This is a genomic window from Fibrisoma montanum (genome assembly GCF_003583365.1).
GTDB lineage: Bacteria > Bacteroidota > Bacteroidia > Cytophagales > Spirosomataceae > Fibrisoma > Fibrisoma montanum.
This window is the reverse complement of the sequence record NZ_QXED01000008.1, coordinates 1-230,686: the sequence shown is the minus strand read 5'-3', so window position 1 is coordinate 230,686 and position 230,686 is coordinate 1. Positions and strand designations below refer to the sequence as shown.

Annotated in this window: 193 protein-coding genes, 2 tRNA genes, 1 rRNA gene, 1 pseudogene and 1 riboswitch (1 of these 198 cut by a window edge); of the genes and pseudogenes, 106 read left to right on the top strand and 91 right to left on the bottom strand. The window is 53.5% G+C overall.

Going from position 1 to position 230,686, the window contains the following annotated elements; translation table 11 throughout:
* The 14 genes from DYU11_RS25385 to DYU11_RS25320 all read right to left on the bottom strand — a co-directional run.
* Positions 1 to 395 carry the 5' portion of a glycoside hydrolase family 43 protein gene (locus DYU11_RS25385; RefSeq protein ID WP_119670536.1) on the bottom strand. Its footprint begins 1,282 nt before the window's first position, so the window shows 395 of its 1,677 coding nt (coding positions 1-395); its start codon is at positions 393 to 395; its stop codon lies beyond the left edge, outside the window.
* A gap of 36 nt (positions 396 to 431) precedes the next feature.
* The gene (locus DYU11_RS25380) at positions 432 to 2,915 is read right to left on the bottom strand and encodes a glycoside hydrolase family 95 protein (RefSeq protein ID WP_119670535.1); all 2,484 of its coding nucleotides are present in this window, start codon (positions 2,913 to 2,915) and stop codon (positions 432 to 434) included.
* A gap of 38 nt (positions 2,916 to 2,953) precedes the next feature.
* Positions 2,954 to 3,970: a zinc-binding alcohol dehydrogenase family protein gene (locus tag DYU11_RS25375; protein ID WP_119670534.1), complete on the bottom strand. Its 1,017-nt coding sequence runs from the start codon at positions 3,968 to 3,970 to the stop codon at positions 2,954 to 2,956.
* Between the two features lie 115 nt (positions 3,971 to 4,085).
* Positions 4,086 to 5,900: a RagB/SusD family nutrient uptake outer membrane protein gene (locus tag DYU11_RS25370; RefSeq protein WP_119670533.1), complete on the bottom strand. Its 1,815-nt coding sequence runs from the start codon at positions 5,898 to 5,900 to the stop codon at positions 4,086 to 4,088.
* A gap of 14 nt (positions 5,901 to 5,914) precedes the next feature.
* Complete coding sequence (locus tag DYU11_RS25365) at positions 5,915 to 9,415, bottom strand: TonB-dependent receptor (RefSeq protein WP_119670532.1); 3,501 nt, start codon at positions 9,413 to 9,415, stop codon at positions 5,915 to 5,917.
* A 153-nt stretch (positions 9,416 to 9,568) separates the two neighbouring features.
* Positions 9,569 to 10,633: a FecR family protein gene (locus tag DYU11_RS25360; RefSeq protein ID WP_119670531.1), complete on the bottom strand. Its 1,065-nt coding sequence runs from the start codon at positions 10,631 to 10,633 to the stop codon at positions 9,569 to 9,571.
* Positions 10,634 to 10,705: 72 nt separating this feature from the next.
* Complete coding sequence (locus DYU11_RS25355) at positions 10,706 to 11,287, bottom strand: RNA polymerase sigma factor (RefSeq protein ID WP_119670530.1); 582 nt, start codon at positions 11,285 to 11,287, stop codon at positions 10,706 to 10,708.
* Between the two features lie 174 nt (positions 11,288 to 11,461).
* Positions 11,462 to 12,595 (bottom strand): aldose epimerase family protein, encoded by a 1,134-nt coding sequence (locus DYU11_RS25350; protein ID WP_119670529.1) that lies wholly within the window; start codon positions 12,593 to 12,595, stop codon positions 11,462 to 11,464.
* A 59-nt stretch (positions 12,596 to 12,654) separates the two neighbouring features.
* Positions 12,655 to 14,310, bottom strand: coding sequence for a sodium/sugar symporter (locus DYU11_RS25345; RefSeq protein WP_119670528.1), 1,656 nt, complete (start codon positions 14,308 to 14,310; stop codon positions 12,655 to 12,657).
* 30 nt (positions 14,311 to 14,340) lie between these two features.
* Entirely contained in the window at positions 14,341 to 15,039 is a 699-nt protein-coding gene (locus DYU11_RS25340; protein WP_119670527.1) for an L-ribulose-5-phosphate 4-epimerase, read from the bottom strand.
* A 78-nt stretch (positions 15,040 to 15,117) separates the two neighbouring features.
* Positions 15,118 to 16,659 (bottom strand): alpha-N-arabinofuranosidase, encoded by a 1,542-nt coding sequence (locus tag DYU11_RS25335; protein WP_119670613.1) that lies wholly within the window; start codon positions 16,657 to 16,659, stop codon positions 15,118 to 15,120.
* Positions 16,660 to 16,770: 111 nt separating this feature from the next.
* Positions 16,771 to 18,261: an L-arabinose isomerase gene (gene araA, locus DYU11_RS25330; protein WP_119670526.1), complete on the bottom strand. Its 1,491-nt coding sequence runs from the start codon at positions 18,259 to 18,261 to the stop codon at positions 16,771 to 16,773.
* A gap of 52 nt (positions 18,262 to 18,313) precedes the next feature.
* Positions 18,314 to 19,981, bottom strand: coding sequence for a ribulokinase (locus tag DYU11_RS25325; RefSeq protein WP_119670525.1), 1,668 nt, complete (start codon positions 19,979 to 19,981; stop codon positions 18,314 to 18,316).
* A gap of 56 nt (positions 19,982 to 20,037) precedes the next feature.
* Entirely contained in the window at positions 20,038 to 20,748 is a 711-nt protein-coding gene (locus DYU11_RS25320) for an NUDIX hydrolase (RefSeq protein ID WP_119670524.1), read from the bottom strand.
* A 182-nt stretch (positions 20,749 to 20,930) separates the two neighbouring features.
* On the opposite strand from DYU11_RS25320, the pseudogene DYU11_RS25315 reads away from it, so the two are divergent.
* The 9 genes and pseudogenes from DYU11_RS25315 to DYU11_RS25275 all read left to right on the top strand — a co-directional run.
* A pseudogene (locus tag DYU11_RS25315) lies at positions 20,931 to 21,212 on the top strand (tRNA-guanine transglycosylase); the annotation flags it as partial.
* A 261-nt stretch (positions 21,213 to 21,473) separates the two neighbouring features.
* Positions 21,474 to 22,883, top strand: coding sequence for a tyrosine-type recombinase/integrase (locus DYU11_RS25305; protein ID WP_119670523.1), 1,410 nt, complete (start codon positions 21,474 to 21,476; stop codon positions 22,881 to 22,883).
* A gap of 36 nt (positions 22,884 to 22,919) precedes the next feature.
* A complete protein-coding gene (locus DYU11_RS25300) occupies positions 22,920 to 23,840 on the top strand; it encodes a hypothetical protein (protein WP_147368033.1) in 921 nt (306 codons plus the stop codon).
* 114 nt (positions 23,841 to 23,954) lie between these two features.
* A complete protein-coding gene (locus DYU11_RS25295) occupies positions 23,955 to 24,230 on the top strand; it encodes a helix-turn-helix domain-containing protein (protein WP_119670521.1) in 276 nt (91 codons plus the stop codon).
* A gap of 277 nt (positions 24,231 to 24,507) precedes the next feature.
* Positions 24,508 to 24,822 carry a hypothetical protein gene (locus DYU11_RS33365; RefSeq protein WP_158600357.1) on the top strand — a complete coding sequence of 105 codons (315 nt, stop codon included), beginning with the start codon at positions 24,508 to 24,510 and terminating at the stop codon, positions 24,820 to 24,822.
* Entirely contained in the window at positions 24,755 to 27,355 is a 2,601-nt protein-coding gene (locus DYU11_RS25290) for a DUF3987 domain-containing protein (protein WP_119670520.1), read from the top strand. Before DYU11_RS33365 ends, DYU11_RS25290 begins: the two co-directional genes overlap by 68 nt.
* 97 nt (positions 27,356 to 27,452) lie before the next feature.
* Positions 27,453 to 27,707, top strand: a complete 255-nt coding sequence (locus tag DYU11_RS25285; RefSeq protein ID WP_119670519.1) for a hypothetical protein — start codon at positions 27,453 to 27,455, stop codon at positions 27,705 to 27,707.
* Between the two features lie 2 nt (positions 27,708 to 27,709).
* Entirely contained in the window at positions 27,710 to 28,192 is a 483-nt protein-coding gene (locus DYU11_RS25280) for a hypothetical protein (RefSeq protein WP_147368032.1), read from the top strand.
* 13 nt (positions 28,193 to 28,205) lie between these two features.
* Positions 28,206 to 29,915 carry a hypothetical protein gene (locus tag DYU11_RS25275; RefSeq protein ID WP_119670517.1) on the top strand — a complete coding sequence of 570 codons (1,710 nt, stop codon included), beginning with the start codon at positions 28,206 to 28,208 and terminating at the stop codon, positions 29,913 to 29,915.
* Between the two features lie 50 nt (positions 29,916 to 29,965).
* Here DYU11_RS25275 and DYU11_RS25270 read toward each other — a convergent pair whose 3' ends face one another.
* On the bottom strand, positions 29,966 to 30,223 hold the full coding sequence (locus DYU11_RS25270; protein WP_119670516.1) for a hypothetical protein: 258 nt from the start codon (positions 30,221 to 30,223) through the stop codon (positions 29,966 to 29,968).
* A 1,028-nt stretch (positions 30,224 to 31,251) separates the two neighbouring features.
* Between DYU11_RS25270 and DYU11_RS25265 the strand changes: the two genes are divergently transcribed.
* The 4 genes from DYU11_RS25265 to DYU11_RS25250 all read left to right on the top strand — a co-directional run bounded on the left by DYU11_RS25265 (position 31,252) and on the right by DYU11_RS25250 (position 33,058).
* Entirely contained in the window at positions 31,252 to 31,608 is a 357-nt protein-coding gene (locus tag DYU11_RS25265; protein ID WP_119670515.1) for a hypothetical protein, read from the top strand.
* Positions 31,609 to 31,703: 95 nt separating this feature from the next.
* Entirely contained in the window at positions 31,704 to 31,964 is a 261-nt protein-coding gene (locus tag DYU11_RS25260) for a hypothetical protein (RefSeq protein WP_119670514.1), read from the top strand.
* 237 nt (positions 31,965 to 32,201) lie between these two features.
* Entirely contained in the window at positions 32,202 to 32,636 is a 435-nt protein-coding gene (locus DYU11_RS25255) for an ADP-ribosyltransferase domain-containing protein (RefSeq protein ID WP_119670513.1), read from the top strand.
* 32 nt (positions 32,637 to 32,668) lie between these two features.
* Positions 32,669 to 33,058, top strand: a complete 390-nt coding sequence (locus DYU11_RS25250) for a helix-turn-helix domain-containing protein (protein WP_119670512.1) — start codon at positions 32,669 to 32,671, stop codon at positions 33,056 to 33,058.
* A 7-nt stretch (positions 33,059 to 33,065) separates the two neighbouring features.
* On the opposite strand, the gene DYU11_RS33360 is transcribed toward DYU11_RS25250, so the two are convergent.
* Both DYU11_RS33360 and DYU11_RS25240 read right to left on the bottom strand, forming a co-directional pair.
* Positions 33,066 to 33,212, bottom strand: a complete 147-nt coding sequence (locus DYU11_RS33360) for a hypothetical protein (RefSeq protein ID WP_158600356.1) — start codon at positions 33,210 to 33,212, stop codon at positions 33,066 to 33,068.
* 202 nt (positions 33,213 to 33,414) lie between these two features.
* Complete coding sequence (locus tag DYU11_RS25240) at positions 33,415 to 34,461, bottom strand: restriction endonuclease (protein ID WP_119670510.1); 1,047 nt, start codon at positions 34,459 to 34,461, stop codon at positions 33,415 to 33,417.
* Between the two features lie 101 nt (positions 34,462 to 34,562).
* Between DYU11_RS25240 and DYU11_RS25235 the strand changes: the two genes are divergently transcribed.
* The 5 genes from DYU11_RS25235 to DYU11_RS25215 all read left to right on the top strand — a co-directional run bounded on the left by DYU11_RS25235 (position 34,563) and on the right by DYU11_RS25215 (position 38,566).
* Complete coding sequence (locus DYU11_RS25235; RefSeq protein ID WP_119670509.1) at positions 34,563 to 34,805, top strand: hypothetical protein; 243 nt, start codon at positions 34,563 to 34,565, stop codon at positions 34,803 to 34,805.
* 258 nt (positions 34,806 to 35,063) lie between these two features.
* Positions 35,064 to 35,510, top strand: a complete 447-nt coding sequence (locus tag DYU11_RS25230; RefSeq protein WP_119670508.1) for a response regulator — start codon at positions 35,064 to 35,066, stop codon at positions 35,508 to 35,510.
* Positions 35,511 to 35,576: 66 nt separating this feature from the next.
* Positions 35,577 to 35,963, top strand: coding sequence for a response regulator (locus DYU11_RS25225; protein ID WP_119670507.1), 387 nt, complete (start codon positions 35,577 to 35,579; stop codon positions 35,961 to 35,963).
* Positions 35,964 to 36,695: 732 nt separating this feature from the next.
* Complete coding sequence (locus DYU11_RS25220) at positions 36,696 to 37,904, top strand: ImmA/IrrE family metallo-endopeptidase (RefSeq protein ID WP_119670506.1); 1,209 nt, start codon at positions 36,696 to 36,698, stop codon at positions 37,902 to 37,904.
* Positions 37,905 to 37,909: 5 nt separating this feature from the next.
* Positions 37,910 to 38,566, top strand: coding sequence for a P63C domain-containing protein (locus DYU11_RS25215; RefSeq protein WP_119670505.1), 657 nt, complete (start codon positions 37,910 to 37,912; stop codon positions 38,564 to 38,566).
* 74 nt (positions 38,567 to 38,640) lie between these two features.
* Here DYU11_RS25215 and DYU11_RS25210 read toward each other — a convergent pair whose 3' ends face one another.
* A complete protein-coding gene (locus DYU11_RS25210) occupies positions 38,641 to 39,033 on the bottom strand; it encodes a hypothetical protein (RefSeq protein ID WP_119670504.1) in 393 nt (130 codons plus the stop codon).
* Positions 39,034 to 39,349: 316 nt separating this feature from the next.
* Here DYU11_RS25210 and DYU11_RS25205 point away from each other — a divergent pair, with 316 nt between their 5' ends.
* Positions 39,350 to 39,781: a hypothetical protein gene (locus DYU11_RS25205; RefSeq protein WP_119670503.1), complete on the top strand. Its 432-nt coding sequence runs from the start codon at positions 39,350 to 39,352 to the stop codon at positions 39,779 to 39,781.
* Between the two features lie 243 nt (positions 39,782 to 40,024).
* On the opposite strand, the gene DYU11_RS25200 is transcribed toward DYU11_RS25205, so the two are convergent.
* The 6 genes from DYU11_RS25200 to DYU11_RS25175 all read right to left on the bottom strand — a co-directional run bounded on the left by DYU11_RS25200 (position 40,025) and on the right by DYU11_RS25175 (position 48,273).
* The gene (locus DYU11_RS25200; protein ID WP_119670502.1) at positions 40,025 to 40,525 is read right to left on the bottom strand and encodes a hypothetical protein; all 501 of its coding nucleotides are present in this window, start codon (positions 40,523 to 40,525) and stop codon (positions 40,025 to 40,027) included.
* A 61-nt stretch (positions 40,526 to 40,586) separates the two neighbouring features.
* Positions 40,587 to 45,671 (bottom strand): NACHT domain-containing protein, encoded by a 5,085-nt coding sequence (locus DYU11_RS25195; RefSeq protein WP_119670501.1) that lies wholly within the window; start codon positions 45,669 to 45,671, stop codon positions 40,587 to 40,589.
* A 151-nt stretch (positions 45,672 to 45,822) separates the two neighbouring features.
* Positions 45,823 to 45,896 (bottom strand) — tRNA-Asn (locus DYU11_RS25190).
* A gap of 94 nt (positions 45,897 to 45,990) precedes the next feature.
* Positions 45,991 to 46,323, bottom strand: a complete 333-nt coding sequence (locus tag DYU11_RS25185) for a hypothetical protein (RefSeq protein WP_119670500.1) — start codon at positions 46,321 to 46,323, stop codon at positions 45,991 to 45,993.
* Positions 46,324 to 46,432: 109 nt separating this feature from the next.
* Positions 46,433 to 47,062, bottom strand: a complete 630-nt coding sequence (rsmG, locus tag DYU11_RS25180) for a 16S rRNA (guanine(527)-N(7))-methyltransferase RsmG (protein WP_119670499.1) — start codon at positions 47,060 to 47,062, stop codon at positions 46,433 to 46,435.
* 47 nt (positions 47,063 to 47,109) lie between these two features.
* On the bottom strand, positions 47,110 to 48,273 hold the full coding sequence (locus tag DYU11_RS25175) for a glycosyltransferase (protein WP_199736790.1): 1,164 nt from the start codon (positions 48,271 to 48,273) through the stop codon (positions 47,110 to 47,112).
* A gap of 184 nt (positions 48,274 to 48,457) precedes the next feature.
* On the opposite strand from DYU11_RS25175, the gene tgt reads away from it, so the two are divergent.
* From tgt to DYU11_RS25090, 17 genes are all read left to right on the top strand, one after another.
* The gene (tgt, locus tag DYU11_RS25170) at positions 48,458 to 49,588 is read left to right on the top strand and encodes a tRNA guanosine(34) transglycosylase Tgt (protein WP_119670498.1); all 1,131 of its coding nucleotides are present in this window, start codon (positions 48,458 to 48,460) and stop codon (positions 49,586 to 49,588) included.
* Positions 49,589 to 49,804: 216 nt separating this feature from the next.
* Positions 49,805 to 51,229 (top strand): OmpA family protein, encoded by a 1,425-nt coding sequence (locus DYU11_RS25165; RefSeq protein ID WP_119670611.1) that lies wholly within the window; start codon positions 49,805 to 49,807, stop codon positions 51,227 to 51,229.
* Positions 51,230 to 51,433: 204 nt separating this feature from the next.
* The gene (locus DYU11_RS25160) at positions 51,434 to 53,713 is read left to right on the top strand and encodes an SLBB domain-containing protein (protein WP_229366028.1); all 2,280 of its coding nucleotides are present in this window, start codon (positions 51,434 to 51,436) and stop codon (positions 53,711 to 53,713) included.
* Entirely contained in the window at positions 53,713 to 54,792 is a 1,080-nt protein-coding gene (locus DYU11_RS25155; RefSeq protein WP_119670497.1) for a Wzz/FepE/Etk N-terminal domain-containing protein, read from the top strand. The genes DYU11_RS25160 and DYU11_RS25155 overlap by 1 nt, the downstream gene beginning before the upstream one ends.
* A 69-nt stretch (positions 54,793 to 54,861) precedes the next feature.
* Positions 54,862 to 56,154, top strand: a complete 1,293-nt coding sequence (locus DYU11_RS25150; RefSeq protein ID WP_119670496.1) for a nucleotide sugar dehydrogenase — start codon at positions 54,862 to 54,864, stop codon at positions 56,152 to 56,154.
* A gap of 19 nt (positions 56,155 to 56,173) precedes the next feature.
* Positions 56,174 to 57,562, top strand: coding sequence for a lipopolysaccharide biosynthesis protein (locus DYU11_RS25145; RefSeq protein WP_147368029.1), 1,389 nt, complete (start codon positions 56,174 to 56,176; stop codon positions 57,560 to 57,562).
* On the top strand, positions 57,559 to 58,800 hold the full coding sequence (locus tag DYU11_RS25140; RefSeq protein WP_119670494.1) for a glycosyltransferase family 4 protein: 1,242 nt from the start codon (positions 57,559 to 57,561) through the stop codon (positions 58,798 to 58,800). Before DYU11_RS25145 ends, DYU11_RS25140 begins: the two co-directional genes overlap by 4 nt.
* A complete protein-coding gene (locus DYU11_RS25135; protein ID WP_119670493.1) occupies positions 58,797 to 59,915 on the top strand; it encodes a glycosyltransferase family 4 protein in 1,119 nt (372 codons plus the stop codon). Before DYU11_RS25140 ends, DYU11_RS25135 begins: the two co-directional genes overlap by 4 nt.
* On the top strand, positions 59,912 to 61,261 hold the full coding sequence (locus tag DYU11_RS25130) for a hypothetical protein (protein WP_119670492.1): 1,350 nt from the start codon (positions 59,912 to 59,914) through the stop codon (positions 61,259 to 61,261). The genes DYU11_RS25135 and DYU11_RS25130 overlap by 4 nt, the downstream gene beginning before the upstream one ends.
* The gene (locus DYU11_RS25125) at positions 61,245 to 62,402 is read left to right on the top strand and encodes a glycosyltransferase (protein WP_119670491.1); all 1,158 of its coding nucleotides are present in this window, start codon (positions 61,245 to 61,247) and stop codon (positions 62,400 to 62,402) included. Before DYU11_RS25130 ends, DYU11_RS25125 begins: the two co-directional genes overlap by 17 nt.
* Positions 62,399 to 63,076, top strand: coding sequence for a class I SAM-dependent methyltransferase (locus DYU11_RS25120; protein ID WP_119670490.1), 678 nt, complete (start codon positions 62,399 to 62,401; stop codon positions 63,074 to 63,076). The genes DYU11_RS25125 and DYU11_RS25120 overlap by 4 nt, the downstream gene beginning before the upstream one ends.
* A gap of 21 nt (positions 63,077 to 63,097) precedes the next feature.
* A complete protein-coding gene (gene wecB / locus DYU11_RS25115; RefSeq protein WP_119670489.1) occupies positions 63,098 to 64,231 on the top strand; it encodes a non-hydrolyzing UDP-N-acetylglucosamine 2-epimerase in 1,134 nt (377 codons plus the stop codon).
* The gene (locus tag DYU11_RS25110) at positions 64,228 to 66,411 is read left to right on the top strand and encodes a bi-domain-containing oxidoreductase (RefSeq protein WP_119670488.1); all 2,184 of its coding nucleotides are present in this window, start codon (positions 64,228 to 64,230) and stop codon (positions 66,409 to 66,411) included. Before wecB ends, DYU11_RS25110 begins: the two co-directional genes overlap by 4 nt.
* Positions 66,408 to 68,003 (top strand): alginate lyase family protein, encoded by a 1,596-nt coding sequence (locus DYU11_RS25105; RefSeq protein WP_119670487.1) that lies wholly within the window; start codon positions 66,408 to 66,410, stop codon positions 68,001 to 68,003. Before DYU11_RS25110 ends, DYU11_RS25105 begins: the two co-directional genes overlap by 4 nt.
* Complete coding sequence (locus tag DYU11_RS25100; protein WP_119670486.1) at positions 68,000 to 69,193, top strand: glycosyltransferase family 4 protein; 1,194 nt, start codon at positions 68,000 to 68,002, stop codon at positions 69,191 to 69,193. The genes DYU11_RS25105 and DYU11_RS25100 overlap by 4 nt, the downstream gene beginning before the upstream one ends.
* Complete coding sequence (locus tag DYU11_RS25095; RefSeq protein ID WP_119670485.1) at positions 69,190 to 70,104, top strand: NAD-dependent epimerase/dehydratase family protein; 915 nt, start codon at positions 69,190 to 69,192, stop codon at positions 70,102 to 70,104. Before DYU11_RS25100 ends, DYU11_RS25095 begins: the two co-directional genes overlap by 4 nt.
* Positions 70,101 to 71,096 carry an MraY family glycosyltransferase gene (locus DYU11_RS25090; protein ID WP_119670484.1) on the top strand — a complete coding sequence of 332 codons (996 nt, stop codon included), beginning with the start codon at positions 70,101 to 70,103 and terminating at the stop codon, positions 71,094 to 71,096. The genes DYU11_RS25095 and DYU11_RS25090 overlap by 4 nt, the downstream gene beginning before the upstream one ends.
* Here the strand turns inward: DYU11_RS25090 and DYU11_RS25085 are convergent.
* Both DYU11_RS25085 and DYU11_RS25080 read right to left on the bottom strand, forming a co-directional pair.
* The gene (locus tag DYU11_RS25085) at positions 71,004 to 71,441 is read right to left on the bottom strand and encodes a DUF4267 domain-containing protein (RefSeq protein ID WP_119670483.1); all 438 of its coding nucleotides are present in this window, start codon (positions 71,439 to 71,441) and stop codon (positions 71,004 to 71,006) included. The two genes, DYU11_RS25090 and DYU11_RS25085, sit on opposite strands and share 93 nt — an antisense overlap.
* Positions 71,442 to 71,518: 77 nt before the next feature.
* Positions 71,519 to 72,109 (bottom strand): Crp/Fnr family transcriptional regulator, encoded by a 591-nt coding sequence (locus DYU11_RS25080; protein WP_119670482.1) that lies wholly within the window; start codon positions 72,107 to 72,109, stop codon positions 71,519 to 71,521.
* Between the two features lie 10 nt (positions 72,110 to 72,119).
* Between DYU11_RS25080 and DYU11_RS25075 the strand changes: the two genes are divergently transcribed.
* The 5 genes from DYU11_RS25075 (at position 72,120) to DYU11_RS25055 (ending at position 76,215) form a co-directional block, all read left to right on the top strand.
* Positions 72,120 to 72,989: a helix-turn-helix domain-containing protein gene (locus tag DYU11_RS25075; protein WP_119670481.1), complete on the top strand. Its 870-nt coding sequence runs from the start codon at positions 72,120 to 72,122 to the stop codon at positions 72,987 to 72,989.
* An 87-nt stretch (positions 72,990 to 73,076) separates the two neighbouring features.
* A complete protein-coding gene (locus tag DYU11_RS25070) occupies positions 73,077 to 73,628 on the top strand; it encodes a carboxymuconolactone decarboxylase family protein (protein WP_119670480.1) in 552 nt (183 codons plus the stop codon).
* A gap of 86 nt (positions 73,629 to 73,714) precedes the next feature.
* The gene (locus DYU11_RS25065) at positions 73,715 to 74,530 is read left to right on the top strand and encodes an enoyl-CoA hydratase/isomerase family protein (protein ID WP_119670479.1); all 816 of its coding nucleotides are present in this window, start codon (positions 73,715 to 73,717) and stop codon (positions 74,528 to 74,530) included.
* Between the two features lie 102 nt (positions 74,531 to 74,632).
* The gene (locus DYU11_RS25060) at positions 74,633 to 75,403 is read left to right on the top strand and encodes a cytochrome b/b6 domain-containing protein (protein ID WP_119670478.1); all 771 of its coding nucleotides are present in this window, start codon (positions 74,633 to 74,635) and stop codon (positions 75,401 to 75,403) included.
* Positions 75,400 to 76,215, top strand: a complete 816-nt coding sequence (locus DYU11_RS25055; protein WP_119670477.1) for a molybdopterin-dependent oxidoreductase — start codon at positions 75,400 to 75,402, stop codon at positions 76,213 to 76,215. The genes DYU11_RS25060 and DYU11_RS25055 overlap by 4 nt, the downstream gene beginning before the upstream one ends.
* 29 nt (positions 76,216 to 76,244) lie before the next feature.
* On the opposite strand, the gene DYU11_RS25050 is transcribed toward DYU11_RS25055, so the two are convergent.
* Positions 76,245 to 77,099, bottom strand: a complete 855-nt coding sequence (locus DYU11_RS25050) for an SDR family oxidoreductase (protein ID WP_119670476.1) — start codon at positions 77,097 to 77,099, stop codon at positions 76,245 to 76,247.
* Positions 77,096 to 77,704 carry a TetR/AcrR family transcriptional regulator gene (locus DYU11_RS25045; protein ID WP_119670475.1) on the bottom strand — a complete coding sequence of 203 codons (609 nt, stop codon included), beginning with the start codon at positions 77,702 to 77,704 and terminating at the stop codon, positions 77,096 to 77,098. Before DYU11_RS25045 ends, DYU11_RS25050 begins: the two co-directional genes overlap by 4 nt.
* 187 nt (positions 77,705 to 77,891) lie before the next feature.
* On the opposite strand from DYU11_RS25045, the gene DYU11_RS25040 reads away from it, so the two are divergent.
* Positions 77,892 to 78,629, top strand: coding sequence for a DUF1223 domain-containing protein (locus DYU11_RS25040; RefSeq protein WP_229366024.1), 738 nt, complete (start codon positions 77,892 to 77,894; stop codon positions 78,627 to 78,629).
* A 167-nt stretch (positions 78,630 to 78,796) separates the two neighbouring features.
* Here DYU11_RS25040 and DYU11_RS25035 read toward each other — a convergent pair whose 3' ends face one another.
* Together DYU11_RS25035 and DYU11_RS25030 are read right to left on the bottom strand one after the other, a co-directional pair.
* Positions 78,797 to 81,211 carry a family 78 glycoside hydrolase catalytic domain gene (locus DYU11_RS25035; RefSeq protein WP_119670473.1) on the bottom strand — a complete coding sequence of 805 codons (2,415 nt, stop codon included), beginning with the start codon at positions 81,209 to 81,211 and terminating at the stop codon, positions 78,797 to 78,799.
* A 93-nt stretch (positions 81,212 to 81,304) separates the two neighbouring features.
* Positions 81,305 to 81,892 carry a dioxygenase family protein gene (locus tag DYU11_RS25030; RefSeq protein ID WP_119670472.1) on the bottom strand — a complete coding sequence of 196 codons (588 nt, stop codon included), beginning with the start codon at positions 81,890 to 81,892 and terminating at the stop codon, positions 81,305 to 81,307.
* Positions 81,893 to 82,125: 233 nt separating this feature from the next.
* On the opposite strand from DYU11_RS25030, the gene DYU11_RS25025 reads away from it, so the two are divergent.
* Both DYU11_RS25025 and DYU11_RS25020 read left to right on the top strand, forming a co-directional pair.
* Positions 82,126 to 83,247 (top strand): hypothetical protein, encoded by a 1,122-nt coding sequence (locus tag DYU11_RS25025; RefSeq protein ID WP_147368028.1) that lies wholly within the window; start codon positions 82,126 to 82,128, stop codon positions 83,245 to 83,247.
* Between the two features lie 71 nt (positions 83,248 to 83,318).
* Entirely contained in the window at positions 83,319 to 83,621 is a 303-nt protein-coding gene (locus DYU11_RS25020) for an antibiotic biosynthesis monooxygenase family protein (RefSeq protein WP_119670470.1), read from the top strand.
* Between the two features lie 176 nt (positions 83,622 to 83,797).
* Here DYU11_RS25020 and DYU11_RS25015 read toward each other — a convergent pair whose 3' ends face one another.
* The 4 genes from DYU11_RS25015 to DYU11_RS33865 all read right to left on the bottom strand — a co-directional run bounded on the left by DYU11_RS25015 (position 83,798) and on the right by DYU11_RS33865 (position 87,872).
* Entirely contained in the window at positions 83,798 to 84,190 is a 393-nt protein-coding gene (locus DYU11_RS25015; RefSeq protein WP_147368027.1) for a hypothetical protein, read from the bottom strand.
* Positions 84,191 to 84,332: 142 nt separating this feature from the next.
* Complete coding sequence (locus DYU11_RS25010; protein WP_119670468.1) at positions 84,333 to 84,530, bottom strand: hypothetical protein; 198 nt, start codon at positions 84,528 to 84,530, stop codon at positions 84,333 to 84,335.
* Positions 84,531 to 84,910: 380 nt separating this feature from the next.
* Entirely contained in the window at positions 84,911 to 87,553 is a 2,643-nt protein-coding gene (locus tag DYU11_RS25005) for a TonB-dependent receptor (RefSeq protein WP_199736788.1), read from the bottom strand.
* Between the two features lie 184 nt (positions 87,554 to 87,737).
* Positions 87,738 to 87,872: a hypothetical protein gene (locus DYU11_RS33865; RefSeq protein ID WP_262697163.1), complete on the bottom strand. Its 135-nt coding sequence runs from the start codon at positions 87,870 to 87,872 to the stop codon at positions 87,738 to 87,740.
* Positions 87,873 to 88,049: 177 nt separating this feature from the next.
* On the opposite strand from DYU11_RS33865, the gene DYU11_RS25000 reads away from it, so the two are divergent.
* The 3 genes from DYU11_RS25000 to DYU11_RS24990 are packed head-to-tail and all read left to right on the top strand — an operon-like array spanning position 88,050 to position 90,535.
* A complete protein-coding gene (locus tag DYU11_RS25000; RefSeq protein WP_119670466.1) occupies positions 88,050 to 89,171 on the top strand; it encodes a sensor histidine kinase in 1,122 nt (373 codons plus the stop codon).
* 53 nt (positions 89,172 to 89,224) lie between these two features.
* A complete protein-coding gene (locus DYU11_RS24995) occupies positions 89,225 to 90,076 on the top strand; it encodes a LytR/AlgR family response regulator transcription factor (RefSeq protein ID WP_119670465.1) in 852 nt (283 codons plus the stop codon).
* A 6-nt stretch (positions 90,077 to 90,082) separates the two neighbouring features.
* Positions 90,083 to 90,535, top strand: coding sequence for a DUF4174 domain-containing protein (locus DYU11_RS24990; RefSeq protein ID WP_119670464.1), 453 nt, complete (start codon positions 90,083 to 90,085; stop codon positions 90,533 to 90,535).
* Between the two features lie 35 nt (positions 90,536 to 90,570).
* On the opposite strand, the gene DYU11_RS24985 is transcribed toward DYU11_RS24990, so the two are convergent.
* A complete protein-coding gene (locus DYU11_RS24985) occupies positions 90,571 to 91,590 on the bottom strand; it encodes a YpdA family putative bacillithiol disulfide reductase (protein WP_119670609.1) in 1,020 nt (339 codons plus the stop codon).
* A gap of 199 nt (positions 91,591 to 91,789) precedes the next feature.
* On the opposite strand from DYU11_RS24985, the gene priA reads away from it, so the two are divergent.
* Together priA and pyk are read left to right on the top strand one after the other, a co-directional pair.
* Positions 91,790 to 94,315 carry a replication restart helicase PriA gene (priA, locus tag DYU11_RS24980; protein ID WP_119670463.1) on the top strand — a complete coding sequence of 842 codons (2,526 nt, stop codon included), beginning with the start codon at positions 91,790 to 91,792 and terminating at the stop codon, positions 94,313 to 94,315.
* Between the two features lie 127 nt (positions 94,316 to 94,442).
* Positions 94,443 to 95,879: a pyruvate kinase gene (gene pyk / locus DYU11_RS24975; protein WP_119670462.1), complete on the top strand. Its 1,437-nt coding sequence runs from the start codon at positions 94,443 to 94,445 to the stop codon at positions 95,877 to 95,879.
* Between the two features lie 235 nt (positions 95,880 to 96,114).
* Here the strand turns inward: pyk and DYU11_RS24970 are convergent, their stop codons facing one another.
* Positions 96,115 to 96,597 (bottom strand): DUF5606 family protein, encoded by a 483-nt coding sequence (locus DYU11_RS24970; RefSeq protein ID WP_119670461.1) that lies wholly within the window; start codon positions 96,595 to 96,597, stop codon positions 96,115 to 96,117.
* 84 nt (positions 96,598 to 96,681) lie between these two features.
* Positions 96,682 to 97,287, bottom strand: coding sequence for a ribosome biogenesis GTP-binding protein YihA/YsxC (gene yihA, locus DYU11_RS24965; RefSeq protein ID WP_119670460.1), 606 nt, complete (start codon positions 97,285 to 97,287; stop codon positions 96,682 to 96,684).
* Positions 97,288 to 97,531: 244 nt separating this feature from the next.
* Here yihA and DYU11_RS24960 point away from each other — a divergent pair, with 244 nt between their 5' ends.
* The 9 genes from DYU11_RS24960 (at position 97,532) to DYU11_RS24920 (ending at position 112,837) form a co-directional block, all read left to right on the top strand.
* Positions 97,532 to 97,975 (top strand): thioredoxin family protein, encoded by a 444-nt coding sequence (locus DYU11_RS24960; RefSeq protein ID WP_119670459.1) that lies wholly within the window; start codon positions 97,532 to 97,534, stop codon positions 97,973 to 97,975.
* 175 nt (positions 97,976 to 98,150) lie between these two features.
* Positions 98,151 to 99,002, top strand: a complete 852-nt coding sequence (locus tag DYU11_RS24955) for an MBL fold metallo-hydrolase (protein ID WP_119670458.1) — start codon at positions 98,151 to 98,153, stop codon at positions 99,000 to 99,002.
* A gap of 111 nt (positions 99,003 to 99,113) precedes the next feature.
* Positions 99,114 to 99,893: a patatin-like phospholipase family protein gene (locus tag DYU11_RS24950; protein ID WP_119670457.1), complete on the top strand. Its 780-nt coding sequence runs from the start codon at positions 99,114 to 99,116 to the stop codon at positions 99,891 to 99,893.
* 357 nt (positions 99,894 to 100,250) lie between these two features.
* Positions 100,251 to 103,547 carry a SusC/RagA family TonB-linked outer membrane protein gene (locus DYU11_RS24945; protein WP_119670456.1) on the top strand — a complete coding sequence of 1,099 codons (3,297 nt, stop codon included), beginning with the start codon at positions 100,251 to 100,253 and terminating at the stop codon, positions 103,545 to 103,547.
* Positions 103,548 to 103,603: 56 nt separating this feature from the next.
* Positions 103,604 to 105,250, top strand: coding sequence for a RagB/SusD family nutrient uptake outer membrane protein (locus tag DYU11_RS24940; RefSeq protein ID WP_119670455.1), 1,647 nt, complete (start codon positions 103,604 to 103,606; stop codon positions 105,248 to 105,250).
* A gap of 349 nt (positions 105,251 to 105,599) precedes the next feature.
* On the top strand, positions 105,600 to 108,893 hold the full coding sequence (locus DYU11_RS24935; RefSeq protein WP_119670454.1) for a SusC/RagA family TonB-linked outer membrane protein: 3,294 nt from the start codon (positions 105,600 to 105,602) through the stop codon (positions 108,891 to 108,893).
* Between the two features lie 68 nt (positions 108,894 to 108,961).
* Complete coding sequence (locus tag DYU11_RS24930) at positions 108,962 to 110,686, top strand: SusD/RagB family nutrient-binding outer membrane lipoprotein (RefSeq protein ID WP_119670453.1); 1,725 nt, start codon at positions 108,962 to 108,964, stop codon at positions 110,684 to 110,686.
* A gap of 70 nt (positions 110,687 to 110,756) precedes the next feature.
* Positions 110,757 to 111,464 carry a hypothetical protein gene (locus DYU11_RS24925; protein ID WP_119670452.1) on the top strand — a complete coding sequence of 236 codons (708 nt, stop codon included), beginning with the start codon at positions 110,757 to 110,759 and terminating at the stop codon, positions 111,462 to 111,464.
* Positions 111,465 to 111,532: 68 nt separating this feature from the next.
* Positions 111,533 to 112,837: a monooxygenase gene (locus DYU11_RS24920; RefSeq protein WP_119670451.1), complete on the top strand. Its 1,305-nt coding sequence runs from the start codon at positions 111,533 to 111,535 to the stop codon at positions 112,835 to 112,837.
* A 68-nt stretch (positions 112,838 to 112,905) separates the two neighbouring features.
* Here DYU11_RS24920 and DYU11_RS24915 read toward each other — a convergent pair whose 3' ends face one another.
* Positions 112,906 to 113,424 carry a redoxin domain-containing protein gene (locus tag DYU11_RS24915; protein ID WP_119670450.1) on the bottom strand — a complete coding sequence of 173 codons (519 nt, stop codon included), beginning with the start codon at positions 113,422 to 113,424 and terminating at the stop codon, positions 112,906 to 112,908.
* A 234-nt stretch (positions 113,425 to 113,658) separates the two neighbouring features.
* On the opposite strand from DYU11_RS24915, the gene DYU11_RS24910 reads away from it, so the two are divergent.
* The 4 genes from DYU11_RS24910 (at position 113,659) to DYU11_RS24895 (ending at position 122,976) form a co-directional block, all read left to right on the top strand.
* Positions 113,659 to 116,664 carry a SusC/RagA family TonB-linked outer membrane protein gene (locus DYU11_RS24910; protein ID WP_119670449.1) on the top strand — a complete coding sequence of 1,002 codons (3,006 nt, stop codon included), beginning with the start codon at positions 113,659 to 113,661 and terminating at the stop codon, positions 116,662 to 116,664.
* A gap of 63 nt (positions 116,665 to 116,727) precedes the next feature.
* Positions 116,728 to 118,122 carry a RagB/SusD family nutrient uptake outer membrane protein gene (locus tag DYU11_RS24905; RefSeq protein WP_119670448.1) on the top strand — a complete coding sequence of 465 codons (1,395 nt, stop codon included), beginning with the start codon at positions 116,728 to 116,730 and terminating at the stop codon, positions 118,120 to 118,122.
* 412 nt (positions 118,123 to 118,534) lie between these two features.
* Positions 118,535 to 121,576, top strand: a complete 3,042-nt coding sequence (locus tag DYU11_RS24900) for a SusC/RagA family TonB-linked outer membrane protein (protein ID WP_119670447.1) — start codon at positions 118,535 to 118,537, stop codon at positions 121,574 to 121,576.
* Between the two features lie 35 nt (positions 121,577 to 121,611).
* Entirely contained in the window at positions 121,612 to 122,976 is a 1,365-nt protein-coding gene (locus DYU11_RS24895) for a RagB/SusD family nutrient uptake outer membrane protein (protein ID WP_119670446.1), read from the top strand.
* Positions 122,977 to 123,037: 61 nt separating this feature from the next.
* On the opposite strand, the gene DYU11_RS24890 is transcribed toward DYU11_RS24895, so the two are convergent.
* Positions 123,038 to 123,367, bottom strand: coding sequence for a DMT family protein (locus DYU11_RS24890; protein ID WP_119670608.1), 330 nt, complete (start codon positions 123,365 to 123,367; stop codon positions 123,038 to 123,040).
* 88 nt (positions 123,368 to 123,455) lie between these two features.
* On the opposite strand from DYU11_RS24890, the gene DYU11_RS24885 reads away from it, so the two are divergent.
* Both DYU11_RS24885 and DYU11_RS24880 read left to right on the top strand, forming a co-directional pair.
* Positions 123,456 to 124,709: an OmpA family protein gene (locus DYU11_RS24885; RefSeq protein WP_119670445.1), complete on the top strand. Its 1,254-nt coding sequence runs from the start codon at positions 123,456 to 123,458 to the stop codon at positions 124,707 to 124,709.
* 104 nt (positions 124,710 to 124,813) lie between these two features.
* Positions 124,814 to 125,476, top strand: coding sequence for an endonuclease III domain-containing protein (locus DYU11_RS24880; protein ID WP_119670444.1), 663 nt, complete (start codon positions 124,814 to 124,816; stop codon positions 125,474 to 125,476).
* 15 nt (positions 125,477 to 125,491) lie between these two features.
* Here DYU11_RS24880 and DYU11_RS24875 read toward each other — a convergent pair whose 3' ends face one another.
* From DYU11_RS24875 to DYU11_RS24860, 4 genes are all read right to left on the bottom strand, one after another.
* The gene (locus tag DYU11_RS24875) at positions 125,492 to 125,752 is read right to left on the bottom strand and encodes a hypothetical protein (protein WP_119670443.1); all 261 of its coding nucleotides are present in this window, start codon (positions 125,750 to 125,752) and stop codon (positions 125,492 to 125,494) included.
* Positions 125,753 to 125,928: 176 nt separating this feature from the next.
* A tRNA-Arg gene (locus tag DYU11_RS24870) sits at positions 125,929 to 126,000 on the bottom strand.
* 55 nt (positions 126,001 to 126,055) lie between these two features.
* Positions 126,056 to 127,306 (bottom strand): GTPase HflX, encoded by a 1,251-nt coding sequence (gene hflX, locus DYU11_RS24865; protein ID WP_119670442.1) that lies wholly within the window; start codon positions 127,304 to 127,306, stop codon positions 126,056 to 126,058.
* A 141-nt stretch (positions 127,307 to 127,447) separates the two neighbouring features.
* Positions 127,448 to 128,833, bottom strand: coding sequence for an MATE family efflux transporter (locus tag DYU11_RS24860; RefSeq protein ID WP_119670441.1), 1,386 nt, complete (start codon positions 128,831 to 128,833; stop codon positions 127,448 to 127,450).
* 291 nt (positions 128,834 to 129,124) lie between these two features.
* On the opposite strand from DYU11_RS24860, the gene DYU11_RS24855 reads away from it, so the two are divergent.
* From DYU11_RS24855 to DYU11_RS24845, 3 genes are all read left to right on the top strand, one after another.
* Positions 129,125 to 129,850, top strand: coding sequence for a Nif3-like dinuclear metal center hexameric protein (locus DYU11_RS24855; RefSeq protein ID WP_119670440.1), 726 nt, complete (start codon positions 129,125 to 129,127; stop codon positions 129,848 to 129,850).
* 291 nt (positions 129,851 to 130,141) lie between these two features.
* Positions 130,142 to 133,594, top strand: a complete 3,453-nt coding sequence (locus tag DYU11_RS24850) for a pyruvate carboxylase (RefSeq protein ID WP_119670439.1) — start codon at positions 130,142 to 130,144, stop codon at positions 133,592 to 133,594.
* 88 nt (positions 133,595 to 133,682) lie between these two features.
* Positions 133,683 to 134,084 carry a DUF4870 domain-containing protein gene (locus tag DYU11_RS24845; protein WP_119670438.1) on the top strand — a complete coding sequence of 134 codons (402 nt, stop codon included), beginning with the start codon at positions 133,683 to 133,685 and terminating at the stop codon, positions 134,082 to 134,084.
* A 63-nt stretch (positions 134,085 to 134,147) separates the two neighbouring features.
* On the opposite strand, the gene DYU11_RS24840 is transcribed toward DYU11_RS24845, so the two are convergent.
* The 3 genes from DYU11_RS24840 to DYU11_RS24830 form a co-directional block, all read right to left on the bottom strand.
* Positions 134,148 to 135,029 (bottom strand): cation diffusion facilitator family transporter, encoded by an 882-nt coding sequence (locus DYU11_RS24840; protein ID WP_119670437.1) that lies wholly within the window; start codon positions 135,027 to 135,029, stop codon positions 134,148 to 134,150.
* Between the two features lie 119 nt (positions 135,030 to 135,148).
* Positions 135,149 to 135,949, bottom strand: a complete 801-nt coding sequence (locus tag DYU11_RS24835) for a hypothetical protein (protein WP_119670436.1) — start codon at positions 135,947 to 135,949, stop codon at positions 135,149 to 135,151.
* Positions 135,950 to 136,046: 97 nt separating this feature from the next.
* Positions 136,047 to 136,631 (bottom strand): hypothetical protein, encoded by a 585-nt coding sequence (locus DYU11_RS24830; protein WP_119670435.1) that lies wholly within the window; start codon positions 136,629 to 136,631, stop codon positions 136,047 to 136,049.
* 190 nt (positions 136,632 to 136,821) lie between these two features.
* Here DYU11_RS24830 and DYU11_RS24825 point away from each other — a divergent pair, with 190 nt between their 5' ends.
* The 4 genes from DYU11_RS24825 (at position 136,822) to DYU11_RS24810 (ending at position 141,022) form a co-directional block, all read left to right on the top strand.
* Positions 136,822 to 138,093, top strand: a complete 1,272-nt coding sequence (locus tag DYU11_RS24825; protein WP_119670434.1) for a glucuronyl esterase domain-containing protein — start codon at positions 136,822 to 136,824, stop codon at positions 138,091 to 138,093.
* Between the two features lie 145 nt (positions 138,094 to 138,238).
* Positions 138,239 to 138,814, top strand: coding sequence for an NUDIX hydrolase (locus DYU11_RS24820; protein WP_119670433.1), 576 nt, complete (start codon positions 138,239 to 138,241; stop codon positions 138,812 to 138,814).
* Positions 138,815 to 138,921: 107 nt separating this feature from the next.
* Positions 138,922 to 140,112 carry a pyridoxal phosphate-dependent aminotransferase gene (locus DYU11_RS24815; protein WP_119670432.1) on the top strand — a complete coding sequence of 397 codons (1,191 nt, stop codon included), beginning with the start codon at positions 138,922 to 138,924 and terminating at the stop codon, positions 140,110 to 140,112.
* Positions 140,113 to 140,164: 52 nt separating this feature from the next.
* A complete protein-coding gene (locus DYU11_RS24810) occupies positions 140,165 to 141,022 on the top strand; it encodes a prephenate dehydrogenase (RefSeq protein WP_119670431.1) in 858 nt (285 codons plus the stop codon).
* Here the strand turns inward: DYU11_RS24810 and DYU11_RS24805 are convergent.
* Entirely contained in the window at positions 140,967 to 142,178 is a 1,212-nt protein-coding gene (locus DYU11_RS24805; protein WP_119670430.1) for an FAD-dependent monooxygenase, read from the bottom strand. The two genes, DYU11_RS24810 and DYU11_RS24805, sit on opposite strands and share 56 nt — an antisense overlap.
* Before the next feature lie 78 nt (positions 142,179 to 142,256).
* Here DYU11_RS24805 and DYU11_RS24800 point away from each other — a divergent pair, with 78 nt between their 5' ends.
* Complete coding sequence (locus tag DYU11_RS24800; protein WP_119670429.1) at positions 142,257 to 142,868, top strand: TetR/AcrR family transcriptional regulator; 612 nt, start codon at positions 142,257 to 142,259, stop codon at positions 142,866 to 142,868.
* Positions 142,869 to 142,872: 4 nt separating this feature from the next.
* Here DYU11_RS24800 and DYU11_RS24795 read toward each other — a convergent pair whose 3' ends face one another.
* The gene (locus DYU11_RS24795) at positions 142,873 to 143,445 is read right to left on the bottom strand and encodes an outer membrane beta-barrel protein (protein WP_147368026.1); all 573 of its coding nucleotides are present in this window, start codon (positions 143,443 to 143,445) and stop codon (positions 142,873 to 142,875) included.
* A gap of 89 nt (positions 143,446 to 143,534) precedes the next feature.
* Here DYU11_RS24795 and DYU11_RS24790 point away from each other — a divergent pair, with 89 nt between their 5' ends.
* Genes DYU11_RS24790 through DYU11_RS24780 form a run of 3 tightly spaced genes read left to right on the top strand, consistent with a single transcriptional unit; the run spans position 143,535 to position 145,949 of the window.
* The gene (locus tag DYU11_RS24790; protein ID WP_119670427.1) at positions 143,535 to 144,401 is read left to right on the top strand and encodes an aldo/keto reductase; all 867 of its coding nucleotides are present in this window, start codon (positions 143,535 to 143,537) and stop codon (positions 144,399 to 144,401) included.
* A gap of 59 nt (positions 144,402 to 144,460) precedes the next feature.
* Positions 144,461 to 145,546, top strand: coding sequence for an alpha/beta fold hydrolase (locus tag DYU11_RS24785; protein ID WP_119670426.1), 1,086 nt, complete (start codon positions 144,461 to 144,463; stop codon positions 145,544 to 145,546).
* A gap of 58 nt (positions 145,547 to 145,604) precedes the next feature.
* Entirely contained in the window at positions 145,605 to 145,949 is a 345-nt protein-coding gene (locus DYU11_RS24780; protein ID WP_119670425.1) for a hypothetical protein, read from the top strand.
* Between the two features lie 88 nt (positions 145,950 to 146,037).
* On the opposite strand, the gene DYU11_RS24775 is transcribed toward DYU11_RS24780, so the two are convergent.
* From DYU11_RS24775 to DYU11_RS24760, 4 genes are all read right to left on the bottom strand, one after another.
* On the bottom strand, positions 146,038 to 146,490 hold the full coding sequence (locus DYU11_RS24775; protein ID WP_119670424.1) for a ferritin-like domain-containing protein: 453 nt from the start codon (positions 146,488 to 146,490) through the stop codon (positions 146,038 to 146,040).
* A gap of 214 nt (positions 146,491 to 146,704) precedes the next feature.
* Entirely contained in the window at positions 146,705 to 147,367 is a 663-nt protein-coding gene (locus DYU11_RS24770; RefSeq protein ID WP_119670423.1) for a DUF305 domain-containing protein, read from the bottom strand.
* Positions 147,368 to 147,812: 445 nt separating this feature from the next.
* Entirely contained in the window at positions 147,813 to 149,111 is a 1,299-nt protein-coding gene (gene murA / locus DYU11_RS24765) for a UDP-N-acetylglucosamine 1-carboxyvinyltransferase (protein ID WP_119670422.1), read from the bottom strand.
* A gap of 123 nt (positions 149,112 to 149,234) precedes the next feature.
* Entirely contained in the window at positions 149,235 to 150,014 is a 780-nt protein-coding gene (locus tag DYU11_RS24760; protein ID WP_119670607.1) for a DUF4290 domain-containing protein, read from the bottom strand.
* Between the two features lie 119 nt (positions 150,015 to 150,133).
* Here DYU11_RS24760 and DYU11_RS24755 point away from each other — a divergent pair, with 119 nt between their 5' ends.
* Positions 150,134 to 151,525 carry an MATE family efflux transporter gene (locus DYU11_RS24755; RefSeq protein WP_119670421.1) on the top strand — a complete coding sequence of 464 codons (1,392 nt, stop codon included), beginning with the start codon at positions 150,134 to 150,136 and terminating at the stop codon, positions 151,523 to 151,525.
* A gap of 32 nt (positions 151,526 to 151,557) precedes the next feature.
* On the opposite strand, the gene DYU11_RS24750 is transcribed toward DYU11_RS24755, so the two are convergent.
* The 3 genes from DYU11_RS24750 to bamJ form a co-directional block, all read right to left on the bottom strand.
* A complete protein-coding gene (locus tag DYU11_RS24750; RefSeq protein WP_119670420.1) occupies positions 151,558 to 151,797 on the bottom strand; it encodes a hypothetical protein in 240 nt (79 codons plus the stop codon).
* 89 nt (positions 151,798 to 151,886) lie between these two features.
* The gene (locus DYU11_RS24745; RefSeq protein WP_119670419.1) at positions 151,887 to 153,971 is read right to left on the bottom strand and encodes a carboxy terminal-processing peptidase; all 2,085 of its coding nucleotides are present in this window, start codon (positions 153,969 to 153,971) and stop codon (positions 151,887 to 151,889) included.
* Positions 153,972 to 154,080: 109 nt separating this feature from the next.
* Positions 154,081 to 154,866, bottom strand: coding sequence for a BamJ family beta-barrel-assembly machinery protein (bamJ, locus tag DYU11_RS24740; protein ID WP_262697161.1), 786 nt, complete (start codon positions 154,864 to 154,866; stop codon positions 154,081 to 154,083).
* Between the two features lie 391 nt (positions 154,867 to 155,257).
* On the opposite strand from bamJ, the gene atpA reads away from it, so the two are divergent.
* The 4 genes from atpA (at position 155,258) to DYU11_RS24720 (ending at position 159,009) form a co-directional block, all read left to right on the top strand.
* Positions 155,258 to 156,835: a F0F1 ATP synthase subunit alpha gene (atpA, locus tag DYU11_RS24735; RefSeq protein WP_119670418.1), complete on the top strand. Its 1,578-nt coding sequence runs from the start codon at positions 155,258 to 155,260 to the stop codon at positions 156,833 to 156,835.
* Between the two features lie 89 nt (positions 156,836 to 156,924).
* Positions 156,925 to 157,809: an ATP synthase F1 subunit gamma gene (atpG, locus tag DYU11_RS24730; RefSeq protein ID WP_119670417.1), complete on the top strand. Its 885-nt coding sequence runs from the start codon at positions 156,925 to 156,927 to the stop codon at positions 157,807 to 157,809.
* 251 nt (positions 157,810 to 158,060) lie between these two features.
* On the top strand, positions 158,061 to 158,633 hold the full coding sequence (locus tag DYU11_RS24725; protein ID WP_119670416.1) for a DUF4136 domain-containing protein: 573 nt from the start codon (positions 158,061 to 158,063) through the stop codon (positions 158,631 to 158,633).
* Between the two features lie 100 nt (positions 158,634 to 158,733).
* Positions 158,734 to 159,009 carry a hypothetical protein gene (locus DYU11_RS24720; protein WP_119670415.1) on the top strand — a complete coding sequence of 92 codons (276 nt, stop codon included), beginning with the start codon at positions 158,734 to 158,736 and terminating at the stop codon, positions 159,007 to 159,009.
* A gap of 10 nt (positions 159,010 to 159,019) precedes the next feature.
* Here DYU11_RS24720 and DYU11_RS24715 read toward each other — a convergent pair whose 3' ends face one another.
* Positions 159,020 to 160,363, bottom strand: a complete 1,344-nt coding sequence (locus tag DYU11_RS24715; RefSeq protein WP_119670414.1) for a M23 family metallopeptidase — start codon at positions 160,361 to 160,363, stop codon at positions 159,020 to 159,022.
* Positions 160,364 to 160,540: 177 nt separating this feature from the next.
* Between DYU11_RS24715 and DYU11_RS24710 the strand changes: the two genes are divergently transcribed.
* Positions 160,541 to 161,299, top strand: a complete 759-nt coding sequence (locus tag DYU11_RS24710; RefSeq protein WP_119670413.1) for a ZIP family metal transporter — start codon at positions 160,541 to 160,543, stop codon at positions 161,297 to 161,299.
* Between the two features lie 60 nt (positions 161,300 to 161,359).
* The gene (locus DYU11_RS24705; protein WP_119670412.1) at positions 161,360 to 161,908 is read left to right on the top strand and encodes a DUF2231 domain-containing protein; all 549 of its coding nucleotides are present in this window, start codon (positions 161,360 to 161,362) and stop codon (positions 161,906 to 161,908) included.
* Positions 161,909 to 162,113: 205 nt separating this feature from the next.
* Here the strand turns inward: DYU11_RS24705 and DYU11_RS24700 are convergent, their stop codons facing one another.
* Positions 162,114 to 163,589, bottom strand: a complete 1,476-nt coding sequence (locus tag DYU11_RS24700; protein ID WP_119670411.1) for an APC family permease — start codon at positions 163,587 to 163,589, stop codon at positions 162,114 to 162,116.
* 76 nt (positions 163,590 to 163,665) lie between these two features.
* Here DYU11_RS24700 and ubiG point away from each other — a divergent pair, with 76 nt between their 5' ends.
* A complete protein-coding gene (gene ubiG, locus DYU11_RS24695) occupies positions 163,666 to 164,508 on the top strand; it encodes a bifunctional 2-polyprenyl-6-hydroxyphenol methylase/3-demethylubiquinol 3-O-methyltransferase UbiG (RefSeq protein WP_119670410.1) in 843 nt (280 codons plus the stop codon).
* Positions 164,509 to 164,590: 82 nt separating this feature from the next.
* On the opposite strand, the gene DYU11_RS24690 is transcribed toward ubiG, so the two are convergent.
* Both DYU11_RS24690 and DYU11_RS24685 read right to left on the bottom strand, forming a co-directional pair.
* Positions 164,591 to 166,981, bottom strand: coding sequence for a beta-N-acetylhexosaminidase (locus DYU11_RS24690; protein WP_119670409.1), 2,391 nt, complete (start codon positions 166,979 to 166,981; stop codon positions 164,591 to 164,593).
* Positions 166,982 to 167,187: 206 nt separating this feature from the next.
* Positions 167,188 to 168,051: a sugar phosphate isomerase/epimerase family protein gene (locus DYU11_RS24685; protein WP_119670408.1), complete on the bottom strand. Its 864-nt coding sequence runs from the start codon at positions 168,049 to 168,051 to the stop codon at positions 167,188 to 167,190.
* 185 nt (positions 168,052 to 168,236) lie between these two features.
* On the opposite strand from DYU11_RS24685, the gene DYU11_RS24680 reads away from it, so the two are divergent.
* Together DYU11_RS24680 and DYU11_RS24675 are read left to right on the top strand one after the other, a co-directional pair.
* Complete coding sequence (locus DYU11_RS24680; RefSeq protein ID WP_119670407.1) at positions 168,237 to 168,851, top strand: DUF6134 family protein; 615 nt, start codon at positions 168,237 to 168,239, stop codon at positions 168,849 to 168,851.
* Between the two features lie 92 nt (positions 168,852 to 168,943).
* On the top strand, positions 168,944 to 170,251 hold the full coding sequence (locus DYU11_RS24675) for a lytic transglycosylase domain-containing protein (RefSeq protein WP_119670406.1): 1,308 nt from the start codon (positions 168,944 to 168,946) through the stop codon (positions 170,249 to 170,251).
* Positions 170,252 to 170,266: 15 nt separating this feature from the next.
* Here the strand turns inward: DYU11_RS24675 and DYU11_RS24670 are convergent, their stop codons facing one another.
* The 4 genes from DYU11_RS24670 to DYU11_RS24655 all read right to left on the bottom strand — a co-directional run bounded on the left by DYU11_RS24670 (position 170,267) and on the right by DYU11_RS24655 (position 174,310).
* Positions 170,267 to 170,653, bottom strand: a complete 387-nt coding sequence (locus tag DYU11_RS24670) for a type II toxin-antitoxin system VapC family toxin (RefSeq protein ID WP_119670405.1) — start codon at positions 170,651 to 170,653, stop codon at positions 170,267 to 170,269.
* A complete protein-coding gene (locus DYU11_RS24665) occupies positions 170,638 to 170,865 on the bottom strand; it encodes a hypothetical protein (RefSeq protein WP_119670404.1) in 228 nt (75 codons plus the stop codon). Before DYU11_RS24665 ends, DYU11_RS24670 begins: the two co-directional genes overlap by 16 nt.
* A 457-nt stretch (positions 170,866 to 171,322) precedes the next feature.
* Positions 171,323 to 172,255, bottom strand: coding sequence for a homoserine kinase (locus DYU11_RS24660; RefSeq protein WP_119670403.1), 933 nt, complete (start codon positions 172,253 to 172,255; stop codon positions 171,323 to 171,325).
* A gap of 102 nt (positions 172,256 to 172,357) precedes the next feature.
* Positions 172,358 to 174,310, bottom strand: a complete 1,953-nt coding sequence (locus DYU11_RS24655; protein WP_119670402.1) for a S8 family peptidase — start codon at positions 174,308 to 174,310, stop codon at positions 172,358 to 172,360.
* Between the two features lie 106 nt (positions 174,311 to 174,416).
* Between DYU11_RS24655 and DYU11_RS24650 the strand changes: the two genes are divergently transcribed.
* Positions 174,417 to 175,145 (top strand): sulfite exporter TauE/SafE family protein, encoded by a 729-nt coding sequence (locus DYU11_RS24650; RefSeq protein WP_119670401.1) that lies wholly within the window; start codon positions 174,417 to 174,419, stop codon positions 175,143 to 175,145.
* A 14-nt stretch (positions 175,146 to 175,159) separates the two neighbouring features.
* Here DYU11_RS24650 and DYU11_RS24645 read toward each other — a convergent pair whose 3' ends face one another.
* From DYU11_RS24645 to DYU11_RS24605, 9 genes are all read right to left on the bottom strand, one after another.
* Positions 175,160 to 175,597, bottom strand: a complete 438-nt coding sequence (locus tag DYU11_RS24645; RefSeq protein ID WP_119670400.1) for a MaoC family dehydratase — start codon at positions 175,595 to 175,597, stop codon at positions 175,160 to 175,162.
* Positions 175,598 to 175,618: 21 nt separating this feature from the next.
* The gene (locus DYU11_RS24640; protein ID WP_199736795.1) at positions 175,619 to 176,677 is read right to left on the bottom strand and encodes a 3-oxoacyl-ACP synthase III family protein; all 1,059 of its coding nucleotides are present in this window, start codon (positions 176,675 to 176,677) and stop codon (positions 175,619 to 175,621) included.
* Positions 176,678 to 176,975: 298 nt separating this feature from the next.
* Positions 176,976 to 177,485 carry a hypothetical protein gene (locus tag DYU11_RS24635; protein WP_119670398.1) on the bottom strand — a complete coding sequence of 170 codons (510 nt, stop codon included), beginning with the start codon at positions 177,483 to 177,485 and terminating at the stop codon, positions 176,976 to 176,978.
* Between the two features lie 28 nt (positions 177,486 to 177,513).
* A complete protein-coding gene (locus DYU11_RS24630; RefSeq protein ID WP_119670605.1) occupies positions 177,514 to 178,983 on the bottom strand; it encodes a SusD/RagB family nutrient-binding outer membrane lipoprotein in 1,470 nt (489 codons plus the stop codon).
* Positions 178,984 to 179,008: 25 nt separating this feature from the next.
* A complete protein-coding gene (locus DYU11_RS24625; protein ID WP_119670397.1) occupies positions 179,009 to 182,173 on the bottom strand; it encodes a SusC/RagA family TonB-linked outer membrane protein in 3,165 nt (1,054 codons plus the stop codon).
* A gap of 172 nt (positions 182,174 to 182,345) precedes the next feature.
* Positions 182,346 to 183,872: a RagB/SusD family nutrient uptake outer membrane protein gene (locus tag DYU11_RS24620; RefSeq protein ID WP_119670396.1), complete on the bottom strand. Its 1,527-nt coding sequence runs from the start codon at positions 183,870 to 183,872 to the stop codon at positions 182,346 to 182,348.
* Positions 183,873 to 183,896: 24 nt separating this feature from the next.
* Complete coding sequence (locus DYU11_RS24615) at positions 183,897 to 187,022, bottom strand: SusC/RagA family TonB-linked outer membrane protein (RefSeq protein ID WP_119670395.1); 3,126 nt, start codon at positions 187,020 to 187,022, stop codon at positions 183,897 to 183,899.
* Between the two features lie 338 nt (positions 187,023 to 187,360).
* A complete protein-coding gene (locus tag DYU11_RS24610) occupies positions 187,361 to 188,782 on the bottom strand; it encodes a RagB/SusD family nutrient uptake outer membrane protein (protein WP_119670394.1) in 1,422 nt (473 codons plus the stop codon).
* Positions 188,783 to 188,810: 28 nt separating this feature from the next.
* Entirely contained in the window at positions 188,811 to 191,852 is a 3,042-nt protein-coding gene (locus DYU11_RS24605; protein WP_119670393.1) for a SusC/RagA family TonB-linked outer membrane protein, read from the bottom strand.
* Positions 191,853 to 192,047: 195 nt separating this feature from the next.
* Here DYU11_RS24605 and DYU11_RS24600 point away from each other — a divergent pair, with 195 nt between their 5' ends.
* Complete coding sequence (locus DYU11_RS24600) at positions 192,048 to 193,331, top strand: amidohydrolase (protein ID WP_229366040.1); 1,284 nt, start codon at positions 192,048 to 192,050, stop codon at positions 193,329 to 193,331.
* A 50-nt stretch (positions 193,332 to 193,381) separates the two neighbouring features.
* On the opposite strand, the gene DYU11_RS24595 is transcribed toward DYU11_RS24600, so the two are convergent.
* Genes DYU11_RS24595 through DYU11_RS24585 form a run of 3 tightly spaced genes read right to left on the bottom strand, consistent with a single transcriptional unit; the run spans position 193,382 to position 196,175 of the window.
* The gene (locus tag DYU11_RS24595) at positions 193,382 to 194,179 is read right to left on the bottom strand and encodes an SDR family oxidoreductase (protein ID WP_119670391.1); all 798 of its coding nucleotides are present in this window, start codon (positions 194,177 to 194,179) and stop codon (positions 193,382 to 193,384) included.
* A gap of 47 nt (positions 194,180 to 194,226) precedes the next feature.
* Positions 194,227 to 195,135 (bottom strand): S66 peptidase family protein, encoded by a 909-nt coding sequence (locus tag DYU11_RS24590; protein ID WP_119670390.1) that lies wholly within the window; start codon positions 195,133 to 195,135, stop codon positions 194,227 to 194,229.
* 38 nt (positions 195,136 to 195,173) lie between these two features.
* Positions 195,174 to 196,175, bottom strand: coding sequence for an ion channel (locus DYU11_RS24585; protein ID WP_119670389.1), 1,002 nt, complete (start codon positions 196,173 to 196,175; stop codon positions 195,174 to 195,176).
* A 166-nt stretch (positions 196,176 to 196,341) separates the two neighbouring features.
* On the opposite strand from DYU11_RS24585, the gene DYU11_RS24580 reads away from it, so the two are divergent.
* From DYU11_RS24580 to DYU11_RS24565, 4 genes are all read left to right on the top strand, one after another.
* Complete coding sequence (locus DYU11_RS24580) at positions 196,342 to 197,334, top strand: glycosyltransferase family 2 protein (RefSeq protein ID WP_199736787.1); 993 nt, start codon at positions 196,342 to 196,344, stop codon at positions 197,332 to 197,334.
* Positions 197,292 to 198,080: a polysaccharide deacetylase family protein gene (locus DYU11_RS24575; RefSeq protein ID WP_119670387.1), complete on the top strand. Its 789-nt coding sequence runs from the start codon at positions 197,292 to 197,294 to the stop codon at positions 198,078 to 198,080. Before DYU11_RS24580 ends, DYU11_RS24575 begins: the two co-directional genes overlap by 43 nt.
* Positions 198,081 to 198,121: 41 nt before the next feature.
* Entirely contained in the window at positions 198,122 to 199,291 is a 1,170-nt protein-coding gene (locus DYU11_RS24570) for a glycosyltransferase family 87 protein (RefSeq protein ID WP_199736786.1), read from the top strand.
* Positions 199,292 to 199,392: 101 nt separating this feature from the next.
* Positions 199,393 to 200,115, top strand: a complete 723-nt coding sequence (locus tag DYU11_RS24565; RefSeq protein ID WP_119670385.1) for a class I SAM-dependent methyltransferase — start codon at positions 199,393 to 199,395, stop codon at positions 200,113 to 200,115.
* A gap of 22 nt (positions 200,116 to 200,137) precedes the next feature.
* On the opposite strand, the gene DYU11_RS24560 is transcribed toward DYU11_RS24565, so the two are convergent.
* The gene (locus DYU11_RS24560) at positions 200,138 to 200,464 is read right to left on the bottom strand and encodes a DciA family protein (protein ID WP_119670384.1); all 327 of its coding nucleotides are present in this window, start codon (positions 200,462 to 200,464) and stop codon (positions 200,138 to 200,140) included.
* Between the two features lie 187 nt (positions 200,465 to 200,651).
* Positions 200,652 to 200,770, top strand: a riboswitch (SAM riboswitch).
* A 172-nt stretch (positions 200,771 to 200,942) separates the two neighbouring features.
* Here DYU11_RS24560 and DYU11_RS24555 point away from each other — a divergent pair.
* From DYU11_RS24555 to DYU11_RS24540, 4 genes are all read left to right on the top strand, one after another.
* Entirely contained in the window at positions 200,943 to 202,259 is a 1,317-nt protein-coding gene (locus DYU11_RS24555) for an O-acetylhomoserine aminocarboxypropyltransferase/cysteine synthase family protein (RefSeq protein WP_119670383.1), read from the top strand.
* A 75-nt stretch (positions 202,260 to 202,334) separates the two neighbouring features.
* Positions 202,335 to 203,378 (top strand): homoserine O-acetyltransferase family protein, encoded by a 1,044-nt coding sequence (locus tag DYU11_RS24550; RefSeq protein WP_119670382.1) that lies wholly within the window; start codon positions 202,335 to 202,337, stop codon positions 203,376 to 203,378.
* 40 nt (positions 203,379 to 203,418) lie between these two features.
* Positions 203,419 to 204,012, top strand: coding sequence for an SGNH/GDSL hydrolase family protein (locus DYU11_RS24545; protein WP_119670381.1), 594 nt, complete (start codon positions 203,419 to 203,421; stop codon positions 204,010 to 204,012).
* Between the two features lie 121 nt (positions 204,013 to 204,133).
* Entirely contained in the window at positions 204,134 to 204,814 is a 681-nt protein-coding gene (locus tag DYU11_RS24540) for an esterase family protein (RefSeq protein WP_310589501.1), read from the top strand.
* 12 nt (positions 204,815 to 204,826) lie between these two features.
* Here DYU11_RS24540 and DYU11_RS24535 read toward each other — a convergent pair whose 3' ends face one another.
* From DYU11_RS24535 to DYU11_RS24525, 3 genes are all read right to left on the bottom strand, one after another.
* Positions 204,827 to 206,026, bottom strand: coding sequence for an amine oxidase (locus tag DYU11_RS24535; RefSeq protein WP_119670379.1), 1,200 nt, complete (start codon positions 206,024 to 206,026; stop codon positions 204,827 to 204,829).
* 117 nt (positions 206,027 to 206,143) lie between these two features.
* Positions 206,144 to 206,794, bottom strand: a complete 651-nt coding sequence (locus DYU11_RS24530) for an NAD(P)-dependent oxidoreductase (RefSeq protein WP_119670378.1) — start codon at positions 206,792 to 206,794, stop codon at positions 206,144 to 206,146.
* A gap of 141 nt (positions 206,795 to 206,935) precedes the next feature.
* Complete coding sequence (locus tag DYU11_RS24525; RefSeq protein WP_119670377.1) at positions 206,936 to 207,730, bottom strand: 5'-methylthioadenosine/adenosylhomocysteine nucleosidase; 795 nt, start codon at positions 207,728 to 207,730, stop codon at positions 206,936 to 206,938.
* Between the two features lie 90 nt (positions 207,731 to 207,820).
* On the opposite strand from DYU11_RS24525, the gene DYU11_RS24520 reads away from it, so the two are divergent.
* Positions 207,821 to 208,261, top strand: a complete 441-nt coding sequence (locus DYU11_RS24520) for a RidA family protein (protein ID WP_119670604.1) — start codon at positions 207,821 to 207,823, stop codon at positions 208,259 to 208,261.
* Positions 208,262 to 208,271: 10 nt separating this feature from the next.
* Here DYU11_RS24520 and DYU11_RS24515 read toward each other — a convergent pair whose 3' ends face one another.
* The 3 genes from DYU11_RS24515 to DYU11_RS24510 are packed head-to-tail and all read right to left on the bottom strand — an operon-like array spanning position 208,272 to position 210,503.
* Positions 208,272 to 209,603 (bottom strand): NCS2 family permease, encoded by a 1,332-nt coding sequence (locus DYU11_RS24515; RefSeq protein ID WP_119670376.1) that lies wholly within the window; start codon positions 209,601 to 209,603, stop codon positions 208,272 to 208,274.
* Positions 209,604 to 209,612: 9 nt separating this feature from the next.
* On the bottom strand, positions 209,613 to 209,747 hold the full coding sequence (locus DYU11_RS33860) for a hypothetical protein (RefSeq protein ID WP_262697159.1): 135 nt from the start codon (positions 209,745 to 209,747) through the stop codon (positions 209,613 to 209,615).
* A gap of 36 nt (positions 209,748 to 209,783) precedes the next feature.
* Positions 209,784 to 210,503: an SDR family oxidoreductase gene (locus DYU11_RS24510; protein WP_229366021.1), complete on the bottom strand. Its 720-nt coding sequence runs from the start codon at positions 210,501 to 210,503 to the stop codon at positions 209,784 to 209,786.
* Positions 210,504 to 210,575: 72 nt separating this feature from the next.
* Here DYU11_RS24510 and DYU11_RS24505 point away from each other — a divergent pair, with 72 nt between their 5' ends.
* Positions 210,576 to 212,534, top strand: a complete 1,959-nt coding sequence (locus DYU11_RS24505) for a sialate O-acetylesterase (RefSeq protein ID WP_119670375.1) — start codon at positions 210,576 to 210,578, stop codon at positions 212,532 to 212,534.
* A gap of 71 nt (positions 212,535 to 212,605) precedes the next feature.
* Here DYU11_RS24505 and DYU11_RS24500 read toward each other — a convergent pair whose 3' ends face one another.
* The 3 genes from DYU11_RS24500 to yidD form a co-directional block, all read right to left on the bottom strand.
* The gene (locus DYU11_RS24500; RefSeq protein WP_119670374.1) at positions 212,606 to 212,983 is read right to left on the bottom strand and encodes a DUF4174 domain-containing protein; all 378 of its coding nucleotides are present in this window, start codon (positions 212,981 to 212,983) and stop codon (positions 212,606 to 212,608) included.
* Positions 212,984 to 213,047: 64 nt separating this feature from the next.
* The gene (locus tag DYU11_RS24495) at positions 213,048 to 213,425 is read right to left on the bottom strand and encodes a co-chaperone GroES (protein ID WP_119670373.1); all 378 of its coding nucleotides are present in this window, start codon (positions 213,423 to 213,425) and stop codon (positions 213,048 to 213,050) included.
* 97 nt (positions 213,426 to 213,522) lie between these two features.
* Positions 213,523 to 213,732 carry a membrane protein insertion efficiency factor YidD gene (yidD, locus tag DYU11_RS24490; protein ID WP_119670372.1) on the bottom strand — a complete coding sequence of 70 codons (210 nt, stop codon included), beginning with the start codon at positions 213,730 to 213,732 and terminating at the stop codon, positions 213,523 to 213,525.
* Positions 213,733 to 213,831: 99 nt separating this feature from the next.
* On the opposite strand from yidD, the gene lgt reads away from it, so the two are divergent.
* Entirely contained in the window at positions 213,832 to 214,668 is an 837-nt protein-coding gene (gene lgt, locus DYU11_RS24485) for a prolipoprotein diacylglyceryl transferase (protein WP_119670371.1), read from the top strand.
* A gap of 46 nt (positions 214,669 to 214,714) precedes the next feature.
* Here the strand turns inward: lgt and DYU11_RS24480 are convergent, their stop codons facing one another.
* Positions 214,715 to 216,070, bottom strand: coding sequence for a S8 family peptidase (locus DYU11_RS24480; RefSeq protein ID WP_229366019.1), 1,356 nt, complete (start codon positions 216,068 to 216,070; stop codon positions 214,715 to 214,717).
* A gap of 349 nt (positions 216,071 to 216,419) precedes the next feature.
* On the opposite strand from DYU11_RS24480, the gene DYU11_RS24475 reads away from it, so the two are divergent.
* A complete protein-coding gene (locus DYU11_RS24475) occupies positions 216,420 to 217,040 on the top strand; it encodes a transposase (protein WP_119670369.1) in 621 nt (206 codons plus the stop codon).
* A gap of 352 nt (positions 217,041 to 217,392) precedes the next feature.
* Here the strand turns inward: DYU11_RS24475 and DYU11_RS24470 are convergent, their stop codons facing one another.
* The 3 genes from DYU11_RS24470 to DYU11_RS24460 form a co-directional block, all read right to left on the bottom strand.
* Positions 217,393 to 219,165, bottom strand: a complete 1,773-nt coding sequence (locus DYU11_RS24470; protein WP_119670368.1) for a tetratricopeptide repeat-containing sensor histidine kinase — start codon at positions 219,163 to 219,165, stop codon at positions 217,393 to 217,395.
* A gap of 382 nt (positions 219,166 to 219,547) precedes the next feature.
* Positions 219,548 to 220,483: a carbohydrate kinase family protein gene (locus DYU11_RS24465; RefSeq protein WP_119670603.1), complete on the bottom strand. Its 936-nt coding sequence runs from the start codon at positions 220,481 to 220,483 to the stop codon at positions 219,548 to 219,550.
* A 79-nt stretch (positions 220,484 to 220,562) separates the two neighbouring features.
* Positions 220,563 to 221,939 (bottom strand): MFS transporter, encoded by a 1,377-nt coding sequence (locus tag DYU11_RS24460; protein ID WP_119670367.1) that lies wholly within the window; start codon positions 221,937 to 221,939, stop codon positions 220,563 to 220,565.
* A gap of 120 nt (positions 221,940 to 222,059) precedes the next feature.
* Between DYU11_RS24460 and DYU11_RS24455 the strand changes: the two genes are divergently transcribed.
* The 3 genes from DYU11_RS24455 to DYU11_RS24445 all read left to right on the top strand — a co-directional run bounded on the left by DYU11_RS24455 (position 222,060) and on the right by DYU11_RS24445 (position 225,030).
* A complete protein-coding gene (locus DYU11_RS24455) occupies positions 222,060 to 223,550 on the top strand; it encodes a BamA/TamA family outer membrane protein (protein ID WP_119670366.1) in 1,491 nt (496 codons plus the stop codon).
* Between the two features lie 207 nt (positions 223,551 to 223,757).
* On the top strand, positions 223,758 to 224,423 hold the full coding sequence (locus DYU11_RS24450) for an OmpH/Skp family outer membrane protein (protein ID WP_199736784.1): 666 nt from the start codon (positions 223,758 to 223,760) through the stop codon (positions 224,421 to 224,423).
* A gap of 25 nt (positions 224,424 to 224,448) precedes the next feature.
* Positions 224,449 to 225,030 carry a hypothetical protein gene (locus tag DYU11_RS24445; protein ID WP_119670365.1) on the top strand — a complete coding sequence of 194 codons (582 nt, stop codon included), beginning with the start codon at positions 224,449 to 224,451 and terminating at the stop codon, positions 225,028 to 225,030.
* A gap of 98 nt (positions 225,031 to 225,128) precedes the next feature.
* Here the strand turns inward: DYU11_RS24445 and DYU11_RS24440 are convergent, their stop codons facing one another.
* Both DYU11_RS24440 and DYU11_RS24435 read right to left on the bottom strand, forming a co-directional pair.
* On the bottom strand, positions 225,129 to 226,199 hold the full coding sequence (locus DYU11_RS24440; protein ID WP_119670364.1) for a branched-chain amino acid aminotransferase: 1,071 nt from the start codon (positions 226,197 to 226,199) through the stop codon (positions 225,129 to 225,131).
* Positions 226,200 to 226,304: 105 nt separating this feature from the next.
* Positions 226,305 to 226,856, bottom strand: coding sequence for a cob(I)yrinic acid a,c-diamide adenosyltransferase (locus DYU11_RS24435; RefSeq protein WP_119670363.1), 552 nt, complete (start codon positions 226,854 to 226,856; stop codon positions 226,305 to 226,307).
* A gap of 309 nt (positions 226,857 to 227,165) precedes the next feature.
* Here DYU11_RS24435 and DYU11_RS24430 point away from each other — a divergent pair, with 309 nt between their 5' ends.
* From DYU11_RS24430 to DYU11_RS24415, 4 genes are all read left to right on the top strand, one after another.
* Positions 227,166 to 227,540, top strand: a complete 375-nt coding sequence (locus DYU11_RS24430) for a hypothetical protein (protein ID WP_229366018.1) — start codon at positions 227,166 to 227,168, stop codon at positions 227,538 to 227,540.
* Positions 227,527 to 228,747 carry an S-adenosylmethionine:tRNA ribosyltransferase-isomerase gene (locus DYU11_RS24425; RefSeq protein WP_119670361.1) on the top strand — a complete coding sequence of 407 codons (1,221 nt, stop codon included), beginning with the start codon at positions 227,527 to 227,529 and terminating at the stop codon, positions 228,745 to 228,747. The genes DYU11_RS24430 and DYU11_RS24425 overlap by 14 nt, the downstream gene beginning before the upstream one ends.
* 90 nt (positions 228,748 to 228,837) lie before the next feature.
* A complete protein-coding gene (gene tyrS, locus DYU11_RS24420) occupies positions 228,838 to 230,124 on the top strand; it encodes a tyrosine--tRNA ligase (RefSeq protein WP_119670360.1) in 1,287 nt (428 codons plus the stop codon).
* 439 nt (positions 230,125 to 230,563) lie between these two features.
* Positions 230,564 to 230,686 (top strand): 16S ribosomal RNA (locus DYU11_RS24415); the annotation flags it as partial.

The window sequence follows — 230,686 nt, the reverse complement described above, 5'->3', positions numbered from 1 at the left end:
TAGGGTCCCGCCGGATTTTTGGACGTTACAACAAAATTTCCATCATGGTCAATATCTGTACACGTTACGTAGTAAGTCCCTTTGTAATAACTGATGGCCGGGGCAAATAGCCCGCGCGTCATGCGCTCGCCCATGAAATCCATCTGCGAGGGCCGGTTGATTACATTGCCGATTTGCTTCCAGTTTTTCAGGTCACGGCTGTGCATGATCGGCAAACCCGGGAAATAGGAGAAAGTAGAATGTACTGAATAATAATCAGCCCCCACCCGCACAATGCTCGGGTCTGGATAAAAGCCAGTCAGGATGGGATTGACCAGCGTCGTCTGGGCTAAACTGACCCAGCTTAACACGCAGGATAATGTCGTAAACGCAATAAGAAATAAGCACTTTTTCATGGAAAACAATTTCAGGTTATTAAGTCAGTAGTTTGGTCATCGGGCTACCAGTGTGTAGACCTTCCCGGCCTGCGTAGGCATATCGTAGAGAACGGTTTCTTTTAGAGTCAACGCTGGCTTACCGGCTTGGGCAGACACAACGGGAGCCGGTGTATCGTCCGTATAATAAAACGTGTTCGGGTTCTGCCCCGAGGACGCGTTCGCCAATGCCTTTCCGTCACTTCCTTTCAGGGCATTCGGCACCCGCAGACGCAGGTTACCACCCAGGTTGGACCTGACCGTTAGCTTTGTCAGTTTGCCACCTTTCCACTGCATGTCAACTACCTCAAAACCGCCCCGCGCCCGAAGGCCGGTCACGCTGCCGGTTGGCCAGACGTCGGGCAGAGCGGGCAACAGATGGATAGCACCGTCGGCACTTTGCATGAGCATTTCGGTGATGCCCGACGTACAGCCGAAGTTACCGTCGATCTGGAACGGCGGATGGGCATCAAACAGGTTATTGTACGTCCCACCGCCTTCTTTGTTGACGCCCAGGGGCGTAAGCTGGTTTTGAATTAAGGTGTAGGCGTGGTTGCCGTCCTGCAAACGCGCCCACCAGTTCACTTTCCAGCCCATACTCCAGCCGGTCGACACATCGCCCCGGTGAACGAGGGAGGTTTTAGCCGCACTGTACAGGTCGGGGGTCCGATACGGTGAAATCTGGCTGGCCGGAAACAGACCGTACAGGTGCGAAATGTGCCGGTGTTTGTCGTTCGGGTCATCGATGTCTTCCAGCCATTCCTGCAACTGACCGTGCTGCCCGATGTGCATGGGCGGGAGCTTGCTGCGCATCTGCTTCAGCGTGTCCACAAAGGCGGCATCTTTTTTCAAGATGTCGGCCGCCCGGATGGCCGTACTGAACACGTCGAATGCAATCTGATTATCCATCGTCGTGCCCGCGTCCAGCGACGAGCCACCGTGCGCTGCGGGCGCATTTTCGGGCGAGGTGCCCGGATTGACAACCAGCCAGCGGTACTTCGGATGTTCAACCAGATAATCCACGTAGAACAGGGCGGCTCCCTTCAGAACGGGGTACACCGACGCCAGATACGCCTTATCGCCATTGTAGAGGTAATGCTCCCAGAGGTGCTGGGCCGTCCAGCCGCCCCCGGCCACCCACATACCCCACGTCGCTCCGTCAATTGCGCCGGTCGTCCGCCAGATGTCGGTATTGTGGTGGGCCATCCAGCCACGAGCCCCGTACATGACCCGCGCCGTTTCCTGCCCCGTTTCCGCCATTTCCCTGACCATTCGCAAAAAGGGTTCGTGCAACTCCGCCAGATTCGTTTTTTCGGCGGGCCAGTAGTTCATCTGGGCGTTGATGTTGATGGTGTATTTGCTATCCCAGGGCGGGCGCATTCTATGGTTCCAGATTCCCTGCAGGTTAGCGGGCTGACCCGGTTCTGCACCGGCGCGGCCGGGCTGCGAGGACGAAATCAGCAGGTATCGTCCATATTGGTAATAAAGGGCAGCGAACTGCGGGTCGTTGACCGTCCGGAAAGATGCAAGCCGCTCGTCGGTGGGGAGGTTAGCCGCTTCGGCGGGGCTTGTGCCGAGGTCTAATCGAACCCGGTTGAAATAACGCTGGTAAGCAGCCACGTGCTCTTTCAGCATCGCGGCATACGATTTTGGGTACGCTTTGTTGAGGTACGCAGCCGCCCGGGCGTTTTCATCGCCACTGATGTCGTTGTAATTATTGAAGTTGGTGGCGATGGACAGGTAAATCGTTGCGGCATTAGCCCCCTGTACGGTGAGCGTGGTGTCATTCGCCGACAGACTACCGCCCTCCATCCTGATGCGGGCAATGCCTTTGAACCGAACCATGCCTTTTACTCCTTCGTGGTCCGACGTAGTGCCGGTAATGGTCAGGTCTTTGGCTGGGGTCGTTTTGCGGTCGGCTTTCTGTTGCGTCGTGTACGAAGCGGTGAAGGCAAGGCGCCCCGGCTGGCTGGCCGTAAGATGCATGACAATCACCCGGTCAGGAAACGACGCGAACACTTCGCGGGTGTAGGTCACGCCATCGACCGTATACGACGTTCTGGCGACGGCCCGTTCGATGTCCAGTTCGCGGTAGTAATTGGCGTACTGGTCATGCCCGGTAAACGTCAGGTGTAAATTCCCAACAGGCTGAAACATTTGCCCGTGTGCCTTTTTGGTGATAATCGCCTTGTTAGCAAGTTTCTCGGCCTCCTTCTGTTTCCCGTCGAAGATGAGTTTCCGGATTTCGGGCAGGGCGGCTAACGCGTCGGGGTTATCATTCCGGTTCGGACTGCCGCTCCAGACGGTGTGTTCGTTCAACTGGATCGTTTCCCGCGCTACGTTACCGTAGACCATGGCCCCCTGCCGGCCGTTACCAATCGGCAAGGCACTTTCCCAGACTTGTCCGGCGGGTTTGTTGTACCAGAGTTTGAGCGCTGGCTTGTTTTGCGAAAAGCCAACGGTTGTTGTCAGTAATAAAAACAGGCAGGAGAAGTAATTCATGAATCGTAAACGTTTCAGCCAGAAGCCGCAAGAGTATTTTAGGGTATCTCCACCAGGGCTTTAATGACGCCAGTAGCGGGATTCAGCCAAGATTCAAATTCGTGAGCTACGTTGTCGAACGGTACCCGGTGGGTAATGTACGTCTTCGGGTCAACCTCACCCGCCCGCATGGCGGTCAGTACATGCTCAAAATCCTGCCGGGTCGCGTTGCGGCTGCTCATCAGGGTGCCTTCCCGTTTGTGAAACTCCGGATGATTAAAGGAAATATCCCCTTTCTGCAAGCCAATCAGCACGTAGCGGGCTCCGTGAGCCATGTACCTGAACGAGTTGTTAATCGCCTTCAGGTTTCCGGTCGCATCAATGACCACCGTGGGCATGTCGCCACTGGTTATGCCCTGAATCTGTTCAAAAGCATCCGCATCCAGTGCATTGACGGTATGCGCAACCCGTAGCTTGTCCTTGCAGAACTGAAGCCGCCGGTCGTTCACATCCAGCGCAATGACCTGGCCACCCGCTATCCTGGCAAACTCCATCGTACCCAGGCCAATCGGGCCTGCCCCCACCACCAGCACAAACTCACCCGCTTCCACACCGGCCCGCCGAACCCCGTGGGCGCCAATGGCCAGCGGCTCTACCAGGGCCAGCTCGTCGAAACTCAACCCATCGCCATGCAATAAAGCGGTTGAGGGAACCGACAGGTATTCCACCATACCCCCGTTCACATGGACTCCGCAAACCTGCATGTGGGTGCAGCAATTTGGTTTACCCATACGGCAGGCGATACAGGTCCCGCAGTTGAAATAGGGAATGAATGATACGGCTTCGCCGATCTGAAAACCGGGTGCTCCATCCGCTTCGATCAGTTCACCCGAAAGCTCGTGACCCAGAATACGCGGATAGCTGAAAAAAGGCTGCGTTCCCTCGTAGGCGTGTAAGTCCGTTCCGCAGATACCAATGCGTTTAATTTTAATGATCGCCTGTCCCTCACTTAACGTCGGTTTTTCGTCGGAGGAATAAGCAAGCGTTCCCGGTTCGGTACACACCAATGTTCTCATAATCTTCTGTATTGCCGGCTATTTTCAGACTGGCTGGTTCAATTCTTATTTTGCATTAATAGGATGTGAGCGGATTATTATCCACCCACATCCTATCAGTCAACAATATAGAGAATTAATAGCCCGGATTCTGCGGAAACTTGGGCCCTTCCACCGTTCGGTCAATCTGGTTCTGTGGAATCGGTCTCAGCATATGAAAATCCTGTATATAATTCGCGGCCTCCGGGTTCCAGGCTTTCACGCGACGAACGAGCGAACGCGTACGAACCAGATCATGCCACCGCTGCCATTCGCCAAAGAACTCGCGACTCCGTTCATCGAGGATAAAATCCACCGTTACGTCAGCCGGGGTAATGGTCATGGCTGTCACTGCTGCTGCATTCTGGGCAGCTGTATTGGTTTTTCTGAAGGCCGCCCGTTGCCGTACTACGTTGATTAATTCGGCAGCCCGCTGGTTGTTACCCGCTTTGTGATACGCTTCTGCACCCGTCAGGTAAACGTCTGAGAAGCGGTACAATACCACAGGACGGGTCGACGGGTCGTTGAAGTTAGCCCCCCGGCTGGGGTCCATGAACTTCTTCAGCGCCGGGAAAATCCCGTTGTTCCAGAGGCTGGGGGGCACCACGATACCTTTGAAGGGTCTGGTGCCTACAAACTGCGGAGCCCCGGTCACTTCATAATCGGGCAGCCAGACAGCCGTGTCGGCACCAACTACCGTAGTGTAGCTGATACCCCGGCGGTTGTTGGCAGCATTAGCCTGGTTGGTAATCGACGTGTTGGAGATGTATACTGTAGTAAACGAGCTGGCAAATCGTGAGTCGACGTCCCGCTTAACAAACGCCTGATCCAGAAAATAACTCTTACCCGCATTAGGTCCCGTCTTCAACTTGTCCGTGTTAGGCCGCATCCGAACGTAGGGACGTCCGTACTGAGAGTCCCGAATCATACCGGACGTACCACTGTTTACGAGCGTTCCAGCCGCATTGACAAACGAGTTGACACCGCTGTTGTTGGGGTAGTTCCAGGTAGTGAACCAGGGGGTCAGGTTTTGTGCCGCTCCACCGCTGGCGCCGGCCCCTACCTGATAGTAGCCAAATTTCGGGTCATTGACGTGGTCGCTGACAAACATAGTCTCTTTACCGTAGTCGTTGGCAGGCACGAATGCATCGCCATAATCCTGCCACAGGTCAAGGCCATACGCAGCTTTGTTGGCAATGATGTCAGCGCAGATGGTAGCTGCCTGCGTAAAGTCAGCTGTCGTGTTATTCAGCCAGCCACGGGTCAGGTACGCCTTCGCCAATAGCAGTTGCGCGACGGGCTTTGTTGCGGCTTTGCCCAGGAATGGGGCGGTTGGCTGGTTGGGTAAATCAGCTGCCGCTTCGGTCAGGTCTTTGATAATCTGTTCGTACACCTGGGCCGCTGGCTGGCGGGCAGCCGCCTGCGACGGCACCGTAATAAAGGTGGTACTCAGCGGCACATCGCCCCAGGTCTGTACCAGATAAAAATACCAGAAGCCACGCAGGAACTTGGCCTGTGCCAGATACTGCTTTCGGGTAGCTTCGGGCAAATCAATAGTCTGACCGTACTGGAGTACGCCATTCAGGGTGTTGATATCCTGAAAGGCCACACCCCATGCCGAACCAAAGTTGCTGCCATTGAGGCCGTTGTAGGTATAAGCGGGTCCACCGCCTGAGCTGGCACCCTGGATAAAATCATCGGTGCCGGCCTGCATCTCCACGGTAAACCCTTCGGTGCCCCACTGGCCCCGAATGTCGTTATAGACACCGGCAATGCCGCCCAATACACCAGCCGGACTATTGAAGTAAGAAGGGACAATTTGCGATTGTGGATTCTCTTCCAGTATTTTTTCGCACCCTGTGTTCAGTAAAGCCGTAAGACCAATCAGGGCCCAAACGTTTATAGCTTTCATAGAAGTGTCAAAGATTAGAATTTAAGATTAACGCCTAAGGTGAATTGCCGAACCGGCGGGTTGTTCAGGTTTACCGCGATCTGACGCTCCGGAGTTCCGCGTTCGCTGGCGTTCGACGGATTCAACGTTGACGAACCAGACGCATAGCTGTTTCCTTCAGGATCAACAACCAGGTTATCACGTACCAAAGGCGAATACAGGATAAGCGGGTTAGTCGCGTTGAAGTAAAGCCGGGCCGAGCTCATACCAATCTTTTTAATCAGCTGATTGCTGAAGGTATAACCCAAGTTAATACTTCTTATTTTCACGAACGACCCGTCATAATAGCCCAACGTTGATCCGAACCATTGAACAGCACCACCCGCATCAGGTGCCGGGAACGCATTGGTTGGGTTGGTTTCGGTCCAATAGTCAGTTTTTACCTGATTTACCCGGCCCTGGTTGAAGAATGCAAATCCACCTGAACCAGTAGAGTTACCTGTCAGGTAAGGCACAACTACTTTCATTCCCATTCGGGCGAAGGTCACGATAGACAAGTCAAAGTCTTTGAACGTAAAGCGGTTGGTCAGGCCTCCTTCCCACTTGGGCTGGAAATTACCCAGTATCTGCCGATCGGCCGGATCGATTTTGTTGTCGCCGTTTACGTCCTCAACTCTGATTTGTCCGGGAAACTGCACGGGCGCGGTTTGCCTTTGCAACGTACCATTCTCCTGGTCAGCGGTTTGCCAGATACCAATCTTCTTGTAGTCGTATATGACAGAAAGAGGTTGGCCAACAAACCAGCCGGCTCCTACGTTCGAGAGTTCAGTCGGTGTAGTGAGCTGAGTGATCTTTTCCCGGTTGAAGAAATAAATCAAGTCGGCACTCCAGTTGAAACCGCCTGGCTTCCTGAAGATATCAAACGTCAGCGACGTTTCCAGCCCCCGGCCTTCAGTTCTTCCCAGGTTCCGCAGCGTTGAGCCAGCGCCATTGCTGGGAGGCAGCGGCACAGACAGCAGAATGTCCTTAGTTTTCTGAAGATACCAGTCCACTGTACCCGTAATTCGATTGTTCAGGAAACCGAAGTCAACGCCAATATCAACCTGCGAGGTTGACTGCCAGCCCAGATTCGTTGCTGGCAGGCTGGTCACCGTGTAGGCCAGTTGCTGACCGGCCGTGCCCAGACCGAAGTTATAGTAACCGGCCGACAGTGCGCCCAGTGTGGCATAGGCCCCTACGTTCCGGTTGCCCGATATACCCCAGCCTCCGCGTAGTTTCAGGTTTGAAATAACCGGTATACCCTTCATGAAACCTTCCTCAATGATGTTCCACCCTGCGCCAATGGCCGGATAATTGAAGTACTGGTTGCCGGGCGACAGGGTCGAAGAACCATCCCGACGCAGGGTCAGGGTTAACAGGTAGCGATCATTGTAGCTGTAATTGACGCGGCCCATGTACGACAGCAGTCCCGTTTCGACAAAGGAGTTACCAAAGTCCGAGCTAGCGACCGGTGTTCCGGAAGCCAGTGAGAAGTTAGACGTTTTGATGTAATCGGCCGGAACCCCAGTTATCGTGAATCGGCTGCCCAGCGAATGGTTTTGCGTGACTTCATACAGTCCCGTAAAGCCCAATTTATGCTTCCCAAAGGTTTTGTCATAATACAACAGGTGCTGGAGGTTAATGTCCCAAAACTCGGTATTGCTGATCTCGGCGTTTGACGACGACTGAACCGTGGCGTTGTTGAAGTAGGTCAGCGGACCATTGTAGCCGTTGTAGTTCGACTGGCTGAAGTTCAGACCGGCATTGAACCGATAGCGCAGACCTGGTAAAATGTTCACCTCAGCATATAAGCTATTGAATGTTCTTAACGACCGGGTACGTCCCAGATATGAATCTCTCTTTGTGATGATGGTGAGCGGGCTTACACTAGCGGCATCGATTGAGCCTTCCAAAGGGAACAAGTTCACACTACCTTCTGCATTATAGGGAGCCGCCAGCGGAGTTAACCGAACCAAACCACCTGGTATACCACCACCACCGGGCGTGTTTGTGTAGGTAAGCGTATTCAGCGTATTCAGCCCAATCTTGATGTTCTTTCCGAGCCGCTGATCGATGGTAGCGCGTATCGTGTACCGCTCGAACTTCTGGCTGGGGATAATACCGGTTTCGTTGAAATAGCCCAGCCCTAATGAATACTGCGTGTTTTCAGTACCCCCTTGCAGGCCTAACTGATGGTTCGTGTTGAAACCCTGTCTGTAAATCAGGTCCTGCCAGTTGGTAGAAATGCCAGCGGCCAGCGCTTCCTGTTCCTTGATTGTGAGCGGATAAGCCGTGGTGCCGGGTGCCGTGCGGTTGTATTTGGCAGCTTCCTGTTTAAACTGGGCATACTCAGCGCCATTCATGACGTTGTATTTGCCCATGATGTTAGTGAGCCCGTGGTAGCCATCGTAGGTGAATACTGGTTTGCCAACTTTACCCCGTTTAGTAGTGATTAGAATAACCCCGCCAGCACCCCGCGACCCATAGATAGCCGTAGCGGACGCATCTTTCAGGATTTCAAGGTTGGCAATATCATCTGGGTTAATGTCGTTTAGGCCTCCGTACGGAATACCATCCACAACGACCAGCGGACCATCAAGTCCATCGCCGTTACCGGTTGTTAGGGTGCGGTTTCCCCGAATCCGGATCTGCCCCTGCGACCCCGGGGTTGATCCGTTACTGACAATCGTAACCCCGGCTGCCCGGCCTTTCAACTGATTCACCAGGTTGGGAGCCGGTACTTCTTTCAGTGTGGCTTCGTTGACCGACACTACCGAGCCTGTCACGTCCCGTTTGCGTTGAACACCGTAGCCCACCACCACGACTTCATCCAGCGTTTTATTATCGGGTACCAGGTTGATGTTGATCACCTGCTGCGTGCTAACCGTCGCTTCCTGGGCTACGTAGCCCACCAGTGAGAATACGAGCACAGCGCCGGCATTGGGTACCGAAAGGCGGTAATTACCATCGGCATCCGTAATGGTTCCGCGCGTTGTTGCCTTGATCTGGATGTTTACGCCGGGTAAACCTTCGCCTTTTTCGTCCGTAACCCGTCCGGAAATTTGAACATCCTGTTTGGCGTCCGCTGAACTTGCCTCTGAAGAGCTTCCACTGGGCAGATTAGCCGACTGGGCTGCGTTTCGTTTGATGACAATCTGCTGGCCGACTACCTCATAGCTTAAATTGAGCGGAGTCAGAATGTGATCCAGTACCTGGTGAAGCTGCTCGTTCTTAGCCTGATAGCTAATTTTTCGTTTAGACTGAATGACTTCTCTACTGAACAGGAACTGTACTCTGGACAGTTCTTCGAGTCGTTTGATGACCAGTTCTACATCCTGGTTCTGCGCGTTGAGCGTAACCCGGCGGTTCAGGAGCTCCTGTGAATTGCCGTCGAAGGCAAGGCTGATGTTAACAAGGGTAAGCGCAAACAAAAGTTGCAGGCCTGAGCGTTTCATAATCCTGATCCAGATGTTGCGGTTTAGTAACCGGTTCTGCATGGTTTGGGGGGTTATACATTATGGAACATGATGAAATGTGTCATTTTTACACATTTACGAAAGGATTAGCGGTAGTACTAGAATACTATCGCGTCACCTGAGCAGGAGATAGATTCTACAGCATTAGTAGTGGAACAATTACATGGTTAATAGTCAATTACATCCGGGTCCGAGTATGGTAATCTGGTTATCCACAAATTCATAATCAGAGTCGATGGCTATACAGATAAGTCGGATTTTCTCCAGAAACGGGATGTCGTTGAGTTGACCGGTGAAGGTGCAGTTGCTGAGCCTGTTTCGGTCAAAGTGAATGGATACGTGGTAATTTTTTTCAAGTCGGGCTAATACCTCGGGCACAGGCGTGTAGTCAAATGTAAATTGTTGCGTCAGGATCGCGGAGGTGGTGTTTGCTGTCAGACGTTCGTGCTTTTCAAACTGCTTGTTAGTCGTCTTTAAGCTAACCTCTTCGTTGGCACTCAAGGAGACCGGTTTGGTGGACGCGGCCGTCGACGTAACGGCCACCTGACCGGTTTTCACTTTCACGTACGCAACTGCTTCTTTCTCATAAGACCGAATCTGAAAGCTGGTGCCAAGAACCTTCGTGGTTAACGTAGGTGCATATACCAGAAATGGTTTGGCCGGATTTTTTGTCACTTCAAAAAAACCTTCGCCTTCCAGAAAAACTTCCCGTACTGCCTGCTGCATCTGTTTGCGAAAACGTAATTGACTACCTGACGACAACAATACCGATGAGTTATCGGGCAGCAGAACTATCAAGGCCTGCCCCGTTGTGTTTTTGACTACCTTCCAGCCCTCATCCGGCCGTTCGTCGGTCGTACGAGTACCAGCTACCGGGTTGGAAAGAGGTTCGTTTACCTGCCACCAGATCACCAGACCGGCCACCGCTGCTGCGGCTGCCCATCCCGCCCATCGCCAGTTGATCAATGGCTTAACAACGGGAGAGTTATCTGGCAGCTGACTCAGAATGTTCTCCGCCCGACGGGTAAGTTCCCGATCCGAAAGCTCTACCTTTCTGCCTTCGAAGACCAGAAAGGTAGCAACGGCCTGTTCGTAAAGCTCCTGTTTCTCCGGATGTTGAGCGAGCCACTGCTGCCACGACAACTGATCTTCCGGACGCCGTTCGAGCATCCAGGTTCGAAACGCATCATTTGCTAAGAAATCTTCAACGCTCGAAAGGGTGTCAAGAGGAAGGCCCATTGAACTATTTGGCTATTTTCATTGATAGTATGAAGATTATGGCTCCTCATACCCTTCTTAAAGCGAATTTTTTTATAAAAAAATACAAAATGTCACCAGAACGGGCGAAAGCCACTGATTACGGAGTTTGGTTAAGGCTTTTTGTAAAAAGTTGGAGACAGATTGCCGGTTTACATTCATAACCTCGGCAATCTCGGGGATCGATAAATTTTCGTAGAACCGCAGGTATAAGGCTTCCCGCTCCCGGTTTGGTAAACTGGCTAATTGATCCCGGATTGTTTTGACCAGCCTTTCCAGTGATTCCTGCTGTATGAGCAGCGTTTCCGAATCAGGTTCTTCCGGCAAGGCACTATCCCAGTCCAGTTCTTCATAGTTCAGCCGTTTTTGCAGCCGTATGTATTGTAGTACGTGGTGTCGCAGCGCTTTCAGTAGATAATGCTTGACCGACTCGGTATCGTTAATCTGTTCGCGGTTCTGCCATAATTGTAAAAAAAGCTCCTGAATGCAATCCTCCACCACGGTTTCCTCCACCATAAACTTCAACCCATAGTGCTTCAATACGCGATAATAGCGTTCAAGCAACTGCCCTAATGCCTGCTTTTCCCCCTCACGAAATGATTGCCATAACGTTTGGTCCGGATTTCGGGATTCCATGCGGTTTTGTTGATGGATTTTAAAAATTATACAAAATAATTATATTGTACAATTTAAAAATTAGCCAAACGCCCGTACGTTTAACAAGCTGTCTTAGCTTCGTGGGCGTCTGGCGATAGTAAACCGGGTACGTCTCGGACTGGTCCTGTCAGTTCAGGTCTTTAAATAGACTGATTATTTACGGGTCGAGAACTTGTAAATGGTCGATGTCTGATACGTCTCCCCGGGCCGTAGCGTGCTTGTCGGGAAGTTGGGCTGGTTTGGCGAATCGGGATAATGTTCCGTTTCCAGACACAGACCAGTACGTTTCTGGTACACGACGCCCCCCTTACCCGTGAGCGTGCCGTCCAGGAAGTTGCCCGTATAGAATTGAATCGCCGGTTCGGTCGTGAACACCTCCATAACGCGGCCGGTCGTGGGTTCGTAAACCGTAGCGGCCAGTTTGCTGGTTTTTGAGCTGTCCGTAAGCACCCAGGCGTGGTCGTATCCTAATCCGTATTTGATCTGTACGTCCGACGAATCGTTGATCCGTTTACCAACCACCGTCGACGTTGTAAAGTCAAATGGGGTACCGGCAACCGGCTTCAACTCACCCGTTGGAATCAGCGTTTCATTTACCGGCAGGAATCGGTCGGCGTTCAGGGTTACTTCGTGACTGAGGATGTCGCCCTGACCAGCCAGGTTGAAATAGGCGTGGTTGGTCAGGTTCACCACTGTTGGCTTGTCGGTCGTGGCTTTGTAGTCAATCCGTAGCGCATTGTCTTTTTGCAGGGTGTAGGTCACCTCGACATTCAGGTTACCGGGATAGCCTTCTTCGCCATCCTTTGCGGTATACGCCAGCTTCAACGCCGGTTCTTCGCCCTCTACGGGTGTTGCCGTCCACAGCACTTTGTCGAAGCCCTTCAGTCCACCGTGCAGATGGTTGCCCATGTTGTTGGTGGCCAGCGTATACGCCTTGCCATCCAGCGTGAATTTGCCTTTGGCAATCCGGTTGCCGTAGCGACCAATCAGCGCCCCGAAGTACGGTACGCCTTTTTCGTAGCCCGAAAGTGAGTCCATGCCCAGAGTGATGTCGCTGAACGTACCATTTTTATCCGGGGCTGTCAGCGACACGATGATGCCGCCATAGTTGGTGATTTTTGCTTCCATACCCGTTTCATTGCGCAGGGTATACAGGTCAGCCTCCCGGCCGTCGGTTAATTTTCCGAAGGAAGTTTTTTCAATGCCAGCTTGTTGCTCGTTCATTTTAGTTGAATTACAGCCTGATACCACTAGTAGAGTGGCTAAAAGAAAGGGCAGGGTTTTCATTAATACGATTGCTAAATCAGATTAAACGTTTAAAAAATCACACCAGCACTCTGGTTTTCTTACCAGAAAATGACGTAGACAAGGGCCAGCAGTGCACATACGGCCGCAGCACCCACCCGGAACGAGGAATTGGTCTGGAACCAGTGCCGATCGACTGCAAACGCTTTGGGGTTACGCTGCCCTCGCGATTCAATCAGGCTGATGGTTACGTGTACGACGACGCAAATCCAGAAAACAGTACCCATGCGGTTCAAAAACGGCATGTCCGGAACCTGATACTTCAGCAGGGTCGATAACGGAATGCTCAGCACCGCAGCCGCCAGTGCGCCATTGGCCGAAGCGCGTTTCCAGAACATACCCAGCAGGAAAATGCACAGAATACCCGGCGAAATGAAGCCGGTGTACTCCTGAATGTATTCGAAACCCTGTCCGAAATTCTGCAGGAATGGACTGATCGCCAGCGCAATGATGAATGAAACGATAATCGCTACGCGACCCAGCCAGACGGTCTGTTTTTCGCTGATGTTGGGGTTGACAAATTTCTTGTGGATGTCCAGCATGTAGATCGTCGAGATGCTGTTTGCCTTTCCGGCCAGCGAGGCTACAATGGCCGCCGTGAGGGCCGCGAACGATAGCCCTTTCAAGCCCGTCGGCAGAATGTTAAGCAGGACCGGGTACGCATTGTCAGGCTTCACCACATTGTTGTCGGTAATTCCCTGTACAATGGCAGCATCGGCGTTTTCCTGGAACAGGACGTAAGCTGCCAGGCCGGGCAATACCACAATAAACGGCATCATCAGCTTCAGGAAAGCCGCGAACAGGACGCCGTTACGGGCCGTCGGCAGATCAGCACCGAGCGCCCGCTGGATCATGTACTGATTGCAGCCGAAATAATTGAAATTCACGATCCACTGCCCGCCGATGATGAACATCATCAGCCCCGGTAGCTGGTTGTAAGCGTCAATTTTTCCGCCCCGGCCGTCGTGTACAAAGTACTCACCCCGTTCAAAAATCATGTGCATGTGATGGTCGGCTTTCTGCTTGATCAGGCTTAGCCCTTCAAACACACCGGCCCCCGTACCGACTTTATCCGACAGCAGGCTTAAGGCCAGATACGTCGTTGCGAGTCCCCCCACAACCAGACAAACGACCTGGATAACGTCCGTGTAGCCAATGACCTTCATACCACCGAGCGTGATAAACACGGCGAATACTGTCAGGAAGATAGCGCAGGACATAAAGCCGAAGCCGGTCATTTTTTCAATGCTCAAAGCACCGAGGTAGATGATGGACGTGAGGTTGACAAGGATGTACAGAAACAGCCAGAATACGGCCATGATCGTTGCCAGTCGCTTGTCGTAACGCATTTCCAGAAACTGCGGCATGGTGTAGATCTTGTTACGGATGTACATCGGCAGAAAATAAATGGCAATGACTACCAGCGACAGCCCTCCAACCAGCTCGTAAACCGATATGGCCAAACCCAGTTGAAACGCCTGCCCCGACATGCCGATAAACTGCTCGGCCGAGATATTGGATGCAATGATGGACGCACCAATGGCCCACCAGGTCAGCGAACCCTCAGCAAGGAAAAAATCTTTACTGTCGGCGTTCTGCCGGCCTTTATGATGGTAGACCCAGTAGCCGTAGGAGGCTACAATGACGAAATAGATGAAGAAAATTACGTAATCGACGGTTTCAAGTCCAAGCGTCATGAGGGTTAAGGGTTTAGATAAGCGAGTGGTTTAGCAACCTTGTCCGTAATACGCGTTTTTGCCGTGCTTGCGCTCATAGTGTTTCATCCGGAGCGTGTCTTTGATGCGGGGCGTTTCGGGGTTGATTTGCAGGGTCAGATACGCCATGCGGGCTACTTCTTCGAGCACAGCCGCGTTATACACCGACTTTTCGGCGGTTTTGCCCCACGTAAACGGCCCGTGGTTCTGAAGCAGGACCATCTCCATTTCATGGTGCGACAACCCTTTCTGCTCGAAAATTCCGAAGATCTGATTGCCGGTTTCGTATTCATAATCGCCCTGAATCATCGCGTCGGTAAGCACCGGCGCACACGGAATATCCTGGTGGGTATGATCGGCATGGGTCGTTCCGAAGATTGGAATATCCATACCTGCCTGTGCCCAGGCTACGGCGTAGGTGCTGTGCGTATGCGTGATCCCACCGATGTCGTCCCAGGTCTTATACAGCAACGCGTGCGTTTTCGTATCCGACGAAGGGCGCATGGTACCCGCAACGACCCGCGCATCATAATCACAGATCACAATATCCTCGGGCCGCAAAGCCTCGTACGGTACACCGCTGGGCTTGATGGCAAACACAGCCCGGTCGCGGTCAACGGCGCTGACGTTGCCAAACGTAAACAGGACCAATCCCAGCTTAGGCAGCTGCATATTGGCTTCGTAACATTCTTCTTGAAGTGTCTTGTACATGGTTTAAAGAGCAAATGAGTGAAAGAGCGAAAGAGTGATCCAGCCATTCGCTCTTTCACTCATTCGCTCTTTCGCTCTTTATAATTCTAGTACCACCACCGATACGGGCGGCAGCGTAACGGTTAGGTTGTCGCCGTTGAGCCGGGCACCGGTAAAGGCGACGGGCTTCACTTTGGTTGGGTTTTCGAACGTATTGTGGTCCTGCACTTTGGCGGAGGTAAGGATGCGCCCCGTCACGCCGGATGCCTTGAGTCCTTTCAGATTGACCGTAATCTCCTGCGGTTTACCAGCGTCGATGTTCACCAGCGAGATGTGGGTTTTGCCCGCCTTATCGCGTGAGGCAGATACCGATACGGCCGGAAGCTTATAGTTTCCTACTTTGTAGTCGTCCGACTTTACGTCGACGGGCAGCATCGTCGCGTCCTGGTGCACATTGTACATTTCCAGCACGTGGTACGTGGGGGTCAGCAGCATCTTATCACCCTTCGTCAGAATCACCGCCTGAAGTACGTTAACGGCCTGGGCCAGATTCGCCATACGGACCCGTTCGGCGTGTTTGTGGAAGATATTGAGCGTAGCTCCGGCCAGAATCGCGTCGCGCATGGTGTTCTGCTGATACAAAAAACCAGGGTTCGTTTTTGGCTCGACTTCGTACCACGCCCCCCATTCGTCGACCACCAGGGCGATCTTCTTCTGCGGGTCGTATTTATCCATAATTTCCGAATGCTTCTGCACGAACGTATCCATTTTCAGGGCTTCGTTCATGGTGTGGGCATAGTCGGTTTCGGTAAATTCGGTGGCTGAGCCTTTCTCGTTTGGCCCCCAGCCGAATACCGAATAATGGTGCAGAGCCACCCCTTCGACCATCTTGCCAGGGATGTTTTTCATGAGGGTTTCGGTCCAGTTGAAATCATCCGAGCTGGCCCCCGACGCAATTCGGAAGATGTTTTCTTTACCAACCTTTTGATCCATGAACGTAGCGTACTGCCGGTAAATGTTGGCGTAGTAATCGGCCGTCATGTTACCGCCACAACCCCAGGCTTCGTTCCCAACGCCCCAGTAACGCACGTTCCAGGGATTCTGGCGTCCGTTCTGCTGCCGAAGGGTCGACATAGGGCTATTGCTGGGGAAATTGACGTATTGCACCCAATCGCTCAGGTCCTGTACCGTGCCGCTGCCGACGTTCCCGGCCAGATACGGCTCGGTTCCGAGCAGTTCGCACATGTTCAGGAAGTCATGGGTACCAAAGCTGTTGTCTTCCGTAACGCCCCCCCACCAGGTGTTGACGATCTTCGGCCGTTTGGCTTTCGGACCAATGCCGTCTTTCCAGTGGTACGTATCGGCGAAGCACCCGCCCGGCCAGCGCAGGTTCGGGATCTTCATTTTTTTCAGAGCCTCCACGACGTCCAGCCGAACGCCGTTTTTGTTCGGAATTTTGGTGTTGCCTTCGCCGACGTAAAAACCATCGTAAATACACCGGCCCAGGTGTTCGGCAAAGTGCCCGTAAATGTGGCGGCTGATGACGGTTTTCCCCTGATCGGCATTGACCGTTACCCGGTTTTGCGCCAGCGCGCTCAGGCTGAGCGTAGCGAGGAGAAGTGAGGTGAGTTGTTTTTTCATGTGGGTAATGAGTGAAAGAGCGAATGAGTGAAAGAGTGATTTAGCATTTCGCTCCGCTTCGGCGACCGTCCGCGGCTGCGGTCCGATTTCGCTCATTCACTCTTTCGCTCTTTATTTAAAGGCTGTTTCGCTCCAGCGTAGTTCGTTTTTCAGTTGACGTAGATTGGTATTGCGGTCAATGACAACGAGTTCGACTCCGAAAATATCGGCGAAGTCCTCGATGTGCTCGGTCGTCAGGTTTTGGCTGTATACCGTGTGGTGAGCCCCACCCGCCAGTATCCAGGCTGCACAGCCGGTGGCCATGTCGGGCATGGGTTTCCAGAGCGCCCGGGCAACGGGTAACTTCGGCAGGGCTTCGGTAACGTCAACGGCTTCAACCTCATTGACCAGCAACCGAAAGCGATTGCCCATATCAATCAGCGACACGTTAATGGCCGGGCCGGCCGACGCGTTGAACACCAGCCGAACGGGGTCTTCCTTACCACCGATGCCTAATGGATGAATCTCACACGAGGGCTTACCAGCCGCGATACTGGGGCAGATTTCCAGCATGTGCGAGCCTAATACCAATGGATTAGCCGGATCGAAGTGGTACGTGTAATCTTCCATGAACGAGTTACCACCTGGCAAGCCAGCGGCCATAACTTTCAGGATACGCACCATAGCGGCCGTTTTCCAGTCGCCCTCACCCGCAAAACCATAGCCATCAGCCATCAGGCGCTGAGAAGCAATACCGGGCAACTGCTTCATGCCATGCAGGTCCTCGAACGTATCGCTGAAGGCCCCAAAACCACCGTCCTGCAAGAATGCCCGCATGCCGAGTTCAATCCGGGCCGCGTCGCGGAGGGAACTGTGCTGCGCTCCGTTTTTTTGCAGCGAGTCCATGAGGGTATACGTATCGGCATATTCCTCAACCAGCTGGTTTACGTCCGCATCGGTAATCTGATTAATGACGGACACAAGGTCGCCAATCCCGTGCGTATTGACCGACATGCCAAAGGTCATTTCGGCGGCTACTTTATCACCTTCCGTTACGGCTACCTGCCGCATGTTGTCGCCGAAGCGAACCACTTTCAGCGTTTTGAGTTCGTAAGCGCCCACGGCCACCCGTGCCCAGGCCGCAATTTTCTGCACCACAGCGTCTTCCTGCCAGAAGCCAACCACAATTTTGCGATTCAGTCGCATGCGGGACACCATAAACCCGAACTCCCGGTCGCCATGCGCCGATTGGTTCAGGTTCATGAAATCCATGTCGATGTCGCCCCACGGAATGTCGCGGTTAAACTGGGTGTGCAGGTGCAGCAGCGGCTTTTTCAGGATGGTCAATCCGCGAATCCACATCTTGGCGGGCGAGAACGTATGCATCCATGTGACAATACCGACGCAGTTGGGCGCTACGTTGGCCTCCTGACAAATGGCATAAATCTCGTCTGGTGTTTTTACGACCGGCTTGAACACCACCCGAACCGGCATGGGAGCCGCATTGTCTAAAAACTCCGCGATAATCTTTGAATGAGCGTCGACCTGCCGAAGGGTTTCTTCCCCGTACAGATGCTGACTACCCGTAATAAACCAGATTTCAAATTGCTTCAGGTTGAGCATTCGGTTATATATGAATGATGAAAAGGTTAATCGATACAAGCAGGCGATTTTCTCAGACAGTTGCCGTTACGGCCTGAGCACGGGCGGGTTGGCTTTCCACAAAGCTGCCCAGCCTGAGGTATTTTTGATACAGCGCATTGTACACCGCTACCTGATCCGGACGGGGTGTGTACTCCGCATCGAAGCCGGAACCCATCGCTTGCTGAGCTGCCTCCAGCGACGGATGCACCCCGGCCGCTACGGCTGCACACATGGCGGCCCCCAACGCGCACGCCTGATCCGCCTGCGCCACCTGAATGGGTTTGTTCAGGACGTCGGCAAGGGTTTGCATCACAAACGGCGATTTTTTAGCTACCCCACCAATCGCTATGACTTTCTTGATGGGTACTCCTTCCTCAATGAACCGCTCCACAATACTCCGCGACCCGAAGGCCGTAGCTTCAACCAACGCCTTGAATACCTTAGCCGCATCCGTACCGAGATTCAGACCTGCGATAGCCGCCTTGAGGGTATGATTGGCATCGGGTGTCCGGCGGCCGTTGATCCAGTCGAGCGCAATGGGATCGTTTTCCGTAACGGGCAGTTGAGCCGCCTGCTCAGACAAATGCGGAATCAGCTGACGCGACAGTTTATCAGCCGCATCATCACCCAGCAGGGCGCGAACAGGTTCGGTAATGAGCCGGGCGAACCAGGCGTAGACATCCCCAAAAGCGGATTGCCCCGCTTCCAGTCCCAGCATACCGGGCGCAACGGAACCATCGACCTGCCCGCAGATACCCCGGATGAGCCGATGCCCAATCTCTTCATTTGGGGCCATCAGGATATCACAGGTGGACGTACCGATGATTCGTACGAATGCATACGGCTCAATCTCCGCTCCAATAGCACCCATGTGAGCATCAAAGGCTCCAATGCCAATCACCACGTTGGTCGAAAGCCCGAGTTTCTCCGCCCATTCGGCCGAGAGGGTGCCCATTGCCTGATCAGACGTATAAGAATCCGTGAAAAGCCGGTCGCGTACACCACTCAGCAACGGATCGAGTTTGGTTAGAAACTCGTCGGAGGGTAGGCCGTCAAATTCGCTATGCCAAAGCGCCTTGTGCCCAGCCGCGCAGCGCGACCGCCGGAGCGTCAGGGGATTCGTGTTGCCGGTCAGTACCGCCGACATCCAGTCGCAGTGTTCAATCCACGAAAACGCGTGCTGACGAACGGCTTCATCGACCCGTATCGTCCGCAGCATCTTGGCCCAGAACCACTCCGACGAGTAGATGCCGCCCACGTATTTGGTATAATCGGTATCCCAGTGATGGGCTAAGTGATTAATCTCTTCCGCTTCCGCATTGGCCGTGTGGTCTTTCCAGAGAATGAACATGCCGTTCGGGTTTTCGGCAAAGTCAGGACGTAACGCGAGGGGCAAGCCCGTTTCGTCTACCGGGCCGGGTGTTGAGCCGGTCGTATCGATAGAGATACCCACTACCTGCTGACGCACGTCGGTCGGTGCATTCGCCAGCGCTCCTTTGATGCTGGCTTCGAGGCCTTCCAGATAATCGAGTGGATGCTGCCGGAACTGCGAGGTAGCTGGGTTGCAGTACAGTCCCTGTTTCCAGCGGGTGTACTCGTGCACGTGCGTGCCGGCCACCTGGCCCGTCTGGGTATCCACCAGCAGGGCCCGCACGGAATCAGTGCCAAAGTCAACCCCGATGACGTATTGATTATGCATGACTGAGTAAGTTTTTGACTTTATGAAACAAGCAGGTGATTGAAAGACAGCCCGTTTTATGTTAAAGACAACTCCGTAAACTCGGGTAAGAAAGATTGGTACCCATTCAGGTAATCATGGTATTTTTCTTTATTAAGCTTGAACAGTTGCCCTTTCTTGGTCACTGAGGTGGCATCTTTTTCGCCGGTCCCCAGTAACAGTTCGGTAGCCATGATCTTGCGGCTGAAATTCCGGCGGTCGAGCTTTACGTTATAGATAGCTTCGTACAGTTTCTGCAACTGAGGGACCGTAAACTTCTCGGGCAGTAACTCAAAGCCGATTGGGTACAGGGCGGCTTTGTACCGCAACTGCCGGAGGGCTGCCTCCACCATCTGATCATGATCAAAAATGAGCTGGGGCTTACTGTCCAGATCAATCCAGGAAGCGTTATGTGCCTTAAGAGCCAGCGGGTCCTGGTCATTAATATTTACCAGCGAATAGTATACGACGGAAATGGTCCGTTCGACCGGATCGCGATTGACCGCACCAAACGTCTGTAGTTGTTCCAGGTAGTTGTTTTGAAGGCCCGTTAACGTAAAAAGGATACGGGTAGCAGCATCGTGCAGGTCTTCGTCGGCGTTGAGAAAACCACCCATCAGCGACCAATTGCCAAATTCCGGCTCAAAATTCCGCTTGATCAGGAGTAGCTTGAGTGCTTCGCCATCAAAGCCAAAGATGATACAATCCAGCGCTACTAAAATCCGACTGCTGTGCAGATACCCCGTCATAAACCCTTCTAAAATGGAATTGTGTGAATAACACACTATTTATGTGTCAAACATACACAATTTTACAAAATATGGCAAAACCAACAAATATTTTGTCAATTTGGGTTTTTTAATATTGCCTAATACAGAGAGATTCGCTTTCGGTTGGATCCGATTGTTTAGTGTAATCTTATTAATTCTAGCTCGATGTACTAAGCCATGCTGGTGGTCTGCACCGGTTCAATGGCTGGAGCCACCCAATCCTGACCGATAGTGGTGGCTATCAGGTCTACTCTCTGTCGAATACCCGCAAGATCAAGGAAGAGGGCGTTACGTTTAAGTCGCATATCGACGGGTCGACGCACCGGTTCAGCCCCGAGGGGGTGATGGACATCCAGCGGACGATCGGGGCCGACATCATCATGGCCTTTGATGAGTGCACGCCTTATCCCAGCGACTATGGCTATGCCGGCAGTACCCCTGAATAAAAAAAGCACTTAACATTTCTGCTAAGTGCTTGATCTTGAAGCTCCCGAAGCTGGGCTCGAACCAGCGACCCTCTGATTAACAGTCATAGCCAATACCTATTTAGGTATTATTCGATTCTTTATTTAGATAGTTCAAATTCTCTGTAAATCAGATTGTTATCTATAATATACTTATTGCTCTTTATTGCTCTTATGCGTTGATTATGTATTTTTGTATTGCAAGTTGTATTGCAACCAACAGCCAACTTGCAATACAGTATGAGCAGAGCAACCGTAAACCTTTTCTTTGACAAGCGAGCCAGTAAAGACGGACAAGGCGTAGTAAAATGGCTTGTCTGCCTTGATCGCAAACAACGACTGTTTAGTACCGGCCGTAAGGTTTTACTGTCTGAGTGGGAATTTTTACAGGCTAGTAAAACTAAGCTGGATAACCGGGTCAAGGATGAAGGTAAGATACGGCTCTGGCATGAGTTCTACGGTGATACGTTTCCGGATGAGTTTTCAGGTAAAGTACAAACCAGCTACCTGAAACGAGCGCAAACCGTCATTGGTCAGTTAGCTGACCGCTTCACGTTTGAGGCTTTTGCTGAGGCCATTGCCAATTTTGGTAAAGACGTTGAAAAGCCAATTGAGCAAACCGATCTGATAGCCGCCCTACTGAATAAGGCCAACAGCATGAGCAGTGCCGGACGAATTGGCAATGCTATCAATTATGAGTTGGCCGCTAAGTCATTGCGTCGGTTTGTGAATTCGTTCACTGATGAAGAGCGGAAAGAGTTTCTGAGTATTCCCATTCCCCGCAAGTCAAACCAACCCCGCCAGGTTGCCATTTTGCAGTTTGATCACCTTACGGCCGACTTCCTAACCACTTACGAACAATGGATGCAGTACCATGGCAAAGCTCCACAGAGCAAGCTAAAGGCCGCTACGGGTGCCAGCCTGACTACCGTAGGCATTTACTTACGGCATGTGCGGGCCGTTGTAAATGATGCCATAGAAGCCGGATTAATGAGCCGGGATACTTACCCGTTCGGGCGTAACCGTTACGTCATACCAGCCGGAGCCAACGTAAAGAAAGCCCTGCCTAAAGCTGACATTGAGAAGCTGAAAGCCTATCAGCCCGTACCCGGTACAACTGAGCAACGGAGCCATGATCTATGGCTGTTCTCGTACTTCTGCAACGGAGCCAACCTCACCGATATTTGCCGGTTGACATGGGCGAATGTAGATACAAAGGGAGGTAAGCTAACTTTTATTCGGCAAAAGACGGCCCGAAGCAAAAGACAGAGTCAAACTCCCATAGTGGCTTACTTACGGCCCGAAACACTTGCGATTATTGAACGTTGGGGGACCACTGAAAAGCGGCCAAACGCTTATGTCTTTCCGTTTCTCAATGCCAGTATGACCGAACGCCAAAAGAAACAGGCGGTTCATCAGACGGTGAAAATGACGAATAAATGGATGGGTAAGATTGCCGAGCAGTTGGGTATCGAGGGAGACGTTGGAACCTATTCCGCGCGCCATAGCTATGCGACCAGTCTTTTGAAAAGCAAAGCCCCCCTTGCCTTTATCAGTAAGTCACTGGGTCATACCAACCTCAAAACTACTGAGAGCTATCTAGGCTCCTTTGACGACGAGGAAGCCAAAGCCTTCCTAAACGCCCTATAAATACAACTGCTTATGATGCCTTTCAGATTTACGTTCATGATTTTAGACGCTCTCAAGCCCGATCTTGATTTTTTTGTCTTCGGAAGTGAACCAAAAGCAGAAGAAATAAGTCCGCTTTTTCATTCAGTGAGGCTTAATCCGTTTGTGACAGTAGAAGAAGATCCGGATGGCAAAATAAGTGTACAAAAAGGGGTCAAAGTTCCGGACTATAATAAAGCACTGTTTTATTATGAACAGGATAATCCTTATGAAAAATCTAATCCGGATTACCGCGCCGGATGGGCGTCCGAGAAGATAAAAAAAGCGTACGGTTATTTATGGGACGGATTTAAACCAGAGATTATTGCAATCAGAGATGTAGAATTTTTAAGAGACACATATGCGTTGCTTGAACTATATGAGCATGATATTCCACGTTATGAAGGTATAAAACGGTGGATATACGAAGAAAGAGAGGACATTCTTAAACGCCCAGAAAATGTTGATGACTCTTTAGCCTTCCTTAAATTCATGGATAGTGCTGATCATATATTAGCACTTTTAGCTTGCCTGGAAGAGGTTTGCCAAATTATTGAAAATAGTTTAGACCTTATTTCGAATCAAATAAGAGTGTTGGAAATAGCCAAAACGGCGAAGGCTAGTAATTGCGTAGGATTTGAAAGCTATCTAGTCGAGAAGCATCGTGCTAAACTAATGCCGTTTCTCGAGCAGCATTACAAAGACAAGAAAACGAAGGCTTATGTCCCTATGCTGTTTGCCCTAGAAGAATATATGGAAACTCGCATCGATCGATGCGTACAAAAAGAATTGCATACCGCCTGGGCCACTACTTTTGGTAAAGTTGGTGGTTACAGAGCTTTTAACACCGCTATGCAACTATACTCCAATACCAATGATTCGGCGAAACAGCAGAAAATAAAGAACTGCAAAAAGTTAATAGCAACTACTCTGCGCTAATTATAAGTAAATCAGTAAGGCTTACTTTTGGATTTGTTTTGGATTACTTTTTCAATCCAAAAACTTAAGTCATACATCCTTCAATTTTGGCCTGTCATCAAACGACAGGCTTTTATGTTTACAGAAAACCCCTTTGCCGCAATTTGGCAACGATTAGATCAAATCGAAGCCAGGCAAAACGAAACGCTGCAACTGCTACGCAGTAATTCTACCAATTCGGCTACGACCGACGAAACGCCCGTTACGACCGACGAAGCGGCCAGACAGTTTGGCATCGCTAAACAGACGCTCTACCAAAATGCAAAAAAAATTAAGCATATAAAGCGATTCGGCCGTCTGTATTTCTATCCGTCCGATCTGAGAGATTATTTAGACGCAGGAGCCAGATGAAACATCAGACTACTCCTGTACTGCTCTATACGATAGCATCACTCATAAGAGCCGCTGAAGGCGAGATTTGGGATATTAGATATGATGCGTTTGGAGTAACGTTTCGTGCGGATATGCCAGATAGACGAAAAATCCGCGTAGTAAGCCCTTGCCCTATAATAAACGCTCCAGCTGTCCCCGACGAGCGGGGAAGTCATTCGTTCATCGTAAGAGACATACCGAGTCTTAAGGATTGGCTCACCTCGCTCGAAAAACACAATCCGCCCCCATCCTGCAAATGACTGATTCGGTAACATCTTTCGTCGGCAAGACTGGGCAATTTTATGTTCGACAGCGTCGCGCCGATGGTACTGGATTCCACGACCGCTGGACTGTATGGCCGTCGGTCGATGCCTATAATCAGCGGACGCCCGTACAGCTTGCGTTCTGCGACACTGCTGATGCAGTGCCCGACTTCAGCTATGAAGTCCGAATTTATCAAGAAAACCTAAAAACCATTCCACCCGACTACAAACCGGACCGCGATGAGACCGACTTTGGGCTATCTCGGCGCGATTGGTGGCACCAACGCTTTAAGGAAACTGAGCTTTGATACTATGATCTCTGTATTTGCAACCGTCTCGCCAGCCTCCAAGAAACCCGATTGTCCTGTGGCCGCTGTTGTGGAAATGATCCGCTCGACAAAGTTCAAAGAGCAAACTGATTATCTACGGTCGTTGACTAACCCTGATGCGGCCAAAATATACAAAGCGGGAGCTAGGGACGAACAGGGGCGGCTGACGGGGCCGGGGCACTTCTGGGGGGTAACCTGGGCAGGTATATTTGAAGGTGGAAAGAAAGCGGAAAACCTGGTACAACACTCCGGGCTGCTGTGCATGGATGTTGACAATTTAGCTCATGAAGAGGTAAGCAAACTCATTGGCTTACTACGCGCCGATCCATACACCCACGTTCTGTTTGTTAGTCCGTCAGGTAACGGGTTGAAATGGGTGGTGAAAATTGGGTTGAAGCATCCCGACGAACACAAACTGTTCTTTCAGCAGCTAGCCAACTACCTGCACGATGCCTACAGACTGACCCGCCGAGAAGATGTACCCAATGGAACAAAGCCCCAGATTGACGCCAGCGGCTGCAACGTCGACCGGTTGTGCTTTCTTCCCTATGATCCCGAGGCCTATTATAATCTGGATAGTAAAACAATGCCACTGCTGGCCGAGTACAGGTTGGACGCCCAGTCGGTTGGTGAGCGCTCCCAGCGTCAATCACAAACCCAAAACGTGCCCGATGATGACACGCATCGCAGAATTGACGATTACTTACAGCGGCTACATCAGTTTGGGGTCGATCTCACGGCGAATTACGAAGACTGGGTAAAAATAGGATTAGCATTCGCCAGTTTGGGGGAGGAAGGCCGCTCTGCTTTTCACGAAGCCAGCCGACTGCACCCCAAATACACCTACCAGGAAACAGAAACAAAATTTAGTGAACTTCTGCGCAACCGTAACGGCCAAGTCAACATCGGTACCTTTTTCCACCTGGTTGACGAAGTTTTGGGCAAACCGCAGTCACGGCAAGCGAAGGACGGATCTTTAGGTAATGAACAGGCTGAGAACGCCAAGCAATATGAGGAATGGCCAGAGCCCGAACCCCTAACAACACCCCTTTTGTCGGTTTTGTCGGTAAGTCCCCCTAGCATTCCTGAAAAATTAAGGCCGTGGGTACTCGACATTGCAACCCGCATGAAATGCCCGCTGGACTATGTAGCCTCAGCCGCCATTGTTATGCTATCCTCCTTAATCGGTACCCGGCTAACCATCAAACCCAAGCAAAAAGATAACTGGACGGTAGTACCTAATCTGTGGGGGGCCGTTATCGGAGACCCCTCTACTATGAAAACACCGTCGGTTAGTGAGGTCTTCAAACCCCTTAAGCTGCTGGCCCGGCAAGCCGCCGAAGACCATAAGCAACGATTGCTGGAATACGAGGCTCAACACCTTCAATACGAAACGCAGCGAAAACTTTACCAGAAGCAGGAACAAGACCGGCTACTTGGTAAGTCAGTCAAAACCTTCATTTCTTATCCCACAGAACCCCAAAAGCCAACCGAAAAACGGTACTGGACGAACGATGTCACCGTTGAGAAGCTGGCTGAATTACTCAATGACAATCCAACCGGGTTGCTCATCGAGCGCGACGAGTTGACGGGGCTACTCGCTGGATGGGACCGATCAGGCCGGGAGCAAGATCGGGCGTTTTATCTGGAAGCCTGGAATGGTAATGGAACTCAAACGGTAGATCGGATCGGCCGGGGCACTATCCACGTTCCAAATTTATGTGTGTCCCTGTTTGGAGGCATACAACCGGCGAAGCTCTTAGGCTACCTACAGGCTGCCACCGGCTTCGACAACGATGGCTTCGTCCAGCGTCTGCAGCTAGCGGTTTACCCAGACAAACCCCAGTGGCAATACACGGACGAATATCCCGATAAACACGCGCGTGATACGGCCTACGAGGTCATTCAATCTCTAGCGACCACTGATCTAACCAAGTACGGATATGAGGCTGACGAATACAATCGGTATCCATACACGCATTTCGACAACGAAGCTCAGGAGATATTCAAAAGCTGGCTTATCGACTGGGAAATCAACGTACTTTCTCACGAAACAGGGCTTTTGCTTGAACACTTCACCAAGTACCGCTCACTAGTTCCCAGTTTGGCCCTTATCTTTCATCTGATTTCCTGTGTGGAGGGAGAATCGTCGACGGCATCGTCTAGGCTCGTTTCGGCGCAGGCCGTTCGGATGGCGCTTGATTGGTGTACTTATCTGCAAAGCCACGCCCGGCGCATCTATGGGCTGCTGGACACGGCTAGCACTGAATCGGCCAAAGAACTGCTCAAACACCTGAAAGCAGGTGATCTAAGCGACAAGTTTAAAGCCCGTGATGTACAGCGAAAAGGATGGAAACAGCTAATTAATGAATCGGACGTAGATGCCGCTTTATACGAATTAACCCTGCGACACTGGCTAAAAGAGGTACCTGCGCTGCCTACTGGAAAGGGTAGACCAGAAGGGCCCTGCTATCTAATTCACCCCAGTATTTTATTGAAAACGTATAGGTGACGTACCGACAAAACTGACGAAAATAGCTTTGTCGGTTTTGTCGGTACGCATTGCACGTTGAGTCCGTTTTGTCAACATTAAAGACCCCCATAACGTAATGACCATCACCTTCGAAGACGAACACTACCTGCACTACCGAGATTTCCTCGGTACAACCGTCATCGTCGATTTTAAACTTGATAAACGAACCGGCGCCCGAACGTTTAGCCTCGTCTCGCTCGCTTCGGCCCTGGGGTTTGCTTCCGTCTGGGACATGCTGGGATCCGACGTTTTTCAACAGGCCATGATCGACGGCTGGGGCAGTCTGGCCCAAAGCCCCGTTGCCCGCTTTTACACCAACAATCCCAACTAGCCATGCCTAAGCCATCAGCGCTGCACGCAGAGTACCAGTGGAGCCCCGTACTGGATCTGCACTTTGTAGTGAATCGTCGAGGAAAGCACTTGTCAATGCCCCCTTACCTGGAGATCGTTCGACGGGTTGGCCAGGGCTATCACAAACACAAACTGTGGGGTATTCGGGGCCGCTCGGAAAAAGGCAAGATTGTGTTTTATGCGAACCTGGTCCGAACCCCCGGCCTACGCAACACCCATCATCATTTTGACACCCTCAATGGTCAGCCCTACCTGATCGTGGTTCGGCAGAACTGCCAGGATATAACCCCCCACCAACCGCTCCGGCTGCTGCTGATACCGGCCCCCGATCAAACCCTGGCCTATCTGGAAGCTCGCCAGCTACTAGCCCGCTTACCTCGCCTGCGGCTGCCCCAATGTCCACCGTGGGCGATTGCCCTGCGGCAGGCCAAAGTCATTCGCAATAAAACCAGCATCTTTCTCTAACTCCCCCTATGCCATGGAAAATCCCTTGAACCAGTACAACCCGATGCAGACGGCCGTAGCGCTGCTGCAACCTACCGTTAGCTACGCCCAGAAACGGGCCGACGCCGACCGGCGGCTGGCCCTTCAGGCGATGATTACCCAGCAGCAGCAGCAGGAAGCCGAACTCGCCCAGCAGCGGGGATTGTACGCCCAGCAGACGATGGCCGCGCTGCTCGACCAGCCGTTCCTGGAGGCCGACCAGAACCGGTTCCGTGATTACCTCGACTCGATGCGCGAGACGATGAACAAACGCGTGCAGGAGGATTACGACGGGGACTACGATCGCTACGAGAAGTATGGCCTGCAAACCGATATGCAGCAGATGGCCCTGTCGGCCGTGCGCTCTCCGCTGTACAAAGCCGCCCAGAAACGGCGCACCGACTGGCTGCTGTTCCAGAAAGATCAGCAGGACGGTAAGATCGATCGCTACGTGAGCTGGCGGCTAAAGGACGGCACGACCAAAACCGGTACCGTCGCCCAGAATTACGCCGACTTCGACAACGGGCTGACCGAAGATTTTTCCTATAACGGCGGCTACAAAGTCTCGGGCAAGTGGAAAGATTATTTCTCGAAGACCTACTCGCCCCGCGCCGGCGTGCTGGGCCGCTTTGCCGTCGATCAGGCGCGTCCGGAAGAAATCGCCCAGGCGATCGCTACCGAGGAAGGGCTGACGGGTACCGATGCCTCGCAGTACATCATGCGGACGGCGAATCTGCTGACGCCGACGTATTACAAGTACGACCCGCGCGATCCGTATAAAGAAGAAGATCTGGCCCTGGATAAATTGCAGTTTCAGGAAACGGTTCGTTCGAACCGGGCCGACGAAGCCAACGCCCGCGAAGCCAACCGGATTCGGGCCATGAATGCCAAAACCGCCAAGCAGGCGCTGGGTGGTGCTATCTCCTCGTACGGGGTGCTGGAGTCGGCTAACAACATCATCACCCGGGCTCCGGGAACGGATTTGCCGGGGGCTATTCCGGCCAGCTTCTTCGACGCCAACCTGACCCCCGAAACGAAAACTACCGCGGATGGCAAGAAAGCCGTCAAGACCGGCTCGCTCGTCGGCTTCGATGGCCAGCAGGTATGGACCTCGTTCGTACCCGGCCTGCAGGCTCGCAAACTGCGTGATGGTACCTACGCTTACAAGACCAATCAACTGGGTAAAGCGTACGTAGCCGTGCCCAACGGCCAGGGAGGGCTCGATTTTCGGGCCACCGACCTGACGGGGCTGGACTACGAGATTGTGGGCGGAGGCCCCATCTACGCGGACTTCAACAATGCAACCCTCTCCGATGCCCGGGCCCTGCAGGATCAGGTAAGCAAGACCAAAACGTTTCTGCCTGCGGTCCGTGTCCGCATCAGTTCCGAACAGGCCAAGCGTGCCCGATCCGGCAAGCTCTTCGACAGCCCCCTGAACCTGGGTGGAGACAGCACGGGCGGGTATGCCGCTTTCGGCAACGTGGACACGCCCACCGGCAAGGGCGCCTACACCTACGTCGACAAAGACGAACAGACGGGCCGGCAGTACTACGAGTTCGATATCGTCTTTCCCAGCCAGCCGACGGCGGCCGCCAAGAACGCCCTGCTGCAACGGGAACGCAGCCAGTTCACCGAGCCCGGCCAGACAGCGGCTCAACAATCGATCGGTATGATGATCATGGAATTAAACGCACTAGACAACTAATTGTATTCGCTTCTATCCCCAGGCCCCTTCACACGGAGGGGCTTTTTCGTTTAGTAGCCGTCACCCCAATGGACGGTGATCAGCCCCAGGTCTTCAAGGATGCGCAGGTTTTCTTCAGTGAAGTCTAACGCCAAGGTGTTCATCGTGCCCCCATCCTCCAGTTCGATTGACTCTAATGGATCGGCTAAATGCAAGCTGACCATATGAGCTACCTCCTGAACGGGTTTTCCATACGTCTTGGCTACCTCATCCAGAGAGGTGCTAAAGCGAACGTGGTCAACAGGTAACGGCTGCTCTTCTTCGTTCATGGCGCGGTGGTTGACAGTTCCACCCTTGAAAACTACGCCTTATTCCCGTGTTTACCAACCCATCCAGCTCTCTCACTGTTAACACGCTTCTAAACAAATGTATCTAACAGCAAACAGCAACATGGCGCATACTATTTGTAGACATTTATCCAACATTGAACGGAATTTTGTCTAATGCTTTTTTAGCTATCTAACTGATTAATACGCCTGTATAACTAAATTGGATTGGCATGAATTATGATATTACATAATCGGCCCTTTCTAAAATACAGGTATGTAGCTAGCTATAGCAGCCATGAAAGAGGCTTTTTTTTACCATCCCCCGGTAGCAGGCCAGTTTACCAGCGTTGGAACTCCCGAAGCTTTTCTTTGGGGGTAATCCATGTTACCAGCCGGTTACGTTAGGGTTGCTTTAAAATACTCCCTACCCGCTACGAGCCGAGGCCGGGCGGTTTTTAGCGCTCCCCCGCCACTCTCGCCGGGTGATGGCATAGGGTACCCATCAAACCGTTTGTGGTTTGTCCTGGTAGACGGTATGTGTTTTCGAGACGGGTATTGCTACCGGCCTGCACCATAGCAAAGCACTGGCTACCGAGCCGAGGTGCGAGACGAGCCGAGACGATCTTATTTGTCTTACCGCACGGATAGTTTAAGACTCGGCGATATGCAGAAGACAGATTAGAATGTAGTTGCCAAATAGCAATCTGCCTCCAAAATTTATCATACGTCGTAACGACTTGATATGCAGTCTATATACAAATATATGCTGATGCTATAGTGCAATTCGGATTTAATGAACTAGAAAAGTTTTCAACTGTATCAGGCTGATTCTCATTAAACGAGTTGCCATTTAGCAATTATAACTAACTGATTGATAGATACTTACTAGAAAATTTCTCTTGCTTAAGACCGGTAGGCGCTGTAATATTGTATCAACAAAAAGCCCCGTACTGCTGCTGCCAGGCGATGCAGTAGGGGCAGATTGTAAAACCAAAATCCAGTTGTTTCACCTTAAACAAATCTGTCTCATGGTTACCGATCAAAAGTACGCATCTACCAACTCCGGCGCAACCGCCGTTGAGCAAGAAGACAATGCGGCTCAGGAAACGAGCCAGCAAGCTCCCATTGTAAGTCCGAAGTTATCCCCTCAGCAGGAAGTGACAAAAATCGTGTACGAGTACTTTAGCGCCCATGACGGGGCGGCTAAAGGCGTTGAAGTCTTAAACGACCTATTCCATGATTGGTTGATGTATCAGCCTACCTATGGTGAAATCTCCCATGATTACTTACGCGATATGCACTGGCGGACGACACGATTAGTAAACATGCTGGTCCAACTGGGGCAGGTATGGGAACGGGACGACCAAAAGTATTTACATGATTAAGAGTAGGTAACAATCCTGGCAATGGCCCCTACCTGACGCATGAGGTAGGGGCCATGTAAAACATAACTTACACACCGATTTTACCTACTACGTACATGATGACCGATCTTAAATTGCCGATAACTGTTACCCTGGAAGTCTGCACTGTTCCGCAAACGGGTAAGCTCTCCGAGTATGAAACACTGATCTATGCCCTGTCTGACTACCAGAAGACGGAGCTGCAACTGATGGACAAGAATCGGACCGAGCAGGAGGCCTACCAGGACTGTCAGGATGAGGCCAGACAAGCCGGTGAGCTACTGACCCGGCTGGCCAATCAGCTTTGTGTATCGGTGGCTACATCGGTACCCCGGTAGTACGACCATTACCGGAAAATGACCCTGCGAACTGCCAAAGGCCCTATATAGGGTTTGGCAGCTAGCAGGGTTTTTCACATCCTGCCAAGCACAGTTTAGCACCTTCGTTGGCAGTATCTACTTACCATCTGCCGATTGTCGATAAGAATAGTATAAATGAGTATGTAATACAGAAATATATTACTATCTTTGGGTAGTTGAAAGCCCGCTCCCGAGGTGAACCATCGGAGACCGATCATGCAAGTAATAACCGAGTACACCCGGCATAGCTACCGGGCCATTAACCGGGCTTTGTCAGCCGGGGACGTTACCGAGCAGGCTGCTGCCCTCATCGAAGCCGTCAGCGCTCTGCCAGCCCTGCCGGGGACGAGTTACCGAACGTTCTGGGTGGATGACCTGGAGGGGATGGTAACGACGCTCAAAAGCGGGAAAGTGCTGTACAGCGCCTTTACCAGTACCAGCCGGTTACGGAGTGTAGCCGAGCGGGTTAACGGGAACGTCAAGTTGACGATTGAAGGGTATAGCGGCTGGGACATTGCGCCCTATAGCGATGCCCCATTGGAGATGGAAACGCTGTTTCTGCCGGGCCGGACCTTTCGGGTGAAGCGGGTACGGGTGAAGACGATTGCGGGTAGGTTGGGTAGTGTCGAAGCGGATTTAGTGGAACTGTAGACGGAGCCGGGGCCGAAACGCCGGTCAACAACATGCTAACAGAACAGAATAAGAAGCTGCAAGCGGCTGATCCTGCCGAGGGTACACTAGGCGAACGTATGCAATCGGGTGGCACTGGGGAAGCGGTAGACAACGAGTTGGAGCCGCCGGTCGTTGAGGAGGAAGAAGTTAGCGTACCGGGTGTTGTCCTGCCCGGTGAAGGGTTACGACTGTCGAATACGCCCGATGCGATGCCAGCACTGATTGCAGCTCTTCGTAAGTGGCGGGGTATGACCCAGGCGGAGCTAGGCCAGGCTATTGGCTACCCGGCACCTGTCATTGGTAACATTGAGCAGGGGAGCCGTAAACTAGGGTTGAAAACGCTGGGGGACTTATTTGCCGCGCTAGGTGGTGAACTCTACATTGAATATCGCCAGAAATAAACGGTCCTTATTTGAGGAGCTTGTCGACTGAACCGGCATTCTCGAGGGCATTCTGGAACTCGCGGCCGCCAATGAAAAATTTGGCAACGAGGCCGTAGCCATCAACAGAAACGAAGGTAGTCAACAGAGACAGCGGCTCGGGGCAAAGCAACATCGATAACGGGGAATTCTTCGGGACCGGTAACGACAGTCCCTCCCGGTAGATCCCGGCAGCCTTCAACTGAAGACCACGACGTGATTGAAACGCTGTCACCCGGCATTCGCACCATATTGGGCAGCAGAATTTTATCAAGACCCGAATTGGTCAAACCGATATCGATCGCCGGCGGCTGGAAGGCATACAAAACCCCCTATTGCTAAGGAAGCTTTGTTTGCTTTTTCTCGTCAAATTCGTGAGGGAATCTCTTCTCTTTTGCTATGCCTAAATGCCTGAAGTAAATTTTTTCGTAGGGTGAACCATTAAATGCATATCGACAAAAGAGATGAGGATATGGGTTATGTTCGTCTCCGTCCACTTTGTAGTCTATAATATTATAATAGGGTATACGGCCAATTCGCATCGCTTGGAAAACTTTATATTTTCCGCTGTCTTTGCGGCTGTCGCGGTAATTTTGTAAAACCTCCCAGTTACCCTCATCGTCCATTAGTATAGTGGTACCTATTCCTCCGTCGATCCAAAATTCAACACCATTGTGGTATGTGTTGAATAAAAAGGTCATAAACCAAGCCGAGTTTTCTTTATCAATCTCTGGGTAAGTTGTATCATCAACGGAGCGGACAAAAACTTTGGAAAACATAAACTTACGAAAGGGTTCATAAGCCCAGATAGTATAGTACTTAGGGTTTGCAGCTCCCTCTTGATTGATAAAATCCTTCAAAAATCTCCTCTCCATCGCAAGACCGGCTCTTATTTTCGCTGCATTATCTCTTGTCGATTGCTCTAGTTTCATGCCAAAATAGACGAAAAGTAAATCTTTATGGTCTTTATACAATCTTGCTTCTAGTGTGCTTCTAGTCCAAATCTCTACTTCCTTTACTCCTTTTTGGGAATCGTACTTCTGGCAATGGTCATAATGAGCCCTGGTTGACTCGCAGGCAATAATGATTAGCAGCTTGTGAGGAAGGGGAGAATTCTTTGCCACCTCGTCAATGATTGCCGTAAAGTCAGCTTTCGAAATGCTGCTGTATCGCTTACACTGAATAAACCAAATTACCTCTTCTTTATCCAGCTGCTGAACGGCGTGAATATCAACGCCACCATCCGCTCCTTTTCGGCCAAAATGATTGAGCTGCTTCCAGTCTTGAATACGAACGACGAGATTTAAACACAAGTCATCGAAACGAGCTGGGTCTAAATCAGAAAACGGTAATGGGTTATACGTTCTTGTAAGCTTTGCGGCCATAGCAAGCTGTTAATGTTTGTTGTTGCGCTACAATTTGTACATATTATTTACCATACTATTTATTTGTTTATTTTCCGGACGGCAATGCTTATCTTAGGCGTATGGACTATGTGGTTCGTTTCCTGCTACACCAGCACCCTCCCGGTGCCGACGACACCTCGGCGGTCGCGGCTGACGCGCTGGTGGCCGACCTGCCCGTCTACCAGCCCGGCGATGCACTCACGCTGGCCGGGGCTGATTACCACGTCGTCAGCCTGCCCCGGCTTAAACTAGTGGCTCATCCCGTCGAGCCGGGCCGCCAGGCTATGCTCTGCCAGGTGTACGTGCGGAAGGGGCTTTTTTAATATCCTGTAAAAATTGTGAACTTGCCGTGTCGCTAATGCGCTGCTATCAGCCTGTTAGTGTGGATGAAGTTTTAAAAGCCCCGCCCGGTTGAGGTCAGGGCTTTTTTTATGCAAGGTAGTTTACTAGCTAATTGTCAGCTATATACGTCAAGTGTGACTGAAAGTATTTTATTTCTTTGCAATCAATAAGTAGCGTAAAAAAAGTACAAACGCTAATTAAGACGTTTACTGTTAACCAGTATATAAGCTAATCTCGCCATGGCTCAATCCTCGTCAAGTTCAGAACATGTTTTACTTATCGATGCATCCGAATCCAGAGAAATACTTGCAAATCTCTTTGAAAGCGGTTTTAGCCACACGACAGTAGTCGTATGTGACTCAGTAGAACAAGCTTACGTTTATATAGCAAAGCGACTGGAATCATTCCGTAGCTTACCGAAACTTGTTTTCCTAGTTTGGGATAGCGCTACTCCGGAAGAAAACCAAGAAGCTTTGACAAAGTTAAAATCCACGCCTGATGTTCAGTGGGTGCCGATTATCGTTTTGAGTAATTCTTCCCAACTCTCAATGGTTCAAAAAGCTTACCAGTTGGGTGCTAATTCATATCTGATTAAGCCGCTAGGGTATGATCATTGGCTTCAATTGCTGGAGGCCTTGCGGTACTATTGGTGGGAAATAGTATCGTTTCCTAACGTTACCTATTGAAAGACATAAAATAGTTTTATTAAACAACATAGTACAGGAGCAACTGTACGATAAACATACTTTCTTATGAGTAAGAAATGGATTGCTCTTCTTGATGGCGATGAAGAAGATCTTTTTATTTGGAACACTGGGATAAACTGGTTTGCTAACGAGTTGGAATTGAAAAGTTTTATTGATCCCAACGAATTTTTGGTTTTCGCCAGGCAACTAGCGAACGGACCCTCGTTGATCATTATAGATGGAATCATTCCAAGGGGCGATGAACTGTACTGGTTATCTAAAATCAAAACAACTCCCTTTCAAACTGTACCCATCATTATGTTGGGAGGTGATGAAATAATGCTGAATAAGGAGCAGTTCACACGCGCCGGTGCCACGGACTGTGTTTATAAGCCTTCCTCGTTTAAGGAGCTTCAGAACTTAATTATGTATATTAAACAGTATGTGGTTTGACAAGTAATAGGTCATAACTGAGCGGGCGGCTTTGACCTGAATACAGCCTTGATGCCCCGCCCGGCGATAAACTGTTCTGATACGGCCTGTATAAGTGGCACCCCCATTTGTGGAGCCAAATCTTAAGTGTGGCCGGAAGATTGCCGAACTGGCTAGCAACCACCTTGGCCTATCTACGCTACGAGTACTACTCAATTAACCTACCTCATCGCTTTCTATATTTTCCTTTCGTAATTTCCCCCTGACACCCCTCTGCCTGGCCTCTGCGTTCACCTCCTCCGGACGCAGCCAAAATGCCGCCCAACGTTGATCCCTTCTTGTTTCTCCTCTGATAGTAGGGCGGCTACTCTTTTTGTGTCCTGTAAAAAGCGTAAACTTGCCGTGTCGCTAATGCGCTGCTATCAGCCTGTTAGTGTGGATGAAGTTTTAAAAGCCCAGGCCCGGTTGAGGTCAGGGCTTTTTTGTTGAATACACTGCTTATAGAGTCAAACTTGGGTGAGTGTAGACCATGCAGGAGCGGCTGGAAAAGAGACAAGCGGCCCACAAATTCATTTAAGCTTGCCGCTGCCGCCTTCTAAATACCTCAAAACTATTCTGTTATTAAACGGCCAAGCAAAAATTAATTTTAATTTACAGTCATAATTCTGATTTTTTTTGTACAAAGATTTGCAACTTCACCATAAACCCGTACATTTGACAATGTAGAAAGTTGATTTTTTTTGTACAAGACTGATGAATTTCACTAACCAAGATGATATAGATGCTTATCTGGACAGGATTTTACAGGCGAACACCCCTTCGCTACAAGAGCTATTCAATCAGAAGCTGAAGGAACTAAAGATAGCTAAAACGACCGCTTATAATTTGATGGGGGTACACACAACAACCATGAAGGGGGTATTAACCGGCTCTCAAAAGCAAGTTGACGTAAGGAACTTGGTTAAATTGGCTAACTTTTTACAATTGCCACTAGAACAAGTTGCGGGCTTATATATAAAATCCATTGAGAAGAATTTTCCAGTTAACACCATAACGGCTAAAGAAGTCAATTTTATTAAGCAGAACTTTGATTTAGCCGTTTTAAAGAAGGCGGGTCTAATTGAGACTATCTCAGATTTTGACCATATTAAAAATCGTATCTTAGCACGTTTAGGATTAAGGTCAATTTTTGAATACAAACGCCCTTCCATTGATGTAGCTTTCTCCTCAGGCGCCTACAAAGCCGAGAGTAACCTTACACGCGCTTTTTGGATTAGCTCAGCTTTGGCTACTCTGAGTGAGATAAACAACCCTAACGCCTATGATAGGGAAGCTTTGGTAAAATTATTCCCACGTATAAGTTGGTATAGTACTAATATTCAAAATGGGTTATTAGAAGTCTCAAAACTGCTTTTCAAGCTTGGCGTTACTGTTATTTATCAACCGCCTTTACAAGCGTTACGAATAAACGGGGCAACGTTTAATCATAATAGCAAACCTGCTATTGTATTAAGTAATCATAGGGGATTTTACGCTACCCTTTGGATTGCCTTCATTCACGAACTGTATCATGTTCTTTTTGATTGGTCAGAAATAAAAGAAAATAAATATCATCTTACTGACGACGATAACGAACAGTTGTCAGTCCAAGAGAGGGAGCAGGAAGCTGATGCCTTTGCCCGTGAGTATTTATTGCCAAATAAGAAGTATGAGCTTATACGACGTTATTTGAATGACTACGAATACATAAAGGAGTTTGGGCTCGCTAACCATGTTGAACCGAGCATTATCTATGTATTTAGTGCTCTTGATAATCAGTCTACTAACCGTAATGCCTGGGCAAGAGTAAACAAGTTTTCGCCTAAACTTGACCAATGTAAAAAGCCGATTAATTGGCATTGGGATGATGCACGGACTGTTGAAGAAGCAATACCGCAATATATAAATGAATATAGTTCTTGATTAGCATGGCAGACAACGAAAATGATCCTAACGAGGATGAGGATATTAACTCCTCTAGTGACAACAATAATCAAGTCAACGAACAGAAAAACGTTGAGTTGACTGAAGAGCAACGGCGACAAAGAGCAATTGAAGTCGGAAAGCTTTTTGAAGATAAGGAGGACTTAATTAAGGCTCGTGCGGAACGTGAAAAGAAGAAACGAGAAGATATTATTGAACTACAAAGTGGTGTCAAGTTTACAATCGCCGAAGTAGAACGCATAGTTACCGTTGAACCACAACCATACTGTCCCTTATTCCCCTACGACGAGCCTTTTTACAAGGAGCTGTATCGCCTATATTATCCTGATAGAGATTATAAAGAATACCCTAAACCCCATTACGTTGGTAAATTGACTAAAGAATTAATTTACAACCGCTTTGAAAAGTCTGTTTTTATTGCCTTAGATCATCTAAACCCCTTAATCAAAGGCAGATGTCGGGCACGCAGGCTATTTCAGCATTTGAACGGTGATGGACAAGCTGATGTAGTGCGATTTAGAGATAACACTATCGAAGTAGCCCAACCTATTCCTGACGGAGAATCGTATGCCTTCAGAAAAAAAATGTGGGAAATCCACAAAGTCCCTTATCAGCTCAAAATTTTTGAGAACAATGATTAGTCTTTTCTTATAACTTTTTAGCTACCTCCTTTGGTTGTTTCGGCCGTAAAGTAGCTGCCTTCACTTACCACTGATTAATGGCTGGCAAGCCACTCTGTAGCCTTCGCGTCAAAATCTCGGAGTGCGTGCCTGATTAGTTCTGACTGGCGGTCCGTCTCGTCGCTGATTACTTCAAAGCCTTTGGCGTTGGGCTTTAGGTTGGCATACTCCTGCTGAATGACCACAGTTGCAGGTAGGATTATATCCATTGCTTTTGTCCGAGCTTCATCAAGTTCGCCAGGCAGCTCCAGGGCTTTAAAATAGGCTAGAGTTTGCGCTATTTTTTGGGTCAGGTTATTCATGGCCCACTTCGCTTTACTAGCCTCACCGTGCGTTAGTCTGCCGATTCCTACTTTGAGGTTATGGAGTTGGTCCAGTTGCGCTTTAAGGCTCTGCTTGTCCATGATTTTTACTTTACTTGCTTCCAACGCGGGGCCAGTGCATTGAAGCAGGGGTTGATTACACGCAAATCTACAAACTGGCTAGTATTTTAGCACGGTCTTTTTTCGAGGTAGGCAAACAAAAGCGATCGATATCAACAGGTCAATACGCGCCGTACTTGACGTCGGCATAAACTCTCCTCACCGTAGCTTACTTTTCGCTGCTGGCGCCTTCGAAATAACCATAAAAACCGTGTCTTGTCTCAAAATTGAAAGTTGTTGCCCCAAAATTGAAAGTCAATCTTTGGCAAATGTGATTACTTACGACCGAAACTTTAATCTTTTAACTCTTACTTATTCAATCATGGCCGATCTGCATCAAGAGCTTAAAAAATTCTTAGACAAGGACTATGTTGAGTCTTCAGAAAACACACCCCAATCCTTTTATAACTCAGTTTTACTCAAGGCTGAGGCAGAAAAATTAATTGGTGAAATCTATGTTTTCTTAGAAGAACACGACATAGAGTTTAGAAAAGACTGGGCTAACCCTCGTTTTACACCACGAGCAGCAATGGAAAAACCCTATGCTAACACAATGGCAGAGATATATAAGGAGAGCTATTCTATGCGGGTCCAGACGCTTGCCAGAATGATCAGCACTGAACTTAATATTCCCTTTAAAACAGAGGATTATTATCACGTTATTCCAACATCAGAAAGTGCTGGCGTAATTGATGAAAGTATCAAAAAAGTAGCTACTAGGTTAGCTCGGCTAGCGGCTCAACTCTTGTACTAAGGGTTTCGTTTTGACCATCGTTATAAATCACAAAATCAAACTGAATTTGCGATTTATAACGCTTACAATATATTAACCGGCAGGAACTAGAAAGTATATATATTCGTGCATCTACGGGTCCAGTGAAGGCAATCGCACCGTAGTGTAAGTACAAGTTACGCAACTAATTACCCTGACGCTGATGGTATCAGGGTTTTTTGTTGTATTCGTCCCACCATTTGCCATTAATTTCGTTAGTCGGCTTTATTGCCTTAGATAATGCTCAAAGTAACGACTTGGAATCTTGGTGTATTTGTAATCAATAGTAAATAACATATCCCCAGAGCCGATAACGGGTTTGCCATCATAATAGGCACCGAAACTAAATCGTGTAAAATAAAAAGTGTTGTACGAATTCTGATGCAGTTTATACTTTTTCTGGGCAACTGATTCCTCAGCCTGGAGTCGATTAAGTTCTCTACGGTGATAGGCTGACAGGTGGCCGTTTTTGTAGAGTTGGTTTTGATGAAATTCGAGATCATCAATGATTGTTTCTATACGTAAGCTATCTATTTGCCCGAGCGTCAACACAACATAGCGCACAGACAGTACTCGAATATCTGACGTTTTTTCTTGTTTGTTAGGCGGCAGTTTCTGAGGAATGTTTAACGCAATTACTTGTTTAAGTGTGTTCATCGTCTCAATTTCTTGCGGCTCTGATCCGCAAGACGATAGCAGTAGCATCCATAGAACTAGCTTTTTCATAGAATAATATAATGAGGATAAAATTTTGCGTTCTTAGCTTTAAGGCAAGCAAAAGCCGAGCTTAGCTAGTTTGGCTTTTATATGTTATTAAGTTTTCGCGCGTGATATATGCTTGTGAAGATCCTAAGTCAGTCATTTGATCCAACAGCCAGACAAAATCGTTAAGCAACGACACCTCGTTTCTCAAAACGTTGATGTATCGTTGATACAAGCGGTTAATTAACTTCTCGGCAGAGCTGTGCGATAGAGCTGAAAGATTAGTAGGGTATTTTTTTACAATATTAACTACCCAGCGTAGCCCATCAGGTAACAGTGTTTGGTCGCCAACTGTAGACAATAATTTTACCAACGGGCGAACATCATGTTGTCCAAAGTCATCAGTAATGCGCTTAAAAAATGCTCTCTTTCCTTCCAAAGGAATCCAATGTGTCCAAGCCTCTTCCCAGATGATATCTAAGAACAATAAATCACTAAATAAGCGCTTCCCGGCTCGCTTATTTATTATATAAAAGCGCTCCCATATTCGCCAAAAATTAGCAGTAACCTGTTTGGCAAGTGGTTCAGGATTATTATAAACGATTTGTCCCAGCTCAGATATCATCATTCTCAGCGTCAATTGAACAAATTCGTAGCTATTACTTCCGTGGAACTTAGTTGAGAGAAGTTGCTGAAACAACCGTTCAAGTACATCCGCTCCTCCTTCGTGATTACAATGGAGCAAGTAATCACGAAACCATTGCTGTAAGCTGATTCGATCACCATCGTAAATTAATGGTCGCCTGTTTAGCCACTCATCCTGGTTGTCTTCTTTGTCTAAACCTTTAAGAAACAATAATATAAAGAGTTTTTTATAACTTAAGTGCCGTTCCTCTTGAGTATTGAAGGGTAGCATCATCACCGCCCGAGTTAGCAGATGGCTATCCCAGGTAGTTAGGCTAATCTGCTCATAGTTAATGTCGCTGCTGGCTTGCCCTAACGCCACTTCAATGATAAATTCTTCTTCGGCTTTGGCTACCTGCCTTTGTAATTCCTCGTCATGATAGAGACGCAACTCATCTTTTTCGTGGAACTTTCGAAGCTGGGCAAATCCAATCAAGCTCTGCCAGACATGGTTAGCTACAGATGTATCAATTTCCCACAATTGTTCACGCAATGAGGCTAAAATAGGCTCCATCTTATGGTTTGGGAAATAAGTGATTAATACCTGAAATAGGAGCCTGATTACCATCTGTTGCACTTCATGTTCGTCTGCAACTTTTAACAGGATTGGTAGAGAAGTTAAAGCCGGCTCATACTCAAACGGTGAAACACTCAATTCATAATCTATATGATAACGTTGTCCTTCAACGACCTGAATTAATGATTCAACTACCACAAAAACCACCTCAAAGCACCATTTTCGTTGCTCTTCGGTTAATTTAGAATTTAAGTCTCGTAAGCCAATGATCGCCAGCATAACCGGGCGGTCGTACATTTTGTCGAAGCTGTCGGTGGAATAGTATCGATCAAAGATAGTCTTCCATAACTCATAATCAGCGACAACACCATTCTTCTTTCCATGTACGTTCCCAATCCAAGTGGTATCTTTCCAAGCTTGATCCACCCATTCTTGCCGTGGCTTATACTCATCTACGATTACCTGTACGTCCGGCTCGTAATTAGGTTCAACGATAAAGCCACCCAAAGCTTCATCATAGTCACGAAGTTCCCATTGGCGGCTGTCTATTTCGTTTAGTAATTTACGCCAATGGACATCCTCCCCTTGAGCCTCTTGTTTCAGACGGTCAAATTGTTCATGGATTGCCTTGTTAAGCGTACGGACATTAAACTGCATGTGACGTACAAACTCCGATAACCCACCCGCGTAATGCTTACGATGGGGTAGCTGGTTTGAGTTAATGCGCTCTTGCTGGGCAAATTCTATCTCAAAATCTACTACAGCCAAAGCACCAGCACGATCATCTAAAGAACGTCTCACATCCCATTGATAAAATTCTCGTGTACCTAATAAAGGAAGCATTGCCTCGCCAACCTCTTCGGGATAAGCCATCGCGATACTCACCAACACGCTACTGATCGCGACTGAGTTGGAACGGCGGAGTAGATACGCGAACATCTGTCGCAAACTGTTTCGGCTGACGTCCGTTTTAAGGGCAGCTGTATCAAATAGATACTTTTCTAAGCTCATCAAGATTGATTCCAGTAGATCAGAGGAGACGACTGTAGCTCGGTATGCTTGCCATAAGACCTGATTACCCCATTGTTGAGTCACGGAACCATCTGGAAGAACTACATCAACTTGGATTGGCACATCGTCTTTTGCACGGGCTGATCGCACATACTGTCCAGTGCAGTAATTGACCATCTCCAGCACGAAATCTAATCCATGTTGTCGACTAAATAGAAGCAGATCAAGAATAGGCGTTTTGTAAATACCAGGCGGATTAGCGTGCAAATGTGATTCTAAACCATATAGCTTACCTTGGTCAAACCAATCATGATCTGCTTCATAATCTTCTCCTAACAATGAGTGATTAACTTTTGGCCGCTCCTTGCGCACCCAAACAGCACGGGCCATGGCAATCACTTGATCAGGTAAAAACCGGGTAAGCGGCCGACTGTATATCCCGGAGAGAGCCATCTTGCGGATGTGACCGTAAAACGAACGTGGATGATGCTCATACCGATCATTCGGACCAGGCATTGCCCGTTGAAGCAACGTATGAACTTCTTCCTGAGCGTATTGAGTTAGCTCAAAGGCTACGTCGATCAATGCGTTAACTTTACCCTTAAGTGGCTCTTTACGCCAGTTTTCAGCATTATTCTCGATCCTAGCTAAATATGTGAATAGAATATTCTTTACAGTCCGGATTTCATTTGTAGAAAGATCCTTACTAGAACTCAGTTGTAAATTATAACTCCAATCAATTAGTAGACCAATGACTAATGTTTGTAATGAATCCAGTTGAGCTAAATGCTGTTGTACAAAAGACAAAGCAGCTTCCCAGCCAGAGCCAACGGGATACAAGAAGGTGCTGTTGTTACCGGGCCGACGTTCCTTACAGGCTGTGCGAAGCAGGTGTAATGCCCTTTGCAAAAACTGCGCTTGGTCTTGCAACAACTCTGATTCAAACTCGGTGAAGAAGGCAGCGCTATCGTCAGATCGGAAAATTGCAATTAGCACTTCATCCGCCCAATATGGTTCGATGGTGGCTTGCTGGCGCGTATCCCGTACTAATTGAAAAATGATTCCGGGCTGCTGACGCAACATATCCTCGGTCCACAACCGAAAGGCCCGACGCAAGGCCGGCTTATTGCCAATGTGTTGATAGAATGCCTCGGGTTCAACGTGATTTTCCCATAATTGCCGGATGTGTTTAGCAAGTGCCCAGTCTTCGAGTATATCGTGCGAGGGCGTGTATTTGTGTTCATTCGCCTGTTTGGTCAGTACATTGTCGTTCACCAATTCATCAATAGCCGCAGCGTCCGCCTGGTCAGGTTCGGCATAAAGTACCATGCGTTGCGCCCGGCGCAGGGCGATCTCGATGAAAGCCTTGCTTCGTTTGGCAGGCATTCCGTTCCGAATGACTACGTGATTTTCAACAATGTGCTGCCAAAGCCGGTTCTTAAAGTCAGTCAGTGTTAATTCGTTGACATTATCGGTTGTCTTACTCACCCACTGCACTGTATAATCTAAATACTTCGGGCTACGCAGTACCTGCCGGATCTTGGGGTTAGCGGCCAATGGATGAAGCTGTGGAAAGGCGACCAGCACTTGTTCAAATTCGCCGTCCTCACCTTCTGTTAAAAGGGGGACCTCCAGTACAGACACATTAGTCAAGGCGTATTTCTGAATCAGAAGATCAACTGCGTAGATGCGCGATGTAGCCACAACACGTACATCTTTCACTCCCTCCAATATGTGCATGAATTGGCGAAACGCATTGTCAGAGTCGCCCTCCAGTAACTTCTCGAAGCTGTCAATCGCAACTATTTTCTTGGGAATCGCTGACAGGCAGGCAGAAAGCTGGACTAACCCATCCGACACGCCTAATCCGGAAAACACCTGACTCAAATGGGATTGGTTAAACTGATCCGCTTTGAACGTTAGGGCGACTGTATCAGGTGTAGAATCCAAAAGAACTTCTTTAACCAACGCTGACTTCCCCGCGCCTGGCTCGCCAATAATTATGGTGAATTTGTGGTCGTTTATATGTTCGGTTAGCTTGTCGCGTAATAACGACCTATCGAGATGAAGATTCGCAATGGTGTTTTTGAGCGGACCTATGATTGCCTGACTATCCTCCTGGAGTTTTTTGATGGCGGCATAGCTGTCATGTAATCGAACGGGATCGAAATAAGTAGCAAATAACTCCGTCTGTAGGCTGTTGAGTGTGACACTACCACCATCTTTATTCAGTCGAGCGACGAATGCATAGACAGCAGTCCAAATTTCTTTTTCGGATACTGTAACCGTCTGGTTCTTAGCCAGCCTGATTAAATTCAAGAAGTTTGTTTCGCTGTTACTGCTTTCCTGCCCAAAATCATACTCCAAGATAACTAAACAGCGCAGGAACTGCCATACGCGTTCCTGATCCACTACCTGGCCATTGTTTGCTTTTTGAAGCACATCGGACAATACCTTTAATACTTGTACTTTGCTGTCGATACGCTTAACCTCCTGGTAAAAATCATCCGCCGAAGCTTTCGATTTGGCCCAGTTTAATAGTACAACCGTGTCTCGCTTGTCAACCTGCGTCATTTCGCTTTTAATAACAAGCAGTCGGTCGAACACTGGATTGAATACGCTGGCATTGGTGAAGTCCTGCCAAAAAGCGGTCATCACCTCCTCAAATGTTTTGTTCTTTACCGAAATCGTTAGGTTGTGTTTAACCTGGGCCAGTAGTTGATGTTCCCCTTGGTGGGAGCGTACTTTAACCAGCAGATCGTCGGTGCAGAAGCCCAAGCGGGTCGTCTGGAAAGCTACTTCGGTAATCTCGCCGGTGGGCAAACCGGGTACTTTGCCCCGCACCAATAGAGTCGTTACAAAGGCGGTCTGAACACTTTGCTCAAAAACGGTACCTCCTCCCCCTTTTGAAAAAACGCTACTGTGATCGTTAGTATCTGTTGATGTATCTGAAATCATATCGGAATCTCTTTACGTATAACATATTGATGGTAGGTCGTAAATTTTGAAAACTATATGGTCTGGAAGTTATTTATAAATGTATTGCAAGTTGTATTGCAACCAAAAGAGAAAAGCACTTAACATTTCTGCTAAGTGCTTGATTTTCAGGCTCCCGAAGCTGGGCTCGAACCAGCGACCCTCTGATTAACAGTCAGATGCTCTAACCGACTGAGCTATTCGGGATCGTTATTGAAAACGTGGTGCAAAAGTAGTGCAGATACTGATAGGACGCAAGCGCTGATCGTAAAAAATCTGCAAAATTTGCACGCTGGGGGCCTTAGCGTCCCGGATCCCCCCCCCGTGGCGTATCAAACGCGTCGGGTCGGTTGTTCGGTACGTTCTGAAGAATCAGCTCTTTAACCCGCCGGGCATCGCCCCGCGTGAAGTTTTTGATCACGATCTCGGGCCGGGCGCGGGGAATGACCCGGATCGTTGAGAAAAATATTCCATTCTCGATCTCAACGCCCGAAATGTCCGAATAGAATACGAAATTATCCGTGCCGCCAATCAGCTTGCGAACGCGGAACGTGACGCCCTTGTCATTGAACTCTACTATGTCGCGGTTAATCGGGTCTTTGAAACTGCTGGATGCGAATCGTTCGTTTGCCATGGTTTGCGGTAGTTCGGAGTTTGTGGTTGGTAGTTTGTAGTTGATTAACGCCCGTGTGTGGTTCCTCTCGCGTCAATTAGCGATCAACTACGAACCTTAAACTACAAACCTATTTCTTAGGAATGTAAATCACTTTCTTGGTCTCAAAAAACGGCTCCTCGAAGTAATCCGACAGGTCGTAGATACGATACTTATCAGGTACTTCGCTTAACTCCTCTGCCAGATCACCACCTTTGAGGTACAAAACACCATTGGGCAATTCATTGTTGCCCTGCTTGTGAATTTTGTACCGTACCCAGCCTAAAAAGGGTTTCAGCCGCGTTACGGCCCGGCTCACCACAAAATCGTAGGTACTGTTCAGGTGTTCCACACGAGCCTGTTCGGCTTTTATATTCTGCAAACCTAATGCACTGGCTACTTCCGATACAACCTTTATTTTTTTTCCGATGCTGTCTACCAGGTGAAAATCGACCATCGGGAACAGAATGGCCAGCGGAATTCCGGGAAAACCACCTCCCGTTCCGACATCCAGTACCTCCGTGCCGGGTGTAAATTGAACCACCTTCGCGACCCCGAGCGAGTGCAGGATGTGCTTTTCGTACAACTGATCGATGTCCTGCCGCGAGATGACATTGATCTGGGCGTTCCAGTGATGATACAGGTCATTCAAAGCCGCAAAGCGTTCCTGTTGCCCGGCGGTTAGTTTGGGGAAGTACTTATAAATCAATTCGACGTTCATGCTGTCGCGTTATGGTTTGTGGTTTTACCCTTGCCGATCGGCGGCTTTTAGCGCCAGTATAGTTTGCGACGGCGGTTAATATACGTATTCAGCCCCATCACTACGTAATATACCGCCAGCGTTACGTCCATCAATGGTATAATGGCCCAGTGGACTGTGTGCGCCAGCCGGTAGCTGATCCGCCCGACAATACCCCAGAAGGTCAGGAGCCGCAGGGCAAACAAGCCGCCAACTGTTTCGAGCAGGAGCTGATCAGAGTCTGTGAACGGGTAGCCGACTTGCCAGCTTACCAGCACGGTCAGCCCTACGATCAAACCCAGCCACCACGTCAGGACATGCGAGCCGGTTAATAGCCCTAACCGAACCTTGTGTCCCGTCTTATAATGCTTTCCTACGTTCAAATGCCGGCGTTTCTGCATCCGCCAGTCAGCCCAGGTTTCCTTGGGCTGCGACCAGGTGAACGTAGCCGGATCGAGACTGACGGCCGTGTTGCGGCCAGTCGCCACTTCGTTGATGAAGAGGTCGTCGTCGCCCCCCAGCACATTCATGTGTGAGTAGAAACCGCGGTTGTCGAAAAAGAGTTGCCGCCGGTACATCAGGTTGCGACCCACGCCCATGTAGGGCCGCCCGGCCAGTGCCAGTGATACGTATTGCACGGCCGTGAACAGCGTTTCGATCCGGATCAGCAGATTCAGCAGACCCGGTCGGTGCTCATAGGGCGAAAAGCCAAGTACAATGTCGGCGCCGGGCTTGTTCAACTGACCGACCATACCCGCCAGCCAGTCGGAACCAGCCGGACGGCAATCGGCATCCGTGAGCAGGACGATGGGGTGAAGCGCCTTCTTCAACGCAATCGTAACGGCGTACTTTTTGGGCGTAACGTGGTCGTAGTCCTTGTCGATCCGGATAAACCGCACCCGCGACAGGTGGCTGATCTCGTTTTCAAGGAAGTGCTGAGTCCCGTCGGTGGAGCGGTCGTCCATGACCAGTACCTCAAACGTAGGATAGGTCTGACTATCCAGCAGCGGCAGCAAGTCGGTCAGGTTACGCAGTTCATTACGGGCGCATACCACCAGCGTAACCCCCGGGCTGGAGTTGCTGACGGGGTGATCAGCCTGTCGGAAAAAAGCCGTTCGAACAAAAACAAAAAGAACAAAAATGAGCTGAATACTGATGGCTAACCCCCACAGTATCAGAAGAACAGTAAGCACAAGGTAAACGTGGTTCGCTAATTGTTTCAATTTAAGGCTGTAAAGATAGGAGGAAGGGAGGAAAGGAAGAAGGGAAGGAAGGGAAAGGGAGGAGGGGAGGAAAGGGGGGAGTGATTTGAACGTATTTCCCTTCCTCCTTTTCTCCTTTCCTCCTCTCCTCCCTTTTTTCCCCTAATTTTGTAAAATGACATTCGAAATCTTAGCCCGGGATCCGCAGTCGAAGGCCCGCACGGGTACGTTAACGACTGATCACGGGCTTATTCAAACACCTATTTTTATGCCCGTTGGAACGGCCGGTACGGTCAAGGCGGTCCACCAGCGGGAACTTGAAACTGACGTTCAGGCCGAAATCATTCTTGGCAATACCTATCACCTTTACCTTCGGCCAGGGCTTGAGGTGCTGAGCCAGGCTGGTGGTCTGCACCGGTTCAATGGCTGGAGTCACCCGATCCTGACCGACAGTGGCGGCTATCAGGTCTATTCGCTGTCGAATACCCGCAAGATCAAGGAGGAAGGCGTTACGTTTAAGTCGCATATCGACGGGTCGACGCACCGGTTCAGCCCCGAGGGGGTGATGGACATCCAGCGGACGATCGGGGCCGACATCATCATGGCCTTTGATGAGTGCACGCCTTATCCCTGCGACTATGGCTATGCCCGGCAGTCGATGGAGATGACCCACCGCTGGCTTGATCGCTGCATCGGTCGGTTCGACGCAACCGAGGGGCATTACGGCTACCAGCAGACCCTGTTCCCCATTGTTCAGGGCAGTACGTATCCTGACCTGCGCCGGCAGTCGGCGGAGTTCATTGCATCGAAGGGGCGCGAAGGTAACGCCATCGGTGGACTGGCTGTGGGCGAACCGGCGGAGGAGATGTATAAAAGCATCGAACTGGTTAACGAAATCCTGCCCATCAATAAGCCCCGTTACCTGATGGGCGTCGGTACGCCGGCCAATATTCTGGAAGCTATTGCCCTGGGCGTGGATATGTTCGACTGTGTAATGCCGACCCGTAATGCACGGCACGGGATTCTGTTCACGACCGAAGGCATCATGAACCTGAAAAACGAAAAATGGAGCCGCGACTTCAGCCCGATCGATGCCAACCTGGGCGGTTACGCCAGTACGTTCTACTCCAAAGCCTACCTGCGTCACCTCTTCAAGGCGGAAGAAATTCTGGCGGCTCAGATCGCCAGTCTGCATAACCTGACCTTTTATCTGTGGCTGGTTCGGCAGGCGCGGGCGCACATTGAGGCCGGTGACTACGTGACGTGGAAGAACCAAATGGTTGAGCGATTGATGCGCCGGTTATAATATTTTCAAGTTGATCGGATCGTCTCGTTCAGGAGGATTCGGGTCATGTTGCCAAACAATGGCCGGACGAGTTGGTTTGTAAACTTGATCGAGACCCCTTATTTGCCCCGGAATAAAGTTCAGAAAGGCAAATTACGGTCCCGTTCAGACGGTACGAGCCGGTCAGGTCGCTTTATCCATCCGTTGTATTTAGTCTATAACAAAACCCTGAACGTGATGAGGAAACTGCTTCTACTACTGACGTTTTGTTGCCTGCTGGCACTGTTGCCCAGACCCAGTCAGGCTCAGTATAATCCCAACGCTTCCTACGACGGTCCCGCCAGGCTGAACACCTGGTCGGTGTCGGCGCACGGTGGCTGGTCGCAGTTCTACGGCGATCTGCGGGAGTACGATTTCTTCCCCGTTGGCGCAGATAACTTCGATAGTGTCAATGAACGAAACTCATTTTTTGGGGGCCTGACCGTAGGTAAGCAATTGTCGCACCTGTTTGGCCTGCAACTCGGCGTAAACGCGGGAAACCTGCGGGGCATGAAGCGTCGGCTGTACTACTCGTACTTCCGGTCCAGTTTTGTCCAGACCGATCTGACGGGTAGCGTTAACCTCAAAAGTCTGCTGTTTGGGGTCAACAAAATGAAGCACTGGAAAGTGGATGCTTACACGGGAGTGGGTGTCATGTTCTACAATGCCAAAGCGTTTGAGCTGACCACCGGGCGGCTGCGCCGGCAAACCGGCGACGTTAGCGATCTGGTGGTACCGATGGGGCTGGCGGTACATTATGAACTTGGCCCGCGCTTCGACATAGGGATTGACATCCGGGTAAATCACGTTAACTCCGAGCGGCTGGACGCGACCATCGGGGGCGATGCTTCCAGTTTGTTCGACCTGGTCGGTAACCGCGGCAGCCTGAGCGAAACGTTTGTGCGCCAGGGGAATTCGGCTAAAGACAAATGGGGTTATGGCGGTATTATGCTAACGTATAAGCTGGGCCGGCGGGCCATTCGGGTGCAGAAGGTCAATGATAAATTTGATTACGACACTACGGCCGGAACGTATCACCTGCGCTGGACCGATCCAAAATCGCTCATCAAGCCGCCGGTTATCCTGACGTTGGCTCAGATCGACTCGGTAGCAAAAGCCAACCGCCCGCCCGATATCGATCCTAAGCTACTGACCGACACCGACAACGATGGCGTATCAGACTATTTCGACAAGGAACCCAATTCGCCGACCGGCAGTGTCGTGTCCGGCTCCGGCGAAGTCATTGACTTTGATAAATACGTCAGTGCGGCCCTGCCCGGTATCGCCTGCGCGGAGATATTCGCCAACATTGAGTTCGACACCGACAAAAGTGCCCTGAAACCGCAGTTTAAAGAGGTGCTTAACAAAGTCGTTGAACTCATGAACAAGAGCCAATGCCGACTGCAACTGGCCGGCCATGCCGATCGGCGCGCGTCGGATAAATACAACCTGGCTCTGTCACGTCGGCGGGTTGAGGCCGTTCGGACGTATCTGATCGAAGCCGGATTAAATGATCCGAGCCGCATTCTGGTCGATTATTTCGGGGCGTATAAACCCATTGCCGATCCGAGCAAAACAGGTATGCAGAAAAATCGCCGGGTTGAAATGAAACTGATTCCGTAAGCTTCCAACCTGATCAATTCGAACACATTGACAAAACCCTCAAAGTATATAGCTTATGAGGGTTTTGTCATTTTTAATTCAATCTTAAGTAGTCGTTTTGTGTGGACTTGTACATTTGTGGCCAATCCTGGTTCAAGATTTACACCGTAACACGCTTACCACCACTTGTTTGATCTATCGATTACCACACCACGGCTTGTCTTATTGTCTTTATGCTACTTAAGTATTTTTCTAAATCGGCCGGTCTGGTCGCAAAAAGCAGACAACTTAACCGACGAACAGGTTCAGCAATTTGTGCAGCAGGCTCAGGCCAGCGGCCTCTCGGAAGCGCAGATTGAGCAGTTGGCGCAATCGCGCGGATTTACCACGGCCGATATCAGCAAGATGCGGCAGCGCATCGGGCAGGTCAAAGCGGGGCCGGCTAAATCCGCCGAAACCAGTGTGGTTCGGGAGCAGCCGGCAACCCCTACACCGCCCCCCGCGCCAGCGGCCTCGTCGGTGTTTGGCGCTTCGCTTTTTGCCAATGCTAATCTTTCATTCGAGCCCAATCTGCGGATTCCAACGCCACGCAACTACCAGGTAGGGCCGGAGGATGAACTCATCGTTGACGTGTACGGCAATGCGCAGCAGACGTACCGCCCGAAAGTCAGCCCTGAAGGCAGCATCCGGCTTGAAAACCTCAGCCCGATTTACGTGAACGGCCTGACCATCGAACAGGCCGAACAACGTATCGTCAGTCGACTTCGGACGTTGTACGCCGGACTGAATACGGCAACCAGCGGCATCTTCGCGCAGGTCACGCTGGGGAGTGTCCGAAGCATAAAAGTGACCTTACTGGGGCAAGTGGTTCGGCCGGGAACGTACACGCTGTCGTCGCTGGCTACGGTGTTCAATGCTCTTTACGCAGCCGGTGGACCAGCGCCGGATCGTGGCTCCTTTCGAAACATCCGGGTGTATCGCAACAACCGGCTCGTCCGCACGCTCGATGTCTACGATTTTCTGCTGCATGCTGACCAGAAGGATAACATCCGGCTGCTCGATCAGGACATCATTTTTGTCGACCACTACGGTACCCGCGTTGAGTTGACGGGCGAAGTAAAGCAAACGGGTCTTTACGAAGTTCGACCCGGCGAAACGCTGCGGCACGTATTGGCCTTTGCCGGAAATTTCACTGACAAAGCCTACACGGCGTCGATTGCGTTGCGACGGAACACGCCCACCGAACAGCAATTAATTACTATTCAACCCGCTGAATTCGGTCAGTTTTTACCAATCGCAGGTGATCGATACGCCGTTGGGGCCGTGCTGGAGCGGGTGGCGAATAAAGTGTCTATTACGGGCGCCGTTTTTCGGCCCGGCGATTATGCCCTGGAAAAAAACACGACTCTTCAGCAGTTGATCAAAACCGCCGAGGGTTTGCGGGAAGATGCGTTTCTGAACCGGGCCACCATTCGTCGGCTTCGTGAGAACCTGGACCCTGAAGTTATTTCTGTCGATCTGGGACGGTTGCTGCGGAACGAAACAGCCGACGTACCGTTGCAGCGTGACGATGTGGTGCAGATTACGGCCGTGGGCGACCTGCGTACGAAACGTACCGTCAGCATTCAGGGGGCTATCAACCGGAGCGGCTCGTTCGATTACGTCGACAGCATGACGGTGGCGAATCTGGTGGTGCTGGCTGGTGGCTTCTCCGATGGGGCGATTGCGTCGCGCATGGAAATTGCCCGGCGGATCAACGGCGATACTACGGGCATTCCTGATGGTCAGAACGTACAGCTTATTGCGTTTGCGATTGACCAGCACCTGCGGCTGGATCCTAAAGATGCTCAATTGATTTTGCAGCCCTTCGATCAGGTGTTTGTCCGCCTGTCGCCCCGCTACGAAGCGCAGAAAGGAGCCAGCATTGCCGGCGAAGTCGTATATCCGGGTACGTACGCCATCCGCGACCGGAACGAACGTATTTCGGATCTCATTACGCGGTCGGGCGGGCTCAAAGCGGGGGCGTATTTGCCGGCTACGCGCTTCTCACGCAAAGGGGAGCTGGTTTCGCTCGATCTGAAACGCATTCTGAGTAATCCCGACGACGTGAGCAACCTGCTGCTGGAAGACGGCGACCTGCTGACGGTGCCGCGACAGACCGAACTCGTTCGCATTCGGGGGGAGGTGGTGAACCCGGCTACCGTGGAATACGACCCGGCCAAGTCGTTTCGGGCGTACGTAGGTGAAGCCGGTGGTTTCACGGCAAAAGCCTCGAAGCGAAAAGTGTATGTAGTTGGGGCTAACGGTAAAATCAGGCCAACCCGATCGTGGCTCGGTATCCGGAAATACCCGTCGCCGGAAGCCGGTATGGAACTGGTGGTGCCCGCCCGGCCACCCAAAGATCAGACCAGGTTATCGGCCAGCGAACGACTGGCTGTTCTGACGGTCATCGCCACCGCATCAACGGTGATACTAACCGCTATCCGCGTTATTACGAACCGATAATGGAGCAAACTACGAACGTATCGACGGCCAGCCGAACAGCCAGCCTTTCCGGGTCGGCCGGTCAATTGATCAGAATATTGGTGCAGAACCGGGTATGGGTTTTGCTCGTTGCTCTGCTGTTTGGCTTGGCGGGAATTGGGCTGGCCCTGATGGCCACACCGGAGTTTGTATCGGAAGCCAGGATCATGCCGGAAATGAACAGCGGTTCCAACGACGTATTCAAGCGACTGGCATCGGTGGCGGGGTTTGCCGGCATCGATTTGGCTGAAACCGAAGGCGTTGACGCGGTTCGTCCGGACCTGTACCCGAACGTACTGCAGAGTACCCCTTTCATTTTGTACCTGCTCGATCGACCCGTACGTACCCGATCGGGTACAGACCAAACCGTAACCAGCTTTTTAGAAACGCACAAAAGCTGGTCCGTTGCGAAGTTTCTGGCCCGAAACGAAGAACCGCAGCGTTTAATTAAAAATGCCCCCGGCCAGCCGATGGAACTGACCCGGCAGCAGCAGGATCTGGTCGAGGAGGTGCAGAAGCGGGTGTCGGCCAGGCTGGATACGCGCTCGGGGATTATTACCATCACGGCAAAAATGCCCGATGCAAACGTAGCGGCCGGGGTGGCGCAACTGGCGATGGATTACCTGACGCAGTACGTGACGAGCTACCGGACCGAAAAAGCCCGGCAGGATCTGCAATTCTATGCCGATCGGCTGAGCGAGGCCCGGCGACGGTACCAGAACGCGCAGAAGGGCGTTTTTGAATACAACGATCAGCACCGGTACATGGTCGTGCAGGCCGCGACGATGGATAAACAGCGTCGGGAAGCTGAACTGTCCATTGCGCAGACGGTTTATACCGAACTGGCCCGGCAGTATGAACAGGCTAGGCTTAAAGTACAGGAACGTACGCCGGTATTCAAGGTGCTCGAACCTGCCAATGTGCCGCTGATTCGCGTGTCGCCAAAACGAACGGTGATGGTGCTGTTTTATACGCTGGCTGGCTTTGTTGTCGGTAGTTTGACCGTGCTGGCAATCAGGCTGAACCTGGCGGAACGCTTAAAAACACTGATGGCTCGCTGAGTCGGCCTGACTGGATTCATTACCCTTTATATCAACCTATTGCTACGTAATATTCACTTGACTCCCACCATGTACGAAGAATTGCTTCAGAAACAGAAACAGATTGCCGTTGTTGGACTTGGCTACGTCGGGTTACCGATTGCGCTGGAATTTGCCCGGCATTTCCGCGTCATCGGCTTCGATATTAACGCCGACCGGATCGCTATGATGCAACAGGGCGAAGACCCGTCGCGCGAACTGGAACCAGCCATGTTCTGCGATAAAGACATTTTGTTTACGGCCAATCCGGACGACCTGAAGCAGGCTAATTTCTTCGTTGTGGCCGTGCCAACGCCGGTGGATGACTATAAGGTGCCCAACCTGAAACCGTTGCAGCGAGCCTCGGAAATGATCGGAAAAGCCCTCAAACCCGGCGATTATGTTATCTATGAATCGACGGTGTATCCCGGCTGCACGGAAGACGACTGCCTGCCGTTTCTGGAAGAGCATTCTGGGTTGGCGCTTGGGCGTGATTTCAAGATCGGGTACTCACCTGAGCGAATTAGCCCGGGGGATAAGAAGCGGACGCTGACCACCATTAAAAAGGTGGTGTCCGGGAGCGACGCCGAGGCTCTGGAACAGATAGCGGCCGTGTACGGCAGCATCATCAAAGCCGGTATCTACAAAGCGCCGAGCATCAAGGTAGCCGAAGCCGCCAAAGTCATTGAGAATACCCAGCGCGACCTGAATATCTCGCTGATGAACGAGCTGGCCATCATCTTCGACAAGATGGGAATTGACACGCAGGAGGTGATCAAGGCCGCCGGTACGAAATGGAATTTTCTCAAGTTTACGCCGGGGCTGGTCGGCGGGCACTGCATCGGAATTGACCCGTATTACCTGCTTTATAAAGCCCGCCAACTGGGTTATGATCCGCAGGTGATTAACAGTGGTCGGCGTATCAACGACGGCATGCCGGCCTACATCGCCACGAAGCTGTTGCAGATGCTATTAAAAAAGGACAAGAACCCCCGGCAGACTAAAGTGCTGGTTATGGGGCTGACCTTCAAGGAGAACATTGCCGACATTCGCAATTCCAAGGTGGCCGAACTGGTGCGCGAACTCATGAAATATTCCATCAATGTGCACCTGGTTGATCCACACGCGTCGCCCAACGAAGTGGCGCGTGAATACAACCTGACCTTGATGGACGGCCCGTCGAACAAGTACGATGCGGTGATTGTGGCGGTTTGTCATGACGAGTACAAAGCGTTGGACATCAGTCATTTCAAGGAGCTGATGAACGGACAGCCCATTTTGCTGGACTTGAAAGGAATGTATGCGGTACGTGAGGAGGATGGGGTAGAATACTGGCGTCTGTAACCCTTAACCGAATCGCTTCTTGTTACACCGTATACTTCGTGCAATGGCGGCCAACGCGGTTGGTCAGGCCACTACATTGCTTATCCAGCTGATCAGCGTCCCCCTGTTACTTTACTACTGGGGAACTGCGTACTATGGCGAATGGCTGTTGCTGTTCACCGTGCCTTCGTACCTGAGTCTGAGCGATGTGGGGTTAGTATCCGCAGTGGCCAATGAATTGGCCGTCAGTTCTGCTCAGCAAGCGTATCGGCGCTCGGTTGTGCTGCTGAGCAGCGGTCTGATGGCAATCGGCTACCTGAGTTTACTGACCACAACCGGCTGCTACACCGTTCTGTCGACAGTGCCGTACCAGCACTGGCTGGGTATCCAGCGCATTACGGAGGAGGAAAGCGCGCGGACGTTGATTGCCCTGATGGCATACGTCGTTTTGTGTCTGCAGCAGGAACTCCTGAGCGGTGTGTACCGGGCCGAAGAGCAATATGCCACCGGACGGCTGTGGATTACTGCCACCCGGCTGGCAGAATTTTTCGCGCTGGTGCTGCTTGTTGTTTCCGGAGGAGAAGCGCATCAGGTAGCCCTGGCTTTTGCTCTGGTGCGCGGGGCCGGGCTGCTGAGCATGTGGGTCGATTGCCGCCGGCGCTTTACGTGGGTCAGGCAGCTTCACCCGCGGTATGTGGAGTGGCCGGTTATCCGGAATCTGCTGTCGCCCGCCATGTCATTTCTGGTGTTTGCACTGGCAAATGCTGCGGTACTCCAAGGCAGCATCCTGCTGATCGGCGCCCTCCTGACGCCGGTTCATGTTGTCACCTATACCGCCCTCCGAACGCTGAATAACGCCATCCGGCAACTCGTTGGCGTCGTTACGTTCTCCATCTGGCCCGAGTTTACGCTGGCTATTGCGCAGGGATTTACCCATACAGCCATAAAGCTGCACCGGCGGGCCTGTCAGCTTACGGTCTGGTTCACAGCCGGCGCCATCGCCGGACTGGAACTGCTGGGTGGCTCCATCCTGCATTACTGGACGAACGGTGCGGTCGAGCCGGAGCAACCTCTTTTTACACTGATGCTGCTGGCTACGTTGCTGTACACCTTCTGGAACACCAGCGCCACAACGCTCATCGCCGTCAACCGGCATCAATCCGTCGCGCTCTGGTTCCTGATGGGGAGTCTCGGGGCCCTGGGCTTGGGCGCTTTACTACTGCCGCAGTGGGGATTAGCCGGACTGGCTACAGGCTTTGTCGTAGTTGATGCACTACTGGTTTGGGTAGTACTCCGCCAAAGCCTGCGGTTGCTGGAAGAGGAGCGTATGCGGGGACTACTCCAAAGCATGGTGACCGATTTTGGCTGGATAAGGCAATTAAAACGAACAGGCCGGGCAACCAGCGCAACGAAAGAAATTGAATCATGACAACGAAGCAGGCGTATGCCACCCGATGCGTAACGGCTCATGCCGGTGCCCGCGATTTCTATCAGCTCAGTCTGGCCCTGCACGAAGCGGGCATGCTGGAGCGGTTGGTCACCGAAGCGTACGCGCCGGACTGGCTGTATGCGGTGGCGCCGGAGCAGGCCCGAAAACGATATTGTCCGGGTTTGCCGAAATCGACGGTGACGCTTTCCAGAGGAGCTTTGTACCGTACGATACGTTCCCGGCTAGTCAATACGTCCGATACCTTCGCCATCGATCATTGCCTGAGCCGAACCGCTTACGAGGTGGCCAGGCGAACGAATAGCAATCTGTTTCTCTACAGTTACTACGGCCACGAAGCTTTCTGGCGGGCGATTGCGGACCGTAGTGAGCGTCAACGCATTCTGTTTCAGTTGCATCCGCATCCGACGGCTATCCGGCACCTGCTGGCCGGTGAAATGGAGCGGCTGCCGTTCGCAGCTCAGTCCATTCGGGATGAGGAGGAGTTTCAACTGCTACCTGATCAACTGCACGCCCTGGCCGAAGAACCGCTGCTGGCTACATTGTGCGTAACGGCCAGTCAGTTTACGCGGGCTACACTGATTGAGCACGGGGTCCCGGCCGACCGAATCCGGGTGGTACCCTATGGGGTAGACACCACGGCATTTCCTGCCCGGACCAGTGCACCAGCATCCCGGCCGTTTCGCGTGGTTTTCGTTGGGCGAATGAACCAGCGGAAAGGGCTGGCCGATCTGTTGCAGGCAGTCAGGCTGCTGAACAGCCGACACGTGGAGGTGGTTATCTGCGGCCGGGGTTATGTGGACTATAGTATGCTGGCGGAGTATCGTGACCTGACTATCAACATTCAGTATGCGCTGCCAACCCCCCGGCTGATCCGGGAGCTTCATCAAAGTCACGTATTTGTATTACCATCGCTGGCCGAGGGATTTGGCCATGTTATTCTGGAAGCCATGGCCACCGGTTTGCCGGTAATTACAACGGCCAATACCTGCGGCCCCGACGTACTGACTGAAGGCGAGCATGGGTATCTGGTGCCCATTCGTACGCCCGAAGCCATTGCCGCCCAACTGGAAAACGCTATTCGCAACCCCACCGACTGGTTTGCTATGGGCCAGCTGGCGGCTCGACAGGCGCGGCTGTTTACGTGGGCGCGATTTCGGCGAGGAGTTACAGACGTATATCTACAGGCTACGGCTTCGCAACTAAACCCCACCCTATGAAGCCGAAACTCAGTTTCTATACCAACATTCCGACGCCGTACCAGGACGATTTTTTTACGGCCTTAACCGCCCATGTCGATCTGACGGTGGTGTTCTACGCCACTACGGAGCACGGTCGGCAGTGGTTTGTTGATCAGCGGCCCCGGCCCTACGCCGTTCACTGGCTGCGCGATAGCCGCGTGGCTTGTTTTGTGCAACGTTGGCTGAAAGATTATCATTTCAGTTGGGGCATCTTCCGGACTGTTCTGCATGACCAGGCCGACTACGTCATTGTAGGGGGTGGCTACTGGGTTCCAAATGCCGTTGTAGCGATGGTCCTGACCTACTGGCGCGGCAAGACCGTCACGTTTTTCGGCGAACGCCTGACCGGGCATCCGTCAGGTTGGTGGGCGGCTGTTAAGCGGCTTCTGCTTTGGCCGCTGCGGTACGCCTGTACCCGGGTGTTTGCCATCGGGCAGGAAGCGGCCGATACCTACACCGCTTTCGGCGTGAGGCTTCCCAAAACAATCGTGCCTTACTCCGTTGCCATTGAGCCATTTGTGCAGGAACACCAGCCGTTGGCTGCGGGCAACCGGCCGGTCAGGCTGCTGTCGTCGGGGGCGTTGATCCCGCGGAAGGGTATGGATACGTTAATCCGGGCGGTTCGGTCGCTGAACGAGCCCCGGTACGCTGACCTTCGGCTACAGATCGTAGGGGAGGGGCCTGAACGACCGGCGCTGGAGCGGCTTATCGGCGACGATACCCGAATCGAACTGCTGGGGTTTGCAAACGTCGATACGCTGCCGTCGCTCTTTCGGGAGGCAGATGCGTTCGTGTTTGCGTCGCGCTACGACGGCTGGGGCGTGGTGATCAACGAGGCTATTGCTGCGGGACTGCCCATCATCAGCAGCGATGCGGTAGGGGCTACCCGCGAATGGGTTCGGCCGGGCCTGAATGGCTTCGTCTGTCCCGCCGACGACGTAGGCGCTTTTCGGGGTGCCATACGCCGGCTTGTCGACGACCCGGCACTTCGCCATAAGCAGGGACGCTACAACCGGGCCTTTCGGGAGCAGACCAGTTCGGCACATTACGCCCGGCTTATGTTTCAGGTCATTCAACAGGATTTGGGCTTATGATCTGGATATATACCTTACTCAATGCGCTGATTCTGGTCGTCGGCATCCGATACGTGCGGCATACCGGAGCGCAGTACGTGATTCCATTCGCTGTCTGTCTGGGGTTGCTGGTCGTCTACTGCTTACTGACACCCTTTTATTACTACCTCACCGGTCGCGAAACCGTAACGGGTGACCTGGGCATGTTCCGGTTTGTGGGGAAAAACATCCGGGCTTACTTTGAGCCGGGAATGCTGGCCTACATGATTGCAAACGGGTGTTTTGTACTGGGGTTTATCAGCCGGCAGCTACCCGAATTAAACCGTACGTCATCGCTGCCTGCCGATACGCTGGCTTCCCTGCGCCGGTACGTTGTTGGTTTATATGGCTTGTTCATGGGTATTGTCCTGGCCGACGTCATCATCAGCGGTGTCAATCCACTGGCAGTGTTGCTCGGTAGCTCCGACCAAAGCCTGTTTGCCTCGCAGAGTGCCAGTAACACATACTATTTCCGGGCGTTCGCCGATTCCATCATCACGACCATTGTTCTGTACGCTTACCTGCGGGGTAATTTTTCAAAGCTGGTCATGCTGCTCGTTCCGGCGTTTGTGCTGTTTGCCCTGCTGGGATTCCGGTACCGCCTGATCCTGACCATTCTGGGGCTGGTGCTGGTATACCTGCTACAAGGCGGGCTAACCATTCACCTGAAGCGCTGGACGGTAGCTGGTCTGCTGATTTTTTACTTCGTTTCGACCATCACGCACAACCGGTGGTACTTCATCAGCGGGCAGTACGACGACATGACACTCGACCCAACCCGATACGATTACGCGATGTTCTTCGAGCAAACCCGGGGTTCGCTGGCCGACTTTAACCTGCTTCGGTATTACGACGAAAATCCGGAAACATCCCACGATTATGGTGCATCGATGTTCGGGTACGTACTGGTTCGCGTGGTGCCCAGGCAATTGTTTCCGGGCGGTGAAAAGCCGTATCCGTCGCCCTACCTCGACGTACTGGACCGGTCGCTGGAACTGCCCCGCGACTGGCTGCGTATTGGCGAGGCAACCCTGCATTACGGCGCTTTTTACGCCGGTTTCGGCTGGCTGGGTTTCTGGTTGCTGCCGTTTGGGATGGGCCTTTGGCTGAATGCGTTTGTCCGACGGAATCCGGCCGCCAATCCCCTCGGATTTTGTAAACAGATTGTGTTTTCGCTGGCCTTGTTCCAGCTCATTACCCGCGGCTATTTTCCGCAGTTTGTCGACCATTACGTGTACCTGTTCATACCGCTGTGGCTGATTGGCCGCCGGATGCGGCAGGTTACCGTTCCCACCGTACTCCCCGTTCATCATGAAGCTGTTTGTTAACGCCGTCAATTTATCGTCGGCAGGCGGGCTAAACGTGGCCCTGAACTTTCTGAAGGGTGTGGCCACGCTGAAGCCGGACGACCTCCACGTATACGTAGCGGCTCCTCGTCACTGCGGCTACGAAGCCCTGGCGACCGAGGCCATACACCTGTATTTTCTGCCCAGGGGTTCGGGCTACTGGGTGTCTCGTCTGTACATCGACTACCGTTGGGTACCGTCGCTGATCGACCGTATCAAGCCCGACATCATTTTCACGATGGGTAATTTTGCTACGCCCGTACCGGGTCGGCAGGCCGTTCTGCTGCATTATCCGCATCCGGCCTATCCCGATGAGGTCGATATCTGGAATCGCCTGGATTTGTTTGGAAAGCTGAACGTCTGGATGCGCAACCAGGTGTTCAGTCGCCGGATTCACTACACGGATGTGCTGCTGGTACAAACCGAGACCATCCGGCAGCGTATCCGTCAGGTCTATCCGGATCTGCCTGCAATCGCCCTGTTACCGAATGCGTACACTACGCTGCGCAGCCAGACCACCTATGCTCTTCCGTTTGTGAAGCAACTGGGTTTTCGGTATCTGATGTGTTTGTCGCGGTATTACCCACACAAGAATCTGGAAGTGCTGCTGGACGTAGCCCGGCTGATCCGGGATCGGAACATGCCGTACCGACTCCTGCTAACCATCGAACCAACTCAGCACCGTAAGGCTCGTCGGCTACTGGACCAGATTGAACGACTAGGTCTGACTACTACATTGATTAACATTGGGCATGTGCCTGCTACGGGCATTTACTCCCTGCATCAGCAGGTGGATGGGCTGGTGCTGCCGACCCTGCTCGAATCATTTACGGCTACGTACGTCGATGCTCTGCACTTTGGTCTCCCCATCTTTACCTCCCGCCGGGATTTTTCGGAGGAAGTATGCGGAGACTGTGCCTACTATTTTGATCCACTGTCGGCTGAAGACATTCTGGACACCATTCATGCCGGGTTCAGCAATCCGTTTCGGATGCAGCGCAACATCGACCGGGGTCGACAACGATCAGCGCAACTGCCCGACTGGCCGGCGGTGGTGCAGATGGGCTTAGAATCACTTTATGCACTCGGTCCTGAATCGCAATCTACCCTGAGCCGCCTATGAACGCCGTCGATTTTCATTCCGACATTGCCGAGGCTTTTGACGAGCGCTACCGGCAGTCGCCGGGGTTTCGGGAGCGGTTTCGGGTCTGGACGAAGCTGTTTGGCCGCTACGTCAAACCGACCGACAGCGTGCTGGATTTAGGTTGTGGGTCGGGGATCTTCAGCAGTTACCTGGCCGGTTGGGGCTGCACGGTTACGGGCATCGACGGATCGGCGGAAATGATCAGCCTGTGCCGACAGAAGACGGTGGCCGCCAACGTACGCTACGTAGTAGAACCGTTGCCGCTGGCGTCGCCGGGCGATTACCCCGTGCAGGACGTAATCATCGCGTCCAGCCTGCTGGAATACATCGACGACATGACGGCTATGCTTTCGCAGGCTAACCAACTGCTTCGACCAACGGGTTTGCTGATTGTTTCCATGCCCAATGAACGGAGTATGTACCGGCGGCTGGAACGGTTGCTGTTCGCCCTGACGGGGCGGCCGCGCTATTTTGCCCACATCCGGAACCTGTCGAGCGAGGCTAAGTTCGATCAGTTGCTGCGAAAAATGGGCTTCGACGTAATCGAAACGGCTTATTTCTCCAGTTATGACCCGGTATCCCGTTTTGTAAAATTTGTTCTGCCGCGCCCCTACGCCAATACCCTGTTTGTGGGCGTGTATCAGAAGCGATAAGTTCTGTTACCCACCGTATCTATGAAAATTATGAACATTGTAGGGGCCCGGCCTAACTTCATGAAGGTGGCACCCCTGCACCGGGCATTCCGCCAGCAACCGGGCTTTCAGTCCCTGATCGTACACACCGGGCAGCACTACGACGCCCGCATGGGCGACGTGTTTTTTGGGCAGCTTGGGTTGCCTGCACCAGACTATTACCTTGGCATTGGGGGCGGTACGCAAACCCGGCAGACCGCCGACATCATGCTCCGGTTCGACGAGGTCATGGCTGCTGAACAGCCGGACCTGGTGCTGGTCGTCGGCGACGTCACCTCGACCGTTGCCTGTGCGCTGGTGGCGGTGCGGCTCGGGGTTCCGGTTGCCCATGTTGAGGCCGGTCTGCGCTCCGGCGACCGCCGGATGCCGGAGGAGATCAACCGCATACTGACCGATCACCTCGCTGATCTGCTGTTTGTGACGGAGCAGGCCGGCCTTGATAACCTTCGGCGCGAAGGCATTGCTGACGACCGGGTTCATTTTGTCGGAAACGTCATGATCGATTCCCTGCTTCAGTACCGGACAAAATCCAATGCACTGAATACCGTTGGTGCACTGGGCCTGACGCCGGGGCAGTACGTCCTGATGACCATGCACCGACCGGCTAACGTGGACCACGAAGCAGGGTTGCGAAACCTTGTCCGGATTGCTGAAGATACGGCTCGCTATAGGCCGGTCGTGTTCCCGGTTCATCCCCGTACCCGGGCAAATCTGGTACGTTATGGGTTGATGGATCGGCTGGCCAACCTGCCCAATAGCCAGCTTCTGGAACCCCAGGGGTATCTGGAGTTTCTGAATCTGATGGAGCACGCTGCCATCGTGATCACGGACTCGGGCGGTATCCAGGAGGAAACAACGTTCCTGCAAGTGCCTTGCCTGACCTTCCGCGACAGTACCGAGCGCCCCGTGACGGTCGAGCTGGGCACAAATCAGCTACTGGCCGATCTGAATCCCGACACGGTTCAGCAACACGTAGCCGCTATTCTGGCGGGGCGCTCGAAACCCGGTGTCATCCCGCCGTTGTGGGACGGACAGGCGGCCGAAAGAATTGCTGACATCCTCAGCCAACGTACGATCAGGGCCACGTCTGAAACCGTTCTCGCCGGGGCTTTATGAAACAGCTTGTACAGAATCTTAAAACCGGCGAAACAATTCTCGAAGACGTGCCCATTCCGCAGGTTCGGCGGGGGCAGGTGCTGATCCGGACGCGCCGGAGCCTGGTTTCTCTGGGTACCGAACGCATGCTCGTTGAGTTTGGAAAAGCCAGCTTACTGGCCAAAGCCCGGCAGCAGCCCGACAAGGTAAAGCAGGTGTTCGACAAGATCAGCACGGATGGACTCGTACCGACGCTGGAAGCCGTGTTCCGAAAGCTCGATCAGCCGCTGCCCCTTGGTTACTGCAACGCCGGGGAGGTGATTGCGGTCGGGGAGGGCGTACTGGACATCCGGCCGGGCGATCGGGTGGCGTCCAATGGGCCGCATGCGGAGGTCGTTTGTGTACCCCGCCATCTGGTCGCCCCGATTCCCGACACAGTCAGCGATGAGGAAGCCGCCTTTACAGTCATTGGAGCCGTTGGCCTGCAGGGCATCCGGCTGCTGAATCCTACGCTGGGCGAAACGGTAGTCGTGATCGGCCTGGGCCTGATCGGGCTGTTAGCCGCCGATCTGCTCCGGCTCAACGGCTGCCGCGTAATCGGTGTCGACCCTGACGAAACGAAACGGCAACTGGCCCGCGAAAAAGGCATTCAGACCGTACCGCCGGCCGACGACACGGATGTGGTTAGTTACGTAATGGCTCAGACAAACGGAGCGGGAGCCGACGCCGTGCTGCTGACGGCGTCGACCAGGGGCGATGAACTCATCTCGCAGGCGGCCCGGATGAGCCGGAAGCGGGGCCGAATCGTGCTGGTGGGCGTCGTGGACCTGAGTCTGAACCGCGCTGAATTCTACGAAAAAGAACTGACCTTCCAGGTGTCGTGTTCGTACGGGCCCGGTCGCTACGATGAAGCCTACGAACAGCAGGGCCACGACTATCCGCTGCCGTTTGTTCGCTGGACCGAAAACCGAAATTTTCAGACCATCCTGCATCTGCTGTCGACGGGGCAACTGGATGTAAAGCCGCTGATCACGGACGTTGTGCCGTTGACCGACTACCAGCAGATTTACGCCCGGATCGGTCAGTCGCGTTCCATTGCGTCGCTGCTTCAGTATGCCGAAACAGTGGAGCAACGTACCACGATTTTCCTGCCTGACCATCACTACGGCGGGATGGGTGACACAAAGAACCGCCCGATCGTAGGTATCATTGGGGCGGGTAATTTCACGGGGGCGACCTTGCTTCCTGCGCTACAGCCAACGGGGGCCGCCCTTCGTATTATTGCCAGTGCCGGTGGCCTCAACGGGACGCTGCTCGCCAAAAAGTTTTCGATCGCCGAAAGTACCACCGATTATCAGCAGGTTATCCAGCATCCCGAGGTCGATCTTGTCATCATCACAACCCGGCACAACAGCCACGCCCGCATGACGAGCGAAGCCCTCCGGGCCGGTAAGCATGTGTTCGTCGAAAAGCCGCTGGTCATTTTTGAAGAGGAATTGCCCGGAGTCGTGGCGGCTCAGCAGGAAAGCGGCCGGACGGTGCTGGTCGGGTTCAATCGTCGGTTTGCCCCGCATGTGCAGCGCATGAAAACCGTGCTCGGCGCAGAGCGGTCGGGCGATGTGCCGATGAACGTAATCGCGACTATGAATGCGGGCTTCATGCCGACCAGTGCCTGGGTACATGACCGGACTGTGGGCGGAGGGCGGCTGCTGGGAGAAGCCTGCCATTTTGTTGATCTCATTACGTTCCTGACCGGGAGCCGCGTCGCGGCCGTTTGCATGAACGCGATGGGCAGCCGACCGTCGGAAACGGCCGATTCGGCCTCACTGCTGCTGCGGTATGAGAACGGGTCAACGGGTGTGGTTAACTACTTCGCCAATGGCAGTAAAGCCTACGCCAAAGAGCGGATCGAGGTGTATTCGCAGCAACGAACGCTGGTACTCGACAACTTTCGGAGCCTTAAAGGATTTGGATTCGGGCGCTTTTCCGGACTGAAAACCCGTCAGGATAAAGGGCATGCCGAACAATTCAGCCGGTTGGTGCATCAGTTGCGGACGGGTGGCGAACCGTTGATCCCATTTGCCGAGATCGTGAACACGACGCAGACGACCCTGGCTGCCTTGCGGAGTCTGCGCGAGGGTCGCTGGGTAGCCGTCGAAGAAATCAGCATGGACCAGCCCGAAACCATAATGGCCGTATGATGCGCCGATGTGGACTACTCTGGCGAACAGTCCAGCATCTGCGTGCCCGGCAGGTTGTGTATCAGGTCTGGAACCGATTGAGACCAGCGACTGCATTGCGGGTGCCGGCAACAGCTCCGGCTGCTCACTGGCTTCGTGTATCAATTGCCGATAAGCCAGTTTCCCGCAAAGGTCAGGCGTTTTCGTTTCTCAATCAGAGTGTTGTCTGGGGAGATCCCGGCCTGATTGACTGGAACTATGCGGCCAATGGCAAGCTCTGGACGTACAATCTGACGTATTTCGATTACCTGAACCAGCCAGACGGACGGACGGGTATCGGACTGGCACTGATCCGCAGTTTTATCCGCCAGACTAGTCGAATCAGCGATGGGCTGGAGCCGTATCCTACGTCCCTGCGCATCATGAACTGGGTCCAGTTTCTGTCGCGGCACCAAATCAGGGACGAACCTGTTCAGGCCCATCTGTTCGCGCAGGTATCGTTGCTGCGGGGGCGGCTGGAGTATCATCTGGCCGGAAATCATCTGCTCGAAAATGGTTTTGCGCTGCTGATAGGTGCCTTGTTTTTCCGGCAGCGACACTGGTTTCGTGCCGCAGCGGCACTCGTGCGCCGGGAGCTGACAACGCAAGTGCTATCCGATGGTGGACACGACGAACGAAGTCCGATGTACCACCAGATCCTGCTCGACCGGCTGCTGGACGTAGCCCTGGCCGTTGGGCAGGATTCCTGGCATGGCGATCCGGCGCTGCTTGCCTTCCTGAATCAGAAAGCCGCGTTGATGCTGGGCTGGCTGGGGGCCGTTACCGTTTCAAACGGTACTGTGCCGATGGTGAATGATGCCGCCGAAGGAATCGCCCCTACCACGGCGCAACTCCGCCGAAAAGCGCTGGAGGCCGGTATCGTACCAACGTTCGTACATCTGGGCGAAAGTGGATACCGGCTGTACCGCCACGGTCGATACGAGCTTTTCGTAGACGTTGGCGCTGTTGGCCCTGATCACCAGCCGGGTCATGCCCATGCCGATACGTTCTCATTCCTGTTGTATGTCGATGGACAGCCGGTCCTGGTTGATCCTGGTACTTCAACGTATCAGATAGGCGACCGGCGGCAATGGGAGCGTAGTACGGTGGCACACAATACCGCTACTCCTCAACTGGCTTCCGGAGAGTCGCCCGATTCGTCTGAAATGTGGAGCGGGTTTCGGGTTGGCCGGCGGGCGCGGGTAACCCTGCTCGACGATACCGGCACCCGTCTATCGGCCCGGCACAACGGCTACCGGCGACTCGGGCTGACCCATCAGCGAAGCTGGCAGATGACAGCCCCCGGCCGGATTTGTGTTTTTGATCGGTTAACGGGGAGCGGAGCAAAAACTGGCGTGGCCCGCTTCTACATTCATCCGCGCTGGTTGCCGGAGAGTCAATCCGGCCTCGTTACCATTGGGTCCGTGCAGATCAGGTTTCAGGGCGAGGCCGTTGGCGAACCAACAATCCAGGTTTATGCCATGGCTGCGGGGTTCAATTGCTGGCAACCCGCTCACTGTCTGCTTGTTCCGTTTGCTGGCTCCTTACAAACCACCGTAACCATTCCGTCATGACGATTCTGTACCTGACCTTTTATTTTGAGCCCGACCTGTGTGCCGGGTCGTTTCGCAACACGGCCCTGATTAACGAACTGGCCGGTCAGCTTGGGCCCGACGATGCCGTGCATATCGTTACGACGCAGCCCAATCGGTATCAGTCATTCAGCGCTGAGGCCCCGGCGCATGAGCAGCGCGGAAACGTAACGATTGATCGAATACCCGTACCGGTTCATGCGAGCGGCCTTGCCGATCAGATTCGGTCCTTTCTTGCGTACTATCGGCAAACCCGCCGACTGACCCGTGGCCGGTCGTACGATCTGGTGTTTGCTTCCTCGTCGCGGTTGTTTACCGCCTTTCTGGGCGCTGGCCTGGCCCGGCAACGGCGCGCTCCGCTGTATCTGGATATTCGCGATCTGTTCCGGGAAACGATTCTCGACGTATTCAGGAATTCGCTGATCCGGATACCGCTAAACCCGGTCTTACGGGCCGTTGAACAGTATACGTTTGGCTACGCCACCCACATTAATCTGGTGTCCGAAGGATTCCGTTCGTATTTCGAGGGTTTCAGGCAGGCGACGTACAGTGTGTATACCAATGGCATTGATGACGAATTTGTTGACTGGCCTCCCATCGGCAAAACCCATTCCAAGGTTCGGACGCTGCTGTATGCTGGTAACATTGGCGAAGGGCAGGGGTTGCACAAAATCATTCCGCAGGCGGCCCGACAACTCGGCGATGGATACCGGTTTGTGGTTATTGGCGATGGCGGAGCAAAACATAAACTGGAAGCCGCCATTCAACGTGAAGGTGTAACCAACGTAGAGGTTCGTCGGCCGGTTGGCCGGGATGCCCTGGTTGCCGAGTATCAGACTGCCGATTATCTGTTCGTGCATTTAAATGACCTGGCTGCGTTTGAGCGCGTACTGCCGTCGAAGCTGTTCGAATACGGTGCCACGAATAAACCCATTGTTGCCGGGGTAGCCGGCTACGCAGCCCGGTTTGTGCAGGAACACCTGCCCAACAGCCTGCTGTTTGCTCCCGGTGATGTTACGACACTGGTGCGATTATTGCGCGAAAATTCGTATAAATTACAGGTGAGAACAGCCTTTACGGCGCAGTTTGGCCGCAAAATTATTATGCAGCAAATGGCGCGGCAGATACTGACGACACGACCGACTGAAACGCTCATTCCAGCTACTATATGAACGTCTTATTGACCGGAGCATCAGGTTATGTGGGAAGTCATATTCACCGCGGTCTGGCGCCCGACCACGTAGTGACCACCGTGGGCCGGCAACCACTTGGACATCGGCACATTTCTTGCAACCTGGCGGCAGAGGTACCTGACCTATCGGGACAGTATATTGATTACGTCGTTCATGCGGCCGGGAAAGCCCACTCGGTGCCCCGCAGGCGTCGGGAACTGGCCGAGTACGAACAGGTGAACGTACAGGGCACGGCCCGGTTGCTGGCGTCTCTCGACCGATTGCCGACCTTGCCCCAGGCTATTGTGCATATCAGTACGGTGCTGGTCTACGGCCGCGATGAAGGCTACTGGCTTACCGAAGATACGGCTTTGCAGGACAACGGGGTGTATGGACTGAGTAAGATTAAAGCCGAAACTCTCGTCCGGGAGTGGGCGCAACGTACCGGCGTTCGCGCTGCCATCCTGCGCCTGCCGCTGGTCGTAGCTGAAGAACCTACCGGCAACATGGCCGCACTGATGACCGCCATCCGGCGCGGCTACTACGTCCGGCTGGGCGACGGCGCAGCCCGGCGGAGTATGGTCCGGGCCGACGACCTTGCGACGATCATACCCCGGGCGGCTGCAATCGGAGGGGTTTTTAACCTGACGGACGGGCACCATCCCAGCCTTCGGGAGCTTGATGAGATGATTACTCAATACGTTGGCCGAACAAGAGTCAAGGCCGTTCCGACCGGACTGGCCAAAGCGGTAGCCCGTGCGGGCGACGGTGTTAATGCTCTGATTGGACGGAAGTTTCCGCTCGATTCGGTTGCTTTGCGTAAATTGACGAGTTCGCTGACCTTTTCGGATCAGGCGGCCCGCCAACGGCTGAACTGGAACCCCCGACCTGTACTTGACCTGTTTGTATGACATTTACCTTCTACCTGGTTATCACCACGGCGCTGTTTGGTACCGAACTGCTCTACCTCCAGGTAGCCGAGCGGTTCCGAATCGTCGATAAACCCAATGAGCGCAGTTCACATACCGCCCAGACGATACGGGGTGGGGGTGTTTTGTTCTGGATTGCTGCGCTGGGTGCTTTCATATACACTCAGTTTGCGTTCCCGTATTTTTTCCTGGGTCTTACACTGGCAGCCGCCATCAGCTTTCTGGATGATCTGTACACCCTGCCCAATCGTTACCGCATTGGCGTACAGTTTGTGGCAGTAGCGCTCCTGCTGCGCGAAACGGGCGTATGGCCGACCGAACCGTGGGTCTGGCTGATTGTGCTGGTTGTGGGCGTGGGTACGCTGAACGCCTACAATTTCATGGATGGCATTAATGGCATCACGGCGTTTTATAGCCTTGTTACGGTCGGGACGCTCTGGTACTGGCAGGTTCGGCAGCCTGTTCTGGCGGCTGATTCGCTTTTTGCGTTCGTGCTGGCATCCGTGCTGGTATTCACGTATTTCAACGCCCGGCGAAAGGCCGTTTGCTTCGCAGGCGATGTCGGTAGTGTCTCTATCGCGGTCATTATCCTGTACATGCTGTACCAATTTATTATCGTCCACCAGACGTACCTGCCCATTTTGCTGCTGGCGGTATACGGGGTCGACAGCGTTCTGACCATCCTCCACCGGTTGTATCTGGGGCAGAACATCTTCCAGGCCCATCGGCTGCACCTGTTCCAACTGCTGGTTCACCGGCTGCAATGGCCGCATCTGCGGGTATCCGCCTTGTATGCCCTGCTGCAACTCGGAATCAACGCCATGGTGCTGGCCGCCGTCAACTGGTCAACGGCGGCTCAGTTGGGATTGGCAGGGTTGATTCTACTGACCCTGTCGGTGAGTTATTGTGTGCTCAAATTGAGGCTGATGAGTGCTGCGCTCGTTGCGAAACAGAACGTAGCCGTACACCCATAAGGCTATTGCGGTACCCCCGTGAATCCACTCGGAACCCGCTACAGCATGTGGGTCGCTGAGAACAATCAGCATATCAACAACCGGTATCAGTGAGCCGGCCAGGGTTACGCCCCCGAGCGGTTTAAACCACCTGGCCGCTGTGAAACCAATAAACAGTAGTCCTGAGAAGACATCCCGAATGCCTTTGATGTAATGAAACGCATTGGTCGGCTGGTCGAAAACCAGACCGTAGCCGCGTTCGGCAACTTCGGGAGCGAGCAGAAAGCGGCCTCCAATGAACACCAGTCCGGCACCGAACAGATAACCTACGGCCGTGATCCAGCCAGAAAATTGCTTTGTTTGCATCGTCGTTCGTGATTTAGTTTGACGAAGCAAAGGTCTTCGCCAGCCGTAAGCGATGCATTCACCTGGGTGAAGAACAGTCAGTACAGTTTGCCGGCCCGGGCCGCCCGGATTCGGCTAAGTGACTGCGGTTTGATGCCCACGTAGGAGGCTACTACGTACTGCGGGATGCGCTCCTGCAGCGTTGGAAAGGAGCGGAGAAACGTTTCGTAGCGCTCTTCAGCCGTTTCCTGGTAAAACGACGTCAATTTCTGAAGCATCCCGACAAACAGATGCTCGGCGATTAACCGGCCAAATTTCTGACCTTCGCCAATGGAATCATACAGTCGTTGCAGGTTGTTGAAGTTGATAACCAGCAGCGTGGTTGGTTCGATAGCCTGAATAAAACGGGAAGAGGGCGTCTGCGTCAGGAAACTTTCGTAATTGCTCGCGAACGTTTGTTCGGGTGAAAAGTCGTAGGTGTGTTCGGCACCATCGTCGAGGACGTAGTACCGGAGCAGACCCTGCGTAACGAAGCCGGCGTATCGGCATACGTCACCAGCCTGGAGGAAATAGCCATCGGTCGGCAAAACCATCGGTTTAAACAACGACGTAACAACCGCTTCTTCCTTGTTCGTGAGTGCAATGAACTGGCGGATCGTCTGGAGCAGTGCTGAATAATCAGTTGTCATAGGTTTACGTATGCGTTACGAATTCCACGATGTACATACGGGCGGTACCCTTCGGCTGCATCGCTATGAGTCTTCCATTGACCGGTTTTTCTTCCGGGATCGGACCGCCCGGCAGGAGCGGTTGCTGACCATCGCCTGGAACGTCGGACCGGCGGAACGTATCGTTATTGATAGCGTCGAGTACCTGTTTCCGGCGCAGTCCATCGTGCCGCTGATGGTTAATCAGTCGTACCGGATCGATCAGTCATCTAACATCATCGCGTGGCAGTTTGATCGGGAGTTTTACTGCATTGTCGACCACGACAAGGAAGTTTCGTGCGTTGGTTTTTTGTTTTACGGTGTCAAGGACGTGATGTTTCTACAGCTGGATGCGGTCGAAGAACGAAAGTTTGAGGCACTCCTGGCCGTATTTGAAGACGAATTTACGACGAAGGATACGATTCAGGGCGAGATGCTGCGAATGCTCACCAAGCGCCTGATCATTAAACTGACCCGGTTGGCTAGGGAGCAGTATCTGGAGCCGGATGTCAACGAGAAAGATTTTGATATTGTCCGGCGATTTAACCTGCTGGTTGAGAACAACTACCGGAATCTGCACGCCGTGAGCGACTACGCCGATCTGCTGAATAAGTCGCCCAAAACCTTGTCGAACCTGTTTGCCCTGTATCGCTTCCCGAATCCCTTGCAGATTATTCATAGCCGCATTGCCCTCGAAGCCAAGCGGCTGCTGATGTACACGGATAAATCGACGAAGGAAGTCGCCTACGAACTGGGCTTTGAGGAGGTGGCGCATTTCAGCCGATTTTTCAAGAAACAGACGGGCGCGGCTCCCACGGAATTCAAAGAACAGCTCAAAGCGACGCTGATCGGGAAGAATTGATAACAAGCCGGGAACTGCCGCCATTCTTTGCGGGCCGGAGCGGCTGCAACTTTGCCATGTCAATCAACCAATCAAATAACCACGACAATGGCACAGTACACGATCCCCACAAAAGAAACCGCAAAGCCGGACAGCGCAGCTATGTTCGCCGGCCTGGAGAAGGCGCTCGGGTTTACCCCCAATCTCTATGCGTACATCGGGCATTCGCCCGCTACGCTGGCCAATTACCTGAGTTTTCAGCAAGGACAGGCCAAAGGGGCGTTCCGGGCCAAAGAACGCGAAGCGATCTTCCTGGCCGTCAGTGAGGTGAACGGCTGCCGGTACTGCCAGTCGGCGCATACGGCCCTGGGCAAGATGAACGGTTTCTCCGACGATGAAATTCTGCAGCTCCGCGCCGGAACTCACCCCGACGAAAAACTGAACGTACTGACGAACCTGGCCGCTGAGATTCAACGGACACATGGCCACCCGTCGCCGTTGCTGCTCGACCGCTTCTTCGCGCTGGGCTACGATCAGGCTGCCCTGATCGACCTGATTTCGCTGGTGGCCGACAAAGTGCTGTCGAACTACCTGCACAACATCACCCAGATCGCCATTGACTTCCCCGTAGCGCCGGAATTAGAAGCCGTTGAGGCTTAACGTATCAAACGCTCACCATCTGACGACGTAATGTCATTCGATGGCAGGAGTAAACAAGCTCATAACAAAACAAACTTAGTACAGCCATGAATTCCTCCGCCACAACCCCCGCTCCGCAAACGAGTGTACCGGATTACTTCACCAAATACGAACATCTGCACCTGAGCCGCACTACCGACGGCATTCTGGAAGTCCGGTTTACAACCAACGGCGGCCCTATTGTCTTCACGGGTAAAGATCATACGGAATTTGTCGACGCGTTCTTTCAGATCAGCCGCGATCGGGCCAATAAAGTGGTCATTCTGACCGGCACCGGCGATGAGTGGTTTGCGCAGATCGACGGTCCCAGCCTTGGCGATATCACTAACCCGCGCGAATGGTATAACACCTGGTGGGAAGGGCAGAAAGTGTTGCAGAACCTGCTGGACATCAACGTTCCCGTTGTTGCTGCTATCAATGGCCCTGCCACGGTTCACTCCGAATACGCACTGACAGCCGACGTACTGCTCGCTTCCGAACACGCCTATTTTCAGGACTTTCCGCATTTGGCGTTTGGTATCGTTCCCGGCGACGGCGTGCAGACCGTCTGGGCAAAAGCCTTAGGGGAGTACCGCGCTAAGTATTTTCTATACACCCAGCAAAAACTGTCGGCTCAGGAAGCCAGGCAGCTTGGATTGGTGGCCGAGGTACTGCCCGACAACACGGCGCTGATGAATCGGGCGTATGAAACTGCCCGCCAGTTGCTGACCATCCCGGACCTGACCCGGCGCTTCATGCGGTCGATGTTTACGCAGAGCCTGAAACGTGATTTTCTGGAGCAGGTTGGCTATGGCATGGCTCTCGAAGGAATTTCTGCCACCGACCTGAAGATTGCCGCTGAAGAAGCAAGCCGGACCAACTAACGCTAAACGTTGCCGGCTGGATGGGGATTCTAACCAGCCTGGGGCCGACGTAGTTACTAAATCAGTATATTGGTTCGTCAGACATCCCAGCCGGTCAATACCATGAAACGACGCATCCTTCATAAGCATCCATTAGCCATCCGCTGGTTTCACTGGGTCAACTTTCCCGTGCTGGGCATCATGATCTGGAGCGGCCTGCTGATTTACTGGGCCTACGATCCGTACAAGATTCAGCTCGGCGACTGGACGCTCGTATCGTTCTTTCCCGATGGGTTTTATAAGGCCCTGAAGCTGTCGCGTCGATTGGCCGAAGGCATGGCCTGGCACTTCGTATTCATGTGGATCTTCCTGCTGAATGGTCTGCTCTACGTTGGTTACACCTTTATTTCCGGCGAGTGGCGGCACCTGGTTCCTGGTCGGAATTCGTTTCGGGAGGCTATTCACGTAACGCTGTACGACCTGGGCCTGCGGAAAGATCAACCGCCGTTCATCAAGTACAACGGAGCGCAGAAAATCGCGTATTTTTCCATCATGCTGATGGGCGTCGGTTCGGTACTGACTGGCTACGCGATTTATAAACCCACGCAGTTTTACTGGCTGACAGCCCTCATGGGCGGCTACAAAACTGCTCGGCTGATTCATTTTGCGCTTACGATCGGCTACGTACTGTTTTTCGTTATTCATATCGGGCAGGTGATCCGGGCGGGCTGGCAAAACTTTCAGTCGATGGTTACGGGTTTTGAAGTGGTGAAATCGAACGATCCTGAACGACCGGTCATGACCGACGTTACGCCCGAACCCGGTCCAACGGACGACCCTGCGCCCACCGAACCCCGTCCCGACAGTACTCCTCTTCAACCCGCCCTGTCATGAAAGCAACAAATGAGCCTGATTTGCCCGAAAGCGATCTGCCGGAGTCAGTGATCCGTCGCCGTACACTGAAAGCGTTTGGCTGGTTTGCCCTGGCCTCGGTAGTACCAGTAGGCGTGTACACCTGGATTCAGAACAGCCCGAACCTGGCCGGAATCCGCAAGCCGCTTCGGAAAGTGCTCGATGTAAACGAGGACATTGCCAGTACGTATTTCAGCAGTAACCACCTGGTCAGGACCTATCCGGTCGAAGCCGCGGCCCGTGTTCCCCGCGTAAACGGTTTCGACGGGCTACGGACGCCTTTGCCGGATGACTGGAAACTCCAGATTGATCGACAAGGCAGTAACGGAGAACCACAGGAACCACTGCTGCTAACAATGGACGACGTAAAGGCGCTGCCCCGGCAGGAACTGGTTTATGATTTTAAATGCGTGGAAGGCTGGAGCCAGATTCAGCACTGGAGTGGGGTCAGGTTCTCGGATTTTATGGAACGCTACCAACTCGGTACCCGAAGCGGCAAAGCGCCCAGCCCGGACACTACCGACGATCTGTACAAATTCGTTGGTATGGAAACGCCCGATAAAGGCTACTACGTCGGTATCGACATGGAGAGCGCCATGCATCCGCAAACCCTGCTGGCCTACGAATTGAACGGCGAGCCGATTAACAACCAGCATGGTGCACCCGTCCGGTTGCTGATTCCGCATAAATACGGCGTAAAGAACCTGAAACGCATCGGCCGAATTTTTTTCAGCGATACGCGTCCCCGCGATTTCTGGGCCGAGCGCGGCTATGATTATTATCTGGGGTTGTAGTGCGCCTGGGGCAAAGGTGAGGCTGTTTCCTATGCCCCTTGCCCCACGTTCATCGCCGGGGCTTTGTAGCCTTTCTCGACAACGTTGCGAACAAGAGTATGGAACCACGATAGGGGAATCAGACGGCGCATCGTGAGCAGGGCGCTGGTCTGGCTGCTGCCCGTTACGTAACGGAGCCGGAAGCTGCGATCGTTGGCGGCCTGGAAAATCGTTTTGGCGACTACCTCCGGACCCGGCGCGTTTTCGCCTTCTTTCTGGGTGTTGGCCAGCGTTACCCGAACGTACTCGTCGTAGGCAGTCAACCCGTCTTTTTTCAGAATGTCCTGCGAGCGATCATAAAAATCAGTTTTGATAGCCCCCGGCTCTACGTTTTTGACCCGGATGTTGAATGGGCGCAGCTCAAACGACAGCGCTTCGGCAAAGCCCTCCACTGCCCATTTGGTACCGTGGTAGATGCTGTAGATCGGGAAGGTAATCAGGCCGCCCATCGACGTTACGTTGATGATAGTGCCACTGCGCTTCTCCCGGAAATAAGGCAGAATTTCCCGGATGACGTTCATGACCCCAAAAACGTTCGTGTCGAACTGGCGCTGAATCTGCTCCGGCGTGGCGGCTTCAAATACCCCGATGGCACCGTAGCCGGCATTGTTGACGATGACGTCGATGCCTCCGAAAGCCGCCCGTGCATCGGCAATGGCCTGACGAATACTGTCGGCATCCATTACGTCCAGGCGAAACAGCTTTACGTTCGGCAGTTTTGCCAACTCAGTCTCTTTGCCCGGTGTCCGCATCGTAGCGGCTACGTTCCAGCCGTTTTCCGCGAAATAGCGGGCGGTGGCTTTACCAATGCCCGACGAAGTTCCGGTAATCAATACTGTTTTCATGCGTTTATTCCGTTTATGATAAGTTTGGTTAATAGGCCTGTTTCGTGTTCAACCTGGGAGTAATCAATCGCCTGCGTAGAGCCGAATCCGGCGTCACGAACGGCTTTATACTTCAGCGCATCGGCAACGGTCAAGAGCAGGCTGGCCAGTTGGCGGGCGTCTTCGGTGGGCGGAATGGCCTTGCGCATCAGCGTTTCGAGGAAGTCCAGTTCCTGCTGGAGCACACCGGCGTAGAGCTGTTCAAATTGAGGTTCCAGCGTCTGGAGGTTCTCAATGGACAGGCTATGCAGATTAAGCACCTGCTTGTAGTAGCGAAGCCGTTCGGTCAGGTACGTACTGATCTGTTCGGTGGGCTCATCGATCGTAGCGACCTTGGCCATCAGATCACTCATGAAAGCCGCGCTTTCCTGCAGCACGACGTCGATGAACAGCTCCTCCTTGTTCTTGTAGTAATAGTAGAGCGACGCCTTGTTGAGCCGGATCGCTTTACCAATGTCGTCGAGCGTTGTTTTATCGTAGCCGTAGCGGGCAAAGCACTCGGCGGCTGCCTGCCGGATGGCCCGGCGTTTCTGATCAGTTTTTGAACCCTCTGTTTTCGTCTCCATCGTTTCAACTGCACATTGACGAAACAAAGGTATTTTATTTTTCAAACAATTTAACAAAAAGTTTGAAAATATTATTTTTATACATTTTTGCTCGCTTTTTAATCAGAAACAAATTGACTGGCAACTGCTTAGCCAATTTGCTTGTTACGGATAGAACCGTCCTAAAAATAAACGGAGTATGAAATACATGGTCATTGCTGGCATGCTTCTGGCTGGAGCTGCCTCCTGGACGCTGGTACGTCATCCTGAAAAAAACGCAAAGGTGGTCGTCCAGCCGGTTGTCGTGCTGGAGTTGTTTACGTCGCAGGGCTGTTCGAGTTGTCCGCCTGCCGACCGGGCGTTGCAGGAGATTACACAGCGAGCCGCCGGTGCCGGGCAGGCGGTGTATGGGCTGTCGTTTCATGTCGACTACTGGAACCGGCTGGGGTGGCAGGACCCCTTCAGCACCAAACAATATACCGACCGGCAGCGGCAGTATGACCGATTGCTGAAAACGCAGACGTATACGCCCCAACTGGTTATCAATGGCCGGCACGATGTGGTTGGTGGGCATCGCGGCCGTATCGACCAGCTCATCCGGTCGGTGCAGGAACAACCGGCGTCCCAGTTCATTCCGGTTGACGGAAGCCTGACGCGGCAGGCCAACCAGGTTACTGTTCGGTATCAGCTACCGGCTGGTCCGTATCGCCTGAACGCTGCGCTGGTGCAGAAGGAAGCCCGAACGAACGTGCAGCGGGGCGAAAACGGCGGCCGAACGCTGGTCAATTCCAACGTTGTGCGGCAGTTCCGCACCCTCGACCAGCCCGGCCAGTCGGGTAGTGTAACCCTGCCAATCCCGGATGGCCTGAAACCGGACGACGTAACGGTGCTGCTGTACGCCCAGCGAACCGACAACAGCCAGGTCGTAGGCGCGAAGCGGTTGTAGTTGTTTGATGGTACGTATATTGGTAACTAACGTGAATTATGAATAAGTATCAGATTACTCGCTGATAGATTAGTTAGTCTGTTTTGTCATCCCGACGCCGGGATGACAAAAGCTGGCTTTTGTAGCTAAAATGTTATCCTTGATTCACAGGAATTTATAAACACAAATCACAAACTCACTTCCTGCCGTCCGCCCTTCAACGCCAGTGATTTGCCATTCCAGCGCAACGTACCGGTTAGGGTGGCGGGTAACGTAACGCTGCCGGTCAGGCCACCCGTGGGTGTTTTGGTAAACTGTACTGCAATATCCCCGGCCGGGTGCGGTACTTTCCCTTCCACGCTGGGCAGATCGCCGAGGTAGGGCGTGATGCGGACCGACCGGAAACCGGGCTCGGCCGGATTAATGCCGCATACCGTCGAGAGAAATTCGTACAGGGGCGAGGCACTCCAGGCGTGGCAGTCCGACCGCGTGGGCTCCGGGTTTTCGGCGAAGGTCGTCAGGCCGATCGCCAGCATATCACGCCAGGGTTTCAACTGAGCCAGATACTGATCGCCCAGCCCCGTTTTCTTCAGCGCCTGGAACAGGTAGTATTTGAAATAAAAGGTCGCCTGCGTTAAAGTCGTATCCGTCATCACTTTCTGCAAAACGGCCTTTTGCTGGGCCACCGGAACGGCGTCGGTCAATACGGCCCAGATGCTGCCGTGCTGACTGAAACTGTTCTTAGCAGGGGTGTCGGCCATCAGGCCTCGCGTCGCATCCCAGCAGGTGGCCATAGCCGCTTTGTTGATACGTCGGGCTAGTTCGCGGTAGTGCTCGGCGCGTTCGTTCTGCCCGTAGTGGGCCAGGAGATCGGCTGCCCGGAAATACGTGTAAGCCTGCTGCAGCGACAGGATGCTGGAACCACCCTGACGGGCTCCGGCCGGAACTCCTCCCGCGGCTTCGTCCTTCGCGTTCTGCCACTTTGCCCAGTCCACAAAATTCCACCATTCGAGCGGGCCGTTCAAGCCACCTTTGTCCAGTCGCTGTTCGTGCCAGTTCAACACCTGCGTAATCCCCGGCAGGAACGATTTGACAAACGCGTCGTCCTGCCGATGCAGCCAGTAGTCGTGGATCATGCAGACCCAATAGAGCGAGAACGGCGGAATCACCTGGAAGTCGGCGCTGGGGTAGCGGCTCTGGGTCAGCCCGTCGTTGAACCGACTGTGGTCATAGTCCATGATGGCCTTGCGCATCAGCCGGTCGTCGCCCGTTACATACAGCGAGATCATGGCCTGAATCCGGGTGTCGCCGGTATATTGCAGTTGCTCGTAGTAAGGGCAGTCGTAATACGTTTCGCCCGCGCAGAGCTGGGCCGTGCGCCAGCCAACGTTCCAGATTTGCCGCAGAGACGAGTCGGCGGGTGCGCCCGAACGCGGACCGACCGTGAACGTCGCTTTTTGCTGGAACGGATAGCCGGTAAACTGCCCAACCAGATCGTTCAGCACCAATGGATCCTGGGCGGTCTGCACCGTCAGTTGCAGGTACCGATACGTCCGGAACCAGAGCGGCCGGAAAGTCCGTTTGGCATTTCCATCGGCTACAAACTGATCTTCGAAGCCGATCAGCTTCCGGCCGTCGATGTCGTTTCGATTGCCTTTCTGCCCTTTGTCATTGACCAGCGCTTCGGCGTAGGCCAGCGTAATCACGGCGCTTTTGCCCCCGCTGACGGTCAGTTCCGGATACGCGTTCGTGAGATGACCCTGATCGAGCAGGAACGTAGCTTTTGTGTTTGCCGGTACGGTTACGGGGTCTTTTCCGGTCAAGAAATTAGCGTTCATCCGGGCGTTGTCTGTTCGTCGTACAGCCGCTAACCGTTGCATACGTTCTTCCATCATCGGAATGGTACGCGCCACCAGGTTCCAGTTGCCATCCGTGCCGAGGCCACGGGGTTTGGCGGGGTACCCAACGGGTCGGGCGTTGGGCCAGTTCTTGTCGTCGAACCCGGGCTGTTCCCAACCCCACGGATACTGAACCCCGTCGACGCGGTCGCCGGCTCCAACCACGATGTAGGTCCGCAGCCTGGCGTTGTCGTTGACAACCGGCGAGTAGGCCGGATTCTGGTAAATCTTCCATGTAGCGTCGGTGTTGGCCACTTTTTCGGTTTCGCCGTCGCCCTGAAGCACAAAACCCAGTTGGTAGCTCATCTGCGCAAACGGAGCCGATTCGCCCAGGTACCAGACCTGCGCGGCCAGTACGTTACGACCGGCCTGTAGATAGGGCGCCAGATCGAGGGTTTCGTAGTTCCAGTTTTGGGTATCGCTGCGGGCGGGTCCGAGGGCCACCGAGCGCCCGTTGACAAACAGCCGGTAGCGGTTGTCGGCCGATACGTGAACGACGAAGCGGGCCGGTTTCTGGTTCAGGTCGATCGCTTTGCGGAAGTGATACACCCCATACTGCCGGGCGGGTGATGTGGGATGCATCAGCCACCGGGCCGTCCAGTAGTCGTTCTGCCAGCGCGACGTAGCCGAAACACGGGCTGGCGTCGTTTGCGAAAAGGCGTTCAGGGTAAGGAAACAGGCAAGAATAAAGAGCCGAATAGTCATCAAAAGCAGAGCATTAACGTAATGCCGCGAATATAGCGACAATCCGGCGCTGATGTAGGGGGTGGTGTCCTGCCCAGGTGTTTTTAGATCAACTTAGGCCTTCACCACAAACGTATAACCGGCCGCTACGTTACCGCCCTTGTTCGTTACGTTCATCAGCAGGTTAGAGTTGAATAGCCCATCCCGGCGGTTGCCCGGCTCATCCGGAAAATAAAGCTGGGTGGTCAGGACCGGTTTGTTGGGAGCCTGTACTTTAACGTGGACGTGGCGCGTTCGGCCCGGATACAATCCTGGTACGATGGTCTCTAATCGAAAAATGCCGTTTTTGTCCGTGTATTGGTGACCCCGTAGCCGGAAGCCGCTGTTGTCGTACTCGCCCTCATTGTCGGCATGCCACCAGTCCAGCAGCGCGTGGGCAACGGGTTTACAATCGGTCGTCAGCACCCGGCCGGTCAGCACAAGTTTACTACCACCCATACCTTGTTCGAGCAGACTGCTACGTTCCGGCGAGTTGGGTTTGAAATAAGGCCCTTCGGTTTCCGATGGCGTCGGTTCGTCGTGGTCGTCGCAGGGCGGTGTGACGGGCAGCGTCAGGAACTTCCCGCGGAAGCTGGCCGACAGCAGGCCCGTAAGCGGAAGAGTGGCCAGCAGGGAGACAAACCGGCGCCGTGACGTTTCCATGTCAGAAGGAAAGGGTTGGTTATTAGTTAAAATTAACAATTTTTTCACTCGTAACGGACGAGCAGGGAAAAAATGCCGGTGGTACGTCAGGCAGGGACATTGCACGGACATCTGCTTGCCGCGACAAGGAGTGCTGTCTAGTTAAATTGGTCATAGGATAAGTGGTTAGTCAAAACAACGTATTGACAATCAAAAGTTTTTGTATCTTTTGCCTCCTGTCTACCTCAACCTAAATGAAAACTGATCAATCCGCAACGGCAAGTGAGTCCGCTACGTCTGCCCAATTGCCCCGACGCTCTGCTTTGTTAGTGGGCAGTATGCCTTTTGCCGACGAAGAAACCTGCATGCGTCGGGCGCTCGATGTGCTTGGTCCGGCCCTGTTCTGTTTGCCCGACGGCGAGATTGGCGAAAAGACCCCGGCTTTCCCGAAGGGTAATCGCATTGCCTGGGTGGTGTACGCCATCGAAAAGCTGACCGAGGATAAAGCCAGCTGGCAGGTCATCAAACAGCCGGTGCGTAGCCCCGAGGACGGTATGGCTATCAACTACGATGGTTTCCAGAAATTGAAGCCGCTGCATTCGCCTGCCGACATGCCACAGCACGTGCAACTGGGATACGATGCGTTTTTTGCGAAAAGTTATCCTGTTTTCAGGCAGTTGCGCGAGGAACACGGTTTCCCGCATTTGAAATTTCAACTGGGCGTACCGACGGGTTTCGCCATGGGGTTTGCGTTTGCCAGCCCGATTACCTGGCTACGCTATACATACGCATTCAACACCGTAATTGCCCGGGAGGTCAATGCTGCTCTGGCCACGGCTGGCAACGACGTTATTGTGCAGCTGGAAGTGCCGCCCGAACTTTATGCCGCGTATAAACTGCCGGCGCCCCTGATCGGGCTGGCGCTTCGACCCATCAGGGATTTGCTGAACAAGATCACCCCCGGTGCCCGCATCGGTATTCACCTCTGTCTGGGCGACTTTCACAATGAGGCACTAGTGCATCCCAAAACGCTTGGGAAAATGGTGGCTTTCTCGAATCGGCTGGTGGAGGAATGGCCAACGCAGCACCAGCTGGACTACGTGCATTACCCATTTGCGGAGGGAATAGTACCACCGCCCACCGAAGCCAGCCACTACGCTCCGCTCAGGGATATTACGTTGCCGCCTTCAGCCCGGTTCATTGCCGGCTTTGTCCACGAAAAGCGCAGCCTGGCCGAAAATAAACACATCCTGGAGAGCATCGAATCGGCATATGGCCAAACCGTGGATGTAGCCTGCTCCTGTGGGCTGGGTCGCCGTACGCCCGAAGCCGCCGAGCAGCTGATGGAACTGACGGCACAACTGACCCGGGCCTGATCCGCCGTATCCCCACTATTTGAGTACTACACCTTGTCTGTCAATCTCGTATCAACCAAAACTCAACTGTCATGTTTGCACGCGTCGTCCAAGTGCCCTTACAGCCCGGAACATCCGCCGAGGCCGCTAATTATTTCAAAGAATCGGTGGGCCCAGCCCTGAAGCAGCAGGATGGGTTTAAAAACAGTCGGTTCCTGACAAATGCGGAAACCAACCGATGCCTGATGGTGACGCTTTGGGAATCTGCCGAACATCGACAGGGGGCGGAGTCGAATGGGTTTCTGCAGGGTGTTTTGCAGGATATGAAACAATATTTTGCCGGTGCCCCGACGATCGACTATTACGAAGTCGACGTTCAGGTTGTTAATAACTAATCCCCACCCCCGGTACAGGACCATCAGCCCTGTACCGGGGGTGTGAGACGTAACGTAACTAATCAGGGAGACGGGCAACCGGCGGAACCGCTGGCCTGTCCGCTTCGAACCGGAAAACTTTTCTGGTGATTGCCAGTGAAAATATATCTGCTCTGAAATGGGCTCACTTCGATCGGCTACCGATCGGTTATTTTCAATACTTCGATTTCCGGAATCACTTTCTTACTACCCCAGCCGCAGGTCAGTTCCACCTGTTTGCCTGTTTCGCGAAACGTTATCGTTACGGCTTTCTGGCCCCAGAACGGTTCGTTTGAATTGCTGGACTGCAACGCTTTTTCCAACACAGACAATGACTCAGCCGTGGGTTTGTACAGAACCAGCCCAGTAGCTCCTGGTTTATCCAGTTGTACGTGTGCCTCGCAGCCGTCGGCGGGCAACTGATTGTTGCTGATCAGGGCTGGTTCTACCCGCTCAGCCGCTGCCTTGGCTGAGTCAAAAGAAGCGAGTTGACTGACTTCCTGCCGACAGGAAGCCAATCCGATGGCGATGAAAAAAAGATACGCTTTCATACGATATTCTGTTTTCATCATAGACCCAGGTTCAATCAGTCCGGTTGTAACGAGCCTGCAAGACTGATCGTTAATTCGGTATCAACTGGTAGAGAAAGAGAAAAGCAACGCCCTGCATCAACTCTCGGCAAGCTAAAGAAGCTTATGCACAGATGCGGACCCGGTTCAAACGGACATCCGACCGTTTAAACTGACGCTGCATCTCGTTAAATACCCATTCGATGGCTTCGTCGGGGTCAGGAGCAGTAACCAGGCGCTGTTCATCCTGCAGCAGGTTGTTTTTTGCTTCGTCCATCAGATCAAAGACGACCCGAATCAGCTGTTTTCTGTTAGTAGCCATAATAAAGAAGTAGAAACCAGAGGACTCATGCCCCGGCAAGTGGTTAATGATAGAATTGATGAGTAAATCGTTAGCCTGATGGCACTACTACATCAGAACCTCGACGAATACGCTTCTGCCTGTTGGTGATGCGGTATAACACAAAGATAGGAGCTGTATGATTTATTTGTATTATATGGCATAAATAAATAGTATAAATAGTGAACAGGGTACCGTATCAGTAAAATAGCATATCGGCTACACCAAGTAAAATCCAGAGTCGGAAACGTAGCAACGGATCGTAGTCATGGATACCTCATCACGATTCGGGTAAGTACCTTTACAACGCAAATGCCCCGACCAGTACTGGTCGGGGCATTTGCGTTCGATAATGCTTGAACTTACTGCCGTCCGCGGCCACCGCCACCCGCCGGTGCGCTTTGCTGAGCGGCCCCGTTGTCGCTACCCCCGTCGCCACCTTTCACGTCGTCGTTGTTAACTGAACGGTTCCGGCGCTTGGGCGAATCGAAGCTCATCTTGCCGAACCGGTAGCTGATGTTCAGCCGAACCCCGGCGTTGTAGAAGCTCGTTACGCTGCTCTGCGACAGGATCGGCGACGATACCTCCGAGCGCACCATGAACGGATGGTTCAGGAAGTTCTCAGCGGCCAGACCGATGCTCCCCCGCTTTTCGGCAAAGTCTTTCTTGACCCCGAAATTGTAGAAGGCGAACGTACCCTGATAGCCCTGCAGCTGGATTTGCCGACCGCGCATGCCACCCCCGGCCTGAATGGCCCAGCCGTTGGGCAAAGTAACCGTCGAGAACAACCGGCCGGCCAGTACCCAGCCCGAGTTGCGGGCGTTGTAGATCGGATTCGGGTTGTTGTTGGTCAGCGTTACGTGGTAGGCGTCTACACTGCCGTTAAGCTGCAGCCGGGAGAACAGGTTGATGTTGGCAAAGAGGTTAACACCGTACGTGTTCTGCAACCCTACGTTCTGGTACGACGTCCGGATGACGCGCTGCAGCACCGGATTGGTGGGGTCGCCGAAGCCCTGCGTTACCGTGTCGCGAATGCTGGTGATTTCGTTGTTGGTCCGGCGGGCAAACACCGATGCATTGAGGTAAACGCTTTTTACGTTGCCGCTGGCGCTAAACTCAAGGTTGTCGGTCAGTTCGGGCGACAGATACGGGTTACCAACCGAGATGTTTGTCGGGTTGGCTGCATTCACGTTCGGGTTCAGGAACTGAATACCCGGCCGCTGTAACCGGCGGTTGTAGGCCAATTTGATGGTTTTGCCGCCTTTCAGCGATTTCGAAATGTTCAGGCTGGGCACCAGGTTGCCGTAGTTCGGCAGCGTTGGGCTCTGGCCGGATTCATTGCTGAATCGTGCGTCGAGGAATGTGTATTCGTACCGGGCACCGGCTTTGATCGTATACCGATTTTTTGTCGTAAGCGTGTAGGACAGGTACGTAGCTGCGATGTTCTGATTGTAGTTCAGCGTATTGGCGGGGCGGGTAACGTCCAGCACGAACGGGGCGCTGGGGCCGTCGGCGTAGTAATACTGGTAGTCACTGTTCACCTCGCGCAGAATGCCCTTACCCCCGAATTCTAGCAGCTGATTCTTGCCCATCGGTGTCTGGTAATCGATCTGCAACGTTGACTCCTGGTTGTAGCTGACGTTGTCGTTGCGCTGGCGTGCCATGATCGTTTCGAAGTCGACGTTGCTCAGCAGATCGGCCGTGAAATTGTTGGTGCGGTTATTACGGCTGAACAGCCCCAATACGCTCAGTTCCTGCTGCGGCTGATACGTGCGGACGTACGCAACGTTGGCATCGATTGTTCCCGAGAGGTCTTTGGAATCGACGTTCCGGCCGTTCAGGCGCGGGAAAAAATCGGTGGGGCCGAGTGTCTGCGTTATAAGATTATTTTGTGAACTTATGCCGTTGCGGGCACCGTAGCGGAGGCTGGCCGTCAGTGATGTGTTTTTGTCGATGTCGTAGTCCCAGCCAAGCTGATAATTACCAAACATCCGCTGGTTGAGCGTACTGGCGCTTTGCGTTACGGTGGTGTTGCCGGTTGCGCCAATGGTGGTCTGTACGTTGTTGAACGAGCCCCGTACGTTGTATTCGGCCCGGCCGAACCCGCTGAGGCTGAAACCCATCTTGCCGGTCCGGTAGTTGCCGTTCAGGCCCAGGTTACTGCCCCGGTTGCCACCGCCCGCGTCGACGTTGAGGGTTGCGCCCTGGAGTGTATTCTTTTTCGTTACGATGTTGATGATCCCCGCTGAACCTTCGGCATCGTAGCGGGCCGAGGGCGATGTAATCACTTCTACGGTCTTGATCTGATCCGCCGGAATCTGCTTCAGGGCGTCGGCTACGCTGCTGGCTACCACCGTCGATGGTTTGCCGTTGATCAGTACCCGGACGTTGCTGCTGCCCCGGAGCGACAGGTTGCCGTCCAGATCGACTGACAGCAGCGGCACCTTCCGCATGATGTCGGTGGCGTCGCCCCCGCGGGCGGTGATGTCTTTGTCGGCGTTGAACACCAGCCGGTCTACTTTCTCTTCGACCAGGGCGGCCTGACCTACCACGTTTACTTCGGTCAGGGTCCGGACATCGGGTGACAGTCGTACTGTACCGACGTTCAGATCGTCGCCCCGCTGGATGGTGATCGTCTTGCCGGTCAGGGCCTTATACCCAATAAACGAGTATTGTAATTTGTACTGACCCGGAGCGACTTTGGCCATCGTGAACCGGCCTTTGTCGTCGGCTGTCGTGCCATCGACGGGTTTGCCGGTCTGCGGATTGAGCAGGGCAACGGTCGCGTACTGAACGGGTTGGTTAGTTGTCGAGTCGATCAGGAGACCCGTTATTTTGCTGTTGCCGCGGGGTTCGTCGGTCGACAGCGCCGGTCCGGGTGTGCCGATTGTGCTGCGGTTTGGGCGGGGGCTTCCCGTGCTATCGGGGCGGCCTGCCGGCAGCTGCTGAGCGAGGGTGGGAACGGCCAGGCTGAACAGGAGGAGTGGAATGAACAGTTTATGCATGGTGTATCGATGTATCAATGAGTTGGGAACCGCCCGGGCTGATTGCCATACGGTTGACGAATCAAAACAACTACTCGTCAGCCAGTCCAAAAAATGCAATAGACAGGGCCTGCCCAAATACCGACAGATGGATGCGTAGAACCGATTAGTCGTTTTTTGGGCTAAATGGAGCGGATAAACCCCGTTAATCGGCGTAAACCGGCAAACAGTCGGGAGAATTGGGTAACTGGTCGGTTTGGCCGGTTTGTTTGTACGGCAGGTAGTAGGTTTGTATCATCAATACGTTTACGTTTGCTCCAAACAGGTAGGCGTGTTTCATATTTAGGTATAGCATACAGACAGCCTGGCTCACTTGAAGTCAGGCTGTTTCGTTCACAAGGTCTATTCTATCGGCTGAAATCCGTGAACGGTCGGGAGGGCTGGGCCATCGGTCGATTGGCCGCGGTAACTTTATCGATTTTATGTAAACTTGTGTAAATCATTCTTGACCGAACTAATGCCAGGCTTTTCAGTGCGTCGCAATGTCACCGTTCTAATGCACCTGCTGATGTGGGGCGTGTTCGGCTTTGCGCTGTTTGTTTTTCAGCCATTAAGCTCCAGCGTTACGCTACCCACTGAGTTCTGGATTAAGCAGGGTATCTTTTTTGCGCTGCTGGTTGGGGCGTTTTATATCAATGCTCAGATTCTGGTGCCGCGCCTGTTGTTCCGCGACCGGATTAACGCCTATCTGGCGTCTGTAATTGGTGTGATGGCGGTCGTACTCCTGATTCACTGGGGTATCGAGGTGTACTTCAATCTGGCCGAACTAGTGTATAAAGCCTACCATCCCGACAAGCCGGTTCGTCGGCCATTGGCGCAATTTCGTTGGTTTCAGCCCGCCCTGATGACGACCTTGCTGGTTATGGGGGTCAGTACCAGCATCGCCACCGTGTTGAAGTGGCAAGCCGACGCTCAGCTTCGACAGGCGCTCGAACAGGCCAAAACGGCTTCCGAACTGTCGTTCCTGAAAGCGCAGATCAATCCGCACTTCTTTTTCAATACGCTCAACAACATCTACGCCCTGACGCTGGTCGATGTGGAAGCCGCCCGCGATGCCCTGCACCGGCTCTCGCGCATGATGCGCTACGTACTCTACGAAACGCAGGCCGGCACGACTATGCTTAGCAAAGAGATTGCCTTTGTGCAGGACTATATGCAGTTGATGCAGCTGCGGCTGACCGACAAGGTTGCCGTAACGTTTGAGCAGCCCAGACCCCTTCACGACGTACCCATTGCGCCGATGTTGCTGCTGCCGTTTGTCGAAAATGCGTTCAAGCATGGAGTCAGTTCGGTGTACGACAGCCGGATTCATATCGGTATTCATCAGCACGGAAGCGAGTTGAGCATGGAAGTCCGCAATACGATATTCCCCGAAAAAACGCCGTCTCTCGAAGTGGGCAGCGGAATCGGGCTCACCAACACCCGGCGCCGTCTGGATCTTCTTTACCCGGACAAGTACGTACTGGCGGTGGAAGAAAAGACGCCCGAGAACGAATACGCCGTTCACCTGAAGCTGTATCTGGACGGGCAGGCAGCCCCCGTTGAACCAATGCTGACGGCGTCGAGCGTACCGGTATAAGCCCCCGTTTTCGCTATCTTTACGGTTGGTGGCCTTAGCTGCTGACACTTTCTATGATGGTATCCTGCATTGCTGTTGACGACGAGCCGCTGGCCCTGGGGCTGGTGAGCGCATTCATTGAAAAAACGCCGTTCCTGAATCTGGTAGGGCGATATTCAAGCGCCGTGGAGGCCCTGCGCGGACTGCACGAACTGTCCGTAGACCTTATATTTCTGGATATTCAGATGCCGGATCTCACCGGTATCGAGCTGGCCCGGGTGCTGGAACCTGGCCCCAATGGTCGGGCTCCCCGGGTGATTTTTACCACGGCCTATAATCAGTTCGCCCTGGACGGCTACAAGGTTGATGCGCTGGATTACCTGCTCAAGCCCTTTAACTATGAAGAGTTTTTGCGGGCGGCCAATAAAGCCAAAGCGTACATAGACCTGATCCAGCGGGCGGGGTCATCGCGGTTTGAAGGACCACTCGACCGCCCGGCGTCGGACCTGAGCCCGATGCGGCTGGATGGAGCCCCCGAACTCGCCGAACCGGCCGCGAGCCCGGTCGCGACGGTTCCGCATCAGCAGGAAGACTATCTGTTTCTGAAAGTAGAATACCAGCTGGTTCGGGTAGCCTTTGATGACATTCTGTACATTGAAGGGTTGAAAGATTACGTGAAGGTTCACCTGCGTTTCGATCCGCACCAGAACAAAACCCCCAAGCCGCTGCTGTCGCTGACGAGCCTGAAAGCGCTGGAAGAGAAGCTGCCCTCCCGGCGGTTTATGCGGGTTCACCGGTCGTTCATTGTCTCGCTGGATAAAATCGAAGCCGTTACGCGCAACACCATCCAGATTGGGGCCGTAACAATTCCGGTCAGCGATCAATACAAAGACGCCTTTGCGCAGTTCTTAAGTAAATGGACCTGATGCATCATGCGCAACACACGACGGATAGTGGCACATGGCTGGCTCTGGATGGCCGGCCTTTTTCTACTGGCGACGAATGCCCTGGCACAAAGCCGGATTGAAAAAACCGTTAAAGCCGGTAAATGGCAGCAGCGGATTCTGATTGTATACGCTCCTTCGGATCAGTCGGCCGACTACAGGCAGCAGAAAGAGCTTCTGGCCGACGAAACGGCCGGACTGGATGATCGCGATATGCTCGTCATCGACGCGCTGGAAAACCGATTGGCCACCGCCGACAAAACGTACCTGCGCGACAATCTGAACGTAACCCCCGGCAATTTTGCGGTGCTGTTGATCGGCAAAGATGGGGGTGTCAAGATTCGGCAGACGAAGCCTTTGGCCACCAAAGCGCTGTTCGCTACGATCGACGGTATGTCGATGCGGCAGCAGGAAATGCGGGCGAAAAAGCGAAATCAATGACCCGGGCCGGTCTGCGTTGCCGACCAACCCGGATGTTAAATTCGCTGGATTAGTTCGTTGACCTTGTGAACCTCCCGACCCATAATGTGGTCGATAATCGCCTGCGCGTGTTCGCGGCCGTTTTCAATGAACACTTTTTCCGTGTAAATGCCGGCCATCACCGTACCGCAGACGTAGAGGCCCGGTACGTTGGTTTCGAAGGTCGTTTTGTCGTAAACCGGTACGTGCGTTTCGGGGTTGAGGTCAACGCCACAGCGCCGGAGTAAGTCAGAATCAGGAACGTAGCCGGTCAGGATAAAGACAAAATCAGCGGGTAATACGTCTTCCTCACCGGTCTGCACGTTGGTAATTCGAACGCTGGTCGGGGTGATTTCGGTTACGCGGGAGTCGAAGCGGGTTTTGATCTTTCCTTCCTTCACCCGGTTCTTTACGTCCGGAATCAGCCAGTATTTTACCGTTTGCCGAAAGTCTTCGCGCCGGTGAACAACCGTTACGTCCACGTCGTGGCGATACAGTTCCAGGGCCGCTTCAACGGCTGAGTTCGACGCCCCGATGATAACCACCCTGGTAAACGAGTACTTAAATGGTTCGTCGTAGTAGTGCGATACGTTCGGCAGGTCCTCGCCCGGAATGCCAAGCCAGCGCGGCCGGTCAAAATAGCCCGTCGCCACAATCACCTTACGCCCCTGGTATTCATCGCCGGACGTTGTGCTTACGGTGAAAAGGTTGCCATGTTCATGGTGGCTATGCTGCTGCACCCGCTCCACTTCCTGAAATACTCTGGTGTTGAGCTTGTAGTAAGCGGCCACCTTGCGGTAGTATTGCAGGGCTTCGTTCCGGTTGGCTTTCACGCCCGACACTGGAAACGGAATGCCGCCGATCTCGATGTTTTCGGCCGTAGAAAAGAAACGCATCATTCGGGGGTAGCGCCGGATCGACTCCGTAATGCTGCCCTTTTCCAGAATGACGTGACTCAGCCCTGATTTGGTCGCTTCAATACCCGCGGCCAGTCCGCAGGGACCACCGCCTACAATAATGACGTCGTATGGTTGTATTCCGTTGTGCATAACATCAGGCGGATGGAAACCCGCTCAGGAATAGCTTTTATGGGGGGAAACACCGCCTTAATTCAGTAACATACAAATCGAGCGGAAAGGTTTACGGGCCTGAGCCTTTTTGCCGACTCCTTGAAATCCTTTTCGGCAGCCGGGCGTTTATCCCTATATTTACTTAAACGACCGCTCAGCACCGTCTGTGGATACCTCACTACGCACTTTATTTTCCCATCTGGAAGACGAAGAAGTTACCTTCTTTGCCGATCTGATCTTACCCATTCCGGTGCCGCGGCTCTTTACGTACCGGGTGCCACGCGGTATGGCCGAGCTCCTCAAGATTGGCGCCCGGGTGATCGTGCCGTTTGGAAAAAATAATGGCCGCGTGCTGACGGCCGTAGTGGCCCGGCTGCACAACTCCCCACCAACCGGCTATCAGGCCCGCTACATCAGTGAAGTCCTCGACGAATACCCGCTCGTGACGGGCTACCAGCTTGAATTGTTCCGGTGGATGTCTGAGTACTATATGTGCTGCATCGGCGACGTAATGAACGTAGCCCTGCCGTCGGGCCTGAAAATTTCCAGCCAGTCGAAGGTGCAGTTCAATCCGGATTTCGATTATCCCGAACTCCTTACACCGGTCGAGGAGATCCTGCTGACGGAGTTGAAGAAACACCCGGCGCTGTCGTACGACGAACTGGGGCGGTTGGTAGGAGAGGGGGGGAATGTACCGGCCGTTATTAAATCGCTGGTCGGCAAAAAAGCGGTGATCGTCTTCGAGGAGGTGAAGGAGAAGTACGTGCCGAAGATGATCCGTAAAATTCGGCTGCACCGTACCTACGAAGAAAAAGAGCAGCTATTGGTGCTTCTGCAACGGCTGGAAAAATTGCCGAAGCAGCAGGAGGTGGTGATGCGCTACCTCCGGCACGTACCCGTTCAGATAACGCCCTCGCTGAACCAGAAAGGCCTGGACAAAAGCATTCTCAACCAGGATGATGAACTGTCGCAGTCGTCGCTGACGACGCTCATCAAGAATCAGGTCTTCGAAACCTTTGAGGTGATTCAACCGCGTTTTGCCGACAACCTCGCTCCCCAGACCGAGATCCGGCTGACGGAGGCCCAGCGGCAGGCGTCGCAGGACATCATGGCGCAGTTTGAGCGGCAGAATATCGTGCTGTTTCACGGCATAACCGGCAGTGGTAAAACGGAGGTCTATATCGACCTCATTCAGCAGGCGCTGGCCGGAGGAACGCAGGTGCTGTACCTCTTGCCGGAGATTGCCCTGACCACCCAGATTGTGGTGCGGCTGCAGCGGGTATTCGGCGATAAGATGGGTATCTACCACTCCAAGTTCTCCGACAACGAACGCGTTGAAGTCTGGAAAGGCGTCGTATCCGGGCAATACCAGTTTGTGGTGGGCGTTCGGTCGGCCGTGTTTTTGCCGTTCGACAACCTGGGGCTGATTATCGTGGACGAAGAGCATGAAACCTCGTACAAGCAGCACGACCCGGCCCCGCGCTACCACGCCCGCGACGTAGCGATGATGCTGGCCCACTGGCAGCAGGCCAAAGTACTGCTTGGCTCCGCTACGCCCTCGCTGGAATCGTACTACCAGGCGCAGCAGGGGCGCTACGGACTGGTCGAGCTGTTTCAGCGGTTCGGCGATGCCACCCTGCCCGACATTCTGCTGGTGGATACGCGGCAGGAAAAAAAGCAGAAGACGATGAAAAATGAGTTTTCGTCGGCCCTGCTGAACGAACTGGAGATGAATCTGGAGCGGAAAGAGCAAAGTATTCTTTTCCAGAATCGGCGGGGGTATTCACCTTACATGCAGTGCGAAGACTGCGACTGGACGGCTGAGTGCCCCAACTGCGCCGTAAGCCTGACGTACCACCAGCGCGACGCCGAACTCCGCTGCCATTACTGTGGGCATAAAGAGGCCGTGCCGCGTGTTTGCCCGGTTTGTGGGTCAACCAAAGTGCGGACCATCGGCTTTGGTACCGAAAAGCTGGAAGACCAGTTGCAGATTATTTTCCCGCAGTCCCGAATTCTGCGGATGGACCTGGACACAACCCGGGCCAAGAACGCGTACCAACAGATCATTCAGGAGTTTGAGGGGGGGCAGGTTGATATGCTCGTCGGGACGCAGATGATCACCAAAGGGCTGGATTTCGACAACGTCAGCCTGGTGGGAATTTTCGACGCCGATCGGCTGATTCACTTTCCTGATTTCCGGGCCACGGAGCGGGCCTTTCAGATGCTCACCCAGGTCAGCGGCCGGGCCGGTCGGCGAGCGGGCCGGAAAGGAAAGGTGTTGATCCAGACCACCAATCCGCAGCAGACCATCCTGCAGAAAATCATTGAAAACGATTACAGGGGGCTCTACGAGGAGGAAATTCAGGAACGGCAGAACTTCAATTACCCGCCTTTCTCGCGGCTTATCAAACTGACCATTCGCCATGCCGACAAGGCCATCAGTTTGCAGGCGGCTGAGCGGCTGGCGGCCGAACTGACCGACGCCCTCGGCGAGAGTCGGGTGCTGGGACCGGAAGAACCGCTGGTGGAACGCATCCGGAACCAGTTTCTGTTCGATATTCTGATCAAGATTGAGCGCGAGAAAATGAACGTGAAGGCCGTAAAGGCATACATCCAGGACCGTATCAACGACATCCTGACCGACAAAGGCCTTCGGCAGGTTACGATCGTAGCCGATGTTGATTGTTTATAAAATGACTTGATAGGTAAGCTTACAACCTGTCTAAAACGTCTTCGCAAAAATTTTACGTACATTTTTCCGGTAGGCGGTTATTTTTGCACCGGCTTCTGGCCGCTTTTGCCTCATTTGTTCCTTACTCATGTCCAAAAAAACCAAGATTGTGGCCACCGTTGGCCCGGCTTCCGAATCCAAAGAACAACTACTGGCACTGGCCAAAGCGGGAGTGAATGTTTTTCGGCTCAATTTCTCCCACGGCACGCACGAAGATCACCTTGCCCGCTTGCAGCGCATTCGCGAACTGAACGAAGAATATGGCCTTAACCTCTGCATACTTCAGGATCTGCAGGGACCCAAAATCCGGATCGGAAACGTCGAGAATAAGGACGGCGTACTGATTCTGCCGGGTAATAAACTCATCTTCACCAACGACGAAGTGATTGGTACGGCCGATCGCGTCAGTACACCCTATAAGGATATGTACCGCGATGTGCAGCCCGGCGAACGGGTGCTGATGGACGACGGTAAACTGGAGGTGAAAGTACTGAGCGTCGACGGTACCGATGTGGTCACGGAGGTCGTCTACGGCGGACCGCTCAAATCGAAAAAAGGGGTGAACCTGCCTAATACGAAGGTATCGATGCCGTCGGTTACGGATAAGGACTGGGCCGATCTGAATTTCGGACTGGAAAACGATGCTGAATGGATCGCCTTGTCGTTTGTACGGCAGGCATCCGAGATTCTGGAAATCAAAGAATACATCCGGTCGAAAGGTAAAACCAGCCGCGTCATTGCCAAAATTGAAAAGCCGGAAGCCATCGACAATATTGACGAGATCATCGAAGCTACCGACGGATTGATGGTAGCCCGGGGCGACCTGGGGGTTGAACTGCCCGCCGAAGAAGTACCGATGATTCAGAAGATGCTGGTTGAGAAATGTAACAAGGCGGCCAAGCCGGTCATCGTGGCGACGCAGATGCTCGAAAGCATGATCGACAACCCGCGCCCAACCCGCGCCGAAATCAACGATATTGCCAATTCAGTGCTCGACGGCGCCGATGCGGTCATGCTGAGCGCCGAAACCGCATCCGGAAAGTACCCGATTCTGGCCGTAGAAAGCATGGCCAACACCATCCGGCAGGTCGAAAAAAGCAGCGAAAAAATTTATTTCCGCTACCACGCGCACGTTAACGAGGAGCCGACCGAGAACGTCATCAACGATAACGTAGTGATGAGTGCCTGCCGGCTGGCCCGCGACACAAAAGCGAAGGCTATTATCGGCATCACCAACTCCGGCTACACAGCCGTTCGGTTGTCGCACCACCGTCCCAAAGCCGACCTGTTCGTGTTTTCCAACGATCCGCAGCTTCGCAATACCCTTGGCCTGTACTGGGGTGTTCAGGTAATTGCGCACGAACCAAGCGCCGACATGACCATTGACCAGACCGTGGATGATATTAAGAAAACGCTGGTTGAGAAAGGAAAGCTGGAATCGGGCGACATATTTATCAACACCCTCAGCATGCCGCTGACGCAGTCGCGCCGGACCAATACGGTGAAACTGAGCGTAGTAGAATAAAAACAGGTCTGACGCGGCACGTCTGACCGGATAGCGGGTGTGTTCAGGTTTCTGTACGCCCTTGTTGATCCGGTCAGACGTGCCGTCAGACCTCTGGTTTGAATCCTGCTGAAAAGTCAAAAAAGCCGCGAAGCCAATGGCCAATCGCGGCTTTTCTACTATTCACTGAAAATGGAGATCAGTACGTTTTATTGTATTGGTGATTGACCGCAGCCCGGGCCAATGCAATAAAACGTTATGCGTTAGATTCCTCCTGCGTTTCGGCCGAATCGGTGGATTCCGGCGTTGTTTCAGCCGCAGAAGCTGGCTCGGTGGCCGGCGTTTCGAACACCTCGGGGGCGTACTGACGCAGAATACCGTACCAGGTAATCAGTTTACGAATGTCGCTGGTGCGAACCCGCTCGCGGTCATACTCCGGAACCACCGACTCCATGAAATCGGTCAGTTCGTCGTTGGAGCCCTTGGCATTGACCGTCAGGTTCTCACCGTATTTGTCGTTGATCGCCGTCAGTACGTTGGCCAGGGGAATGGACTGGTCGGGCGTATCGACGTAGATCGAAATATCATTCAGGACCGAAACGCGGGCAGTTGGGCCCATCATGGTCTTGGCTTTCTTGTCGTCCAGCGACTCAACAATCACACCGGTGCGGCTGGGTTTCAGGATCCGAAACAGGCCGCTCTGGCCGGCGATGTTGGCGATTTGTTTTAATGCTTCCATGCTTACTCGATAAAATGGTAACGCCCGCTTAAGCTGACGTATTGCCTTTGCTTTTAATTAAACCGCGAATTTAGCGGGTGTTATCTAAATTGACTTGAACTCTTTGTTCAGTGAATGGATGAGGGCCAGCACATCTTCGCGCCCCGCAGCAGTTACGGCCGACGTAACGAAGATCTGGGGGGCTTCCTCCCAGGTTTCGAGCAGCGTAGCCCGGTATTGTTCAAGGGTAGCCTGAAGTTTGGTGGCGCTCAGTTTCTCTGACTTGGTCATAACAATCACAAACGGGATGCCCTGTTCGCCCAGGCTAGCCATGAAATCAAGGTCGATTTTCTGCGGGGGAATGCGCGAATCGACCAGTACGAACGTACAGAGCAGATTGGGGCGGGTGGTGAGGTAACCATTGATCAGGGCCGCAAACTTATCACGGTCGGTCTTGCTGACCTGCGCGTAACCGTAGCCGGGCAAATCAACCAGATACCACTCGTTATCGATCAGAAAATGATTGATCAACTGCGTCTTGCCGGGTTTGCCCGAGATTTTGGCCAGCGACGTCCGGCTGGTCAGCATGTTGATCAATGACGACTTCCCTACGTTCGAGCGCCCGATGAAGGCATATTCCGGGCGGTCGGGAGCGGGGCATTTGGCCGGATCGGAATTGCTGATAACAAACTGAGCTTGCTTAACAGGCATACGGTTCAATAGTAAATGTGCGCAAAGTTCGGAAAGATTGACAACATAGGCACACCAACCGGCGTTTAAACGCTAACAAACCCGGCCAGCGCCCTTCGTGGATTGGAGGCACTGTGCGGTGTGGGGCGGGTCGGCTGGGTTTGGGATTATCAATCTTGTACTGTAATTTGGTGCACAACAACGCAGGCAGGAAACGAAAGCGACCCGGCCTTGCGTTATAGGAAACGAAACTAATTAGTTGCGTATGAAAAAAGTGTTTGGGATACTGATGGTGCTGACCGTAACGCTGGGTGCGGCAGTGGCTGGTGATGATAAAAAGCCCAATAGCAGCGAACCCGGTATTCAGTTTACGGAAGCATCGTGGAAGGAAGTACTTAAGCGTGCCAAAGCCGAGAAGAAGGTTATCTTCCTGGATGCATACGCCAGCTGGTGCGGTCCCTGCAAACTGTTGCAGAAAAAGGTATTTACTCAGAAGGACGTAGGCGATTATTTCAATGGTAAGTTCATCAACGTAAAGATGGACATGGAAAAAGGCGAGGGCCCGGCGCTGTCGCAGGTGTACCCGCTGGAAGCGTATCCTACCCTGCTGTTCATCGACGGTAACGGACGCGTACTCAAGAAAGTTATTGGTTATCAGTCACCGGAGAATCTGCTTTCCATCGGAAAAAGTGTGAAAACATCCATCTGATCAACCCCGTATAGATTCTAATCAGGCCCCGGCTCAATTGAGCCGGGGCTTTTTTGTATCAGTCAGCAGGCTTTTTTCGGCAAAGTAGAAAAAGCGGTCGGCGAATAAGCGACTGATCGGCACCGGCTGACTGTGGTTTACGGCTAAAGACGTAATTTGCCGAAAAACCATCCGTATGCACTTTCAAACTCTCGATACAGGCCTGTTCAAACTCGACGGGGGCGCTATGTTCGGCGTCGTGCCCAAACCCCTCTGGAGCAAACTGAATTCGGCCGATGAGCAGAACCGCTGCACCTGGGCCATGCGGTGTCTGCTTTACGAGCCCGACAACAGCACCGCCAACCGACGCTTGCTGGTGGTCGATACCGGAATCGGGGATAAGCAGGATGCCAAATTTTTTGGACATTACGCCCCCGACCGTTCGCACTCTCTGTTGGGGTCTATTCAGGCCGCCGGCTATGCCGAAACCGACGTAACCGACGTATTACTAACCCATCTGCACTTTGATCACGTGGGAGGGGCTGTTAAGCGCGTCGGCGACCGGCTGGTGCCCGTCTTCCCAAACGCTACGTACTGGACTCATTCGGCGCACTGGAACTGGGCTACGCAGCCAAATCCGCGCGAAAAGGCGTCTTTTTTGTCAGAGAACATAAAGCCGTTGCAGGAAAGCGGCCAGCTGCAGTTTTTGAATCAACAGCCGTTCCCCTACGACAAGGTGGCGCTGGTGTACGTCGATGGGCACACCGAAAAAATGACCCTCCCGATCATCCACGTGAAGGGGCGTCTCGTAGCCTACGTCGCTGATCTGATCCCGTCGTCGGCACATGTACCGCTGCCTTACGTCATGAGTTACGATGTTCGACCGCTGCTGACCATGGACGAAAAAGCGCAGTTGCTGAAACGCGCGGCCGATGAGGACTGGATTCTGGTGTTCGAACATGATCCGGTAATAGAAGCGGCTACGGTCGAGCATACTGATAAGGGCGTTCGCATCCGGGAAAAGGGCCGACTGGTCGACTTTCTGTAAGTTCCCAAACTGAACCCTGCCCGTCAGCGTTGTAGTGATGAGCACATACCTGGCCATGTTACGTATGGTCAGCCTGTTAAACTTCGTATACGAACACGTACTTGACTTGTCATGAAAATAGGTTTGGTTTTATCCGGGGGCGGAGCGCGGGGATTTGCACACCTCGGCGTCATGAAGGCGCTGCTGGAAATGGGCATCACCTTCGACCGGATTGCGGGAACCAGCGCCGGTGCCATTACCGGTGCGCTGATTGCTCAGGGATATACCCCCGACGAAGCCCTGAAATTAATCGAATCGTCGTCGTTTATGAAGCATCTTCGGCCGGCCTGGAGCCGGATGGGACTACTGCGCATCGACGGCGTAGCCGAGTTATACCGAAAATACATTCCCCACGATTCGTTTGAGGGGTTGAGTATTCCGCTGCATGTGCTGGCCGTCGATATCAACGATGGCGAAGCCGTGGTGTTTGAACAGGGCGAGCTGATTCGGCCGGTGCTGGCTTCGTGCTGCCTGCCGGGCATATTTGAGCCGCTTTACATCAACAAGCATCAGTACGTCGATGGCGGGGTGCTGAATAACCTACCCGTCGAGATTATACAGCATAAGGTTGATTTTGTGATTGGTTCGCATTGCAACGTGCTGGGGCCGCGAAAACCCCTGACGTCCATGCGTGGGGTTATCGAGCGAAGCCTGGTGCTGGCTGTGCAGAACAAAACAAAAGAGCGTTTTTCGAAATGCAATGTGTTGATCGAACCCGCCGAAATGTCCCAGTACAGCGTAACCGACGTTAAAAAAGCCCGGGATATGTTCCGGCTCGGTTATCAGCACACGCGTTCAATGACCAGGGAACTGGAGAAAGCGCTGGAGAATCCTTCGGTACCGACCACGTAATCCATACACAGACGTATATAAAAAGGCCAGGTGTGTTAGCCTGGCCTTTTTGCGTTATCCGGAATCGCAGGGTAAGGCCACTTGCTTCATCTTCCGCAAAGTTGACTTATCCCAGATGATGATAGATCAGTCTACTAAACGAAAAGACAAAAGATTATTCTGGTGGAATAGCGATATAAGCTATTCGGTATTTATGACTAAGTAAGCTATTTTTATTAATCCGAATTTAATTCTAATTATTGAGTCGTTTGTAAGACAATATTTTGCCTAAAAATTATTGAACAGAAATTTGTATTGTTTTATGTCACTGTTACATTTGTGATAGTACCACTCTATACAACTTAAAATTCACTTTCTATGAGGAAAATTTTACTGGTGAGCTTACTGTTGGTATGCTCACTCTGGGCCACTGCCTGGGCTCAGGAGCGTAAGGTGTCGGGCAAGGTCACATCCGCCGATGATGGAAAACCAATGCCCGGCGTATCGGTCGTTTTAAAAGGAACGACAAAGGGCGCAAACACGGATGCGGATGGCAGCTACTCCATTGCTGTGCCGGAACAGGGCGGAAAGCTGGTGGTCAGTTTCGTAGGTACCACAACGCAGGAAGTCGAAATCGGTAATCAGTCGGTAATTGACATAAAACTTGCTACCGACACACGTCAGCTGAACGAGATTGTCGTAACCGGGGTTGGGGTCGCGACTGATAAACGAAAACTCGGTATTGCCGTCGAATCCGTATCCGCCAAGAATCTACCACAAACACCATCGGCCTCCATCGATCAGGCGCTGGTGGGTAAAATTGCCGGCGCGCAGATTTCCAGTGGGAACGGCACCCCCGGGGCACCCGTCAATATCGTTTTGCGCGGTATTAATACGATCAACCGCGGCACGGCCCCGATCCTGCTCATCGATGGTGTGCAGGTCGACGCAACCAACTACGATTCAAACGGGAACCTGAATAATAACCCAACCAGCTTGCTGAGTTCCATTGATCCCAACACGATTGAGCGGGTCGAGGTGGTACAGGGGGCTGCGGCCGCTACGCTGTATGGTGCCCAGGGCGCCAATGGGGTTATTCAGGTCTTTACGAAGAAAGGGAAGTCGGGTAAACTGAACATCGACTTTTCGTCGAGCATCACCCGGAACGAATACCTGAACGTTGGCGGGGTGTCAAAATCCCAGTTCAATGGATTTCAGACCGATGCGCAAAATAACGTTGTGTATCAGTCGGGGCGGGATGCTAACAATAATCCGGTGTATGCGCCCCTTCAGTTCAATCCAAATACGCTGACGTACAACGGCAACGTGTTGTATAACCCGCTCGATGTAAATAACAAAGCGGATAAACCATACACCGCCAACCTCAAGTATTACGATCACTACGCGTTCTTTTTCCGCCCGTCAAACACGTACAATAACAGCATTGCACTAACAGGCGGGAGCGACAAAGTCGACTTCGCGCTATCGGCGTCGAACAACCAGCAGGAGAGTAACGTCATCAACAACGGCGCTTACCAGCGCAGCAACCTGACGTCCAATATCGGGATTCAACTGGCGAAAGGGCTGACGTTCCGGACCACGACCCAGCTCGTATACACGAAAAGCACGATCAAAACGAACGACCGGCTCATTCTGTACGCCATTAACAACGCCCGTCCATTCGCCGATTTCTCGGCACTGGATCCGGATGGAAACCCAGGCGTATACTACGGGGATGCCGTCGGCGTAAACCACGGAAATCCGAGCTTCTGGCAACGCTACACCAATAACAAAGACAATAAAGTTGACGTCATTCAGAGCTTCAACCTGAATTACAAAATCAACAAATTCCTTGATCTGGACGCGAAGTACGGCATTAACTACTCGAAGCAGGAGATTGTAACGACCTACGGGAATCAGTCGAGAAACCGCAACGTCATTGCCAACAACAACAACCAGTACCGTAGCTATTTTGGTACGGATCCTACGGGCGAGATTGATAACAACAGCATGACCACGACGTACCAGAACTTTTTGGCCAGTGCGTTCATCAATACTGATTTCCAGGAAGATTTCAAGCTGAACATACCGATCCGTACGACGACCCAGCTTGCATTCGACTACCGTAACCGGAACTTCCGGCAATTTTATACCTACACCCTGGGGCTGCCGACGTATGAGCCGTTCACAGCCGCGCAGTCGTCGACGTTCCGGGTGCCGGGCGTAGTGGCTCCATCGACGGGACGACCGGGCCTGCCGGGGGGCGGTGATTACACCGAGCCGTTCATTACGTATGGGTACGTGGTGAACCAGCGAATCGACTACGGCGATCTGGCCGGCGTTTCGGGTGGTTTCCGTACCGATTACTCATCGGCTTTCGGCCGGGCTTCCAAACCCTTCACGTTCCCGCGCGGAGATGCGTACTTCCGGGTGTCGGCCCTGAAGTTCTGGGAAAACAGCACCATCGGTACGTTCTTCCCCGAGTTTAAGCTGCGGGCGGCTTATGGGCAGGCCGGTATTCAGCCGCGGCCTTTCGACCGCTATCAGGTGCTGAACACGCGCACACTCGGTACGTCAAACTCGTTCTACATCCCGGCCAGCCAGCCGAACCCTGACCTGAGCGTAGAGGTGTCGTCGGAGCTTGAAGTTGGGACCGACCTGGCCCTGACGCCGTTCAAGAATTCAATCTGGCTGAGCAGCGTTCGCCTGTCGGGTACGTACTGGAAGCGTTCGACCGACAACGCTATTTTCGACGTAAGCGCGGCTCCATCGTCGGGGATCAACTCGATCAAGGATAACGCTTTCTCGCTGAGTTCAAACGGCCTGCAGTTTTCGTTAAACGCTACGGTATTACGTACCAGTACGCTATCGTGGAATCTGACCACCAACTTCGGAAACCAGACGTCCAAGATCACGGCCGTGAAGGGTAATCAGGAAGTGGTGGTGCTGTCGAGCGCAGGTAGCTCAAACTACGTACTGAAAGCAGGCGAAAAGATCGGGCAGTTGTACGGCCACGTCGCTATCCACCAGGTCGACGCCAAAGATCCCAACGGCAATTTCTACATTCCCGCCGACCAACAGGCGAACTACACGGTAGCCAGCAACGGCTGGGTTGTGAACAAAGCGACGAAGCAGCCGTTCTTCTCGGCAGACAAATACAGCTTTGGTGATCCGAACCCGAAGTTCAACATGTCGTTTATCAACGACTTCACCTTCAAAAACTTCCTGACGTTCGGCTTCCAGTTCGACTGGGTGTATCGCAGCCACATCTACAACCAGACGAAGGAATGGATGTACCGGGACGGAATCCATGCCGACTACAGCATCCCGCTGACGATTGAAGGCCAGACGGGCGCCTGGACGGCGTTCTACCGGGGTGTGTATGCACAACGCGCGGCTAATGGCACCAAGAACTACTTCTACGAAGATGCCTCGTTTGTGCGGCTGCGGAACGTAGCGATAGGGGTAGATTTCAGTAAGCTCGTGAACCTGCCCGTTCTGCGTCGGGCTCAGTTGGTCCTGTCGGGTCGTAACCTGCTGACGTTTACGAAGTACACGGGCTTTGATCCTGAGGTTAGCTCGGGTACGGGAAGCTCTGCCTGGGATCGTGGCACTGACCACAACACCATGCCAAACCTACGTTCGTATCAGGCAACGCTGAACATCGGCTTATAATCATCATGGCCGGTTTCGGAGTGCGCGTCGCCGGCCGTTAAACCAAGATCTTACCAATGAAAACGATACAGATTGCAGTAGCCGTTCTGCTGCTTGGCTTTGCAACCTCCTGCAAAGAGCAACTGGACGTCAAAAACCCCAACCAACCCGTTGTTGAAAGTGCAAACACGGAGTCGGGCATTGTGAACCTGGCCCAGGGAGGGGCGTATATCAATGGCTCCCGCGAGATCAAGACCGATCTGTACGACGGTGTTCCCGGGTATTTTTGGTCGGGGGCCGTTGGGGTGCATGAACTGATGGGCGACATTATCGGTGAGGAAGCCGCCAACCAGTTTGGCAATCAGATCGGTTGCCCCGACTACATCATACTGGACGACGGCTCGAAGGTTCTCAATCCGAACGCGCCTAATACGCAGATTGCGTTGATCCGTCAGGTAAACGTGAACGCTAACCAGGGCGCTAATCCGCTGTTCCACGAGTGGTGGTACATGTATTCCCTGAACAGCCAGATGAACAAGGTACTTGATCTGTCGGAGCAGGTCGCGTTTACGGGCGATGCCAAAGCGAAGAAATCGACCATTCAGGCGTGGGCGTACTGGTGGAAAGGATTCGCTTATTCACGGTTGGGGTCGTTGTATTACGCCGGAATCATTAATAGTACGGCCAATGGGACCAATGCTAACTACGTATCGAAGGAGAAGCTGATCGAAGAAGCAAACGCTAACCTGGACAAGGCAGCCGCACTGCTGACCAGCATCGGCACTTCGGCCGATTACACGACGCTGATGACTCAGTTGATTCCAAGCTTTAATCAGGTGGGTAAAGGCTTAGTACCGACCACCGATATGTGGAAGCGGAACATCAATACGTTGAAAGCCCGTAATCTGCTGGTAAACACCACTGTCAAGGCCATGACCGCTGCCCAGTGGAATCAGGTTCTGACACTGGTCAACGATGGTATAAAATCCACGGACAATGTCTTTACGGGGCGTTCAAACCAGAACGGGGATTTCCTGGCACCAACAACGGGTACCGTGGCGGCCAAAGCGACCGGCGACCCGTCGGGTGGGGCTACGTATAAGGTGAGTGAGCGACTGATTCAGGATTATAAAGCAGGCGACAAGCGGCTGGAAAACAACTTCTCGCAGAAAGCCACTCCGTGGATTGGTGAGAGCAGCCGTGGAAACGCCTTCAATACGCGCTGGCAGTTGCTGGATGGCGGCAAAAAACTTCCCGGCGTGATCACGTTGAGTGATCGTACACCAGGTGCTACGGAGCTGTATCTGGCCGGCAGTTACGAAGAAAATGAACTGATGAAAGCCGAAGCCCTGATCAATACCGGTAAGATTGAGGACGGGGTAAAAGTCGTCGATGATGTCCGGAAGTTTCAGGGTGCCGGATTGGCAGCGGTAGCCGGGACTAACCTGACGCTCGATCAGGCTAAGGAGGAGTTACGTCGTGAGCGCCGGGTGGCGATGGCTTTCCGTGGCCTTTCGTTCTACGATGCTCGCCGGTGGGGCGTGATTGAGGATGTATCAAAGGGGGGAGGTCGTACAAATGCAGTTGTTATCGACAAATCCGGTAAGGTCAGCACGAAAGCAACCGTTAATTACAACTTCCTTGATTACTGGGATGTGCCCGATAACGAATTAAAATACAACCCGCCTGCGGCCAATAGTGCGCCGGTGAAGAACCCCAAATAGGGTGGAGGTTTAGTAATGGTCAAAAAGGTCAGCTTGTCGTTAGCTGACCTTTTTGTTTGATCCCTGCGTCAGGCCTTCCCTCACTTAATCAATAAGGGTGTGCATGACATCAATTCTTATCAAAGCTGATATAATAAATTCTTCAATTATTTTCAATTTATATAGATTTTATATAAGTAATTACAACTAAAAACTGTTTGAAGTCATTATTTAATAATATTTTGTATAGTAATACTGAAGTAAAATTATATGCTGAAAAATGACGTATCTGCAAATTATTTGTATTGTATAATTCGATTATTAGATTTGTAATAGTAACGCGTTTTTCTTGACCTAACTAAAATCGTACATGAGTAGATTTCTACTGATGAGCTTACTGTTTGTATGCTCATCCTGGGCCACGGCATGGGCTCAGGAACGGAAGATCACGGGCAAAATCGTGTCCGCTGATGATGGTGCACCGATACCGGGCGTATCGGTCGTTCTGAAAGGAACAACGAAGGGGACAAACAGCGACGCTGAAGGAATGTATTCCATCGTCGTGCCTGATAAAGGCGGTAAGCTGGTGTTTAGCTTCGTGGGGTCTGCTACGCAGGAAGTCGAGGTCGGCAACCGCTCCTCCATCGACGTTCGTCTCGAAAATGATTCCAAGCAATTAACGGAGGTGGTTGTGACGGCTGTTGGTATTCAGCGGGATAAAAAAGCCCTTGCCTATGCCGTATCGAACGTCAAAGGCGACCTCCTGCAGCAGCGCTCAGAGCCGGATCCACTGCGGGCGCTGGCCGGGAAGGTGCCCGGGGTAAACATCACGGCCGGAAACGGAGCGCCGGGCGCCGGTACGCGGATTACCATCCGGGGCAACAACTCGTTTACGGGCAACAACCAGCCCCTGTTCGTTGTTGATGGCATTCCGTTCGACAACTCGGTGAACTCTACGCAGGGATACAACCAGAACACCGTAACGACAAACCGGGCCTACGATATCGACCCTAACAACATCGAAAATATGACCGTGCTGAAGGGCGCGGCTGCTTCGGCGCTCTACGGGTCACGCGCTGCCAATGGCGTAATTGTCATTACGACCAAATCGGGCAGCAAGTCGGCCCGTAAAGGACTGGAGGTTAATTTCAATTCATCGTATTCGGTTGAAAACGTATCATCGATTCCTGACTATCAGAATACGTATACACAAGGGTCTAACCAGACCTACAACGGGGGCTTTATCGGCAACTGGGGAACGGTCTTTCCCGCCGAAGTAGATCGGGTCAATGCGGCTCTGGGCTTCGATCGGTACTCGAAAATCATCGATCCGGACTTTCCAGCCGGTACAATTCCGCACCCACTGGTCGATGCGACCGTTCCGTACGGGGCGGCACGTTACCAGACGGCTTTTCCGGAGCTACTACAGCCAAATGGCCGGGGAATTGCCGTACCTCTGGTGCCGCACGACATCATAGGGGGCTTCTTCCGGACGGGCAAAGTGCTGGAAAATGGTATTCAGATCAATTCGACCGGTGATAAAACGTCGCTGAATGCGTCGGTCTCCCGGACAAGAAACGACGGAATCATCCCCAACTCATTTACCGAACGTACCACCCTGAGCTTTGGTGGGAACGCCACCCTGACGAACAAGCTTAACGTAGCCGGTAGCGTAGCCTATACGAACACCAACCAGCAGAGTCCACAGTCGGGGGCGGGGTACTACGCTGATTACGGTGGTTTAGCTTCGGCCGGTTCCATTTACGGGCGCTTGTTCTACCTGCCCCGTAACTATGACCTCAATAATTACCCGTTCGAGAACCCTGTCGACGGGTCGAACGTCTTCTACCGCGCCCTGGACAACCCGCTCTGGACGGCCAAGTATAACCTGTACAACTCCGCCGTCAACCGGATTTACGGGAATATGACCCTAAGCTATGACGTCACGCCCTGGTTGAATCTGACCGCTCGCGGGGGCCTCAACACGTACTCGGAAACGCGCAAAAACGTTGTTCGCCCCGGTGGTACGTTTGTCCCGTTAGGGTCGGTATCCCGGCAGGATCTGACCAAAACGGAGGTTGATTTCACGTTTCTGGCGACGGCACAGCACGACTTTTCGGAGAAGTTCAACGCCAAACTATTGCTTGGCTTTAACCCCAACGAACGTACCTACACCGAGTCGTCCGTGGCCGGATCGCCGGTTATTGATCCAAACGTGTTGACCATCGGCGGGACGCTGAACCAGAACGCAGCCGATTACAGGTACACGCGCCGGTTGTACGGTGTCTTCGGCGAATTAACGTTGGGTTATAACAACTTCGCGTTCCTGACGGCTTCGGTCCGGAATGACCACTCCTCTACCTTGCCGGCCGGTAACAACAGCTATTACTACCCGGCAGTTGCTGGTTCGTTTGTGTTCACGGAAGTGCTGAACCTGCCCAAAAACATCCTGAACTTCGGGAAGCTGCGGGCCAACTACGCCATGGTTGGTAAGGATGCCGACCCGTATCAGGTGTTTACGGCCTACAACCTCGGGCGTACGTTTTATAACGGAACGGCCATTTCGACGGCCAGTCTGCCCAGCCAGCTGAACAACGTCAACCTGAAGCCTGAGTTTACATCGGAGGTTGAACTGGGTGCCGAACTGCAATTTTTCAATAACCGGATCGGGGTAGACGTCGCGCACTTCGACCGCATTTCGACTGACCTGATCGTTACGCGTGAATTACCCCGAACGTCCGGCTTTGCCACTGAAATCACGAACGCCGGTAAAATATCGAACAAAGGTTGGGAGGTCGGCCTGACGCTCGTGCCGATTCGGGCGGCCAATGGCCTGACCTGGAGTTCATTCGTTGCGTATACGCGCATCCGCTCACGGGTAGAAGATGCCGGTCCGGGTGGCGAAATCTTCATCGGCGGCACCGGGCTTTCGTCGCTGGGAACCATCTTCCGGAATGGCCTGCCCTACGGCCAGATCATCGGGTCGCGGAATGCCCGCGACGAGAATGGTAATCTGCTGATCAATCCCAGCACAGGCCTGCCGATCCGTGCGGCCAGTTCGGGCGTGATCGGTGATCCCAACACGAAATACACGGTAGGCTGGACCAACACCGTATCGTTTAAAAACTTTACGCTGACGGTGCTGACGGATTATAAAGCCGGAGGGAGCCTGTTTTCGAGTACGGCCGCTTCGCTGCTGCTGCGCGGTCAGTTGAAAAACTCGGAAGACCGCGAGGGAATGCGGGTGATTCCGGGCGTACTGGGTGATCCGGCTACGTATAAACCGCTGGTGGGTGAAGATGGGAAGCCAATCAAAAACACCATCGCGATGACCGCCTTCCAGTATCACTTTACGGATGGCTACGGGGCTTACGGCGCTGATGAGGTGAACATTTACGACGCCACTGTAGTGCGGCTGCGCGAGGTATCGCTGGGTTACAGCGTACCGAAGGCCTTTCTGCAACGATACGCAAAAGTGTTTGGGAGTCTGCGCCTGTCGGTGTCGGGTCGGAACCTGTGGTTCTACGCCCCCAACATGCTGGAAGGTTTGAATTTCGACCCTGAAGTCTTGTCAAACTTCGCCGATTCGAACATTCAGGGCTTTGATCTGGGAGCCGCACCGTCTACACGTCGTTTCGGGGTCAACCTCAATGCTTCCTTCTAATCACGATCGGGAACAACTGCCTATGGGTCGTTCCCGCTTCTTATCAAACTGCTAACAAACGAATTAAGATGGTTAATCTGAATATATTCAGGACACTGGTACTGGCGGCCCTCATCGGCGTAGTCAGTTCGTGTAACCTGACCGAACTAGATATCAACACCGATCCGAACAAACCGGCCGCCGGGTCGCTGGGGCTGCTGTTGCCGGTGGCAGAGAATGCAGCAGTCGACGCGTTTGGGGCTGTGAATAGCAATGCAATGGGATTTGCCGGTCTGTGGAGTTCTTCCGACGCCTACAACCTGAGCAATACCAGCTACCAGGGAACCTGGAATAGTGCTTTCCGGAGTATGCAGAGCATTGAAGAGTTGCTACGGGCCACCGAGGATGGTAAAAACCCCCGCTACCGGGGTATTGCCCTGGTGCTCAAAGCCTATTCGATGGGTAACTACGTGGATATGTTCGGGGATATGCCGTATTCGGAAGCCTGGAAAGGCAACGCAGCCGAGCCCAACAAATCTCCTAAATTTGATAAAGATTCGGAGATCTACGAGGACCTGCTCAAACTGTGCGATCAGGCGGTTACTGAACTGGCCAAAGCCCAGCCCGTAGCCGTGATCAATGACTACATGGGTGCCGGCAACGCAACAACCTGGACGCGCATTGCCAAAACCGTTAAGCTGCGTCTGCTGCTGAATTCGCGCAAAGGCCGTACGAACGGCAATGCTGACCTAAAGGCGGCTTTCGATGCGGGTGGGTTTATCACGACCCCGGCGCAAAACTGGACGTATCTGTTTTCGACGCAGGTATCCCCCGCCGACAACCGGCATCCCTGGTACTTTACCTATGCCGGGCAGGGCGACCCTACGTACATCAATCACCAGTTGATGGGCGAAATGATCCTGAACAAGGACCCGCGTCTGCCTTTCTATTTTTACCGGCAGACGGCCCGGGTGCTGGACCAGAACAACCCGACCGATCGGGGCACCACGCCGTTTGGCGGGTCGTATCTGCCGCTGCGGGCTTCCTTCCTGGACGAATACAAGCGGGCATTTTCTATCACGGGCAATGTACCGGCCGCTGATCTGGCCTACATCGCCGGGTATTTCGGTCGCGACCGGGCCGACGTATCGGGTGCGGCTGCTGATGGTCCGTTGCGGACAACTCCGGGTACGTATCCGGCTGGTGGGGTTTATTCAGACCGGAGTATCCCGGCCGTAGCGCTGACCGGACAGGCTTCACTGAACTACGGCGGCAATGGGCAATGGCCGCTGATCAATAGCTGGAACACAAAGTATTACCAGATTGAAGCGATCCTGGATGGAACCGGTGTGACCGGCGATGCGAAAGCTTTGTTTGAAACCGCCATGCGCGAACAGATTGCGGTGGTGGTTGCGCAGGGACTCAAATCAGATCCCAGCAAAGCAAAAGCCCCGGCTGCGGCCGACATTGATGCGTACGTAAAAGCGTGGATGGGCCTGTACGATGCGGCAACGACCAATCAGGCTAAACTAAACGTAGTGGCCAAGCAAATCTGGTTCTGCTCCTGGGGACAGGGAATGGAAATCTGGAACCTCCAACGGCGCACGGGTTATCCGATCCAGAGCCAGTTCAAGCAGTTTTCCATTGGTGTTCAGGCGCCTATTTCAAAACCACCCCGTCAGTACGCGCTGCGGTTGCCGTATCCTCAACAGGAGGGTGCGCTGAACCCGAATGCCGCCAAATACATTACCGACGTCATTTTCGACCGGGATCCGATCTTCTGGGACAAAGTAAAAGTGAAGTGGGAGTTTTAACTGAATTACAGGTCGCTTAGCCACAACTGACCGTAGGTGTGGCTGGGCAATCTGAAAACTGACAAGAACAATGAAAAAGCTTTTAATATATTCATTATCAGTCGTAATTACGGTTTTGGTGGGTTGCCGGGATGAGTCGCTCAACCCCAATAAACCCTGGGAGCCGGGAGTGCATGCCCTGGCTGTTTTTGCAGATATACCCGAGGGAAAATTAGGGACAAGTGATAAGGCCAACTTTGCGGCCAATGGCCGCAACTTTCCATTAACCGGCCAGGATAATGCGAAGATGGATATGAAAATCCGTTGGGTATCGCTCGATAATAAACTGACGGTTACCAAGATAGTTGTCAAGGTAGACATGATCGAGTCGTACACGGATCCGGATGGCAACCCTAAAACGGTGTCGCTCGGTAGCGGGGGAAAAGTTGTAAAAACGATTGATTCGCCCGCCCCTAACCGCCAATGGAACACGTTCAGCATCACGCCGAATGAAATTTATACCCTGTATAAAGATGCGACCGTGAAATACGACAAGGTAAATGCCGTGAAAGTTTTCGAAAACCCCGCTCGTCCGCGTCCGGCCGGTGCCCGGTTGCAGGGGGCTCAGGTCGTTGGCGGCAGGACCGTTGCCAGTGCCGATGCCTTTGTTGTGACCTGGGAGCTAACCACCTCCGATGGACTGGTATTCAAAGTGTGGAATGAAGAAAGCATCTGCCTTGATCCTACGCCGGTGTCTCAGGCCAATTCGAATTGCCGCCTGAATTTTACAGTCAGATAACCGTACCTGTAATTTGTACTGGAGCAGCAACGGGTGCACCCGTTGCTGCTTTTTCATCACTGGCGGATATGAACTTTAGGCAAACTGGTAACTGGCTGATACTTTGGCTGCTTACAGGCCATGCGCTTGTGGCTCAGTCGCCTACTTACGTCCAGCACGTTAAGTCAATCATCACACAACACTGTGCTACGCCCTGTCACCATCCCGCAGGGGTCGGACCGTTCAGTTTGCTGACGTATGAGGACGTGGCCAAGCGGGGCAGGTTCATCGCAAAAGTGACACAGGCCCGGTACATGCCGCCGTTTCCGGCCGATCGGCAGTTCCAGCATTATGCCAACGAACGCGGTTTGTCGAACGTAGAGATTGACCTGATTCAGCAGTGGGTAAAAGCCGGAATGCCCGTTGGGCACCAGCGGTCGGCTGGTCTGCACCGAAGGTCTGACCAGCCAGCCGCTGGTGAGCTGCCCCTACAATCTGACCAGGCTTACGCGGCCGGTCAGACCTTCGGTACAGACCAGCCGCGTAAGCCCGATCTCGTGCTGCGCATGAAGCCCTACGCCATCAAAGGCGACGGCCGAGAAGATTTTCGGTATTTTCACGTACGGATGGGCCTGCAGCAGGACGTTTGGGTAGAAGCCATCGAGTTTGTGCCGCAGAACCGTAAACGGCTGCATCACAGCCGCCTGATGATCGATTCGACGGGGACTATGGCCGGTATTGACGGGCTGGCGGAAGACGATCCCCGGCTGCGTGACTTTCAACGGACGCCCCTGGCCGATGCTTTTCTGTACGGATGGGTACCCGGCAACGACCGCGTTACATTCCCGGCTGGGGCCGCCAAGCGCATCCGGGCGGGTAGCGACCTGATCCTGAACCTCCACTATGCGCCCGCCCCCAAACCCGAAGCCGACCAATCGGAAGTTCGGCTCTATTTTGCCCGGAAGCCGGTAGAACGGGAAGTCCGTACGCTGACCCTGACGGAAAACAACATTACTAATCAGCCGTTTGTGCTGCCCGCCAACACCCGCCCGACGTTTTACATGAATTACGGCCCGATCAGCGACACGATCCGGTTGCTTTCGGTGATGCCTCACATGCACTGGCTGGGCCGGAAGGTGAAGGCGTTTGCCGTTACGCCCGCCGGTGATGCCGTTCAGCTCGTTAAAATCGACGAGTGGGATTTTAACTGGCAGTTATCCTACTTCTTCCGTGAACCGCTCGTCCTGCCGAAGGGCTCGACCATTATTGCCGAGGCTTCGTACGATAATACCGATCAGAATCCGCTTAACCCCAACCGCCCGGTCCGGCCGGTACGCTACGGCTGGAACTCCACCGACGAGATGATGAATCTGGTCTTCTATTACGTTAAATAATTGAGTGATTGAGTTGTGGAATGATTGAATTAAGGGGTTGTCTTCAATTCAATCATTCCACAACTCAATCATTCGATCAGACACCCCACCGCATCCGTTCGGGGAACAGCAACGGGCTGCCCGGCCAGTAAAGCCGTCAGGGCATCGCGGAGGTAGTGCTGGGTAGGAGAGGGCCGATGCTTACCGAGCGATACGTACCAGTCGTCAACAGCACCCTGGTAGCTTACAGTGCCATCGGTGGCCATCAGCACAACCTCGGGTGTAACGTGGGTCCGAAAATAGCGCGCGAGCTTTGCGCCTGGATCTGCCTGTCCCTCAAACGGAAGTTGATACAGCTTATGGAATTGCCGGATGGTCTGGGGAGAGTCGGTACTGAGCGGATAAACGCCGACAAATCGAACCCCTGCTTTCCTGAAGGACCGGTGCAGTTCGGCAAGGCGTGGGGCGTACTGCTGACAAACCGGACATTCGGTATTCAGAAAGAGGTAAACGGTGGGATGCGGTTTTGGTGCTGCGCCGGCGGTCTCGTATAGAGGGCTACGAACGAACAGGGCAAGCAGTATATGACCAAGTAGAAATGCATTCATGGCACAGAAAAAAACAGCCGTGTACAGCGTCGAAAGGTATCAACTTAACCCGAGTTCTTGTCGTTCTCGTTCAACACGGTATAAAATAATACTATCAAATATTGACAGGCTGCAACGTTAGGCTTTTTCCTGCGTCTTTAGCTGTATTGTTAAAAAATATTGTTCTGCGAATTTGTTGTATTAACAGAAAAGTAATATTTAATTTTGCGGTTTACTTGTTTAAAATACCACAATATGAGGAAAATTATATTGCTTCTGCTTTTATTCGTGGGAGCACTGCACCTACCAGCAGTCGCACAAGATCGCCGGGTGACGGGAAAAGTCACATCCGCGGAAGATGGCAACGTATTGCCTGGTGTTTCGGTGCAGATCAAAGGTACGTCGCGCGGCACACAGACCGATGCCGAGGGAAACTACTCAATCTCTGTACCTGCCACCGCAACAACCCTGGTGTTTAGTTTTGTGGGGACAACGGCCCAGGAGGTTGTTATCGGCAACCGCAACCAGATTAACGTTGCCCTTACCAACGATTCGCGGGCACTGAGCGAAGTGGTCGTGGTGGGTTACGGTACGCAGCAGCGTCGCGACCTGACCGGTTCACAAGCCAGTATCAGCGGCAAAGACATTGCCAACCTGCCCGTTCAGACGTTCGAAACGGCACTGCAGGGCCGGACGCCGGGGGTGCAGATTACCCAGGGTAGCGGTAAGCTTGGAACGGCGCTTCAGATTCGGGTTCGCGGGGCCGCGTCGATTTCGGCCGGTAACGAGCCGCTGTACGTTCTGGATGGTATTCCCATTACGTCGCAGGACCTGAACACAACGGACAATGAGCAGTTCAGTCCGCTGGCCGACATTGACCCGAATGATATTGAATCCATCGAAATCCTGAAAGATGCATCGGCATCGGCTATCTACGGATCGCGGGCGAGCAACGGTGTGGTACTGATCACGACCAAACGTGGTAAAGCCGGTCGGACCAACGTGCAGGTGGGCTACTACACCGGTATCACTAACCCGACCCGGGTGCGTAAGTTCCTGAATGGTCCGCAGTATCTGGAATTGTTCACGGAATCACTGACCAACGCCGGTATCGATCCGAACGATCCGAGCGACGGTTTCCCCGGCTACGGTCTGGACCCGAATTCTACCGTCAACAGCGACTGGGCCAGTGCGGCCTTCCGGCAGGGAACGATCAATCAGGCGAACTTCGCCATCAACGGTGGTAGCGAGAAAACCCGTTTTAATCTGTCGGGCGCGACCAACAAGCAGATTGGCTTCATCATTGGCAACAATTTTCAGCGGAACAACGTCCGCCTGAATCTTGATCATACGGTGAGTGATAAGTTCAGCCTGGGGGCCAGTATTGCGTTTGCCCGTACTAACAACAAGAAGGTTCCGGGAGACAATGCGTTCTCGAACCCGATCCAGTTGAACGCCCTGCCGCCGATCCAGCCGATCTACGATCCGAACGATCCGACGGGCTACAACCGGCAGACGCTCTATTACAATAACCTGGTTGAACTCAACAACGCGTCAAACTACGCTCGTACGTTCCGCACGTTCGGGAACATCTTCGGTCAGTATCAATTGCTGCCGGGCCTGACGTTCCGGAGCGAATACGGCTTCGACGTACTGAATCTGCAGGAAGAAATTTTCCAGGGCCGCGTAACGGAAGATGGTGCCCCCACCGGCTACGGCTATCAGGCGCAGACCCGCTCGAACAACTGGACCGCCAACAATACGTTCAGCTACCTGCGGACATTCGGCGGGACGCACAGCATCGACGTTCTGGCTGGTCTTACGTACCAGGAGCAGAACGTACAGACCGTATCGGGAACGGCCCGTAACTTCCCGAACGACAAGTTTCAGGAGTTGGCCAGTGCCAGCCAGAAAACCGATGCCAGTTCAACCGAAACCGGCTATAGTCTGGTGTCGTATCTGGCGCGGGTAAACTATAAGTTCCGCGATCGGTACCTGCTTGGTTTGTCGGGCCGTATCGATGGTTCGTCACGCTTTGGTCTGAACAACCGCTACGGTTTCTTCCCGGCTATTTCGGCGGGCTGGATTCTGAGCGACGAGTCGTTTGTCAAAAACACGGTTCCATCGCTAAGTCTCCTGAAACTGCGGGCCAGCTACGGGGTAACGGGTAACTCCGAAATCGCAAACTTCGCATCTCGTGGTCTGTACGGCACCATCAACTACGCCGATCAGGTAGGGATTCGTCCGTCGCAGGTAGCCAATGCTGATCTGCGCTGGGAGCAGTCGACGCAGCTGGACATTGGTCTGGAGTTTGGGTTCCTCAACAACCGCATCAACGGTCAGATTGATTTCTACAACAAGGTAACGAACGACCTGTTGCTGAACCAGCCGCAGCCGGCCATCAACGGGTTCACCACTATTGCCCGGAATATCGGTAGCCTGCGCAACCGCGGGGTTGAATTCAGCGTTACGTCGCAGAACCTGACGAAAGCGCTGCGGTGGTCGACCAACTTCAACATCTCGTTCAACCGGAACCGGGTGACGAAATTGAACGTATCGCCGATCCGGGCCAACTCGCGGTTCCTGAGCTACGTAGTCGAAGGCCAGCCGCTGGGTATCTTCTACGGCAAGAAATACGTAGGCGTTGACCCGCAGACGGGTGATGCGCTGTATCAGGGAGCCGACGGCAATCCGACCGCCGATTATGCGGCTGCCCCCGAACTGTTCGTTGGTGATCCAAACCCTGATTTCACGGGAGGTCTGACCAACAATTTCTCGTTCAAAGGCTTCGACCTGAGCTTCCTGCTCCAGGGCGTTTACGGGAACGATATCTACAACACGGCGGCCATCTACCAGTCGGTGAACGGTGACTATTTCGACAACCAGACCATCGATCAGCTGGATCGCTGGCAGAAGCCCGGCGACATCACCGACGTACCGAGAGCCGTTTTCGGTGGCGGTAACGGCACGGGCGTATCGTCGCGCTGGGTGCAGGATGGTTCGTTCCTGCGCGTGAAAACCGTATCGTTTGGCTATAACCTGCCGAGTGCTCTGCTGCGGAAAATCTCCGTACAATCGGCGCGGGTGTATGTATCGGGCCTGAACCTGTTCACGTTCACCAAGTACACCGGCTACGATCCGGAGGTGAACACGCAGTATGCGAACGCCAGCAACCAGACGGCCAACATCGCCCTGGGACACGATTTCTACACGCCACCCCAGGCCCGTACGTTCACGGTAGGTATTAATTTAGGTTTCTAAGCAAAACAGTCATGGCACTGGGCAGCTAACCCGCTGACCGGTACCTATACGGATACACAGAGTATGAAAAAAATAATTGTATCGCTGGGTTTGGCGCTGGCTTTGGTTGCCTGCAACGACCGGCTGAATATAGAACCCCGGCAGTCGGTTGATGCCGCTACGGCGCTTTCGTCGGCGCAGGACATTGAGAGTGCCATTATTGGTGCGTATGGTGTGCTGCCCGGCGTTCAGGGTGGTGGCCTAGCCGATGCCGAATTGTACGGAACTAACCTGAATCTGTTAGCCGAACTGCTGGCATCCGACGACTACGTAGCGTGGCGCGGTACGTTCCAGGGGTATCGGGAGGTGACAAACCGGCAGATGCTGGCGACCAATTCCGAAGCGCAGCGGACGTGGGTAACAGCCTATCAGGTTATCAACGTAGCAAACAACATCCTCGGGGCGCTCGACAAAATTCAGGATGCCGGAAGCCGGGCCGAATTTGAAGGAGAAGCGCGTTTCCTGCGGGGTATTATGTATTTTGAACTGGTACGTTTCTATGGTCTGCCATGGGGTACGCGGGCCGACAACAGCCAGCCGGGCGTTCCGCTGGTGCTGCGTCCTACGCTGTCGCAGGAGCAGGCGGCTGAAACCAGAGCCCGCAATACGGTCGCTGAAGTATACACCCAGGTGCTGGACGATCTGACCAAAGCTTCGACGCTGCTGCCCAATGATAACGGTTTACGGGCCGATAAGTACTCGGCGCTGGGTTTCCTGAGCCGGGTGTATCTGCAACAGGCCGATTACGCCAAAGCGCTGAACGCAGCGAACCAGATCCTGCAATCGAATCAGTTCCGGCTTAACCCCGGCGTGGCGGATGTATTCCGGAATAAGAACACGGCCGAAAGTGTTTTCGAAATCCAGGAGAATACGCAGAATAACCCTGGTACTACCAACGACGGCCTGACTACGTTCTATGCCAGCATCCCGGCGGGTGGCGCTGCGGTAGGGCGGGGTGATGTACAGGTGCTGAACGGCTTTGTCGAGTCGTATGCGCCGACCGATAACCGTCGCGAAGATCTGTTCTACATTGGCGTGAAAGGTGCCGGTACTCGCTACTATTCAGGTAAATGGACTGATTTTGGTGGTAACGTCCCCGTTATCCGGGTGGCCGAAATCCTGCTGACGCGGGCGGAGTGTAACCTGCGGCTCAACTCGGCGGTCGGTGCAGCCCCCGCCGAAGACCTGAACGCCGTACGGACACGGGCCGGGCTGGCTCCTGTTGCCAACCCAACCCTGGCCGATGTACTGCAGGAGCGCCGGCTGGAGCTTGCTTTTGAAGGCCTGCGTATCCACGACATCAAGCGGCTTCGGCAAAATGCCGGGACGTTGCCCTGGAACTCGCCGAGACTGGTACTGCCGATTCCGAAAAGCGAAATTGACGCCAATACGCAACTCGTTCAGAACGAAGGGTATTAATACCGGTTTCGCATCCGTTGCTTTTACCCCAAACCCCTGAAGGCGTAGAAGCAAACCCGTTTTATACAGTTGGATTAAATCAGGCTATACCTACCCGGTATAGCCTGATTGCTTTTCAGGCTAACGCATTGATATACGGCCCTGGCTACTCCACTCCTTGTAGAGAACAGATGAAAAGTAACGTATATAAACTACTGTGAGACAACGGGTGCGCCACAAGACTTGTCAATACGATATACGGGCCGTCTTACCCGAAATTTTATTTTATCTTGTAAACAGTTGGCAATCGTATGGTTTGGGTTTTGCTGGAATTAAACAAATACCTTTATTTTTAGGTAATAGTTGTTTTAACGAAATTTTAACTACAACTTTTGCTGCCTAATTTTTCATAATAACTATCAACAACCGCTCTATGAAGAGATTTTTATTGTTTGTGGTATGGTTGGGAGCATTCGCCCTGCCTGCTCTGGCGCAGGAACGCCGGGTAGCCGGGAAGGTGACCTTAGCGGAAGACGGAAACCCACTACCGGGTGTTTCTGTCGTTGTAAAAGGAACAACCCGTGGTACTCAGACCGACTCGGAAGGTAATTATTCCTTAACCGTGCCGGCCAATGTGGGGACCCTCGTCTTCAGTTTTGTTGGTACTACCTCGCAGGAAATTCCTGTCGGTAATCAATCAACAATTAACGTACAGTTAGGCTCCGACACGCGCTCCATCAATGAGGTAGTGGTTGTGGGGTATGGTAGCGAATCAAAACGCAACCTGACCGGCAACATTGCCAAAGTATCCGGGCGGGAGATTGAGAATCTGCCCGTTACCAGCGTTGAGCAGGCCATTCAGGGCCGGGCCGCCGGGGTGCAGATCACCTCCCTGAACGGTAAAGTAGGTCAGGGGCTGCAAATCCGGGTGCGGGGTTCCTCGTCCGTATCGGCCAGCAACCAGCCGCTGTTTGTTGTGGATGGTATTCCGATTACTACCGGCGCGCCGGGCGACCCCAATGCCACCGCAGCGCTGACGAATCCAATTGCCGACATCAATTTCAACGACATTGAATCCATTGACATCCTGAAAGATGCGTCGGCATCGGCCATCTACGGATCGCGGGCGAGCAACGGCGTGGTGCTCATTACGACCAAGAAAGGACGGCAGGGCAAGACACAGTTTGAACTGAATGCCTACGGTGGTTTCAGTAGTCCAACCCGCAAGCGCGAGTTTCTGAATACGCAGGAATACGTTCAGTTTTTTGAAGAAGCGCGGGCCAACTCGGTGGCGCTCGGCCTGACGAACATTACGCAGGCACAGCTTCAGAACTTCTTTACGGCGAACGCGGCCGGCGATCGGGCCAACTGGGAGCAGGGCCGTATCAATACCAACTGGCAGGATCAGGCTTATCAGGATGCGCCCATTCAGCAGTATGACCTGAGCGCCCGCGGTGGCGATGCCAGAACGCGCTTTTACGTATCAGGATCGTACCTCGACCAGAGCGGTATTTTGATCAACAACCGGTTCCGCCGGCTGAGCGGTCGCTTTAACCTCGACCACTCCGCCACCGACAAGCTGACGCTGGGCGTCAACATGAACGTAGCCCGGACGGTCAACAATCAGCTGGCCAACGATAACTCATTCACGACGCCGATGCAGATTGTGGCGTTGCCGCCTATCTCGCCCGTTTTCGACCCGACCACTAATCGGCTCAACGACCAGACGTACTACTACAATTCGTTGCTTGACCGGGATTTTGCCTCGTACGAAACGACCTCCTATCGCGTCATTGGTAATGTGTTCGCCGAGTACCGTATTCTGCCCGGTCTGTCGTTCCGCTCAGAGTGGGGAGCTGACATTCTGAACAAAAACGAAGAACAGTACTACGGTCGCGAAACGCTGCTGGGTAACCCTAACGGCGTTGGTATCAACAACTTTGCGCAGATCGTTAACTACACGACCAACAACTTCTTCACCTTCGGGCGGACGTTTGCCGAACGGCACGATGTAGATGCGACGGTCGGTATGTCGTACCAGGAATCAAGCACCAACTTCACGCAGGTGCAGGGCCGGGATTTTCCGAGCAATGCCTACAAGCAGATCGTGGCTGCGGCCCGTATCAATGCTGGTTTGTCGACCGAAACCGCCTTTAGCTTCCTGTCGTACTTTGCCCGGTTGAACTACCGGTTCAACAACCGCTACATTCTCGGGCTGGTTGGCCGGGTAGATGGTTCGTCGCGGTTCGGGGTCAACAACCGCTACGGTATCTTCCCGTCGGCGTCGGTGGGCTGGATTCTGACGGAGGAGTCGTTTATGAAAAACATTCCAGTCATCAGCAACCTGAAACTGCGGGCCAGCTACGGTCTGACGGGTAACGCTGAAATCGGCAACTTTGGCTCGCGGGCGCTTTACGACGGAACGGCCGGCTACGCGGGGGTTCCGGGACAGGCTCCGTCGCAGATTGCTAACCCGGATTTGAGCTGGGAAAAAACGCTTCAGACCGACATTGGTCTGGAATTTGGTCTGCTCGACAACCGCCTTACCGGCGAAATCGATTACTACACCAAGAACACGCGCGATCTGCTGCTGAACGTAAACGTACCGGGTACTACCGGCTTCTCTACTCAGCTTCGGAATGTTGGCCAACTGGAAAACAAAGGATTTGAATTTGTCCTGAACACCCAGAACGTTCGGGGAGCGTTCCAGTGGAGCACGAACATAAACGTTGCCCGCAACACCAACAAGATTACGAACCTCGATGGGCAGATTATCCAGGGGGGATACATTAACCAGGCGCAGGAAGGCAGTCCAATCGGTGTGTTCTTTGGCCGTGAGTATGCCGGAGTTGATCCGCAGAACGGCGATGCGCTTTACTACCGCAACACGGCCAATGCCGACGGTAGTCTGGACCGGAGCACTACCAATAACCCGAACCAGGCCGAACGCGTGGTAATCGGTAATCCGAACCCTTCGTTTATCGGCGGTGTGACCAACACCTTGTCGTACAAAGGATTGGAGTTGAGCTTCCTCTTCCAGGGGCAGTTCGGCAACCAGATCTACAACGCAGCCGGTCAGTACATGTCGGCCAACGGTAACTTCTTCGACAACCAGACCCGGGATCAACTGCGTCGCTGGCAGCGCCCGGGGGACATCACCGACGTGCCACAGGCCCGTTTGGTAGGTGGTAACGGAACGGTCGAGTCATCGCGCTACCTGCAGGACGGGGATTACGTTCGCTTGAAAACGGCTACGCTGGGTTACACCCTGCCCAAATCGCTGACAAACCGGGCGAAACTCAATCGGGTACGTGTGTACGTTACGGGCCAGAATTTGTTGACGTTCACCAACTACACTGGCTGGGATCCTGAGGTAAACACCGACGCGGCTGCCGGCAATATTGGTCTTGGCAACGATTTCTATTCGGCTCCGCAGCCCCGGACAATCACAGCGGGTATCAACATTGGCTTCTAATGGTAATCTGAACAACTCATTGCTCTTAATTCGGTATGAATCATATAAAACTGTCAATCGTTGGGTCGGTGCTGGCTGTGGGCTTGTTGCTGACCGGATGCGACAACAAACTGGATATTAATCCGATCAACTCGGTTGATGCGCAGCAGGCCTTACAAACGGCTCAGGATCTGGACGCGCTACTGGTCGGCGCGTACGATGCGCTCGGGAACGGAAATCTGTACGGAGGGAACCTGCTTCGTGACGCCGAACTCCTCGGCGACAACGGCGAGACCACCTGGAACGGAACGTTTCTGGAACCCGCCGAAATTGCCCGTAAAGCCATCCTGACTACAAACGGGCAGGTTAGAGATACCTGGCTGGCCGCCTACTACGCCATTAACGTCTGCAATACGGTGCTGGCTAATCTGAATCTGGCAGAAGCTAGTGAACGGGGACGTATTGAAGGCGAGGCTAAGTTCATCCGGGGTACGATGTTTTTTGAGCTGATACGTCTCTACGCCCGGCCCTGGGGCGATGGCGATGCCAACACCAATCCGGGCGTGCCCCTGGTGCTGACGCCTACTACCGTGCTTAACCAAAGCAACCAGGTTCCTCGTAACTCCGTGGCTGAAGTGTATGCGCAGGTAATCAAAGACCTGACCGAAGCTGAAACCCGGCTACCGGCCACCAACGGGTTCTTTGCGACCAAAGGAGCAGCCGCCGGTATGCTGGCCCGCGTGTACCTGCAGCAGGGTAACAATGGCCCGGCCGCCAGTGCTGCCGATCGGGTTATTGCGTCGAATCGCTATCAGCTCGTGCCCATCGAAGAAGTGTTCGATCTGCGCTTGTTCATCAACGGTTTTAATACGGACGAAACCGTTTTTGCGGTGCAGGTGACTGATCAGGACGGGGTCAACAACCTGAATCTGTACTACGCCATCCGGGACTACGGCGGTCGGGGCGACATTTACATTCAGGAGCGCCACCTGAATCTGTACGAGCAGGCCGATCAGCGCGGTGGCCTGTTCTACGAGGACGATGGTGGTTTGATTCGTACAGCCAAGTTTGTCAATCAGTACGGAAACGTACAGGTACTGCGTCTGGCCGAAATGTACCTGATTCGGGCGGAGGCTAATTTCCGGAACAATACGTCGGTGGGTGCCACCCCGCTCGCTGATATTAACCTGATTCGGGCGCGGGCCGGGCTGGCACCGCTCACGCAGGCACAGCTTACCCTGAACGCCATTCTGCGGGAACGCCGGCTGGAACTGGCCTTCGAAGGGACGTTGATCCACGACATCAAGCGGACCCGGCAGAACATCGGTACCATCCGCTTCAATGATCCACGGCTCATTTATCCCATTCCGCAGCGGGAAATTGATGCCAACCGGGCACTGGTGCAGAACCCAGGGTATTAATCCCTACGCATAGACGAGCAAAGAGGGCACGCCGATGGGTGTGCCCTCTTTGCGTTTAGGCCTACCACTTCTTGAATACGAAGAAAACCGCCAGGACCAGCAGGGCGAACCCGACGATGTAGTTCCACTTTATCTCTTCTTTTAGATACACGACCGCAAAGGCAGCGAACACAACCAGCGTAACAACTTCCTGAATTGTTTTGAGTTGAAACGCATTGAACTCGTAAGAGCCGATCCGGTTGGCCGGTACCGCAATGCAATACTCAAAGAAGGCAATGCCCCAGCTGATCAGGATCACTTTCCAGAGCGGTTCGTTATGGTACTTCAGGTGCCAGTACCAGGCGGTGGTCATGAAAATATTCGAAACAATCAAGAGAAAAACGGTTCGCATAAAAATTTGAAAAGCGGCCTCATTAAACCATAAACTACCCGGCCTGGTCAAACGTTTAGTAAAGGTAAGCGCTCTGTAAACAACGATCATGAACTGCCGACTCATTATCCTCTTTTTGCTGCTGCTCAGCCCGTTTGGTCTACTGGCTCAGGGGCAGTACACAACCGAAAACCCCCGCGTTGATGACGTTAACGACCGCGACGTAACCATCCGGCGCGTCGAACTGACGGATCAGTACACGATTATTTACATGACGTTTCGATCCAGGCGGTCGTCGGGGCAGATGTTTAAAATCCCGTTACCAAACGGACGTGGCTACTCACTTCCATCGACCAATACGATCAGTTTTGTGCCGACGGCCAGGCTCTACGTGAACGATGGCGAAAAGTCATTCAAATTCATTCGGGCCGAGAATATACCCACCGAGAAACGGCGGGACGTATCGCCGGGCGAACAGGTCGATTTTGTCGCGTATTTCGAGCGGATCACGCCCGGCTACGAAGTGTTCGACCTCTTTGAGTGCAGCGACCAGAATCGAAACGGCGAAATCTGTTTCAACTTCTGGGGGGTTCACATCACCAATCCCGCGAAGAAACCCAATGCCAGACGAGCCCCTGCTACGCCCCCCAGACAGGAGTCAAAGCCGCCGGTTACCCCACGGCCAACACCAACCGTACCAACACCGGAGCCTGAAAAGCCGAAGCCCAGCGCTCCGGCAACAGTAGCCATCAACGGTACCGTACGCGACGCAAAAACGAAGAAGCCGATAAGGGCGACCATTCGGTATCGGCTGCTGTCGGGGGCCGAAACAAACGGAGACGAACCGGCTGACTCGGTACGTAGCGACGGTACCAGCGGTAAGTACAATGCTCCCGGCCAGTCCGTAGCTGTGTATGCCGTCACGGCATCGGCTAAGGGCTACTTTAGCCAAAGCGATACCCTCGCAACCAGTCGTTCGGATGTGACCCGGAATTTTGATCTGACTCCGATCGAAACCGGCACAAAAATCACGCTGAAGAACATATACTTCAACGTATCAAAGTTCGATCTGAAGCCGGAATCATTCCCGGAGCTGGATCGGCTGGCTGGAATCATGCAGGAAAACCCGACGATGACAATCCGGCTCGAAGGTCACACCGACATTGTCGGTAATTTCGATGCCAACGTCGAACTCTCGCGCAACCGGGTCAACGAAGTGAAGCGCTACCTGATTACCAAAGGCATCGACTCCGACCGGATCGATACCGTTGGCTACGGCCCCTCGCGGCCAATCAATACCAACAAGAGTCTGAAAGAACGGCCTGAGAACCGGCGCGTTGAGCTGGTGATTACGAAGGTGTAAAAACCCTGGACGTTGGTTTTCGGTTTACAGGTGTCTGTTTACGGTTTACGGAACTGGCTATTTGCCTCCTGACACCAAACAGGCACCTGTAAACCGAAAACTGCATGAAGCCTGATTTTGAGCTTACTACCGTTCTGAGTCATATCGAAAAAGCCATTCAGCCGTATCCAAAGGCGGCTATGTTCGAGCTGGCCGAACGGGGCTACAACAGCCTGTTTGAGCAACTGATTTCGTGCATCGTTTCCATCCGGACACTGGACGAAACTACCATTCCGGTGTCGGAGCGATTGTTTGCTGCTGCCCGTACGCCCGAACAGTTGCTGGCTCTCGACATTCCGACGCTAACGGAGCTATTATACGGCACAACCTACCCTGACCAGAAGGCGTATACGATGCGGGGGATTGCCGAACGTACCATGTCGGAGTTTGGCGGTAAACTCCCCGCCGATTTTGAGACGCTTACTTCCTTTAAAGGCGTGGGACCTAAATGCGCTAATCTGGCGCTGGGTGTTGCCACCGGGCAGGCGGCCATAAGCGTGGATGTGCACGTGCACCGTGTCGTTAACCGCTGGGGTTATGTGCTGACCAAACAGCCTGAAAAAACACTGAACGTACTGGAAGCGAAGGTACCAAAGGCGCAATGGATCGATATTAACCGGTTGCTTATGCCTTTTGGCAAACACATCTGCACGGGCACGCTGCCTCACTGTTCTACCTGCCCTGTGCTGCCCTGGTGTGAACAGGTCGGCGTAACGAAACATCGATAAGCCGGGCTGCCGCTTTTATGATTCAGCATAGAAATTGTGCCAGTCGATGCTGTTCAGGTAAGGATCGAGTGAGGCCAGTTCCGTAAACGTACAAACACACGTAAGCGTTTGTTGAGTTTCGTCAAAACACATTTCCGCGAAGAAGTCGTTGAATCGATATAATTGTCGAAAGCGGCCCGCTTCAGAATAAGACGATAATTGTGTTCCCCAAAGAATCAGAGCGCCAATTTTTATGGCAAAGGGGAGCTGATCGTAAGCCTGTCGTTCAATTTTCATAGCGCGTACCCGAGTAAAAAAGAGGAAGTACCCGTCAGCATTTTGTGTATGTTGCCTTTGACAAGGGTAATTTTAAAGGTTTCTACTCACACTATTCGATAGACTTATTATAAATTTATTGGATGGCTTATACATGAAAAAACCGTCAACAGTTGTCTGCTGACGGCTTTTGGGGGTAGCTCCGACGGGAATCGAACCCATATCAAACGTTTAGGAAACGTCTATTCTATCCATTGAACTACGGAGCCAAATAAAAGGCGGTTGTTAAACCGCCTTCTTATTCGCAAAATTGCTTAAAATTCGTTAACCTGCCAAACCGTCGCCGTATTCAGCTGATTCGGACAGGGGTACGTTGACCCAGTTCGGGTAAATCGTGAAGTGCTTCTCTTTCACGAGGTTGTAGAGCAGCTCCCGCAATTCTTCGATGTTTTCCCGGTTTTGCGCCGAGATGAACACAACGTGCTCAGCTTTTTGGGTCAGATACGTCTTTTTGAGGTATTGCAGCGCCGTCTGTTTGCGCACAGCCACCGGAATCTCGCCTTCCTGTTCCTGAACCAGTTCGTACGCCAGATCTTCTTTCGGCTCAAACTGATCAATCTTGTTGAAAACGAGAATCGTCGGTTTATTGGCCGCTCCAATGTCAGTCAGCGTTGAGCTAACCACCTCAATGTGTTCCTCAAACGACGGGTGCGATACGTCGACTACGTGCAGCAGTATGTCGGCTTCCCGAACTTCGTCCAGGGTTGACTTAAACGACTCGATCAGGGTGGTCGGCAATTTCCGGATGAACCCAACCGTATCCGTCAGCAGGAACGGGATATTACCCAGCACTACCTTCCGGACCGTCGAATCGACCGTGGCGAACAGCTTGTTTTCTGCAAAGACGTCGGCTTTCGCCATCGTTCGCATCAGGGTCGATTTGCCAACGTTCGTATAGCCAACCAGCGCGACCCGGGCCAGGCGATCGCGTTCTTTCCGGCGAGTCTGGCTTTGTTTATCAATCTTCTCCAGCTTCTCCTTCAGGAAGGCAATCCGGTCTTTTACGATCCGGCGGTCAGTTTCCAGTTCGGATTCGCCCGGTCCCCGCATCCCGACGCCCCCTTTCTGGCGACTCAAGTGCGTCCACATGCGGGTCAGGCGGGGGTAGAGGTATTGATATTGCGCCAGTTCGACCTGAACACGCGCCTGCGCCGTTTGCGCCCGCATCGAGAAAATGTTCAGAATCAGCAGGCTCCGGTCAAGCACCTTGATCTCCTTGAATTCACCCTCCAGGTTACGTACCTGCGCGGGTGTCAGGTCGTCGTCGAAGATGATCGTATCAACCGGGTTATCGGTAATGTATGTTTGAATTTCTTCCAGTTTACCCTTACCGACAAACGTGCGGGTGTCGGGCCGTTCCAGCTTCTGCACAAAGGTTTTAACAGTGCGGATGCCGGACGTTTCGGCCAGAAACGCCAGTTCATCTAAATACTCTTTGGTCTGCTCGGCGGTTTGCTTCTGCGTTACCAGCGCGACTAAGACAGCGGTTTCAGGGTTTTTATGGGTGTCGATCATGCAATAATTTATTGTTGAGGGTACTGATCCAGCCAGCGCCGGATCAGTACCGGCTATATGAATAACGGGGCAATTTGGGTAAAAGTTTCGGTCTGAATCAGCCGTTTCGGGCTTTGGAACAGCGTTCTGCCCGCCCGCTGATTACACCCGAACCACTTTCCAGCGACCCCTTCTGAACACGAGTACCGCAATAACGGCAAGCAGTGATTCGCTGATGGCAACCGACCAGAATACGCCCGGCGGTCCCCAGTTGACGAACGTAGCCAGTATGTACGCCAGCGGAATTTCAATCACCCAGAAACATAAAATGTTTATGAGTGTTGGCGTACGGGTGTCGCCGGCTCCGTTCAGCGCCTGGCTGATTACCATACCATAGGCAAAGAACACGTAGCCCAGGCAGAACACCCGCAGGCATTCGACGGCTACGGCTACTACGCGCGGATCACGTTCGAACAGGCCCACGATTTCGGTAGCCCCGATAAAGAACGTAATCCCGACCACCACCAGAAAGATCATGTTGCACAATGCCGCTCGCCAGGCCGAGGTTTCGGCTCGCTCGGGCTGGCCTGCTCCCAGATTCTGACCGACCAGCGTGGCGGCTGCGTTGGCCATGCCCCACGACGGCAGAATGGTGAAAATCATGATCCGGATGGCAATGGTATAGCCCGCTACTACGTCGCTGCCGAACGTGGACAAGATCCGCGTCAGGAAGATCCAGCTGGCCGACCCCACCAGAAACTGCCCCGTGCCACCAGCTGCGATGCTCAGCAGGTTCCGGACAATGTCCGGGTTGAACGACAGGTCTGACCGGCGAACGTTGACGGAGCCACCGCGTCTGGTCAGGGCGTATAACTGGTACAATACACCCGCCGTTCGGCCGGTGGTTGTTGCCACGGCCGAGCCCATTACGCCCATCGCCGGTATCGGGCCGGCCCCGAAAATAAACACCGGGCACAGGATGATGTTAAACCCGTTGGCAATCCACAGCGATCGCATGGCAATGGACGCTTCGCCGGCCCCGCGCAGACATCCACTCAGGGTGTAGAGGAGCACGATGGCTGGGGCGCTGGCAAAAATCATGCGGGTAAAACCCGAGCCATTCGCCACCAGCCGCGCATCGCCACCCATCAGACGGAGGATGTCTTCAGCGAATACGAATCCAGGAATACCCATCAGCAGCGCAACAGTCAGAGAGACAAGGATAACCTGCCCAATCGTTGTGCCTGCATCGCGCGGGTTGTCTTCGCCCACGCGCCGGGCTACCAGGGCCGTTGCGGCCGTACTCAACCCAATGGCGATGGCATACACCAGCGTCAGCACGGACTCCGTCAGACCCACCGTTGCGACGGCTTCTGTACCAATTTTAGCCACGAAAAACACGTCCACAACGGCGAACAGCGATTCCATGACCATTTCCAGAATCATCGGAACGGACAAGAGGAATATGGCCCGGTTGATACTACCGGATATGAAATTTGATTCTGACCCGCGCAATGCGGCCAGGAATAACCGAATAAATCTGGTCATTGAGACAAACGATTAAGCCGCAGCCCGACCGGCCGCCAGCAGTATGTGGATGATGAAAAAAGAGAATGACTGCCCGTGCGGACAGAAAACCTGAAAGAAGAGAAGACCTACGTAGGGTCTTAAGCGAGGAACTTCATGGGCGTAATGAGAACCGCGGGCGCGGTTGCTTTTGCGGTGCAAACGTACAAAAAAGGTTGGCAAAACCGCAAGTAGTCTTGAGCGAACGGTCAATATCAAGCCTTTAGCGAAACCATACGGAGTGGATCGTGTTGCGTTATAAACGGGCATTGAATGCAGCTACGTGAGCTTTGTGCTTTTCTGGACCGGTATTTTGCAACCGACCGATACCCCGCTACGGAACAGGGCGGACTGTACTGGACGGCAACCGACAAACGGGACAATCCGGCCATACAACGCATCGGCCTTTCGCTCGAACCCTGGCCGGGGTTGTATGACTGGATCGCAGAAAACCAACTCGACGTCCTTTGGCTGCATCGCCCCTGGACGCTTGACGGAGCGCGTATGTCAACCCGCGTATCGGTACTTTACCATCATCTGCCGTTCGACGAGACCTTGACGATGGGATATAACCTGCCCATGGCCGAAACGCTGCAAATGAGCCACCCTGAGGAAATTGGCCACAAGCAAGCCCCTGATCTGCCGCGACGGGCTATTGGTATGCTCGGCCAGACGCCCGGGGCCGATCTACCAGCCTGGATTCGGTTGGTTGAGAATACGTTTGGCGGTTACGATCAGGTTCACGTGGGTAAGCAGCCGGCAATTGGCCGCATCGCCATTGTGGGCGCAATGAACGATGCCCTGATCCGGGAAGCAGCTCGCCGGGGGGTGGATTTATACTTGACCGGCGCATACCGAAAATCGGCACAAACCGCGGTTGATGAAACGGGGATTACCGTAATCGCCGTGGGGCACCGACGTAGTGAAACATGGGGTCTGCGGGCATTGGCTGGCGTGTTGCAGGAGCGCTGGGCGGACTTGAGTATCGTGTTCCGGTGACGTCTGGTTCTATGACCAGCGAGGTTCCTCGAAACGCCCTGTACGTACCTTCGTCAGGTTATGAACCAGAGCGCACGCCTTACGGGATAGCCGCAGAAAGGCGGTCAACGCTTTATCAAAAGTCTTGCTCTGGAAGGTAGCCCGTAAGTAAAAAAAAGCGCGTATCCACCCCTTCAGACCACTTTCTTATCCCATCATTCTTTCGTTAATCGTGCGTTTTTCAAAATTTTCAACAAACTTGCCCCTTTATACGCCTGAATCTTAACCCGCCATTGGGTTACTTGCCAAACTATGAAAGAATACATCCGTCCGATTCGTCGTTTGTTAGTCGCCAACCGGGGCGAAATTGCCATCCGGATCATGCGGGCCGCCACCGAACTTGGCATCACCACCGTTGCTGTTTACACCTACGAAGACCGCTATTCGCTCCACCGCTACAAAGCCGATGAAGCGTACCAGATCGGTCGGGATGATGAGCCGCTGAAACCGTATCTCGACGTAGAAGGTATCATTTTGCTGGCCAAACGGCACAAGGTTGACGCCATTCACCCCGGCTACGGATTCCTGTCTGAAAACGTGAAGCTGGCGCGTCGCTGCCGGGAAGAAGACATCATCTTTGTTGGGCCGTCGCCGGAAGCGATGGAAGCCCTCGGCGATAAAGTACGGGCCAAGAACCTGGCGACCCGGGCCAACGTACCGATGATTCCGGATTCCCGGCAGGATCTGTCGGATTTCAATTTAGCGCAGTCGGAAGCGGAGCGGATTGGGTTTCCGGTAATGGTAAAAGCGGCCGCTGGTGGGGGAGGCCGTGGCATGCGCGTCGTGCGGAATGCCGAGGATTTTGAGAAAGCGTATAACGAGGCCCGTAACGAAGCCCGCAATGCGTTTGGCGACGATACGATCTTCCTAGAAAAATTCATTGAAGAGCCGAAGCACATTGAGGTGCAGTTGCTGGGCGATACCCACGGCAGCATCGTTCACCTCTACGAGCGCGACTGCTCGGTGCAACGGCGCTTTCAGAAAGTCGTTGAAGTTGCGCCGTCGTTCGGGCTGCGGCAGGAAACGAAGAATAAACTGTATGACTACGCGCTCCAGATCGGGCGGGCGGCCAACTATTCCAATGCCGGTACGGTGGAGTTTCTGGTCGATAAGCAGGAGAATATTTACTTCATTGAGGTAAACCCGCGTATTCAGGTAGAGCATACGATTACGGAAGAAGTGACCGGCATCGACATCGTCCGGACGCAGATCCTGATTGCGATGGGCTATAAGCTGTCGGACAACGGTATTTACATCAACCACCAGGAGGAGATCCCGCTCAACGGCTTTGCGATTCAGTGCCGAATCACGACCGAAGACCCTGCCAACGGCTTCAAGCCCGATTTCGGTACGATCATCGCCTACCGGAATGCGGCCGGCTTTGGTATCCGTCTGGACGAAGGCAGCAGCTACCCCGGCGTAAAGATTTCGCCGTATTTCGACTCGATGATCGTAAAAGTGTCGGCGCGGGGCCGTACGCTCAAGGGCGCTACGCAGCGACTGACGCGGGCGCTGGTCGAATTCCGGATTCGGGGGGTTAAAACGAACATTCCGTTCCTGCTGAACGTCATCAGTCACCCGATTTTTCAGCGGGGCGAAGCGCGGGTGTCGTTCATCGAAAATCACCCTGAGCTGTTTAACCTGCGGAAACCTCAGGACCGTTCGACCCGGGCGTTGAACTACCTCGCCGATGTGATCGTGAACGGCAATCCGGAGGTGAAGAAGAAGGATGCGACCAAAATATTACGGACGCCGATCGTGCCGCCGTTCGACGTGTTTGGCAGCTACCCCAAAGGAAACCGCGACCGCCTGAAAGAACTCGGCCGGGACGGCTTCGTCCAATGGGTGAAAGACCAGAAATGCGTTCTGTATACGGACACTACGTTCCGGGATGGTCACCAGTCGCTGCTGGCTACGCGCGTCCGAACCCAGGACATGCTGAAGGTTGCGGAAGGGTTTGCCAAAAATCATCCAGAGCTGTTTTCGATGGAGGTGTGGGGGGGCGCTACGTTCGATGTGGCCATGCGGTTCCTCTATGAATCGCCGTGGAAGCGGCTTCAGGCGTTGCGTGAAGCCATGCCGAACATGCTGCTGCAGATGCTGTTCCGGGGGTCCAATGCGGTTGGGTATTCGGCTTACCCGGATAACCTGATCGAAAAATTTGTCGAGAAATCGTGGGAAACGGGCGTCGATGTGTTCCGGATTTTCGACTCGTTGAACTGGATTGAAGCCATGAAGGTGAGCATTCGGGCCGTTCGCGAACGGACGGATGCCTTGTGCGAAGGGACCATCTGCTACACCGGCGATATGCTCAATCCGGCCGAGCACAAGAAATACTCATTGCAGTATTACCTGGATCTGGCCCGGCAGCTGGAAGACGAAGGCGCACACCTGCTGGCGATCAAAGACATGGCCGGTCTGCTGAAACCCCTGGCGGCCGAGGTCCTGGTTCGTGAGCTGAAGCAGGTGGTTGATATTCCGATTCACCTGCATACCCACGATACGGCGGGCATTCAGGCCGCTTCGTATCTGAAAGCCATTGATGCCGGAGTCGATATTGTTGACTGCGCCCTTGGGGCTCTTTCCGGTCTGACTTCCCAGCCGAACTTCAACTCGGTCGTGGCCATGATGGAAGATCATGAGCGCCGGTGTGAGATGAATCTGGCGTCGCTCAATGCGTATTCAAATTACTGGGAAGACGTGCGCGAGTATTACTACCCGTTTGAATCGGGCATGAAGGCGGGCAGTGCCGAGGTGTACGATAATGAGATTCCGGGGGGGCAGTATTCCAACCTCAAACCACAGGCTATTGCGCTGGGCTTGGGCGACAAATTCGAACTGCTCAAGCGAAACTACGTCGTGGTGAACGAGCTGTTTGGGGATATTGTCAAGGTAACTCCCTCATCTAAAGTCGTAGGGGACATGGCCATTTTCATGACGGCCAACAACCTGACGGCGCAGGACGTACTGGAGCGGGGCGAGTCGCTGTCGTTTCCGGAGTCGGTGAAAGAACTTATGAAAGGGGTGCTGGGTCAGCCGCATGGCGGTTTCCCCAAGCGCATTCAGGAGGTCGTACTACGGGGCGAAGAACCCATAGCGGGGCGACCGAACGAACACCTCAAACCGATTGATTTCGAGCAGGATTTTGAGACGTTCCAGCAAAAGTATCCGCTGAACGACGGTTTCCTCGATTACCTCTCGTATCAGATGTACCCCAAGGTCTACGACGAATACTATAAAGCCGTTGAGCAATACGGCGATGTCAGCATCATCCCGACGCCGGCATTTTTGTACGGTCTGAAGGAGAATGAAGAAATTTTGATCAACATCGACGAGGGGAAGAACATCCTGGTGCGGCTGTTGTTCAAATCGGAGCCCGACGAGTTGGGTATGCGTACCATTACGTTCGAACTCAACGGCCAGAGCCGTCAGGTGCAGGTACGTGACAAAGCGCAGAAAGTAGAAAAGCAACAGAACCAGAAGGTCGGCAAAGACGGCGACGTTGGCGCTCCGTTGCAGGGCCGCCTGACCCGCATTATGGTGAAGGAAGGCGACACGGTGAAGAAAAACCAGCCGCTGTTTGTCATTGAAGCCATGAAGATGGAAAGCATCGTAGCATCGCCGAAAGCCGGTACGGTGTCAAAAATTATGCTGACTGAAGGAACCGTGGTTGAGCAGGACGACTGGGTTGTTGAATTGGCGTAGCGGGTAAGGGAACCGGCTGGTCCAGGGATTGAAGAAATTGCATAAGTGCCTGATACTTCAAAGTTGACTAAATAAAACGCCTTTTGCCATGGAAAACTACCCTCCCGGTGGGCCGTCGGTACCACCATCAACGCCCGGTTCTGCACCCCTGAGCGATTCTGATGCGCGGATGTGGGCTATGCTGGCCCATCTCAGTGCCTTACCTGGTTCCTTCTTTGTAATTGGTACGGTTGTGGCCCCGCTCGTGATCTGGCAAATCCAGAAAGACAAGTCAGCCTATGTTGATTATCACGGCAAAGAGGCCGTTAATTTTCAGATCACGATGGCAATTGCCTTTGCTGTGTCATTTCTGCTGATATTCGTACTGATTGGAATCGTCTTAATTTGGGTGGTTGGGGTAATTTGGCTGGTCCTGACCATTATAGCGGCCGTCAAGGCCAACAACGGCGAGTATTACCGCTACCCGCTAACGATCCGGTTCATCAGCTAAACGGCAAGCCCCGGCGTATCGACTGGGGCTTGTTGTTTTGTGGGATACCAGCTCGCTGAGTGATTATTGGGGTTCGATATGAACCAGTACGTCGGTGACCTGCGGCATACGCTGACGAACAGCGTCTTTAACTTCGTGTGCAATGGTATGCCCTTCCCGAACAGTCAGCTGCGCCGGAACCAGTACGTGCAGATCGACAAAGTAATAACTGCCCATCTTTCGAATCAGGCATTTGTCCAGTCCCGAAACGCCTGCTACGTTCAGCGCGATGTCCCGCACCTGCTCAGCCAGTACAGCTGGTGGGGCTTCATCCATGATTTCTGATAAGGCTGGCCGGAAGATGGCGTAGGCGTTGTAGATGATAAACGCCGAGGCAAAAAGGGCCGCGTAGTCGTCGGCACTCTCATAACCGTCTCCCCCGATAATAGCAATGCTGATGCCGATGAAGGCGGCAATGGACGTGAAGGCGTCGCTTCGCTGATGAACCGCGTCGGCCTGTACGGTCGTGCTGCCGATGGCCTGGCCAATCCGTCGTTGGTAGCGGAACAGGAGTTCCTTCACGACGACCACCAGCGCCAGAATTCCGAGCGTGAATGGTTCCGGATTTTTGTGGGGCTGGATAACGTTTTCAATACTCTGGTAGCCGATCAGTACGGCCGCTGCGGTGAGGCAGAAAGACAGAAACAAGGCCGTAAGCGGTTCCGCTTTGCCGTGTCCGTAAGGATGGCGTTCGTCGGGTTTGCGTGACGCTACCCTGAGCCCCCAGTAAGCAACCAGCGACGTTACCACATCGGCTGCCGACTCAACCGCATCGGCGATAAGCGCGTACGAATTCCCCGCGATTCCTCCCAACCCTTTAACGACAGCCAATCCAATATTGATGGCGATGCCCCGGCTAATGGACTGAATTCCTTGCTCAGCCGGTGTTTGCTGATTACTTGCCATAACACAAAAGTACAACCAGGACTGCGGAGCTCAAGCCATGAGCGTACGTAGTTTCTTCGTCCAGGTTTCGAGCTACCCAACTGTTAACTGAACTTGACCCCTGGACCCAGGTTGAAAGCTTAGTTCAGGTTCACACCCAGCGTTACGCCCAGCCAAGGTTTCTGCCGATAGATCCAGATGCGGTTGTTGCGGTCGGCCAGGTTCTCGAAACCAAGCGCCAGCCCGACCGTCACGGTTTTGTAGCCAACCAGCCCCAACGCTCCATAATTGTATCCCAGGGCTTCGTATTCGCCCGCGAACCGCCCCGCCGTACTGAACGCATTAACGGCTACCGGATCGATACTGACGAACGTTCCGAACCCAAAGCCAAATGACTCGATATTGGAGCGTCGTTCGCGCCGAAAGTAGATGTTCTGATACCGTCCGACGTCGTATCGAATACCGGCGTACACCCCAAGGTTGGCGCTGGTAGTCAGCTCTCCCGGCTGTCCGGCCTGCCCAAACCGGTATTTAAACGGAGCCGTAAACAGATCCACATCAAAGGAGGTCAGCTGGTACTGAAACCAGGGGCTTTTTTCTTCAATCTGCTTCAGCTTCGGGTTGTAATGAAAGAAGAAAATCGTCAGCGAGTCTGATTGGTCCAGTGTGGCCGGATTCTGGTCCGGGGGCGGTAGCGTTTTTGATAAGAATTCAGCGTACAGGGTATCTTCCCGTTCATACAAAGCGGCCTGTGCCCGCCGGGCCATCAATTGTTTGACGCGCACGTTGCCGCGTCGGTCCAGGGCATACAGGTGTTGCCGTGGTTTTATCTGGTAAATTTTATTGAGCGTGATGAGGTCGGAAGTGGTATGAAAACGGGAGCAGGATGCGAGCAGACTTCCAAACGCGAACAGACAACCCAGGCGAAAAAGGCTGATCATGGTAAAACCGGATGGTCGAAATCGGTCGGAAAGATAAGGCTTTCCGACCAACCCGCATCGTTTACCTGAGCAGAGCAGCCGATTCGATACCAACTGGCTAAAACCAGGGACGTCGGGTTTTAAACGACCGGCGCAGGCCGCTGATCAGTAGAAAAGCCCCCAGCAATCCGAAAATGATTGCCAGAATGGTGACGTCAAAAATAGCAAACACGACGGCCACCAGAATAACGATAACGGATGCCTTGAGCTTCCAGCTGATACGCTGCCACCAGTTCAGTTCCTTGCGCAGGGGCATACCCAGTTTTTCACGAATGCGGTTGCCCAGCCGCATCTTGGGCTTGGGTTTCGGCCGAGGTTGATTGTCGAGCGTCGACGGTGTGTTCAGCATAGACTGTGCCCGGTGCAAATGCCGCTGCACCCGGGTGGTTGTCGGTTCGGAGCGGTTCGTTGGCGTGGGTAAACTGGCCAGTGCGGGCCCACTGAGGGCAACCGGCAGGCTGTCGGGCAGAGAAACGGCGACCGAATCGGCTTCTGGCTGCGTTGCTGGCGATGGAGTAGGGGCTGCCGGACGGGCTGAGGCAAAATGCTCGCGCTGACTGGGCTGGAAGTAAGCGTATGGACGGTGGCAGGACGTACTAAGAAGGCTAAGAGCAAGTAGTAAATAAGCAGCGGTGTTTCTCATCAGGTTGTAATAGATGAACGAAAATAGACGGGCCGAAGAACCGACAGTAGAACGAATGAGGAAAGCCGGTTCATATTTTTTGCCTTAAAATAATATCATGGAAACGGGTTTTACCTTTTGTATGACCGTAAAACGGGTAAAAGAGTAGGGATGTAAAGCCGGGCTACTTTAGATAGAAACTGACCCAGCCATGAATCAACTTCTTTATAGCCTGATTATACTGATGTTTGTGGCCCAGACGGCGCGAGCCCAGGACCCGCAGGCTAATTATGATGAAAGTAAAGTAGGGACGTTTAACCTGCCCGATCCCCTGATAATGACGAATGGGCAGCGTGTTACTACCCGCGAGGGATGGGACAAGCGTCGGGCCGAACTGCTCACGTTGTTTGCTGAGCATGTGTACGGTAAGACGCCGACTCAACCCGTACGGCTCCGCTTTCAGACGACGAAAACCGACAATAACGCGCTCAACGGTCGGGCCATTCGCAAACAGGTGTCCATATTCTTTGCCGACTACCCCACAATACCGCCAATCGACGTACTGCTCTACGTACCAAAAGCCGCTCGGCAGCCGGTGCCGGTCTTTCTCGGGCTGAATTTCTGCGGCAATCACTGCGTCTCGATGGAGGCCGATCTTCCCCTGTCGACCCGTTGGATGAACAATGCGGGGGATGCGTCGGTCAATAACCGCGCGACCGAAAAAGCCCGTGGACTGCAGGCCCGGCGCTGGCCGATTGACACCATTCTGGCGCACGGGTATGCCCTGGCAACGGCCTACTACGGTGATCTTGAGCCCGACCATCCGAAAGGCTGGCAAACGGGCATCCGGTCTGTACTGGGCGATACAAACCGCGCCGACAACTGGGGAGCCATCGGGGCCTGGGCCTGGGGTATGAGCCGAATCCTTGATTACCTGCAAACGGACCAGGCCATTGATGCGCAGCGGGTAATTGGTATCGGCCATTCGCGCATTGGTAAAGCTGCATTATGGGCCGGAGCGCAGGATCGGCGGTTTGCGGCCGTGATCTCCAACGAATCGGGCGAAGGCGGAGCTGCGCTGGCGCGTCGGTGGTACGGCGAAACGGTGGAACGGATCAACAACAGCTTCCCGCACTGGTTTTGCGGGCGCTATAAAACCTACAGCAAACGGGTAGCTGATCTGCCGGTCGATCAGCACGAGTTGCTGGCTCTGGTTGCTCCCCGGCCACTCTACGTAGCCAGCGCCGAGGGCGATCAGTGGTCTGACCCGAAAGGCGAGTTTCTGGGGGCCGACCTGACCGAACCGGTCTATAAACTGTACGGCAAAACAGGGATTGGGGGCGCCGGGTTTCCCGGAATAGACCAGCCCGTCGGGCAGACCGTCCGATACCACAATCGAACCGGCAAGCACGACGTAACAAACTACGACTGGCAACAATACATCCGGTTTGCCGACGATCTGGTGCGGCAGGCCCCGCGTTGAAACCGGCCGGCTCCGGAACGCGAGTGAACCGGCCAGCAACCGGTTAGGTCTCATACCTGAGTGCTTTTGTTCGACGTTCGTTGGATGCCGGGGGTGGTAGCTGCCTTTAATTTTTTTCATATTTGCGTCCTTAGAACGCAGCAATATGGCAGTTGTACACGAGCAGGCATCCTTGCCTGATGATCCGGCACCGTTTCAGGTTGAACAGTCGGAATATGTTCACCGGTTGCCGTGGTTCACGGTGCGGAAAGATGCCGTGCGGATGGCTAAAGGCGGCTACATTCCTGACTATTTTATTCTCGAATACCCGGACTGGCTGAACGTAGTGGCCGTTACAACCGATGGCCAACTGATTCTGATCAGGCAGTATCGTCATGGCATCGGCGGGGTCCATTTCGAACTCTGCGCGGGGGTGATCGATCCCGGCGAAGAGCCGCTTCAGGCTGCTCAGCGGGAACTGCTCGAAGAAACGGGGTTCGGCGGAGGGCAGTGGCAGCTATACCTGACGTTATCGGCCAACCCGGGAACGCACACCAACCGAACGTATTGTTTCCTGGCAACAGGCGTTGAGCGATTGCAGGAACAGCAGCTGGAAATCACCGAAGAAATATCCGTGCACGTATTGTCGCCGGAGCAGGTACTGGCTATTATCAATGCAGGGGGTATGATGCAGGCGCTGCACGTAGCCCCATTGCTCAAATACTGTTTGACTCACGTTTAAACAGACCGACGGGGTTCACAGGATTGTTTTTAGGGCTATCTTTGCGGTTCGCTGCATCAACAAACGAATCCTGTAAATCTGTTTAGCTGTTAAATCCTGGTTCAGAAGTGATTATTCCCCTGGCCCATCGGGCCGATCAAACGCAGGAATACTATTTTTCCGTTAAGCTGGCCGAAGTTCGTCGCCTGCAGGCGGCCGGTCATGATGTGATCAACATCGCCATCGGAAACCCCGATATGATGCCCTCGGATGCTACGCTCGATGCGTTGGCTACGTCAGTGCGGCAGCCTGGAGCGCACGGCTATCAACCCTACAAAGGAACGCCGGGCTTGCGGCAGGCCATCGCCCGGTTTTACGCGCATACGTACGGTGTCGTCCTCGATCCGGATACTGAAATTCTTCCCCTGATCGGGTCGAAGGAAGGAATTACGCACATTTCGTTGACGTTCCTGAACGACGGGGATGGGGTGCTGGTTCCTGAACTGGGCTATCCGGCCTACCGGGCCGTTAGCCGGATGCTCGGCGCTACGGTGCGTGAGTACCCGCTGCTCGAACACGGTGGCTGGCAGCCGGATTGGGAAGCGATGACCGCGCTGGTTACCGAAGCCCCCGCCGACCGGCCCGTAAAAATCATCTGGCTCAACTACCCCCACATGCCGACGGGCGCTCCGGCCACCCGCGCGTTGTTTGAGCGGGCCGTGCGGTTTGCCCACGACCACCGCGTGCTGCTTTGCCACGACAATCCATACAGTCTCATCCTCAACAAAAAACCGCCCATCAGTCTGCTGGCTGTCGACGGTGCCGGCGACGTAGCGATTGAGCTTAACTCCATGAGTAAGTCGCACAATATGGCCGGTTGGCGCCTGGGCTGGATGGCTGCGGCCAAACCATATGTCGATGCCGTGCTGGCTATCAAGAGTAACGTCGATTCGGGGCAGTTTAAGCCTATAATGGAGGCTGCGGCTGAAGCGTTAGACAATTCCGACGACTGGCACCGCCAACGTAATGACGTGTATCAGGGACGTCTGGATGCCGTACACGCGTTCCTGAATGCCCTGGGTTGTACGTATTCGACCGATCAGGAAGGGCTGTTTATCTGGGCAAAACTGCCCGATTCAGTTCCGTCTGCCGAAGCCCTGGTCGATGATCTGCTGTACAACAAACACATCTTCATTGCGCCGGGCTTCATCTTCGGGCCCAAAGGCGAGCGCTACGTCCGGATGTCGCTGTGCATGCCCCGTGAGCGGATTGAGGAGGCCGTTGGTCGCCTGGCGGTCCCGTTGCCGAAGCAGAGTTAAAACGCAAGCAGGCTCTACATCCATACGTTAAATTAGAAATCCTCTCCGGTTCATGACAATTTCCATCATCGGCATTGGTTTGTTGGGCGGCTCGTTTGCGCTGGCCGTGCGCGAAAAATACCCCAAAGCACAATTCATTGGCGTGGATGCCTCGCCGGTGCATGGCCAGCTCGCCATCGCAAAAGGCATTGTCGACGAAGTCCGGACGCTCGATGACGCCGTGGCCGCCAGTGATCTGATCGTACTGGCAATTCCCGTCAACGCGATCGTTGAACTACTGCCCTCGCTGCTGGATCGGGTGCCCGACAAAGCCACGGTCCTTGATCTGGGGTCGACGAAGGAGCTGATCTGCCACGCGGTTGAAGGGCATGCCAACCGGGCACAGTTTGTAGCCGCTCACCCTATGGCGGGTACCGAAAATTCAGGGCCGGGAGCCGCGTTCAAGGAGTTGTTGCCCAGCAAAAACCTGATTATCTGCGACCGCGACAAAAGCCGTCCCGACAGTCTTAAGCTGGCGGAAGCGCTGTTCCGGGACATTGGCATGAAAATATTTTACATGACTCCGAAAGAGCATGATTTACACCTGGCGTATGTTTCGCACCTGAGCCACATCAGTGCGTTTGCATTAGGCCTGACCGTACTGGAAAAAGAAAAAGACGAGCAGGCTATTTTTGATATGGCCAGCACGGGCTTTAGCTCAACGGTTCGGCTGGCCAAAAGCTCCCCGCAGATGTGGGCTCCCATCTTCGACCAGAACCGCACGAACGTGTCGCAGGCACTGACCGACTACATTGAGTTTCTGCAGCAGTTCAAACAGGTGATCGACGATCAGGACGTAACGACCTCGCTGGCGTTTATGCAGCGGGCGAATGTGATCCGGCGGGTACTGGAGGGAATTGAGAAACGCTAGTCTTTTCGAAGCGCTTCAGATACGATACGTCGTATACGTCCGCAAACTGACGGTCCGTGAGCGATTTGGGTAGCGATCCCATGGCCGTAAATAGCAACGGCTTGAGCCAGCCGGGCGCATTAACGGCCTGGCCAATTTGCCGCGACAGCCGGACAATCCGGTCGGCCTTTGGTTTGCGTAGTGCCTGAAATTGCCGGAAAGCCTCGTCGGGTTCCTGATAGTTTGCGAGGCAGGCCGCTACAGCCCAGGCGTCTTCGATGGCCTGGCACGCACCCTGGCCCAGATTGGGCGTTGTGGCATGGGCCGCGTCGCCCAGTACCGTAACGCGCCCCTTCGACCAGGCCGGTAGCGTCGGTAGATCGTACAGATCAGCCCGGTGAATCCGCTTCTCCTCAACCTGTTCCAGAACCGCTTTTACGGATGGCGCGAACGATTCGCTCAGGGAAAGCAACGCCGGTAAGGACTTTTCAGCAGATTGACCGGCTGGGGATGCGGCCGTTACGTATACATACAGCTGGTCAGCGCCTACCGGTACAATGCCAACCCGCAAACCGGTGGGTAAACCCCAGTATTCGTACGAAGTTGTTCGGGCGTCGGCTGGTACGGGGTAGTCGACCAGACCCCGCCAGCAGGTCTGACCGGAATAGCGAAGCGGCTGATCGCCAAACAGCTGTTGCCGGACGGCAGAACGAATGCCATCTGCACCGATGCAAAAATCGCCTTCGGCGGTGCTGCCGTCTGCAAACAGTACCCGTACCCGCCGACCGTTGTCCTGCAGATCGATCAGGCGTTTACCCGTGTGAATCCGATCGGCGGGGAGCGAATTCAGCAAAAGGGTTTGCAGTCGGCCCCGATGAATGGCTACCATGCCAAACCCGTACCGCCGGCTCAACGCCCCTATATCAACGGTTTGAATGGGCGTACCGTCGGGCTTCGTAACAAATCCTTTTTGCAAAGACCAGCCAGTTTGCCGGATCGATTCCGCTAAGCCCAGCCAGGACAACACCTGCATGGCATTGGTCGCCATCATCAGGCCGGTACCTACTTCCCGGATGTCCGGTGCCTGCTCATACACCTGAACGTCGATGCCCCGTTGCTGTAACGCGATGGCTGTGGTCAAGCCGCCAATGCCTCCGCCAATGATTAATCCTTGCATGGTTGTTTCGGTTCTGTTAAATTTAGAACAAATGTACTAGAGGCATCAATAGTTAGTACAATTGTTCTAATTTTTTTAATGACGACGAAGGAGCGAATCACAGAGAAAGCCCTGCAGCTTTTCAACGACCAGGGTGCCGACAACGTGACCGTACGGACCATTGCGGGCCATTTAGGGATGAGTCATGGTAACTTGTGCTATCATTTTGCCAGCACGGATGTTTTGATCGAACGGCTGTACGATCAGTTGGTTGATCGCCTGAACGTCGGCATTGACGCCGTACCGGCCCTGCCGATGACGATGGGCTTACTGCGGGAGCTAAGCAGACAAAGTTTTCGGTTACTATACGACTACCGCTTTCTGCTACGGGATTTTGCGGGTATCATGCGTCGGATTCCGGCCCTGACGGCGCGTCACCAGGCGTTGGTTCGTCGGCGGAAGGAGGTGTTTCGGATGGTAGTGGGGCAGATGAGGGCAAACGGCTGGTATCGCCCCGAGCCCTACGCAGGGTACGACGAACATTTTCTGGAGCAGTTGTTCATCATCGGTGATTTCTGGCTGTCCAGTGCTGAAGTCCTGTATGAAGGACCTGAGTCAGAAAAAATAAACCATTACGTTGCCGTGTTCGAGGCTGCCGTGGTGCCCATGCTAACCCCGGCGGGCATAGCCGCCTGGCGCAGCGGCCAATAACGAATCAGGGTTCTTTCAGCAAAAAGTTAATGCCAATGGTTGTCTGGGTCAGCGACGTTGGCTTATCGGCCGACCGGCGGCTGACGTTGATTTCGTGCTGGGCTTCAACTGACCACCGTTTACCCAGCCGGTACTGAGCCCCAACGCCGGCGTTGACCGTGCCCGACCGGTTAATCTGCTCGACACGTAGCACCCCGCCGGTTGGCGTAGCTTCGATTGTATAGGTCCGGTTGCGGCTCTGGCCGTAGAAATAGCCACCCTGCCCGAAAACCGTAACCTTGTTTGTCCGCAGTACGTAGTACCGGGTTGTCAGGCCGATGCCCGTATAGCCGGACTGGCGGCCGTTGGTTTCGTGGCGGCCTTCGACGTTGACCGACCAGCCGTTTTTCAGAAAATACTGGGCTTTGGGGGCTACCCGACCATACGTACCTCCGGAACTGCCCGTTCCCCCTCCAACACCCACATTGACGCTGAATGTACCCTGCCCCAGCAGGTCATTCGGCTTGCTTTTCGACGGGTCCTGCGCAAACGCTGCCCACGGAAGCATCACGAAGAGAAGTGATATATGTCTTTTCATAAAACAGTTTCCCAAGTTATACAGTAGATAGTAGGACAGCTATACTAGTTGCAACGGCTTAACATTTATTAACAATTAATTTATCGTTTATGCAGCCAACGACCGCTCAACCCGCTACTCAGTCCGGCACATTCACTATTGGCGGAGACATTACTATCAATCGCTTGGGCTACGGAGCCATGCGTATCACCGGGGATGGAATCTGGGGGCCTCCTAAAGACCACGACGAAGCGATCCGGGTATTGAAACGGACGCTCGACCTGGGGATTAACTTTATCGATACGGCTGATAGCTACGGCCCCTACGTATCGGAGGAGCTGATTGCTGAAGCCCTGCACCCGTATCCGGATGGACTGCTTATTGGTACAAAAGGAGGTCTGCTACGTACCGGCCCGAACCAGTGGCCCGTAGACGGAAGCCGCAAGCACCTCGAGGAAGCTCTTGACGGTAGCCTGAAACGCCTGAAAGTGGACCACATTGACCTGTATCAGCTTCACCGCTTCGACGATAAAGTGCCGGCCGAAGAGTTTCTTGGCTTTCTGAAAGAAGCGCAGCAACAGGGTAAAATCCGGCACATTGGTTTATCCGAAGTAGACGTTGATCAGATCAAACAGGCGGAGGAATACTTCGAGGTCGTTACCGTGCAGAACATGTACAGCTTCGGCCAGCAGAAGTGGAATGAAACACTCAAGTACTGCGAAGAAAATAGCATCGGTTTCATTCCCTGGTATCCGTTGGGTGGTGGCAACCTGGAAGCGGAGCAGGCTATCCACCGCGTAGCGAAACGGCACGGAGCCTCCGAATACCAGATTGCGCTCGCGTGGCTGCTGGCTGCGTCGCCGGTGATGCTGCCGATTCCCGGTACGTCGTCGGTGAAACACCTGGAAGAGAACACCGCGGCCGCGGCAATCAAACTAACGGAGGAAGACCTGCAGGATCTGCCTTTACCAAAGTAACCAACCGTCTGAGCCAGGCCGTTCCAGCCTGGCTCAAACCGCTTTTAAGACGTTTGAGGATGGTAGTGGGGTGGTTGTTCATCATCGTCATCGGGTTGATTCTCGTCTTTATTGGCTTTGTCTGGTGGCACAGTCCCGGCACGACGGCGCCCATTGTCGATCAGGATGGCCAGCCAGTACTGAACAGCATTGCCGCACTGGAGGCCGTCGGGATAAACGGCAGCACCCAGTGGCTGCTGATCCGGGGCCGTGACCAGACGAAGCCGGTATTGCTGTTTCTGCACGGCGGTCCCGGCCTCCCCGAACTAGCGCTGCTATCGGGGCATGACCTTGAAAAAGATTTTGTAGTCGTTAACTGGGAGCAGCGCGGGTCAGCTAAGTCGTACGAAGCCGGTAAACTGGACCAGTCGTTTACGGTTGATACGTTCGTAGAGGATGCCGCTGAGGTGAGCCGCTGGCTGATCCGCCGATTCAACCAGTCGAAAATTTATCTGATGGCGCACTCGTGGGGGACGTTTCTGGGCGTTCTGACGGTTAAAAAATACCCGGAGCTGTTTCGGGCTTTTTTTAGCATCGGCCAGATTGCCCGTCAGCTGGAAGCCGAGCAGATTTCGTACGACTGGGTACTGCAACAGGCCCGCGAACGGAACGCAGGGCGGCTGGTCAGGCGACTCGAAAAGCAGGGGCGTCCGCCGTATCGGCCGGAAGCCTGGCTGGACTACCTGACCTGGCAGCGCGAAGTAGTGGCGCGGTATCGTGGAGGTATGTACCGGGCTAATTTCTTTCCACTATTTATCCGGAGCATTCTGCTGTGCCGGGAATACACGCTGGCCGATAAGGTTCGCTACGCATTGGGAGCCCAGAAATCGGTTCGGCTGCTGTGGCCCCAGGTTGTAGCTACGGATTTGCTTGACGCGGCCCCTGAGCTACAGGTGCCGTATTACCTGTTTCAGGGTGTTCATGACTACCAGACGCCTTATTCAGTGGCACGGCGCTATTTTGACCAGTTACGGGCACCCCGCAAGCAACTCGTTACCTTCCTGCAGTCGGCACACAGCCCCATTTTTGAAGAACCAGATCTGTTTCTGAGCGCAGTCCATGAAGCGATGCAGCGGGAACGGGAGGCCCTCATTGCCAAACAGTAGAATCCCGTAACAATGCAAAGCTGGACAGGTTTTACAGCAGAACAAATCACTTCCTGTCATGACGTCACAAAATCAGGATTCCCAGCAATTACTAACAGCCACGTTGCAGGGGCTGCAGGGCGACGTAACGACGCTGGCTCCACAGGCCAACGAGTTGATTGAGCAATGGAATAAGGTACTCGGCGAAGGATACGACACCCGCGACGACGTAGCGGATGAACTGTACCAGTTGAAACGCGCACTGGCTGAGGGGAAAGCTCCGCAGATTGCCAGTTCGCTGCACACACTCTGTAAGCTGACCCGGCGGGCCGCCGACACGGCTGATGATGACACCGCTGCTCAGCTTCGTCAATTGGCCGAAACGCTGGACGATGCCTCCGCACGGATCGCCCAGTCGAGGTAAAAGGGTAGAAAAGCACAAACGGGAAGAGCGGAGAAAAAGAACTACCAGTTCATCTTTCCTCCGCTCTTCCCGTTCTTTTTCTTGTCAGTTATGCCGGTTGCAGGGCTTTGATGCGATCGTAGGCGGCCTGAAGTTCAGTCAGTTGCTTTTGAAGGTCCTCCTTGATGTAAGCCGGAATGTGATCCTTTTCGATCGCGTCCTTGTAGGCTTCGATGGCGGCATTTTCGCCAAATTCAACCGAACTCAGAACGGCTGAACGGTCTTTACCCGTAACGGCCGCTTTAATGTCGATCCAGGCGCGGTGAATTTTGCTGGTCAGGTCCGTAGACGTAGCATCGGTTACACCTGTTCCATCGATACGAACAATATGATCGGCCAGCTGGCTGCGGAAGTTCTGGCTCTGAATTACGTAGTGCCGGAACAGATCGTCCAGTTGGGGGTCTTTATTGTCTTCTACCGCTTTCTCGTAGCCCTGAATGCGGTCGTTGTTAATCTTGACCAGTTCGTTGAGGTCGTCGACAATCTCCTGATTCTTGATCATAACAATTGATAGTTTGTGAACCACTACATGAACCCCGGCCTTCGGTAAATGTTTTGCAAAAAGTTTAGTTTCGAGCTAACGACGTGTCTGATCCGTTAATCTCCACGGCAACCGCCGTGGAGATTAACGGATCAGATCGTTCCGCAGGCCGATAAACGTAGTGTATAAACCTCGACCCAATCCCCCTAAACAAGTTCGTTAATTTCGATCAACCTTACTTTGCCAGCGCCTTAAGTTGATCAATGTTTTGCTGCGCTTTCGTGACCAGCTGTTGCGCAAATGACTTCAGCGAACTATTGTTGCCGTATTGCAGATACGTTTTGGCCATATCGATGGCATCCTGCCGGTGCTCCTGATACAGGATCGCAAAATTTTTATCAAAGTTACTTGTAAGCTTATCTTCTGCGCCACCTTGCTGCATCTTCAAAGCCATTGCCTCCGTATTCCGGCTCTGTTGCTGGGCAAACGCCTGGTTAGGCCGGGTGGGTTTAATCTGGCGGATCATACCGTCTATGGCGGCCATATCGGCCTGAGCCGTGGTCAGCATGGTTTGCGCGGCCTGCTTCAGCGAGTCATTTTTGCCGGTTTGTATTTCCTGGTTCAGCAGGTCAATGGCCCCCTGGGTGTGTACTTTGGCCCGAAAGGCATAATCGAAATCAGGATCGCCCGTCGCTTGCAGCTTCTTGATCTTGTCCATCATCTGCCGCATGGGCTGCAGCAATGGCGTTTTGGCAGGGTCATCAGCGGCAACTTTGGCTCCGGCCGTAGCGGCCCGGGTAGCCAGGGTCGTGGATTGGGCACAGGCATTCAGCAAACCCGCTGTAAACAGCAGGGCGACGGCCATTAAGCGGCAGGAGGTATTATTGACAAGTTTCATAAAACAAACTAAGTTTTGTGATACATCTGTGAGATGGCGTAAAGCTAAAAAGGTTTAACGAGCCGCCTTCACTATATCGTACGCTATTTGTATGATTGGTACTACGTAAACGCTACGAAAACCGGACTCCATCCATCTCCTTTCATTCCTCAACCAGTTAACCGCAACAATGTTACCCTTAGGATGGAGACTGGGTCAGCATCGGTGATTTTGGGCCAGCACCATATATGAAAAGAATTTCAGGATCAGGCTGCCTGCGTATGACTTGGACGAACCAGCCAGGCCACTGATTCAGAAGGCTGATACGATCTCTTCAACGTCGACATACCACAATGGGACAATCAACACCATATCCGACACGCTGCCTACCTGCTTGGTGCTGTACTACGTATCAACGCAAAAAGCCACCTCAATGCGTGGCTTTTTGCGTTGACAAGAATTCAAATTATAACCGGATAATTTCCGCGCCAATGGCATTCAGCCGAGTATCGATGTTCTGATAACCCCGGTCAATCTGCTCAATGTTATCGATAATGCTGTTGCCTTTAGCCGACAGGGCTGCAATCAGGAGCGAAACCCCTGCCCGAATGTCGGGTGATGCCATCCGGATGCCCTTGAGCGGCATTTGCCGGTTCAGACCGACCACCGTGGCCCGGTGTGGATCGCAGAGAATAATCTGAGCGCCCATTTCGATCAGTTTATCCACAAAGAACAGCCGGCTCTCAAACATTTTCTGGTGAATCAAGACCGTACCGCTGGCCTGTACGGCCGTAACAAGCACGATACTCAGTAGGTCGGGGGTAAAGCCAGGCCAGGGCGCATCGGATACGGTCATCATCCCGCCGTCGAGAAACGTATCGATCTGGTAGCGTTCCTGCGCCGGAATGTAAATATCATCGCCCCGGAATTCCATCTGGATACCCAGCCGCCGGAACGTATCGGGAATAATGCCCAACTGCGGAATCTGGCAGTTTTTAATTGTAATCTCCGACTGCGTCATCGCGGCCATGCCGATAAACGAGCCAATTTCGATCATATCGGGCAGCATCGTGTGTTCCGTACCGTGCAGTTCCGACACGCCTTCAATGGTGAGCAGGTTGGAACCAACGCCAGAAATGTTGGCCCCCATGCTGTTCAGCATCTTACTCAACTGTTGCAGATACGGCTCGCAGGCGGCATTGTAAATGGTGGTGGTGCCCTCGGCCATAACAGCAGCCATCAGGACGTTAGCCGTACCCGTTACCGACGCTTCGTCCAGCAGCATGTACACGCCTTTCAGGTGGTCGCCTTCAACGCGGTAGAAATCGCCGTCGTAGTGGAATTTTGCGCCCAGTTTTTCGAAGCCGAGAAAGTGGGTATCCAGCCGCCGACGGCCGATCTTATCACCACCGGGCCGTGGAATCCGCCCTTTCTTAAAGCGGGCCAGCATAGGACCCAACAGCATAACTGAGCCACGCAGAGCAGCCGCCTTCCGCTGATAAGCTTCGCTATCGAGGTAATCAAGGTTTACGTCGCTGGCCACGAAGCGGTACGACGACTCACCAATTTTAGTAACCCATACGCCCAGGTCGCCCAGCAGATCAATCAACTGGTTGACGTCGCGGATGTTCGGAATGTTATGGATGGTGACGGGTTCTTTCGTGAGCAAAACGGCGCAAAGAATCTGAAGTGCCTCGTTTTTAGCGCCTTGCGGAATTAGTTCTCCCTTGAGCGTACGCCCACCCGTAATTTTAAATGAAGCCATTAAAAAATTAAAGTTTTCAGTTAGTCTACTGTTTTCTGGTGTGGGCTGAAGCGTGTTCTGCTAACAACCGGAGCGCCCGATACGCTGGAGCGAAAACCGAAAACTGTAAATTATAAACGTTGTTTACCGCCGGCGGCCGTTGCGGTCGTTGTTTCGGTTCGGCCCTCCGCTGTTCGGCCGGTACGGCCCGCCTTCACGACGCCCCCCGCGCTGGTTGGCATTGGGGTTGTTGCGCTGGTTATTGTTGCGCGAATTATTGTTCTGGCTATTGCCGTAGTTGCCGGAGAAACGTGACTGACCACCACCGCGCTGACCCTGACCCCCCTCGTTGCGGTAGTTGTTGCCGCCTATCCGCTGAGGCTGATCGCCGGTACGTTCGCGGGGGGTGCCTTCTACGAAGCCGTTGGTCCGGATTTCCTGTATTTCATCGGCCAGTTTGCCGTTCGACAGTTCCACCAGGCTCTGAAAAATTGTCTCGTCTTCAACCGATTCTTTGTTCCAGGCCGCATAGAACGTTTTCATCAACCGCGCGAGGTAAGATACAAACGCCCGTTTCTCGTCAACATCCTCAATCGAAATCGCCTTGGCTACCAGTAGTTCAACGTTCCGGCCAAAGTGTTTGAATTTCAGTTGGTGTGTATTGTAAGGCACCTGCTGCGGCTTCTTGCCCAGAACTTCGGGCGACGGGGGCGGGTAAGGACTATCAACGTCCAGCGTGAATCCGGACATGATGTACAGGTCGTCCCACAGTTTGTTGTAGTAGTCCTGCCCGTCTTTCATGTTCGGGTGAATCTGCCGCATTAATTCAACCAGGATGTGCGCGTAGCGGGTGCGCTTTTCCCGGTCTTCAATGTTGACCATGTTGTCAACTAACTTCTGGATACTACTGCCGTATTCTTTCAAGGGCTGTATCGGATTCGTGTTCAAGAAAACAAAAGTAAGCACAATATACTGAAAACCGGTTCAACCTAACCATAAACGTCGTCAGGAACCCCCGGCGCGTGAACTGACGTTACGTCACCATGAAAGAGTTTGTACGAATCTACCGCCCGGAGATTGCCGATACCTTGCGCCTGAGCGTTCCTATTGTGATTGCGCAGCTCGGGGTTGTGCTGATGGGCGTGACGGATAATTTGTTCGTTGGGCGGTTGCTGGGGGCTGTTCCCCTGGGCGCGGCCGGCCTGGCGACGTCCTTGTCGTTTCTGGTGTCATGTGTTGGAGTTGGTGGATTGGCGGTGGTCGCTACGCTTGTGTCGCAGGCCCATGGCCGTTCCGACAGCCGGGCCATCAACCGCCTGTTCCGGGCGGGATTGTGGGTCGCCGTATTGTTGAGCGTTGTGCTGGGTGGCATATCCGTGGTGGTCGCGTATAATTTTGATCAGATGGGGCAGTCGGCTGAGGTCGCAAAACTCGCCGGTGATTTTATGCTTCTGCTCACGGTGTCTATCTTACCGCTGCTGGTGTTCGTAGCCGCTCGTCAGCTTTGCGATGGCCTCCGGTACCCTCGGGTGGCAATGGCCATTACGTTATCAGCGCTAGTTCTCAACGCTTTGTTTAATTACGTACTCATTGAAGGAGTTGGGCCTTTTCCGGCCATGGGCCTGCTGGGGTCGGCCATGGCTACGTTGCTTTCGCGGGTGTTCATGGCGGTTGCGATGGTTCTGTATATCTATCGGTCCGACCTGTTTCGGAATTACGTCCGGAAAAGCACCGACACCCGCCCGCTGACCGATGAGGTTTGGACGATTTTGCGGCTGGGTATTCCTGGCGGCCTGACGTTTTTCTTTGAGGTTGCTACCTTCTCCCTCGCCGTTGTCATGGTCGGCTGGCTGGGTGAAGCGCAGCTGGCGGCTCATCAGATCGCGATCAACATGGCATCGACTACCTACATGATGGCTACCGGTATTTCGTCGGCGGCTGCCATTCGGGTGGGTGCAGCCGTTGGAATTGGTAGTCAGGAAGGGATTCGGCGAGCCGGTATCGCTGCGTTTGTGCTGTCGGCGGGTTTTATGAGCCTTTGCGCCCTGTTGTTCCTGACGGCCAACGAGTGGCTGGTGAGCCTTTACATTCGCGACAATGCGACCGTGGCCGCTTTTGCCGCATCGCTGGTAATTATGGCCGGCTTCTTCCAGCTCTCCGACGGGATTCAGGTGGTGGGCGTAGGATCGCTCCGGGGTTTATCGGATGTGAACGTACCCACGCTGATTACGTTGTTTTCCTACTGGGGAGTAGCGCTGCCGATGAGCTATGTCTTTGCCTTTCCGCTGGGCATGGACGTAGTTGGTATCTGGATAGGGTTGCTGGCGGGACTGACCATCGCGGCTGTGTTACTGACGATACGGTTCTTCCGCCGATTGCAGCACATTAACCCGTCAAACGTCCTGACTAATCGGCTTGCATCCAGTACAATCTAATCCCTTGCTGCATAAGCGCAAAACGTACCGTCTTATCGCATGCTGTCCAGCAGTTCATCACGCGTCGGTTTATCGGCGGTCAGGTCATAGCCGATTCCTTCGCGGTCGAGATAGTCCATGAAGGCGGTGTAGTCGTCTTTAGGTACGCTGAAGACGTACCAGTTGTCGAAGGGCTCGCTGAATACTTCGGTTTCTGTTAAAACCGCTTTTTTCTGCAGGCTTTGAAAATGAGTGGTTTCGAGGGTGTTCTGCTTAATTAAAAAGTACCACATTATCACGCCGGTTGACTTATACAGCCTTCAACGAAAAACCCCGCGCAACGGTTTGTCGCGCGGGGTTTTTCGTTGTGCTATTGCGTTTATTACTTATTCACCGCAATGATGTAATCGGCCAGAATTCGACCCGCTTCGTTCAGATACAGGTCTTTTTTCTTCTTGGGCGCATTAGGCGATGGGGTGCCGGTTTCATCAATCGGAGCCGACATCTGGCTTACCTTGCTGGCAGCCGCCCGCTTACGTTCCGCTTCTTCGCGCTCTTTCCGACGCTTGGCTTCCTGCAGCGATACCACCGTGTTCTCTTTCGCCTTTTTAAAATCAGACAGATCCTGAGCCAGTTGTTTCAATTCCGGATCTGACTTCAGCCGTTGTTCGAATCGGTCGCGCAGACGGGAAAGAACTTTATCGTCCAGGCCACGGCTGGCTTCGTAACGGGTGGAGTTGATCTGGTCCCACGGCAGCGCACTTGGTTGTGAGCTTTCGCCGTACTCCTCAGCCGAGAAGCCCGACGGCAGCTCAATGTCAGGCGTTACACCTTTGTGCTGCGTGCTGCTACCGTTGATCCGGTAAAACTTCTGAATGGTCATCTTTACCTGACCGGCTTTTTCCGGCTCTTTCGGTAGCCACTGGTTCAGGTCGATCAGGGTCTGTACTGTACCCTTACCGAACGTCTGCCCACCGACGATGATGCCTCGCTTGTAGTCCTGAATGGCCGCAGCAAAAATCTCGGACGCCGACGCGCTGAAACGGTTAACGAGTACGGCCAGCGGACCATCGTACGTAACAGATGGGTCCGGATCGGTATACACCTCAGTTTCGCCCGTTGATTCGCGCACCTGCACAACCGGCCCTTTCGGAATGAACAGACCCGTCAGGTTGATGGCTTCGGTGAGTGAACCACCGCCGTTGTCGCGGAGGTCGATGACGATACCGTCTACTTTCTCGGCTTTCAGTTCTTCAACGAACTTCTTCACATCACTGGTCGTGCTGCTGAAGTTTTCTTCGCGTTTACGAGCACCTTCAAAGTCGCGGTAGAACATCGGGATATTGATAACCCCGATCTTGAACGGCTTGCCATTGTCGGTGATGTCAATCACTTCCTTCTTGGCCCGCTGCTCTTCAAGTTTGATTTTCTCCCGAACCAGCCGGATTTCTTTTGGCGGAGCACCAGCGATCGCATTTGGCGAAATCACCTGGAGCCGCACAACCGTACCTTTAGGCCCTTTGATGAGTTTGACAACTTCATCGACCTGCCAGTTCATGACGTTGACCATCTGACCGTTGTCGCCCTGCGCTACGCCCGCAATCTTATCGTCTTTGTTGAGAAGTTTGCTTTTGAAAGCAGGACCGCCGGGTAAGACCTCCGTAATCCGAATGTAATCACCGTCCTCGCGCAGCAGGGCACCAATGCCCTCCAGAGACTGGCTCATCTCCTGGTTGAACCGGTCGGCACTGGTTGGCGACAGGTAGTTGGTGTGTGGATCGAGCGCTTCAGCAAACGAATTCATGTAGATCTGGAATACATCCGGACTCTTAATCCGGCTGATTGCCCGATCGAGGTTCTTATACCGATCCGTCATGGTTGCTACTACGGCACTGTCCTTCCGGTTGCCGAGTTTCAGTTCCAGGGCCTGATTCTTCAGAATCTTGCGCCACAGATCGTTTTGCTCTTCGACGGTTTTGGGCCAGCTGGCTTTCTCGCGGTCGGTGTTGAACGTCTCGTCGGCTGAGAAGTCGAACGGCTTTTTCAGCTGGTCCTTCACAAACTCGCTACGCTCCTGATACCGCTTGCGGAATACGTTGTACAGTTCGTAAGCGGCTGATAAATCGCCGTTTACGAGGGCGTCGTCAATCTGGTAGCGATATTTCTCGAAGGCGGCTACATCGCTGGCCAGCAGGTACGTTTTGTTATTGTCTACCTCCTTAAGGTAATTGTCCCAGACAACCGACGACAATGAGTCATTCAGCCTCACCTTCCGGTAGTGGTAGGTGGTCAGCAACTTGGCGACCAACTGCTCTACCTTTTCTTGTGAGACCGACGGCTTAAGGTCCTCAGTCGTTGCGGTCACCTCCCGGCCGGGCAGCAGCTTCAAAGGAGCGCTGCTCGACGGCGAATCCGGCTGAAAACTCAGCATCAGCACGGGTACTAAGGTTACGAGATACTTCTTCATGCACGTAACGCGGTTTATAAAAATGAGGCCGCCTGATCACACGCCGAACGAATTTTTAACTAAAAACAAGTTCGGTGCTATGCCCGCGACGGCAAACGTAAGTTAGCAATTATTGCTTTACAATGTCGAGTAGTTCAACATCAAATACCAGGGTTGACCCCGGTTTAATATCCGGGCCGGCTCCGCGATCGCCATAAGCCAGCTCGGCTGGAATAAACACCTTCCATTTAGACCCCACCGGCATCAGCTGAAGCACTTCTGTCCACCCTTTAATTACTTCACCAACGCCAAATTCAGCAGGCTGTCCGCGCTCGACCGAACTATCGAACACCTTGCCGTCGATCAGCCGACCGGTGTAATGTACCTTAACCCGATCTGAAGCCGTTGGTTTAGCCCCGGTACCTTCTTTTTCAACCAGGTACTGCAAACCACTGGCCGTAGTCTGAACGCCCGGCTTGGCTTTGTTTTCGGCCAGGAATGCATCGCCGATCTTTTTGTTTTCAGCTGAAAGCTTCTGGGTTTCAGCCATCCGCTGGGTCGACTGCTTCTGAGCGTAGGCATTCAGCACCTGACCGGCCTGTTCCTGCGACAGTTGGGTTTTGCCGCCTTTCAGGGCATCCTCAATGCCACGCACCAGCGCAGCGTTGTTCAGATCCGATATGCCTTGCTGCTGCAAATTCTGCGCCATATAAAGACCGATGCTGTAGCTGAGCGAATCCTGCGACGAGGCCAGCGTTGCACCGGTTGCTGTCCGAGTGGTAGCGGTTGGTTTTGCCGTTGAAGAGGGTTTTGTTGTAGCTGGCTTTTTGGCAGCTGGTTTAGTTTGTGCAGCTGCTGAGCCACCGATAAAAACGGCCGATACCATACCGGCCAACATCCACTGGTTGAACTTCATGCGAAACAATAACAGGTTGTATGAATGTAGAACTCCTTGTTGTTAAAACGTGAAAGAATAGAGGAAAAGTTTGGTAAAATCTATTTTCTGTAAAATTTCATCCGTGATTCGTATCCTTTGTGGTCAACCGATCCGCTGAGCAGCTATGAACACGTACCTGGTAAATGTAGCAAAAAAGAATGGGCAAGGCCAATCTGCCCAGGTCAAAATATGACGAATTCGTACAAACGGTTTCTGCACGCATTCAACGGTTTAAAGCCAGGGTTTTGCCATATTGGAAAAGTCTAACGTTCAGCCGATACTTTAAGGGATCAACGTGTTTTTATCAAACTTTACTCGTATCTTTGCGGCCGAATTCTAATTACTTAACTAAAGCATTAATCCTATTCATATGACATCCGTAAGACCCGACGAGGTATCGGCTATTCTCCGCGCTCAACTGGCCGGGGCCCAAACTGAAGCCGAACTCGAAGAAGTCGGTACGGTGCTGCAAATCGGCGACGGCGTAGCGCGTATCTACGGCTTGTCGAAAGTGCAGGCCGGTGAACTGTTGGCTTTTTCAAACGGATTGCAGGGCCTTGCTCTGAACCTGGAAGAAGATAACGTGGGAGCCGTGTTGCTGGGCGACTATTCTGAAGTCAAAGAAGGCGATACGGTGAAACGCACCAACCAGATTGCATACGTCCGCGTGGGCGAAGGTATCCTGGGGCGCGTTGTTAATACGCTGGGTGAGCCAGTCGATGGCATGGGCCCGATTCAGGGCGAGCTTTTTGAGATGCCGCTCGAACGGAAGGCACCGGGCGTAATTTTCCGTCAGCCGGTTAATGAGCCGCTGCAGACCGGTATCAAAGCAATCGATGCCATGATTCCCATCGGTCGGGGGCAGCGCGAACTGATCATTGGTGACCGCCAGACGGGTAAAACTGCCGTGGCCATCGATACGATTATCAACCAGAAAGAATTTTTTGATAAAGGCGAGCCCGTTTACTGTATCTACGTAGCGTGCGGACAGAAGGCTTCGACCATCAAGCAGGTGGAAGCTACACTGCGCAAGGCCGGTGCCATGAACTACACCGTTATCGTGGCGGCTGGTGCCTCTGACCCGTCGCCGATGCAGTTCTACGCGCCGTTTACCGGGGCCGCCATTGGTGAATATTTCCGCGATACGGGCCGTCCTGCGCTCGTAATCTACGATGACTTGTCGAAGCAGGCCGTATCCTACCGCGAAGTATCCCTGCTGCTGCGTCGTCCCCCTGGCCGCGAGGCTTATCCGGGCGACGTATTCTATCTGCACAGCCGCCTGCTGGAACGGGCTGCTAAAATCACGGCCAACGACGATATTGCCCGCCAGATGAATGACCTGCCACCTGCCCTGGAGGGCAAGGTGAAAGGTGGCGGCTCACTGACGGCCCTGCCGATCATCGAAACACAGGCTGGTGACGTATCCGCTTACATCCCGACGAACGTAATCTCGATCACCGACGGTCAGATCTTCCTGGAGTCGAACCTGTTTAACTCGGGTATTCGTCCGGCCATCAACGTAGGTATCTCGGTATCGCGGGTGGGTGGTAACGCGCAGATCAAATCGATGAAGAAAGTGGCTGGTACCCTCAAACTTGATCAGGCCCAGTTCCGTGAGCTGGAAGCCTTCTCCAAGTTTGGTTCGGACCTCGATGCGTCTACAAAACTGACGATCGAACGGGGACGCCGGAACCAGGAAATGCTGAAGCAGCCTCAGTATTCGCCGGTGCCGGTTGAACAGCAGGTAGCGATCATCTACGCATCAACAAACGGTTTGCTCGATAAAGTACCGGTAAACCGGGTAAAGGAATTTGAAGGCCAGTTTGCGGCAGTTCTGAGTGCCCAGCACCCGAACGTCCTGGCGACGCTTCGCGCCGGTAAACTCGACGATGAGGCCACCGCGACGTTGAAAAAAGTAGCGGCTGATCTCTCGGCAAGCTACGCATAAATGTGTTTGTCGGTTTTTGGCTTACCGTGTCCGCGGTAACAGCAGCGAGGCTGTAAGCCAAAAACTGAATACCGCAAACTCACTGAAAAATGGCAAGTTTAAAAGAAGTACGCAGTCGTATTGCCTCCATTAACTCGACGCAGCAGATCACCAAAGCCATGAAGATGGTGGCGGCTGCCAAGCTGCGTCGGGCGCAGGACGGTATTACGCAGATGCGGCCGTATGCGCAGAAGCTGAGCCAGATGCTGAGCACCGTATCGGCCGGGGCTGAACTGGCTGCCGATAGTCCGTATAAGCAGGCACGGCCAATTGAGCGGGTTTTGCTGATTGTCGTTACGGCCGACCGGGGGTTGTGCGGAGCCTTCAATACCAATGCGATCAAAGCGGCCATAAGCCTGATCAACGACCGCTACGCGGCTCAGGCCCGGGCTGGCAACGTGGAAATTATGGCCCTTGGTAAGAAAGGTGCCGAAGCGTTTGTCCGGCGCGGTTTCCGGGTCAATACCAAACACGTGAATGTCTTCGGATCGTTGAATTTTGCAACGGTACGACGGGCCGCCGAAGAAGCCATGGACGGTTTCGCATCGGGCCGGTACGATGTGGTGGACATCGTTTTCAACGAGTTTAAGAACGTAGCTACACAGATCATCCGTACGGAGCAGATGCTGCCTATTGTGGCGGCTGAAGCACCCGCCGGCGCTACATCGGCCGTTAATTACCTGTTCGAGCCATCGGAAGATGAAATCATTACCGAACTGATCCCGAAAACGCTGAAGATTCAATTGTTCAAGGCAACGCTGGAGTCGAATGCTTCCTTCTATGGTGCTCAGATGACCGCTATGGATAAAGCTACCGAAAACGCCGGGGAACTGCTGAAAGAACTTAAACTGGTGTATAACCGGACACGTCAGGCGGCCATCACGAAGGAAATCCTTGAAATTGTGGGTGGTGCCGAAGCGCTTGCAGCTGAGTGAGTTAATCAGCTCTCTGTCAGATACGCTTCCTTATTGACCAATTCCAGACAACCCCGACGGTGTTCATCGTTGGGGTTGTTGCTTTTTAAGCCGTTGACTATTAGTAAGTTATTCATAAGTAGGGGGTCAATAAGCCGTTAATAAAACCGAACTTAATCTTTGCATTTTTAGTTATTTAACTGTACTATACGATTGAGCAAATCTCTGACGTTAAATAGTCGGTTAGACAACCAACTAACGATACAACTACTATGACAATTAAAAGCATAATTGCAAGTCTGATGGTAGCCGGTACGCTGGCTTCCTGTGCGCCGGCCATAACGGTTAAGTACGATTACGATCCGAAAGTTAATGTTCGCCAGTTTTCGACCTACCGTATTGAAGCCGACCGTCAACGTAATGCTGACCCCATCGTGGGCGGTAACCTGAACCAGCGCCGGATTGCCGAAGCTCTGGATCAGTCCCTGAAAGCCCGGGGTTATAAGCCTGTTGAACAGGGTGAAGCTGATCTGGTTGTGCGTTTCTTCGCCGATTCGAAGGATCGTCAGCAAATTCAGTCCAACAACGCGTTTGGTCCGTATTCGTGGTGGTACGGTGGTGGCTGGAACAACAACGTATATTCTCGTCAGTATGAAGAGAACCGCGTGGTTGTTAACGTAGTTGATGCCCGCACGAACGATATCGTCTGGCAGGGCTGGGCTACCGGCCAGCTGAACTCACGGAAGCGTGAGCGTGACCGTGATCAGGCCTTCCGCGAAACGGTAACAAGCATCATGAAAAACTTCCCGGAAAGCGCCGGGCAGGACTACGGTGCCGCTCGCTAAGCTTTGAATGGACCTACATGCGGACGCCTACGATTCAGCCGAGTCGTAGGCGTTTCTTTTGGTTGGCTGTTTTTGTTTCTTTGTGAAGGTAAAAGGGTATATGGCTACAGAAAACCAGGGTATAGTTCGGACGTTGCTGGCGGCAGTTGTGGTACTGCTGGCCGGGATAGCGGCTTTGCTGTGGGTAGCGCATAACCGGCACCAGCGCCTGCTCGACGAAACTCAGGATCTTCGGCGTAACCTGCACGAGCAAAGCAGCCAGATCAAGCAACTGGAAAATCGCCTTCAGGATTGCGATACCGTGCAGACCGCTGTCGATTCGTCGTGGAGCGCCCGGCCCAGCACCCCTACCGGAGTCGCCCGGCGCACTTTCTGATAACCTGCCCTTAGGGGTCAATTGTCTTCACAATCCAGCCAGCCAGCCCTTCCTCGCTCCGAACCAGCAGATATTGGCTGTACGTAGCGAGTACCTCCAGCGTAGTACCATTGGGCAGCGTATCAATCACCCCGGCCATCGGATCGGCCGCATCCAGCAGATTACTTACCGACGAAAGCGTAAGCCGGCGAAGAGGACGAGCGGTCAGTTCGGCCGTGTTGCTGTTTACATAGCCGGTCAGGCCGTCGGGTAGTTCGACCCGAAGCCAGGTGGCTGTTCCGCCCAGAACGGTAAAGGCGGAGGTGCGCGGCAGATCACGCAGGATCGGGGCTTCGCTCCCGGGCGACGACCGCACCGGCGAGCGGGTTGCTGAAATGCGCATCGAATCGCCGAGTCGCGAAGCCGCCAGCAGCGATTGTTTGGCCGGCCCCCGACCTAACCTCACAAAAGGCAGCGGATCAATGGCACCCTCGCTAAACTGATAAATGCCAAAGTGCAGATGAGGGGCCGTAGTACGGGCGTTGCCTGTATTGCCGACAAACCCGAGCGTGTCTCCAATACGGACGCGTTGCCCATCGGTTACGTTAAAGCGGTCGAGGTGCGCGTAGTAGAGCCGCAGGTTGCGGTCATTGTCGGACAGAAAAACGACATTACCCCCGAGGTTGTTGGTGCCAACGCCCGTTACGACGCCATTGGCAGAAGCTACCACGGGCGTACCACGCGGGGCAAAGATATCGATACCTTCGTGCCGCCGACGGCCACCGTCGCGGGGAGCGCCGAAATAACTGCTGATACGTCGGCTGTCCAGCCCTTGCACCGGAAAACTCAGGGCCGGTTCGCGGGTAATCGAGATGGTATAGCGGCCGCTGCGCAACAACTCCGGCTGAACGCGAATCAGATGCGTCTGCGCCCGGTGAACTTCCCAAACCAGGTTATTGGTGTCGGCTTTCGATGAAGCCAGCCGGTCGGGTGTCCGGCCCCCTAGTTCAAAGACGTCGATAAACACTTTCGCATCCCGCTGCCCCTGCGTTTCTACCTGCACGATGAACCGATCCCCGCGCGTGCCGTCGATTCGGTAACCAACTGCAAATGGTTTACTGGCCGAAAAGTAGCCGCTTTCCCGGTAGGGTATAGAAATTTTTAGTGAGTCGCGGAGCGCTTTTTCGCCCGCCTGTAACCAGTCAATACCCAGGGCGGTCTTGTCCAGTTTGGCTTCCTTCAGCGATTGGGCGTATTGCTCGTGGGGTGACGACGAACGAAACAGGTTTGTGGTCGGTCCTACTCCCGTACAGGCACTCAGGTAACCAACCAGCATTCCAGCTATAACGAGCTGATTCCAGTATGTTTTTTGCATAGCGATTCTATGAATTAAACGGACTTTTTGGTCTGATATTTTAGCCAGCACCAGACTCCGCAAGTACACAATCTGTATGGGTGAGGTCAGGAAACGTACTGGCCAATAGCCAATCCGATCGATGTTTTTAACAAAAACAAAGCTGTATGGTTCTGATCGGCAACTGAACGCTATTGTATGATACCAGAATGGCTAAGGGCCGGTTTGTGGGGTTTGTTGTCTGGTGGGGCGTTGCTGATAGGCGCAGCTACCGGCTATTTCGTGAAGGTTCCGCAGCGGTTGATCGCAACGGTGATGGCGTTCGGCAGCGGTGTGCTTTTTTCGGCCTTGTCGTTTGAACTGGTTGATGAAGCGTACCGAACCGGGGGCATTGATGCGACGGCGCTGGGCTTTCTCGGTGGCGCGGGGGTATACACAATTGTCAATTATTGGTTGGCCCGACGGGGCGCCAAACACCGGAAACGGTCCGGTCAGCAACAAACGTCCGAGCAGGATCAGGAGGGTAGCGGACTGGCCATTGCAGTTGGTGCCCTGCTCGATGGCATTCCGGAGTCAATTGTCATCGGCCTGAGCCTGATTGGCGGGAAAGGGGTAAGTCTTGTCGCGGTGGCGGCTGTGTTTCTGTCCAATATTCCGGAGGGCTTATCCAGTGCAGCCGGGATGAAAAAGGCCAACCGGTCGATGAGCTACGTATTAGGCATCTGGGGCGGTATTGCTGTTGCATCGGGAGTAGCGGCCCTGATCGGTTATACGGTATTTCGGCACTATTCTAACGACGTAATCGCGGGCACCAGCGCCGTTGCGGCCGGGGCCATTCTGGCTATGCTCGTCGATACCATGATTCCGGAGGCTTTTGAAGAAGCTCACGAGTTTGCCGGTTTCATTACGGTCGTCGGGTTTCTGCTGGCATTCATGCTATCCAAAATGGGCGGCTGAGGGCTTGAAAGCGAACATTACGCTTTTTGGATAGTTATGTCTGCAAAATCTATCAACGTTATGGAAAGTAGAGCAAAAATTGCGGGGCATCCGGCGCATCCGATCCTGATTGTGTTTCCGCTGGGGCTGCTGGCAACGGCGGTCATATTTGACATTGTGTATCTGCTGAACGACAACCCAATGATGGCGACGGTCTCGTACTGGATGATCGTGGCGGGGCTGATCGGCGGACTGGTGGCGGCTGTACCGGGCTGGAAAGACTGGTTCAACATCCCATCGGGCACGCGCGCTAAACAAGTTGGTCTGGTGCATGGTCTGGGAAACGTACTGGTGTTGCTGCTGTTTGCGGTTAGCTGGCTGTTTCGTCGCGATGAACCCTCGTTTTTACCCTCAACGCCGGCGCTGGCCCTGTCGTTTCTGGGGTTCGCCATCGCCGGCTTCACCGGCTGGCTGGGTGGTGAGATGGTCGATCGGCTGGGGGTTGGCGTCGACAATGGCGCGCATCTGAACGCTCCAAATTCTTTATCGGGTCGTCCGGCCTCGGATGTTGATCCTGGATACAATACCGGCCGGATCAAGGATACGCACGGCCGCGAGCGGTTTGCATAAGCAACCTATATGAGTGCTACAAACGACGGGCTAGTTTTCGAACTGGCCCGTTTTGTTTTCGAGCCAGTCCGCCGAAGCGGGTATCAAAGCAGACTAGTTAGACTATTGGCAAGTTGTTTGTCATCCTGAAGTGCGAAGGCTCTCCGGGTTAAGGCAGCAGCACTTGATACAAAAAGCCTTCGTGCTTCAGGATGACAAAAAAACGTTACGCGGCCCGCTGGCTGCGACGGGTCAGTAAGTATACCGGTACGCCCAGGCCGGCAATGAGTAGTCCCATGCCGGTATTGAACGTTTTGGTGTACAGCAGAATTCCGCAGATGGTCAGGCCCGCGATGATGTACAGGGCCGGTACGAGCGGATAGCCAACCGCCCGGTAAGGCCGCTCCGTATTGGGCTCCTTCCGCCGGAGTACGAACAGCCCAATGATGGTGACGATGTAGAAGCACAGCGAGGCAAAGGTGCAGTAATCGAGCAGATCCCCGTAGCGGCCCGACAGACACAGAATCGAGGCCCAGAGGCACTGAAGCCAGAGCGCCTTGCCCGGCACGGCGTTTTTGTTCAGGTGCGACGCCTGTTCCAGAAACAGCCCGTCTTTCGCCATGGCGTAATACAGCCGGGCGCCGGCCAGAATCAGGCCGTTGTTGCAGCCAAACGTAGAGACCATGATCAGCACGGCCATGATGCTGACCGCTACGTTGCCAAAAATGACTGATGATGCAGCCGTTGCTACCCGGTCGGCTTCGGCAAACTGAATACCCCGGCCGATAAAATCGGTGGCCGTTGGCGACCCCTTCAGCGGAAGCAGCGATAAGTATGAAACGTTCGCGAGCAGGTAGATCGTTGTCACGAGCAACGTACCGAAAAAGAGAGCCAGCGGAATGTTGCGACGCGGATTTTTGATCTCGCCCGCGATGAACGTTACGTTATTCCAGGCGTCGGCTGAAAACAGCGACCCAACCATCGACGTACCAAAAGCCAGCAGCAGGGCCAGACCAGTCAGCGGAACTACCGAGGCAATTGTGCCGTCGGCGTTGAGCAGGGTCTGGTTAGCGTCCCAGGCGTCGGTTAGGTTTGTCGATAAAACCCCACTGCTGACACCCAGCCCAATGCCTACCACGATCAGGCCCAGCAGGGCAATCAGCTTCGCCGATGTAAACACGTTCTGAATGAGTTTGCCGCTTTGCACCCCCCGGCTATTCAGCCACGTGAGCAGAACTAGGCTGGCAATGGCAAACAAAGACCCCGCCGTGATATCGACGGGGCCGAGGGAAAACAGTACGTTGGCCGGGCTTAGCGCCGGGACGAAAACGGCCGTGTATTTGGTGAAGGCCACCGCGACGGCCGCGATGGTACCGGTTTGAATGACCATGAAGACCGTCCAGCCGTAAACAAAACCGAGCAGAGGTCCAAACGCCCGCTGAATGTACACGTACTGCCCACCGGCTTTGGGCATCATGCCGGCCAGTTCGCCATAGCTGAGTGCGGCCGCAACCGTCAATACACCCGTCAGCACCCACAGCAGCAGCAGCCAGCCCGACGAGCCGAGGTTGCGGGCCATGTCGGCCGATACGATGAAAACGCCGGAGCCGATCATCGATCCGGATACGATCAGGGTCGAATCCATCAGCCCCAGCGAGCGTTTAAAGTCTGTTTTTTCTTCTGTTAAGGTTGGTTGCGACATAGCCGGTCATTTGTAGATTACAATAAGCAAGAGATTGCCCAAAAATCCAAACACCGACTTTATCGGTTAAGGCTATATGGCCATTTTTTCCATGACGCACATTCCGCAGAATACCCCGACTTTTTCCGCAACGCAAACCACTTTACTTCGGACCAACAATACCGTTTACGACGCCGACCGCGACATCTGGTGGGACCCCGACGAGTTGTTTTTCATGCTGAAGACCTCCGTCAATCCGGCGCGCTTCACTTATTTTAAACGTATTCTGCACGCTCAGGGAAACGCCGTTCGTGGTGCTACGTTGCTGGATGTGGGCTGTGGAGGGGGTATTCTGGCCGAGGAGTTTGCAGAGCTTGGCCTGACCGTAACGGGAATCGATCCGTCGGCTACGGCAATTGCCATGGCCCGTCGTCACGCCCAGCGACAAGCCTTACCCATTGATTACTACGTTGGCGCGGGCGAAAAGCTGCCGTTTGCGGATGCCTCGTTCGACTACGTCAGTTGCTGCGATGTGCTGGAGCACGTAGACGACGTAAACCAGGTGCTGAGCGAGATCAGCCGCGTACTCAGGCCGGGGGGGCTGTTTTTCTACGACACCGTAAACCGGACGTGGCTGAGCTGGTTGTTTCTGATCAAACTTGCGCAGGACTGGAAACGATGGGCTTTTATGAAACCTGATCAGCACCTCTACGAACGATTTATAAAACCGACCGAACTCAGCCGCCACCTGACCGCCGTTGGTCTGATCAACCAGGATGTACGCGGTATGGTCGCCGATTATAACCCCCTGCTGACTCTGCATTACCTGCGCAACCGGGCGACCGGCCGCTGGACTTTCCGGCACCTCGGCGAACGCATGAAAATGCGCGAGGGTAAGGATACAAGTTTGTGTTACATGGGGTGGGGGAGGAAAGAATGAAGGAAAGGGAGGAGAGGAGGAAGGGGGGAGGAAATAAAAATCACTGTTTCTCTTTCCCTTCCTCCTCTCCTCCCTTTTCTCCTTATTTCACCTCAATCTCATCCACCGCCAGCTGGGCGGGTTTGCCGGGGTTACGGAGTCCGGCGGGAACGCGCCCGATGTTCTGTGCGGTAATGCGGACGTAGCGGGCCGTAGTGGGCGCAAAATCGAAAGGAAGTCGGACAATACCCCGCTTGCCGCCTTCGGCTGCGTTGCTCCTGAACGTACCGACTGGCCGGAAAGTCTGCCCGTCGTCGGAAACGGCGATAGCGACCTGGGCCGGAAGACAGAGGTTGCGGGCGGTGTACTTGACAAACCCCACGGCAACCGACTGGATGGGCTGCGATTGACCAAGATCGACGACAGCGCTGAAGTTGCCTGCAAACGACACCACGTCCATCAGTTCGTACCCCCCCATGCTGCCCAGAACGCCGTCGGTCAGGTTGTTTCGGTCGGGGCGACCTTTAGTGGCCGGAGCCAGCAGCGTATACGATTTGCCGGTGGCTTTCGAGAGAAGGTATTCCTTTTGCAGGTTTCGGCCCATTGGTCCGTTCATTGTGGCGCTGTCGGTGAACGCCACGGCCCGGATGGTGGTCGTTTTAGCAAGCGTGATCGGGGCGGTGTAGCGTGGTGATTCACCGGAGGGAACGGAGCCATCGGTGGTGTAGCGAATCGCGGGAACGGACACACCGGTAGACAGTGACAGCGAAAGCTGTCCGGCCGGCGTTACGGTGGTAGTGGCGGTTACGTTGTAGAGACTACGGGCGTAATTGGCCCCCATAGCCTCCAATCGCTTAAAATGCGTCGCCAGTCGACGGGTAAAATCGGGGTAATCTTTCTGAGCGAGGGGTGTCCAGACAACCTCAGCCAGCGCAGCCGCCCGGGGCCAGACCATATATTCGACGTAAGCCGAATCCTGCATGTACTCCGTCCAGACGTTACCCTGAGCACCCAGTATGTGTTTTGCCTGCTCGGCGTTTAGTTCGGCGGGTGTCGGGTTATACGAATACACCAGCGACAGAGGGATAAGGCCACCAAACGCTGTCGGCTCCTGGCCAGGATCGGCCTGATAGTGGTCAAAGTAGCAGAAAGTGCCGGGGGTCATCACGACGTCGTGGCGCTGGCGGGCGGCTTCAATACCACCTTTCGTACCCCGCCAGCTCATCACGGCGGCATTGGGCGACAGCCCCCCTTCCAGGATTTCGTCCCAGCCGATGACTTTGCGCCCTTTCGACGTAACGAACTTGTCGATACGGGTGATGAACCAGCTTTGCAACTGATTTTCGTTCTTTAGTTTTTCGCGCTTGATCAACTGCTGGGCGTACGGGCTTTTTCGCCACGTTGACTTGGGGCACTCATCGCCACCGATGTGAATGTATGGACCAGGAAACAGCGCCATTACCTCTGTCAGGACGTCCTGGAGCACGGAAAATGTTTTTTCGTAGGGGCAGAATACATCCTCAAAAACCCCCCATTTGGTGGCTACCTGATAGGAACCCAAGGTAGAACAGCCCAGTTCGGGATAAGCCGCCAGAGCCGCCAGCGAATGGCCGGGCATCTCGATCTCGGGAATCACGTTGATGTGCCGGGCGGCTGCGTACTGAACCACCTCACGTACTTCGTCCTGGGTATAGTAACCGCCGTAGGGCTTGCCGTCGAACACCTGCGGATCGTACTCGTCGTAGTGACCGACGATGGTTTCGCGACGCTGCGCCCCGACCTGGGTCAGTTTAGGGTACTTCTTGATTTCAATGCGCCAGCCCTGGTCGTCGGTCAGGTGCCAGTGGAATGTGTTGAATTTGTGCAGCGCCATCAGGTCGAGGTACTTCTTGATGAAGCTGACCGGGAAGAAATGGCGGCAAACGTCGAGGTGCATTCCGCGATACACATAGCGGGGCTGATCCTCAATCCGGCAGGCGGGGATAAGCAGAGGACCTGGGGCATTGGGCGTGGGGGCAGGTGCCTGCATCGTGCCGGCTGATTGCCCCATGCTTTGGCCCCCCCGCCCTAATACGGATGGTGGCAGCAATTGATAAAGCGTCTGGACGGCGTAGAAGAAGCCCTTGGGCTGCCGGGCCTCAATGGTGATGACCTTGTCCGTAATATCCAGGCGGTACGCTTCGTCGCCGAGGGCTTTGTCCGTTGAAGGCACGAACTGAATTAGGTTACCGGGCAGGGCCATTTTATTGACGTTTCGCACCGGAACGCTGAGGCCGCCTGACTGGTTGAGCTGACGAGCGAAGTTGTCGGCAATGGTTTTCAGCGCTGCCTGCGCAAACGGCACCATAATCGTGGTCGTAGGGCCAACGGTGAACTGACCCGGGCGGGGCTGAAGCTGCGCCGGACGCGGAATAATCGTGTATTGGTTGTCGGGCTGGGTAAACCCTGAGCAGGTGCTCAGTAAAAGCAGAAACAGCAGGTACGTGCAACGCATAGAAAGACGCTAAGCAATTTCACGTCAAAAGTACGGCTTTTCTGTCGAGTTAGGCGTTTGAACTCTGTTCACTTATACCAAGACGGGATAAGCTATCGATAGCTTATCCCGTCTTGGTATTCAGAAAAATTACGTGATTCCGCAGGTTTTATCCTCAACCATCCGGTTCCCTTAGCCCCGTCGGAGGTTGGGGTAAGGAACGTAGTTTACTCTCGCAGGTTTTTCAGATACGCAATGCTTTTCGGTACCTGTTCGCCTTCTTTGTTGCTTTCGTCCTCAATGAAATAGTGCTTGATGCCAACCTTTTTGGCGGTTTTCAGGACGGCGGGCATATCGATCTGGCCTTCCCCCAGCACGACGTCGTTCTCCGGGGGCGTACCGCCCGTAAAATCGCCCTTGATGCCTTTTTTCAGATCTTTCAGGTGCATCAATTTCCAGCGGCTACCGTACTTGTTCAGCAAAGCAACCGGATCGGCACCTCCGTGGGTGGCCCACAGAATATCCATTTCGAACGACACGTAATCGGGGTTGGTATTCTGCACCATGTAGTCGAACAAGGTCCCGTTTTTATAAGGCTGAAATTCAAACCCGTGGGTATGGTAGCAGAACGTCAGGCCGTTTTCTTTCAGGACCTTACCCACGCGGTTGAAATCCTCAACGGCTTTCTGCGCGTTTTCCAGCGTAAAGTTGCCCTTCTGGTGAGGAATCCAGGCCACCATCACAAAGGAAGCCCCCAGGTCCTTGGCCCGCTTCACGGCGTCCATTGGGTCTTTGACAATCTGCTCGTAACTGGCTCCGGTAGCCGGGATTTTGATGTTGCGCTCGGCCAGCAGTTTTTTGAAGGTCTCGGCGGACATACCCTTTGGTACACCCCCTTCCATCTCGGTAATTCCCAGTTTATGAATCGTATCCAGCGTAGCCACAACGTCTTTAGGAAACCAGTTCCGGTACGTGTAGGCCTGAACGCCGATCGGGAACGTATACACCGGCTTTCCCGATTGAGCCGAAGCCGTGATGGGGCCCGTGCTGATCAGGGCCGCCAGGCAAAGAGAATAAGTCAGCCTACGCATCAGTAGTAATTTGGTAAGGATTAGTTATGTTCATTTACAGCTGATAAGAAAATTGACCCCAACTACTACTCTTTTTGGGTTATATAAGCTGATGTTTGAAGCATAAACCGGGAAGACCGGATGGCTGAGCTATCCGGTTGGCGCGGCCTGATACGTAGGCCGACATTAAAATCGTTGATTATCAAATGATGAAATTTATCCTGACTTTTCTCCTGCTGGGCGTGTGGTTCAGCTCGTTTGCCCAGACCCCAAACAATTCACCCGAAACCCATCACTACGCTATCGAAGTGGCCGGCATCCGGGTCGGTACCATGACCGCCATCCGGCAGCCCCAACCCGACAACCGCACGACATACACGCTGATCAGCGACGTAAAGGTGAGTTTGCTGGTTTACACGGTGAAAATATACTACAAAGTCATTAATCAATTTCAGGGAGATAAGCTGATGCTGTCGACGGTTGAAGCGAAAACCAACCGCGGCAATTACGCGTCCCGGACCGAATGGAAAGGCGACCATTACGACATTGTGGCCAACCAGTATAAGTACAATTACCAGGGTACCGAGCGGACACCTATTGATTTTGCTGTCTCGTCGTTGTATTTTGCCGAGCCTATGCAGCGAAACAAGGTGTATAGCGAGTACTTTGGTAACTATTTTATCTTCACCCGAACGCCCCGCGGAACCTACCGCGCCGTGCTGGACGACCGGGAGGATGAGTACGTGTATGAGCAGGGGAAACTAGTTAAAGTAATCAAACACAATGCGGTAAAGAATTATGTGATGCGGCTGCTGGATTAGCACAGCGGAGACACGACACGGAGAGAGGCCGCCGAACACCGGGCCCGTTCTGAACGGGTTCAGGATACGTAACCATCGCAGCCCACCGTTGTATGACGAAGCTGATTCTGATAGCCGCAGCCGGTTTCAGCTGTGGCAGTTTTGCCGTAACTCCAGTAAACGCACAGTCACCGACCTACGCTACGGCCCTTCCTCTTGCTACGATCGTGCCGCTTCGTGCAGCGCTGTACAACCCCACCGAAGAGAAACCGGGTGTACAATTTTGTGGAGAGAGCCTGCCCGCCAACCAGCCCGACATTACGGCCCGCTGGACCCGTACACTCAGCCGGCAAGCCGCGCTGGCCGGTAGTCTGGCTGCGCTGAAACGACGCGCATCGGTCGTGTTTCCAATCATCGAGCCGATTATTTCGCGCTACGACATCCCGAACGATTTCAAATACCTCCCCCTGCTCGAAAGCGCCCTGACTACCCGTGCGGTGTCGCGCCGGGGAGCGGCCGGTTTCTGGCAGTTGATGCCGCAAACGGCGCAGTCTATGGGGTTGAGCGTGGCCCGTCGGCGGGATGAGCGGTTTCATCTGCTGAAAGCTACCCACGCGGCTTGTCGGTACCTGAAGCAATTGTATCAGCAACTGGGGTCGTGGCTGCTGGTGGCGGCTGCCTACAACGCCGGTCCAAACTACGTTCAGCAGATACGTCGGCAGCACCCTGATCAGCATCCGCTGGCGTTACCGCTCAAGGGGGTTACCAAGGCGTATCTGTACCAGGCCGTGGCGGTTAAGGAGCTGCTGACCCGCCCCGAAGCGTATCGCGATTACCTGAGCAGCCGGCATCTGGCCGCGTTGAGCGATTCGCTGGAACAGCCCGTAACCACCGACGAACGCAGCACGATTCTGGCTTCGCTTGATATGAGTGCGTGGACTCCGTCTGATTCAGTGGAGACGGAATGGGGGATTGCCATCCCGGACAGTACGTCGGGCGTTGTGCTGCTCGCCGAAGCGGATGAAATTAACGAGACGGTTATGGATACAACGGCCGATTTCATCGATTCAGTAGCTGTTGCGCCGGTGGTGGCTATTGCCAAAGCGCCCCTCGTCCCACGACTGACGACGCGCAGCCTAAGTGAAGGCGCAATCACGGAAGGGCAATTGTGTGTGTTTCAGGTCGTGCAGCCCATTACGCTCAATGGCTATACGTTTGCCGTTGGCGACATGATCTACGCCCACGTTGAACTGCTGGACTCAACCACGGGCAAGGCCTTTCTCCGGACGGATAAGATCGTTACCGCCGATACGCAGGAAAGTCGCCCGTTGAAGTTAATTGCAGCCGATCAGTCCAGGCAACCGGGCGTACCGATCCCTTCGCGGCTGGAAAACTGGCGGCTGGAGTGGGAGCAGATGTGAGGGGAGCAAGGTTTGCTAAATGACTAGCAGACCATCTACTCGTTCAAAATGCTTCTTGTTCAAAGTGGCGAGCGGTAGGTGGTTACTTATAGCGGTTGCGGCAATAAAAAGGTCTGGAATTGCTATTTGCTTGCGTCTACGTTTGAGGTCGGAATTAATTTCTACCGCAATTCTCGCTACATCCTTATCAAAAGGGAGGACCTGAATTTTTTGAAGTAGCGTGTCCCAGAACTGAATTTGCCCCAATGCAGCACCGGTATAGATCTCAAATTCCGTCACAGCAGAAATGCTGTAGGTATAACCTTGCCGAACAAGGCCAACTAAAACAGAATTAGCTTTATCCGTCTTACGGAATAGATCAATTAAAAGAGAAGTATCTGCCAAAACTATTTTGTCCGCCATTGGCTGATTGCTTTCCTGGTTTTGGCGATTGCATTAAACTGCTTTGTAGAAAAGGTTGGTGCATCCAATAGAAAAGCTTCCATGTCAGAAGCCGCTTCGTTCGATTGTTGCTCCTTTTCAACCTCAGTTTTAAGCTTGATCCACTGTTTCGGGGTAAGCTGTTTGGCCAACTGAATAAGCTGATCAAATTCTATATCTACCTGTACTTTCATCCGATCAAAGTTGTAAGGTTTTGGTTTTGATAATGCTAAACACTTTAACTTGATTAGCAATAAGCCAATCGCGTTTTCAAGTGTTTCGCTTTTAACGTCATCAGGTCACTGCTATCTCCCAATCGCTTTTAAGTAAGTAAATAATTATTTTAAAAAGCAGGATGTGGTCGTCAAACTTAGTAAATATGATGTGACCTCAGACGTCATTTTTATTCTTTCTTAAGGACTGCTTTAATAAACTCAAAATACAATTAATATCGTCAGTGTCGGACAGTCGAATATCGAGAGAGAATGGTATTTAAATTTTCTTCGGTCAATTCTTGAATTTCACGCTCTAGCTTAAAATGAGTCTCCTTTATGTGTTCCAGTTTTTGAGCTATCCTGAAAAGTGCCATCTAAGGGGCAACAGGCTATAATTTATATAAGTAGCTGGCGAGCAAAATAATGAAAGCTGGTCTTATCCCACCACCCGCGGTCCCTGCTTGTTGATCTCTGATACATACGCTTCGCTGGTGATGCCGACGGAGAGGAAGGCTTGCTGCATGGCGGCACCGACCTGCTGGGCAGTCTCGGCGTCGCGGCTGAGGGCAAACATAGAGGGACCTGAACCGGAGATGCTGCAACCCAGCGCACCGTTATCCAGGGCGGCCTGTTTAGCTTCGTTAAACTCCGGAATCAGAATGGCCCGTACCGGCTCGATGATTACATCCACCAGTGAGCGGCTGATCAGCCCGTAGTCCGGCTTCATCAAACCCGCAATCAGACCCGCTACGTTGCCCATCTGGATGATGGTATTCTTGAGGGAGACTTCGTTTTTAAGAATAAAGCGGGCGTCTTTCGTATTGACTTCAATGTCGGGGTGGACCAGCGTACAGAAGAGGGCGGCCGGGGTCTCAATCCGGATTACGTCCAGCGGACTGTAACTCCGAACGACCACAAACCCACCCAGCAGCGAGGGCGCTACGTTATCGGCGTGGGCCGAGCCGCAGGCCAGTCGTTCGCCCTCCATCGCAAACGGCAGCAGTTCGACCGTTGGTAGTGGCCGACCGAGCATTTCGTTGATGGCAAACACCCCCGCTACGGCGCTGGCGGCACTGGAACCCAGGCCACTGCCGAGCGGCATCTGCTTGTACAGTACGGCATCGACACCTACGTCGGTGCGGCCAATGTGCTGCAAGTACGTCTGGATGGCAATGCCGGCCGTGTTGCGTTCGGCTTCGCGGGGCAGGCGACCTTCGTCGCCAATGATGTCGGTGATGCGGACGCCGGGCTGATCGCTGGCCGTCAGGGTAATCTGATCGCCGGGATTCGCGACGGCAAAACCAAATATGTCAAAACCACAGGCGACGTTCGCGACGGTAGCAGGAGCAAAAACGCTGATTGACTTCACGGTTGGGCATTGAAACCGCAAGTTTAGTGCTTTCAGGCCGGAAAGTCAAAGGATACTGACCCTACCCCCTGCCCACAATGGGAGAGGGGTAGGGGTAAATGCTTACTTCTTCCCCGTCATCTGCATCGCCATCCGTACGGCTTCGTACGCATTCAGCAGGCCACCCGACCGGCTCAGGCTGCTGAACGGTACGCGCTCGCTGGAGCCGGGCTTGCGAACCGTTACGTCAGGCTTATACGTACTGTTCATCAGGATTTCCTTCACCTGCAGAGCGGTCAGGTCGGGGAAATAGGATCGTAGCAACGCGGCCACCCCCGTCGCGCAGGGAGCGGACATACTCGTTCCCGACAGGCTGGCGTACCGGTCGTTCGGGAGAGTCGACAGGATGTCGGTGCCGGGCGCGAACAGGTCGACGGTTTGTTTGCCGTAGTTCGACGACCGGCTGGGCAATCCTTCGCCAATACGCCAGGTAGAGTTGCCAACTACCAGCACGTTACGCGCTACGGTACCATCTTCGTACACAGCCGAGGGATAGGCCGGTACCGAGTCGTAGTTTTCGCCGTTGTTTCCCGACGAGTGAACAATGAGAACATCGCGCTGCTCGGCCAGGCGTATGGCCGCATCGACCTGCTCCTTGAACGGCGACATACGCTTACCGAAACTCATGTTGATGACTTTGGCCCCGTTCTCGACGGCGTATCGAATGCTGTTCGCTACGTCCTTGTCGCGTTCATCGCCACCCGATGGGACAGCGCCGAGCATCATAATCCGAACGTTATCGGCCACGCCGTCGATCCCCCGGCCGTTATCGCGTTTAGCTCCGATAATGCCCGCTACGTGAGTGCCGTGCATACCCAGTTCTGCCGACCGCCCGATGTTCAGCCTCGGGCTGCCGTAGTATCGTTCGGTTGGGTCGGCCGGGTTGTCGCCCACGGCCTGGCGCGGTTTATAGTCGGGGTTATTGGTGGTCAGGGCACCGCCCAGCATGGCGCGCCGGAACAGCGGAAACCGCTGCCGAACCAGGTCCGCAAAGGCCGTGAACGAACCAAAACGCGGGTCGTAGGTTTCGGCCAGCAGGTCGCGGACGGCCAGTGCTACTGAATCCGTACCGACGGCCGCTTCCCGAATTGCTTTCTGGGTGGTTGATGGACCGGCGAGCTGCTGTTTTAGCTGGTCGGTTACCTGCCAGAATCGGACCGTATCGCCCAGGGCCAGCCGCTTAGGACGCGCTGCCTGGTAGCGGGCCAGGAACTGCTTTTTAGCCCGCTGGTATATCTGGTACTGTTTTTTCTCCGCGGGGTTGAGCTTTTCCGGGTCGGCTTTATCGAACTTATCACGCCAGAGCACATAAATCTGCGTCACTTCGTCGTGGTCGTTTTCGTACGTAGTGCCGTCTTTAGCTCCCATGAAATTCCAGCCGTTGAGGTCGTCGGCGTACCCGTTTTTGTCGTCATCCTTATCATTACCCGCAATCTCTTTCGGGTTGACCCAGACGACATCCCGCAAATCTTCGTGGTTGATATCAACGCCCGAATCGATGACACCGACGATAACCGGCGTTGAGGGCCGACCTTTGAGCAGATCATAGGCCCGGTACAGGCTGATACCGGCAACGGAGTCGGCTGCGGGGTCCAGATATGACCAGTTGCGGGGCGCTTGCTGCGGAAGCAGAACCCGGGTGAGGGGTTTGCCCGGCGATAGTAATTGATTGCGTTCGGCGCAGGGGTCGCTGATGGTCCGAACAACGAGCTGCTCACTGTTCCGGAACCATTCCAGTCGGTAAGCGCCGATATCGTTCGTGCCGCAGGACGAGGCACTGGCCTGCAAAACCAGCAGCGTATCGCCGGCCTGTTCGTACCGCAGCCGTTGGACTACGGCCCCGCCCTCTAAGCGGGTGACGAATACCGAATCATTCCGGAACGCAAGCTGCACCGGCTGCCCCGCGAGGGTCGCGCCCTGCCACCGGGAGTTACGTAATGGAAGCTGGGCCTGTGTGCTTAGCTGAAGGCCAAGGAGAAAGAAGATAAGACACGCACTCAGTTTATGGCAATTCATGCTGGATTCGACTAACTTTCGTTTAAAATTACCGCTTTGTGGTATACGCGGCCATAGTTTATAACGCTGTGGCCCGCAAATCATTGGTCTTTTCCGGCTAATCCGAATGGAATCTACTCTCTTTCTTTTCTGCCTGTTTATGGTTGGCTTTGTCTACGCTTCCGTCGGGCATGGCGGAGCCAGCGGGTATCTGGCTACCATGGCGCTGTTTGGCGTAGCACCTGCGGAAATGAAGCCTTCGGCCCTGCTGCTGAACCTGTTTGTATCGACGGTGTCGTTTATTCAGTTCTACCGGGCCGGGCATTTTCGCTGGGATAAGTTCTGGCCCTTTGCCGTAGCGAGCGTACCGCTGGCGTTCGTAGGGGCTACCATTCCGCTGAGCGATACGTTGTACCGTCAACTGCTGGCCGGATGTCTGCTGCTGGTGATTGTCCGGTTGCTGTGGACCATTCGCGGACAGGAGGAAGACCCAAAACCGGTGCCGCTAACCGCCGGGTTGGGGCTGGGGGGCAGTATCGGGTTGCTGTCGGGTATGCTGGGTATTGGTGGGGGCATCATTCTCAGTCCATTGATGCTGCTGTTCCGCTGGGCCCGGCTGAAAGAAACCGCAGCTACGTCGGCTCTGTTCATTTTTGTCAACTCCCTGTCGGGGTTATTCGGGCTGCTAAGCAAGGGGTATTCGCCGAGTCCTGCCTTGTACGGCTGGATTGGTGCCGCCTTTGTGGGCGGGCTGCTGGGCGGGTATTTCGGCAGCCACCGCTTCACGGTCCCGACGCTCCGGTACCTGCTGGCGTTTGGTATCGGCGTAGCCTGCGTGAAACTGATCACTACCTGATGCGGGCCGGCCGTTCAGGCGAACAGGTCGCGGTGAAACACCACGCTCGTGCCCCGCAGCGTTACCTTGCCCGTTGACAGATCGAACACTTCGGAGGTAATTTCGGCCGTGTGCCGACGGCAGTTAATTTCCTTACAGAAAAAACGAACTTCGTATTCGGTGTCAACGTACATCGGGCGCACAAAGTCGAGCGTCTGCGACAGGTGGACTCCACCGCTGCCGCCAAACTGTTTGCCAAAAACCTTAGCCAGTACGCTGGCACTCAGCATACCGTGAACGATGGGCCGTTTGAACGGGGTGTTGGCCGCAAATTGAGGATCGAGATGAAGCGGATTATCGTCGCCAGTCGCTTCGGCAAACTTTTCAACGTCTTCCTGGCTGAATTGATACCGGTAGGAATACGTCTCTCCAATCTGCATGACTTGCATAGACGTAGAAGTTATGTTAGTCATTGAGTAAAGTTAGTAAAGGTTCTACCATCGAATCAATGCCGATGCCCACGTAAAGCCACTGCCAAACGCAGCCAGACAAACCAGATCGCCTTCACGGATGCGACCGGCTTCCCAGGCTTCACACAGAGCGATGGGTACTGAGGCCGCCGTGGTGTTGCCATACAGCTGAATGTTGTTCCACAGTTTTTCGTCGGGCAGGCCGAGCTTCTTCTGGATGTATTCCAGAATCCGGAGGTTAGCCTGGTGCATGACAAAGAAATCCACGTCGCCGAGTGAGTACCCTGCCGTTTTGATGGCCTCCTGAATCGCTTCCGGGAACTTCTGAAACGCCTTCTTGATCACCAGGTACCCTTTGAACACGCCCGGATAGATAAACTGACCTTCAAACGGGCCGGTGTTAGGATGCACCAGGTTGTACTCCGATTCCAGGTACTGCATTTTGTACTTCTTCAGGTGGTAATTTCCGTGGCTACCGGGATTGATGATCGCCAGTTCTTCAGCGTCGGTACCATCGGCGTGCAGGTGCGTGGTCAGGATCCCTTCGCTCGGCTGGTCGGTTGGCTGAAGCACCACGGCACCCGCGCCATCGGCGAAGATAATGGCCGAATCACGACCGCGCAGGCTGTAATCGAGGTTAAACGACTGACGCTCGGCGGCAACAACCAGAATGTTTTTGTACGTACCGGTTTTGATGAATTTGTCGGCCACGGACAGCGCATAGATGAATCCGGAGCATTGATTGCGAATATCCAGCGCTCCAATTTCACTGCTCGTGATGCCCAGTTCGCGCTGAAGCAGCACCCCACAGCCCGGCACGATGTAGTCGGCGCTCATGGTCGCGAAAATGATGAAGTCAACGTCTTTGGGGGTAATACCGGCCCGATCGATAGCAATCCGGGCGGCAATGGTGCCCATGGTAGTGGCCGTTTCTTCACCCACCTTGGCATAGCGTCGCTCCCGGATGCCTGTCCGTTCTTCGATCCAGGGGCCGTCGACATCCACCCACGGCGCAATCTCCTCGTTGGTTACGACCCGCTCGGGTACGTAGTAACCGATGCCGGCAATTTTAGTGTTCTTCATCATCACGATATGAGCTGGATATAAGTGGTTGCTCCTTAGTAAAAAGGTAGTTACTTTCTGGTAGTATTTACTTACTTCCCAAAAGTTCAGTATGCAAAATAGCCAGTTTGTCAGCCGAACGGAACGGAAGTTACTAAGCGGAGGGTGTTGGTAATTATACGGTAGGTAACTAAAGGGTGATATACCGATCTGTTCAGGTTTTGATGGGTGACCGGCCTCATAGGAAATTGACTCGTATAAAACAAAAGCAGGCGGGCATTTGCCCGCCTGCTTTTGTAACTCATCGTACTATCTGTTTTTACAGAATCCGAACGCGTACCTGCTGCGTTACAATCTGATCGCCGTTGTCGAGCGTAATCAGGAAGATAAACGCAATCTCACGCGGTGACGCCGGGTTGGGGGACACCGTAGTGACCACCGTCGGATACTTGGTCCGGAACGCTGCCAGCGTTGTTTCAAAAACGGCCGTTGTGCCGTTACCCGGAATCGGTGCTGTATTGTACTTGGCCGAAGCCGTATTCAGCGTAGCTGCGTTAACACCCGTACCACCACCGGCTACGGTCGTAATCTCACGGATTGTCCGGCCGCTTGATTCCGGAATCGCCAGGGTGAACCGGATAGTGCCCGGACCGGATGCCTGAATTTCGATGAACGGGTTACCGCCATACGTAGTGGCACCCGGGAAGGTTACCGGCACGGCCGGGCGATTGTCCCGAACCAGTTCACCGTATTTATAATCGTCTTCGCAGGCGAAGTTGGTCACTGCCAATGTTGCCAGCAAAAGCCCTTTAATTAAGAATTTTTTCATGCGTTTGCTTAGTTAAACAAAGTGACCATTAATCGACGTCCCACCACACTTTTATGTTCGACTGAGGGGCCGGGTTCGGGAAGTTGGGGTTCCGCTCGATCTCCTGCGAGATGTAAACGGCCCGCACCGGCCGGGTGCCATCGATACCCGCAGCGTTCTGCGAGGGTTGCAGCACCGGATACCCTGTCCGACGGTAGTCGTTCCACAGTTCAATACCGTTGCCCGTGAAGGCAATGTACTTCTGCGTAATGATCTGGGCCAGCTTCTCCTGCGTGGTACCGGTCAGCGTAGCAACGCGCGGGTTAGCCGCCAGGTACGCGTCGATCTGCGCCGTGGTCAGGCCCGCCAGGCTCATTGAAGCCCGGATGCCCTCAGTATACAGCGCCTGCGGGTCGCCTGGTGTGCCTAGTGTCAGCGCTGATTCAGCCAGGATAAACGCCCGCTGGAAGTTAGTCAGCAACCGTACTGGTCCTTGACCGTTGGCACCCGTTACATACGCATTGTACCGCGACCAGCTTGTGGTTGGGGTTGGAAGACCACCCCGCTGACCATTGTCGATCGTTACGTAGTTAGCAGTTGGCCTTGTGAAAAAGATCGGCAGACGCGGATCGTTGTTGGTCTGGAGCAGGTTCAGATACCGGGTGCTCAGAATCAGGTCATTCTGAAAGATGTTTTGCGGTATTGACGAGTACTCGTAACGCGGATCGCGGCTACCAACAGCACCTCCAAAGAACACATTGAGGTCGTCGGCATTGGAACTGATAAACTGACCGCTGTTAATCACCTCATTGATGACCGTGCGGGCCAGTTCCGGCTCACGACGACTGATGGTGTTTGCCAGTTTAAGCAACAGGGTGTTACCAGCCCGGCGCCACTTGGCCAGATCGCCCCCATAGATTAGATCGTCGGTACCAGGACGGGTGGTCGACTGAGCACTCAGATCGGCAATTCCTTCGCGTACCAGATCAAACAGGCTTTGGATACCGGCTGACTGGTTGCCTTTGTAGATATCCTCCTGCTTATCAAGCCGGGGCTGTAGGGTGGCTTCACCCTGCAGCGCCTGCGAATACGGAATATCACCCCATACGTCGGTTGCCAGCGAGAACGCGTAGGCCTTCATGATTTTGGCGATACCCGTATACGCTTTTGAGTTCGACGCGTCAGCGATGTTGATGATCTGCTGATAGTTGGTCAGTGCCCCACCGTACAGTTCAAAGCGCCACTGGTTCCCAAAGTCTGACGAACTTACTACGTATATGTCATAGTTGGCAGGGCTACCCGCTGCACCAGCCAGTTGCTGCGTTACAACCGACGTAAAGCGGTTCAGCTCATTGGCATTGGCGAAGGCCGTACCAATGTGTGCTGACGGTAACAGAACCGATGGCGGTACTGCTGTTGGGTTATTGGGCGTCACGTTGACGTCCAGAAACTGACTGCATCCACCCATAGCTGCCATCATGGGCAGTACAAGTAATGCTTTTCGAAATATGGTATTCATAGATAGGATCAAGTGATAAAAAAGATTACAACGTGAGCCGCAGGTTTACACCATAGTTACGCGCGTTCGGCGGTCCGTTCAGGTCAAGACCCTGGATGTTACCGGCACCCTGCGTGTTCACTTCCGGATCAGTATAGTAATTCGGCGCGTAGAAGAACAGGTTCCGGCCACTCACGCCAACTGAAATAGTACCGAACGGTGTCTTGTTCAGCAGCCCTTTCGGCAAGGTGTAGTTCAGCGATACTTCGCGCAGACGATAGTTCGTTGCATCGAATACAGCAGCCTCAGAAGCCAGACCACCCAATCCCTGCCAGTAAGCCTGTGACGACAACTGGATGTTGTTCGGACGGAAACCCGTTACGCGGCCATCTGAGCCGGTGATTGGAATAACACCCGGCAGAATACGGGGCTGATCCCGATCGATACCTGTTACGTACAATTGGCCACCGCTACGGTAATCGACCGCCGGGAACGAGAAGAGCTGTCCGCCCTGACGAATATCAACCAGTGCCTGCAGCGTAAAGCCTTTGTACGAGAACGAGTTGTTGATACCCAGCGTGTAGTTCGGGTTCGGGTTGGCAATCACCTGACCCGCCAGACCCGGAGCGAACTGACCACTCGTTGGGTTAATGATGTACTGACCTACGTATTGACCAGTTGGATCGTACGTTGCCGGGTCATTCGGGTTTGTATTCTGTACCCGCGTGTTGGCCGTACTCACGATCACGCCATACGGCTGACCTTCCACGATGGAGGCTGTGATACCGATGAAGCCGTTACCTGCAATACCCGACTGACGAACGCCCGGTGCAATCGAAATAACTTTGTTCCGAATGCGGGTAAAGTTGGCCGTGATATCCCATTTGAAACCGCTTACGCGTACCGGCGTAGCCGACAGTACCAATTCTATACCCTGGTTCTGCAGTTCACCCACGTTGGTAGTCCGCGTGTCGAAACCTGTCGAGTTCGATATCGCTACGTTGAAGATCTGGTCGGTCGACCGCGTAAAGAAGTACGCAGCATCCAGGCTCAACCGGTTCTGGAAGAAGCCCAGGTTCAAACCAACTTCCGACGACGTAACGAACTCCGGCGTCAGGGCATTACTACCAATCCGGCTGCTCGGCGTAAAGCCGGGAACACTGCTGCCACCGATCGTAAGCGGGAACGTAACGCTGGCCAGGTTATTTCCATAAGTAGATGGTACATAAACCGAGTTCAACAAGTACGGATCGGCGTCACGACCTACCCGGGCAATGCTAGCCCGTACTTTGGCATAGGACAGGATGTCGGACTGCACCTTGAAAAAATCCGTTGGAACGAAGCTCAACGATGCCGATGGATAGAAGTACGTGCTATTGGCTTTAGGCAGTGTCGACGATTGGTCAGCGCGACCGGTCAATTCCAGGAACAGGTAGTTCTGGTAGTTCAGGGACAACTGAGCGTAGTAACCAACCAGTCGGCGGAGCGTGCTGGATTCACCACTACCCGTTAGGACCGAACCGTTCGATGTATTGAGAAAGCCAGGAATAACCAGCGAAGCACCGACAGCCGCTACGTTCTGTGTCCGGCGCTGGTTGATGTTGTTACCCAGCAACAGGTTGGCACCCAGGCCTTCGAGGAACAGCCGGTCTGTTTTGGCCGTAATAAGCAGGTCACCGTTCAGCTCGGAGCGGAAGAAGTTATCCTGAGTAATTGAGCCCTGAGCGGCACGGGCAGCACCGAAGTTTTCGACGGCTTTCCGGCGGTCGGTATACGTATCACCCGTTGCACGGTAGGTGATGTTCAACCACTTCGTTACGTCATAACCCAGCGTGAAGTTTCCGAAGAAACGATCAACCTGGCTGTCCAGCGTGGAGTTATACAGTGACCAGTACGGGTTGTTAGCCGCCACAAAGTAGATACTCTGGCCGTTGGCATCCTGATACGGTTCGTTGGGCAGGTCGTAGCTCCGCGGAATCCGGGTCAGCTGTCCGAATGCACTACCTCCGTTACCCAGCGTTGCCCCCCGCTGAACGGTCTGAGCGTACGTACCGGTACCGGTGATGCGCAGGCCGTTGTTCAGGCGGGTTTCGCCACCCAGCTGTACGTTCGTCCGGCTGAACTTGGAGTTCAGCGTGATACCCTGCTGCGCCGTGTTGCTGACCGAGATGTTGAAATTGCGATTCACGTCCCCACCGGCAATGTTGGCCGTGTTTTGCAGGATGTGTCCCTGGCGGTAGAAATCACGAACGTTGTTCGGATACGCCTGGTACGGCCGAACCTGACCCTGCAGGTTGGTAACGGACGTAGGGCCACCTACAAAAGCCGGTCCCCAGGAGTTAGTTGTGTTATTGACGAACAGGTTGTTCGTGCCCTGACCATAATCATTCTGAAAACGCGGTAACCCGTATACCTCCTGTACGTTGTATGACGACGTAATGGTTACTTCCGTTTTATTCTGCTGATTGCGTCCAGTTTTGGTCGTAATGATGATGGCGCCGGCCGATGCCCGTGAGCCGTACAGAACAGCCGCTGCGGGGCCTTTCAGTACGTTGATCGACTCGATGCTTTCCGGGTTGATGTCGGCCAGACGGTTTGCCGACTGCGACTGGAACAGCGTGTTACCCGTTACGTTCACATCGTTGCTGAAGATGATCCCATCAACGACAATCAGCGGCTGGTTACTACCGTTGAACGATGTAATACCCCGAATGTTGATGTTGGTTGATGCACCCGGCGAGCCACTTTGCGTCGAGATGTTTACCCCCGCCAGTTTACCCTGGAGTGAGTTGAGCAGGTTCGGTTCTGATTTTTGTGAAATCAGCGCGCTGTTGACCTCCTGGGTTGAGTAACCAAGCGAACGCTTGTCCCGCTCGATACCCTGGGCCGTTACGACAATCTCGCTCAGATTCTGCGCACCACTGGTCAGTGCTACGTCAATAGTGGTCTGGTTACCCACGGCGATCTCCTGATTGCCGAATCCGATGTAGCTGAAAACTAACCGGGCATTGGCTGGTACACTTAGCCGGTAGCGTCCCTCCGAATCGGTGGTGGTCCCCCGCGAGGTACCCTTAATCTGAATACTCACGCCTGGCAGAGCGGAGCCGTCGTCTGATGAAGTGACTCGACCACTCACGGTTACCTCCTGCGCCAAAGCGGGCAAACAGAACAGCAAAGTGAGCAGCCAACCCAACATTAGATATTTTCTCATAGAGATTTTTGGGGAAAATATTTAAATAAAATAATAAAAAAGTATTCTGAAATGGGTTGCAAAATTAATTAGTAAAACAATAATTGTTAACGTTTGTTAAGAAATTATTTTGTCGAAAAACAGAACGGCCGGTCAATTGACCGGCCGTTCTGTTTTTCGACAAAATAAACCGTTATGGGTTTTGAACAATCGCCTTGTTCACGTTCAGTTCCGTCTGCGGAATTGGCCAGATATACACGGACGCTGTGGGAGGAACCGCCTGAATACGTGGTGCGCTCTGCACACCGCCTTTCTCCGGCAGTGGCTGATTGGTCCGCAGCAGATCATTCGAGCGGATGCCTTCGCCCAGGAATTCAATCCGGCGTTCGAGCAGGATGGCGTTTACAAGAGCGGCTCCGTTGGCAAAACTGCCGGCCGTGTATACACCCGCTGCGTTAGAGCGGCCGCGCACGGCGTTCAGCAGGGCCAGAGCCTGCTCGTCGATTCCGGCCGTTGCCAGACGGGCCTTCGCTTCGGCCAGGTTCAGGAGCACCTCTGAGTAGCGAATTACCGGTACCCAGTCGGTATGCTGCGGGCCGGTCGGGAATTTGTTCAGCCGCGACAGTTGCTGGCCACCCCGGGCATCGCCGGGCCAGTCGTTTCGTATGAACGCCCGGCGGGCATCGGTAGCGGCAAACGCAGCATTACCAATGATACCGTTCGGGTTAAGGCTGAAATCGCCCAGACCGATCTGCGGCAGGTAGTAGCTGCCCAGACTGTTCTGCGTACCGGGCAGGTCGTTGCTGCTCATCGGCAGCGAGAAGATCGACTCAACTGTGGTGTAGTTGCTGAACGTAGTCCGAACATCCGCCTGCAGCTGGTGCGCTACCCCGGACGCGGCCCGGAACGGCGCGGCCGTTGGTACAATCTTGTTGGCTTCCGTTACGACGTTCGCCCACTGGCCCATGGCGAGGTAAGCCCGGGTTTTCAGCGCAATCGCCGTGTTTTTGTGCGCCCGGGTTGTGTTCAGCGTAGCGTTGGCGTAGCTGGCCGGCAGGTTCTGCTCGGCAAAGTTCAGATCCTCCAGAATCTGCTGGTACACTTCCGCAACCGTAGCGCGGGCCAGGTCGTTGTTGCCGGTACCTACTTCGCCCTGCAGGCGGAGCGGCAGCCCCGGACTTGCGCCGTTGTCTTTCGTAAACGGCTGCGCGAACAACTGCACCATCTGATGATACGTCAGCGCCCGCAGCAACCGGGCTTCGCCCCGGTACTGGTTGGCCAGCGTGGCATCCACTACGGTCGGATTGGCATCCAGCCCGGCCAGAAACAGGTTGATTCGGTTTATGGCCAGGTACGCTGCGTTCCAGAGGTTGGTGGGTTCGTTGGAGCCGGAGTTCTCAGTGTGGTTCCACGCGCTCAACGCCGTTACGCCGTTGTTGGTAATGTTCAGAAATTCTTCGCCCCGAACATCGATGTAGACCAGGTAGCGGCCTCCCATAAACTGGCCGGATTTAACGCTGGAATACAAACCGTTGACCTGCGCCAGGACCCGATCCGGGTTGGCAAAAGCCTCAACGTCGGCCAGGCTCGTGAGCGGAGTTGGGTTGAGCAGTTCCTCTTCGGAGCAGGACGTCAGGGAAACGCTGAACAACGCCGTGGCTAAGGCTGTTTTCAGGAGCCCGCGCCGGGTGACTATATGATTAAATTGCGTAAGGTTCATGATAAACGATTGATCTCTCGTGGATTAAAAATTCGCGCTGACACCGAATGTATACGTGCGGGCCTGTGGCGTTGAGTTGCGGTCGACACCCGGTGCAATGTTGGTGTTCCGGTTCGTCGAAATCTCGGGGTCAGCACCGGTATAGTTGGTGATGATGAAGGCATTCTGCACCTGGCCATACAGCCGCAGCGACGCGATGTTCGCCTTGCGGAGGAAGTCATTGCGGAATGTGTATCCCAGCAGGATGTTCCGGCCACGGATGAAGTCGCCTTTCTCCACGTTTTCCGAAATCGGGTTCGCCGATCCGTTCGATACGTTGTCGTTCAGCACCGGCCGCGGGATGTTCGTGACGTCGCCCGGCTGCTTCCAGTAGTTCAGCACGTCGGTGTGGTTGTTCCACGGACGCTGGTCGCGCAGACCGGCCTTGGTACCGTTGTAGATGTAGTTGCCGCCCGAATACTGCAGGAAGATACCCAGTTCGAGTTTGCCGTAGCGGAACGTGTTGTCCAGACCACCGTAGAACTTCGGAAGGGCATTACCGAATACCACCCGGTCGGTACCGGCAATGGCTGGTGCCACGGCACCGTCGGATACGTAGGTCCAGCGCTGAGCCGGAGCTGCCGACTGGTCATACTGCACCTCACGGCCGGCCGCGTTGATGAAAATCCGCCGACCATTTGCCGGGTTAACGCCGTTGGTCCGGATGACGTAGATGCTACCGATCGACTCGCCGACGCGGACAATGTTGGAACCTTCCAGACCACCCGTCGACGGGAAAATGTCGGCGTTATTGTTGGCCAGCGCCAGTACCTTGTTCTCCAGGTAGGTGAAGTTGAAGCTGGTCGTCCACGAGAACAGCCCACGGGTCATGTTATTGCTGGTCAGAGCAAATTCAACCCCTTTATTGACCATCGAGCCAACGTTGTTGGAGATGCTGTTGCCCGGAATACCCCGCGAAGGCGCCTGCGGTTCTGAAAGCACCAGATCGCTCACTTTCTTATTGAAGTACGTCAGTTCGCCGGTAAGGCGGTCGTTGAACAGGCCAAAGCTCACCCCAAGGTCAAGGTTGGTGCTTACCTCCCAGCGCAGAGCCGGGTTACCGGCCTGTGAGAACGCAAACGTCGGAACGGTGCCATACAGACCGGATGAGAACAGGCTCAGGGCCGAGAAGTCGCCGATACCTGTATTACCTACCTGCCCGATACTACCCCGTAGTTTGAACTCGTTCAGCACGGTGCCGAGACCTGAATTTTTCCAGAAGCCTTCTTCCGACACCCGCCAGCCGAGCGATCCACCCGGGAACGTACCCCACTTCCGGCCGGGCGCATAGGCCGAATAACCGTCACGGCGCAGGTTGAACGTCAGCAGATACTTCTTGTCGAAGTCGTAGGTCAGACGGCCGTAGTACGAAAGCAGACCATTCTGCGTCTGGAAGTTGCCCGATGGGGGCAGGTTGGTCGTAAAGTTACCCTGGTAGCTGGTGAAGAACGGATCTGACAGACCCTGGCGGGCACCACCCCAGCGGTTGACCGTAAACTTCTGGGCTTCTGTACCGGCCACCACATCGAAGTTATTCTTGCCAAAGCCAAAGTTATAGGTGAAGTAGTTCTGCCAGTTCCAGAGTTTAACGTTCGTATAGATGTTGAACGCCTGACCGCCCGTAGCGCCACCTTCGCCGTGGATGCTGTTGCGGAAGTCAATGTCCTCAACCGTAGTCCGGTCAACGCCGTAGGAAGTGCGGAACGTAAGCCCTTTCAGCAGGTTGACGTCCATGAAAACGTTGCCCAGTATGTGGTTGTTCTCCGAGGTAAACTTACTCAGTTCGAGGTCGGGCAGCGGGTTGTAGTAACCACTGGGACCGATCAGGTTGTTGCCCAGACCCAGGCTGTTCAGCGACCGGCTGATGTTGTAGCTGCCGTCCGGATTGCGGGGCGCTACGTTGGGCGGCAGAACCAGCGGCAGACGCCCCAGACCGCCAATGCTGAACGGACCAGTGGTGCCGGTATTGGGCGAACTGTTAAAGCTGTTGGCCAGCGTGATGTTGGAACCAACCCGGATGGCTTTGTTCAACTGGTGCGAAATATTCATCCGGCCCGTCAGGCGGCTGAAATCGTTCTTGACGATCATACCCTCCTGATTCGTGTAGCCAACCGAGAAGGCGTAGCGGGTTTCTTTCGTACCGCCGTTTACGTTCAGGTTGTGGCTATGCGAAAGCCCCGTGCGGTAGATCAGATCGAACCAGTCCGTGTCGACAATGCTGCCGTCGGGATTGAGGGTCGGGAAGAACTGATCGGGTAAGCCGGCGTTGCGGGCCGCTACGTTTTTATACTCGATGAATTGCTGGGCGTTCAGCATGTCGAACAGCCGGAAAGGCTGCGTACCGCCAACCCAACCATCGTAGGAAACCTGCGCTTTGCCTTCTTTCCCTTTCTTGGTCGTGATCAGGATAACGCCCGCTGCGGCCCGCGATCCGTAGATCGCCGTAGCCGATGCGTCTTTCAGAATGTCGAGCGACTCGATGTCGTTGGGGTTGATGTCACCCAGCGGGTTGTTTACGGTGAAACCACCGGCCGATACGTCGCCTGAGTTGATGGGCAGTCCGTCTACCACGATCAGGGGTGATGATGAACCGTTGATCGACGATACACCCCGTACGCGGATAACCGGAGCGTTGTTGAGTACCCCGTTTGGCGTAGTGATGTTCACCCCGGCCGCCCGGCCCTGCAGGGCCTGGTCGAAGCTTTGTACGGGTTTGTTGGCAATCACTTCACCACCCACTGTTGAAACAGCACCCGTAAGTGTACGTTTGCTTTGCGTACCGTACCCCACAACGACGACCTCGCTGAGGTTGGTAGAGTTGTTTACGAGAGCGACATCTACTGCGGTGCGATTACCAACGGCTACCTCCTGACTGTTGAATCCGATGAAGCTGAAGATGAGTCGGGCATTTGCCGGCACACTAAGTTGATAATTCCCCGACGCATCCGTGGTAGCGCCCCGCGTCGTTCCTTTTACCTGTACACTCACGCCCGGGAGAGCGGAGCCGTCGTCTGATGAAGTAACACGACCGCGTACTGTTACATCCTGCGCCAATGCGGGCACACAGAATAGTATCAGAAGCAGCCAGGCTCCCAATAGAGATTTGTTCATAAAGTGGTAGAAATTAAATTTAGGTTAAAAAAACGCGTTATTGGATGGCAAAAATAAACGGCATTTTGAAAAAGTCTATTCTACAGAATTAATATTTTTCAAACTATAATTCTGTAATGTGAAGTTTTTACAGAAAATAGTTATAGTATATAGGTTATATAGTTTTATGTGCGTATTATCCAATGTAGTAGTCAACCTTCTACTCCGTTTGTACCAAATCAGCCCGGCAGCGCAGCCTGACGTTTGATACGACCGTAAATTCACCAGGGAACAATCGGCTACGGCAGCAACAGCAGGACGTCGGCCCAGCGGGCCGACGTCCTGGTTGACAAGCTCAGTTAATAACCGGGATTCTGTATCATCTGCGGGTTGGCATTGATTTCTGCCTGCGGAATTGGCAGCTGAAATTTAGGGTCGTTCACGGCCAGCCCCGGTCTCACATAAGTAGTACCGGTACCGTCGGCGCGGTCACCAAATCGCGTGACACGCGCAACGGGCTGGTTCCGGCGCTTCAGGTCGAAGAAACGGTGGCCTTCGAAAGCCAGTTCGAGCCGGCGCTCCAGATCGATGGCTGTACCCAGCGCATCGCCGGTTTCGGTAGCCCTGCTGGCATCGAAACCAGTGTAGCGGTTCACCCGCAGGCGGTTCAGATCGGCCAGCGCATCGGCGTCCCTGCCCAGGCGATACTGTGCTTCGGCCCGGTTCAGCAGCACTTCGGCCGTGCGGAGTACTTTCACATCGACCACGTTGGCATTACCGGTTGCCCGGCCCAGGTATTTGGCAATGTGGTTGTAAGGCGTACCGGAGAAGCTGCTGGTGGTGATGCCGGCCGCCAGCCGAACGTCGTTTCTGGCGTACTTCGTGTACAGATCATAGTCGCAGACGTACTCAGAACGTACTCCCGTAGCCGAAGCCTGGCTGTAGTTGACGCCCACGGCCAGGTTGTCCTTGTCAATGATGCGTAGTTTAAACAGCACACCCTGTTCGGTCGCATCCCTGAAAATGGCCGGGAACGCCGTGAGGCTGCCTACGTCGCTGCTGGCAGTCAGGGCCTTCGTAGCAGCATCTACCGCTTTCTGCCATTCGCCCCGGTACAGATACACCCGCGAAAGCAGCCCGTTAACGGCCGTTTTATTCAGGCGGCCTACGCCGTTGGTAACGTTGATGAGCCCTTCGGCTTCGACCAGATCAGCCACCACCTTGTCGAAGGTCTGCCGAACCGGCTCCCGGGCGGGTTTCTGCGTCGGGTCGGTGCTGGTGATGTACGGAACGCCAAGGTCGCCGGCCGATGCCTGAACGTATCCCTTGGCATAGACCCGCGCCAGATCGAAGTGAGCCAGCGCCCGGGCCGCCAGGGCTTCGCCCCGGAAGTTGTTACGCTGAGCTTCGTTGGTCAGTTTGTCAAGGTTTTCCAGCACCGCGTTGGCCCGGCGAACGGCTGTGTAGGCATTGAAGAACAGCCCCGATGTGGCTTCGCCCGAGTACAGGTACTCACTGAAGTTGCGGTTGGTCAGACGGCCCCGCTGGCACAGGATCAGGTTGTCGGCCAGCAGATCAGGCACGATAATGAAGTCGCCCCCGTAGTAGCTGGTACCCAGAAACCCGCTGTACATACCGTTGACGGCATTCTGAAAATCCGTAGGGGTGGCAAATGCCTGGTCGGACGTAATGGAGTTGTAGGGAACCAGGGTTAATTCTTTATCGCAGCCAGTCAGCATCAAGCCGGAAAGCAATGCTGCACTGATGATTATCTTTTTCATGTTGATGTTTGATCGGTTAAGAAGTTACTTAAAACGCGATGTTCAGACCGGCGGTGTAGCTGCGAACAGTCGGATAGCTGAATATCGAAATCAGACCACCCCGCAGCGCGTTGGCGTTTCCTTCGCCACTACCAATGCCCACTTCCGGATCGCCTTTGTATTCAGCCGCCCGGTAGAACAGGTTCTGGCCCTGTACGAAGAAGCTGACGCCACCGTACTGACTTCCGGCCGTTGTGGCCCGACCCATACCAATGCGGTTGAGCAGGTTCGTGGGCAGGGTGTACGACAGCGTTACGTTGCGCAGCCGGATGAAGTCGCCTTTCTGCAGGAAGCGGTCGGTCGTGCGCGACACCCCCGTTGGACGCGGGTTTGGCGAATTATCGCCGGCCTGTTTCCAGTAGTCGAGCGCGAAAACAGCCTGCTGCGATGCGCGGTTGGCGCCGTCGGATACCAGGGTCTGCCAGATGTTGTTGTAGATGTAGTTGCCGCCGGAATAGTACAGCTGCGCCGACAACGCCAGGCCCTTGTAGCTGACGGTGTTGAAGATTGACCCGTAATAGCGCGGGTCCGGTGACTTGCCGTTGAGCGTCACGGCGTCACCGCTGCTGAACGCGTTTGTAACCTCTCCGTTTTTGTTCAGGTACTGCGCGTCGCCGTTGGCCGGATTCACCCCCGCCCAGCGGTTGAGGAAGTACACGTCGATGGGCTGACCTACGACGTAGCGCGACAGACCATTGGGAATTTCGGCATTATTATACAGCGCCGTGATCCGGTTGCGGTTCAGCGTAATGTTGCCACGCAGCGTCCAGCGAACGTCCTTCGTACGTACCAGATCATAGGCCAGGTCGGCTTCGATCCCCCGGTTGTTCATCGTACCTACGTTTTCCAGCCGGCTCGAAAAGCCCGTTACGTTCGACAAAGGCACAAACAGCAGCAGGTCCTTCGTGTCGCGGTTGTATACTTCCACCACGCCCCGCAGCCGCTGGTTGAACAGGTCAAATTCAAGCCCCAGGTTGGTGCTCTGGCTGCGCTCCCAGGTTAGGTCGGGGTTTGCCAGCTGCGTCGGTACGGCCGATGACGACGTACCGTAGCTGCCGTAGCCGTACAGACCCAGCGACTGGTAGTTTCCGATGTTGAAGTTACCCGCCGTACCGACAGCCGCCCGTATCTTCAGGTTGTCGATGAACGTTACGTCTTTCATGAAGGCTTCCCGTTTCAGGTTCCAGCCCAGACCCAGCGCCCAGAACGTACCGTAGCGGTTGTTGGCCCCGAACCGCGACGACCCATCGCGACGGACTGAGGCTTCGAGCAGGTACTTCTGATCGAAATCGTAGTTCAGACGGGCAAACAGCGAGTACAGCGCCCAGTCGCTTTTACCACTGGTTGTCTGCAACGGCGTAGAGGCATTGTCCTGTGTACTGACGTTGCCCGAAGGGAACCCTTTGGACGTGAGGAGGTAGCTTTTGAAGGAGTTTTTAGTGAACTCCGTACCGCCCAGCAGCCGGAAGTTATTACGGCCGGCGAGCGTGAAGTTGTACTGGGCCGTATTGGTCCAGATGTAGTTAAAGGTGGTACTACCGTTGTCGGTTTTGTTGCCGGGGGCATTCGGATCGCCGACGTACTGGTCCAGGATAGAGCCCGGCTTGATGTAATATTCGCGGGCGACATCGATGTAGTTCAGACCGATCGTACTCCGGATGTCCAGATTTTCGATGGGCGTAATGCCGACGTACCCCGTGGCCAGTCCGTTGATGGTGCGGCTGTTCTCGGTGTTGTTGGCGATAGCTTCCGAGATGCTGAAGCCCTGGTGAGTCAGGTTGTAAGAACCATCGGGGTTGAATTCCGGCTCATACGGGTTGTACGTGTACATGGCCCGGAAAGGGCTCTGGGCGTTGTTCCGGTCGCGGAGCAGGTTCTCTTTGCGGTAGCTGAAGTTGACGGTCTGGCCGGCCCTCAGCCACTTGTACGGACGGAACTCCAGATTCAGCGTTCCGATCTGGCGCCGGTAGTCTGAGCCATTGTTGATGCCCTGTTCGCCGTAGTTCTGCAAACCCAGGAAATAACTCAGTTTCTCGGAACCGCCACTCAGGTTAATGGTTTCGGTATGCTGCTTACCCTGGCGGAGCAACACGTCGAGCCAGTTCACCGACTGGGCGTTCAGCTGATCCCAGATGGGCTGCAGATCGGCCGGTCTGGCGCTGGTAATGTTGGCGATGTTCCTCGTCCGGAGGTAGTCGGCTACGTACGAGTTTGCATACCCCAGGTCATACTCGTACTGAAGCTTCTGCTGCGAACTCATCAGCTCAAAGTTATCGGGGGTCTTCTCGCTGATACCGTACCGCAGGTTTACTTCGACCCGTGGCCCTTCGGTTGGAGACGGCTTGCGGGTCGTTACCAGAATTACACCGTTTGAGCCCCGTGAGCCGTAGATGGAGACAGACGACGCATCTTTCAGCACCGAAATCTGTTCGATGGCCGTTGTCGGGATGGCCTGGTAGGCATCGGCCGTAACGGGTATACCATCCACTACGTACAGGGGATCCGAACCGGCATTGAGCGACCCAACGCCCCGGATGCGGATGAAGGCCGGCGCACCCGGCCGACCGTTCTGGTTAGTGATCTGAGCACCCGCAACCTGGCCCTGCAACTGGTTGCCCAGGTTGGCCATTGGGACGTTCACCAGCTCCCGACCCTGGATGTTGGCAATGGCACCGGTCAGGCTGGCCCGCTTCTGGGTACCATAGCCTACCACCACCACTTCTTCCAGGGCGTTGTTACTGGCCTGCATCGCTACGTTGATGGTCGTCTGATTGCCAACGGCTACCTCCTGATTGGCAAACCCGATGAAGCTGAATACCAGCTGGGCATCGCCCGGTACGTTGATGCGGTAATTCCCCGACGCATCGGTAGATGTTCCCCGCGTGGTGCCTTTCACCTGCACACTCACGCCCGGGAGAGCGGAGCCGTCGTCTGATGATGTTACGCGGCCACTCACGGTTACCTCCTGCGCCAGAGCCGGCAGACAGAACAGCAAGGCGAGTAACCAACCTGAGAATAGAAATTTTGTCATGGAGTTTATTAGATGAATTGTTTTGAAAAATTAGTGTAGCAACAACAAAACTATGTTACGGAACATAATCTTCCACATTTTGTTTAAGGTTTTTTGTAAATTGCCAAACAAAGTTTAAATCGATACTTTTTGTACATTTTTATGATCAACTATCATAAAAGAGCCATTGGTGTTGTGGCGAGTTTCACTTTTTCAATGTTTTGCAGCGTTACGTCTGCGCAGACACCAGCGCTGAAGCCCCGAATTGATAAGCTGGCCGAAGGATTGGAAAAGAAGGTTGTAGCCTGGCGTCGGGACTTTCACCAGCATCCGGAACTGGGTAACCGCGAGTTTCAGACGGCTGCCAAGGTAGCCGCTCATTTGCAGGCGCTTGGTATGGAGGTGAAAGTGAACGTTGCTAAAACCGGTGTAGTTGGCGTACTGAAAGGCGGGAAGCCGGGGCCAGTCGTGGCGTTGCGGGCCGATATGGATGGACTACCCGTTACGGAGCGGGTGAATCTGCCGTTTAAATCGGATGTACGGACGGAGTACAACGGACAACAGACCGGCGTGATGCACGCCTGCGGGCACGATACGCACGTAGCTATGCTGATGGGCGCGGCCGAAGTGCTGGCGTCGGTTAAAAACGACCTGCGCGGTACGGTCAAGTTCATTTTCCAGCCGGCCGAAGAGGGACCTCCGGCGGGTGAGGAAGGGGGAGCGCAACTGATGGTGAAAGAAGGGGTGCTCGACAGTCCAAAAGTCGATGCCATTTTTGGCCTGCACATCAACTCGCAGACTGAGGTCGGCACGATCAAATACCGACCGGGCGCTACTATGGCGGCCGTCGACTCGTACGCCATCAAAATCAAGGGGAAGCAGACGCACGGCGCATCACCGTGGGCGGGCGTTGACCCGATCGTGACGGCCTCGCAGATCGTTATGGGCTTGCAGACCATCGTGAGCCGGAACCTGCCGCTCACCGACAACGCGGCTGTGGTAACGGTCGGGGCTATTCACGGCGGCATCCGCCAGAACATCATTCCCGAAGAGGTCAACATGATCGGAACCATTCGTTCGCTGGACGCCAACATGCAGAAGACCATTCACCGCCGGATCGGTGAAATTGCGACAAATATCGCGGAGAGCGCCGGGGCCAAAGCCGACGTATCGATCGAGATCATGTATCCCATTACGTACAACGATCCCAAACTGACCGACCAGATGGCGCCGACGCTCGAAGCGCTGGCCGGGAAGGATAACGTGCGCCTGACACCCGCTCAAACGGGCGCTGAGGACTTTTCGTTTTACCAGCAGAAAGTACCGGGGTTCTTTTACTTTCTGGGCGGGATGAGCAAAGGCAAAAAGCTTGAAGACGCAGCCCCCCACCATACGCCCGACTTTCAGATCGACGAAAGCTGCTTCGTACTGGGTATGAAGTCGCTCTGCCACCTGACCGTCGATTACATGGAACAGCGGACTAAAGTAGCCAGCCGGTAGCTGGCAATTCATACACGCAGGAAGCCGGCTTAATCAGGTCGGCTTCCTGCTTATTCGGGCTTCCGGTTGCGCACAATCCGCGAAATGAGCCCCGGCAAAAAGCGTTTGAGGTAGATGCCATACGTTTCGGTCCCGCCGATGTACACCTCTTCCCGTTCGCTTTCTACAGCCTGCCGCAATTTCTGAGCGAATGCAGCGGGCGACATTCCTTTATCAATATTGTCGTCCATACGGCCGTGTAGCTGCCCTTCAGAATTCAGGGCGGAAAAAGACAGGGGCGTACGGATATAGCCGGGACAGACGATGGTAACACGGATGCCGTTGTCATATGTTTCGGCCCGCAGCGAATCAAAGAAGCCATGCAGGGCGTGCTTACTGGCGCAATAGCCGGAACGTTGTTTGGTGCCGAGTTTTCCGGCCACGCTGCTCGTCACAACAAAATGGCCGCTGCCCTGCGCCAGCATGATGGGTAGTACGGCTTTCGTCAGGGCGATCACCCCGAAAAAATTGACCTCCATGATACGCCGGTACACCTCAAAATTGGTATCGGCAACATTACTACGCTGGGAGATGCCTGCATTCTGAAACACGTAATCGATTCGCCCGAATCGTTTTTGCACGGTTTCTACGTGACCGGGCAGGCTGTCGATATCCGTCATGTCCAGTGGCAAGACCAGCACATCCGACGCGGGCAGTTTTGCCTGGGCAGCTACCCGCTCCAGCTCGTCGGCGCGCCGGGCCGATAGCACCAGCTTGGCGCCCTGGCCGGCCAGTTCAAGGGCAAACGCTTCGCCGATACCCGAGGAGGCACCGGTAATCCAGACAACTTTTTGGGAAAAGGAAGACATAGGGGATAGCGAAAAGTGAGTTGGTTGAACAGGGAATCCGAGTACAATCAGTCGAACGTCAGCCGGGCCAGGTCAGTGGTTACGTCCAGTGTCACTGCGCGACCAATTGGTAAGGTAAGGTTTACGTCGACGTGCCCGGCCGGGAAATTAAACAAAACCGGATACGAAACATCGCTCAGCACATCGGCAATGATGGCAAAGGCATCTTGATCGAACGGCAGCGAGGCATTAATACGCATGTCGGTAAACTGACCGACCACCAGACCGGCCAATCTGGCCAGCCGCCCCGACCGACGTAGCTGCTGCATCATTCGGTCGAGTGAAAACAGCGTTTCGTCAATGTCTTCAATGAACAGAATGGCTCCTTCCGGCTCAACATCCGTTGGGGTTCCGATCGAATTGCACAGCATCGTCAGATTGCCGCCGACCAGTCGCCCGCTGGCCAGTCCGTGTCGGTTCAGGGGATGCGTCGGTACGTTGTATTCGTTGGGGCCGTTGCCAAACAACCATTGCCTGAGCGAATCGATCGACTCACCCATGCCCTCGTTGCCAAACTGGCGGGGCATGATGCCGTGCAGGCTTTGAATACCCTGCTTGTAGAGTCGGCTGAGCAACACCGTAATGTCGCTGAACCCAACCAGCCATTTAGGCGATCGGTGCAGACCCGTCAGGTCGAGGTCGTCGACGATACGGTAGCAGCCATAGCCGCCCCGGGCGGCAAAAATGGCCCGGACAGTTGGGTTGTCGAACATCCGCTGCAAGTCGGCCCGGCGGAGGTCGTCGGAACCGGCAAAAGGACCGTCGGCTGCCCGGAGGCTTTCCCCTTCGATCACCCGAAGTTGCCAGTCGTCGCGGAGGATGCGTAAGCCGGTGGTTAATTCATCATAGGAAAAGCGGCTGGCCGGAGCCACTACGCCCACTGTATCGCCGGGGCGCAGAAAAGGAGGTTGCAGCAAATCGCAGATATGGTTAAATAATAAAATTGTCTCATGGCTCAGTTAAGAGGAGCCGGAACCGTTGCATCGAGCAGGTTCAGGTCAATGGCGAATAACCCTTGCCTACTACTACCATCGAACATAGGCTGGTATTTCTGGCCCCAGAGCACTTCATCGTACCGGTACGAGCACCGGGCATGAACCATCTGGGAGAACGTATCGTCAATGGCCCGGAGCAAAATTAGAAATTCGGCGTCAGATTCGGCGAGGTCTTCGGGACTGCAGCCGTGCAGCGGACTTTCGTCAGTAATGGGATGAACCAGCGTCCAGTTGGTTGGAAAAAACGTTACTTTTTTACGTTCCAGATTCAACGTATAATACCGGCGTTGCTTTACGCCCTTGTGCATCTCCAGCCGGGAAAGCGACACTTCGACTTCTACGTCGATGAGCTGGTTGGACCGGGTATTGATGATCCGGAACATCCACGCGTTCACATCCAGGTACGGGGCAAAAACCGCTTGTCTGGCGAATCGGATATGGGCGACCGGACGGGAGAAACGGCCATACAGCAGCCCTGTCACCAACGCAAACGCCAGCAGCCCCACCAGCGACTCGAACGATGATATTGTGCTCGTAATGAAACTGTTGGGGTAGATGTGGCCGTATCCAACCGTGGTCAGCGTCTGGGCGCTGAAGAAAAACGAATTCCAGAATCTGCCATACAACGTAAGATCGGCGATGCCCTTGAGATTCTCGGCACCGACCAGCAGATAGATCCCGGCAAAAAAAAGATTAACCGTCAGGTAGAACAAACCAACCAGAGCCAGAAACTGGGGCCAGCCCATGGTAATGAGTCGGTTATAGAGGTTGATCCGGTCCCAGAACATTTCATTGGAACGCCGGATGTTGAAGCTGCCGTCTTTGTTGATCAGCCGCGAATAGGGGTCGTTTAATTTGGTGCCAAAACCGAGATCCTGGCGCTGCTCCTCCTGAAGCACAAGCTTGCTGTCGCCACCATGAAGGTTACCGGATTGAGTGAGGGTAGTTGATCGAGCTTTCACAAGACAGGTAATTTATGCAGACGGTTGCACGGATATAAAAATTTTTAAGCAAACTTTAACTTTTCGGTTAGGATGGAGTAAGTATAAGTACTTATTTTTAGCCCCAGATTCCGAAGCCCCATCGGGCAATACAATTGCTTGTAGTTTGTTACATCACGAAGATACTATGAAATCAGGTTCTGGTATGATAAGTCTGATCGTACCGTCGTATAACGAAGAAGAAAACTTACCCGTTCTGGTGCATCGTTTAATGAGCATCATGGAAGCGTATGGAGCCTACGAAATTCTGATCATTGACGACGGCAGTACCGATCAGACTCGTTTTGTACTTCGACAGTTAAGCCAGGCCTATCCAGTTGTTCGTTACCTGTCGTTCTCCCGCAACTTTGGTCATCAGATGGCTTTGCGGGCCGGGTACGACCACGCCCGGGGCGATGCCGTCATCTGTCTGGATGCCGACCTGCAGCACCCCCCCGAGTTGATTCCGACACTCATCGACAAATGGCGCGAAGGCTACGAAGTAGTATATACCGTTCGCCGACCCGATCCGCGGCTATCCTGGTTTAAACGCACTACGTCGCGAAATTTTTACCGGTTGCTGCGGGCTGCTTCCAACCTGAATATAGAGGACGGTGCCGCCGATTTCCGGCTTCTAGACCGGAAGGTAGTCGATACGTTGAAGTCATTCAAAGAAAACGATCTGTTTCTGCGCGGGGCTATCTCGTGGATTGGGTTTCGGCAGTGTCGGGTGCTTTACGAACCGGCTCCCCGGTATGCAGGGCGGTCTAAATACTCTGTTCGCAAAATGGTAAAACTGGCCGCTATGGGCATTACGTCATTTTCAACGCGGCCCCTTTACATGTCAGTGCTGTTGGGGTTTGCTATGTCACTATTTGCCAGTTTGTTTGGGGCCGAAGTCCTGTATGAATACTTCTTTACCAACGCAACCGTGTCGGGTTGGACAACCCTTGTGCTGCTCATGGTGCTGATTGGAGGGGTTCAGTTTATACTCATTGGCATCATAGGCGTTTATTTAGGTAAAACCTTCGTTGAAGTCAAGCAGCGACCGGCCTACATTATAGGCGATACGAGCGACATCGACGAAACTGTAACGAAATGGCAATCAGCAGATCAGGTATATTATTCACCGTCGATGTAGAGGAGTTTGATACGGCCGTGGAGTTCGGGCACGATCTGTCCATGACCGAGCAGATGGCCGTTTCGACCCGTGGCCTGCGGCTTCTGGCCGAGCGATTCGATGCGGTTGGGGTCCGTACGACACTGTTCACAACCGCTAACTACGCCTTACATGAATCGGAACTGATCCGGACGCTCGCCCGCAAACACGAGATTGCCTCACACGGGTACTATCATACTACGTTTGAACCCGCCGACCTGTTGACATCCCGCCTGGCGCTGGAGCAACTGCTGGAGCGGCCGGTTACGGGGTTTCGCCGTGCCCGCATGGGTTATGTTAATCCGCTTGACGTGCAGCAGGCCGGTTATACGTACAATTCGTCGCTGCATCCAACCTGGCTGCCGGGTCGGTATAACCATTGGGGAGAGCCGCGGCAGCCATTTCGGGAGCAGAACGTATGGCAGGTACCGGCATCCGTAACGCCCCACCTGCGGCTGCCTTTGTTCTGGCTCAGCCTGAAAAACTTTCCGTTTAGCCTGTACAAACAGCTTTGCCGACAGACGCTCCGGCAAGAAGGGTTCCTGAACCTGTACGTACACCCGTGGGAGTTCACTGATTTGTCGGCCTTCGAAAAAATACCGGCGTATGTCCGGCGGCATTCGCAGGACGAGCTGCTGAACCGGGTTGAGCAACTGCTTCGATACCTGAAACCGATGGGTGATTTCTGTACCATGAACGAGTTTGTGCAGCAACTCGATCATCCTTGAAAACCGCTTTCTTTTCCCTCATGAATTTGTCTGTTGCCGGAATGATACAATTTTTCAGGAAACCGCTGTTCAGCGATTTTCGGTTTATTTTTGGCATCTATGCGGCTGCTACGCTGTTTGCGAGCATCAAGGCCGTTTTTCTGTTCGGCTCGAATAACTACAGCATCTTTTACTTTTCACTGCATCATCTGATCGAGGGGAAGAGTTTGTACGATGTGTATCCTGTCGAGTATTCGGATCACTTTCACTACGCACCAACGTTTGCGGCATTGTTCGCCCCTGTTTTTGCGCTGCCGTATGCTGTCGGGCTATTTATCTGGCAGTTTTTGTTTGCCGCAGTATGGGTAGTTGCCGTTTACCGGATGCCGTGGACACATGGTCAGAAGGTCTTTGCGTACTGGTTCGGCCTGCAGGAACTGTTTACGTCGGTGGTGGGCAGTCAAACGAATCCGCTCATTGCGGCCATTTCGCTGTTTACCTTCCTGTGTTTTGAAAAGCGACAGCCGATCTGGGCGGCTTTTTTCATCCTACTTGGCTTTAACATTAAAATCTATAGCCTCGTCGCGGCTGCGCTGTTTCTACTGTATCCGCAGAAGCTGCGATTCCTGGTGTACATGGTGGGTTGGGGCGTTGTGCTGGCTTTGCTGCCTCTACTGTTTACGTCGCCGGAAAAACTTTGGTGGCAGTACGAGATGTGGGTGAAACAGCTGTTCATCAAGTCCGATGGGGACAAGTGGGCCAATACGTCGATTCACCGGCTGGTGCATCTACTCATTTCCCCCAACATTGCGACGCCGGCCATCATCGGTACGGGAGTAATGCTGTTCTGCACGGTTTACATACACGTCCGGCGCTTTGGCGAACGAACGTTCCGGATGCTGATGGTCGCTTCGGTTCTGATTTTTCAGGTCATTTTCAACCCGGTGGCTGAATCGCCTACGTATATAACGGCCGTTACGGGCGTGATTTGCTGGTGGTTCGTTAGTCCCCAGACCTGGCTCGACCGGGTTCTGCTACTAAGTTGCTTTGTGCTGACGGTACTTTCACCAAGCGATATATTTCCGGGTTTTCTTCGCGAACAACTGGTAAAACCTTACGTACTGAAAGCGCTGCCGTGTGTGCTGATCTGGTTCCGGATCCTCTACCTCATGCACGTACCCTCCAACGTACCGAAACCCGCGCCGGAGCTGCAAGCCACCGTTTTGTCGTGACCTGCCGATTGAAAAGCCGTCAAAGAATCAGGCTTTTTGAGGGAGTTAATGATGACAGGCAAAGCAAAAATTACTAACAAAATACAATGTAATAGTCAAAAATGACTACTCAAAAAGAGCACGAATCCGCAACCTGGCTCGATTTCTGGCAGCAGGAGAATGAGTTTGATGATTCGATGTCGGCCAATTACGCGTATTTTCTGGCGCGGGTCGAGAAATACGTTACAGTCGCAAAGTCGCAGAAAGTCCTGGATATTGGGTCCGGACCGGGTAACCTGGAAGATGCCTGGCACGACCGGGTTGCCGAAATACACGGGCTGGACGTTTCGAAGCGGTACAACGAACTGGCGCGCTCCAAACACCGGCATCACCCGAATGTGTATTTCCACGATCTCTCCGCCGATGATTACCTGAACTTTACCGTACTGGCCGATCAGCGGTTCGATCTCATCATTGTCATGAGTGTGGTGCAGTACTACCGCGACGCATCGGAAGTAAAGCAGTTGCTGGCCGCCATCCGGAACGTAGCGGCACCCGGTGCCAAAGCCCTGATCTGCGATCTGATCGTGGAGGAAAATACCATGAAGGACATCTGGAGTATCGTTACTAAATCGTTCCGGCAGGGGCAACTCCTGTCGATGCTGAAACTATTGGTTCGGCTGCGGTTTTCGGCGTACTACACCATCCGGCAACAAAACGGATTTCTGGTCATACCCGAGTCGGAGTGGCTGGCCATGTGCCGTCAACTAGGCCTGAACGCTACGTTCATTGCCGAGCCGATCACTATGCAGCAGGAGCGTAAGAGTTTGCTGATTCAATTCTGAAGCCAGGAGCGGCCCGGCCGGATCAGATGAAGATTACATCGTCGATCACCTCTGAGCCCATATCCTTATTGACGAGCTGGATAAGCTTCTGTTTGGCGTTGACGAGTTCGTTGCGGAGCGGAGCCGACGATATCTCAATATGCAGTTTTCGATCCCGGACGTACAGCCGGTTCGTGCGGGAAGCAATCGCCTGCCCCATCATCCGGCTCCAGAAAGCCTCAAGGTACGTTTCGTTAAAGCGGGTCTGAAGCTGGTAGGTTTTCAGCAACTGGTTGATGGCGTCTTTTACCGTAGTTGTATCAGCGCGTCGGCCAGTGTGTTCGGACTTGAAACGATATACTTGACTCATTGGATAGCGATCTTAAAAACAAAAGTAAAAAACGGCGTGGCTATTCAAATAACTACGTCCGGATATTCCTGAAAAATAAGGGAACGGCAAAAAATCCAGTCTGGATTTTGGAATCCCATCGTCTGGCTGTTATACTTGCGCTATCAAGTCAATTGAATAGCGCCTTTTTTTAACCCCGGCGCAGATTGATTTATAAAGAAGAGGGGAGAGACCAGGCTCGGTGAACCTCTGGCAACCTACCACACGGCAAGGTGCTAATTCCTGCCTAAAGCAACCGCAATAGCGGATCATTAGGAGCTATAAATCGTAAAACCACATGCTGTACATCCGCTGCTGTATGCCCCTCGGGGGCCGTTAAGCACTCATCACCCCGACGTTTTCCAGGCCAACAGGCCGGAACAGACTCGTCCTTGTTCATCTATGTATAGCATTGTCTTTTCATGAAATCTTAACTCTTCCACCTTATTTTCCAGAAACCATGGCCGATCAACTGCATTTCGAAACCCTTCAGCTACATGCAGGTCAGGAGACTGATCCCACGACCAATTCGCGGGCAGTACCTATTTATCAAACTACGTCTTATGTGTTCAATGATTCGGCACACGGGGCCGATCTGTTTGCGCTGAAAGCATTCGGTAATATTTATACCCGGATCATGAACCCAACTACCGACGTTTTCGAAAAGCGAATGGCTGCGCTCGAAGGTGGGGTAGCTGCGCTGGCCGTGGGGTCAGGGCAGGCCGCTCAGTTTATCGCACTCAACAACATCCTGAATTCCGGCGATAATTTTATCTCTACGTCGTTTCTCTACGGCGGTACGTACAACCAGTTTAAGGTTTCCTTCAAGCGCCTGGGGGTAGACGTTCGCTTTGCCGATGGCGATAAACCTGAGTCGTTCGAAAAGCTGATTGACGAGCGGACCAAGGCAATTTATCTGGAAACCATCGGGAATCCTGGTTTCAACATTCCGGATTTCGACGCTATTGCGGCTATTGCCCAACAGCACGATATTCCCCTGATTGTCGACAATACGTTCGGGGCAGGCGGTTACCTGTTCCGACCTATTGAACACGGTGCGGCTGTGGTGGTTGAATCGGCTACCAAGTGGATTGGCGGTCATGGTACCAGCATCGGCGGGGTTATCGTCGACAGTGGCAACTACAACTGGGGCAACGGCAAATTTCCGCAGTTCAGCGAACCATCGCCGGGATACCACGGCATGGTGTTCAGCGACGTATTTGGCGTTGGCGGACCGTTCGGCAACATTCAGTTTATTATTCGTGCCCGGGTAGAAGGGCTGCGCGACTGGGGGCCGGCCATCAGTCCATTTAACTCATTCCTGCTGCTCCAGGGGCTGGAAACGCTCTCTCTGCGGCTGGACCGGACGGTCGAAAACGCGCTGGCACTCGCCAAATGGCTGGAATTGCACGATCAGGTAGAGTTCGTAAACTACCCCGGTCTGGAAAGTAGCCCCTATTATGAACTGGCTAAGAAATACCTGAAGCGGGGCTTCGGTGGCGTGTTCACGTTTAAGGTAAAAGGCGGGAAAGAAGCCGCTGACCAGTTTGTAAACAGCCTGAAACTGGTGAGTCACCTCGCTAACGTTGGTGACGCCAAAACGCTGATTATTCACCCGGCTTCGACAACCCACCAGCAGTTGAGCGAGCACGAGCAGGCCAGCGCGGGGGTTGAACCGGGTCTGCTGCGGATTTCGGCCGGAATTGAGCACATTGATGACATTAAAGCCGACCTGCAGCAGGCTTTTGCCGCCATTGCTGAGCCGGTGCTGAGTTAATCTGTTCACAGTTTGCCGTTTTACCGTCAGTACCCGGTAAAACGGCAAGCTGTGAACTACAAACCAAGAACATAATTGGACCTTCAGTTTTTTGATTACAAGTACACATACCCGCTCGAATCCGGGGAGGCACTACCGGGCTTTCGGCTGGCCTACACAACGCAGGGCACACGGAATACGGAGGGCTCTAACGTAGTGTGGATCTGCCACGCGCTGACGGGCAATGCCGATCCGGTCGATTGGTGGAGCGGGATGGTAGGCCCCGGGAAATTTTATGACCCGGAACACTACCTTATTATCTGTGCGAACATCATCGGTTCCTGTTACGGCTCCACCGGGCCGCTATCCGTCAATCCGGCAACAGGTACGCCTTTTTACCATGATTTTCCAGCCATTACCATCCGCGATATGGTAGGTGCGCTGGATTTGCTGCGTCAGGAGCTGGGCATTGAGCAGATACACACTTGCGTAGGTGGGTCGGTAGGTGGACAGCAGGCAGTTGAGTGGGCCATCATACAGCCCAATCTGATTCGAAATCTAATTCTGATTGCCTCCAATGCGGTGTTCTCACCCTGGGGAATTGCATTCAATGAGTCGCAGCGGATGGCCATCGAAGCGGACCCGACCTGGGTCGAACGCCGGGACGACGCGGGCGTTGCGGGTATGAAAGCGGCCCGGGCTATGGCCCTGATCTCGTATCGGAACTACGATACGTACGGATTCACGCAGGCGCTCGATAACAACGAACAACTGGACGGCTACAAAGCCGCGAGTTACCAGCGGTATCAGGGTGAGAAGCTGGCGGCCCGGTTTAATGCCTTTACGTACTGGACGCTTACTAAAGTGATGGATTCGCACAACGTAGGGCGGAACCGGGGCAGCATCCTGAACGCGCTGAATCAGATTAAAGCCCGGACGCTGGTGGTGGGAATTCGCTCCGATATTCTCTTCCCACCTTCCGAACAGCAGTTTCTGGCGCGGCATATTCCCGATGCCGTTTACGAAGAAATTGATTCACTTTACGGCCACGATGGTTTTCTAATTGAAGCGAAGCCATTGACCCAGATTATCAGGAAATGGCTGGGCGAATCTGCGAAGGTGAGCGCGAAAGTTTTGTAAAAACGCGGCCTTCGAGTTCCGATTACTTTATATTGCCCCCATGTTTTGGTACGAAGAAGAAGTTCAGGCGCTTGAAAAGAAAGTAAAAACAGGGTCCGTTGCTGATAACCCCATCGTGTTCTACGGAAGCTCATCCATCCGGCTATGGACCACGCTGGCGCAGGATTTTCCGCAGTATAACACCCTTAATCTTGGTTTTGGCGGCTCTACACTGGCAGCCTGCGCCTGGTTTTTTGATCGGCTCGTAGTGCCGGCTAACCCTAAATCGATCGTTTTCTATGCTGGGGACAATGACCTGGGCGACGGACGTCATGTTGAGGAAGTATATCTGTTTTTTTGCGCGTTGACGCAGAAGCTACAACGCCGGCTTCCGAACGTGCCGCTGACATTCATGGCCATTAAGCCGAGTCCGGCGCGTTGGGCCATTGTTGATCGAATCCGGTACGCCAATGAATTGATCCGAAAAGAGGTGGCGCGGTATCCGCATTACCACTACGTTGATTCGCATACACCCATGCTGAGTGCCGCCTGTGGCCCCCGACCGGAGCTGTTTCAGGCCGATGGGCTGCACCTGAATGCAAAGGGATATGCACTCTGGCGGGAGGTTTTGCTCAAACATCCGCAGATTTTTTAACAATTTCTTTAAAGCGCGAGTAGATAAATGTGCTGAAAACAGGCCAATTTCGGCCGTTTTTACTTCGTACACTATGCACCGTGAATACCATAAATGGTTCAGCCCGAACTTAAACCGGGATATGGAGCTACTCATTTTTGGTGATGCAGGGGCGCGGGTGCTGGTTTTCCCAACCCGTCGGGGCCGTTTTTTTGATTACGAAGGCTTCGGGCTGGTTGAGGCTTTGTCCAGTTCGATCAATACTGGTTTACTCCAGCTCTTCTGCGTTGATAGTGTCGACAGCGAAAGCGTATATAACCGACACATCCATCCGCAGGACCGTATTCAGCGCCATATCCAGTATGAGCAGTACATTCTGAACGAAGTATTACCCCTTTCGCGACTCAAAAATCCGCAGCCGTTCATGATTGCTCACGGGTGCAGCCTGGGGGCTTACCATGCCGTCAACATTGCGCTTCGCCACCCCGAACATTTTGGGAAGATCGTAGCGTTGAGCGGTCGCTACGATCTGTCTACGCCCGTAGCCGAGTTTCGGAGCCTGTTTGATGATTTTTACAACGACGAAGTTTATTTTCACACCCCCACGCACTTTGTACCTAATCTGGTTGATGAGCAGATTCTGAAGGAACTAAGACGGATGGAAATAACCATCGCCATTGGGGCCGAAGACCCGTTTCTGGGTAGTAATCTGACGCTGAGTGAGGTTTTGACGGCCAAGCAGATCCCGCACGAACTTATTATCTGGGATGGTCGGGCACACCAGGCCTGCTACTGGCAGCGGATGGTTCAACTCTATCTGTAAGCTCCGGGCTCGCTACGTAGCGGTAACGGCCTCGGTCATGGTAGCTGACTGAACACGAGCCTGTTCGACCATCACCTGCGCTTCCAGCAACGCCTGTGCATACGGCTGGTACAGAACCCGGCGGGGCGGTTCGCCATCGACCAGCTCAGCATCCCACAGGCCTGAATGGTGCCATTGGGTAGGATGATCCCAGTCCGGGCGGTCAATAATCGGGTACAGACAGACGCCCCACAGTGGTACGCCTTCCTGAACCAATGCGGCACTCTCTTGGCCGATCATGCGTATCCAGTGCGGACGGTCAATACCCGGATGGCTGGTTTCGGTCAGGACAATCGGTCGGCTATACCGTCGATAGGCTTTGAGCAGCAGCTTGCGCAAGGGCAGCCAGCGCGGATCGGGAACCGGGTCGCCCCAGGGCAGAAACGTCTGAAAACCCAGTTCCCACTGGTTATTGTAGTAGTAGTTAAAACCGAGCAGGTCGAGGTAGTCGGGAGAACCGCCGAGTTCGGGGCACATGAAGCCACCCAGTATGTCCACCGACTGAAACTGGTTTTCGTCGGCGGTAGCGGCTTCTATAATTTGTTCGTTTGTTGCATTCAGGGGCGGGACAATCTGTACCAGTGGTTCGGTGGTCAGGATGCGCACCGACGGGTCTGCTTCGCGCAGGGCCGCTACGCCCTCGATATAGGCCCGCATCAGCCCGTACTTTACCTCCCAGCCCTGACCAACGCAGTAGGGCGACGTACCACGCACATCCCCACCGAGCCACGAAATGAAGTTAACCTCGTTAATGGGCGTAACCACCAGTTCATCGTCGGGAAGCACCGATCGGTAGAACGCAACGAAGGCCCGGCAGAGTGCCGCAAACCGACGGGCAAACTGGGGGTGGAGGGGTGTCAGATCGTCGGGATAACCAAAATGGCACATATCCCAGATTTGCTGAATTCCCTGCCGGCGACCTTCCAGGATCATGGCCTTGACCAGACTCCAGTCGTAGTGATACGGTGTTTTTTCGATCTGGCTCCAGCGAATCCCTTCCCGGACAGTGCGGATGCTGAACGGGCCGAGATGGGCGTAATCTTCGGCAAGTAGTTGCGTATGGCCGGTTAGCGGTAAAAAATCAACGCGGTTGCCAAAACAGTTGAGTTGATCGGTGCATTCGTAGCCCGCCATCCAGAAGGACCGGAACGGGTTAGTTGAAGGTAGTGCCATGGGCTGCCCGTTCGAGAGGAACAGGGGTGTTAAGTTGAGTAATCACCAAAGATGTTAAAAAAGCCACCTGACGCCAAAGACAAGCGGCTTTTCTGAGGGAATGCATCAGGACCTGACTTACCCGTTGGTGACAAACGGCATTTTGTGCAGATACTGGCCTGTTTCAAATTCCTTGATGATGAAGTCGGCAAGGTCCGCGCGGGTCAGTTTGATACCCGGTACTGTTCCGACGTATCCAATTTTATACGTGCCCTTAGCGGGGTCTTCGGTCAGCATCGGACCGCGCACGATTGTCCAGTCAAGGCCACTGTTTTTAATTAACTCGGCGTGGCTGATGCCATCATACAGTGCGTTTCGGGCGCCTGCACCGGCCAGATTCTTCATAATAAACACGATGACGTTGTCCATTAGGCCCGGTTTGTCGTTGGCGGTATCACGCACGCCCCCGCCCGTCAATGAGATAAGCCGACGGACACCCTGCTGCTTCATCGTGTCGACGATCAGTTGGGTAGCGCGGGTCTGGAAATCCGGTAAACTGGCTTTATCCTGACCAAGGGCACTGAGTACACCGTCGCTGTAGTCGATGGTTTCGCTGACTGATTTTGGGTCCAGTGCGTCGCCTGGGATGATGGTGAGATGCGGGTGAACAAGTGTCATTTTCTGAGGATTGCGTACCAGCGCTCTAATTCGGTAGCCCTCCTCCAATGCTTTCTGGACAAGGGGAAGACCAGAACGGCCTGTAGCCCCAAAAACGGCAATGGTTGACATAGTTAATTTTTGTGCTTGTACAAGCAAATAACTAGTAAAGGGCTGTAGAGTTTAAATTTTACCCTGGAAATGATGGCATTGCGCTTGAGTAACTGGAGTTTTTATAACAGGCTTATCGAAGGAAAGCAGTTGACAAAACAGCTACAACCCATTTACAATCGCCAGGACCAGTTTGGCAGAGTTGCGGGCGGCCGTTTTAAAAAAAGTCAGCATGTCGTTGCGGGCATTGGCGTTGGCTTTGTCGCTGAGGCTTCGAATGACCAGACAAGGTACCTGCTGCTGATAGCACACCTGCGCAACGGCCGCACCTTCCATCTCGGTCGCATCGGCGTTGTATTCACTACGTAAGCTCTGGACTTTCTCTTCCGACGAAACAAAAACGTCGCCCGTTACGACTGTGCCGACAATGACCGATGGTGGTCGCGACGTTACAGGAATGGCTTCGAACGGCACCGTTCTGGCCGCTTCGACGGCTACCTTCAATAGGGCTGAGTCAGCCGGAAAATAGGCCGGATTGAACTCTTTGGTAATGGCGTTACGCGTCTGGTTGGTTTTCTGCCGGTTGAATGTAATGTAGCCAAAGTCGTGGTGGGCGGTTTGTCGTGCAATCACAATGTCGCCCGGCTGGAGATCGGGGTTGGTACCGCCCGCGATGCCGGTAAACAGCACCCGCTGGGGGCGGAAGTGGGCCAGCATAAAGGCCGTGGTCATGGCTGCGTTGACTTTCCCAATACCCGTTTCAGCCACAACTACCTCGTGACCATTGACCTGACCGGTGGTAAAGGTTATGCCGTTGATAACCTGCACCCGGCGGTTTTCCAGCGACTGCTGAACCAGTTTTACTTCTTCGTCGAAGGCGCCCAGCAGGGCCGTAACAGGTCGGGGTTCATAGCGTTGGGCTAGCGCCGGTACGCAGGCAAATGCCAGCCACAACATCCATACGCCATTTATTAAAAACCGGTGAGTACTACCCGATTGCGCTTTATTTTGTTTCATGATTTCATTCGTGTATCAGATTCAAAAATCATGAAAAAACTAGTCACTACAGTCGTCGTTTTGATGTTGGCTGGCGTTGTTTATGCACAATCAGGCCAAAGTACCATTGAGAAGCAAAAATTCAACCTCAGTAAGGAAGGCGAAGACAACGCCGGTTACGCGCAGGCCGTCAAAGCGGGTAACACGATCTATATCTCCGGAACCGTAGCCGGTGGCGACATGGCGACCGCATTAACGAAAGTATATGACCGGCTGCAACAGACGCTGGCTGCCTATGGCGCTACGTTTCAGAACGTGGTTAAGGAAAACCTGTACACAACGGATATTGACGAGGTAAAGAAGCACACCGACGTTCGTAAAAAATACTATAAAGGCGACTGGCCCGCAGCTACCTGGGTACAGATTCAGCGACTGTATTCGCCAAATGCTTCGCTTGAGATAGAATTGGTGGCGGTTCTACCTGACAAATAGCCGGTCTGTATCAATGGCCGGCGAACAGGGCCAGCACGCAGAACCCGTCTACGATCCACAAACCCACCGGTACTTCGCGACCTTTGCCAACCGCTACTTTAATGACTGTCCAGGACAGGAAGCCCCAGATGATCCCCTGCGTAATGGAGTAGCTGAACGGAATCAGCACCAGGGCCAGAAAAGCAGGCAGGGCGTCGTCCAACTGGCCCCAGTTGATGCGGGTAATCGGTTTCATCATGAACGCACCGACCAGCACCAGCGCCGGAGCCGTTGCAATGGCCGGAATGATGGAGAGGAGGGGGGACAGAAAGAGAAACGGCAAAAAGCAGCACCCCGCCACAATAGCCGTTAGCCCGGTACGTCCACCCTGGGCAATCCCCACTGCCGACTCGATGTAGGACGTACCGGGGCTGGTGCCCAGCAATCCGGCGAGGGCAGTAGCGACCGCATCCGTCAGCAGCGACTGGTTGAGGTTGCGCGGATGGCCGTCGGGACCGTACAGGTTCCCCGCTTCGGCTACGCCCACAAACGTAGAGAGACTGTCGAACAGATCCGTGAACACAAAAGCGAAAATGACCGGCCAGAGCGACCATTGCAGCGAATTAACTAAGTCTACTTGACCGATGAGGCTAAAATCGGGCGCGGCCCAGATACCCTGAAAGCTGACCAGTTCCCGGTTACCAAAGTTAATCGCTGACGCGTCGCCCCAGAACCGGCCGATGGGCCAGGCAGCCAGCGTGGTCAGTACGATACCGATGATGATGGCCCCCGGTACATTGCGCACAACCAGTACGCTCGTCAGGAGCAGGCCAAAGACGAACGTCAGCACGATAGGATCGTTCAGGCGGGTGATGCTGACCAGAGTGGCCGGATTGGCAACAATGAACTTCGCGTTTTCGAACCCAATCAGCGTAATGAACAGGCCGATACCAGCCGAAACGGCGTAACGTAACGGATGCGGAATGGTCCGGACCAGAGCTGAACGGACATTACCGATTGACAACAGCAGGAACAAAACCCCCGCCCAGAACACCGCGCCGAGGGCCACCTCGGGCCGCAGTCCCATCGTTTTGACCGCGGTGAAGGTAAAGAAGGCGTTGAGACCCATGCCCGGTGCAACTACAATGGGGTTACGGGCGTAGAGACCCATCATCAGGCTGCACACGAACGACAGCAGTACGGTGGCGGTCAGCACTCCGCTGAACGGTAATCCTGCCTGACTGAGAATGGCCGGATTGACCACGATGATGTACATCGTTGCCAGAAAGGTAGAGATGCCGGCCAGAATTTCGGTTCGGCGGTTGGTAGGTATGGTGTCGGTTAGAGCGGTAGAAAAAGCCATGATCGCAAATTACGGCATCCAGACCGTTTTATAATCGTTCAGAAACTGCCGGATTGTAAGGGGAGGGCGACCCAGCAGCCGTTGTGTTTCGTCGGTTAGCCCGGCAGCTTTGCCCAGCCTGGCTACCGAGTACAGGGCGACCATAACCAGAACAAAACCCAGTGGCGTACTCTCGTTTCGCTATTTTTGCCAGATAAAGCGAGGGACGGATGGATTCCGGTACGTGATGGCCCGGCCGAGAACCTTGGTCAGCAGTTCAGCCACTTCGCCGTAGGTAAGGGCTTCGGAGCCGGTTAGTTCATACCCTTTGTTGAGGTGTTCGTCGCCGTTGCTGGTCAGAACAAGTGCCGCCACGGCCCCAATGTCCCGCACATCGACAAAGCTGGTCTGGCCGTTGCCGGCAGGCACAAAAATCTCGTTTCGTAATCGAATCTCATCGCGATGCGTGGTACTCAGGTTCTGCATGAAAAAGCTCGGCCGCAGAAAGGTGTAGGGAATACCGGCTTCAACAATCAGCTTTTCGATTTTGTAGTGGGGCGTAAGGGCATTGTTTTCAACGCCCTGCAACGAAAGAAACACGATTTGCCGGATGGGCTTCTGCTTCACTACGTCGATAAAGGGCTTGAAGTATTTGTCTACATCGGCTAACTGAGGAGGACGTACCAGCAGCAGCCGGCTGACCCCTTTGAGGGCCGGACCAAAGGTTGCGGCATCCGTGAAATCCAGTTTGACAAAACCGTCGGGCTGCACCGCGATGGTCTTCCGCGCCTGCTCGGGGTCCTGAACGCCCGCGATGATCTCAACGGAAGGTGTATCGGGCCGCTGCATGAGTTCGCGTAGTGTTTCCAGGCCAACATTGCCGGTAGCTCCGCTGATCAGGATGCGTTCAGATACGTTCATTTTGTAGATTTACAGATCGAGTTCAAATGTATTCGTTAGATTACTACGTATTCCTTATCTCCCTGAATCCCGATGAAAAAATTGACCTTACGTACGTTTTTTTTAGGCGTTCTGACCATTCAGACTGCTTTTGCCGACGTACGACTATCGAATGTGTTCAGTTCGCACATGGTATTGCAGCGCCGGAAACCCATACCGGTCTGGGGATGGGCTGATCCGGGCGAAAAAGTGACGGTTACGCTGACCGGCGTAGGTCAGACCAAAACCACCAAAACGGGCAAAGACGGTACATGGCGCATCACGCTCGATCCGGTTGAAGCGGGCGGGCCGTATCAGCTATCCGTGAAGGGCAAGAATACAATTACGTACGACGATGTGCTGGCGGGCGAAGTGTGGGTCTGTTCCGGCCAGTCGAACATGGAATGGCCCCTCGAAGCGGCCGCCAACGCCCGGCAGGAAATCAAAATGGCCAACTACCCGCAGATTCGCCAGTTGCTGGTCAAGAAAGCACTGAGCCTGACGCCCAAAGACAATATAGAGGGCGAATGGGTAGCCTGCACACCCGAAACCGCTCCCCGATTTACGGCCGTGGGTTATTTTTTCGCCCGTCAGCTTCAGCAGGAACTGAACGTACCGATTGGGTTGATTAACACCTCCTGGGGCGGTACGCACTCCGAAACCTGGACCAGCCGACAGGCGCTGGAGCGCGATGATGACCTGCGAAACGTAGCGGCTAAACTTCCCACAACGGATGACGAAGCCATCCAGCAGGGAAAAGAGCGGCTGCAAAAACTGCTTCAGGAGCAGCAGAATGGTCAATTGCCAACCCCTGCTGACGAATTGACCTGGGCCAAACCTGACTTTGACGCCAGTCAATGGAAAACCATGCGGATGCCCGGCGATTGGGAGTGGGCTGGTTTGCCGGTGGTGGATGGAGTTGTCTGGTTTCGGCGCACCATCGACGTTCCGCCGGGCACTAAGCCCGGCAGTTTCACCATGAATTTTGGGGTTGATGACTCCGATTCAACGTATGTGAATGGACAATTGGTCGGTACCACCAAAAACGTTGGCCGGTCGCGCAGCTACGTCCTTCCGGAAGGGCTGATTAAGCCGGGACGTAATGTTATCGCCATTCGCATTACCGATAATGGTGGTGCTGGTGGACTTATGGGGGAGCCGGATCAGCTGCGGCTGTCGGGGCCGGGCGTGGATATTCCGCTGGCCGGGCAGTGGCAGTACCGCATTGCGCAGTTTTTTCCGTCGGCCTATAAACCGGGGCCTAATACGTTCGCTACGCTGCTGTACAACGCCATGCTGAAGCCGCTGATTCCCTACGCGATGCAGGGCGTAATCTGGTACCAGGGCGAATCCAATGCGGGTCGGGCGTACCAGTACCGCAAAGCGTTTCCGCTGATGATTGAGGACTGGCGGCAGCAGTGGGGCAGCGACTTTCCGTTCTTGTTTGTTCAGTTAGCCAGTTTCAACTCCGCCAACGGCAACAGTCAGAAAGGCAGCACCTGGGCCGAACTTCGTGAAGCGCAGACCATGACGCTGCAACTGCCGAAAACAGGCATGGCCGTTACGTCCGACATTGGCGAATCGAACGACATTCACCCGAAAAACAAGCACGATGTGGGCAAACGACTGGCCGCCGAAGCGATGCGAGTAGCGTATGGCAGTCAGCAGGTCTCGGCCGGGCCAGGTTTCGAGAACATGACCATTGAGGGTAACCGCGCCGTATTAACCTTTAAAAACGTAGGCAGCGGTTTGATGGTAAAGGATAAATACGGCTATCTGAAAGGCTTCGAGCTGGCCGGCGCCGACCAGAAGTTTTACTACGCCAAAGCCGACGTTCAGGGCGACAAAGTAGTTGTGTACTGCGATTCGGTGGCTACTCCTGTAGCGGTTCGCTATGGGTGGGCCGACGATAATGGAGATGTCAACCTGTACAACAAAGAAGGATTCCCGGCCGTACCGTTCCGAACGGATACGTGGCCGGGAATCACGGAGAAGAATCGGTTCGGAATGTAATTCGTGAACCGCCCGGGCGGCTTCGCCGACCAGGCTATCTGACCGGGTTTGCTCTGCCCGGGCGGTTCTGATTACATCTCCTGCTGCCGCATGGGCATATCGTCAATACTTCGGAAAAGCTCCTGTGGGTCGATGGGGCTGGTGAACGACGTTTTTACCGTACCGTCTTTACCAACCAGCCAACCTATAAAGTCCTCGGCCGGGTTAAGTTTAAAATCACTGTGCATCAGATACCAGCGGTCTGGTTCCATTACTGTAGACGCAATCAGAACGATTACGTCGAGGTCGCGCTCCTCCAGTTGGTCTCTGACTTCGTTAAGGGATTCCTGCTGTTCGATGGTAAAATGCTGGGCATCGTCGCGTCCATACAGCAGCAACACCCGCCGATGATCTTTCTTCTCGTCTAAAATCGCCTTGAGCGACTTGGTTTGATTGCCTACGCTTTCCATATCCGGATGGTTCTTTAGTAGGGTATCTAACTAATGAAGGGGCGTAGTGTTTTTAAGTCAGCCTTTAGAGCAGGTCTTCCGAGCGCTCCAGCATCAGAATTGAAGCCTGAGGGACAATAACGTATTGTTCACCTTCATACTGCAATTCAATGGCGTTACGCTGCAGGTACAGCGCCACATCGCCCTCCTGCGCCTGAAGCGGCATGTATTTAACTTTTTCTTCGGTTTCCTTCCAGGGCTCATCATCTACAGGGGCCGGAATCGGGTAGCCAGGTCCGACTTTAATGACATAGCCCGATTGCACCTGCTCCTTTTCCTGAACGGTAGGGGGGAGGTACAACCCGCTGGCGGTGCGGTCGGTGGGGTCTTTAGGTTTGATCAGCACCCGATCGCCAACCACGATCAGGCGTTTGAGTTTGTTGTCTGCCGTAATGCCAAGCATAGTATCTTCTGTTGTCGTAAACGTCCTGATGATCTTAGGCCAGAGGCAAAAATCAGGCAAATACGCTGAATAAGTCAAAATGTCAGTCTAATCCGGTTTATGGCACCGGATCGTAGCCATGACCACCCCACGGATGGCAGCGGCCGATGCGTTTCAGACCCAGCCAGCCGCCTTTTATCGGGCCATGTTTTCCGATTGCCTCAATCATGTACTGCGAGCAGGTAGGCGTATAGCGGCAGGCATTCGGAAAATAAGGCGAGATGGCCGCCTGGTACACCCTGACCAGACCAATAAGGAGCTGTTTCATATTGATCTCTTAAACACCGAAACGGCTAAAAACTTTCCCGCACTTACGTATCTTTGCCTGTCGTCGTTCTACAGGTAACGACTCCGAAATCAATACGCTATGCTGCAGTACATTATTTGGGATGTAAATCCCGAAATCTTTCACATTGGTTCCTTTTCAATCCGCTGGTATGGGTTATTGTTTGCACTGGGCTTCCTGATTGGTATGCAGATCATGACGCATATCTTTAAGCAGGAGAACAAACCAATTGCCGATACGGACACCCTGCTGATTTACATGGTCGTTTCGACGGTGCTGGGTGCCCGGATCGGCCACTTCCTGTTTTATGAACCCCAGGTGTTGCTGCGTAATCCGCTGGAGGTAATTCTGCCGCCGTATGCAGGCCTGGCCAGCCACGGGGCCGCGATCGGTATCATGCTGGGCTTATGGCTGTATTCTCGGCGGGAAGCCAGCCGTAAAACCGGGCAGACGTTTCTGTGGGTAACAGACCGGATTGTGATTACGGTAGCCCTTGGCGGGGCGTTTATCCGGTTAGGTAACCTCATGAATTCTGAAATTGTTGGTCGGCCCACCGACGTACCCTGGGCGTTCATCTTCATTAATAATCCCGAATACGAGAAAATACCCCGCCATCCGTCGCAGCTTTACGAAGCACTGTCGTGTTTTGTGCTGTTTCTTTTTCTGTTCTGGTACTGGAACCGGAACCGTGAACGGACACCCCGGGGCAGTATGCTTGGTATCTTCTTTATATGGGTGTTCACCCTGCGGTTCCTCTACGAATACCTGAAAGAGAACCAGGAGGCCTTCGAAAACGACCTGTTTTTGAACATGGGGCAGATCCTCAGCATCCCGGCGGTCGCACTCGGCATATACTTCCTGATTCGGGGCAATCAGAATCAGCATTCTATACGGATGAGAGAGGACGTAACGAAATAAGAACGGGACCATTTGGTCCCGTTCTTATTTCGTTACGTTCAGGAAATTACCGCGACAAGGCCGCTCTGGCATCCAGCCGGCCGCCGGTAACGGTTTTGCCGCTGAGCGACGGCGTTGGCACGGCGCTCGACAGGATGGCATTCCGGATCTGAGCTACCGTGGCGCCGGGGTGCGTGGATGCGTACAGAGCGACCGCACCCGTTACGTGGGGTGTTGCCATCGACGTACCGTTGTAGGATGAATACGTATTGTAGGCCGTTGTGGAGATGACCCCTACGCCCGGTGCGCCAATGTCGACCGTTTGGGCTCCATACTGCGAGAAGCTGGCCAGCGCGCCCGTTTTGTCGATAGCGGCCACCGCAATCACATTCGGTAAATCATAGTTTGACGGATAGCTCGGCGACGTGTCGTTGTTCGTACCGCTGTTGCCGGCAGCCGCGATGAACATAATCCCGGCGTCGTTGGCGCGTTTGATCGCATCGTAGAGCGCCTGCGAATAGCCACCGCCACCCCACGAGTTGTTGCTGGCGACGACATTCAGGCCTTTTTTCTTCAAATTCGTCAGGTAGTCAACGGCTTTAACGGCATTGGCCGTTGTGCCCCCGTTACGACCCAGAAATTTGGCTGCGATCAGCGTTACGTTCCAGTTGACGCCAACCACACCGGCGCTGTTACCGCCCTTGCCGCCGATCGTACCAGCTACGTGCGTGCCATGATCATCCAGCGAACCCCGGGTACCACCATCGTAGATTGTTCTGTCGTTGTTGGCAAAATCCCAGCCGTTGACGTCGTTGATGAGCCCATTGCCGTCGTTATCGATGTTGTCGGTAGCCGGATCGTTCGGATTGGTCCATACCTGGCCATTCAGGTCGGGGTGATTCAACTGAACACCCTCGTCGATGATGCCGATGTATACCGACGCTGAACCAACATGACCATCGGCCCAGGCTGAGGCCGCGTTGCTGCCATACTGGTTGGCGGGCGACGTTGATGGACCGTACAAGCCCCATAATGAGCCATTGGTATAGTACGTATCGTTCGACGTAGCCGCGTGGGTATAGATAAAGTTTGGTTCAGCAAACTCCACCCCTGGTAAACCCTGCAGTTCAGCGATGGCTTCGAGCACACCTTTTTTGATTTTAACCAGTTCAACGCCGTTTTTCTTTCCGGCTTTTTCCATGGCTTTGGTCAGAATTTTCTCGATCGACTGACCCTTGACTTTATCGAAAACCTTCTGTTTGTCGTCGTCGCTGATCAGGTCCGAAAACTGGATGAGCAATTCATCGGATACGTAGTCCTGACCGGCGGTTAAGCGGGCATTGGCACCAGACGGTGACTGAGCGGTTGGAGCTGTCAGATCGTCGACGGGCTGACAGCCTACGAACGTGAGAGAAGCGGCCATAGCAACAACGGCAGCGCGTGCTGATGAACGAATAAACTGGCTTTTCATAGAATTTAGTAAAAGGTTAAGAAGATTTAACAGCTAATACTAGTGATATATGACTAGATGTACAAAAGATTATTACTATGATTTAGGCTATACACTCTTTATGGCCCATACAGCCACACTGTCATATAATTTATTGATTAAACGGCCTTTTTGCCTGTAAGACAGCCTAAGTTTGGTCGCGGTGTTTTCTGACCGGTTTTACAGGTACGTGCTCGTTTACTCAAAACATTGAAGCGGCTATGTCAATACGTCGTAGTTTGCCGCCTGTTCATTCCATCATTCATCTTAACCAATTATTTACATGAAGGGAAAGGCATTCTTACTTTTTACGGGCCTGGTTTCAGCCGCCTTGCTAACGGGCTGCGGAAGTAAAGACAACGAAGAGGAAAAAGACGACACGTCCGTTTCGACATCCGGGGCGGTGGCTGCTGTTCAGGAAATGGCCAAGCAGGCTGAAGAAATGGAAAAGAACGGTCCCGTGGAAACGGTAGATTTCCGTACGCTTAAGGAGTTACTCCCTGCCGATGCCGACGGGCTGGAACGTAAGGAAGCGACCGGCGAGAAAAACGGGGCTATGGGCTTCAACATCTCTACCGCAACCGGAAAGTACGGCAACGCGGATGATTCCGAGACTGTGGATCTGTCGATTGTTGATGGCGGGGGCACGAGCATGATGATGGGGCTGGCCGCCTGGTCGATGATCGAGGTTGATAAGGAAACCGCAAATGGCTACGAAAAGACGAGCAAAATGGGCGATTACAAAACCTATGAGAAGTACAACAGTACTGATAAAGATGGCGAAATTGCCGTGCTGGTCAATAACCGCTTCATCGTGACTGCGAAGGGGCGGGGCGTGGATATGGATAAGCTGAAAGCCGTTCTGGACGATGTGAACCTGGACAAACTCAAGGACCTCAAATAGGGTCAGCCCCAACTCCTCGGCCGGCAATCTGCGCAGATTGCCGGCCGAGGAGTTTATAAATGTTGTCTATGTCGTTGAAGGCCGACAGCATAAGCTTTCAGGTAGAGGTTGTTTCGACCGTTCAGTGCTGCCAGAAAGGCCGTCTGTTCAGGACATGCTGAAAGCCGATAGAATCAGCCGTACGTCCTTATGCTCGTCAAGCTTTTCGAGGTCTCTAATACCGTTGGTAGCAAATACGGGCGCTCAGGTCAAGCGCTAAAATTGCTTCGTCTTCGATGATTAGAATTGAGGCTGGGCCTGTAGAAATAGTTGTCATAGGTAGTTGTCCACCAAGTTAGGTAGGTACTAAAGGTCAGGCAATTGATAAACGGAAACGTGTGCCTCTGGACGTATCAAGTTCATAACGGCCATTTAACTGGGCTGTCAACGCCTTGATCAACTGCTTACCAAACGAGCCCCCTGAAAGCTGCCAGCTTTTAGGATCAAATCCTGAGCCATTGTCGGCTACTTCAAGCGAGAGATTCGGTTTTTCCTGAAGGGCTACCCGAAGTGCTGGTTTGGCCGTATCCTGATAGGCGTACTTGAGGGTATTAGTAATTAGCTCGTTGGCAATAAGCCCGAGCGGAATGGCCCGATCAACATCCAGCCAAACGACGTCTATGTCGAGCGTGAGATCAATATCATCCGCCCGAAAGCCGTAAGCCTGGAGCAGACTTTCGGTCAGGTCGGTAATAAACTCCAGAAAATTGACATGCGTGAGGTGGTTAGTCTGATACAGCCGTTGATGAATGAGTGCCATGGCTTCAATACGCTGCTGCACCGTTTTCATGGTTTGTTCGTTAGGCGCTTTCTGGATTTGAAGATTCAACAAACCGGACACCAGTGCAAAATTATTTTTTACACGATGGTGTAGTTCTTTCATCAGGACCTCAAGGTGCTCCGACTGCTGACGAATAAGATTCCGGCTGCGCCGAATGCGGTTGTTCTGCCAGACAAGAGCGGCCAGTAAAGCAATCAGCAGGCTACTGCCGATGCCGAGGTAGGTGAATTGCCGTTGCCGGTGTCTCGCATCAGCGTCCAGTTGCTGGATACGCTGCTCTTTCTGAACGGTTTCATATTGTGTCTGTAGTTCCGACAACTGCCTGGCTCGGGTGGCCGTAAACAGCGAATCGTTCAGTTCGTTGAATCGTTTGTGAGTAAAGAGCGCCTGTTTGAAATTTCCGGCTCGCTCGTAACATTCGCTCATGGTCTGATAAATGTCACGTCTGCGCTTGGGAGTATTAAGCTGTTGAGCCAGGTTCAAGGCGTCCGAGAAAAGCTTGTCTGCCTGTTCGAGCCTGCCCTGATAGGCCATGATGCGGGCAGTATTCTCCAGGCTGTACGTCAGCGAGAGTTGATTGTTGCTTTGTTTATTCAGTTTCGTTGCTAAACTGACCCATCGCAGGGCTTCATCCGAATCACCCTGTTCCAGAGCTACCTTCGACAGATTGTTGTAAAAGGCGCTCATGTCGCCTTGCTGGTCTGTGGGTAAAGTTTTTAAAACCTGAACCGCTTTCAAAAAATAAGCACGGGCTAAATCCAATCGGCCTTTGTTTTTGTAGATCAGGCCAATCTGGTTGTAATTGGTTGGTATGTATTTGGTCAGACCGTGCTCAAGGTTCAGAGCAAGTGCTTTCTGGCAGTAGGCCAGCGACAGGTCGTACTCTTTTTCGCCCTCAAATATGATGAAGCTAAGGTTGTGGTACCCCTGACTCAACCCTTTGTATTTATGGAATCGATCCCAGAGGGGTAGTGCCTGTAGGAGGGCTTTTTTCGCTTTCAGAAAGTCACCTTCAATCCGGTACGTCGAACTGATCAGGTTGAGCGCGTCGGCTTCGTCTACCCCTCGGTTTAGGGTTCGGGCCAGATCGAGCGCCTGCGTGGCGTATTGTCTTGCCTTGTGTGCGTCGGTAGCTTTGTAGCTATTGCCGATATCGTAAAGCACCCCAAATCTGACGGAATCATTTGGCAAGGTCGGCAGTAGACGTAATAAACTATCCCGTTGCGCATTAATTTGCTGCCCGTGGCTGTTGTCCCATGACAGGCAGAAGCTTCCTATCAGCAGTAACGATATTGCTACTTTCATGAAAGCCTACTCAGTTAAAATAAAGTAAACAATGAGTATACGAAATGCCAGAAAAAATGTAAAAATCACAATTGGCTGTTAAATATATACCTTAATCGTCAGTGCGTGAACAGTTCTTAAAAAATTTATATAATACTTAACTTATTGATAGCCAATGGTTCTAATAGGACTTGCAGGGTTGTGTTTTGTCAGTCTCTAAAACACACTGATTAATAAGCGTTTATATGTGTGTAAGTTAACTAAAAACACTTTCTATCGATTAAACAGATTGAGTGTAGCGTTGACATTTCCTAAGCTAAAATTGCTTTAATTCAACAGCTTTAAATCAACAATGCGCCACTGAATTAATCGCGTATAGTACCTGTGTTTCAATTCTACGGCGCTACTCATAAATGGCAGTGCGATGTATAATGGCCGGTAAAGGTCCTTGACGAATCAGCTTCATTTTAGCCAGGGCGGCTCCTGCGTGAGCGCACTCTTCCGGAGTCTTGTCGTCGAGAAAAGCCGTTAGGTAACCAGCCCAGTAGGCATCGCCGGCTCCGGTTACGTCCACTACGTCAATCTTGCGCCCAGGAACACGTACCTGTTTGGCTCCTCCATCATACGAAACCAGACTACCTTCTGCGCCCAGGGTCAAACAGATCTGCTGAGCGCCCATCCGGTGAAAGTCGGTTAATACCTGCTCAATCGGCCTGGGTTCTCCGTAGAGTCGCGTGGTGTCGTCTTCGCTTAGTTTAACCAGTGCACCAGCTGAACAGTAGTCAGTCAGGACACGCCAGGCCTCATCGCGGTCGGGCCAGATGCTGGGTGCGTAGTTGGCGTCAATGCTGATGTGACAACTTAGCCGCCGGGCACGGTGCGCTGCCTCAACGATGGCTTGCTGAGCCGGTTGTCGGCTTAACGCAAAGCAGGTGGTATGAAAAATATGAGCCTGAGCCAGCAACGATTCCGGAAGTTGTTCGGCTTTGATCTGGCAGTCGGCAGTGCGGTAGGCAATAAAGTCGGGTGTGCCCGCGGTGCGCGAAACGATAACGAGGCTCGTCGGATGATACGGGTCGACGGTTGTGAATTGGGTATCGACACCCGCTTCGGTTACCTCGCGGGTCAGGTAGCGCCCCAGGTTATCGTTACCCACGCAGGCTACGAGAGCCGTACGGTTGCCCAGGCGGGCCATGTTAGCCGCCATGTTGGCCGGGCTGCCTCCCTGATATCGGCGGAAATCGGGCGCATCGAGCAGATCGCGGGAGACGTGATGGCTGATGAAATCGGCAAGCAGTTCTCCCACCGACAGAAGGGCATACGGGCGATTAAGGCTCATAGCGGATACAAAAATGTCACTCAACTACCGGCACTGCGCCAGAACAGTTGAGTGACAAATGTAGAAAACAGTTTGAATTTTAGTTGCCGCCCGGCTCAATCGGGAACGCAGCCTGTTCGCTCCGGCGGGTTTCTTTAACCAGGAAGCAGGCACCGGCCGCCAGCAGCAGGCAAATGCCGCATAGAATTAAGGCGTTGCGTGGATCGCCCCCTAAAACGCTGTCGTACAGAAAAGGAACGGTGATCATGTTGATGATCTGCGGCACCACAATGAAGCCGTTGAACAGCCCCATGTAAACCCCCATCCGTTCCTGAGGTACCGACGACGACAACATTACGTACGGCATGGACAGAATTGAACCCCAGGCCAGTCCAACCAGTCCCATTCCAATCAGGAAAGCGTTTTTATCGCTACCCAACAGCAGTGATATGAAACCGAGTCCTCCGAGTGTCAGAAACAACGCGTGCGTTTCCCGGCGTCCAATGCGTTTGGCAATAGCAGGCAGGAAGAACGAAACGCCAAAGCACCCAACATTGAACAACGCGAAACAGTCGTTGCCAACTTCAATGCCGCGTTCGAAACCAGGCGACTGCGCCGTGGGGGCATTGAATGCGTGGCGGGCAATGGCGAGCGACAGATACTGCCACATCAGCGGCAGACCGTACCAGGTGAAGAACTTGACCCACCACAACTGCCGCATCGTCGGTGGCATTTCGCGCAGCGCTATGCCTACCTCCGCGAAGGCTTTAAAGATACCACCGCCCTCGCGTTTCTCCCGTTCAAAAGCGGCCATGTCTTCCGGTGGGTATTCATCCGTAGTGTACATCGTCCAGAGAACGGCGGCCACGATGGCTACCGCACCGATGTAGAACGACCAGCGGGTAATGTCCGGAATGGCGTTCGTACCCGTAGCTACCATCGTCAGGCCGAAGAGGGGAAGAATACGCGGCATCAGGTTGGCCAGCGTTTGACCAAACCCGACAAAGAAGCTTTGCATGGCGAAACCAATGGTGCGCTGGTCTTCGTTCAGTTTATCGCCGATGAACGCCCGGAATGGTTCCATCGATACGTTCAGACCCGAATCCAGAATCCACATCAGACTGGCGGCCATCCAGAGCGTTGATGAGTTAGGCATCAGAAACAGGGCAACGCTGGTAATCAGGGCACCAATGAGAAAATATGGTTTACGACGGCCCCAGCGTGGCGACCACGTGCGATCGCTCATGGCACCGATAATTGGCTGAATCAGCAAACCGGTTACGGGTCCTGCCAGCCATAGGGCCGGGATAGACGACTCATCGGCATTCAGATACCGGAATATAGGGCTCATGTTGGCCTGTTGAAGCCCAAAGCCGTATTGGATTCCAAAAAATCCAAAACTCATATTCCATATCTGCCAGAAACTAAGCCTTGGCCTTTGAGCCTGAACCGGTTTCTGAATTTTTTCAGTTTGCATGAACTAGTATGATTAGGTTAGCCGCTGTTATCTTACAGTACAGAAAACAATATTACAAACGAATTTGAAGGATTAGGAGAAATTCTTGACCTATTTTTCTGAAAAGAGTTAATTTTGAGGATGGTTCTACAGCTACGTGGCGTTGGTACGGTTGTCTTCATTCTTTTGTCGCTGGTCTACCAGTCGGCCTATGGGGCCATTGGATTAGATTCTGCCGGCATTGCAGATGCCATGGGGAAACGGGTCGTTGTGCGGTCCATCATCCTGAACGGAAATCACCGCACCCAGGACCGGATTGTTCTGCGCGAAATGTCGCTGAAAGCCGGCGATACACTACGTCAGAGCGAGCTGCCCAGTAAGTTGATCTGGGCCCAGCGAAACATCAATAATACCAACCTGTTTATAACGGTCGACGTAACGTCAAAGCCCGTCGTACCCGCGGGTGCAATCACCACGCCAGCCGATACAATGAACGTAGTGGAGCCGCTACAGCAGGTCGATGTAGAGGTTGTTATGAAAGAACGGTGGTACATCATCCTTTACCCGGTGTTCGATCTGGCCGATCGAAACTTCAACGAATGGTGGTACGATCGGGGTCGTGATTTGCGCCGGGTGATCTACGGCGGCCGACTGAGCTGGCGGAATTTCACGGGCGCCAACGACCGGTTGCAGGCCGTCATGGAATTGGGTTTCCTGCGCCGGACTGTGCTTTCCTACCAACGGCCCTACATCGATAAAGCCCAGACAACCGGTTTGCGCGTTGACGTTGGCTACATCACCAACAAAGAGATTCCTTACCGGACCAGCGCTGATAAATGGTTGTACATTCGATCGGAAGGCCTGCTGCGGGAGCGCGCTTATGCATCCGTGGCACTGACCCGGCGGCAGGGGCTGTATCATTACCATTCGCTCGAAACCCGGTATCACCGCAACGCTATTGCCGATACCGTGGCCTGTCTGAACCCTGATTATTTCGGCGACGGCCGCACGCAGCAGCGTTATATGTCGCTGACATACGGGTATCGCTACGACCGGCGCGATAACGTAGCTTATCCCCTGCAAGGGACTCTGCTGACGGGTATCGTTGGAGTGAATGGGCTTCTGCCGGGCGACAATTTCCGTCAACTGGAAATGAGTGCATCCCTGACCCGATACTGGGGGCTTGGTGGCAAATTCTATATGGCCAGTGGTGTACGTGGTCGGGCTACGTGGGCCAGCCAGCAGCCTTATTCTAACCTGCGGGCACTCGGCAGTTCGCTGGATATGGTACGTGGCTACGAGCTGTACGTAATTGATGGTCAGCGATTTGGTATCTGGCGTAATAGCCTTCGTTACGAACTCCTGAAAACCCGTAAGCAACTCGACTGGCTGCCTGTCCGGCAATTCAACACCGTGCCCATTGCCGCTTACCTGACGGCCTTTACCGACATGGGGTACGTTGGCAGCAGCGTAGCCGAGCAATACCAAAGCCGTTTGGCAAACCGCACGCTTGTCGGGACGGGGGTAAGTCTGGACGTTGTAACCTTCTACAACATGGTCTTTCGCTTCAACGCGGTCGTGAACGGACAGGGACAAAAAGGCTTTTATTTCAACCTCGTGCAGGAGTTGTGAGCAACCGCTCCGGAAACTCAGGGAGTCAAACCCTGCCACGAAATCCATAAAAATTGTTAAATCCGGTTTTCTGATTCCGTAGAGCTGTCGGACAGGGGGCTTTGTGGAACTCTGTATGGAAAAAAGGTATTAATTTCGCAGTTGAAATGCCTGGTCGGTTCGACTGCATCAGGCCTTAATTTTTAACAAACGCGAATGAATAACGCAATGCAAAAAACACTTGTCATCGGGTTCATGGCCATTGCAACTATGGTCACGACAGGAGCCCTGGCGCAGGATCAGGTAACGGCACCTGCGGCCAGTACGGCACCTGCCTCAACTCCCGTGAAAGTGGGTCATACACGAATCGATTACATCCTGTCTCAAACGCCCGAGTCCAAAACGATTTCATCTCAGCTGAGCATTCAGCAAAAACAGGCTGAAACGGAACTGCAGCGTATGCAGAAGGAATTGCAGGATAAATTTGCCGCTTATCAGCAAGGCGTGGGGCAGATGACGGACATTATCCGGAAAGACCGCGAAACGGAACTGCAAAGCCTCCAGACCCGTATTCAGGAGTTTGGGCAAACGGCCGAAGTGTCTCTGCAAAACAAGTACCGGGAACTGGTGGATCCGGTTCTTCAAAAAATACAGAAGAACATCAATGAGGTGGCTGCCGAAAACGGGTATGCCTACATCTTCAATCTGGACTCTGGCATTAATGCCGTACCAACGTTGCTCTACACGCCCAAAGAACACGACGTAACGGCGCTGATCCTGAAAAAGATGGGAATTACGCCGACCGCTAACCCGGCTCCGACTACCGCGCAGAAACCGGCCAGTGCGGGCGGTTCAGCGCCGGCCAAACCAGCCACGACGCCCAAGAAAAAATAACCCTGGCTTTTGACATTGCGCTGACATGAGCAGATACCTTCTGGTAGGAGTACTCCTGGGGTTAACCATACTTAGCAATGCCTGCCGTAACCGCCGGCAGGCTGATTCAAAAGCAGCCGACTCGTTGGCCGCAGTGACTGGTACTACCGAATCGGGAGCATCTATCGTTAGCGGGCGGCTCGACTCGCTGGGCCTGACGCCCGATAGCCACTGGCGCGGTATCAATCTTGGCGATCCGATAGCCACCGTTCGGACTACCGAGAAAGGCGAGTTGTTTGAAAACGACAACGAACACGTAGGGTATACGGTCGAGTTTTCGAACCTGGAATCCGCTGATTTTTTGTATTATCAGAAAGGACAGCATGTGTCGGCAATCGTTGCTGACATCTTCCTGAACACCCCTCAGTCAGCTAAAGCCTACCAGCAGGATCTGCAAACGTACTTTACGGCCCGGTACGGCCAACCCGTAACGCAGGAAGGTGCAATGGTCTGGACAGGCCCGAAAGCCGAAACGATTTCGGTGAGAGATGTGTCCAAAGGAAAGGATTACGGGCTGAAAATCCGGATCAACCCGGCCGACGCACTCACAACGGCTTCGGCCAGGTAAGACACTGTAAGTTACCGAAGCCTACGAAAGAACCGGGTCCCATTACCGCGACGAATGTCAACGTAATGGGACCCGGTTCTTTACAGGGAGTTGCTGAGCTACACCTTATGCACCCAGCCAAACGTATCCTCAACCTTGCCTGTACGCAGGTCGGTCAGGTAGTTCTTAATTTTGACTGCCAGGGAATTCTCAGGCGAGAACTCGGGCAGCATGTGGTCTTTTCCGTTGTACCCGATCAGTGAGTAGGGCGACACAACCACGGCCGTACCAGCGCCGAACGCTTCAGTCAGGCGACCCGACTCAATACCGCCAATTACCTCCTCAATCGACACCTTACGCTCTTCTACCTCGATGCCGAAGCTCCGGGCAATCTGAATGATTGAATCCCGGGTTACGCCCTTCAGGATAGAGTCCGAAACCGCCGGAGTTACGAGCTTTCCGTCGATCACAAACATGATGTTCATCGTGCCTGATTCCTCAATGTATTTATGCTCACGGGCATCGGTCCAGATCAACTGATCGTAGCCCTGTTGCTGGGCCAGCAGCGTCGGGTACATAGAACCGGCGTAGTTACCGGCGCATTTAGCGTAGCCCACACCACCCGGCGCCGACCGAATGTATTCGGTTTCAACCTTCAGCTTGGGCGGGTTTGAATAGTAAGCACCCACAGGGCAGGTGAAAATGCAGAACCGGTACGTTTTTGACGGAGCCACACCCAGGAAGGTGTCCATAGCAAACATATACGGCCGGATGTATAACGAGCTGTCGGGAGCAGTCGGCACCCAGTCGGCATCCACCCGCAGCAGAGCTTCCAGACCACCCATGAAGACCTCTTCGGTCAGGGTAGCCATGCACATCCGCCGGGCCGATTCGTTCATACGTTCGAAGTTAGCGTACGGACGAAACATCAGCACTTCTCCGGCTTCGTTCTTAAACGCCTTCATGCCCTCAAAAATAGACTGACCGTAGTGCAGTGCCGACAAAGCCGGGCTGAGCGTAAAATTGTCAAAGGGTACAATTTGCTGATTCAGCCACTGTCCATCTACAAAGTCGGCCACGAACATGTGATCCGAAAAGTGTTTGCCGAAAGGAAGGTGATTAAAATCTACCTCCTGAATACGGGAGCGTTCGGCTTTCCGCAACTCTATTTGCAATGCATCCGTCGTCATAACAGCTTGTGGTTATTGAGCTTGACCCGTTGGTTAACCGTACCAAAGGGCCAGTGGCAAAGCTAAAAAATTAGTTTGACTTAACTTAGTTGTCAAAACAACTTTTTAAGTCCGTGGGTGCCAGGTTACTTCCTCTGCACTCAGTTCATGGGCCATCAGCCGGCTCAGCACGAATAGGTAATCCGACAGTCGGTTCAGGAACTGCAGCACCAGTTCATCGACCGGTATTTCTTCGTTGAGGCTAATCACTAACCGCTCCGCCCGTCGGCAGACCGTCCGGGCCAGATGACAGTACGAAACGGATTCGTGTCCGCCCGGCAGGACAAACGCACGTAATTCGGGCAACAGGGTATCCATCTGATCCATTGCCTGTTCAAGCTGCGTAACATCCTGGTCAATAATGGCTGGCATAGCACGTTTGGGCGCTTTGTCCGGATCGGTTGCCAGCTCAGAACCGATTGTAAATAACCGGTCCTGAATCTCTTTCAAAAACGCTTTCCGCTCGCTGTTCACCGGCTGGTCGCGTACAAGACCGATCCAGGCATTCAGTTCATCGACAGTGCCATAGGCATCAATACGCAGGTCAGCTTTGCTCACACGCCGACCACCAATCAACCCTGTAAACCCTTTATCGCCGGTTTTGGTATATATCTTCATACTACGTCAACTTACTTTCTTGTAACAAAGTGGAATACGCCTATTCTGGGGCTAACTTTGCACCCTGATCAATCGAACTGGTTTCGGGCAAATAAGTTTTTAGCTGCTTCTGGCAACCAAAAACCGCCGGATACGGCAAAAATCTGCAGAAACCGCAATTAATTTCTAATGAAGGCAGGCACGTTTTTTATTCGCGTTTGGCGAGTTATTTCCATTCTTGGGTTACTTCTATCACTTTTCTCCAGCTACGTTTCTTATCCCGGCGCAGTTGCGGTTCGGTTTAACGAGATCGGTCAGGCTGTCCAGTACATGAGCCGGGAAACCATATTCTACGGAGCAGTAGCCATCTTTCTGATCAACAACACGCTCATCAATACGGTTGCCAAGTTGTTTACGCGTATTCCAGTCAGTCAGATTCCCATCCCAAATCAACCGTTTTGGGCGGATCATCGGGCCGAACTGAATGAGATCATCACCAACTGGTTTTACGCCATCATGGCGGCCATCAATACCATTCTGGGCCTGGCGCTGTTCGTACTGTCGCTGCTGAACCGATCAGATCTTACTGCTACGCCAATCAATTACGCGTGGCTGCTGCCGCTTAGTACCCTCATTTTGGCCGCCGTGCTGATTGCTTTGCCGGTTCGTTTGCTCATCAAACCAGTTGCGCATGATGAGCGCTGAGACGCTACGGTTGGAGCAGTTTCAGTATGAACTGCCCGACGAACGAATTGCCCGGTTTCCGTTGGCCCAGCGGGATCAGTCGAAGCTGCTGGTGTATCGAAGCGGGCAGATCACGCACAGCCGCTTTATCAACTTGCCTGATGAATTGCCCGATGGGAGCTTTCTGGTGTTTAATGATACGAAAGTCATTCCGGCGCGGCTGATTTTCACCCGGTCGACGGGGGCCGTTATTGAGTTGTTTCTGTTGAATCCGCTGCCACTTGATCGACCCATTACGCTGGCTATGCAGGATACCGGCAGTGTTGTGTGGCAATGCATGGTTGGCAATCGCAAACGCTGGAAACCCACTGAAACGCTACACACTACGTTGCCTTCCGAGGCCGGTGACATCCTGTTGGAGGCTACCTGGGAGGACTATGAACAGTCGGCCGTGCGGTTGAGCTGGCGGTCGCCGTCCGGCACTGAATCTTTCGCAAAGGTCATTCATCTGGCCGGACAGATTCCGCTGCCCCCTTACCTGAAACGCGCCGTAGTCGACGCCGACCGGGATACGTACCAGACGGTTTATTCCAGACAGGAGGGAGCCGTGGCAGCACCAACGGCTGGTCTGCACTTCACGGAAGCCGTATTCGACGAATTGGCTCGTCGTGGTTTCGAACACGATTACCTGACGCTCCACGTTGGAGCCGGTACGTTCCAGCCCATCAAAACCGACGACGTTCGTCAGCACCACATGCATACGGAACAGGTAGTATACACGCTATCAAACCTGCGCCGGCTGCTTGATCATCATGATCGGATTTTACCGGTGGGTACTACGTCCATGCGAGCGCTCGAAAGCCTGTACTGGATGGGGGTGAAACTACTACGTCAGGAACCAGAGCCGTTTCGGCTCGATCAGCATTACGCCTATCAGCTTCCCCCTGATGAACAGCCGACCGTGCCGGAGTCGCTCAGAGCCGTTCAGCATTATCTGGAGCAATCGGGGCAAACATCGGTTGTTGCCCACACCGGTATCTATATCACGCCCGGCTATACCTTCAGGCTGTGCAAAGGCATCATCACTAATTTTCACCAGCCCGGCTCAACCCTGATTTTGCTTATAGCTGCTCTGATCGGAGAAAAGTGGCGCGAGGTATACAGGGAAGCACTCGATGGGGATTACCGATTCTTAAGCTATGGGGATTCATCCCTGCTTATACCATAAAGCCTTATTTTTGCGAATCATAAAAGAGAGATGTGAAGAATAGAAAGCCTAAACGTACCTTTTCTTCCTTTTCTCCTTTCTTCTTTACAAATGAACTTTATTGAAGAACTCCGCTGGCGTGGTATGCTAAACGACATGACGCCCGGCACCGAAGAACGACTCGCCCAGGGAATGACGGCAGGCTACATTGGTTTCGACCCTACCGCGGCTTCTCTGCATATTGGCAACCTGGCCACGATCATGTTATTGGTTCATCTGCAGCGTGCAGGACATAAACCGTATGCCCTGGTCGGTGGAGCTACCGGTATGATCGGCGACCCATCGGGCCGTTCAACGGAGCGTGACTTTTTATCAGAGGAAACGCTGCGTCGTAACCAGGAAGGGATCCGGGCACAATTAACCCGCTTCCTCGACTTTGATGCCGGCAAAAATGCGGCCGAAATGGTCAATAATTACGACTGGTTCAAAGAGATGTCGTTCCTGGATTTTTTGCGGGAAGCCGGGCAGCATATCACGGTGAATTACATGGTAGCAAAAGATTCCGTAAAGAAACGTCTGGAAACGGGGCTGTCGTTTATGGAGTTTTCTTACCAGTTATTGCAAGGCTACGACTTTTACTGGCTTTATAAACATAAAGGGGTGCAGTTGCAGATGGGAGGTTCGGATCAGTGGGGTAACATTACTACTGGCACCGAACTGATCCGGCGCAAAGAGGGCCGGGAAGACTATCAGGCTTTCGCACTGACAACGCCACTGATTACGAAAGCTGACGGAACTAAGTTCGGGAAATCGGCAGGAGGTAACATTTGGCTTGATCCTGCCATGACATCGCCTTATCAGTTTTACCAGTTCTGGCTGAACGCGGCCGATGATGATTGCCCCCGGCTGATTCGGGTGTTCACCTTGATGTCCCGTGAAGAAATTGAAGAACTGGAACGGCAACACGCCGAAGCTCCACACCTGCGCATTCTGCAAAAAGCCATCGCCAAAGACGTAACAACCCGGGTTCACTCCGAAGCTGGATACGAACTGGCCGTTAAAGCGTCGGAAGTGCTGTTTGGCAAAGCGACCCTCGATACATTGCGATCCATCAAAGCCGATGAATTTGACGTCATTTTTGAAGGAGTACCCCAAACGGAAGTGTCAACGCAGGACCTGGAGACGAATAAAGACATTACCGATTTGCTGTCAGTAGGGACACGTGGCGAAATCTACGCATCAAAAGGTGAAGCCCGGCGGGCTATTTCGCAAAACGCAGTAAGTATTAACAAGACAAAGATTGCTGACCCGGCAGCACCGCTGGACCTCGAATGGCTCCAGGGCCGGTATATTCTGGTGTCTAAAGGCAAGAAAAATCACCTGGTAAAAAAAGTTTAAAAAAGTTTTAATTGGTAAGTGGCTGTCTTACGGCCACTTACCAATTAAGCTCAAAGAATCTCCAAATTATTTTGGGGCGGGGTCTTGACAGGGGGCCAGAAAGCGCCTACCTTTGCAGTCCCAAATGAGGGAAACACGCCGACAAAATAAACGCAACCCGTTGTTTGTCAGCACATTACAGGTAAGTAGCTGAGAATGAAAGACAAAAATAAATTTCAGCAAACACTTGACACGGGACGACAAAACCACTACTTTTGCACTCCCAATTGATTGAAACACGAGGCCCGGGCTGCTCACTGCACTCGCTCTCACCCAGGTTCAGCAACGGCTGAGCCGACAGTTCTTTGACAAACTGGTTAGCACAACTAAGAATGAGCCCAACTGGTTTTCCTTCGGGAAGCGGTTGAACAAGACAGTAGCTCAGGCTACACAACTATTTACAATGGAGAGTTTGATCCTGGCTCAGGATGAACGCTAGCGGCAGGCCTAATACATGCAAGTCGAACGGGCAGCAATGCCAGTGGCAAACGGGTGCGTAACGCGTAAACAACCTGCCCCGGAT

Excerpts from the sequence above, each read along its gene's own strand:
- DYU11_RS24955 (WP_119670458.1), top strand. The coding sequence starts at position 98,151 with ATGCACTTTCAAACTCTCGATACAGGCCTGTTCAAACTCGACGGGGGC.
- DYU11_RS24750 (WP_119670420.1), bottom strand. The coding sequence starts at position 151,797 with ATGTGGTACTTTTTAATTAAGCAGAACACCCTCGAAACCACTCATTTT.
- DYU11_RS24570 (WP_199736786.1), top strand. The coding sequence starts at position 198,122 with ATGATACAATTTTTCAGGAAACCGCTGTTCAGCGATTTTCGGTTTATT.
- DYU11_RS25205 (WP_119670503.1), top strand. The coding sequence starts at position 39,350 with ATGGCCGATCTGCATCAAGAGCTTAAAAAATTCTTAGACAAGGACTAT.
- DYU11_RS25255 (WP_119670513.1), top strand. The coding sequence starts at position 32,202 with ATGCAAGTAATAACCGAGTACACCCGGCATAGCTACCGGGCCATTAAC.
- DYU11_RS25215 (WP_119670505.1), top strand. The coding sequence starts at position 37,910 with ATGGCAGACAACGAAAATGATCCTAACGAGGATGAGGATATTAACTCC.
- DYU11_RS25130 (WP_119670492.1), top strand. The coding sequence starts at position 59,912 with ATGATCTGGATATATACCTTACTCAATGCGCTGATTCTGGTCGTCGGC.
- DYU11_RS25375 (WP_119670534.1), bottom strand. The coding sequence starts at position 3,970 with ATGAGAACATTGGTGTGTACCGAACCGGGAACGCTTGCTTATTCCTCC.
- DYU11_RS24825 (WP_119670434.1), top strand. The coding sequence starts at position 136,822 with ATGAATCAACTTCTTTATAGCCTGATTATACTGATGTTTGTGGCCCAG.
- DYU11_RS25050 (WP_119670476.1), bottom strand. The coding sequence starts at position 77,099 with ATGAAAACAGTATTGATTACCGGAACTTCGTCGGGCATTGGTAAAGCC.
- DYU11_RS24910 (WP_119670449.1), top strand. The coding sequence starts at position 113,659 with ATGAGGAAAATTATATTGCTTCTGCTTTTATTCGTGGGAGCACTGCAC.
- tyrS (WP_119670360.1), top strand. The coding sequence starts at position 228,838 with ATGAACTTTATTGAAGAACTCCGCTGGCGTGGTATGCTAAACGACATG.
- DYU11_RS25035 (WP_119670473.1), bottom strand. The coding sequence starts at position 81,211 with ATGACTATTCGGCTCTTTATTCTTGCCTGTTTCCTTACCCTGAACGCC.
- atpA (WP_119670418.1), top strand. The coding sequence starts at position 155,258 with ATGACATCCGTAAGACCCGACGAGGTATCGGCTATTCTCCGCGCTCAA.
- DYU11_RS24610 (WP_119670394.1), bottom strand. The coding sequence starts at position 188,782 with ATGAAAAAGATAATCATCAGTGCAGCATTGCTTTCCGGCTTGATGCTG.
- araA (WP_119670526.1), bottom strand. The coding sequence starts at position 18,261 with ATGCTCAACCTGAAGCAATTTGAAATCTGGTTTATTACGGGTAGTCAG.
- DYU11_RS24620 (WP_119670396.1), bottom strand. The coding sequence starts at position 183,872 with ATGAACCTTACGCAATTTAATCATATAGTCACCCGGCGCGGGCTCCTG.
- DYU11_RS24470 (WP_119670368.1), bottom strand. The coding sequence starts at position 219,165 with ATGAAAGTAGCAATATCGTTACTGCTGATAGGAAGCTTCTGCCTGTCA.
- DYU11_RS24460 (WP_119670367.1), bottom strand. The coding sequence starts at position 221,939 with ATGCAAACTGAAAAAATTCAGAAACCGGTTCAGGCTCAAAGGCCAAGG.
- DYU11_RS25075 (WP_119670481.1), top strand. The coding sequence starts at position 72,120 with ATGCGTTACGAATTCCACGATGTACATACGGGCGGTACCCTTCGGCTG.
- DYU11_RS24770 (WP_119670423.1), bottom strand. The coding sequence starts at position 147,367 with ATGAAACTTGTCAATAATACCTCCTGCCGCTTAATGGCCGTCGCCCTG.
- DYU11_RS24500 (WP_119670374.1), bottom strand. The coding sequence starts at position 212,983 with ATGGAAAGCGTAGGCAATCAAACCAAGTCGCTCAAGGCGATTTTAGAC.
- DYU11_RS24710 (WP_119670413.1), top strand. The coding sequence starts at position 160,541 with ATGATACCAGAATGGCTAAGGGCCGGTTTGTGGGGTTTGTTGTCTGGT.
- DYU11_RS25090 (WP_119670484.1), top strand. The coding sequence starts at position 70,101 with ATGACATTTACCTTCTACCTGGTTATCACCACGGCGCTGTTTGGTACC.
- DYU11_RS24885 (WP_119670445.1), top strand. The coding sequence starts at position 123,456 with ATGAACTGCCGACTCATTATCCTCTTTTTGCTGCTGCTCAGCCCGTTT.
- DYU11_RS24520 (WP_119670604.1), top strand. The coding sequence starts at position 207,821 with ATGAAAAAACTAGTCACTACAGTCGTCGTTTTGATGTTGGCTGGCGTT.
- DYU11_RS24840 (WP_119670437.1), bottom strand. The coding sequence starts at position 135,029 with ATGGCAAGTAATCAGCAAACACCGGCTGAGCAAGGAATTCAGTCCATT.
- DYU11_RS24625 (WP_119670397.1), bottom strand. The coding sequence starts at position 182,173 with ATGAGAAAATATCTAATGTTGGGTTGGCTGCTCACTTTGCTGTTCTGT.
- DYU11_RS24545 (WP_119670381.1), top strand. The coding sequence starts at position 203,419 with ATGTTTTGGTACGAAGAAGAAGTTCAGGCGCTTGAAAAGAAAGTAAAA.
- DYU11_RS25345 (WP_119670528.1), bottom strand. The coding sequence starts at position 14,310 with ATGACGCTTGGACTTGAAACCGTCGATTACGTAATTTTCTTCATCTAT.
- DYU11_RS24960 (WP_119670459.1), top strand. The coding sequence starts at position 97,532 with ATGAAAAAAGTGTTTGGGATACTGATGGTGCTGACCGTAACGCTGGGT.
- DYU11_RS33860 (WP_262697159.1), bottom strand. The coding sequence starts at position 209,747 with ATGGTCGCCCTGTACTCGGTAGCCAGGCTGGGCAAAGCTGCCGGGCTA.
- DYU11_RS24615 (WP_119670395.1), bottom strand. The coding sequence starts at position 187,022 with ATGAACAAATCTCTATTGGGAGCCTGGCTGCTTCTGATACTATTCTGT.
- DYU11_RS24795 (WP_147368026.1), bottom strand. The coding sequence starts at position 143,445 with ATGAAAAGACATATATCACTTCTCTTCGTGATGCTTCCGTGGGCAGCG.
- DYU11_RS24560 (WP_119670384.1), bottom strand. The coding sequence starts at position 200,464 with ATGAGTCAAGTATATCGTTTCAAGTCCGAACACACTGGCCGACGCGCT.
- DYU11_RS24505 (WP_119670375.1), top strand. The coding sequence starts at position 210,576 with ATGAAAAAATTGACCTTACGTACGTTTTTTTTAGGCGTTCTGACCATT.
- DYU11_RS25380 (WP_119670535.1), bottom strand. The coding sequence starts at position 2,915 with ATGAATTACTTCTCCTGCCTGTTTTTATTACTGACAACAACCGTTGGC.
- DYU11_RS24540 (WP_310589501.1), top strand. The coding sequence starts at position 204,134 with ATGGAGCTACTCATTTTTGGTGATGCAGGGGCGCGGGTGCTGGTTTTC.
- DYU11_RS24495 (WP_119670373.1), bottom strand. The coding sequence starts at position 213,425 with ATGCTTGGCATTACGGCAGACAACAAACTCAAACGCCTGATCGTGGTT.
- DYU11_RS25230 (WP_119670508.1), top strand. The coding sequence starts at position 35,064 with ATGGCTCAATCCTCGTCAAGTTCAGAACATGTTTTACTTATCGATGCA.
- DYU11_RS25000 (WP_119670466.1), top strand. The coding sequence starts at position 88,050 with ATGCCAGGCTTTTCAGTGCGTCGCAATGTCACCGTTCTAATGCACCTG.
- DYU11_RS25025 (WP_147368028.1), top strand. The coding sequence starts at position 82,126 with ATGAAAACTGATCAATCCGCAACGGCAAGTGAGTCCGCTACGTCTGCC.
- DYU11_RS25220 (WP_119670506.1), top strand. The coding sequence starts at position 36,696 with ATGAATTTCACTAACCAAGATGATATAGATGCTTATCTGGACAGGATT.
- DYU11_RS25370 (WP_119670533.1), bottom strand. The coding sequence starts at position 5,900 with ATGAAAGCTATAAACGTTTGGGCCCTGATTGGTCTTACGGCTTTACTG.
- DYU11_RS24700 (WP_119670411.1), bottom strand. The coding sequence starts at position 163,589 with ATGTCGCAACCAACCTTAACAGAAGAAAAAACAGACTTTAAACGCTCG.
- DYU11_RS25365 (WP_119670532.1), bottom strand. The coding sequence starts at position 9,415 with ATGCAGAACCGGTTACTAAACCGCAACATCTGGATCAGGATTATGAAA.
- DYU11_RS24565 (WP_119670385.1), top strand. The coding sequence starts at position 199,393 with ATGACTACTCAAAAAGAGCACGAATCCGCAACCTGGCTCGATTTCTGG.
- DYU11_RS24685 (WP_119670408.1), bottom strand. The coding sequence starts at position 168,051 with ATGCGTAGGCTGACTTATTCTCTTTGCCTGGCGGCCCTGATCAGCACG.
- DYU11_RS25120 (WP_119670490.1), top strand. The coding sequence starts at position 62,399 with ATGAACGCCGTCGATTTTCATTCCGACATTGCCGAGGCTTTTGACGAG.
- DYU11_RS25110 (WP_119670488.1), top strand. The coding sequence starts at position 64,228 with ATGAAACAGCTTGTACAGAATCTTAAAACCGGCGAAACAATTCTCGAA.
- atpG (WP_119670417.1), top strand. The coding sequence starts at position 156,925 with ATGGCAAGTTTAAAAGAAGTACGCAGTCGTATTGCCTCCATTAACTCG.
- DYU11_RS25140 (WP_119670494.1), top strand. The coding sequence starts at position 57,559 with ATGACAACGAAGCAGGCGTATGCCACCCGATGCGTAACGGCTCATGCC.
- DYU11_RS24645 (WP_119670400.1), bottom strand. The coding sequence starts at position 175,597 with ATGACTAACATAACTTCTACGTCTATGCAAGTCATGCAGATTGGAGAG.
- murA (WP_119670422.1), bottom strand. The coding sequence starts at position 149,111 with ATGGCTTCATTTAAAATTACGGGTGGGCGTACGCTCAAGGGAGAACTA.
- DYU11_RS25250 (WP_119670512.1), top strand. The coding sequence starts at position 32,669 with ATGCTAACAGAACAGAATAAGAAGCTGCAAGCGGCTGATCCTGCCGAG.
- DYU11_RS24835 (WP_119670436.1), bottom strand. The coding sequence starts at position 135,949 with ATGATCAGCCTTTTTCGCCTGGGTTGTCTGTTCGCGTTTGGAAGTCTG.
- DYU11_RS25300 (WP_147368033.1), top strand. The coding sequence starts at position 22,920 with ATGATTTTAGACGCTCTCAAGCCCGATCTTGATTTTTTTGTCTTCGGA.
- DYU11_RS24775 (WP_119670424.1), bottom strand. The coding sequence starts at position 146,490 with ATGATCAAGAATCAGGAGATTGTCGACGACCTCAACGAACTGGTCAAG.
- DYU11_RS24555 (WP_119670383.1), top strand. The coding sequence starts at position 200,943 with ATGGCCGATCAACTGCATTTCGAAACCCTTCAGCTACATGCAGGTCAG.
- DYU11_RS24925 (WP_119670452.1), top strand. The coding sequence starts at position 110,757 with ATGAAAAAGCTTTTAATATATTCATTATCAGTCGTAATTACGGTTTTG.
- DYU11_RS24875 (WP_119670443.1), bottom strand. The coding sequence starts at position 125,752 with ATGAAAATTGAACGACAGGCTTACGATCAGCTCCCCTTTGCCATAAAA.
- DYU11_RS25340 (WP_119670527.1), bottom strand. The coding sequence starts at position 15,039 with ATGTACAAGACACTTCAAGAAGAATGTTACGAAGCCAATATGCAGCTG.
- DYU11_RS25135 (WP_119670493.1), top strand. The coding sequence starts at position 58,797 with ATGAAGCCGAAACTCAGTTTCTATACCAACATTCCGACGCCGTACCAG.
- DYU11_RS25015 (WP_147368027.1), bottom strand. The coding sequence starts at position 84,190 with ATGAAAGCGTATCTTTTTTTCATCGCCATCGGATTGGCTTCCTGTCGG.
- DYU11_RS25030 (WP_119670472.1), bottom strand. The coding sequence starts at position 81,892 with ATGGAAACGTCACGGCGCCGGTTTGTCTCCCTGCTGGCCACTCTTCCG.
- DYU11_RS24595 (WP_119670391.1), bottom strand. The coding sequence starts at position 194,179 with ATGTCTTCCTTTTCCCAAAAAGTTGTCTGGATTACCGGTGCCTCCTCG.
- DYU11_RS24900 (WP_119670447.1), top strand. The coding sequence starts at position 118,535 with ATGAAGAGATTTTTATTGTTTGTGGTATGGTTGGGAGCATTCGCCCTG.
- DYU11_RS25240 (WP_119670510.1), bottom strand. The coding sequence starts at position 34,461 with ATGGCCGCAAAGCTTACAAGAACGTATAACCCATTACCGTTTTCTGAT.
- DYU11_RS24445 (WP_119670365.1), top strand. The coding sequence starts at position 224,449 with ATGAGCAGATACCTTCTGGTAGGAGTACTCCTGGGGTTAACCATACTT.
- DYU11_RS24600 (WP_229366040.1), top strand. The coding sequence starts at position 192,048 with ATGTTTTGCAGCGTTACGTCTGCGCAGACACCAGCGCTGAAGCCCCGA.
- DYU11_RS24720 (WP_119670415.1), top strand. The coding sequence starts at position 158,734 with ATGGCTACAGAAAACCAGGGTATAGTTCGGACGTTGCTGGCGGCAGTT.
- DYU11_RS24525 (WP_119670377.1), bottom strand. The coding sequence starts at position 207,730 with ATGTTGTGGCTGGCATTTGCCTGCGTACCGGCGCTAGCCCAACGCTAT.
- DYU11_RS24850 (WP_119670439.1), top strand. The coding sequence starts at position 130,142 with ATGAAAGAATACATCCGTCCGATTCGTCGTTTGTTAGTCGCCAACCGG.
- DYU11_RS24510 (WP_229366021.1), bottom strand. The coding sequence starts at position 210,503 with ATGAACGTATCTGAACGCATCCTGATCAGCGGAGCTACCGGCAATGTT.
- DYU11_RS24480 (WP_229366019.1), bottom strand. The coding sequence starts at position 216,070 with ATGGCCGCTTCTCTCACGTTCGTAGGCTGTCAGCCCGTCGACGATCTG.
- DYU11_RS24950 (WP_119670457.1), top strand. The coding sequence starts at position 99,114 with ATGAAAATAGGTTTGGTTTTATCCGGGGGCGGAGCGCGGGGATTTGCA.
- DYU11_RS25185 (WP_119670500.1), bottom strand. The coding sequence starts at position 46,323 with ATGGCAAACGAACGATTCGCATCCAGCAGTTTCAAAGACCCGATTAAC.
- DYU11_RS24790 (WP_119670427.1), top strand. The coding sequence starts at position 143,535 with ATGCAGCCAACGACCGCTCAACCCGCTACTCAGTCCGGCACATTCACT.
- DYU11_RS24430 (WP_229366018.1), top strand. The coding sequence starts at position 227,166 with ATGAGCCGGGAAACCATATTCTACGGAGCAGTAGCCATCTTTCTGATC.
- DYU11_RS24805 (WP_119670430.1), bottom strand. The coding sequence starts at position 142,178 with ATGCAAGGATTAATCATTGGCGGAGGCATTGGCGGCTTGACCACAGCC.
- DYU11_RS24895 (WP_119670446.1), top strand. The coding sequence starts at position 121,612 with ATGAATCATATAAAACTGTCAATCGTTGGGTCGGTGCTGGCTGTGGGC.
- DYU11_RS25270 (WP_119670516.1), bottom strand. The coding sequence starts at position 30,223 with ATGAACGAAGAAGAGCAGCCGTTACCTGTTGACCACGTTCGCTTTAGC.
- DYU11_RS25295 (WP_119670521.1), top strand. The coding sequence starts at position 23,955 with ATGTTTACAGAAAACCCCTTTGCCGCAATTTGGCAACGATTAGATCAA.
- DYU11_RS24715 (WP_119670414.1), bottom strand. The coding sequence starts at position 160,363 with ATGCAAAAAACATACTGGAATCAGCTCGTTATAGCTGGAATGCTGGTT.
- DYU11_RS24940 (WP_119670455.1), top strand. The coding sequence starts at position 103,604 with ATGAAAACGATACAGATTGCAGTAGCCGTTCTGCTGCTTGGCTTTGCA.
- DYU11_RS24675 (WP_119670406.1), top strand. The coding sequence starts at position 168,944 with ATGACGAAGCTGATTCTGATAGCCGCAGCCGGTTTCAGCTGTGGCAGT.
- DYU11_RS25195 (WP_119670501.1), bottom strand. The coding sequence starts at position 45,671 with ATGATTTCAGATACATCAACAGATACTAACGATCACAGTAGCGTTTTT.
- DYU11_RS24755 (WP_119670421.1), top strand. The coding sequence starts at position 150,134 with ATGAAAGAGTTTGTACGAATCTACCGCCCGGAGATTGCCGATACCTTG.
- DYU11_RS24575 (WP_119670387.1), top strand. The coding sequence starts at position 197,292 with ATGGCAATCAGCAGATCAGGTATATTATTCACCGTCGATGTAGAGGAG.
- DYU11_RS25355 (WP_119670530.1), bottom strand. The coding sequence starts at position 11,287 with ATGGAATCCCGAAATCCGGACCAAACGTTATGGCAATCATTTCGTGAG.
- DYU11_RS24705 (WP_119670412.1), top strand. The coding sequence starts at position 161,360 with ATGGAAAGTAGAGCAAAAATTGCGGGGCATCCGGCGCATCCGATCCTG.
- DYU11_RS24830 (WP_119670435.1), bottom strand. The coding sequence starts at position 136,631 with ATGAGAAACACCGCTGCTTATTTACTACTTGCTCTTAGCCTTCTTAGT.
- wecB (WP_119670489.1), top strand. The coding sequence starts at position 63,098 with ATGAAAATTATGAACATTGTAGGGGCCCGGCCTAACTTCATGAAGGTG.
- lgt (WP_119670371.1), top strand. The coding sequence starts at position 213,832 with ATGCTGCAGTACATTATTTGGGATGTAAATCCCGAAATCTTTCACATT.
- DYU11_RS24880 (WP_119670444.1), top strand. The coding sequence starts at position 124,814 with ATGAAGCCTGATTTTGAGCTTACTACCGTTCTGAGTCATATCGAAAAA.
- tgt (WP_119670498.1), top strand. The coding sequence starts at position 48,458 with ATGACATTCGAAATCTTAGCCCGGGATCCGCAGTCGAAGGCCCGCACG.
- DYU11_RS25060 (WP_119670478.1), top strand. The coding sequence starts at position 74,633 with ATGAAACGACGCATCCTTCATAAGCATCCATTAGCCATCCGCTGGTTT.
- DYU11_RS24530 (WP_119670378.1), bottom strand. The coding sequence starts at position 206,794 with ATGTCAACCATTGCCGTTTTTGGGGCTACAGGCCGTTCTGGTCTTCCC.
- DYU11_RS24635 (WP_119670398.1), bottom strand. The coding sequence starts at position 177,485 with ATGAAAAAATTCTTAATTAAAGGGCTTTTGCTGGCAACATTGGCAGTG.
- DYU11_RS24680 (WP_119670407.1), top strand. The coding sequence starts at position 168,237 with ATGATGAAATTTATCCTGACTTTTCTCCTGCTGGGCGTGTGGTTCAGC.
- DYU11_RS24780 (WP_119670425.1), top strand. The coding sequence starts at position 145,605 with ATGACGTCACAAAATCAGGATTCCCAGCAATTACTAACAGCCACGTTG.
- DYU11_RS25125 (WP_119670491.1), top strand. The coding sequence starts at position 61,245 with ATGAAGCTGTTTGTTAACGCCGTCAATTTATCGTCGGCAGGCGGGCTA.
- DYU11_RS24465 (WP_119670603.1), bottom strand. The coding sequence starts at position 220,483 with ATGAGCCTTAATCGCCCGTATGCCCTTCTGTCGGTGGGAGAACTGCTT.
- ubiG (WP_119670410.1), top strand. The coding sequence starts at position 163,666 with ATGGCCATTTTTTCCATGACGCACATTCCGCAGAATACCCCGACTTTT.
- DYU11_RS25080 (WP_119670482.1), bottom strand. The coding sequence starts at position 72,109 with ATGACAACTGATTATTCAGCACTGCTCCAGACGATCCGCCAGTTCATT.
- bamJ (WP_262697161.1), bottom strand. The coding sequence starts at position 154,866 with ATGAAGTTCAACCAGTGGATGTTGGCCGGTATGGTATCGGCCGTTTTT.
- DYU11_RS25325 (WP_119670525.1), bottom strand. The coding sequence starts at position 19,981 with ATGCATAATCAATACGTCATCGGGGTTGACTTTGGCACTGATTCCGTG.
- DYU11_RS24690 (WP_119670409.1), bottom strand. The coding sequence starts at position 166,981 with ATGCGTTGCACGTACCTGCTGTTTCTGCTTTTACTGAGCACCTGCTCA.
- DYU11_RS24920 (WP_119670451.1), top strand. The coding sequence starts at position 111,533 with ATGAACTTTAGGCAAACTGGTAACTGGCTGATACTTTGGCTGCTTACA.
- DYU11_RS25285 (WP_119670519.1), top strand. The coding sequence starts at position 27,453 with ATGACCATCACCTTCGAAGACGAACACTACCTGCACTACCGAGATTTC.
- DYU11_RS24915 (WP_119670450.1), bottom strand. The coding sequence starts at position 113,424 with ATGAATGCATTTCTACTTGGTCATATACTGCTTGCCCTGTTCGTTCGT.
- DYU11_RS25200 (WP_119670502.1), bottom strand. The coding sequence starts at position 40,525 with ATGAAAAAGCTAGTTCTATGGATGCTACTGCTATCGTCTTGCGGATCA.
- DYU11_RS25165 (WP_119670611.1), top strand. The coding sequence starts at position 49,805 with ATGAGGAAACTGCTTCTACTACTGACGTTTTGTTGCCTGCTGGCACTG.
- DYU11_RS25070 (WP_119670480.1), top strand. The coding sequence starts at position 73,077 with ATGGCACAGTACACGATCCCCACAAAAGAAACCGCAAAGCCGGACAGC.
- DYU11_RS33865 (WP_262697163.1), bottom strand. The coding sequence starts at position 87,872 with ATGAAACACGCCTACCTGTTTGGAGCAAACGTAAACGTATTGATGATA.
- DYU11_RS24845 (WP_119670438.1), top strand. The coding sequence starts at position 133,683 with ATGGAAAACTACCCTCCCGGTGGGCCGTCGGTACCACCATCAACGCCC.
- DYU11_RS25335 (WP_119670613.1), bottom strand. The coding sequence starts at position 16,659 with ATGAAAAAACAACTCACCTCACTTCTCCTCGCTACGCTCAGCCTGAGC.
- DYU11_RS24665 (WP_119670404.1), bottom strand. The coding sequence starts at position 170,865 with ATGAAAGTACAGGTAGATATAGAATTTGATCAGCTTATTCAGTTGGCC.
- DYU11_RS24670 (WP_119670405.1), bottom strand. The coding sequence starts at position 170,653 with ATGGCGGACAAAATAGTTTTGGCAGATACTTCTCTTTTAATTGATCTA.
- DYU11_RS25045 (WP_119670475.1), bottom strand. The coding sequence starts at position 77,704 with ATGGAGACGAAAACAGAGGGTTCAAAAACTGATCAGAAACGCCGGGCC.
- DYU11_RS25350 (WP_119670529.1), bottom strand. The coding sequence starts at position 12,595 with ATGAAAACCCTGCCCTTTCTTTTAGCCACTCTACTAGTGGTATCAGGC.
- hflX (WP_119670442.1), bottom strand. The coding sequence starts at position 127,306 with ATGATCGACACCCATAAAAACCCTGAAACCGCTGTCTTAGTCGCGCTG.
- DYU11_RS24935 (WP_119670454.1), top strand. The coding sequence starts at position 105,600 with ATGAGTAGATTTCTACTGATGAGCTTACTGTTTGTATGCTCATCCTGG.
- DYU11_RS25275 (WP_119670517.1), top strand. The coding sequence starts at position 28,206 with ATGGAAAATCCCTTGAACCAGTACAACCCGATGCAGACGGCCGTAGCG.
- yidD (WP_119670372.1), bottom strand. The coding sequence starts at position 213,732 with ATGAAACAGCTCCTTATTGGTCTGGTCAGGGTGTACCAGGCGGCCATC.
- DYU11_RS24580 (WP_199736787.1), top strand. The coding sequence starts at position 196,342 with ATGAAATCAGGTTCTGGTATGATAAGTCTGATCGTACCGTCGTATAAC.
- DYU11_RS24455 (WP_119670366.1), top strand. The coding sequence starts at position 222,060 with ATGGTTCTACAGCTACGTGGCGTTGGTACGGTTGTCTTCATTCTTTTG.
- DYU11_RS24515 (WP_119670376.1), bottom strand. The coding sequence starts at position 209,603 with ATGGCTTTTTCTACCGCTCTAACCGACACCATACCTACCAACCGCCGA.
- DYU11_RS24640 (WP_199736795.1), bottom strand. The coding sequence starts at position 176,677 with ATGAAGAACACTAAAATTGCCGGCATCGGTTACTACGTACCCGAGCGG.
- DYU11_RS25105 (WP_119670487.1), top strand. The coding sequence starts at position 66,408 with ATGATGCGCCGATGTGGACTACTCTGGCGAACAGTCCAGCATCTGCGT.
- DYU11_RS25265 (WP_119670515.1), top strand. The coding sequence starts at position 31,252 with ATGGTTACCGATCAAAAGTACGCATCTACCAACTCCGGCGCAACCGCC.
- DYU11_RS24630 (WP_119670605.1), bottom strand. The coding sequence starts at position 178,983 with ATGAATACCATATTTCGAAAAGCATTACTTGTACTGCCCATGATGGCA.
- DYU11_RS25155 (WP_119670497.1), top strand. The coding sequence starts at position 53,713 with ATGGAGCAAACTACGAACGTATCGACGGCCAGCCGAACAGCCAGCCTT.
- DYU11_RS24475 (WP_119670369.1), top strand. The coding sequence starts at position 216,420 with ATGAAGGGAAAGGCATTCTTACTTTTTACGGGCCTGGTTTCAGCCGCC.
- DYU11_RS25360 (WP_119670531.1), bottom strand. The coding sequence starts at position 10,633 with ATGGGCCTTCCTCTTGACACCCTTTCGAGCGTTGAAGATTTCTTAGCA.
- DYU11_RS25100 (WP_119670486.1), top strand. The coding sequence starts at position 68,000 with ATGACGATTCTGTACCTGACCTTTTATTTTGAGCCCGACCTGTGTGCC.
- yihA (WP_119670460.1), bottom strand. The coding sequence starts at position 97,287 with ATGCCTGTTAAGCAAGCTCAGTTTGTTATCAGCAATTCCGATCCGGCC.
- DYU11_RS24650 (WP_119670401.1), top strand. The coding sequence starts at position 174,417 with ATGGAATCTACTCTCTTTCTTTTCTGCCTGTTTATGGTTGGCTTTGTC.
- DYU11_RS24450 (WP_199736784.1), top strand. The coding sequence starts at position 223,758 with ATGCAAAAAACACTTGTCATCGGGTTCATGGCCATTGCAACTATGGTC.
- DYU11_RS24995 (WP_119670465.1), top strand. The coding sequence starts at position 89,225 with ATGATGGTATCCTGCATTGCTGTTGACGACGAGCCGCTGGCCCTGGGG.
- DYU11_RS24725 (WP_119670416.1), top strand. The coding sequence starts at position 158,061 with ATGACAATTAAAAGCATAATTGCAAGTCTGATGGTAGCCGGTACGCTG.
- DYU11_RS24535 (WP_119670379.1), bottom strand. The coding sequence starts at position 206,026 with ATGGCACTACCTTCAACTAACCCGTTCCGGTCCTTCTGGATGGCGGGC.
- DYU11_RS25260 (WP_119670514.1), top strand. The coding sequence starts at position 31,704 with ATGATGACCGATCTTAAATTGCCGATAACTGTTACCCTGGAAGTCTGC.
- DYU11_RS25235 (WP_119670509.1), top strand. The coding sequence starts at position 34,563 with ATGGACTATGTGGTTCGTTTCCTGCTACACCAGCACCCTCCCGGTGCC.
- DYU11_RS25065 (WP_119670479.1), top strand. The coding sequence starts at position 73,715 with ATGAATTCCTCCGCCACAACCCCCGCTCCGCAAACGAGTGTACCGGAT.
- DYU11_RS33365 (WP_158600357.1), top strand. The coding sequence starts at position 24,508 with ATGACTGATTCGGTAACATCTTTCGTCGGCAAGACTGGGCAATTTTAT.
- DYU11_RS24905 (WP_119670448.1), top strand. The coding sequence starts at position 116,728 with ATGAAAAAAATAATTGTATCGCTGGGTTTGGCGCTGGCTTTGGTTGCC.
- DYU11_RS25010 (WP_119670468.1), bottom strand. The coding sequence starts at position 84,530 with ATGGCTACTAACAGAAAACAGCTGATTCGGGTCGTCTTTGATCTGATG.
- DYU11_RS25055 (WP_119670477.1), top strand. The coding sequence starts at position 75,400 with ATGAAAGCAACAAATGAGCCTGATTTGCCCGAAAGCGATCTGCCGGAG.
- DYU11_RS24435 (WP_119670363.1), bottom strand. The coding sequence starts at position 226,856 with ATGAAGATATATACCAAAACCGGCGATAAAGGGTTTACAGGGTTGATT.
- DYU11_RS24930 (WP_119670453.1), top strand. The coding sequence starts at position 108,962 with ATGGTTAATCTGAATATATTCAGGACACTGGTACTGGCGGCCCTCATC.
- DYU11_RS25305 (WP_119670523.1), top strand. The coding sequence starts at position 21,474 with ATGAGCAGAGCAACCGTAAACCTTTTCTTTGACAAGCGAGCCAGTAAA.
- DYU11_RS25005 (WP_199736788.1), bottom strand. The coding sequence starts at position 87,553 with ATGCATAAACTGTTCATTCCACTCCTCCTGTTCAGCCTGGCCGTTCCC.
- DYU11_RS24945 (WP_119670456.1), top strand. The coding sequence starts at position 100,251 with ATGAGGAAAATTTTACTGGTGAGCTTACTGTTGGTATGCTCACTCTGG.
- DYU11_RS24425 (WP_119670361.1), top strand. The coding sequence starts at position 227,527 with ATGATGAGCGCTGAGACGCTACGGTTGGAGCAGTTTCAGTATGAACTG.
- DYU11_RS25095 (WP_119670485.1), top strand. The coding sequence starts at position 69,190 with ATGAACGTCTTATTGACCGGAGCATCAGGTTATGTGGGAAGTCATATT.
- DYU11_RS25225 (WP_119670507.1), top strand. The coding sequence starts at position 35,577 with ATGAGTAAGAAATGGATTGCTCTTCTTGATGGCGATGAAGAAGATCTT.
- DYU11_RS24655 (WP_119670402.1), bottom strand. The coding sequence starts at position 174,310 with ATGAATTGCCATAAACTGAGTGCGTGTCTTATCTTCTTTCTCCTTGGC.
- DYU11_RS25040 (WP_229366024.1), top strand. The coding sequence starts at position 77,892 with ATGGTCATTGCTGGCATGCTTCTGGCTGGAGCTGCCTCCTGGACGCTG.
- pyk (WP_119670462.1), top strand. The coding sequence starts at position 94,443 with ATGTCCAAAAAAACCAAGATTGTGGCCACCGTTGGCCCGGCTTCCGAA.
- DYU11_RS24820 (WP_119670433.1), top strand. The coding sequence starts at position 138,239 with ATGGCAGTTGTACACGAGCAGGCATCCTTGCCTGATGATCCGGCACCG.
- DYU11_RS24785 (WP_119670426.1), top strand. The coding sequence starts at position 144,461 with ATGGTAGTGGGGTGGTTGTTCATCATCGTCATCGGGTTGATTCTCGTC.
- DYU11_RS24970 (WP_119670461.1), bottom strand. The coding sequence starts at position 96,597 with ATGGAAGCATTAAAACAAATCGCCAACATCGCCGGCCAGAGCGGCCTG.
- DYU11_RS24745 (WP_119670419.1), bottom strand. The coding sequence starts at position 153,971 with ATGAAGAAGTATCTCGTAACCTTAGTACCCGTGCTGATGCTGAGTTTT.
- DYU11_RS24605 (WP_119670393.1), bottom strand. The coding sequence starts at position 191,852 with ATGACAAAATTTCTATTCTCAGGTTGGTTACTCGCCTTGCTGTTCTGT.
- DYU11_RS25320 (WP_119670524.1), bottom strand. The coding sequence starts at position 20,748 with ATGACGGGGTATCTGCACAGCAGTCGGATTTTAGTAGCGCTGGATTGT.
- DYU11_RS24800 (WP_119670429.1), top strand. The coding sequence starts at position 142,257 with ATGACGACGAAGGAGCGAATCACAGAGAAAGCCCTGCAGCTTTTCAAC.
- DYU11_RS25280 (WP_147368032.1), top strand. The coding sequence starts at position 27,710 with ATGCCTAAGCCATCAGCGCTGCACGCAGAGTACCAGTGGAGCCCCGTA.
- DYU11_RS25085 (WP_119670483.1), bottom strand. The coding sequence starts at position 71,441 with ATGCAAACAAAGCAATTTTCTGGCTGGATCACGGCCGTAGGTTATCTG.
- DYU11_RS24855 (WP_119670440.1), top strand. The coding sequence starts at position 129,125 with ATGCAGCTACGTGAGCTTTGTGCTTTTCTGGACCGGTATTTTGCAACC.
- DYU11_RS25290 (WP_119670520.1), top strand. The coding sequence starts at position 24,755 with ATGAGACCGACTTTGGGCTATCTCGGCGCGATTGGTGGCACCAACGCT.
- DYU11_RS24890 (WP_119670608.1), bottom strand. The coding sequence starts at position 123,367 with ATGCGAACCGTTTTTCTCTTGATTGTTTCGAATATTTTCATGACCACC.
- DYU11_RS33360 (WP_158600356.1), bottom strand. The coding sequence starts at position 33,212 with ATGTTGCTTTGCCCCGAGCCGCTGTCTCTGTTGACTACCTTCGTTTCT.
- DYU11_RS24990 (WP_119670464.1), top strand. The coding sequence starts at position 90,083 with ATGCGCAACACACGACGGATAGTGGCACATGGCTGGCTCTGGATGGCC.
- DYU11_RS24810 (WP_119670431.1), top strand. The coding sequence starts at position 140,165 with ATGACAATTTCCATCATCGGCATTGGTTTGTTGGGCGGCTCGTTTGCG.
- DYU11_RS25020 (WP_119670470.1), top strand. The coding sequence starts at position 83,319 with ATGTTTGCACGCGTCGTCCAAGTGCCCTTACAGCCCGGAACATCCGCC.
- DYU11_RS25150 (WP_119670496.1), top strand. The coding sequence starts at position 54,862 with ATGTACGAAGAATTGCTTCAGAAACAGAAACAGATTGCCGTTGTTGGA.
- rsmG (WP_119670499.1), bottom strand. The coding sequence starts at position 47,062 with ATGAACGTCGAATTGATTTATAAGTACTTCCCCAAACTAACCGCCGGG.
- DYU11_RS24860 (WP_119670441.1), bottom strand. The coding sequence starts at position 128,833 with ATGACCAGATTTATTCGGTTATTCCTGGCCGCATTGCGCGGGTCAGAA.
- DYU11_RS24440 (WP_119670364.1), bottom strand. The coding sequence starts at position 226,199 with ATGACGACGGATGCATTGCAAATAGAGTTGCGGAAAGCCGAACGCTCC.